This window comes from Vibrio sp. Isolate32 (genome assembly GCF_022397955.1).
Classification (GTDB): domain Bacteria; phylum Pseudomonadota; class Gammaproteobacteria; order Enterobacterales; family Vibrionaceae; genus Vibrio.
The window spans coordinates 57672-245579 of record NZ_JAKEUQ010000002.1 but is presented as its reverse complement, the minus strand read 5'-3'; the positions used below and the strand labels follow the sequence as shown (position 1 = coordinate 245579).

154 protein-coding genes, 14 tRNA genes, 1 other RNA gene, 4 pseudogenes and 1 riboswitch (1 of these 174 cut by a window edge) are annotated in these 187908 nt (G+C 44.7%); of the genes and pseudogenes, 102 read left to right on the top strand and 71 right to left on the bottom strand.

The features are described from left to right. Positions 1-166 precede the first annotated feature (166 nt). Positions 167-243 (top strand) — tRNA-Asp (locus L1D11_RS02575). A 60-nt stretch (positions 244-303) separates the two neighbouring features. Further along, a tRNA-Trp gene (locus L1D11_RS02570) sits at positions 304-380 on the top strand. A gap of 526 nt (positions 381-906) precedes the next feature. Here the strand turns inward: L1D11_RS02570 and L1D11_RS02565 are convergent. Beyond that, the gene (locus tag L1D11_RS02565; protein WP_239834008.1) at positions 907-2187 is read right to left on the bottom strand and encodes a sodium:proton antiporter; all 1281 of its coding nucleotides are present in this window, start codon (positions 2185-2187) and stop codon (positions 907-909) included. A gap of 168 nt (positions 2188-2355) precedes the next feature. Between L1D11_RS02565 and metH the strand changes: the two genes are divergently transcribed. Then, entirely contained in the window at positions 2356-6033 is a 3678-nt protein-coding gene (gene metH / locus L1D11_RS02560) for a methionine synthase (protein ID WP_239834009.1), read from the top strand. Between the two features lie 116 nt (positions 6034-6149). Here metH and lysC read toward each other — a convergent pair whose 3' ends face one another. Beyond that, entirely contained in the window at positions 6150-7517 is a 1368-nt protein-coding gene (gene lysC / locus L1D11_RS02555; protein WP_239834010.1) for a lysine-sensitive aspartokinase 3, read from the bottom strand. A 108-nt stretch (positions 7518-7625) separates the two neighbouring features. After that, positions 7626-7803: riboswitch (Lysine riboswitch) on the bottom strand. 176 nt (positions 7804-7979) lie between these two features. Here lysC and L1D11_RS02550 point away from each other — a divergent pair. Continuing rightward, positions 7980-9119 carry an alanine--glyoxylate aminotransferase family protein gene (locus L1D11_RS02550; RefSeq protein WP_239834011.1) on the top strand — a complete coding sequence of 380 codons (1140 nt, stop codon included), beginning with the start codon at positions 7980-7982 and terminating at the stop codon, positions 9117-9119. A 99-nt stretch (positions 9120-9218) separates the two neighbouring features. Here the strand turns inward: L1D11_RS02550 and L1D11_RS02545 are convergent, their stop codons facing one another. The 4 genes from L1D11_RS02545 to L1D11_RS02530 all read right to left on the bottom strand — a co-directional run bounded on the left by L1D11_RS02545 (position 9219) and on the right by L1D11_RS02530 (position 15736). Further along, a complete protein-coding gene (locus L1D11_RS02545) occupies positions 9219-10982 on the bottom strand; it encodes a PglL family O-oligosaccharyltransferase (RefSeq protein ID WP_239834012.1) in 1764 nt (587 codons plus the stop codon). A 96-nt stretch (positions 10983-11078) separates the two neighbouring features. Continuing rightward, entirely contained in the window at positions 11079-13910 is a 2832-nt protein-coding gene (uvrA, locus tag L1D11_RS02540; protein ID WP_239834013.1) for an excinuclease ABC subunit UvrA, read from the bottom strand. 149 nt (positions 13911-14059) lie between these two features. Then, entirely contained in the window at positions 14060-14932 is an 873-nt protein-coding gene (gene galU / locus L1D11_RS02535; protein WP_239834014.1) for a UTP--glucose-1-phosphate uridylyltransferase GalU, read from the bottom strand. A 156-nt stretch (positions 14933-15088) separates the two neighbouring features. After that, complete coding sequence (locus L1D11_RS02530; RefSeq protein ID WP_239834843.1) at positions 15089-15736, bottom strand: LuxR C-terminal-related transcriptional regulator; 648 nt, start codon at positions 15734-15736, stop codon at positions 15089-15091. A 278-nt stretch (positions 15737-16014) separates the two neighbouring features. Between L1D11_RS02530 and L1D11_RS02525 the strand changes: the two genes are divergently transcribed. The 26 genes and pseudogenes from L1D11_RS02525 to tldD all read left to right on the top strand — a co-directional run bounded on the left by L1D11_RS02525 (position 16015) and on the right by tldD (position 46099). Beyond that, entirely contained in the window at positions 16015-16566 is a 552-nt protein-coding gene (locus L1D11_RS02525) for a single-stranded DNA-binding protein (protein WP_239834844.1), read from the top strand. 161 nt (positions 16567-16727) lie between these two features. Next, entirely contained in the window at positions 16728-18743 is a 2016-nt protein-coding gene (gene csrD / locus L1D11_RS02520) for an RNase E specificity factor CsrD (protein ID WP_239832717.1), read from the top strand. A gap of 2 nt (positions 18744-18745) precedes the next feature. Then, positions 18746-20188, top strand: a complete 1443-nt coding sequence (locus L1D11_RS02515) for an MSHA biogenesis protein MshI (protein WP_239832720.1) — start codon at positions 18746-18748, stop codon at positions 20186-20188. Then, a complete protein-coding gene (gene pilO / locus L1D11_RS02510; RefSeq protein WP_239832722.1) occupies positions 20188-20835 on the top strand; it encodes a type 4a pilus biogenesis protein PilO in 648 nt (215 codons plus the stop codon). Before L1D11_RS02515 ends, pilO begins: the two co-directional genes overlap by 1 nt. Then, positions 20828-21160 carry an MSHA biogenesis protein MshK gene (locus tag L1D11_RS02505; protein ID WP_122054001.1) on the top strand — a complete coding sequence of 111 codons (333 nt, stop codon included), beginning with the start codon at positions 20828-20830 and terminating at the stop codon, positions 21158-21160. The genes pilO and L1D11_RS02505 overlap by 8 nt, the downstream gene beginning before the upstream one ends. Before the next feature lie 15 nt (positions 21161-21175). Then, positions 21176-22834: a pilus (MSHA type) biogenesis protein MshL gene (gene mshL / locus L1D11_RS02500; protein WP_239832723.1), complete on the top strand. Its 1659-nt coding sequence runs from the start codon at positions 21176-21178 to the stop codon at positions 22832-22834. Between the two features lie 47 nt (positions 22835-22881). Then, positions 22882-23721 (top strand): AAA family ATPase, encoded by an 840-nt coding sequence (locus L1D11_RS02495; protein ID WP_122053997.1) that lies wholly within the window; start codon positions 22882-22884, stop codon positions 23719-23721. Positions 23722-23723: 2 nt separating this feature from the next. Continuing rightward, positions 23724-24884: an MSHA biogenesis protein MshN gene (locus tag L1D11_RS02490; RefSeq protein WP_239832724.1), complete on the top strand. Its 1161-nt coding sequence runs from the start codon at positions 23724-23726 to the stop codon at positions 24882-24884. Further along, positions 24874-26595 (top strand): annotated as a pseudogene (locus L1D11_RS02485) (GspE/PulE family protein); the annotation flags it as partial. The gene L1D11_RS02490 and the pseudogene L1D11_RS02485, both read left to right, overlap by 11 nt. A 50-nt stretch (positions 26596-26645) precedes the next feature. Further along, the gene (locus tag L1D11_RS02480; RefSeq protein ID WP_239832726.1) at positions 26646-27869 is read left to right on the top strand and encodes a type II secretion system F family protein; all 1224 of its coding nucleotides are present in this window, start codon (positions 26646-26648) and stop codon (positions 27867-27869) included. 3 nt (positions 27870-27872) lie between these two features. Then, positions 27873-28328, top strand: a complete 456-nt coding sequence (locus L1D11_RS02475; RefSeq protein WP_239832727.1) for an MSHA biogenesis protein MshF — start codon at positions 27873-27875, stop codon at positions 28326-28328. A gap of 77 nt (positions 28329-28405) precedes the next feature. Continuing rightward, on the top strand, positions 28406-28981 hold the full coding sequence (locus L1D11_RS02470; protein ID WP_239832728.1) for a prepilin-type N-terminal cleavage/methylation domain-containing protein: 576 nt from the start codon (positions 28406-28408) through the stop codon (positions 28979-28981). Positions 28982-29014: 33 nt separating this feature from the next. Continuing rightward, positions 29015-29488, top strand: coding sequence for a prepilin-type N-terminal cleavage/methylation domain-containing protein (locus tag L1D11_RS02465; RefSeq protein ID WP_239832730.1), 474 nt, complete (start codon positions 29015-29017; stop codon positions 29486-29488). A 138-nt stretch (positions 29489-29626) separates the two neighbouring features. Next, positions 29627-30112 carry a prepilin-type N-terminal cleavage/methylation domain-containing protein gene (locus L1D11_RS02460; protein WP_239832732.1) on the top strand — a complete coding sequence of 162 codons (486 nt, stop codon included), beginning with the start codon at positions 29627-29629 and terminating at the stop codon, positions 30110-30112. Then, positions 30109-30681, top strand: a complete 573-nt coding sequence (locus tag L1D11_RS02455; protein WP_239832733.1) for a prepilin-type N-terminal cleavage/methylation domain-containing protein — start codon at positions 30109-30111, stop codon at positions 30679-30681. The genes L1D11_RS02460 and L1D11_RS02455 overlap by 4 nt, the downstream gene beginning before the upstream one ends. Continuing rightward, on the top strand, positions 30681-31409 hold the full coding sequence (locus L1D11_RS02450) for a prepilin-type N-terminal cleavage/methylation domain-containing protein (protein ID WP_239832734.1): 729 nt from the start codon (positions 30681-30683) through the stop codon (positions 31407-31409). The genes L1D11_RS02455 and L1D11_RS02450 overlap by 1 nt, the downstream gene beginning before the upstream one ends. After that, positions 31399-31836 (top strand): MSHA biogenesis protein MshP, encoded by a 438-nt coding sequence (locus L1D11_RS02445; protein ID WP_239832736.1) that lies wholly within the window; start codon positions 31399-31401, stop codon positions 31834-31836. Before L1D11_RS02450 ends, L1D11_RS02445 begins: the two co-directional genes overlap by 11 nt. After that, positions 31833-35123 carry a polymer-forming cytoskeletal protein gene (locus tag L1D11_RS02440; RefSeq protein WP_239862003.1) on the top strand — a complete coding sequence of 1097 codons (3291 nt, stop codon included), beginning with the start codon at positions 31833-31835 and terminating at the stop codon, positions 35121-35123. Before L1D11_RS02445 ends, L1D11_RS02440 begins: the two co-directional genes overlap by 4 nt. Before the next feature lie 147 nt (positions 35124-35270). Continuing rightward, positions 35271-36314 (top strand): rod shape-determining protein, encoded by a 1044-nt coding sequence (locus tag L1D11_RS02435; RefSeq protein ID WP_132968578.1) that lies wholly within the window; start codon positions 35271-35273, stop codon positions 36312-36314. 93 nt (positions 36315-36407) lie between these two features. Then, a complete protein-coding gene (gene mreC / locus L1D11_RS02430; RefSeq protein WP_239832738.1) occupies positions 36408-37295 on the top strand; it encodes a rod shape-determining protein MreC in 888 nt (295 codons plus the stop codon). Further along, positions 37285-37773 (top strand): rod shape-determining protein MreD, encoded by a 489-nt coding sequence (gene mreD / locus L1D11_RS02425; protein ID WP_239832739.1) that lies wholly within the window; start codon positions 37285-37287, stop codon positions 37771-37773. Before mreC ends, mreD begins: the two co-directional genes overlap by 11 nt. A 7-nt stretch (positions 37774-37780) precedes the next feature. Continuing rightward, positions 37781-38383: a Maf family protein gene (locus L1D11_RS02420; RefSeq protein ID WP_239832741.1), complete on the top strand. Its 603-nt coding sequence runs from the start codon at positions 37781-37783 to the stop codon at positions 38381-38383. 20 nt (positions 38384-38403) lie between these two features. Beyond that, entirely contained in the window at positions 38404-39873 is a 1470-nt protein-coding gene (gene rng, locus L1D11_RS02415) for a ribonuclease G (RefSeq protein ID WP_239832742.1), read from the top strand. A gap of 10 nt (positions 39874-39883) precedes the next feature. Beyond that, positions 39884-43756 carry a YhdP family protein gene (locus L1D11_RS02410; RefSeq protein ID WP_239832743.1) on the top strand — a complete coding sequence of 1291 codons (3873 nt, stop codon included), beginning with the start codon at positions 39884-39886 and terminating at the stop codon, positions 43754-43756. Between the two features lie 65 nt (positions 43757-43821). Then, complete coding sequence (locus L1D11_RS02405; protein WP_239832750.1) at positions 43822-44634, top strand: carbon-nitrogen hydrolase family protein; 813 nt, start codon at positions 43822-43824, stop codon at positions 44632-44634. 19 nt (positions 44635-44653) lie between these two features. Next, on the top strand, positions 44654-46099 hold the full coding sequence (tldD, locus tag L1D11_RS02400) for a metalloprotease TldD (protein ID WP_239832744.1): 1446 nt from the start codon (positions 44654-44656) through the stop codon (positions 46097-46099). A 104-nt stretch (positions 46100-46203) separates the two neighbouring features. On the opposite strand, the gene L1D11_RS02395 is transcribed toward tldD, so the two are convergent. Next, complete coding sequence (locus L1D11_RS02395; protein ID WP_239832745.1) at positions 46204-47583, bottom strand: PhoH family protein; 1380 nt, start codon at positions 47581-47583, stop codon at positions 46204-46206. Positions 47584-48047: 464 nt separating this feature from the next. Between L1D11_RS02395 and rapA the strand changes: the two genes are divergently transcribed. Then, entirely contained in the window at positions 48048-50957 is a 2910-nt protein-coding gene (gene rapA / locus L1D11_RS02390) for an RNA polymerase-associated protein RapA (protein WP_239832747.1), read from the top strand. Between the two features lie 86 nt (positions 50958-51043). Here the strand turns inward: rapA and L1D11_RS02385 are convergent, their stop codons facing one another. Then, the gene (locus L1D11_RS02385) at positions 51044-52315 is read right to left on the bottom strand and encodes a divalent metal cation transporter (RefSeq protein WP_239832748.1); all 1272 of its coding nucleotides are present in this window, start codon (positions 52313-52315) and stop codon (positions 51044-51046) included. 157 nt (positions 52316-52472) lie between these two features. On the opposite strand from L1D11_RS02385, the gene L1D11_RS02380 reads away from it, so the two are divergent. Both L1D11_RS02380 and L1D11_RS02375 read left to right on the top strand, forming a co-directional pair. Then, positions 52473-53207: a pseudouridine synthase gene (locus tag L1D11_RS02380; RefSeq protein WP_239834324.1), complete on the top strand. Its 735-nt coding sequence runs from the start codon at positions 52473-52475 to the stop codon at positions 53205-53207. Positions 53208-53243: 36 nt separating this feature from the next. Beyond that, a complete protein-coding gene (locus L1D11_RS02375; protein WP_239834323.1) occupies positions 53244-54206 on the top strand; it encodes a D-2-hydroxyacid dehydrogenase in 963 nt (320 codons plus the stop codon). Positions 54207-54290: 84 nt separating this feature from the next. Here L1D11_RS02375 and L1D11_RS02370 read toward each other — a convergent pair whose 3' ends face one another. From L1D11_RS02370 to argR, 4 genes are all read right to left on the bottom strand, one after another. Continuing rightward, positions 54291-54728 (bottom strand): universal stress protein, encoded by a 438-nt coding sequence (locus tag L1D11_RS02370; RefSeq protein ID WP_239834322.1) that lies wholly within the window; start codon positions 54726-54728, stop codon positions 54291-54293. Positions 54729-54832: 104 nt separating this feature from the next. Further along, positions 54833-57412, bottom strand: coding sequence for a TRAP transporter permease (locus L1D11_RS02365; protein WP_239834321.1), 2580 nt, complete (start codon positions 57410-57412; stop codon positions 54833-54835). A 254-nt stretch (positions 57413-57666) separates the two neighbouring features. Continuing rightward, positions 57667-58635, bottom strand: coding sequence for a TAXI family TRAP transporter solute-binding subunit (locus tag L1D11_RS02360; RefSeq protein ID WP_008220541.1), 969 nt, complete (start codon positions 58633-58635; stop codon positions 57667-57669). A gap of 343 nt (positions 58636-58978) precedes the next feature. Next, positions 58979-59449 carry a transcriptional regulator ArgR gene (argR, locus tag L1D11_RS02355; RefSeq protein WP_004740827.1) on the bottom strand — a complete coding sequence of 157 codons (471 nt, stop codon included), beginning with the start codon at positions 59447-59449 and terminating at the stop codon, positions 58979-58981. A gap of 332 nt (positions 59450-59781) precedes the next feature. On the opposite strand from argR, the gene mdh reads away from it, so the two are divergent. Beyond that, positions 59782-60717, top strand: coding sequence for a malate dehydrogenase (gene mdh, locus L1D11_RS02350; RefSeq protein ID WP_239834320.1), 936 nt, complete (start codon positions 59782-59784; stop codon positions 60715-60717). A gap of 127 nt (positions 60718-60844) precedes the next feature. Then, positions 60845-61036, top strand: coding sequence for a hypothetical protein (locus L1D11_RS02345; RefSeq protein WP_191907695.1), 192 nt, complete (start codon positions 60845-60847; stop codon positions 61034-61036). Positions 61037-61132: 96 nt separating this feature from the next. Here the strand turns inward: L1D11_RS02345 and ispB are convergent, their stop codons facing one another. Continuing rightward, positions 61133-62104 (bottom strand): octaprenyl diphosphate synthase, encoded by a 972-nt coding sequence (gene ispB, locus L1D11_RS02340; RefSeq protein WP_239834319.1) that lies wholly within the window; start codon positions 62102-62104, stop codon positions 61133-61135. 267 nt (positions 62105-62371) lie between these two features. Here ispB and rplU point away from each other — a divergent pair, with 267 nt between their 5' ends. The 6 genes from rplU (at position 62372) to folA (ending at position 66282) form a co-directional block, all read left to right on the top strand. Then, the gene (gene rplU / locus L1D11_RS02335) at positions 62372-62683 is read left to right on the top strand and encodes a 50S ribosomal protein L21 (RefSeq protein ID WP_004740823.1); all 312 of its coding nucleotides are present in this window, start codon (positions 62372-62374) and stop codon (positions 62681-62683) included. 19 nt (positions 62684-62702) lie between these two features. Then, complete coding sequence (gene rpmA / locus L1D11_RS02330) at positions 62703-62960, top strand: 50S ribosomal protein L27 (protein ID WP_004735905.1); 258 nt, start codon at positions 62703-62705, stop codon at positions 62958-62960. Between the two features lie 266 nt (positions 62961-63226). Beyond that, the gene (gene cgtA / locus L1D11_RS02325; RefSeq protein WP_239834719.1) at positions 63227-64399 is read left to right on the top strand and encodes an Obg family GTPase CgtA; all 1173 of its coding nucleotides are present in this window, start codon (positions 63227-63229) and stop codon (positions 64397-64399) included. A gap of 123 nt (positions 64400-64522) precedes the next feature. Beyond that, entirely contained in the window at positions 64523-65290 is a 768-nt protein-coding gene (locus L1D11_RS02320; protein ID WP_239834720.1) for a threonine/serine exporter ThrE family protein, read from the top strand. Further along, positions 65290-65763 carry a threonine/serine exporter family protein gene (locus L1D11_RS02315; protein ID WP_239834721.1) on the top strand — a complete coding sequence of 158 codons (474 nt, stop codon included), beginning with the start codon at positions 65290-65292 and terminating at the stop codon, positions 65761-65763. Before L1D11_RS02320 ends, L1D11_RS02315 begins: the two co-directional genes overlap by 1 nt. 39 nt (positions 65764-65802) lie before the next feature. Next, positions 65803-66282: a type 3 dihydrofolate reductase gene (folA, locus tag L1D11_RS02310; RefSeq protein ID WP_128162117.1), complete on the top strand. Its 480-nt coding sequence runs from the start codon at positions 65803-65805 to the stop codon at positions 66280-66282. Positions 66283-66429: 147 nt separating this feature from the next. Here folA and apaH read toward each other — a convergent pair whose 3' ends face one another. From apaH to lptD, 6 genes are all read right to left on the bottom strand, one after another. After that, positions 66430-67233, bottom strand: coding sequence for a bis(5'-nucleosyl)-tetraphosphatase (symmetrical) ApaH (gene apaH, locus L1D11_RS02305; protein ID WP_239834722.1), 804 nt, complete (start codon positions 67231-67233; stop codon positions 66430-66432). Between the two features lie 27 nt (positions 67234-67260). Further along, positions 67261-67641: a Co2+/Mg2+ efflux protein ApaG gene (apaG, locus tag L1D11_RS02300; RefSeq protein WP_004740817.1), complete on the bottom strand. Its 381-nt coding sequence runs from the start codon at positions 67639-67641 to the stop codon at positions 67261-67263. Between the two features lie 88 nt (positions 67642-67729). Further along, positions 67730-68545, bottom strand: coding sequence for a 16S rRNA (adenine(1518)-N(6)/adenine(1519)-N(6))-dimethyltransferase RsmA (gene rsmA / locus L1D11_RS02295; RefSeq protein WP_239833673.1), 816 nt, complete (start codon positions 68543-68545; stop codon positions 67730-67732). Beyond that, a complete protein-coding gene (gene pdxA, locus L1D11_RS02290) occupies positions 68542-69531 on the bottom strand; it encodes a 4-hydroxythreonine-4-phosphate dehydrogenase PdxA (RefSeq protein WP_239833672.1) in 990 nt (329 codons plus the stop codon). The genes rsmA and pdxA overlap by 4 nt, the downstream gene beginning before the upstream one ends. Further along, the gene (gene surA, locus L1D11_RS02285; protein WP_239833671.1) at positions 69521-70816 is read right to left on the bottom strand and encodes a peptidylprolyl isomerase SurA; all 1296 of its coding nucleotides are present in this window, start codon (positions 70814-70816) and stop codon (positions 69521-69523) included. The genes pdxA and surA overlap by 11 nt, the downstream gene beginning before the upstream one ends. Positions 70817-70859: 43 nt before the next feature. Continuing rightward, positions 70860-73193, bottom strand: a complete 2334-nt coding sequence (gene lptD, locus L1D11_RS02280; RefSeq protein WP_239833670.1) for an LPS assembly protein LptD — start codon at positions 73191-73193, stop codon at positions 70860-70862. 149 nt (positions 73194-73342) lie between these two features. Between lptD and djlA the strand changes: the two genes are divergently transcribed. Next, positions 73343-74197 carry a co-chaperone DjlA gene (gene djlA / locus L1D11_RS02275; RefSeq protein ID WP_239833669.1) on the top strand — a complete coding sequence of 285 codons (855 nt, stop codon included), beginning with the start codon at positions 73343-73345 and terminating at the stop codon, positions 74195-74197. Between the two features lie 58 nt (positions 74198-74255). Then, positions 74256-74801 carry a DUF924 family protein gene (locus L1D11_RS02270; protein ID WP_239833668.1) on the top strand — a complete coding sequence of 182 codons (546 nt, stop codon included), beginning with the start codon at positions 74256-74258 and terminating at the stop codon, positions 74799-74801. 97 nt (positions 74802-74898) lie between these two features. On the opposite strand, the gene L1D11_RS02265 is transcribed toward L1D11_RS02270, so the two are convergent. The 5 genes from L1D11_RS02265 to leuA form a co-directional block, all read right to left on the bottom strand. Continuing rightward, positions 74899-75681, bottom strand: a complete 783-nt coding sequence (locus tag L1D11_RS02265) for a DUF547 domain-containing protein (RefSeq protein ID WP_239833667.1) — start codon at positions 75679-75681, stop codon at positions 74899-74901. A gap of 175 nt (positions 75682-75856) precedes the next feature. Next, positions 75857-76459, bottom strand: coding sequence for a 3-isopropylmalate dehydratase small subunit (gene leuD / locus L1D11_RS02260; RefSeq protein ID WP_102424499.1), 603 nt, complete (start codon positions 76457-76459; stop codon positions 75857-75859). Between the two features lie 14 nt (positions 76460-76473). Further along, complete coding sequence (gene leuC, locus L1D11_RS02255; protein WP_239833666.1) at positions 76474-77886, bottom strand: 3-isopropylmalate dehydratase large subunit; 1413 nt, start codon at positions 77884-77886, stop codon at positions 76474-76476. Between the two features lie 111 nt (positions 77887-77997). Next, positions 77998-79089 carry a 3-isopropylmalate dehydrogenase gene (leuB, locus tag L1D11_RS02250; RefSeq protein WP_239833665.1) on the bottom strand — a complete coding sequence of 364 codons (1092 nt, stop codon included), beginning with the start codon at positions 79087-79089 and terminating at the stop codon, positions 77998-78000. Between the two features lie 98 nt (positions 79090-79187). Continuing rightward, positions 79188-80735, bottom strand: a complete 1548-nt coding sequence (gene leuA, locus L1D11_RS02245; protein ID WP_239833664.1) for a 2-isopropylmalate synthase — start codon at positions 80733-80735, stop codon at positions 79188-79190. A gap of 568 nt (positions 80736-81303) precedes the next feature. Between leuA and L1D11_RS02240 the strand changes: the two genes are divergently transcribed. From L1D11_RS02240 to L1D11_RS02195, 10 genes and pseudogenes are all read left to right on the top strand, one after another. Beyond that, complete coding sequence (locus L1D11_RS02240; protein ID WP_239833663.1) at positions 81304-81963, top strand: TetR/AcrR family transcriptional regulator; 660 nt, start codon at positions 81304-81306, stop codon at positions 81961-81963. Further along, on the top strand, positions 81963-83300 hold the full coding sequence (locus L1D11_RS02235) for an HlyD family efflux transporter periplasmic adaptor subunit (protein ID WP_239833662.1): 1338 nt from the start codon (positions 81963-81965) through the stop codon (positions 83298-83300). Before L1D11_RS02240 ends, L1D11_RS02235 begins: the two co-directional genes overlap by 1 nt. Next, entirely contained in the window at positions 83297-86404 is a 3108-nt protein-coding gene (locus L1D11_RS02230) for an efflux RND transporter permease subunit (protein WP_239833661.1), read from the top strand. The genes L1D11_RS02235 and L1D11_RS02230 overlap by 4 nt, the downstream gene beginning before the upstream one ends. A gap of 209 nt (positions 86405-86613) precedes the next feature. Beyond that, the gene (locus tag L1D11_RS02225; RefSeq protein WP_239833660.1) at positions 86614-87138 is read left to right on the top strand and encodes a phosphatase PAP2 family protein; all 525 of its coding nucleotides are present in this window, start codon (positions 86614-86616) and stop codon (positions 87136-87138) included. A gap of 55 nt (positions 87139-87193) precedes the next feature. Next, positions 87194-88249: an MJ1255/VC2487 family glycosyltransferase gene (locus tag L1D11_RS02220; RefSeq protein ID WP_239833659.1), complete on the top strand. Its 1056-nt coding sequence runs from the start codon at positions 87194-87196 to the stop codon at positions 88247-88249. 346 nt (positions 88250-88595) lie between these two features. Continuing rightward, a complete protein-coding gene (gene leuO / locus L1D11_RS02215) occupies positions 88596-89555 on the top strand; it encodes a transcriptional regulator LeuO (protein ID WP_239834284.1) in 960 nt (319 codons plus the stop codon). Positions 89556-89756: 201 nt separating this feature from the next. After that, the gene (locus L1D11_RS02210; RefSeq protein WP_239834285.1) at positions 89757-91565 is read left to right on the top strand and encodes a long-chain fatty acid--CoA ligase; all 1809 of its coding nucleotides are present in this window, start codon (positions 89757-89759) and stop codon (positions 91563-91565) included. 459 nt (positions 91566-92024) lie between these two features. Continuing rightward, a complete protein-coding gene (locus tag L1D11_RS02205; protein ID WP_239834286.1) occupies positions 92025-93764 on the top strand; it encodes an acetolactate synthase 3 large subunit in 1740 nt (579 codons plus the stop codon). Between the two features lies 1 nt (position 93765). Continuing rightward, positions 93766-94260, top strand: coding sequence for an acetolactate synthase small subunit (gene ilvN, locus L1D11_RS02200; protein WP_239834287.1), 495 nt, complete (start codon positions 93766-93768; stop codon positions 94258-94260). Positions 94261-94374: 114 nt separating this feature from the next. Continuing rightward, positions 94375-96260 (top strand): annotated as a pseudogene (locus tag L1D11_RS02195) (diguanylate cyclase). Between the two features lie 576 nt (positions 96261-96836). Here the strand turns inward: L1D11_RS02195 and L1D11_RS02190 are convergent. Beyond that, the gene (locus tag L1D11_RS02190; RefSeq protein ID WP_275665986.1) at positions 96837-97508 is read right to left on the bottom strand and encodes an FCD domain-containing protein; all 672 of its coding nucleotides are present in this window, start codon (positions 97506-97508) and stop codon (positions 96837-96839) included. Positions 97509-97684: 176 nt separating this feature from the next. Further along, positions 97685-99097 carry a pyruvate kinase PykF gene (pykF, locus tag L1D11_RS02185; protein ID WP_161672782.1) on the bottom strand — a complete coding sequence of 471 codons (1413 nt, stop codon included), beginning with the start codon at positions 99095-99097 and terminating at the stop codon, positions 97685-97687. Positions 99098-99526: 429 nt separating this feature from the next. Here pykF and L1D11_RS02180 point away from each other — a divergent pair, with 429 nt between their 5' ends. Then, positions 99527-100297 carry a DeoR family transcriptional regulator gene (locus tag L1D11_RS02180; protein ID WP_239832909.1) on the top strand — a complete coding sequence of 257 codons (771 nt, stop codon included), beginning with the start codon at positions 99527-99529 and terminating at the stop codon, positions 100295-100297. A 107-nt stretch (positions 100298-100404) separates the two neighbouring features. Then, entirely contained in the window at positions 100405-102237 is a 1833-nt protein-coding gene (glmS, locus tag L1D11_RS02175; protein ID WP_239832910.1) for a glutamine--fructose-6-phosphate transaminase (isomerizing), read from the top strand. 329 nt (positions 102238-102566) lie between these two features. On the opposite strand, the gene L1D11_RS02170 is transcribed toward glmS, so the two are convergent. From L1D11_RS02170 to L1D11_RS02150, 5 genes are all read right to left on the bottom strand, one after another. After that, positions 102567-103247: a 4'-phosphopantetheinyl transferase superfamily protein gene (locus L1D11_RS02170; protein WP_239832911.1), complete on the bottom strand. Its 681-nt coding sequence runs from the start codon at positions 103245-103247 to the stop codon at positions 102567-102569. 211 nt (positions 103248-103458) lie between these two features. Further along, on the bottom strand, positions 103459-103923 hold the full coding sequence (locus L1D11_RS02165; RefSeq protein WP_239832912.1) for a MarR family transcriptional regulator: 465 nt from the start codon (positions 103921-103923) through the stop codon (positions 103459-103461). 116 nt (positions 103924-104039) lie between these two features. After that, a complete protein-coding gene (locus tag L1D11_RS02160) occupies positions 104040-104960 on the bottom strand; it encodes a pseudouridine-5'-phosphate glycosidase (protein WP_208806558.1) in 921 nt (306 codons plus the stop codon). Between the two features lie 10 nt (positions 104961-104970). After that, positions 104971-108870, bottom strand: a complete 3900-nt coding sequence (locus tag L1D11_RS02155; protein ID WP_239832913.1) for an amino acid adenylation domain-containing protein — start codon at positions 108868-108870, stop codon at positions 104971-104973. Between the two features lie 149 nt (positions 108871-109019). Further along, complete coding sequence (locus L1D11_RS02150) at positions 109020-109505, bottom strand: MarR family transcriptional regulator (RefSeq protein ID WP_239832914.1); 486 nt, start codon at positions 109503-109505, stop codon at positions 109020-109022. Positions 109506-109661: 156 nt separating this feature from the next. On the opposite strand from L1D11_RS02150, the gene upp reads away from it, so the two are divergent. The 6 genes and pseudogenes from upp to L1D11_RS02120 form a co-directional block, all read left to right on the top strand. Further along, entirely contained in the window at positions 109662-110327 is a 666-nt protein-coding gene (upp, locus tag L1D11_RS02145; protein WP_088720801.1) for a uracil phosphoribosyltransferase, read from the top strand. After that, entirely contained in the window at positions 110320-111228 is a 909-nt protein-coding gene (locus L1D11_RS02140; RefSeq protein ID WP_239832915.1) for an EamA family transporter, read from the top strand. The genes upp and L1D11_RS02140 overlap by 8 nt, the downstream gene beginning before the upstream one ends. 11 nt (positions 111229-111239) lie before the next feature. Then, positions 111240-111836 carry an NAD(P)H-dependent oxidoreductase gene (locus tag L1D11_RS02135; protein WP_239832916.1) on the top strand — a complete coding sequence of 199 codons (597 nt, stop codon included), beginning with the start codon at positions 111240-111242 and terminating at the stop codon, positions 111834-111836. Between the two features lie 13 nt (positions 111837-111849). Continuing rightward, the gene (pptA, locus tag L1D11_RS02130; protein ID WP_088720804.1) at positions 111850-112074 is read left to right on the top strand and encodes a tautomerase PptA; all 225 of its coding nucleotides are present in this window, start codon (positions 111850-111852) and stop codon (positions 112072-112074) included. Between the two features lie 53 nt (positions 112075-112127). After that, entirely contained in the window at positions 112128-112802 is a 675-nt protein-coding gene (locus L1D11_RS02125) for an HAD family hydrolase (protein ID WP_239832917.1), read from the top strand. Positions 112803-113330: 528 nt separating this feature from the next. Next, positions 113331-113528: pseudogene (locus L1D11_RS02120) on the top strand (IS110 family transposase); the annotation flags it as partial. A gap of 10 nt (positions 113529-113538) precedes the next feature. On the opposite strand, the pseudogene L1D11_RS02115 reads toward L1D11_RS02120, so the two are convergent. Continuing rightward, positions 113539-113688: pseudogene (locus tag L1D11_RS02115) on the bottom strand (group II intron reverse transcriptase/maturase); the annotation flags it as partial. A 373-nt stretch (positions 113689-114061) separates the two neighbouring features. Here L1D11_RS02115 and L1D11_RS02110 point away from each other — a divergent pair. Then, positions 114062-114457: a DUF2391 family protein gene (locus L1D11_RS02110; protein WP_239832918.1), complete on the top strand. Its 396-nt coding sequence runs from the start codon at positions 114062-114064 to the stop codon at positions 114455-114457. Between the two features lie 155 nt (positions 114458-114612). Here L1D11_RS02110 and L1D11_RS02105 read toward each other — a convergent pair. From L1D11_RS02105 to mutY, 16 genes are all read right to left on the bottom strand, one after another. Then, a tRNA-Asn gene (locus L1D11_RS02105) sits at positions 114613-114688 on the bottom strand. A 29-nt stretch (positions 114689-114717) separates the two neighbouring features. Then, positions 114718-114793: transfer RNA gene (locus tag L1D11_RS02100), tRNA-Thr, on the bottom strand. 36 nt (positions 114794-114829) lie between these two features. After that, positions 114830-114905: transfer RNA gene (locus L1D11_RS02095), tRNA-Asn, on the bottom strand. A 24-nt stretch (positions 114906-114929) separates the two neighbouring features. Then, a tRNA-Thr gene (locus L1D11_RS02090) sits at positions 114930-115005 on the bottom strand. Between the two features lie 56 nt (positions 115006-115061). Then, positions 115062-115137, bottom strand: a tRNA-Phe gene (locus tag L1D11_RS02085). Between the two features lie 235 nt (positions 115138-115372). Then, positions 115373-116998, bottom strand: coding sequence for a methyl-accepting chemotaxis protein (locus tag L1D11_RS02080; RefSeq protein WP_239832919.1), 1626 nt, complete (start codon positions 116996-116998; stop codon positions 115373-115375). Between the two features lie 392 nt (positions 116999-117390). Next, a tRNA-Asn gene (locus L1D11_RS02075) sits at positions 117391-117466 on the bottom strand. Positions 117467-117522: 56 nt separating this feature from the next. Continuing rightward, a tRNA-Phe gene (locus L1D11_RS02070) sits at positions 117523-117598 on the bottom strand. 7 nt (positions 117599-117605) lie between these two features. Then, positions 117606-117681: transfer RNA gene (locus L1D11_RS02065), tRNA-Thr, on the bottom strand. A 67-nt stretch (positions 117682-117748) separates the two neighbouring features. Continuing rightward, positions 117749-117824 (bottom strand) — tRNA-Asn (locus tag L1D11_RS02060). A gap of 39 nt (positions 117825-117863) precedes the next feature. Beyond that, positions 117864-117939, bottom strand: a tRNA-Phe gene (locus tag L1D11_RS02055). A 7-nt stretch (positions 117940-117946) separates the two neighbouring features. Beyond that, a tRNA-Thr gene (locus L1D11_RS02050) sits at positions 117947-118022 on the bottom strand. 75 nt (positions 118023-118097) lie between these two features. Then, positions 118098-118173: transfer RNA gene (locus L1D11_RS02045), tRNA-Phe, on the bottom strand. 103 nt (positions 118174-118276) lie between these two features. Next, the gene (gene mltC, locus L1D11_RS02040) at positions 118277-119410 is read right to left on the bottom strand and encodes a membrane-bound lytic murein transglycosylase MltC (RefSeq protein WP_239832920.1); all 1134 of its coding nucleotides are present in this window, start codon (positions 119408-119410) and stop codon (positions 118277-118279) included. A 69-nt stretch (positions 119411-119479) separates the two neighbouring features. Then, a complete protein-coding gene (locus L1D11_RS02035) occupies positions 119480-119752 on the bottom strand; it encodes an oxidative damage protection protein (protein ID WP_010435637.1) in 273 nt (90 codons plus the stop codon). Positions 119753-119780: 28 nt separating this feature from the next. Further along, a complete protein-coding gene (mutY, locus tag L1D11_RS02030) occupies positions 119781-120842 on the bottom strand; it encodes an A/G-specific adenine glycosylase (RefSeq protein ID WP_239832921.1) in 1062 nt (353 codons plus the stop codon). 165 nt (positions 120843-121007) lie between these two features. On the opposite strand from mutY, the gene trmB reads away from it, so the two are divergent. Continuing rightward, entirely contained in the window at positions 121008-121727 is a 720-nt protein-coding gene (trmB, locus tag L1D11_RS02025; RefSeq protein WP_010435641.1) for a tRNA (guanosine(46)-N7)-methyltransferase TrmB, read from the top strand. A 347-nt stretch (positions 121728-122074) separates the two neighbouring features. Then, a complete protein-coding gene (gene glsB / locus L1D11_RS02020) occupies positions 122075-122995 on the top strand; it encodes a glutaminase B (protein ID WP_239832922.1) in 921 nt (306 codons plus the stop codon). A 354-nt stretch (positions 122996-123349) separates the two neighbouring features. Here glsB and hemW read toward each other — a convergent pair whose 3' ends face one another. The 7 genes from hemW to L1D11_RS01985 form a co-directional block, all read right to left on the bottom strand. Next, positions 123350-124537: a radical SAM family heme chaperone HemW gene (gene hemW / locus L1D11_RS02015; RefSeq protein ID WP_239832923.1), complete on the bottom strand. Its 1188-nt coding sequence runs from the start codon at positions 124535-124537 to the stop codon at positions 123350-123352. After that, positions 124537-125136: an XTP/dITP diphosphatase gene (locus L1D11_RS02010; protein ID WP_239832924.1), complete on the bottom strand. Its 600-nt coding sequence runs from the start codon at positions 125134-125136 to the stop codon at positions 124537-124539. The genes hemW and L1D11_RS02010 overlap by 1 nt, the downstream gene beginning before the upstream one ends. A 47-nt stretch (positions 125137-125183) precedes the next feature. Beyond that, positions 125184-125615, bottom strand: a complete 432-nt coding sequence (locus L1D11_RS02005; protein ID WP_239832925.1) for a DUF4426 domain-containing protein — start codon at positions 125613-125615, stop codon at positions 125184-125186. Between the two features lie 28 nt (positions 125616-125643). Then, complete coding sequence (gene yggU / locus L1D11_RS02000) at positions 125644-125934, bottom strand: DUF167 family protein YggU (protein WP_239832926.1); 291 nt, start codon at positions 125932-125934, stop codon at positions 125644-125646. 29 nt (positions 125935-125963) lie between these two features. Continuing rightward, positions 125964-126521, bottom strand: coding sequence for a YggT family protein (locus tag L1D11_RS01995; RefSeq protein ID WP_010435653.1), 558 nt, complete (start codon positions 126519-126521; stop codon positions 125964-125966). A gap of 76 nt (positions 126522-126597) precedes the next feature. Beyond that, positions 126598-127416 (bottom strand): pyrroline-5-carboxylate reductase, encoded by an 819-nt coding sequence (gene proC / locus L1D11_RS01990; RefSeq protein WP_239832927.1) that lies wholly within the window; start codon positions 127414-127416, stop codon positions 126598-126600. A 79-nt stretch (positions 127417-127495) separates the two neighbouring features. Continuing rightward, positions 127496-128200, bottom strand: a complete 705-nt coding sequence (locus tag L1D11_RS01985; RefSeq protein ID WP_239832928.1) for a YggS family pyridoxal phosphate-dependent enzyme — start codon at positions 128198-128200, stop codon at positions 127496-127498. Positions 128201-128226: 26 nt separating this feature from the next. On the opposite strand from L1D11_RS01985, the gene L1D11_RS01980 reads away from it, so the two are divergent. Then, positions 128227-129264 (top strand): type IV pilus twitching motility protein PilT, encoded by a 1038-nt coding sequence (locus L1D11_RS01980; RefSeq protein ID WP_239832929.1) that lies wholly within the window; start codon positions 128227-128229, stop codon positions 129262-129264. Positions 129265-129278: 14 nt separating this feature from the next. Further along, positions 129279-130385: a PilT/PilU family type 4a pilus ATPase gene (locus L1D11_RS01975; protein ID WP_239832930.1), complete on the top strand. Its 1107-nt coding sequence runs from the start codon at positions 129279-129281 to the stop codon at positions 130383-130385. Between the two features lie 202 nt (positions 130386-130587). Here the strand turns inward: L1D11_RS01975 and tolC are convergent, their stop codons facing one another. Next, positions 130588-131913, bottom strand: a complete 1326-nt coding sequence (gene tolC / locus L1D11_RS01970; RefSeq protein ID WP_239832931.1) for an outer membrane channel protein TolC — start codon at positions 131911-131913, stop codon at positions 130588-130590. A 226-nt stretch (positions 131914-132139) separates the two neighbouring features. Between tolC and nudF the strand changes: the two genes are divergently transcribed. From nudF to parC, 6 genes are all read left to right on the top strand, one after another. Further along, positions 132140-132769, top strand: a complete 630-nt coding sequence (gene nudF, locus L1D11_RS01965; RefSeq protein ID WP_239831613.1) for an ADP-ribose diphosphatase — start codon at positions 132140-132142, stop codon at positions 132767-132769. 4 nt (positions 132770-132773) lie between these two features. Then, entirely contained in the window at positions 132774-133214 is a 441-nt protein-coding gene (locus L1D11_RS01960) for a DUF1249 family protein (RefSeq protein ID WP_004740768.1), read from the top strand. 59 nt (positions 133215-133273) lie between these two features. Continuing rightward, positions 133274-134098, top strand: a complete 825-nt coding sequence (cpdA, locus tag L1D11_RS01955; RefSeq protein ID WP_239831612.1) for a 3',5'-cyclic-AMP phosphodiesterase — start codon at positions 133274-133276, stop codon at positions 134096-134098. Between the two features lie 15 nt (positions 134099-134113). Then, positions 134114-134719 carry an esterase YqiA gene (gene yqiA / locus L1D11_RS01950; RefSeq protein WP_239831615.1) on the top strand — a complete coding sequence of 202 codons (606 nt, stop codon included), beginning with the start codon at positions 134114-134116 and terminating at the stop codon, positions 134717-134719. 239 nt (positions 134720-134958) lie between these two features. Beyond that, positions 134959-136839, top strand: a complete 1881-nt coding sequence (gene parE / locus L1D11_RS01945) for a DNA topoisomerase IV subunit B (protein WP_239831611.1) — start codon at positions 134959-134961, stop codon at positions 136837-136839. A gap of 3 nt (positions 136840-136842) precedes the next feature. Continuing rightward, the gene (gene parC / locus L1D11_RS01940) at positions 136843-139101 is read left to right on the top strand and encodes a DNA topoisomerase IV subunit A (protein WP_239831610.1); all 2259 of its coding nucleotides are present in this window, start codon (positions 136843-136845) and stop codon (positions 139099-139101) included. Positions 139102-139216: 115 nt separating this feature from the next. On the opposite strand, the gene degS is transcribed toward parC, so the two are convergent. From degS to zapG, 3 genes are all read right to left on the bottom strand, one after another. Further along, on the bottom strand, positions 139217-140281 hold the full coding sequence (degS, locus tag L1D11_RS01935; RefSeq protein WP_239831609.1) for an outer membrane-stress sensor serine endopeptidase DegS: 1065 nt from the start codon (positions 140279-140281) through the stop codon (positions 139217-139219). A gap of 160 nt (positions 140282-140441) precedes the next feature. Continuing rightward, on the bottom strand, positions 140442-141797 hold the full coding sequence (locus tag L1D11_RS01930) for a DegQ family serine endoprotease (RefSeq protein ID WP_239831608.1): 1356 nt from the start codon (positions 141795-141797) through the stop codon (positions 140442-140444). 126 nt (positions 141798-141923) lie between these two features. Next, positions 141924-142379 (bottom strand): Z-ring associated protein ZapG, encoded by a 456-nt coding sequence (zapG, locus tag L1D11_RS01925; protein WP_239831607.1) that lies wholly within the window; start codon positions 142377-142379, stop codon positions 141924-141926. Between the two features lie 219 nt (positions 142380-142598). Here zapG and zapE point away from each other — a divergent pair, with 219 nt between their 5' ends. The 8 genes from zapE to sspB all read left to right on the top strand — a co-directional run bounded on the left by zapE (position 142599) and on the right by sspB (position 148940). Further along, positions 142599-143702: a cell division protein ZapE gene (zapE, locus tag L1D11_RS01920; protein WP_239831606.1), complete on the top strand. Its 1104-nt coding sequence runs from the start codon at positions 142599-142601 to the stop codon at positions 143700-143702. Positions 143703-143949: 247 nt separating this feature from the next. Continuing rightward, a complete protein-coding gene (rplM, locus tag L1D11_RS01915) occupies positions 143950-144378 on the top strand; it encodes a 50S ribosomal protein L13 (RefSeq protein ID WP_004740759.1) in 429 nt (142 codons plus the stop codon). 15 nt (positions 144379-144393) lie between these two features. Then, positions 144394-144786, top strand: a complete 393-nt coding sequence (gene rpsI, locus L1D11_RS01910; protein ID WP_004740758.1) for a 30S ribosomal protein S9 — start codon at positions 144394-144396, stop codon at positions 144784-144786. Between the two features lie 331 nt (positions 144787-145117). Next, the gene (gene petA / locus L1D11_RS01905; protein WP_004740757.1) at positions 145118-145708 is read left to right on the top strand and encodes a ubiquinol-cytochrome c reductase iron-sulfur subunit; all 591 of its coding nucleotides are present in this window, start codon (positions 145118-145120) and stop codon (positions 145706-145708) included. Beyond that, positions 145708-146973, top strand: a complete 1266-nt coding sequence (locus tag L1D11_RS01900) for a cytochrome bc complex cytochrome b subunit (RefSeq protein WP_004740756.1) — start codon at positions 145708-145710, stop codon at positions 146971-146973. The genes petA and L1D11_RS01900 overlap by 1 nt, the downstream gene beginning before the upstream one ends. Then, complete coding sequence (locus tag L1D11_RS01895; protein WP_239831605.1) at positions 146970-147707, top strand: cytochrome c1; 738 nt, start codon at positions 146970-146972, stop codon at positions 147705-147707. The genes L1D11_RS01900 and L1D11_RS01895 overlap by 4 nt, the downstream gene beginning before the upstream one ends. 97 nt (positions 147708-147804) lie before the next feature. Further along, the gene (gene sspA / locus L1D11_RS01890; protein WP_009848943.1) at positions 147805-148440 is read left to right on the top strand and encodes a stringent starvation protein SspA; all 636 of its coding nucleotides are present in this window, start codon (positions 147805-147807) and stop codon (positions 148438-148440) included. A gap of 5 nt (positions 148441-148445) precedes the next feature. Beyond that, complete coding sequence (gene sspB, locus L1D11_RS01885; RefSeq protein WP_275665853.1) at positions 148446-148940, top strand: ClpXP protease specificity-enhancing factor; 495 nt, start codon at positions 148446-148448, stop codon at positions 148938-148940. An 82-nt stretch (positions 148941-149022) separates the two neighbouring features. Here the strand turns inward: sspB and L1D11_RS01880 are convergent, their stop codons facing one another. From L1D11_RS01880 to L1D11_RS01865, 4 genes are read right to left on the bottom strand one after another with little or no spacing between them, the layout of a single operon-like run. Beyond that, complete coding sequence (locus L1D11_RS01880; RefSeq protein WP_239831603.1) at positions 149023-149628, bottom strand: BON domain-containing protein; 606 nt, start codon at positions 149626-149628, stop codon at positions 149023-149025. Positions 149629-149644: 16 nt separating this feature from the next. Then, positions 149645-150235 carry a phosphoheptose isomerase gene (locus L1D11_RS01875; RefSeq protein WP_239831602.1) on the bottom strand — a complete coding sequence of 197 codons (591 nt, stop codon included), beginning with the start codon at positions 150233-150235 and terminating at the stop codon, positions 149645-149647. A 2-nt stretch (positions 150236-150237) separates the two neighbouring features. Then, entirely contained in the window at positions 150238-150636 is a 399-nt protein-coding gene (locus L1D11_RS01870; protein WP_239831601.1) for a YraN family protein, read from the bottom strand. Then, positions 150623-152440 carry a penicillin-binding protein activator gene (locus tag L1D11_RS01865; RefSeq protein ID WP_239831600.1) on the bottom strand — a complete coding sequence of 606 codons (1818 nt, stop codon included), beginning with the start codon at positions 152438-152440 and terminating at the stop codon, positions 150623-150625. Before L1D11_RS01865 ends, L1D11_RS01870 begins: the two co-directional genes overlap by 14 nt. A gap of 61 nt (positions 152441-152501) precedes the next feature. Here L1D11_RS01865 and rsmI point away from each other — a divergent pair, with 61 nt between their 5' ends. The 22 genes from rsmI (at position 152502) to L1D11_RS01755 (ending at position 181550) form a co-directional block, all read left to right on the top strand. Continuing rightward, the gene (gene rsmI, locus L1D11_RS01860; protein ID WP_239831599.1) at positions 152502-153368 is read left to right on the top strand and encodes a 16S rRNA (cytidine(1402)-2'-O)-methyltransferase; all 867 of its coding nucleotides are present in this window, start codon (positions 152502-152504) and stop codon (positions 153366-153368) included. Positions 153369-153609: 241 nt separating this feature from the next. Beyond that, positions 153610-154049, top strand: an RNA gene (rnpB, locus tag L1D11_RS01855) — RNase P RNA component class A. A gap of 228 nt (positions 154050-154277) precedes the next feature. Further along, positions 154278-155228, top strand: a complete 951-nt coding sequence (gene rsmH, locus L1D11_RS01850) for a 16S rRNA (cytosine(1402)-N(4))-methyltransferase RsmH (protein ID WP_239831598.1) — start codon at positions 154278-154280, stop codon at positions 155226-155228. 3 nt (positions 155229-155231) lie between these two features. Next, positions 155232-155549 (top strand): cell division protein FtsL, encoded by a 318-nt coding sequence (ftsL, locus tag L1D11_RS01845; protein ID WP_239831597.1) that lies wholly within the window; start codon positions 155232-155234, stop codon positions 155547-155549. Then, a complete protein-coding gene (locus tag L1D11_RS01840; RefSeq protein ID WP_239831596.1) occupies positions 155546-157303 on the top strand; it encodes a penicillin-binding transpeptidase domain-containing protein in 1758 nt (585 codons plus the stop codon). Before ftsL ends, L1D11_RS01840 begins: the two co-directional genes overlap by 4 nt. An 18-nt stretch (positions 157304-157321) precedes the next feature. Next, positions 157322-158806: a UDP-N-acetylmuramoyl-L-alanyl-D-glutamate--2,6-diaminopimelate ligase gene (murE, locus tag L1D11_RS01835; RefSeq protein WP_239862000.1), complete on the top strand. Its 1485-nt coding sequence runs from the start codon at positions 157322-157324 to the stop codon at positions 158804-158806. Then, entirely contained in the window at positions 158806-160179 is a 1374-nt protein-coding gene (gene murF, locus L1D11_RS01830) for a UDP-N-acetylmuramoyl-tripeptide--D-alanyl-D-alanine ligase (RefSeq protein ID WP_239861998.1), read from the top strand. The genes murE and murF overlap by 1 nt, the downstream gene beginning before the upstream one ends. Further along, positions 160176-161258, top strand: a complete 1083-nt coding sequence (mraY, locus tag L1D11_RS01825) for a phospho-N-acetylmuramoyl-pentapeptide-transferase (protein ID WP_239861996.1) — start codon at positions 160176-160178, stop codon at positions 161256-161258. The genes murF and mraY overlap by 4 nt, the downstream gene beginning before the upstream one ends. Positions 161259-161316: 58 nt before the next feature. Further along, positions 161317-162633, top strand: a complete 1317-nt coding sequence (murD, locus tag L1D11_RS01820; protein WP_239861994.1) for a UDP-N-acetylmuramoyl-L-alanine--D-glutamate ligase — start codon at positions 161317-161319, stop codon at positions 162631-162633. A 22-nt stretch (positions 162634-162655) separates the two neighbouring features. Continuing rightward, entirely contained in the window at positions 162656-163852 is a 1197-nt protein-coding gene (gene ftsW, locus L1D11_RS01815) for a cell division protein FtsW (protein ID WP_239861992.1), read from the top strand. 12 nt (positions 163853-163864) lie between these two features. Next, positions 163865-164926 (top strand): undecaprenyldiphospho-muramoylpentapeptide beta-N-acetylglucosaminyltransferase, encoded by a 1062-nt coding sequence (murG, locus tag L1D11_RS01810; RefSeq protein ID WP_004740739.1) that lies wholly within the window; start codon positions 163865-163867, stop codon positions 164924-164926. A 13-nt stretch (positions 164927-164939) separates the two neighbouring features. After that, positions 164940-166400: a UDP-N-acetylmuramate--L-alanine ligase gene (gene murC, locus L1D11_RS01805; RefSeq protein ID WP_239861990.1), complete on the top strand. Its 1461-nt coding sequence runs from the start codon at positions 164940-164942 to the stop codon at positions 166398-166400. Positions 166401-166591: 191 nt separating this feature from the next. Further along, complete coding sequence (locus L1D11_RS01800) at positions 166592-167371, top strand: cell division protein FtsQ/DivIB (RefSeq protein ID WP_128162018.1); 780 nt, start codon at positions 166592-166594, stop codon at positions 167369-167371. Continuing rightward, positions 167364-168632, top strand: coding sequence for a cell division protein FtsA (ftsA, locus tag L1D11_RS01795; protein ID WP_004740737.1), 1269 nt, complete (start codon positions 167364-167366; stop codon positions 168630-168632). The genes L1D11_RS01800 and ftsA overlap by 8 nt, the downstream gene beginning before the upstream one ends. 31 nt (positions 168633-168663) lie before the next feature. After that, positions 168664-169893 carry a cell division protein FtsZ gene (gene ftsZ / locus L1D11_RS01790; RefSeq protein ID WP_004740736.1) on the top strand — a complete coding sequence of 410 codons (1230 nt, stop codon included), beginning with the start codon at positions 168664-168666 and terminating at the stop codon, positions 169891-169893. Between the two features lie 96 nt (positions 169894-169989). Next, positions 169990-170907, top strand: a complete 918-nt coding sequence (gene lpxC / locus L1D11_RS01785; RefSeq protein ID WP_004740735.1) for a UDP-3-O-acyl-N-acetylglucosamine deacetylase — start codon at positions 169990-169992, stop codon at positions 170905-170907. A 388-nt stretch (positions 170908-171295) separates the two neighbouring features. Then, entirely contained in the window at positions 171296-174022 is a 2727-nt protein-coding gene (gene secA / locus L1D11_RS01780; RefSeq protein ID WP_239861988.1) for a preprotein translocase subunit SecA, read from the top strand. A gap of 348 nt (positions 174023-174370) precedes the next feature. Beyond that, positions 174371-174769 carry an 8-oxo-dGTP diphosphatase MutT gene (mutT, locus tag L1D11_RS01775; protein WP_239861986.1) on the top strand — a complete coding sequence of 133 codons (399 nt, stop codon included), beginning with the start codon at positions 174371-174373 and terminating at the stop codon, positions 174767-174769. Positions 174770-174861: 92 nt separating this feature from the next. Then, the gene (dapB, locus tag L1D11_RS01770; protein WP_081090357.1) at positions 174862-175686 is read left to right on the top strand and encodes a 4-hydroxy-tetrahydrodipicolinate reductase; all 825 of its coding nucleotides are present in this window, start codon (positions 174862-174864) and stop codon (positions 175684-175686) included. 502 nt (positions 175687-176188) lie between these two features. After that, positions 176189-177328 (top strand): glutamine-hydrolyzing carbamoyl-phosphate synthase small subunit, encoded by a 1140-nt coding sequence (carA, locus tag L1D11_RS01765; RefSeq protein ID WP_004740731.1) that lies wholly within the window; start codon positions 176189-176191, stop codon positions 177326-177328. Between the two features lie 16 nt (positions 177329-177344). Next, positions 177345-180575: a carbamoyl-phosphate synthase large subunit gene (carB, locus tag L1D11_RS01760; RefSeq protein WP_239861984.1), complete on the top strand. Its 3231-nt coding sequence runs from the start codon at positions 177345-177347 to the stop codon at positions 180573-180575. A gap of 195 nt (positions 180576-180770) precedes the next feature. Next, positions 180771-181550 (top strand): TSUP family transporter, encoded by a 780-nt coding sequence (locus L1D11_RS01755; protein ID WP_239831581.1) that lies wholly within the window; start codon positions 180771-180773, stop codon positions 181548-181550. On the opposite strand, the gene L1D11_RS01750 is transcribed toward L1D11_RS01755, so the two are convergent. From L1D11_RS01750 to L1D11_RS01715, 8 genes are all read right to left on the bottom strand, one after another. Further along, entirely contained in the window at positions 181501-182346 is an 846-nt protein-coding gene (locus L1D11_RS01750; protein ID WP_239831580.1) for a LysR family transcriptional regulator, read from the bottom strand. The two genes, L1D11_RS01755 and L1D11_RS01750, sit on opposite strands and share 50 nt — an antisense overlap. 62 nt (positions 182347-182408) lie before the next feature. Next, on the bottom strand, positions 182409-182990 hold the full coding sequence (locus L1D11_RS01745) for a flavodoxin family protein (protein ID WP_239831579.1): 582 nt from the start codon (positions 182988-182990) through the stop codon (positions 182409-182411). A gap of 199 nt (positions 182991-183189) precedes the next feature. Beyond that, entirely contained in the window at positions 183190-183807 is a 618-nt protein-coding gene (locus tag L1D11_RS01740) for a TRIC cation channel family protein (protein WP_061033370.1), read from the bottom strand. Between the two features lie 74 nt (positions 183808-183881). Beyond that, positions 183882-184736 (bottom strand): vitamin B12 ABC transporter substrate-binding protein BtuF, encoded by an 855-nt coding sequence (gene btuF, locus L1D11_RS01735; protein ID WP_239831578.1) that lies wholly within the window; start codon positions 184734-184736, stop codon positions 183882-183884. A gap of 1 nt (position 184737) precedes the next feature. Further along, on the bottom strand, positions 184738-185691 hold the full coding sequence (locus L1D11_RS01730) for a cobalamin biosynthesis family protein (RefSeq protein WP_239831577.1): 954 nt from the start codon (positions 185689-185691) through the stop codon (positions 184738-184740). 10 nt (positions 185692-185701) lie between these two features. Beyond that, positions 185702-186397, bottom strand: a complete 696-nt coding sequence (gene mtnN, locus L1D11_RS01725) for a 5'-methylthioadenosine/S-adenosylhomocysteine nucleosidase (RefSeq protein ID WP_239831576.1) — start codon at positions 186395-186397, stop codon at positions 185702-185704. A 126-nt stretch (positions 186398-186523) separates the two neighbouring features. Beyond that, a complete protein-coding gene (locus tag L1D11_RS01720) occupies positions 186524-186952 on the bottom strand; it encodes a DUF1499 domain-containing protein (protein WP_239831575.1) in 429 nt (142 codons plus the stop codon). 165 nt (positions 186953-187117) lie between these two features. After that, positions 187118-187908, bottom strand: partial view of an FAD-dependent oxidoreductase gene (locus L1D11_RS01715; protein WP_239831574.1) — the 3' portion only. Its footprint extends 622 nt past the window's final position; only the last 791 of its 1413 coding nucleotides appear in the window; the start codon falls outside the window, past its right edge — the gene reads right to left on this strand; it ends in the stop codon at positions 187118-187120.

Genomic DNA, 187908 nt, shown 5'->3' with positions numbered 1-187908 from the left:
ATTCCATGCCGAACTCAGAAGTGAAACACAATAGCGCCGATGGTAGTGTGGGGCTTCCCCATGTGAGAGTAGGACATCGCCAGGCTTCAAATTTATTTTCACTTTTCAAAAGTGAAGACAAAAAGTGTAATGAACGACTTGTCAGCGACGACAAGTAGTCCACTGCGGAGTGGTAGTTCAGTTGGTTAGAATACCGGCCTGTCACGCCGGGGGTCGCGGGTTCGAGTCCCGTCCACTCCGCCACTTATTCGAATACCTCGCCTAGTGCGAGGTTTTTTCGAATATGAAGCAATAAAAAGTTTTAGGGGTGTAGCTCCAATTGGCAGAGCAGCGGATTCCAAATCCGCGTGTTGGGAGTTCGAATCTCTCCACCCCTGCCATATATAAGGCTCTAGCAGAAATGCTAGAGCCTTTTTTATTTTTGTCATCTTTAAAAGTAACGCTAGAAGTACCAAGTGTTCCCTTAGCTAGTTCTATCGACTCACCTTTTGACCGCCTGTTTAGTCCAGCCCTGTCGTATTTAAAGACTTAGTTCCAAACTAAAGCTTTCTGTTCAATACTCAGCTAGGTCCGCAGTTTCTGCTAATAACTAAAGAGTGAGCAATTGGGTTGATTAACCAGTGCGTAGAAGAACGAGTTCTTTTCATCGCCTTACTTTATCGCTGTTCATCATGTTGGCTGCAGCATGGTGAAGCATCATTTGCTTTCGCTTTGGTTCAGGCCAAATCTGAATTCCCCATTAAGCTTTGATTACTCTAATTATTGCTTATCAAATGTCGAGATACGATCGATGTGTTACATAGACCTTTCAGCTAGAGCTTCAGTTAGGAAATTGGTGAATCTGACTTTCATCAGGTATAAAAAAGGCTACCTAAATTAGGCAGCCTGGTTTAATTTTTAGAGATGTTAATCGAGCTCTTTCTCAGCTTGCTTGGCTTTTTCTATCATAGGAGTGATTGTTGAGCCTTGAACTAAGATTGAGAACACAACAACCGCGTATGTCATGACAAGGATTATCTCTTTAACATCTATTGCCTTGTCTTCTATTACCCAGATACTTGAAGGGATTGAAAGTGCCATGGCTAGAGCTAAACCTCCACGCAAGCCACCCCAAGTTAAAATCTTAATCGACCACGGGTTGTAAGTTCTAAAGCGCTTAAATCCAATGTACGACAGGAAAACACTTAGGTAGCGTGCACTCAATACGAGAGGAACTGCGAATGCCATTAAGATCCAGTCTTCTTGGTGGAATTTGAATAGCAGCATCGACATACCAATCAATAAGAACAATACGCCATTTAAAAACTCATCTACTAGCTCCCAGAAGTGGTCTAGGTGATCTTCACTCTCTTTTGAGAAGCCGATAAAGCGAGTCCAATTACCAATCATGATACCTGATACCACCATCGCTAATGGTCCTGATACATGAAGGACTTCTGCAAAAGCATAACCTGCAGTTGGCACACCTATTGTTAACAGTAGTTCCATTGAGTGGTCATTAGTGTTGCTGATTAAGTAGTGGAATATAAGCCCCAAAGCAAAGCCATAAACGATGCCGCCAATTGCCTCTTGGACAAATAGTATGGTCACACTGCCCACTGTCGGTGTTTCTGTGCCAAACGCAATGGTAAATAGAGTGACGAAGATTACCAAGCCAAAGCCATCGTTAAAGAGAGACTCGCCTTCAATCTGGGTTGAGATTCGTTTCGGTGCATCGAGTTTCTTCACAATAGCTAAAACGGCGATTGGGTCGGTAGGCGAGATAAGAGAACCGAACAGTAAGCAGTAAATGAGATCGAATTGAATGCCGATGAACTGACAGAAACCATAAAGAACAAAACCAATAAAGAAGGTCGAGAATAGAGTCGCACCGAGTGCAAGGACTGTGATTTCCCACTTTTGGTCTTTTAGGTTTGGTAGTTTTATCCCTAAGCCGCCAGCGAATAGTAAGAAGCCTAATATCCCTTTAAGTAGGAAGTCTTCAAAATTGATACTAGCAACCGTTTCAGACGCAATGTCGGCCAACTGAAACCAGTTGTTTTGGCCTGCAATGATAATTAAAAGAGACAGCATCATTGAGCCTGCTGTGATGGCGATGGTTGTTTGCATTTTACCAATTTTGCTATTAACAAAAGCAATGAGCATGGCTGCAGCAGACAAGAAGCATAAGGTGTAATAGACCGACATTGGGGTACCAACATGTAACAAAGTATGAATGTGAATTTTCGTTGTCTCATGCTCAAATAGCAAACACTTTTTGTCAGGACTCGGTAATCAATTTCCTCTTTTAGACGTCTAGACTCCTTTTTAATGTGTGATAGGATGGAAGCATAATTAAAGGAATGAGGTTGTACCGTGGGAAGTAATGTAAGGCAAAAGATTGACGCTCTGTTAAAGCAACGAATTTTACTGATTGATGGTGGTATGGGTACCATGATTCAGGATTATAAATTGGAAGAGCAAGACTATCGTGGTGAACGCTTTGCGGATTGGCATAGTGACTTAAAGGGTAACAATGACCTTTTGGTGCTTACACAACCTAAGCTTGTCAAAGATATTCATTCGCAATACTTGGAAGCTGGGGCTGACATCCTTGAAACCAATACTTTTAACGCTACAACCATTGCTATGGCCGACTACGATATGGAAAGCCTTAGTGAAGAAATTAACTTTGCCGCAGCCAAGCTAGCACGTGAAGCAGCTGACGAATGGACAGCAAAGACCCCTGACAAACCTCGTTTTGTTGCAGGCGTATTAGGCCCAACAAACCGTACTTGTTCTATCTCTCCAGATGTTAATGATCCGGGTTATCGTAATGTGAGGTTTGATGAATTAGTCGAGGCATACTCTGAATCGACTCGTGCGCTGATAAAAGGTGGCTCAGACCTTATTCTTATCGAAACCATCTTCGATACGTTAAACGCGAAAGCTTGTGCTTTTGCAGTCGAATCTGTTTTCGAAGAAGTGGGTATTACTCTTCCTGTGATGATCTCCGGTACCATCACTGATGCATCAGGTCGTACACTCTCAGGACAGACGACAGAAGCATTCTACAACGCCCTTCGTCATGTAAAACCTATCTCATTTGGATTGAACTGTGCATTAGGCCCTGATGAACTGAGAGAGTACGTCGGTGAGATGTCTCGTATCTCAGAGTGTAATGTTTCTGCTCACCCTAATGCGGGTTTACCTAATGCATTTGGTGAGTATGACCTTTCTCCTGAAGATATGGCTGAACATGTTAAGGAATGGGCTGAAAGTGGCTTCTTGAACTTGATTGGTGGTTGTTGTGGTACTACGCCAGAGCACATTCGCCAAATGGCAGAAGCGGTTGAAGGCGTAACCCCTCGTCAGTTACCTGACCTACCTGTGTCATGTCGTTTATCCGGTTTAGAACCTCTGACCATTGCTAAAGAGTCTTTGTTTGTAAACGTAGGTGAGCGTACTAACGTTACTGGTTCTGCACGCTTCAAACGCTTGATTAAAGAAGAGCTTTACGACGAAGCATTGAGCGTTGCTCGTGAGCAAGTAGAAAACGGTGCACAAATCATTGATATCAACATGGATGAAGGGATGCTAGACGCTGAGGCGTGCATGGTTAAATTCCTTAATCTATGTGCCTCCGAGCCAGAGATCTCGAAAGTGCCAGTCATGGTTGACTCTTCAAAATGGGAAGTTATCGAAGCAGGTCTGAAATGTATTCAAGGCAAAGGTATCGTTAACTCTATCTCATTGAAGGAAGGGAAAGAGAAGTTTGTCGAGCAAGCTAAATTAGTTCGTCGTTATGGTGCAGCTGTGATTGTAATGGCGTTTGATGAAGTCGGCCAAGCCGATACTCGAGAGCGTAAAGTTGAGATCTGTACCAATGCCTACAACATTCTTGTTGATGAAGTCGGTTTCCCACCTGAAGATATTATTTTTGACCCGAACATTTTCGCGGTTGCGACTGGTATTGAAGAGCATAACAACTATGCGGTTGATTTCATCGAAGCGGTAGGAGATATCAAACGCGACCTACCTCACGCGATGATCTCTGGTGGTGTATCGAACGTGTCGTTCTCATTCCGAGGCAATAACTATGTCCGTGAGGCAATCCATGCTGTATTCCTATATCACTGCTTTAAAAATGGTATGGATATGGGCATCGTAAACGCTGGTCAGTTGGAAATTTACGATAACGTACCAGAAGATCTGCGTGATGCAGTTGAAGATGTGGTACTTAACCGTCGTGATGACTCTACGGAACGCTTGCTTGATATGGCAACCGAGTATCTAGAACGAGCTGTTGGTAAAGTTGAAGATAAATCAGCACTCGAGTGGCGTACTTGGCCTGTCGAGAAGCGTTTAGAACACTCTTTAGTGAAAGGAATTACCGACTTTATTATTGAGGATACTGAAGAAGCGCGTGTCAATTCCGCTCGTCCAATTGAGGTGATAGAAGGCCCGTTAATGGACGGCATGAACGTGGTTGGCGATTTGTTTGGTGAAGGTAAGATGTTCCTCCCTCAAGTTGTTAAATCAGCTCGTGTAATGAAGCAAGCTGTAGCCCACTTAGAGCCGTTCATTAATGCATCCAAAGAAGTCGGAGCGAGTAACGGTAAGATTCTTCTCGCGACGGTGAAGGGTGATGTTCACGATATTGGCAAAAACATTGTGGGCGTTGTCTTGCAGTGTAATAACTACGAAATTATCGATTTAGGCGTGATGGTTTCATGTGAAAAAATCCTTAAGGTCGCTAAAGAAGAGAATGTCGACATTATTGGTTTGTCGGGTCTGATTACCCCTTCTCTTGATGAAATGGTACACGTTGCCAAAGAGATGGAGAGACAAGGCTTTAAGCTGCCTCTTCTTATTGGCGGAGCAACGACATCTAAAGCACACACTGCGGTTAAGATTGAGCAGAACTACTCTGAGCCAGTTGTTTATGTCAATAACGCATCTCGCGCTGTAGGCGTTTGTACTTCACTACTCTCTGATGAATTGAAACCTGCTTTCGTTGAGAAGTTGAACATCGATTATGATCGAGTTAGAGACCAACACAATCGTAAAAAACCTCGTACCAAGCCAGTCACACTTGAGAAAGCTCGTGCCAATAAAGTTGCTATCGATTGGGATGCCTACACTCCCCCTGCACCCGCTAAGCCGGGAGTACATATTTTCAGTGATTTTGATGTAGCGACTTTGCGTCAGTACATCGACTGGACTCCGTTCTTTATGACATGGTCATTAGTTGGTAAGTACCCAGCAATCCTTGATCACGAAGAGGTGGGGGATGAAGCTAAACGACTATTCAAAGATGCCAACGATTTGTTGGATCGCGTAGAGAAAGAGAAGTTACTTGAAGCTCGTGGTATGTGTGCCATGTTCCCTGCGAACAGTGTGGGTGATGATATCGAGGTGTATACCGATGAATCCCGTACAGAAGTGCTGAAGGTTCTGCATAATCTTCGCCAGCAAACCGAGAAGCCAAAAGGTTTTAACTACTGCTTGTCAGATTACATTGCTCCAAAAGACAGCGGTAAAGCTGACTGGATTGGTGGCTTTGCGGTTACTGGCGGTATTGGTGAGCGAGAGCTTGCTGATGAATATAAAGCTAATGGTGATGACTACAATGCGATCATGATTCAGGCGGTTGCGGACCGTTTGGCTGAAGCGTTTGCAGAATATTTACACAAAGAAGTGAGAAAGGACATTTGGGGTTACTCGCCTGATGAGGATTTGTCTAACGACGATTTGATTCGAGAGAAGTACCAAGGTATTCGTCCAGCTCCGGGTTACCCTGCTTGCCCAGAACATACAGAGAAAGGCACGTTGTGGGAGTTGATGGACGTTGAAAAAGCCATCGACATGTCACTAACCACGAGTTACGCAATGTGGCCAGGTGCCTCAGTGTCGGGTATGTACTTCTCGCATCCTGATTCGCGATATTTTGCGATTGCACAGATTCAACAGGATCAAGTAGAAAGCTATGCTGATCGTAAGGGCTGGGATATGTTGGAAGCTGAGAAGTGGTTAGGTCCAAACATTAACTAGTTTGAATCTATGACGAGCTTTGGTTCGTAAAATAAAAAAAAAGAAAGGGTTGCTCAAGAGCAACCCTTTTTGTATCTGGGATTTGGTTAATTTAAACCAATTAGCTAACCATCGTCTTATTCAAATAGCTCTTGATGCAGTTTTTGAATAGCTTGTTTAGACACTGATTCATTAAGGAGGAAGCACAGGTTATGAGGGCTTGCTCCGTAACAAATCATACGTAGATTGAAATCTTCCAGAGTGCCAAACACCTGCTTTGCATAGCCTTTATTTTCACTCATGTTGTTGCCAATAAGCGCAACAAGGCATAGGTCGTGTTCAATATCGACAGAACACAACTCTTCAAGCTCCAGTCGAGCAGTTTCTGGTAACTCAGGAGCACCGCCAGAGGTATCGGTTTGATCTAGAGTCAGTGAGACACTGATCTCTGAAGTCGTGATGAGATCGACTGAGATCTTATGTTTAGCAAGGATCTCAAATACCTTCGCCAAAAAGCCGTAAGCATGGAACATGTTTGCACTGCGAAGCGTAACCATCGTTTGGTTGCAACGAAGAGCAAGTGCTCTGAATAATGGTGAGCTTTCAACTTCTTGGCGAATCCAAGTTCCACCTAACTCTGGTGCTTTAGAAGAGCCGACAAATACCGGGATTTGGTGACGCAATGCAGGTACTAGAGTTGAAGGGTGCAGTATCTTCGCACCAAAGTTTGCCATTTCCGATGCTTCGCTAAAACTGATCTCTGGGATTGGAGAAGCTTTAGGTGCGATACGAGGATCTGTGGTGTAGATACCCGGAACATCCGTCCAGATCTCTAAGCCAATCGCTTGTACTGACTCTGCAATAAGCGCTGCTGAGTAATCACTACCACCACGACCTAAGGTTGTTGTATTACCGTCACTATCTGCACCAATAAAGCCTTGTGTGACTACAACTTGTTGTTGGCACAGTGGAATCAGTTTCTCTTTCGCTAATACTGAAATCTCTTCAAGCTGAGGTTCTGCTTTCCCGAAGTCATCATTGGTGCGCATTACTTCTCTGATATCGAAGCGAACCGCCGATGTACCACGTTCACGAAGTATTTGAGCAAGAAGGTGTGTCGACATCAACTCACCGCTCGCGACTAAGTGATCGGTTAACTTAGTGCTTGTTTGAAACGATGCAGCCTCGGCAGCGCTCGCAATGTCGTCAAGAATGGAGTGAACTTCTTTTTCGATGCTGATTGGATCAGCAAGTTGGTCAAGAACTGCATTGTGGATGTCCGTTAATTGGGTCATCACTGCCTGACGGTGAGCTTTGTCTTGAACACCATTTGCCAGTTCAACGAGTAAATTGGTTACACCTGAACACGCAGAACTTACGACTAACTTGGTATTTGAGTTGTTTTCAATAATGGCAGCACAACGGCTCATTGCTTCAAAGTTGGCAACACTTGTACCACCAAACTTAGCGACATTAAAAGAACCAGCTACATTAGATCCACTCACGATATATCTCCCACGACTTCCTAAAATAAAATTACGTTTGGGTAATCCAACGTCCAATGTTTTTCGAAGAGAGTTTTAGAGCAAAAAGAGAGGAATTATATGAATAGTAACCTCAGAAGCTCTTCACCATATAGATATGGTGACAGTTGCCGGGATTCAGCCCGCTCAACCGATAATAAAGGTCCGACATCCTTTTATTATCTCGGCACTGCTCCCCATGAATGTTCTGTATTGGAAATGCGGTTCCACAAAACATCTGCCTGGGCAGTGCTCCTCTTCTGCTAGATAGCCATTTCATTGAACGTTTTTGTGGTAACAATGTCAATCCGTAACTTGAGATAATTGAAAAATAATTTTAACAATTATGTGACAGTGGTTTGACCTCAATACTTATGGCTAATTGCTGAGGTAATCAATTTGCTTTAGGGTGGATTGTTCACAACATTAACGTAAGGGATGTACATGTCTAATTTAACACTCACTACTGCTATCGAGAGCTTTTATCCGCCACACCGAACGTTAATGGGACCTGGTCCTTCTGATATCTCGCCTCAAGTGCTGCAGGCTTTGAGCCGTCCAACCATAGGTCACCTAGATCCGCTGTTTATTGCGATGATGGATGAACTTAAACAGCTTCTTAAATATGCATTTCAGACAGAGAATGAGTTTACGATTGCAGTATCAGCGCCGGGCAGTGCAGGTATGGAAACCTGTTTTGTTAATCTTATTGAGCCCGGTGAAAAGGTCATCGTCTGCCGCAATGGCGTGTTTGGTGAACGTATGCGAGAAAATGTAGTGCGCTGCGGTGGTGAAGCAATTCTTGTTGACGACGAATGGGGTAAGCCTGTTTCAGTTGGAAAGGTACAGCAAGCGCTATCAGAAAACCCAGACGCAGTCGCGATTGCTTTTGTGCATGCTGAGACTTCTACTGGAGCACTATCGGATGCTCAAGCAATCTCTGCGGTTGCTCGCCAGTTCGATGCATTGACGATAGTTGATGCTGTAACCTCATTGGGTGGAGTACCACTGTTAGTGGACGAATGGCAGCTCGATGCGGTTTATTCTGGTAGTCAGAAATGCTTGTCTTGTGTTCCAGGTTTATCACCAGTGACGTTCTCTCAGCGTGCTGTTGATAAAATGAAAGCACGTCAGTCACCGGTACAAAGCTGGTTCTTGGATCAGAGCCTAGTATTAGGTTACTGGAGCGGTGAAGGTAAGCGTAGTTATCACCACACTGCACCAGTCAATAGTCTTTACGCGCTGCATGAGTCTCTCGTGCTATTGAAAAATGAAGGCTTGGATAATGCTTGGTCTCGTCATCATGCCATGCATCAAGAGTTGAAAGCGGGCGTAGAAGCATTAGGGCTGAAGTTTGTTGTTGATGAAGAGAGCCGTTTACCACAGCTTAATGCTCTTTACTTCCCTGAAGGAATTGATGAAGCGAAAGTCAGATCACAGCTTTTAGAAGAGTATAACCTTGAGATTGGTGCAGGTCTTGGCTCTTTGGCTGGTAAGGCATGGCGTATTGGTTTGATGGGCTACGGTGCTCGTAAAGAGAATGTCGCGTTGTGTCTTAAAGCACTGCAAGACGTACTTAAATAATCAAGTTAGACTAGTTCCAAAGAAAAGCGCACGAGGTTCGTGCGCTTTTTTTGTTTTTCTCAAGGTAAGGTGCGAAAGTTATTTCTCGCTAGCCCTTAGCTATTCTGCGGATGAAGCATTGTTTTCTGCTTGAGATATTTTCTTGTATTGAACCTGTGAAAAGTCTCTGTTAGGGAATAAAAATTTCGCTTCGCTGCGGATTTGTTCCGCTTTGCTTTCTTCCCCTAAACCTTGGTAAGCAAGAATCAGATTGCTGTAGAAAGCCGGCCTTGGTTTAGTTTTTATGATCTCCAGTGACCAATCGATATAAGGTTGTATAAGACTCGGATCGGCTTTGTAGAGGCCAATGTTGAGGTAAGTGCTGTAGATGTCCCAATCGTAGCGATCTTTCCACACCACAGGGTTGGTGACTTGTTTGAGAATATCTGGGTTTTTAGGTTTAGAAAGCTCAAACTTAGTCAGTACATAGTTGGTATGCAGGGCGCTCAACATATAGAAACTGACCAAGATAGGGATCACTAAGCTCGACACTCTAAACAGGGTTTTACTGATGATGCTGAACGGTTGTTGATAATGACGTGAAGCGCGTTGATCGACCCAGTAAATCAATATAATGAATGTTATCCAGTGAATCGCCGAGTGGTAAAAAGGATACTCAAGCTGAGAGTGTAAAAGAATTGGTATGAATAACGCGAGCAGAGCTAGACGCGTTCCCTTTGCAGAACTTGCTATGCGTGACATCACCAATATTGCAGCAATCAAGATCCCGATGATTGGTACAATTCCTCCTTCTACTCCCCAAAACAGAAACTCATTGTGCGGGTGATCCATGGAAGGAAGACCTGGGTGATAGTTCGAATTCAGTTGATGCTGACGAGCGGTATACAGGGTGTACTCAGATTCAAACTTCCCGTAACCATAACCAGTAAATGGCTTTTCGATCATCATATCTAGAGCTTGTGGGAAGGTATAAGCTCGCGGGCTTTCTAAGTGAGTCCTTTTACTTGCAAGACTATCTGTCGTGCTGAGGTTGATCACCGTAAACGCCACCACGATACCGACAACTACGGATGCGCACCAGCCGAAAAAGCGTTTCTTAGTCGCGAACTTGTATAGATAGGGCAAAATACAGATAAACCCAACCACAGCGGCCAACCACCCCGTACGTGACGCAATAATAATCAGTAAGGGCACAGTTAAGGTTGGCGTTAAATACAGTAGGAATGATTCGCTGATTTTATGGTTATATTTAGCTGGCTGTCTTGCTAATAAGTAAGCAGAAAGGACAAAACCCGTCGCCAAAAAGCTAGCCATTACATTAGGTTGTTGGAATATCCCATATGGTCGGTTTGCAGCTGTGTTGTAACCAAATAAGTTGCCAGGTTCCAATAAGAAATATTGCACATAGCCAAATAGTGCTTGTATAACAACAGCAAGCACAATGAACCACAACATGCGCTGTTTATGTTTATTACTGAATTTGAATTGTTGAAGAACCACGAATAAGGCAAAGCCAGCCCATAACCCAAGTAATCGACCTGAAGCCCCTTCCGGCGAAGCATTGCGGTATAGAATAGGCAATGTGAGTATCACGCAGCTTATCAGCAAACCTATGGTTAACTTGGAATACTTGAGTACTCGATTGGTCGCTAGTTGGTAAAACCCAATCGCTAGAGTGAAGCTTAGAGCCAGCCAAGTTGTTGGATTAAATGATAACGCAAGGCCTGAGCCACCAGGGTTCGGCATGAAAAAGTGCATGGCCAACAAGAATACGACAGCCAATGAAGCCAGAAATGCTTTGTTGAGTGGTAGTTGAGTGACCTGATTTTCTAGCTGGGTACCGCTAGTGTGTATTGTTGCCATAAATCCCTAACCTTATAAAAACAGAGCTTGTTCCTTCTGAAACAAGCTCTGTTACTTTAACACTTTTCTATCTGCCCACTGGGAGCTATTTTACACCTACTTCAAATTTAACATAGGCTTAAGGAAGTGAGCAGTGTGTGAACCTTCGACCAACGCCACATCTTCAGGTGTGCCTTCTGCAACAATCTCACCACCACCTTGACCACCCTCAGGGCCGAGATCGAGTATCCAGTCTGCCGTTTTAACGACATCCAAGTTATGTTCAATTACTACAACGGTATTACCGTGATCACGTAGGCGATGTAATACGGTCAGTAGCTGTTGGATATCGTGGAAGTGAAGGCCTGTTGTTGGTTCATCCAGAATGTATAAAGTCTTTCCTGTATCTCGCTTCGACAACTCACGCGCCAATTTAACACGTTGAGCCTCACCACCAGATAGGGTAGTTGCGGCTTGCCCCAAACGAATGTAAGAAAGGCCGACATCCATGAGAGTTTGCAGTTTGCGAGCGATCACTGGAACCGGATTAAAGAACTCACGTGCGTCTTCTACGGTCATTTCCAGTACTTCGTCGATGGTTTTACCCTTGTAGCGAACTTCTAGTGTTTCACGGTTGTAGCGCTTGCCCTTACACACATCACATGGCACATAAACGTCTGGCAGGAAGTGCATTTCTACCTTGATAACACCGTCGCCCTGACACGCTTCACAACGTCCGCCACGCACGTTAAAGCTGAAGCGTCCCGGTTTGTAACCGCGTGAGCGTGACTCTTGTGTTCCAGCGAACAACTCACGAATAGGTGTGAAGATTCCTGTGTAGGTTGCAGGGTTTGATCTTGGCGTTCGACCGATAGGGCTTTGGTCAATATCGATTACTTTGTCGAAATGTTCTAAGCCTTTGATCTTTTTATGCTGCGCAGGAACTGCTGTTGTTGCACCATTGAGTTGGGTATGGGCGACTTTAAAGAAGGTGTCATTGATCAGCGTAGATTTCCCCGAACCTGATACGCCCGTAATACAGCTGAACAAGCCCACAGGAATTGTCGCGGTGACATTCTTTAGGTTGTTCCCCGTTGCGCCAACGATCTCTACGACCTTTTTCTTGTCGATCGGCGTTCGTTGTTTTGGTACTTCAATCTCTTTAACGCCACTCAAGTACTGACCTGTCAACGAATTTGGATTGTCGATGATATCTTGCATAGTGCCTTCTGCGACGACGTGACCACCATGAACACCAGCCCCAGGGCCGATATCGATAACATGGTCTGCACAGCGAATGGCATCTTCGTCATGTTCCACAACAAGCACGGTATTGCCTAAGTCTCTGAGGTGAATCAAGGTTTGCAGCAGGCGTTCATTATCACGCTGGTGGAGGCCAATCGATGGCTCATCTAATACGTACATGACACCCACTAAACCTGCACCGATCTGACTCGCTAGACGAATTCGTTGTGCCTCACCACCAGACAGAGTTTCTGCACTGCGTGATAGGTTTAGGTAGTTCAAACCAACGTTAACCAAGAAGTGTAGGCGATCATTGATCTCTTTCATTACTTTATCGGCGATCTGCCCACGTTGACCGTCTAACTTCAACTCTTGGAAAAACTGTAGTGCGTCAGCAATGCTGAGTTCAACGATTTCAGGCAGTGTTGTATCACCGATAAATACATTTCGCGCTTCTAATCTCAGGCGAGTACCACCACAGCTAGAACACGATTTGGTTGAGATGTATTTGGCAAGATCTTCACGTACTGCGCTAGATTCAGTATCGCGGTAACGTCGCTCTAAGGTATTTAAAATCCCTTCGAATGGATGACGCTTAACTCGAATATCACCTCGGTCATTGATGTACTTGAATTCCACTTCAGTACGACCTGATCCCTTGAGAATGATCTCTTGAGTCTTTTTAGGAAGAGAATTAAATGGCGCATACAGATCAAAACCATAATGGTCTGATAACGACGTCAGCATCTGGAAATAGTAGTAGTTCTTTTGATCCCAACCTTTAATCGCACCTTCTGCAATACTTAGGTTTTCATCTAATATCACTCGGCTTGGGTCAAAATATTGTTGAACACCAAGGCCATCACACGTACCACAAGCACCTGCCGGGTTGTTAAATGAGAATAGGCGTGGCTCAAGTTCCTGCATGCTGTAACCACATTTTGGACAAGCGAAATTAGCAGAGAACACGATCTCTTCTTGATCTGTTTCATCCATCCAACCGACAACGGCAATACCACCAGAGAGCTCTAACGTGGTCTCGAATGATTCAGCTAAACGTTGTTGAAGATCTGGACGAACTTTGAATCTGTCTACCACGACCTCAATGGTATGCTTTTTATGAAGTTCTAGTGCTGGTGGATCGGATAGGTCGCATGTCTCACCATCAATACGCGCGCGGATAAAGCCTTGCGCAGCTAAGTTTTCAAGAGTCTTTACGTGCTCACCTTTACGTTCTTTAACGATTGGTGCTAAGAGCATCATCTTTGAACCAACAGGTAACTCAAGTACCTTGTCTACCATTTGGCTGATGGTTTGTGCGGCAAGTGGTGTGTTGTGTTCTGGACAGCGAGGCTCGCCGACTCGTGCGTAAAGAAGTCTAAGATAGTCATAGACTTCTGTAATAGTACCGACCGTTGAACGAGGGTTATGAGACGTCGATTTTTGTTCTATTGAGATAGCCGGAGATAAGCCTTCTATGTGGTCGACATCCGGCTTTTCCATAAGAGATAGAAATTGACGAGCGTAAGCAGACAGGGACTCAACATAACGGCGTTGCCCTTCTGCGTAGAGGGTATCAAACGCAAGTGATGACTTACCTGAACCAGAGAGACCTGTGATAACAATCAGCTTATCACGAGGGATGGTAAGGTTTACGTCTTTGAGGTTATGCGTACGAGCGCCTCTGATTTCTATTTTATCCATCTCAACAGACCATGTAATTTTTAGTGGCTAAAGTATTACATAGAGTGAGATTTGTGCAAAGTTTTACTGGATAAAAAAACAGTAATTAAAAAGGACGACTCAAAGAGCCGTCCTTTACATCGTGTGAAATGTTACTTACCAGTCAGCAGTTATGCTTCTTTCTGTGTTGAATGTTTGCCTAACTCAACTTGCTGCTGATCTTTCTTGTATAGGTTTTCAAAGCAGTAGTTTGTTGCTTCGATATAACCTTCAACACTACCACAGTCAAAACGTTGGCCTTTAAATTTATAAGCCAATACACAGCCCGCTTTTGCTTGTTTTAGCAATGCATCAGTGATCTGGATCTCGCCGCCTTTGCCTGGTTCAGTCTGCTCGATCAGTTCAAAGATATCTGGAGTCAGAATATAACGACCAATGATCGCTAGGTTGCTTGGAGCAGTACCTTGTTCTGGCTTCTCTACCATGTCATCAACACGGAAAAGGTCATCTTTGATCATTTCGCCTGAGATAACACCGTACTTGTGAGTCTCTTCTTCAGGAACTTCTTGAACAGCAACGATAGAACAGCGGAACTGTTTGTATAGGGCAACCATTTGTGCCAACACGCCTTGTTGTTCATTTACACATAGGTCATCGGCAAGTACCACTGCAAATGGCTCGTCGCCCACAAGTTCACGACCTGTCAAGATTGCGTGACCTAGGCCTTTCATTTCGCGTTGACGGATATAAGTAAAGTTTGCAGCTTCAATCGTTTCACGAATATTAACCAGCAGGTCTTCTTTATTTGTGCCACTGATCTGATGTTCAAGCTCGTAGTTCTTATCAAAGTGATCCATCAATGAATGCTTACCACGGCCAGTAACGATGCACATGCCGTCCATACCAGCTTCGATCGCTTCTTCAACACCGTATTCAATCAGAGGCTTGTTTACTACAGGCATCATTTCTTTAGGCATTGACTTAGTTGCAGGTAAAAAACGTGTACCGTAGCCAGCCGCCGGGAAAAGGCACTTTTTGATCATGGTAAAACCCTTTATCTATAATAATTATCAATTCAAATGAGTTGTTGATATTTCTGAGGGCAACTCTAGCATAAGTTATATCGAAAATTCAGCAACAATAGCTATGGCTTTCTAGAGCTTCCCTCAAAATTATCGTCAGACTAAGAGGTAGATTGATTATGCAAGTAGGTTCTGGTTTGCCCAAGCAATGGCTTGAACCCTATTTTTGACCGCCAACTTACGGAATATCTGATAAAGGTGAGACTTCACCGTGAACTCACTAATAAAGAGGTCATCGGCTATTTGTGTGTTTGATGAACCTGATTGGAGACAACGAATGACCTGGATCTCGCGAATAGTGAGATCAACATTGGTAGGCGTTGTGTTGGTATTGACCATATTACGGTAGTAAAACAGCAGTTGGTTGGTGACCTTTCTTGGCAGCCAGTTATCGCCATCGATTACCTCTCGTAAACCATGAGCAATCTTGTCTTTTTTATCGGTGTTATAAAACAGTCCTTTTAATACACCATAAGTCAAAAGCTCTGAGGTCGGCAGTTGCTGTGGGACATTAAACAAAATGATCTCATGGTTTTTCCACATTACGGTCAGATTAGGGCAGATAGCTAATAGCTTTGGCACTTCTTTATAGTCGACAAGAAGAATACGATTACTCTGCTTTCTATCTACCAACATTAAGTCGTCCGTTGTCATCTTATAAAGTATAATAGATAAGTGCTTTTCTATCTCTTTTACATGTAGATAGGTGTCACTCGGATCGATACATAGAAAATGCAAAGTGCGAGCATATCGAGACTTTCTCATTGAAACTCCTTGTTTAAGTTGGATTAGATTTCACGTTGTCATGCACGCTTTAGCTTCTCTAGTGTCTTATTTATTACTTGCGTTGAATATCAATCTGCGAAGTAAATGAGTGGTTTGTAAGTGTATAAAAAAGCAACATCGCTCTGAATATCATGATTTGTTGCGTTTTTATTCTTTGTGGTGGAGTGAGAATAGGAAGCGATTTATCACAGCTGAAAAGCATGCTATTCTTGTTCGCTAAAAATTTTCTGAGACTATGAATTTAGACGGAGCAAATCATGGCTAGCCGTGGAGTTAACAAAGTTATATTAGTGGGTAACCTAGGTAATGACCCTGAAATTCGTTACATGCCAAATGGCGGTGCAGTAGCGAACATTACCATTGCAACGTCAGAGTCATGGCGTGATAAAGCAACTGGCGAACAGCGTGAAAAAACAGAATGGCATCGTGTTGCTTTGTTTGGCAAGCTAGCGGAAGTTGCTGGTGAGTACCTACGTAAAGGTTCTCAAGTTTACATTGAAGGTCAACTTCAAACGCGTAAATGGCAAGATCAAAGCGGTCAAGATCGCTACACAACAGAAGTAGTTGTTCAAGGCTTCAATGGTGTGATGCAAATGCTTGGTGGCCGTGCCCAAGGCGGCACTCCTGCTCAAGGTGGTATGGGTAACAACCAACAGCAAGGTAGCTGGGGTCAACCACAGCAGCCACAACAGCAACAATACAGCGCTCCTGCTCAACCGCAAAAAGCGCCTCAACAACAAGCTCCTCAACAAGCTCAACCTCAATATAATGAGCCACCAATGGATTTTGATGATGACATCCCATTTTAAGGATTGTTTTTAATATATTATAAAGACAGTCTTAAGTCGGAGGAAGCCGCGTCCATCGCGGCTTTTTGCTACCTAGAATTCTTAACGATTTATTTACAACGTCCATTTATTGTATCAGTGGTAATACGACAACTTGTGAGTTGAAAAGGATTTCTTTATTTATGAGATATACCCCAACACTAAAATTGAGCACTCGATTGATCGCATTTGTCACCGTGATAGTTATCAGTGCGATGTTCATTCTTTTTATTGGTGGTACGCTTTCCTTTAAACGTATTGGGCAGGAATATTTGGACCATTATTTGGTTGGTATTGTTGATGTTGTAGATAAGGAAATGGAAGACCCAGATGCCGCGTATTCCATGCAGCGTTGGATGCCTAAGATGTTGCAGGCGAGCAATATTGTTGAGATGAAACTCTCGAACAAGACTGGTATCGTTTATCGTTTCAAAGACACCTCCCCACAAATTGCCCCCAGTCGCCTTTATGAGAAAATCTTCGTTTTAGAGCGCAATGAAGGTTATCGAATCGAGTTTAAAGCGCTTCCCCCCTATATTGGCTTCAGCTATTCAATAGAAGCTATGTTGTCAATTACTTTGGCAGTCGCACTGGTTCTTTTCTGCCTTGCTTGCGGTGTTCGTTGGTTGAAAGAGCAATTAATGGGCTCTGAGATCTTGGAAGAGCGCGGAAGAATGATTTTAGCCGGGCAGGTGGAAGCACATGCAAAAGGGGATGAGCGAGAGTGGCCATATACCGCAAGTGAAGCTTTAGATGTATTGATTGACGAGCTACAAGACGCTCGCCAGGAACGAAGTCGCTTTGATACCTTTATTCGTACCTATACTTTTCTAGATAAACTCACGGGGACGGCAAATCGAGTTCTATTTGATAACAAGCTTGAATCGGCATTGCAAGAAAGCGGAGCTCGAGGTGGTGTGTTACTAGTGCGTATCGACGAGTGGGAACAGGTACGTGATGCCAATGATAAGCAAACCACCGACGGCTTTATTATTGAAGTAGGTAAAGTTTTGTCGAATATTGTTCAGCACTACCCTGATGTTATGTTTTCTCGCTATTATGACGCGGATTTTGCTGTATTTATCCCACATCAAGGTGTCAAAGATATTGCGACGCTGGCTGCCCAGTGTTTAAGACAACTTGATAAGCTAACACCACCAGAGCCTTTAGAGTCGGATAATTGGTGCCATATCGGCGTGACCATGTACACCGAAGGTGAGCGTCATAGTCAAATCATGGATGAAACGGAAACCGCATTAAAGAGTGCCCAGTTAGAGCGTATTAATAACTGGAGCCGTTATCCTAAAGAGAGCAAAAATGAGCTTCATAGGGGCAGTGTGCGTTGGAGAACTCTACTTGATAAAGCTCTGCTTCCTGAGAATTTAGTGATCTTTGCTCAGCGATGTTACCTTTTACGGGAATCTGGTCAAGTTTATGAATTTAATAGAGAAATATTTACTAGAATTCACGATCCAGATAAAGGTTTATTGAAATCGTCTCGATTCATGCCAGCCGTCGAACAGGTGGGGTATCAAGCGCGGATGGATAAATCGGTTTTAAAGATTTTGCTAAAATCGCTGAAAGAGTCTGGTCGGCCGACCCATTATTCGGTGAATCTAAATGTAACCCCATTTGCAAGTAAACATCATTTTAAGTGGTTTAGGAGTGAGTTATTACAGCTCTCTTCTCAGCATCGATCTCAGCTTGCTTTTGAGTTTAAGGAAGGGCACCTGATTGCTCATCTTGATTATATGAGACCTGTGGCAAAAATGTTGCGAGGTTTAGGGTGTAAAGTGGTGGTTTGCCAAGCAGGACGAACGATTGTCAGCACTCACTATATAAAGGATTTGAAGGTTAATTATATTAAACTTCATAGAAGCCTCACAAAGAAAATCGATAAAAGGCATGAGAACCAACTGTTTGTTCGAAGTTTGATCGGTACATGCGGTGATTCCCCAACTCAAGTCATTGCCGTTGGAGTTGAGACAAAACAAGAAAAGAATACCTTGATAGAGTTAGGCATTAACGGTTATCAAGGAAGATATTTCGACGACGAACAACAAATCATCCCTTTGCCTAACCAAAATGAAAAGGCTGTGAGAGCGGAATCTGTTGTAAAAGTTGGTCGAAGAAATCGATGGCGTAAGAGTAGTAGTTAAAAATGAATTTTAAAGCGATTTTAGAAAAAATAAAGCCAACAAATATTAAAGGTAGTTCCCAAGTTGTCCTATTGGGTAATGACGCCGTTTATATTTCATCGGGAGATCTAGAGCCTCAAGTCACGTGTATTCCTGTGATTAATGGGGGCTGGGAAAGTGTACTAAAAAAATCGCTTAGCAGTGAGGCGTTTGCCAGTAATAGCCTTCAGTTGATTATCTGTGCTAATTTCTATCAAACTTATCAAATTGAGAACCCAGGCATTCCAGAGAGTGAATGGTCTGTTGCGCTGCCATTTTTGATTAAGGATCTTGTTTCTGAGAGAGCCACTGAAATTACCGCGAGTGCTGTAGCTTTGCCCATGTCGAATAAGCTACAAGTGTATGTTTTACCAAAAATACTGTTAGATAAGCTGGTGAATATTACTAGCTCGGCGCAAGTTGAGCTGATAGGTGTGGTTCCAGAGGATGAAATCTGGGGGTATAGTACTGGTGAGCTCTCTAACTTTATCCTTTTGCAACGCAGCCCTAACACGCACTTCAAACTTGGTGCGTTTGTTGAAAATACCATTTGTTTTCAAAGAACGATTCGAAGTGTTATTCCACCTTTAACGGGTGCTGCTTCTAGTGGTCTGCAATTAGACGCCCTTGCCTTGGAGCTTCAGCGTTCTATTGATTACCTTTCCTCTCAGTTCAAAGGTACTCAGCTCCATCAGCTAAAAATCTGTTGTGATGAGGAAGATGAGGCTGAACTGCAAAGCGCTTTAAACAACACATTGAGTTCGGCAGTTTCAATATTGGTTGAAGGTGAACGTGATAATTCGGAGAGTTTGTTGGTTAAACTCGCGGCCAAAAAAGATACTTTTAAAGTCAATCTTTACCCTGAACATCTCAAACCTAAAAAAGAATATTTTACTCTGAAAAATGTTGTTGCGAGTTGGGGACTGGTTTGTGTATTGCTACTTGGTGGGTACTTTGTGATGCAGTATCAGTCTTCTAATTTAGATGGTGATATAACGGTTTTGCAACATGAATCAAATCAGCTTAATAATCAAGTTGACCAATTGAACAATAAGTTAACTCAGCATAAACCGTCTCCAGAGAAAGCGGCGGCCGTTAAGCGTCTCAAACGTGAGACTGAGGCTAAAAAAGAGGCGTTGAAGGCGGTCGGACAATACGACGAATCACAACAAGTCGGGTATTCTGGCGTCATGAGTTCCTTAGCTAAATTAGGCCGAAATGACATCTCTCTTTCACACATCTATATGACTCACGATATCTTAGATCTTAGTGGCTTAGCTCGTAACGCAAATGTTATTCCTAACTGGGTTGGTCAGTTTAAAAGTGAGTTGAATTTAGTGGGGCGTGCTTTTGAAAAACTTAAAATTGGTCGTAATGATCAGGATGTGGTGACGTTTGAGTTAAGTACTCGCAGGGAGAGTAAGTAATGCTGAAGTGGAATCAACTTAGCGATAAGTTTCTTGCATTTAGTCATCGAGAAAAATGGCTACTTTTCGTGTGTGGTTTTGTTGGTCTATTTATGTTGTTGTTCACCTTGTTGGTTGAGCCAGCGTACCTCGACCTTCAAGCTAAAAATGCCAAGATGACTAGCCTGAACCAATCAAATCAGAGACAGCAAGGTGAACTGCTTGTTTTGCAAGCCCAATTGAACAAAGACCCTGACAAAGAGGTTAGCCGAGAGTATAAAAAGCTGCTAGTGGAGAACCAAGAGCTTTCACTTCAGCTTTCAAAGATTGTTGAGAGGCTGATCACGCCTTCTCAAATGTCGCAGTTATTGGAGAGCGTTCTTAATGCAGGTAACGGACTGAAGTTAGAGGCGCTAGAGTCACTAAAGCCAGAAGCGATTTCTAACAAACAAGAGACCAGTGAATACTCTGGTTACTTTCTTCACCCTGTTAGAATGGAGTTGACAGGCAGTTACTTTGATATCCTAGCGTACCTTCAAGCGCTTGAGTCTCTTCCTGTGAGCTACTACTGGCGCACATTAGAATACTCAGTAGAAGAATATCCTAAAGCTCGACTAGTGTTCGAGGTTTACACATTAGGCACTAGACAGGAATTTATCGGTGGTTAGAACTCTTTTGTTGTCCTTGCTGTTTAGCAGTTCCGTTGTATGGGCTGAGCAAGATCCAACGGCGCCATTAGATTGGCTTTCACCTCAACAAAAAACAGCGTCAGCTAAAAAGGCGCCAACTCGTTATCGCTTACCTTCTTTAGAAAGTATCGTGTGCAAAGCGGATATGCCATGCTATGCCATTTTAAATGGCAAAATCCTTGGCCAAGGAGAGACGATAAGAGGGTACCGAGTTAAGAATATAGATCCAGAATACGTCACTCTGCAGAGAAGCTCTAAGCAGTGGAAATTAGAGATGTTCTCTTTGGATGTTAAGAATAATTAAGGTTAGAGTGAAGACATGCGTAAACTTGTAGTATCAATCCTAATATCATCTTTAGTAGGCTGTTCGATGGGGCATAGAGATCCTGTTGAGATAAAAGAGTCTTTAAACGAATCAATTAATGAATCCAATAGTAAAGCGCTTCATGATCTACCTTCGTCGGTACAAGATGACCTGATGCCTCGGCTTAATACTGACCCTCTGTCTTCAGGTATGGAAACGGTTAAGCGTTTTCGTATTCAGGCAAAAGGGGTAGAAGCGAGAACCTTTTTTGCTAGCTTAGTGAAAGGTACAGAATACAGCGCGGCGATTCATCCAAGTGTATCTGGAAAGCTTACGCTGAACTTAACGGATGTAACGTTAGATGAAGTGTTGGCTGTGGCTCAGGATATGTATGGCTATGATATTGAAAAGCGTGGCAAAGTGATTCAGGTATACCCTGCAGGTCTTCGTACGGTCACCATCCCTGTCGATTATTTACAAGTGAAGCGCTCAGGTCGCTCATTGACCACGATAACAACGGGTACGATCTCTAATTCAGACAACAGTTCATCGAGCTCCGAATCAAATTCGTCGAATTCATCCAATTCTTCAAATAATTCAAATTCGACCTCGAACGGTGGCACAGAGATTGAAACCACATCTGAAAGTGATTTTTGGCCACAACTTGAAGCGGCGGTTGCGCACCTAATTGGTTCTGGAGATGGTCAAAGTGTTGTGGTTACTCCTCAGGCGAGTGTGATTACAGTGCGCGCTTTCCCTGATGAAATTCGTGAGGTTCGAGAGTTTTTAGGAATATCGCAGAAGCGTTTACAACGCCAAGTTATCTTGGAAGCGAAGATCATGGAAGTGACTTTGAGTGATGGCTATCAGCAGGGTATTAACTGGACCAAGATGTTTTCGTCGAATGGCACTAACTATACAATCGGCATGGGCTCAATTGTTAAAGATGCAGCAGGTGCAATTATTCCTGGAGCCTTACCTGGTGCCGACCCCATCAGTGCTGCGCTCGGTGGACAGTCAAATCTTGTCGTTTCTGGTGGTAGCTTTGAGGCAGTCCTGAGCTTTATGGGTACACAAGGTGACCTTAATGTGCTCTCTAGTCCAAGAGTTACCGCTTCAAACAACCAGAAAGCGGTGATTAAAGTAGGAACGGATGAATACTACGTAACAGATTTATCAAGTGCTGTTGGCAGTGGAGATAACGCGAATGTTGCTCCTGAAGTAGAGTTAACCCCATTTTTCTCTGGTATTTCTTTAGATGTAACGCCCCAGATTGATGACAAAGGCAATGTCTTCTTACATGTTCATCCGGCAGTTATAGAGGTTAATGAAGAAGTTAAAGAGCTGAACTTAGGCTCCACCACCGGCCTAGTGTCACTTCCACTTGCAAGGAGCTCGATTCGTGAATCGGATTCCGTGATTCGTGCGCAAGATGGGGATGTGGTGGTGATTGGTGGACTCATGAAATCACACACTACAGACATGACCTCAAAAGTTCCATTTTTGGGTGATATCCCAGGGTTAGGCTATTTATTCCGCAATACAAGCCAGTTGACGCAAAAAACAGAGCTCGTGATCTTATTAAAACCCACGATAGTAGGGGTTAATACTTGGCAGTCTGAATTAGAACGCTCTCGTGATTTGCTTCAGCAGTGGTTTCCAGATGAAGAATAAATACTTACCTTCTAGATTTGCAGTGTTTCACTAAGCTGGATGAATTAATGTACCAAGCTCATTTTGGTTTTGAACAGCTGCCTTTTACCTTAACACCAAATACCGACTTTTTTTACGGATTAGCCCCGCATTTTGAGGCGATTCAAACGGTTATTTCGGCGTTAGAGATGGGAGAGGGCGTCATCAAGGTGACTGGAGAGGTCGGCACCGGCAAGACTATGGTTTGCCGGATGTTGGTTAATCATCTAAAAGATTGTACCGCTTTAATATATTTGCCAAATCCAGTGCTTTCAGGGGCTGACTTACGTCATGCTGTTGCGAAAGAGCTTGATTTGAATATTGAAAACGAAGTTACGCTAGTGGATAACATTCAACATAAGCTGATTGAGTTACATCGCTCAGGCTTAAGAGTGGTTGCGATTATTGATGAGGCACAAGCTCTCTCCGATGAAGCGTTAGAGACATTGAGGCTGTTCGGTAATCTGGAAACTGAAGACAAGAAGTTACTTCAGATAGTATTATTCGGGCAGCCCGAATTAGACGCTCGATTAGAGGCTTATCACCTAAGACAATTTCGTCAAAGAATCACCTTTAGTTCAACATTGAGAGCACTAACTCTTGATGAGGCTGTGGCTTACATTGATAACCGGATTACGAAGTCTGGCGGTAATACTGAACTGTTTAGTTTGAATCAAAAAAAGGCGATTTGTCGTTCTTCACTCGGTATCCCAAGGTTGATAAATCAGCTATGCCACAAGGCTTTACTGCTTTCGTTTAGTGAAGATAAAAATAATATCGACAACCAGCATCTGTTTTCAGCCATGCATGATACCTACGATGTGTGTAAGCCAAAATTTAAAACGCCAATACTGTGGGGTTGGAATTAATTATGAGCGTTATTAACAATGCCTTGTCTGAATTGGCAAAGAAAAAATCAGCGACTTCTTTTGAAGCGGTAGTCGTACCTAAAGTAAAAACGCGTTCCCCCCTAGTTTGGGTTGTTGCGAGTTTTACTTTGAGTTTAGCGATGGGAGGCTGGGCGATATCGCAAGGTCCAGTGATTGAGCAGTCAATCTCAACACGAGATTTACAGGTTCAAGTTTCTGTCGTTGATGATTCAAATAGCATTCAGGAAGCCGTTCAACCTATCTCATCACCAACTAAGAAATTGGTGACACTAGACTCTTCGACCCTTTCAACAGAAAACACAGTGACGGTAAAAAGCGTTCAAGCTAAGCCAAGTGTTTCCGAATCCGTTGTAATATCTTCCCCAAAAACGACAAAGCAGCAAACACTAGCTAAACCTCTAAGCACGCCTAAAACGGTTAATACTGAAATTACTCAACCGATTTACGTTGCTAGTGTGGCAAAAAAAGATCCCACGCCTATCTCTAATGAGCATGGAGCCTCTGATGTTTCAGAAAATAGCGGCATGCTGATCGAGCAAGTTGAGCTAACACCTGAACAATTATCAACGAATGCACAAGGACGAGCTCAGAAGGCGCTTGATGCAAATGATCTTACTGGTGCTCTGAAAGGCTACACAGAAGCTCTGCGTTATACAGCAAGAGATGAAGATGTCCGTCAAAAGCTCGCGATTCTCTATTTCGGGAAAGGCGACACTCGTAAAGCGTATGAATTGTTTCAGTCGGGTATTAAACTCAACATTAACAGTGAAAAACTACGTTTAGGGCTATCAAAGCTGTTGATTAAAGCGAATCAATCAGAAGCGGCTTTAAGTCCGTTAATATACTTGCCCCCGAACCCTAGCCAAGATTATTTGGCAATGCGTGCCGCGTTGAGTCAAAATTCTCAGCTAGAAGAAGTGGCATTGGAAAGCTACCAAAAGTTAGTAGAGGTCGATTCAGATAACGCTCGTTGGTGGTTAGGCTTAGCTATTCAACAAGAACGCCAGCTCGATTTAACGGCAGCTAAAGCGTCATATCAAGGTGCCTTAACCAGAGTCGGCATATCATCCCAATCACAAAATTTTGTACGTGACCGGTTAAAAATACTCAATGTTTTAGAGGAGAGTGGCGATGCAAATTAGATTAAGAAAAAGGCTTGGTGATTTGCTTGTCGAAGAAGGCATTATCACTGAGGCTGAAGTCGAACAAGCTCTTGTCTCTCAAAAGAGCACTGGGCGTAAGCTTGGTGACGCGCTGATAGAGCTTGGTTTCTTGTCAGAACAGCAAATGCTGAGCTTTTTGTCTCAGCAGCTCGGAATTCCTCTTATTGATCTAAGCCGGGCTAATGTTGATGTAGAATCTGTACAGTTGTTACCTGAGGTACATGCTCGTCGCCTCCGTGCTTTAGTTCTTGGACGTCAAGGTGACATATTGAGAGTTGCGATGAGTGATCCCGCAGATCTGTTCGCACAAGAATCGCTGCTCAGACAATTAGGTCAGTATACTCTGGAGTTCGTTATTGCTCCAGAAAAGCAACTGGTTGATTGTTTTGATCGTTATTATCGAAGAACTCAAGAAATTGCTTCTTTTGCTGAGCAACTGCATGCCGAACACCAAGTCAATGACGCTTTTGATTTTAATATTGCCGATGAGGACAGTCAGGAAGTCACGGTTGTTAAACTCATTAACTCTTTGTTTGAAGATGCGGTTCAAGTCGGGGCCTCCGATATCCATATTGAACCTGATTCAAATGTGTTACGTATTCGCCAGCGTATTGATGGTGTGTTACATGAAACGTTGTTGAATGAAGTTAATATAGCTTCTGCGCTTGTACTTCGCTTGAAATTGATGGCAAGTCTCGACATATCGGAGAAGCGCCTCCCTCAGGATGGCCGCTTTAATATTCGTGTGAAAGAACAATCGGTTGATATTCGTATGTCAACCATGCCAGTACAGCATGGTGAATCTGTGGTGATGCGTCTCCTTAATCAATCGGCAGGTTTACGTGAATTAGAGGCATCAGGTATTCCCATTGACTTGCTTGTTCGTCTTCGTCAGCAATTGCGTCGCCCTCACGGTATGATTTTAGTTACCGGACCGACTGGATCGGGTAAAACGACCACGCTATATGGTGCTTTGAGCGAGTTGAACCAACCAGGAAGAAAGATCATCACAGTAGAAGACCCTGTTGAATATCGCCTGCCACGTATCAACCAAGTTCAAGTTAACCCTAAAATTGATCTCAATTTTTCTACTATTTTGAGAACCTTTTTGCGTCAAGATCCCGATGTTATCCTCATTGGTGAAATGCGCGATCATGAAACCGTTGAAATTGGTCTGAGAGCGGCCTTAACCGGTCACTTAGTGTTGAGTACGCTCCATACAAACGATGCTATAGACAGTGCGCTGCGTATGATGGATATGGGCGCACCAGGTTATTTGGTGGCTAGTGCTGTGAGAGCGGTCGTTGCACAACGACTGGTTCGCAAAGTATGTTCCGATTGTAAAGTTGAGGACGAATTAGACGAAGCGCGTAAACAGTGGCTGAGTGTCCGTTTTCCTTATCAAGTCGACGTACCATTCAGCAAAGGATCGGGTTGCCAGAATTGCAACTTCACGGGATATCATGGACGGATTGGTGTGTTCGAAATGTTAGAGTTAGACCAAGGGATGATGGATGCACTCAGAACCAATAACGCCGTTGGTTTTGCTCAATTGGCCAGACAATCTGAACATTACAAACCGTTACTGGCTTCTGCGATGGAGCTTGCCGTGCAAGGTGTTGTGAGTCTCGATGAGATAATGTACCTCGGCGAAGGCGATGCTTCAGGAACAACGGAACCCATCTATCTTAAGGCATTGGCATCAGATCAGCCTTCTCAGATTCCTAAGGATGGCGCACCATGCCCACATACCGCTACGTAGGCCGCAACGCTGATGGCAGCCAAGTAACGGGCCTATTAAATGCGAATAGTGAAGATCTTGCCGCCGATAGTCTGATGAATAAGGGGATTATTCCTACCTCTATCAAGTTAGGAAAAGGTGGCAGTTCTATAGTCGACGTGGATTTGTCCAGCCTATTTTCTCCGAGTGTCCCTCTTGAGGTGTTAGTGCTGTTTTGCCGACAGTTGTACAGCTTAACTAAAGCGGGAGTGCCTTTATTAAGATCGATGAAAGGCCTAACACAAAACTGTGAAAATAAGCAGTTGAAAGCCGCTTTAGAAGACGTCGTCGCTGAACTAACAAACGGCCGGGGATTATCGGCATCGATGCAAATGCACCCTAACGTGTTCAGCCCTTTGTTTGTGTCGATGATAGGTGTAGGTGAAAATACAGGTCGTTTAGATCAAGCTTTACTGCAGCTAGCGGGTTACTACGAACAAGAAGTCGAGACTCGTAAGAGAATAAAAACGGCGATGCGGTATCCCACTTTCGTGATTACTTTTATTTTGATCGCGATGTTTATTCTCAATGTAAAAGTGATCCCGCAGTTTACCACTATGTTTACTCGCTTTGGTGTTGAGCTCCCTTTACCCACTCGTATATTGATTGGCATGTCCGAGTTCTTCGTCAACTACTGGGGCTTAATGCTTGGGGTGATCTTCGGTTTGATGTTTGGATTTAAAGCCTGGGTCAAAACAGACAAGGGGCTTGAACGTTGGGATCGGATACGTTTAAAAATGCCCATTATAGGTGGTGTGCTTAACCGAGCGCTGTTGTCGCGTTTCTCTCGTACTTTTGCATTGATGTTAAAAGCGGGTGTGCCACTCAACCAGTCATTAGCGTTATCGGCTGAGGCTTTAGACAACCGTTTTTTAGAGCTGCGAGTTCAGGCCATGAAATCAGCCATTGAAGCCGGTAGTACAGTTTCATCAACAGCGGTCAATAGCGAAATTTTCACACCACTGGTGATACAAATGATCTCAGTCGGCGAAGAGACGGGGCGCATTGATGAACTGTTGCTTGAGGTGGCTGATTATTATGATCGAGAAGTCGATTATGATTTGAAAACCTTAACAGCGAGAATCGAACCAATCCTATTGGTTGTTGTTGCTGGCATGGTCTTGATTTTAGCATTAGGTATTTTCTTACCGATGTGGGGAATGTTGGATGCCATCAGAGGCTAGAGGATGCTAAATAACCTACAGCGCTCACGTTTTGTTGTTTGGAGTACGGTTATTCTTGCGCTGGTTGTTGGGTTACTATCGGCATTTAAAACGGTAGAAGAACAAGCGACGAACACAGCATTGATTGTGGCAAGTAAGCGAATCTTAGAGCAAGCCAATCTGTTCAAACAACACTATTTGTTATCGGCCACAGAACCTAGTCACGATTTGGAACCGCTCAAAAGTTATAGCCGAACAGGTTGGATTAGGCCCGTTTATGGCTCGAAGCGGGACTGTCGATATTGGCTAGACCAACTGTACCCTCAAGAGAGTATTTTCGGGTTAAGCTCTCCAACAATAGAAGATAGAAGTGATAATACGCAGTTTCACTGCGTTTATCATTACAGCGATAAATATCAAATAGATGTACTACTTAAACAAGAAAGATTCAGCGTAAAAGCCAATATTTTGGCTTTGTGAAAATATTGACACTATTTTTTTGTGTTATACGTTTGCAAATGTATAATGCGTGATAGTAATTAGACAGTAGGTATAAAATGCTTAAAAATCAAAGGGGTTTCTCCTTAGTTGAGTTGGTTATAGTCATTGTTGTTGTGGGTTTATTAGCGGTTGCTGCCTTGCCTCGCTTCTTAGATGTGACGGACGAAGCCAAAAAAGCAAGCATTGAAGGTGTCGCTGGTGGTTTTGCGACCGCCGTTTTGTCTGCAAGAGCGCAATGGGAAGCAAAAGCACGACCATCAGAGACGATCGGTGGTGAAACATACAATACCATAGACTATGATGGTGTTGACTTTTGGCTAACTCGTTCAAAAAGCAGCAATAATGTGGATACTGGTTTTCGAGATGGTTACCCATGGACCCTGAATGACAATACCGGCAGCGCGCCACAAGATATTTCAGATCAAACCTGTACTGAACTGATGCTGAACTTGCTGCAAAACCCACCGCAAGTGGCGGAGGTTAATGCTATTGATAGCCATTCAAATTTTAAATATTCTGCGCAAGCAAATTCCGGTGATGCCACGTGTACTTACATTCAACTTGAAGGTAATACGGCGCACCAATTTGTTTACGAACTTAAAACGGGTCGTGTGACCGTAACTTTGCAGTAAATCTGCGTAACATTTAATATAAAGAGCTTAATTATGAAAAGACAAGGCGGTTTCACCCTAATTGAACTAGTGGTTGTAATTGTTATTCTGGGTATTCTTGCTGTAACTGCGGCACCCCGTTTCTTAAATCTACAAGATGATGCGCGCAATGCATCATTGCAAGGTTTGAAAGGGGCTATTGATGGTGCGGCTGGTATCGTGTATGGCAAGTCGGCGCTTCTAGGTCAAGAGGCTGTATCACAAGGCAAAAGTGTTGAGGGGATCGCTACGGCGTATGGTTACCCAACAGCAACGTCGGCCGGTATTGGTAAAGCTGTCGTAGGCTTGAACGAAGATTGGAGCTCTGCTATTAACAGCACTGGCGTGATGACACTGACTTTTAAAGGTAAAAGTGCTGCTACCGAAACAACTTGTATTGTTACATATACACAAGCAACAGGAACGACTGCTGCATCTGCAGCCAAAGCAACTGTTGTTACTGGTACTGGTTGTAAAGCAAGCCAGTAATCGTTTGATTGCTAATTCAGGCTAGCGTTTGCTGGCCTTTTTTCTATCTACAATACACCTATTTCAAATTATTCATATACATAACATCATCAGTTTCGTTATCTTGTATTCTTAGTGCTCGATCGTTAGAGGTTCATTATGGATAACCGCCCTATATCCACAGGCTTTACCCTGGTAGAGCTGATCATCGTTATTATTATCGTTGCTATCCTCTCTTCTTATGCGGCAAGCCGCTATATCGGTACGTCGAGCTTTTCTGCAGTGGCTGCTCAGGAGCAGGTGATTTCAATTATTCGTCAGATTCAAGTGAATCGAATGCAATCCAATGTGAGTGGGCATGATGGCCACTTTCGCTTGCAAGTCAGCCCCGATTGCCTTGGTTCTTCTGAGAGTTGTGGGCTGAGCGCTGCCCAGCGTGAACATCGAAGCGATTGGATTGCTGATGCTTCACTGACATTTAGCCAAATAGGATCAACGAGCCTAATTGATTTTGATTTATTGGGGAATCCGCTGAACGTGAGTGGCGCAGATATTACGATTTCCATTCGTGAAAACGCGAATCAAAGTCAATGCCTAGTCAGCATCAACCCCCAAGGCTATGTCTCAAAAGGGAGCTGTTCATGACCTTTCATCGCGGGATGACATTAATCGAAATGATCGTCGCGATCGTGATACTCGGAATTGCAATGCTGTCGTTTTCGTCTTTTTTGGTTCCTCAAATTAGCGATTCTGCATCTGCGCATTATCAAACGCGCGCAGTTGCATTAGGGCAAAGTTTTATGAGCCAAATTCTGGCTCGTGGCTTCGATCAAAACAGTGACCCCAATGGGGGGGAAGTTCGATGTGGAGAAGGCGATGTGGGGAGCCAGCAAGAGCAATGTACATTGCCTTCCCAATTAGGTGCAGATGGAGAAACTCAACTCCGTGATTTTAATGATGTGGATGACTTTATTGGATGCTGGTATACCGAGACGACACAATCTCAGTGCTCAGTAGGCCCGCCGTGGCCTTTACAAAGTGTGCTTGGGGACGACGTTCAAGAGAGCTACCGAAATTTCAGGGTCGAGATTGATGTGGTTTATGATGGCGCCTTGGACAGCGATGGAGTCGGTCATTTAAAACGGATCAACATGACCATTTTTGCAGGACAAAGTGGCCGATTTGTCCTCACTGCTTATAAAGGAAACTTTTGATGAAAGTTCGGGGTTTTACTTTAATAGAGATGGTATTGACGATGGTGGTTGGCGTTATTATGGTGCTCGCTATCGCTGGCTTTGTCGAGTCGGGAACCAAAGGGTATGCCGATTCGATCAATCGACAAAGAGTACAAACTCAAGCGCAGTTTATTTTGGAAAAGTTGTCACGAGAATTTCGTGATGCTGTTCCAAATAGTTTTCAAGCCTCCGGCTCGTGTCTCTCTTTTATCCCTATTCACTTTTCTGGTATTTACTCGGCTATTGGTCAAGATATCGACTTTCTTGTTGGGGATAATAATGACGATGGAAGTGAGATAACAACCATTCCCAATGGATTAAGCATGGTGATTAACCCCACTCGTAGAGAAGACTTACTCCCCATAAATACATTCGATGTCGGAAACCAAAATAAAAACAACGGGCATTTTACGCTTGTAGGTGAAGCCAAAAACTTGGTCAGTCGTTCAATTGCGGATCGCCATTATATTTTTGATCCCAATGACATTGTAGAGTATTGCGTTGTGGGTAATATCATTACTAGGCAGTCGTTACAGGATGCGTCGCCTTTAACGGTCGCAGACAGCATAGTGGGATCAAAGAGCGGCTTTAAATATTTAGATCCGACTCTCCAGCGAGGTGGCCTTGTTCATATTGACTTGGTTGTGGAGCAAAATAGTGAACGCAGCGTTTACCAACAAGATGTCCAGGTGCTCAATGTCCCGTAGTCAACGTTATCAACGTTATCAAAGTGGTAACGTATTAATTGTGGTTGTTTTTGTTATTGTGGTGATGGGTTTTTTAGCGCATTCACTAACGCGAGTCGGGTGGTCAAATAGCGACAGCTTAACGAGAGAGCAACTGGGTACCCAAGCTTGGCTACTATCACACTCCGCTAATGAGTGGGCGCTAACGCAATTATACCCTATTCCTTTACTCTCGACTTCTGCGGCGTTCGATTCGATGTGCACAAATACCATCAGTGGAGCTCGTCCAAACTTAGTGACAGCCGAACCATGCCAAGCGCCTCGTATGAGTTGTACGCGGGTCGGAGACTTGAATAATCAACGCTTTTATAAAGTAGAAGCCAAGGTGATTTGCGGAAGTGGTAGGTTGCAGGTTGAGCGAGTACAAGAAGTATGGGTAAAAGAGTGAATATACAGCCAAATAAAGGGTTCAGACAACGAACCCAATTAAACGTAGAGCAGAGTTGGCTAGAAAGGAGCTTCAAGGCTCTCGCTGGGCTACTTATGGTGTTAGTGTTATTTTCAGCTTCCGCTTCCGCTAAAGTCTATGACTTATATAACCCTAATGTGGGTATCTGTCCTGGTGGGGTGCTGGAATATAAGACTAATTCTTATCAGTATGTTTGCCACACCGATAATCGATGGATTAACTTTAATGTTGGGGATCGCATCGTATGGAGTGGACCGACTGATAAGACCGTGCTTCTAACCGTGAAAAAAGGCATGAACTTTCCCGGCAATAACCAAGTGGGTACGCTGGCTTCTCCTATTTCCCTACATACTGTTCAAGCAACCGTCATGTTTGTCGGTCCAGATATTGTTGTGACAGGAAAAACCTCGGTAGGTCCGGCTGGCTACCATGTTTCTGCAGAAAGTAATGGAGTAAAGTTGCTGGGTGGGGTGTTGAACCAAAGTCCGAATGGCTTTGTCTCTGTGCGTGGCAGTAATAATGAAATCAAAGGGGAGGTTAATGCCGTTGGTCATATATACCTCGAAAATGTACAAGTGACCGGGAATATAGCTAGCAGCACGAATTATGTGTCGGTGCAGGGAACGGGCAATCAAATTGATGGTAATATTTCGGCTTTCGATAAAGTTGAACTTAATGAAACAAAAGTTAACGGTAACATAGAAAGTCAAGGGGCCACCGTTGACATCACGGGTACCGGAAATGAAGTGAATGGTGATATTGTTGCACTGAGTTACGTAAGATTGAATGATACAAAAGTGGTTGGTAATGTGGTCAGTCATGGCACCCAGGTTGAAACGACAGGCTCATCGAACGAGGTTTATGGGGATGTAACCGCATTACAAAAAATTAACTTACACAACACGAAAGTATGCGGAACAGTCACATCTACAGGGCAAGCGGTGAAGATGACTGGCACCAATAATGCCGTTTATGACGAACATAGTGCGATTGACGCGTGGTACGACATTGATCTATCAAATGCACTTATTTGTGGTTCGCTAACATCTCATTTGGCCCCTATATCCACTGTGAATACATCATTACATTGCGGCTTTAATGATCCAAACTGCGGCTACGCACCATCAAACTGCCCCGAAACAAGTGTCAGAGTGTGCAGTGGTGATTCCCCCCCCCCCGCTGAAAAAATTGAAGTTAATCCACGTAATTACCACCTTACGTGTGAAAGCACCCCAGAGAATATGGTTGAAGTGTCTGTGTTAGATGGTGACGGTAACTTACTTGAAGGGTATCGACCGACCCTCAGTCAAGATAGTGGCACAAACTTAGATATTCAGTTTGTGTCCGAAGCCGGGGGGATTTCAAAATTTCGTGTGATAAATAATACTCCTAATACTGTTGGTAACTACTCGCTTTCTGCTTCACTGAAAGTATCAAATACGATTACTTTAAGTGATAGTGATACCATTAAATATGTGCCTTATAAATTTGAAGTAAGCGATCAAAGCGTTATTGCGGGGAAACCCATTGATGTTCCTATTAAAGTCAAAGCGTGCAGCAATAGTGGGCAGTTAATTGATTTGGGGTACGTAGGGTCTCCTTCGGCGTCATATTCTTACCAAAAACCAGTGACAGCCTCCGCGTTTCCTAGCCTTCTGCAATTCAATGCAGATCTGACTGATTCTAATCGCAATGCCAGACTGACCTTCCAAGATGCAGGGCAAATATTGGTGACGATTACCGATAATAATTTTCAATGTGATGAGGCTTATTGTCCCGTTGAAGGGGGGGCGTTGAAAGGTCAATTTATGGTCCAATCGCGCCCATGGAAAATTGCGATTTGTGATGTTGAAAATAGTGACGGGACGATTGAAAATCCGGCTAAAACGGATGAGATAGCCGGCTATTTCATTTCAGCTGGCGAGGAGTTTAGAGCGACCTTTAAGCCGATTGTTCACCCTCAGTTTTATCAGTCACCTCCAAGCGATGAGTGCCAATATCAAACCACGTTTAACTATTATTCAGAGACAGGCCATGCTGCACCGTTAAGTGTGGGGCTTGAGTTAGCATACCCAAATACAGGCGTGCTGGGTAACTTAGCGAATGATCGTTTCCCTGGCGACTACACTTTTATGCCTAACGACAAGGTTGGGTCAACTCGTCAAAAAACTCTGAGATTTTCATGGCAAGAAGTCGGGTCATTAAAAATGAAGACTTCCGCAATGTATTTATCAATGTCACTGAATGTGGATAATCAAACGATAGGCCGTTTCTACCCAGATTATTTTAGGATCACGCAGTCAGATTGGACTGCTCCTGATTCTCAGGGAGGGTCGACTTATATGGGGCAACCTTTCAAACAGGTTGACTTTGCTATCACCGCGTTTAGTGCTGCAGACAAGCCGACCAGCAATTATGGAAATTTTGCCGATTATTTGAAAGGTGCTTTCTTTTTGTGGGGGGCTTACTCTGCTCGGTTAGACATCAGTGATAGTGAGTTAACAGCAAGTAATTGGAGCGGTGCGGTTTGGGCACAATCATGGGATAACAGAGTCGTTTGGAGAAAATTGGAGAGCGCGACCCTCGGCGCGTCGCTACCCGATGGCCCTTATAACTCTGCGCGCACGACAGATAGTAGCGTGACGATAGACAGTCACTTAAGTTTAACGTTAGACAAAAACGATGACAGTGTGAGTGATAGCCTCGATCCTACCCAATTTAAAATAATGAGCGGGAGCCCTTCCACTCTACATCAAGAGTTATTGAACCAGCCGGATGTACGTTATGGGCGTATGATGTTAGATGATGTTGCCGGGAATTCGGGTCAAAGCATTCATGTGCCGTTAAGGGTTGAGTATTGGCAAGGTAAACAGGGTTTCCAGACCAATGTGCAAGATGATAATAGTCAGTTTGATACGAGCTTACAGTGTCGGGATATTGTTTGGACAGAGGCTGATCCGGCAGTCAGTGATTCGTTATTAACCAGTGACCCAGAGATTGGGGTGATATCAGCCGGTCAAGGCGATACTGTATTTGCCAAGCAAACGACAAATCAACGGGAGCAAGTTCGCTTGTTTTTACGCCAAGGCAGTGCTCAACCTAACGGTATTTCTTGTGCTTGGTCACAAGGAAGTCAGCCTTGGTTACAATTTAACTGGCGAGATCAAGGAGATGAAGACCCTTCTTCCATTGTAACCTTCGGCATTCATCGAGGTAATGATCGGGTTATCTATCGTGGAGAGCCTGATCGACTTAATCGCCCATAGCCCTTGGTTTTCTGATTTAAGTTAAGTTACTGTAGTAATACGACGTTTCTAACCACCTTTACACACCAATACCTTGCCGTAATAGCAAGGTATTGGTACATTTAGTGCAATTTTTATCTTCTAATTCTTGCAGGATGAGCGAAGAATATGTTTAAAAAGCTTCGTGGCATGTTTTCAAACGACCTATCGATTGACTTAGGTACTGCCAATACCCTTATTTATGTTAAAGGCCAAGGCATTGTTCTTGATGAGCCTTCTGTTGTTGCGATTCGCCAAGATCGAGTCGGTTCTGGAAAGAGTGTCGCTGCTGTTGGTCATGCTGCTAAGCAAATGCTTGGCCGTACGCCTGGCAACATTTCAGCGATCCGTCCAATGAAAGATGGCGTAATTGCTGATTTTTACGTAACGGAAAAAATGCTTCAGCACTTCATTAAACAAGTGCATGACAACAGTGTCCTTAAACCAAGCCCTCGTGTTTTGGTTTGTGTACCTTGTGGTTCAACGCAAGTAGAGCGTCGTGCTATCCGTGAATCAGCGCTAGGTGCTGGTGCTCGAGAGGTTTATCTAATCGATGAGCCTATGGCTGCTGCGATTGGTGCAGGCTTACGCGTATCCGAGCCAACGGGTTCAATGGTGGTTGATATCGGTGGTGGTACTACTGAAGTTGCGGTTATCTCACTAAACGGTGTGGTTTACTCATCTTCTGTACGTATCGGCGGTGACCGTTTTGATGAGGCGATCATCAACTATGTTCGTCGTAACTACGGCAGCTTGATCGGTGAAGCGACAGCAGAGAAGATCAAACACGAAATCGGTTCAGCTTACCCTGGTGATGAAGTCGAAGAGATCGAAGTTCGTGGTCGTAACCTTGCTGAAGGTGTACCTCGTAGCTTTAGCCTAAACTCAAACGAAATCCTTGAAGCACTTCAAGAACCTCTATCAGGTATTGTATCGGCTGTAATGGTCGCATTAGAGCAGTGCCCACCCGAGTTAGCTTCTGATATTTCAGAAAACGGTATGGTACTCACAGGTGGCGGTGCACTGCTTAAAGATCTTGACCGCCTACTCACAGAAGAAACGGGTATCCCAGTTGTTATTGCAGAAGAGCCACTTACGTGTGTTGCTCTAGGTGGCGGTAAAGCCCTAGAGATGATTGACATGCACGGTGGTGACCTGTTTAGCGAAGAATAATATCTAGTGTTAGGCTCTTTTATATTTCGTTTTATGTAAAGAGCCTAGGACCTTATCTATAGGATAAAATGTAGCCCTAGGATCAAATATAGAATGAAGCCAATTTTTGGTAGAGGCCCCTCTCTACAATTGCGCCTGTTTTTTGCTGTAATTTTATCAGCCAGCCTTATGCTGGCTGATAGTCGTTTAGATGCTTTCTCAAATGTTCGCTATTTATTAAACAGCATGGTTGCACCTATTCAATATGCAGCCAACTTGCCTCGCACTATGTTCGATGGTGTATACGATCGTTTTAGTACCCGACAAGGGCTAATTAAGTCCAACCATAATATTAAAAGAGAAGTCTTGCGCTTGAAGAGCGAGCTGATCCTGCTTGAACAATATCAAGAGGAAAATAAGCGTCTTCGTAAGTTGTTAGGATCTCCGTTTATCCGTGATGAGAAGAAAGTCGTCACAGAGGTTATGGCGGTAGACTCCTCACCATTTCGCCATCAGGTTGTGATTGATAAAGGTCAGATTGATGGGGTGTATGAAGGTCAGCCGGTGATCAATGAAAAAGGCATTGTAGGTCAAGTGACTTTCGTCGCTGCTCATAATAGTCGTGTCTTGCTACTGACTGACGCAAACAATGCGATTCCCGTGCAGGTTATTCGTAATGATATCCGTGTAATTGCTTCTGGCAATGGCATGATTGATGAGCTCCAGCTAGAGCACATTCCAACCAGTACTGATATACAAGAAGAAGATTTGTTGGTGACATCGGGCCTTGGTGGGGTATATCCAGAAGGTTATCCAGTTGCTTATGTTACTGCTGTTGATTACGACCCGAAACGAGAGTTCGCTGTTATTAAAGCAGAGCCTGTGGTTGAGTTCGATAAACTCAGATACTTGCTGCTTGTATGGCCTGATGAAAATAAACAGATGCAAGCGGATCAATCCAGCATAGAACAAGCATTGTTAGAGGGTGAAGATGGCCAATAGCGTTTTAAGAAGCAAGGTCGTAATTGGCTGCTCATTTTTAGTAGCACTGATTCTGCAAACGATCCCTTGGCCTGGTAGTTTAGACCTATTTAGACCATCTTGGTTACTGCTGGTTACGTGTTACTGGGTTTTGGCTCTGCCGCATCGTGTTAACGTAGGTAGTGCTTTGATTCTAGGCTTATTTTGGGACCTTTTGATCGGCTCTACTCTAGGTATTCGAGGTATGATGATGGCGATAGTGATGTACATTATTGCGATGAACTTCCTCGTCATTCGTAACATGGCGTTATGGCAGCAAGCGATGATCATTGCCGCGTTAACGGTGTTGCTTGAACTGTTGGTATTCTTTGGTGAATATTTGATCCAAGATGTTGTTTTTAATCCGTTATCGTTATGGGGTGCATTGATAAACTGTATACTTTGGCCTTGGATGTTTTTATTAATGAGGCGCGTGCGTCGCCATTGGCATGTGAGGTAGCGTGACGATGGAAAAGAAACATTTAGTTTTGGCATCCGGCTCACCACGCCGCAAAGAATTACTATCGCAACTCGGTTATGAGTTCTCTGTCCTCGTAACCGATGTTGAAGAGTATAAACACGCCCAAGAAACCGCCGAAGAGTACGTTAAGCGACTATCTTTAGATAAAGCCTTAGCGGCGTTGTCTTTATTGAAAGATAACCCTTCTGAAAGGCAGCATGTCGTTCCTAGTTCTGATACAGTCGTTCTTGGTTCTGACACAGTGGTCGTTAGCCAAGGGCAAGTGCTTGAGAAGCCGACCGATTTTACTGACTCTAAGCGTATGCTTACTCAGTTAGCGAATGAACGTCACCAAGTGATGACGGCGGTTTCTGTGGTTTCAGAAGAAAAACAAAGAACAGAAATCATTATTACCGACGTATGGTTTAAACCCCTCAGTGAAAAAGAAATAGAACAATACTGGCAAACAGGGGAGCCATGCGATAAAGCCGGTAGCTATGGGATCCAAGGTTTGGGTGGGCGTTTTGTCACCCGAATCGAAGGTAGTTATTACGCCGTTGTCGGCTTACCTTTATTTGAAACGGACCAGCTACTGCAAGAATTCTTATAATTACTAATCTGAGGTGCACCATGAGTGCTGAATTGTTGCTGAACGTGACCCCGAGTGAAACTCGCGTGGCCATGATTGAAGGGGGGGCTCTTCAAGAGATCCACATCGAACGAGACGCTCGACGCGGAATCGTAGGAAATATCTATAAAGGTCGCGTTAGTCGTGTTCTTCCGGGAATGCAGGCTGCGTTTGTGGATATCGGTCTTGAGAAAGCAGCTTTTCTACACGCCTCTGATATTGTTCCACACACTGAATGTGTTGCTGAAAATGAAAAGAAGCAATTTCAAGTTCGCGACATTTCAGAGCTTGTTCGTCAAGGGCAAGACATTGTGGTTCAAGTCGTCAAAGACCCGCTTGGTACCAAGGGTGCCCGCCTAACCACTGATATCACTCTGCCATCTCGTTACCTAGTGTTTATGCCGGGGGCGAGTCACGTTGGTGTTTCTCAACGTATCGATAGCGAATCCGAGCGTAATCGTCTTAAGAAGGTCGTCTCTCATTACTGTGATGAGCATGGTGGCTTTATTATCCGTACTGCTGCAGAAGGCGCTGATTCGAATGAACTCGCACAAGATGCGGCATTCTTGAAGCGTTTATGGCTCAAGGTATTGGAACGCCGTGGCAAGCATAAAGCGCGTACTCGTTTGTACGGCGAATTGTGTTTAAGTCAGCGTATCTTACGTGACTTTGTGGGAACGGAACTGAGCAAGATTCAGGTCGATTCTCGCCTTGAGTATGAAAACCTTAAAGAGTTTACTTCTGAATACGTGCCAGAGCTGACTGATAAGCTTGAGCTGTATGAAGGTGATAAGCCTATCTTTGATATGTACGATACTGAGAATGAAATTCAACGTTCTCTGGATCGTAAAGTTGAGCTCAAGTCTGGTGGCTATTTGATTATTGACCAAACGGAAGCAATGACTACGGTTGATATCAACACCGGTGCGTTTGTTGGTCGTCGTAATCTAGAAGAGACGATTTTCAATACTAATGTAGAGGCGACACAAGCGATTGCTCGTCAACTGCGTTTGCGTAATTTAGGTGGCATCATCATTATCGATTTTATCGATATGCTGTCGGAAGACCATCGTAAGCGAGTACTCACTTCTTTAGAGAGTGCGTTAGACAAAGATCGTGTAAAGACCAACATTAATGGTTTCACACAGCTTGGTTTAGTAGAGATGACGCGTAAGCGCACTCGTGAAAGCATTGAGCATATTCTGTGTTCGAGTTGTCCTGCTTGTGAAGGTCGTGGCAGCGTGAAGACAGTTGAAACCGTTTGTTATGAAATACTTCGAGAGATCACTCGTGTTAACCGTGCCTATGACGCTGACAAGTTTGTGGTTTATGCCGCTGCTGCGGTTGCTGAAGCGTTGGAAGGTGATGAGTCTCATGCGCTTGCGGAACTTGAAGTGTTTATTGGTAAGCAAGTTAAAATTCAGGCTGAGCCTCTGTACATACAAGAGCAGTTTGATGTTGTTATGATGTAATGGAAATTTTGTGAGCTCAAGCGTTACTCTGATTCTACGCGCATGTTTATGGTTAGTGGTTACTCTCTTAGTAACGCTAGCCATTGCCGTAACTACACTGCGTGTAGCCTTACCCAATTTAAATAAGTATCAATCTGAAATTGAGCTTTGGGTAAACCAACATTCCGGTTTTGAGTTTTCTATTCAAGACGTGGGCGGTTTTTGGCGTAACACTCACCCTTCTATTGCTCTGCAAGGCGTTAAAGCTAGCCTCCCCAATGCAGAAGATGTGACCTTCTCTGTTGAGCGTGTTGAAGTCGAGTTTGACTTGATTCAATCGCTCGTGCAGATGCGCCCGGTTGTGGCCGATCTAGTCATGAATCAAATGTATCTTGATATCCGCTCAATTGATCTGTTTGCCGGACAAAATGGCAAAGACGAACCTACAGATCCCGAGTCTTCCAAGCGAGTGATACAAGAGCTCGATAATTTACTGCTAAAAACATTGGTCGATGTCACCGCGAAAGATTCTACCATTTTGTATCGTGCTGTTTCGGGTGAAGAACGTCAGCTCGATATAGAAACCTTAAAATGGCAAAATTCAGACAAACATCACCTTGCTGAAGGTGTGGTGAGTATCAAAGATGCCAATCTAAACTCTCTGTCAGTGAGTGCTAACTTTATTGATGGTGGGTCACTGACTGATGTGACTGGTGAGTTTTATGTCAGTGCCGACAGCATTTCGGTTAAGCCATGGCTTACGCATTATATGCAGGCGGAATCCGGCATTGAAACGGGTACAGTGAGCTTAAATAGCTGGCTTACGCTGCGAAATAGCAAACCAGTGAGCGCTTATGTTGAAGTTCTGCCTTCAGAATTGACGTGGAATGAAGATGGCAAGCATGACCTAATGCTTGAGTCAGGTATCTTTAAGTTATCTCCGATTGATGATGGTTGGCAGGTAAATGGTCACTCACTAAACCTTAGAACGGATGACACACCTTGGCCGGAACTCGACGTAGCGTTCAAGTGGAACCAAGGTCCTTGGGAGCTCAATGTCTCTGAATTAAACATTGAGACAATTACCCCGTTGATTAAGCTGATGCCGGACTCTGAACAATCCACCAAAATGATCAACGTATTATCTCCGGGTGGTTCTGTTTCTGATATTCGTGTATCTATGGGGTCAAACATCGATAGCCTGCGTTACTCTGCTAGCTTTTCTGATCTGGCGATTGAACAGTGGGAGTTAGTGCCCGGTTTTAGCCAAGTGTCAGGTAGTGTGTTTGGTTCGGCATCAGAAGCGAAAGCTAGCCTGCATGTTATTGATGATGTGTTCCCTTATGGTGATGTTTTCCAAGCGCCTTTGAATATCAAACAAGGTCAGGTTGATATTGTTTGGCAACAAGATGAAAACGGCTGGAAACTGTGGTCGGACAAAATCACAGCTGCAACGCCAGATTTACAAGTACTGGGTGCATTTCGCTTAGATTTCCCTAAAGATGCGAGCCCGTTCTTATCTTTCTATGGCGAAGCGGACGCTTACAATGTCGGCGAAACATGGCGCTACTTACCTACACTGGCCCTTGGGCAAGACCTAACAGATTACTTGTCTACTGCAATTCAAGCGGGTAAGGCGGATACTGTAAAACTATTGTGGCATGGTGAGTTGGCTCAATACCCATACGCGAATCACGATGGTATTTTCCAAGTCTGGGTTGGCTTAGAAGACGCGAAATTCAGCTTTGATACGGCGTGGCCATTGATTACTGACCTTCAGCTTGATCTGTTGTTTGAAAATGATGCGATGTATCTCGATTCTCGCTCAGCTCAATTGATGGATGTAACAGCCGGCCGAATCACTGGGCGCATTCCTTACTTAGGGGAAGGCGGTCATATCGAGATTGAAGCGAAGGCTACGGCTTCTGGTAATGCGGTTCGTGATTACATGACGGCCTCGCCATTGGTCGACTCTGTGGGTGCTGCGTTAACGGCGCTGCAAGTGAGTGGTGATGTATCGTCTGAATTCCAGCTCAATATTCCGTTTGATTCCGAGAAGGAGCCAAGAGCTTGGGGTTATGCTGACCTTAGTGGTAACCATGTTGAAATTGAAGCGCCGCCAATGGTGCTTGAGAACACCACGGGACGAATTAAGTTTGATAATGATGCTGTGACGGCAAATGGCCTCGCTGCTGATCTGCTTAAGCAAGGAATATCACTCGATTTTAAAGGTCAGAATGATGGCCCTGGCTATGCTGTTGATATTGATGTGCTGGGTGATTGGGATGTTAAGCCTCTAGAACCTTATATTGGTGAGCAGTGGTTAAGTCGCTTGTCAGGCCATGTGCAATGGCAGAGCCAGATTGATATCCAACTGAATGACATCGGGTTTACCTATCAATTAGATCTGCAGTCAGATCTTAAATATTTGGCGAGCGATTACCCGTATCCACTGGCAAAAAAATCGTTAGAGAGTGGGGCGGCAAGGCTACAAACATCGGGTAATCAAGAAGCGATTACCGCGCGTCTGCAATTGCCGAACACTAAGTACCAAGCTGAGATTGATATTACAGGTGATGTTCCTGAGTTAACGGCGACTAATTTAGTTCTGGGCCGTGGCGGCTATAAAATTAGTCCTGTTGTGGGCCATCATGCGTTGATTCGTACTGATAAGTTTAATGCTGATGATTGGCTTTCGGTGATCATGGAGCCGGTAAAGCCATCAACAGCTGTTCTAAGCCAAATGAACACACCAACTATTCCAGCTCCAAGTCGTGTGACTTTTGAAAGTAAAGAGCTGATTCTTGGTGGTATTGCTTGGAATGATGTTGATTTTAGTGCGCGCAAGAATAAACAAGCTTGGCAAATGGAAGTATCGAGCCAAGAGCTAGAAGGGGATATTAATTATCTGCCTCCTTATGATTTAACCGTGTCGTTGGATCGTTTGCACCTGTTTGTTCCAGAATGGAGCGACAAATCAAAGCAGGAGCCATTGCTGCAACGCAAAGAGCAAGAAGCACCGTTGATCTCTGAGTTGGATAGAAAGATCCATGATGTGATGCCGAATCTCAAGCTAACCCTTAACGACTTCTGGCTGCAAGGCTATAAAGTTGGCAAGGTGGATGTTGAGCTGGCGAGAGAAGAAAACCGCATCGCGTGGAAGAAAATTCAGGTACGCAGCGGCGGCAATAAAGCGGATGTTAGTGGCTGGTGGGAATTGAATGGTAACAAGAGTCATTCATCGCTGAAAGTTGACGTTGAAGGTGAAAACAACAGTGAGCTAATGGAGCGCTTTGGCATCACGTCGGGAATTCAAAAAGCGCCATTTGAGCTGGAGGCTCAACTTGACTGGGATGGTTCACCTTGGGGTATCAAGATGGATACGCTTGATGGTGACGTAAAAACCAAGTTCGGTAAAGGTATTATCTCAGATGTGAGTGGGGCTGCTCGCTTACTTGGTTTGTTTAGCTTAGATTCGATCATCCGTAAGATGCAGCTCGATTTCTCTGATGTGTTTGATAAAGGCATGGCATTTAACAGCATTACAGGTACTGGCAAGATGCAAAATGGTATCTTCCTGACCAATGACCTGAACATGGATGCCGTGGCGGGTGAGATGAAGATCAAAGGCATCGCTAACCTAAATACTCGTCAGGTAGATGCAGAAGTAAACTTTACGCCAGATATCACTTCGGGTATTCCGGTGCTAACAGCGTTTGCGGTAACGCCTCAAACTGCGTTGTATGTGTTGGCGGTAACTACGGTTATTTCACCGGTTGTTGAGGTCTTTACACAGGTTAATTACTCGGTGAAAGGTCCTCTGGATTCACCAACGGTAAGTGAGCTTTCTCGTAGCTCTGGTGAGTTCCAACTTCCAGAAAACTTAAGGAAGTTGGCTGAGTAAAAGTAAGGCCTAATATACAGATAAATAGTGATTTCTGAATCATAATGAATGGAGAAGCAGTGCACATGGATTGTGTTGGTTTGATTCAAATGACTTCGGGCCCAGACCCTGACTGCAACCTTGATTATCTCGCCAAAGAGATAGCCAAGTGTAAGGCGTCAGGAGCAAAATGGGTCGTGTGCCCAGAGAATGCATTGGTATTCGGTAGCAAAGCGGATTATCACAAGTATGCCGAGCCCCTCAATGATGGCCCATTGCAGAAGAAATTGACTGAGTTAGCTAAGCTTCATCGCATTTGGATCATTGTGGGCAGTATGCCGATAACCACCGCGAAAGGTGTCACCACCACGACTTTGGTGATTGATGACTTCGGCAGCTTAGTGACTCACTACGATAAGCTACATATGTTTGATGTGGATGTCGCCGATGCCCATAAGTGCTATCGAGAGTCTGATATTTTCACTCCTGGTGACCGAGTTGTGACAACAGAAACGCCTTTTGGTCACTTAGGTTTAAGTATTTGTTATGATGTGCGCTTTCCTCACTTGTATTCAGAGTTACGCAAGCAAGGCGCGCAGATCATAGTGGTACCAGCTGCGTTTACTGCAGTAACCGGTCAGGCGCACTGGGAAGCACTGTTAAGATGCCGGGCAATCGAAACACAATCGTGGATTGTTGCGGTAGGGCAAGGTGGTAAGCACCCTTGCCAAAGAGAAACATGGGGACACTCTATGGTGGTTGATCCCTGGGGAAGAGTGGTCGCACAGTTAGACCAAGATCCTAAAAGTATGGTGGTCGAGATAGACACGTCCAGTTGTGAATCCATTAGGCAAAATATGCCAGTCACACAACACACTCGATTTACCAATCAATTTTAATTACAAACAAGAGCCATCTATGAGCATTAATCAAATTGAAGAAGCGCTACTGAACCCAACAGGGCTTACGGAGCAAAATATCGCAGATACATTGGCGAGCATTGCTACCCGCCAAATTGATTATGCTGATATCTACTTTCAGTCAAGCTGGCACGAATCTTTGGTGCTAGAAGACAGCATCATCAAAGATGGCTCTTTCAATATCGATTGTGGTGTGGGTGTTCGTGCAGTATCTGGCGAAAAAACCGGCTTTGCTTACTCTGACCAAATCCAACTCGATGGCTTAAAGCAAAGTGCGATTGCAGCCCGTGGTATAGCGAAGCAAGGTCAAAACAGCAAGGTACAAGCCTTCAAGCGCAACGCTAACCAAACTTATTATGATGCGGTAAACCCGTTAGCAAGCTGGGAAAAACAGCAAAAAACAGAACTTCTTAAGTCATTGGACGCTTACATTCGTACTAAAGAACCTATGGTGACGGAAGTATCAGTGAGCCTAAGCGGTGTGCATGAGCAGATGCTGGTTGCTGCGACTGATGGCACCTACGCAGGCGATATTCGCCCGCTGGTCCGTTTATCTATTAGCGTTCTTGCACAGAAAGGCGATCGCCGTGAGCGTGGTAGTGCTGGTGGGGGCGGTCGTTTCGGTTACGACTTCTTCTTAAGCGATGACAAAGGCACTCAAGTTGCTTACCAATTTGCGGATGAAGCGATTCGTCAAGCGCTTGTTAACCTTGAAGCAGTGGCGGCGCCTGCTGGGGCAATGCCTGTGGTTCTCGGTTCTGGCTGGCCGGGTGTTCTATTGCATGAAGCGGTAGGTCATGGTTTAGAAGGTGACTTCAACCGTAAAGAGTCATCAGTATTCTCAGGCAAAGTTGGCGAACAAGTTACTTCAAGCCTGTGTACGATTGTTGATGACGGCACATTGACTGATCTTCGTGGTTCATTGAACGTGGATGATGAAGGTGTTAACGGTCAGTACAATACGCTAATCGAGAACGGCATCCTAAAAGGTTACATGCAAGACAAGCTGAATGCTCGTCTAATGGGTGTTGCCCCAACAGGTAACGGTCGTCGTGAGTCTTATGCGCACCTTCCAATGCCACGTATGACCAACACTTACATGCTACCGGGTGAGCACACGCCAGAAGAGATCATCGCGACGGTTGATAAAGGTATCTACGCACCGAACTTTGGAGGCGGCCAAGTTGATATTACTTCTGGTAAGTTTGTGTTCTCAGCGTCTGAAGCGTACATGATTGAAAATGGTAAGATCACCCACCCAGTGAAAGGTGCAACGCTAATCGGTTCTGGTATTGAAGCGATGCAGCAGGTGTCAATGGTCGGTAATGACCTAAGCATTGACCGTGGTGTGGGTGTCTGTGGTAAGGCTGGTCAGAGCGTGCCAGTAGGTGTTGGTCAGCCAACATTGAAACTAGACTCGCTAACCGTTGGTGGTACTGAGTAAATCAGTCTAGTCTCAGCAAAATGACTGCAAAGTTAAAGTTAAAAGCGCCTCCATTGTGAGGCGCTTTTTGCTTATAGGTTACTGGTTCTGTGAGCGCACAGAGTCTACATGTTCTCTTCCGCGAACTCAGCCAGTCGGCTACGCACCACACCATTGAGATGTATGTTGGCACTGCCTTCGAAGTTTTTGAAACGCTCAACCATATAGGTTAGCCCCGAGGTCACAGGAGTTAAGTAGGAAGAATCTATCTGCGCTAGGTTTCCTGAGCAGACGATCTTAGTACCTTCACCACAACGGGTGATGATGGTTTTGATTTGCGAAGCGGTAAGGTTTTGACACTCATCGAGAAGCACAAACGCATTTTGGATGGAACGGCCACGCATGAAGTTGATCGATTTGAACTGGATATTCGCTTTATCACAGATGTACTTCATTGACCCTTCGGTACAATGGTCGTTTTTGTGCAGCGCTTCCAGTGTATCGGTCACGGCAGCCAACCAAGGCAGCATCTTCTCTTCTTCAGTACCTGGGAGGAAACCAATCGACTCACCAATGTCGGGCGTGTTTCGGGTGACGATGATCTTATCGAACTGTTTACGCTCAATGGTTTGCTCAAGTGCTGCGGCCATCGCGAGCAGTGTTTTACCACTACCTGCCGCGCCAGTTAGGATCACCAAGTCAATATCCGGGTCGAGTAGCGCATCAATCGCCATTCCCTGATAAATATTCTTTGGTGTGATGTCCCAGACTCTGCGATTCATTAAACGTTCACGGCTTAAGTCTCTGAGTGTGACAGTTTCGGTATCAATCTCTTCAACTCTTGCTGCAAAGTCGCTCTCTTCATCAATCACATATTGGTTGAGGAAGGTAGGCTCGAAAGGCGCTCTTGCTAGCGTATGGAAGGTTTTGCCAGCTAAGGTTTTACTTTCCACATTGTCGATACCATCCCAAAATGCCCCCTCAAGTTGTTGGAAGCCTTTGGTGAGGTATTGGATATCATCGATGAGTTGGTCGGTTTGATAATCTTCAACGAAGCGCACGCCCGCGCCTTTTGCACGTAAACGCATATTGATATCTTTGGTGATGAGAACCACTTCACGCGGCGCGCGTTTGTTTTGAAGGTAGAGTACAGCGTTTAGGATTCGGTTATCGCCAGCCTTGTCATCGGCAAAGGCTTTAATGCTTTCTTGAAGTTCGTAATCAGCGAGTATTGAGATACTGCCTGAGGCCTTGATGTCTTTAGTGAAAGGGATGCCTTCTGATATTTGGTCTGGTGTGGCTTCCCTGAATAAATCTTCGAGAGTTCGAATCGCAATTCTCGCATCTCGTGCAACATCCCTCTTACTGTCTTTGATTCTGTCTAGTTCTTCTAGCACTGTCATGGGGATAACGACATCGTGCTCTTGGAAAGAAAATATAGCGAAGGGTTCGTGAAGTAGGATATTAGTGTCTAAAACAAATAGCTTCCGGTTGGTCTCGCCCATAGCATCTCCTTGCCGCGTGCGGCTTGCTTTGCATCGATTGAACGTAGATTAATCTCACTTAAAGGTTAGTATCTCATTCTGGTGATAGTCAACTGCTCACCTAAAGTTCAACGAGAGAAATATTGCCATATTGTGATCGATGAATATGACGTATTCACTAACGGCAGTAATCTACTACCAATAGGTTAACCATGTTTTTTTTACAGTTTGATTGCATTGGCGAAAACAGAAAAAAAGCAGGAAATCATCGCCTTTAGACGTGACCTAAATCACAGCATCGAGTAAGATTAGCGACCTTTTTCTGCACCATTTTCTCGAGATATTTATTATTTAGAGCGCACTTAAAAAGTGGCTGCAAACTAGGCATTTTTGGCTATATTTTGAGTTCAAGAGCGGTAAGGTTCTTGTTTCAAATATCAGTTAAAAAGACTAAATTCCAACTATAAGATTGAGGTAGTCGATTCATGACATTTGCTTTGGGGCAACGCTGGATAAGCGATACGGAGAGCGATTTAGGTTTAGGTACCGTTGTAGCAATGGATGCTCGCACAGTGACACTAATGTTTGCAGCATCAGAAGAAAACCGTGTGTATGCACGTACGGATGCTCCCGTAACCCGAGTAACGTTTAATGTAGGTGATGTCATCGAATGCCAAGAAGGTTGGTCTCTGTCTGTCGAAGAAGTTATCGAAGATAAAGGGCTACTGACTTACCTAGGCACACGCGAAGATACTCAAGAATCAGAAGTGGCTCTACGTGAAATCTTCTTAAGCAATCAGATTCGTTTTAACAAGCCACAAGACAAACTGTATGCGGGTCAAATCGACCGTATGGATAACTTCGTGTTGCGTTACCGCGCGCTAAGCAATCAATATCAACAGCACAAGAGCCCAATGCGTGGCTTGTGTGGTATGCGTGCTGGCCTAATTCCTCACCAGTTGTACATCGCTCATGAAGTGGGTCGTCGTCATGCACCACGTGTTTTATTAGCCGATGAAGTGGGTCTAGGTAAAACCATCGAAGCGGGTATGATCATCCACCAACAAGTGTTGTCTGGCCGCGCTGAACGTATCCTTATCGTGGTACCTGAAACATTACAACACCAATGGTTAGTTGAGATGATGCGCCGTTTCAATCTGCACTTTTCTATCTTTGATGAAGAGCGTTGTATTGAAGCCTTTGCAGAGTCAGACAACCCATTTGATACCCAACAATACGTTCTGTGTTCTTTGGATTTCTTACGTAAGAGCCGCAAACGCTACGAGCAAGCGCTTGAAGGTGAGTGGGATCTATTGGTTGTCGATGAAGCGCATCACCTTGAGTGGAGCCAAGACAAGCCAAGCCGTGAATACCAAGTAGTAGAAGGCTTAGCAGAAAATACTCCTGGTGTACTTTTGCTGACTGCGACTCCGGAGCAACTGGGCCGTGAGAGTCACTTTGCACGTCTGCGCCTATTGGATCCTGACCGCTTCTACGATTACGAAGCGTTCGTTGAAGAAGAAGATCAATACGCACCGGTTGCTGATGCTGTTACCGCACTATTCTCAGGCGTGAAACTTGAAGACAGCGCGAAGAATCAAATTACAGAACTGCTTTCTGAGCAAGATGTTGAGCCTCTATTCCGTGTTATCGAAGGCGATAGCAGCGAAGAAGAGCAAGCATTAGCTCGCCAAGAACTGATTGATAACCTTATGGATCGCCATGGTACTGGTCGTGTTCTATTCAGAAACACACGTGCTGCTATCAAAGGCTTCCCTAAGCGTAACGTGAACTTACTGCCGATGGATATTCCAACGCAGTACACCACGTCGATGCGTGTATCAGGTATGATCGGTGGCAAGATTGCACCAGAAGCTCGTGCGATGAAGATGCTTTATCCAGAAGAGATCTTCCAAGAGTTTGAAGGTGAAGACTCAAGCTGGTGGCAGTTCGATTCACGTGTTAACTGGCTGATTAAAAAGATCCAAGACAAGCGCAGCGAAAAGATCCTAGTGATCGCATCGCGTGCAAGTACAGCCCTGCAATTAGAGCAGGCACTGCGCGAGCGTGAGGGTGTGCGTGCAACCGTATTCCACGAAGGCATGTCGATTCTAGAGCGTGACAAAGCGGCGGCTTACTTTGCTCAAGAAGAGGGCGGCGCTCAGGTTCTTATCTGTAGCGAAATCGGTTCTGAGGGTCGTAACTTCCAGTTCGCTAACCAATTAGTGATGTTTGATCTACCGTTCAACCCAGACTTGCTTGAGCAACGTATTGGTCGTTTGGATCGTATCGGTCAACAGCGTGATATTGATATTCATGTTCCTTATCTGAAAGGCACATCACAGGCGATCCTAGCGCGTTGGTTTGATGAAGGCCTGAATGCATTTGCGGAAACTTGTCCAACTGGTCGTACGGTTTACGATAAGTACTCAGACGTGCTTATCGAAATGCTGGCTTCTGGTAACACAGAACAGCTTGATGAAGTTATCGAAGAGTCAGCTAAGCTAAATCAAAGCCTAAAAGCGGATCTAGAAAAAGGCCGAGATCGCCTACTAGAGATGCACTCAAACGGCGGTGACAAAGCGCACGAGATTGCAGAGAAGATCGCATCAACCGATGGCGACACTAACCTAGTCACTTTTGCGTTGAGCTTGTTCGACACCATTGGTTTGAACCAAGACGACAAAGGTGAAAATGCGCTAGTAGTAACACCATCTGAGCACATGATGGTACCAAGCTACCCAGGCTTACCTTATGAAGGTGCAACGATTACGTTTGACCGTGAAACCGCGCTTTCTCGTGAAGACATGAACTTCATTAGCTGGGAACACCCAATGATTCAGGGTGGTATTGATTTACTACTTAGCGAAGGTGTGGGTACTTCTGCGGTATCGCTACTTAAGAACAAAGCGCTACCCGTTGGCACTATCCTGCTTGAATTGGTTTACCTGGTGGATGCACAAGCACCAAAGCGTAGTGGTATCAGCCAGTTCCTACCTAAGACTCCGATTCGTTTGATGATGGATGGCCGTGGTAACGATCTATCTGCTCAGGTTGAATTTGATAGCTTTAACCGCCAGTTAAGCCCAGTGAACCGTCACCTAGCAAGTAAGTTAGTTAACTCGGTACAAGGCGAAATTCACAAGCTAATCGAAGCGGGTGAGGCACAAGTTCTTCCTAAAGTTGAAGAAGTGCGTCAGCAAGCGCAAAGAGATATGCAGACAAACCTTAACGGTGAACTAGAGCGTCTACAAGCACTGAAAGCGGTGAACCCAAATATCCGTGATGAAGAGTTAGAAGTTATCGAAGCTCAGATTAACGAACTGACAGGCTACATCAGCAAAGCTCAGGTTCAATTAGACTCGCTACGTCTGATTGTGGTTTCTCATAACTAATATCAGCTAGTCAGTGAACAACAAATAAGGCCTTCATCATGAAGGCCTTATTTTTATCGAGTTTGTAAGCGTTGGTGATTGGAGGGTTACATTAACCATTTCCACCAGACAAATACTGCTAAGAAACCGAATAAGTAAACTAGGCCTGCGACAGACAGCCATTTTAGTTTGCTGCTAATGGCTAGCGCTTCTGGAAGCTTAGTTTTGTTCACCAAGATGAAGTTAAGCAGAGCGAAGAATGGCGTCGTAGTGAAAGCAAGCACCATGGCGAAATCGAGCATTGGCATCAATGCTGCGCTAAAGAACATCACAATCGCGAGTGCTGCGATAGAGATAATGATGATCCAACCTTGCAGCATGCGCGGGCTCGATTCCTTGTTGAGTAAAAGACGTTGTGATTCCGCGAGTACACGAGAGTAGCCGTCGATAACGGTAATCGTACTACCAAAGATACAGAAGAAAGCGATAATGGCGATGAGTGGGCGTGACCATTCGCCAATCGTCGACGCGTAAATACCAACTAACTGGTGAGTAAAGCCCACACCAGAGCGAGAGAGCTCCACACCTGAACCGTGAAGTACGAGAGCACCCAAAGCGACAAACACCAAAGCAAGCAGTGCAGTACCAATGTAGCCGACGTTGAAATCGAATAAGGCAGATTGGGCAGTGACTTCTTGTTCCTCTTTTTGGCTTTTTAGCCACATAGAGGTGATGCTTGAAATCTCGATAGGGGCAGGCATCCACCCCATGGTCACCACGATAAAGCCAATAGCTGCCAATGACCAAGGTGATGGTGGAACAAAAGCAGCATCCGGTTCGACAGGTGAGCCGATTGCAATGGCGACAGCGGCTAGAGTGGTGATCGTAAGGATTGCCATGATCGCTTTTGAAAGGGTGTCCAGAGCACGATAGTGTCCTGCAAATAAGATGATCAAGCAGGTCGCGAGTACGATCATACAAAGCGTGCTGGTTGCTAGCTCAAAAGGAATGAAGTAGCTAAGCAAACTCGCACTAAACAGCAGCAGTGCGGCTGTGTTTACGACGGCTGAAATAGCACTTAGTATAGAAAAAATCACTAGGTAAGGGCGACCCAGGTTTGAGTAACCCTCAACTAAGCTTTGTCCTGTACCAAGCGTATATTGGATGCCGGCACGAAAGAATGGGTATTTGAATAGGTTTACTAAGATGATCAATGCAGCGAGCTGCCAACCATAGATGGCTCCGGCTTTGGTTGAGGCAATTAAGTGTGAACCGCCGACTGCAGCAGCGGCCATCATAATACCCGGACCAAGAGATTTAATTAAACTGGATAGGGGAGCTGAGGTTTTTGTTGTGGTTGTTTTAACCGTACTGTCCATCATTGTTCCTTTGATGTTGGCTTGTTGTTTTCCGTTACCCTATCAATACCATGTTTCGTAAGTGCGTCAACTTTTATGTACAAAATATCAAAAATTGTATTTATTAATAAACGAATTAACTGTGAACTATTTGTTCACTAGTAAATAAGAGGCTTCAATGGCGTTAGAGCAGTACACACCACCAAGCGAACCTTGGATTGATATTGTTTATCAAGATGACGACATTCTGGTGGTGAATAAGCCTGCGGGGTTACTTTCAGTACCGGGCAGGTTGCCAGAGCATTACGACAGCATTTGGAGTCGTTTGGTGGAGGAGTTCGCTGATATTCAAGTGGTTCACCGTTTGGATATGTCGACTTCAGGCTTGATGTTGGTGGCTAAGCATAAGCAGGCAGAACGTCACTTGAAGAAGCAGTTCCAATATCGCCTGACGCACAAACTGTATTACGTACGCGTATGGGGATCGGTTGAACAAAAAGCAGGGTTGATCGATCTACCACTCATCTGTGATTGGCTAAATCGCCCCAAGCAGAAAGTCTGTTGTGAAGACGGCAAACCATCACAGACTCGTTATGCGGTAGAACAGCAAGAACCCCAAACGACTTTATTGAAGTTACTGCCAATTACCGGACGTTCTCACCAATTAAGAGTGCACTGCATGGAAATAGGCGCACCTATTGTGGGCGATGAGTTTTACGCAACACCCGAAGCGTTTGAATACAGTGATAGGCTGGCTTTGCATGCGTGTGAGTTGAGTTTTTATCACCCAGCGAATGATCAGCTGTTCAAAGCCTTTGCTCCCTGTGACTTTTATCCTCAAGCGTCTCCGCAAATCGAACAGCACTTTGAAATTGCGCCTGAGCTTCCAGACTACAGTAAGCTAAAAGCTTAAAATGGACTGATTCATAGATTTAACCAAGGAAGAAGAATGCCAACGTTGAAAGTCGTGTTTCTTGATAGAGCGACCATCCCGTCTCAAATTCATTTAAAACCTCTGAGCTTTGAGCATGATTGGGTGGAGTACGATTTCACGGCTCCTGAGCAAGTGTCGGAGCGAGTTGAAGAAGCTGATGTGGTGATCACTAACAAGGTGGTGCTCAATAAGTCGAACCTAGCTGGTACTAAAAAACTCAAGTTGATCGCGGTTTCGGCGACCGGAGTCAACAATGTCGATGTGGAATACTGCAAATCTAAAAACATTGCAGTGACAAACGTACAAGGATACGCGACTCAATCGGTTCCTGAACATGTCATCGCAATGCTATTCACTCTTAAACGAAACCTTATTGGTTATCATAAAGACATTGAGGCGGGTGAGTGGCAAAAGGACAAGCAGTTCTGCTTCTTTACTCATCCTATTCAAGATGTGGCTGGCAGTACATTGGGTTTAATGGGCAGTGGCAGTTTAGGCCAAGCAACCGCAATATTAGCCAAAGCAATTGGTATGAAAGTTATTTTTGCTGAGCGAAAAGGGGCGGGTTCTTGTCGAGAAGGTTATCTGCCTTTTGATACGGTATTACAGCAAGCGGATGCGATCAGCCTACATTGTCCTTTGACTGATGCGACCCAAAATCTGATTTCAGAGCGAGAGCTCGCAATGATGAAATCGAGCGCGGTATTAATTAATGCTGGGCGTGGAGGTCTAGTAGATGAACAGGCCTTGGTAGGAGCTTTGAAGAACAATCAAATCGCTGGAGCGGGTATGGATGTGTTTACTCAAGAGCCTGCTGACAACTCAAATCCACTGTTGACTAACAGTCATTTGCCAAACTTACTACTCACACCTCATGTGGCGTGGGGCAGTGACAGCTCTATTCAAAAACTGTCTGATATCTTAATGGATAATATTGATGGCTTTATCGCTGGTCGTCCGCAAAACATAGTGAGTTGATTCTAAAGCTATGTAGCATGAGTTAAAAACAAAAAAGGTTGGCTTGTAGGTCAACCTTTTTAGATTGTGTGTTGATTAAATGACTTAACCTTGCGGCTTAACCACCAATACATTGATTGGTGAGTTCTGTACTACTTTGCTTGCAACCGAGCCAAGTACCACTTTGTCGATTTTCGAACGCTTATGGCTAGGCATCACGATAAGGTCAGCGCCAAGCTTTTCTGCGTAATCAAGAATCGTCGCGTAGGTTTTACCCTCAGCAACATGAACTTTGTAAACTACTTCATCGTCGATGTGATTGTCGGCGAACTCTTTCAGCTGATTTTTAACATCTAGCTTCATTTGGTTCGCTGCATCTTTCGGGAAGTAAGACGCCACCATCGACATGTGAATGCCAGGTAGTACGTTCAGAATATGGATTTCAGCATTGCTGTGTTTTGCGTGCCATACCGCCAGTTCGACTGCCTTATCAGAAAAGCCTTTGTCATTAAGATCAACAGGAACAAGGATTTGTTTATACATGTATTCGTCTCTTTTTAATCAGTGCTAAGTTCTCACTTAGCACTGCAGTTATCCTTTCCATGTAATAAAGCCAAATAGCGTTAAGCACTACTTAGCTTTATCCATTACGCGCTAATCTCATCCTTACGAGCACGTCTTCTTTGATTCATCGCTAAACCAATCAAAATGATCAGAGCTGGTAAGAATACCCACTCTTTCATTGGTCTATCTGCATCTTGGATAACGGATTTGATTTCCCAATCGAAATCAATACCAGCTGCTTCTGCAGGGCTACCAAACTCAACCATATCAACAATCATCTTGCCTTCAGATTCAGTCAGCATTAGACCCATAGAGGCAATACGATCTTCACTTGAGGTCGCAGAATCTTCAAACGGCAGGCGAACAGTCTTTTCAGAATAGTCACCTTCTAAGTTTTCGCCACCCACTCTTAGTTCAAGTGATTGTCCCACATCCAGCTTTTCTGTGATTTGAGCAATCTCAACTCCAGGTGAAAGAACTTTCTCTGGGTAAATCATGTCCCACCAGAAGCCAGGGCGGAAGAAAGTGAAGGTCAATGCAATCAACAGAACCGTTTCCCACCATTTGTTCTTAGTGAACCACCAACCTTGGGTTGCAGCTGCGAAGATAAGTACCGCTATTACAGATGAGAAGATAGTCAGTGCTAAGTGCCACCAAGAATCAATACCCATCAGCAGTAGCTGAGTATTGAAGATGAACATGAACGGCAAGATTGCGGTACGGATATCGTAGGTGAAACCTTGGATACCAGTGCGAATCGGGTCTGATTTCGCAATTGCCGCTGCAGCAAAGGCCGCAAGACCTACCGGAGGGGTATCATCCGCAAGAATACCGAAGTAGAACACGAATAAGTGCACCGCAATCAATGGGATGATAAGACCGTGTGCTGCACCTAGGGTCACAATTACTGGTGCCATCAATGTCGATACAACGATGTAGTTTGCTGTGGTCGGCAAGCCCATACCTAGGATCAAGCTGATTACCGCAGTGAAGAGCAGCATAAGGATGATGCTACCGCCTGAGATAAACTCAACGAAGTCAGTCATTACAAGACCGATACCCGTCAGCGTCACCACACCGACAACCGTACCTGCAGCTGCTGTCGCGACACCGATACCGATCATGTTACGCGCGCCTGAAACTAAGCTCTCTGCTAGGTCAACGAAACCAGCTTTGGTTTGTTCTGCAAGATCGTCTGATTTGTTCATTAGAGTCATCAGAGGACGCTGGGTGATCAAGATGAAGATCATGAACACTGTTGCCCAGAAGGCAGATAAACCAGGTGAGAAACGTTCAACCGTCAAACACCAAACTAGCACTACGATAGGCAGTAGGAAGTGTAAACCTGATTTAATAGTTGGACCAGGATCTGGAACTTCCTTTAGATCCGCATCGATCTCCAAACCGCCTTCAGCTGCGTATTTTGCTGATACGCGAACCAGAGCAACATAAGCGATTAATAGCGCCACAGTAACGATTGGTGTTGCTGCTTCGCCAAATACATCTTTGGTCCAACCCACACCGTAGTATACCGCGGCACTGATAACACATAGACCCAAAATGGTCGCAGTGAAAGACAGTAGGCTTTGTACAATAGTTGGTGTGTGACGACGAGGTAGGCCAGTCATACCTGCTTTACATGCTTCTAGGTGAACAATGTAAATCAGAGCAATGTAAGATATCAGAGCTGGCAATAGGGCTGCTTTGATTACTTCTACATACGAGATACCCACATATTCCACCATTAGGAATGCGGCAGCACCCATGATAGGTGGCGTAAGCTGACCGTTGGTTGAAGCCGCAACTTCTACCGCACCGGCTTTTGTGCCAGGGAAGCCAACACGCTTCATCAGTGGAATGGTGAAGGTACCAGTGGTTACTACGTTAGCGATTGATGAGCCTGATACCAGGCCAGATAAGCCAGAAGCCACAACGGCAGCTTTTGCAGGGCCGCCTTTCATGTGGCCAAGCAGAGAGAATGCGACCTTGATGAAGTAAGCACCTGCACCCGCGCGCTCAAGCATTGCACCAAACAGTACAAACAAGAATACGAATGACGTTGATACGCCAAGAGCTACACCGAATACACCCTCAGTTGTTAGCCACAGGTGCGACATCGCCTTGTTCAGGCTCGCACCTTTGTGGGCGATAACGTCTGGCATGTGTGGGCCACCAAAGGTGTAAAGTAGGAATACTGCTGCCACAACCATAAGAGGTGGACCTAAAGCGCGTCGTGTTGCCTCAAGCAGTAGAATCATACCGAATACGGCAGCAACAATATCGAATGTTGTTGGAGCACCAGAACGGCCAGCAAGTTCGGTGTAGAAAATGTAGATATAAGAAGCTGAAAAACTACCAACAAGCGCTAATACCCAGTCGACTGCCGGGATATAGTTCCGCGGCGAGTTCTTCATAGCTGGATAAGCGGTAAATGCTAGGAAAATAGCAAAGGTAAGGTGAATTGCTCGAGCTTCGGTATCGTTTAAAATTGCGAAGTTAAAAATGAACGGCAGCGGAGATGCATACCAAAGTTGGAACAGTGACCAACATAGAGGCACAAACCATAAAATACGGCCTTGGATACCGCGAGGGCTACGCGCACCAGTGTCTGATTGTGCCACCATTTCTTGCACATCTGGAGACGGTGATGTTGTCTGCGTCATGTACTTTATCCTTATTATTGATGGTCTGCCTTTCTTACGAACAACGAGACGTTATTTCTTGCCTATCTAGTGTAGTTAATGGATAGAGAAATGCGTTTTTTGTTCGTCTTTGTCTTAGGCTTGATACGAAGGTAAGTTCGCCAAATTGGAGAAACTTAAAGGTTTGCTCTTTTCACTTAAGTTATTTTTATAAAACGTGAAAAGCCAATAAGGAGGACCAGCCTCCTTATTGGTGTAGTAGGCTTAAACTAGAACTACTTTAGAAGGCCCACTTCTTTGTAGTATTTTTCTGCACCTGGGTGAAGAGGGATAGAGATACCCGCTTTAACCATGTCTTCTTTTTTCAGGTTAGCAAATGCTGGGTGTAGGCGTTTGAAAGTGTCAAAGTTTTCAAATACTGCCTTAGCAACGTTGTATGCTACTTCATCAGAAACGTCTGAAGTAGTTACCATAGTTGCAGCAACACCGAAACTGTTTACGTCAGCGTCTGTACCACGGTACATTCCAGCAGGAACTGTGCTGTATGCGTAGTATGGGTTTTCAGCTACGATCTTGTCGATCTGTGGACCTGTTGCTGAAACCAGTTTTGCGTCACAAGACGTTGTTGCTTCTTTGATTGATCCGTTCGGGTGACCAACCATGTAGATGAATGCGTCAATCTTGTTATCACAAAGTGCTTGTGAACGCTCAGAACCTTTAAGTTCAGAAGCAAGCTTGAAGCTGTCGTTAGTCCAACCCATCGCGTCCATTACAACACCCATAGTTGCACGGTCACCTGAGCCTGGGTTACCAATGTTTACACGCTTACCAGCTAGGTCTGCAACATTGTTAATACCAGCATCGGTACGAGCGATGATGTTGAACGGTTCTGTGTGTAGAGAGAACATAGCGCGTAGTTTTTTGTACTCGCCCTGATCTTTGAACTTACTTGTACCGTTGTAGCCATGGTACTGCCAGTCAGACTGAACAACACCGAAATCTAGTTCACCAGCACGGATGGTGTTAACGTTGTAGATTGAACCACCAGTAGACTCTACAGAACAACGAATGTTGTGGTCTTTGCGGCCCTTGTTCACTAGCTTACAAATCGCACCACCAGTTGGGTAGTAAACCCCCGTTACTGAACCAGTACCAATCGTGATGAACTCTTGAGCGTTAACAGCGCCAGCGCCCATTACAGCAGCTGCAATAGCACCAACTTTGATAAGTTTGGTAAATGCCATGAATTTTCCTTCCTTTATTCATTATTAACCCAGAAACAAGTGTAGCTGTTTCTGGAGTTTCCTATTTGGAAACGGCACCTTTTTCAATCCATGTGATGAAAAAGTGTCTGAATAATATCAAAAATTGGCAGAAAATTACTCGAATGTTAAAAGATATAGCTAAAAAATCTAACAAATGATGCCTAGATCTTGTGCTTGGTTTGCTACTGACTTTTTTAAAATCAACGGTTTAGTGTTGTTGGGTAGAGAGAGGGGGAGATATTCTAGGATGTGATTTGGATCACGAAGTCAATAGGTGTTCGCGATCCATTTACATGGCTGATAATTATGAAACTATGAGCAATTATCCAGCGTATTCAAACAGTTCACAGACTGAATCAAATAGCTGTTTAGTCGTAACTGAAAGGGTTGGAGTGATAAAGATAGTGTCGTCACCTGCGACTACGCCCAGTATGCCTTCTGACTTACCTAGTGAGTCTAGCAAGCGAGCGATCAGTTGAGCAGCGCCAGGGCCTGTGTGTATCACAACTAATGCATTGTTGTGGTCAATATCTAAAACAAGTTCTCTCAAAGAGCTTGAAACCGTTGGAACACCCAGTTCAGCAGGAAGGCAGTAAACCATCTCCATTTTAGCGTTACGAGTTCGAACCGCGCCAAACTTGGTTAACATACGCGAGACTTTAGACTGGTTGATGCTTTCAAAGCCTTCATGCTTAAGGGCATCAACAATTTCGCCTTGTGAACCAAAACGTTCTTCTTTTAACAGCGCTTTAAAAGCACGAACCAAGTTGTCTTGTTTTTCTGTATTGCGCATATGTCATTCTTATTCATTAACAAAGATGTTTGCATATTCTCGCATACATATTCAATTTTAGCCAAAACAACCCGGTAATTTGTTAGTCATATCACTGTAAATATTTAATGGAATAATGTGTTATTTGCGACGACTTATTTTGTTATTTCAGTCGATTATCGCCATAATGCGAACTTGCTGTGTAGCACGGTTTTACTGACTTGCGCGAAGTCGCAAAGCTGGCGTTAATTGATTGTAATCACTTTGTGATTAATATAGTTTTTTAACTTTAATTTAGCTCAAGAATTACCCTACCAAGAATTTATAAGAGAAAGCTCTCAAGGAGAATAACAATGAAAGTAGCTGTTATTGGTGCCGCTGGTGGCATCGGTCAAGCCCTAGCCCTACTACTTAAGAATCGCCTACCTGCTGGTTCAGATCTTGCACTTTACGATATCGCACCGGTAACTCCGGGTGTTGCTGCCGATCTTAGCCACATCCCAACACCTGTTTCGATCAAAGGTTACGCGGGTGAAGATCCAACACCTGCACTAGAAGGTGCGGATGTTGTACTTATCTCTGCGGGCGTTGCTCGTAAGCCTGGTATGGATCGTGCGGATCTTTTCAATGTGAACGCTGGCATTGTTAAGTCTCTTGCAGAGAAGATTGCAGTTGTATGTCCAAAAGCTTGTGTTGGTATCATTACTAACCCTGTAAACACGACTGTGCCAATCGCTGCTGAAGTTCTTAAGAAAGCGGGCGTATACGACAAGCGTCGTCTATTTGGTGTGACGACTCTAGATGTGATTCGTTCTGAAACTTTTGTTGCTGAGCTGAAAGAAAAAGATCCAGGCGATATTCGCGTTCCTGTTATCGGTGGTCACTCTGGTGTGACTATTCTTCCTCTTCTTTCTCAAGTTGAGGGCGTAGAGTTCACTGATGAAGAAATCGCTGCACTAACGACTCGTATCCAAAATGCAGGTACTGAAGTTGTAGAAGCTAAAGCGGGCGGCGGTAGTGCAACGCTATCTATGGGTCAAGCAGCTTGTCGTTTCGGTCTTGCTCTAGTGAAAGCACTACAAGGTGAAGAGAACGTAATCGAGTGTGCATACGTTGAAGGTGAAGGCGAGCACGCTCCATTCTTCGCTCAACCAGTTAAACTGGGTAAAGAGGGTGCAGAAGCTATCCTAAGCTACGGTGAATTGAGCGATTTCGAACGTAATGCTCTAGACAGCATGCTTGAAACGCTAAATGGCGATATCGAGATTGGTGTTGAATTCGCTAAGTAAGCGAGACACGACTCATTTAGCCAAATAGATATAATAAAAGCCGACCTTATAGGTCGGCTTTTTTGATCTTTTCATCTCAATGTGCGTATTAGAGTCAGTGTAAATTCACTTTGTGAAGGAAAAGATGATGGAAGCAAATCGAATCCGTAAAGGTCTAGTAGTAGAGTGTCAGCAAGGGGTGGGAACGATCTTGGTAGTTGACCAAGAAGCCGAAACGGTGTTGTTGGCTAAGCAGGGCTCGGAAGAGCAATTGGCGGTAAGCTTTGATGAGATCGAAGATAACCCTCAACTTCACGGAAGTTGTGATCAGTATTATTAGGTTGAACATGCATCCACTCAGCTATCGACCAATAACAGATAACAAAAAGGAAGAGCCCAGCTCTTCCTTTTTACTCTAGGGTCTTTGTATTCAGCCTTAGCTAGTTCGCTTCACGGCAAGATGCGCAAGAGTCGTCAGAGCTTGCTTATATTCCGAGTCTGGCAGTACTGAAAGCTCAGCAATCGCTTTGTCAGCTTCTTCGTATGCTTTTTTGGTGGTGTAATCTAACGAGCCTGTCTCTTCCATAGCGGCTAGAATCTCGTTGAGCTTATCCATACCGTTGGCTTTTTCAATTGCCTCACGAATCATGCTTGCTTGCTCAGGAGAGCCATTGTGCATTGCATATAGAAGCGGCAAGGTCGGTTTGCCTTCTGCTAGGTCGTCACCAACGTTCTTACCCATCTCTTTGCCATCTGCGGTGTAATCCATCACATCATCAATCAGCTGGAATGCAGTACCTAGGTATTTACCGTAGTTTTGCATTGCCGTTTCGATCTCTGGTGACGACTCAGTCAGAATTGCGCCAATTTGAGTTGCGGCTTCAAACAAGCGAGCTGTCTTGGAGTAGATAACCTGCATGTAGCTTTCTTCAGTGGTGTCTGGGTTGTTGCAGTTCATTAATTGTTGAACTTCACCCTCAGCAATCACGTTTACCGCTTCACTCATTAACTCGAGGATCTTTAAAGATCCTAGCGTAGTCATCATTTGGAATGAGCGTGTGTAAATAAAGTCACCAACCAAAACACTGGCAGCATTACCAAAGGCTGCATTGGCGGTTGCTTTACCACGTCTCATGTCTGATTCGTCGACAACATCGTCATGAAGCAGAGTCGCAGTATGAATAAACTCAATAAAGGCTGCAGAGGTAATATGTGCTTCGCCTTGGTAGCCAAGAGCGCGAGCAGATAAAAGAGCAAGCAAAGGGCGCAGGCGTTTACCACCGCCGCTAACGATATAAAAACCAAGCTGGTTGATTAAACTTACGTCAGAATTAAGTTGGGCTTGAATTGTTTCATTCACTTTTGCCATATCATTGGCAGTAAGCGTTTGGATAGCTTTAAAATCCATTGTTCATCCGGCTGAAGTTAGACCCTGTAAGGTTTATACGTTGTATTAATTGTTGAATAATACACTAAAAAACGTTGATTAATACATCGCTTAAGGGCATGATTGCCGCACTTTTCTTTGGCGAACAGGTTTTCGCCAATTTTTTAAAAATATGGCTTGTCATAGCGCCATGATTCCCGTAGAATCTGCGCCCTATTGATTAGTTTAGCGCACACCCGAGTTGTACAAATAACAACCATAGGCTGTGCGGAAAAAGCGGAGTAAAATATGTACGCTGTTTTCCAATCTGGTGGCAAACAACACCGAGTAAGCGAAGGTCAAACTCTTCGTTTAGAGAAATTAGACGTTGAAACTGGTGCAACTGTAGAATTTGATAAAGTTCTTCTTGTTGCTAACGGCGAAGAAATCGCTGTTGGTGCACCTCTTGTTGAAGGTGGTAAGGTTACTGCGGAAGTAGTACAACACGGTCGTGGCGATAAAGTAAAAATCGTTAAGTTCCGTCGTCGTAAGCACTCTCGTAAGCAAGCTGGTCACCGTCAGTGGTTCACAGAAGTGAAAATCACTGGCATTAACGCTTAAGTATTAGGAGAGTTTAACAATGGCACATAAAAAAGCTGGCGGTTCTACTAATAACGGCCGCGATTCAGAAAGCAAACGTCTTGGTGTTAAGCGTTTCGGTGGCGAATCTGTTCTTGCAGGTAACATCATCGTACGTCAACGTGGTACTAAGTTCCACGCTGGCACAAACGTTGGCATCGGTAAAGACCACACTCTTTTCGCTCTTACTGAAGGTAAAGTGAAATTTGCTGTTAAAGGTCCTAAAAACCGTAAATTCGTAAGCATCGAAGCTGAGTAATTTAATCTTTAATTAGATTATATTTATAGCTTTAAAGCTGAATTCAAAAGCCCTGCCGATTCGGCAGGGTTTTTTATTTATAACGAGAATAAAAAAGTAGACGCTCTTGTTTAAGCTTTAACAAGTTCCAAGCAAAGAACCTCTCCTTATTTGTTCCTTGGTTGCAGGTCGGCCTAGATCTTAGGTGATCGATCTAAACTCGGATCTGCTAGAATTTATATCACTCCTTGATGAGTGGTAACGCAACGTAAGTGCGGAGTTAGAAAATGAAATTCGTTGATGAAGCGGTAGTAAAAATAGAAGCCGGTGATGGCGGTAATGGTACAGTGAGCTTTTGGCGCGAAAAATTCGTCGCTAAAGGTGGCCCTGACGGCGGTGACGGCGGTGACGGTGGTGATGTTTACATCCAAGCGGATGAGAACTTGAATACACTGATCGATTATCGTTTCCAACGCTTTTACAACGCAGAGCGTGGTGAGAACGGTCGCGGTGGTAACTGTACGGGTAAACGTGGTAAAGACATTACACTGAAAGTACCTGTAGGTACTCGCGCTGTTGATATCCATACAAATGAAATCGTTGCCGAAGTTGCTGAGCACGGCAAGAAGGTAATGGTTGGTAAAGGCGGCTGGCACGGTCTTGGTAACACGCGTTTTAAATCGTCTGTTAACCGTGCTCCTCGTCAAAAGACAATGGGTACTAAAGGTGAAGTTCGTGAACTGCGTTTAGAGCTTCTTCTACTCGCTGACGTTGGTATGCTTGGCTTACCAAATGCTGGTAAATCTACCTTTATCCGCTCTGTTTCTGCAGCTAAACCAAAAGTAGCTGATTACCCGTTCACAACCTTGATTCCAAGTTTGGGTGTGGTGAGCGTGGTTCCTGAGAAGAGCTTTGTTGTTGCTGATATCCCGGGTCTGATCGAAGGTGCCGCTGACGGTGCTGGCCTTGGCATCCGCTTCTTGAAACACCTTGAGCGTTGTCGTGTGCTTCTGCACATGATCGATATCATGCCGATCGATGGTTCTGATCCTATTCAGAATGCACTAACGATCATTGATGAGCTTGAGCAGTACAGTGAAAAAGTGGCACAAAAACCTCGCTGGTTAGTGTTCAATAAAGTTGACCTAATGCCGGAAGAAGAAGCTGACGAAAAGATTCAAGACATCATCGATGCTTTAGGCTGGGAAGATGAGTACTTCAAGATCTCTGCAGTGAACAAGATGGGCACTAAAGATCTTTGCTTCAAGCTTGGTGAGTTCATGGAGAACCTACCACGTGAAGTAGAAGAAGTTGCAGAAGAAGAAAAAGTCGACTTTATGTGGGATGACTACCATAAAGATGCGATGAGCGGCAAAAATGTCGTTACTGAAGATGATGACGACTGGGATGATTGGGATGACGAAGAAGATGACGGTCATGTTATCTATGTTCGTGACTAATTGAGCCCATTAGATAAAAACCGCAATTAATATTGCGGTTTTTTTGTATCTAAATCATGAACAGAGTTTTATTGTTAAGGCAAAATTCACCTCTTAAGTATTAACGCTAATGGGAAGGAAATCATGGCATCAAAACAAAGAGCGATCTCAAGACTTGTCGCTCAGTCAGGGCAAATGTTATTAGCGCACGGCGCGGAAAGCACACTGGTTGGGGACATTATGCGCCGTATTGGTATTGCTTGTGGAGTTGATGAGGTTGAGGTTGCGTTGTCTGCCAATGCGCTTGTTGTGACAACAGTAATGAATGATCATTGTATTACTACCACTCGAAGCTGCGCTGACCGTGGTATCAACATGCAAGTGATCACCGATATTCAGCGTGTCTGTATCATGATGGAGAAAGGGATCCTTGATTATGGATTAGCGTATAAAAAGATCCAAAATATCAGTCCTGAGCGTTATAACCGCTGGTTAGTGGTTGTGATGATAGGGTTGTCGTGCGCCTCTTTTAGCCGTCTTGCGGGCGGAGATTGGCAGGTATTCATGATGACTTTTATTGCTTCAGCCTGCGGCATGATCGTTAGACAAGAGATTGGCTATCGTCATTTCAATCCTTTATTAAACTTTGCAATCACCGCATTCGTTACCACTACCATCTCTGCTCAAGCTGTTCTCTATAATATTGGTGGTCAGCCAACCATCGTAATGGCTTCATCAGTATTGATGCTCGTACCTGGTTTTCCACTGATTAATTCTGTTGCAGATATGCTCAAAGGGCACATCAATATGGGGTTGGCTCGCTTTACCATGGCAAGCTTACTTACTTTGGCGACTAGCTTAGGCATTGTTGCTGCGATGAGTCTATGTGGTGTTTGGGGGTGGGCGAGCTAATGAGTACCTTCGAACTTTTTTTAGGCTTACTCAACGATATGTTTTTCGCAGCGATTCCGGCTGTCGGATTCGCATTGGTGTTTAACGTTCCGCAACGCGCTTTAATTTATTGTGCACTCGGCGGATCTATCGGTCACGGTAGCCGTTATTTGATGATGCACTTTGGGATTCCAATTGAATGGGCAACCTTCTTCGCCGCAACTGTGGTTGGCATGATTGGTGTGCATTGGTCGCATAAACTGTTGGCGCACCCTAAGGTATTTACTGTGGCGTCTTTGATTCCTATGGTTCCGGGTGTCTTTGCCTTTAAAGCAATGATTGCCATGGTTGAGATTAATGGGGCAGGGTATAGCCCCGAACTGCTAGAGATGTTGATGGAGAACTTTTTGAAATCGATGTTCATTATTGCAGGGCTAGCGGTTGGCTTAGCTGTACCAGGGCTGTTATTCTACCGGCGCAGACCCATCGTCTAGTATCAACTTTCTCTCAGTTAAGAACAGGACTTTCGATTTATGATCATCAGTATGATTGCAGCAATGGCCAATAACCGTGTAATAGGTAAAGATAATCAGATGCCTTGGCACTTGCCTGCGGACTTCGCATGGTTCAAACGCTCAACGATGGGGAAGCCTGTAGTCATGGGGCGTAAAACCTATGATTCGATCGGGCGCCCTTTACCTGGTCGATTAAACATTGTGATCAGCCGAGATGCGAACTTGGAAATTGAAGGTGTGACAACGGTTACCTCAATTGAAAAAGCTCTGGAGTTAGTCAGCGATGTTGAAGAGGTGATGATCATCGGTGGTGGTTCAATCTATGAAAGCTGCCTACCTAAAGCTGACAAGCTATACCTGACTTATATCGATTTTGACGTTGATGGTGATACTCAATTCCCAGATTGGGGAGAAGGTTGGAAGCAGAGCTTTAGCGATACGTATCAAGCGGATGAGAAAAACAAACACAATATGGAGTTTGTGATTCTCGAGCGCTAACTATGCTGAAAATAGTTCGGCTCTGAAGAATGCTTGCGTTACCGTCCCAGCTAGCGCAAGCTTCTCGTATCTCGTATCTCGTATCTCGTATCTCGTATCTCGTATCTCGTATCTCGTATCTCGTATCTCGTATCTCGTATCTCGTTCTTATAGCGCTTTTTGAGTAAAAAACTGTTTGTCTTCCCAGCGAAGTGCTGTCAGCTCTCCTCCCCAAACACATCCAGTATCTAGTCCTATTACATCTTTACCTTGATAGCCTTCAAGTGCAGCCCAGTGGCCAAAAACAACCGTTTTATCGAGCTTAATACGCTGTGGAAGGTCAAACCATGGCACTAATGGTTCATTAGTAATTTCGCTCGGTGGTAGCTTACATGCCATATCAAGCCGAGCATCGGTAAAGCAGAAACGCATTCGGGTAAAGCTGTTGATCGCATAGCGATACCGTTCAATATCGTGTAAATTAACGTCCCATACATCCGGTGTATTGCTATACATATTCTCGATGAGCCACTGCCACTTGTCCGATTGTAATAGGGCGACGACTTCTTGATTCTCTATGCGAGCTCGTTCAAGGTTCCACTGTGGTGAAATTCCAGCATGAGATATCACGAACTCAGGGTGTTCTTGAATTAACGGCTGCTTCCTCAACCATTCGAGTAGCGACTCACGGTCCTCTGCGTCTAGGATAGCTTGCGTCTTATCTTTCGGTTTTGCTGGAAACAACCCTAGAGAGACCGCGAGCAGGTGTAGGTCATGGTTGCCCAATACCACCTTTGCCGAATCGCCTAAACCACGAATAAAGCGCAGTGTTTCTAGAGATTTAGGGCCTCGGGCAACTAAGTCACCAGCGACCCATAAGGTATCTTGTTGTGGATTAAAGTTGATGGTCTCGAGTAATAACTGAAGTTCGTCGAAGCATCCTTGGATGTCTCCGACAATATAATTAGACACAGTATTTTCCTATGGCTGCAAAGGTAGTTAGTTAAGGATGTTAGGAATCGCGAGTCTGAATGGGTCGACTTCGGCAATAAAATCGATGCCCTTATGATCGGTCATGACATAGTGACCCTGCATGACGCCTACGGGCGTTTCGATAACGGTACCACTGGTGTAAGTGTATTCGTCGTTGGACTCGATAATCGGTTGCTGACCAACCACACCGTCGCCTTCAATCGTAAGTTGCTTGCCGTTAGAGTCGGTAATTAACCAGCGACGTGACATGAGTTGAACCGTACTTTTACTCAGGTTTTTAATAGTAATGATGTAGGCGAAGACGTAACGATTCTTTGTAGGCTCAGACTGCTCCTCTATGTACTTAGAGTGAACCTGGCATTTGATACAAGGCGTAGATATATCCATATTCGCACCTTTTGTTGTTGATATACTTAATGTAATTAAAGTATTACATAAAAAAGGCTCCTAACCGAAGTGTAGGAGCCTTTTTTATTTATTTGTCAGCGTTGTGGCTGTCGTACAACCAGTTTGCCATGTCGACAAACTGCTCGAGCGTTAAGTTCTCAGGACGCATGCTTGGGTTGATGCCAAGCTCTTCTAGTACGTCCTTATCAATCAAACTCTTGTAGCAGTTACGAACTGTCTTACGACGTTGGTTAAAGCCTTCACGACATACGCGATCTAGCCATTTTAGGTCTTTAGCCGGGTAAGGCAGCACTTCATATGGTTGCAGGCGAACGACTGCAGAGTCTACTTTCGGTGGCGGAACGAAGGCCGTTGGTGGCACTTCTAGCACGGGTGTTACTTTACAGTAGTATTGAGCCATTACCGTCAGACGACCATATGCTTTGCTACCAGGACCTGCAGCTAGGCGGTTCACCACTTCTTTTTGCAGCATAAAGTGCATGTCTTGCACGTCTTTATGGAATTCAAAAAGGTGGAACATCAATGGTGTAGAGATGTTGTATGGCAAGTTACCAAAGATACGAAGCTTATTGTTTGGCTTAACAAGTTGCTCGAAGTCGAACTTCATCGCATCACCTTCGTGGATCGTCAGCTTATCAGCGAGATCCGGGTGGTTACGAAGACGTTCTGCAAGGTCTCTATCTAATTCGATAACAGTAAACTTATCGACAAGCTTACCCACTGGCTCAGTAATTGCGCCTAGACCAGGACCGATCTCTACCAAGTTTTGACCTGGTAATGGGTTAATGCTCGATACGATGCCATCAATAATGTATGGATCGTTAAGGAAGTTTTGACCAAAACGTTTACGCGCTTTGTGCCCTAAGTGGACATCATTTCTCATTGCTTTTTCTCTACTAATTCAATGGCGTGCGTGAGCGCTGTTCTAAAGCTCCCTGTATCGGCTTGGCCTTTCCCTGCCAAGTCTAAGGCGGTACCGTGGTCGACTGATGTGCGAATAAACGGTAAGCCAAGCGTGATGTTCACTGAGCGACCAAACCCTTTGTATTTCAATACCGGGAGTACTTGGTCGTGATACATACCTAAAACAGCATCTGCATCTTGCAAATATTTTTCATTAAAGATGGTGTCTGCTGGCAATGGGCCAACTAAATTGATGCCATCTTTTTGGCGAATTTTTTCTAGCGTTGGGGTGATGGTTTCAATTTCTTCACGCCCTAAGCAACCATCTTCACCAGCATGTGGATTCAAGCCACACACGTAGATAGTTGGTTTCTCAATAGCAAATTTTTCAACCAAGTCTTTATTCAGAATAGCAATAATTTGCTCTAATCTGTCTTCGGTCACTGCTTGAGATACATAAGCTAGTGGGATGTGCGTTGTTACTAGCGCAACACGTAGCCCTTCAGTTGCCAACATCATCACTACCAGTGGTGTATTGGACTTCTCTGCAAAGAACTCTGTATGGCCGCTAAAAGCAACGCCAGCTCGGTTAATTACACCCTTATGAACAGGGCCGGTGACAATAGCATCAAATTCATCATTCATACAGCCAATTGCTGCGGTTTCTAAAGTATTTAATACGTAATGACCGTTAGCCTCGTTGAGTTGGCCTGCAACTGCCGTTTCAGCGAGTGGAATGTGTTTTACTATCAGTGTGCCAGCGCGTTGCGGCTGCTTTGGTGCAGCTGCGTCGTAATCTAACAACTCTACTTCAATACCCAGCAGTTCAGCACGCTCTGCAAGTAGGTTCTTATCTGCACAAACAACAAGTTGGTGAGGCCAGCTTTCTTGAGAGAGAGCTAGAGTTAGATCTGGTCCTATCCCGGCGGGTTCACCTGCGGTTATGACAATACGTTTAGTTGTCATCTTGGTCGTCCTCAACCATTTCAACAAAGGCACTTGCTCTTACTTCTTGTAGCCAAGCGCCAGCTTCTTCGTTGAATTTACGGTTAAATAGAATTTGGTAAGCCTTGTTTTTCAAAGCGGAATCAGTACGGTCGACTTCACGGCGGTCTAGTACTTCAACAATGTGCCAACCGTGCACGGTTTTAAATGGCGCACTGATCTTACCTTCAGGTAGTGTTTCTACTTGGTGCTTGAACTCAGGTACATACAAATCTGGCGTTTGGTAACCTAACTCACCGTCTTGTACTGCAGAACCTGGGTCTTGGCTGTATTGTTGAGCAAGGTCACCAAAGCTCGCTTCACCAGCGTTAACACGACGTGTGATCTCTTCAAGTTGCTCCTTGGCGCCATCATCACTCAGGATGACCGTCGGCTTAATTAGGATGTGACGTGCGTTAACTTCTGTAACGGCAACTGTCTCTAAGCCTTTCACATCTTCAATTTTCAGAATATGGAAACCAACGCCGCTTCGGAAAGGGCCGATGATGCTGCCTTTATTTTGCATTTTGATTTGGTCAGCGAAAATGGTTGGCATCTCTTCTTTACGCATCCAACCCCAATCGCCACCTTGTAGTGCTTTAGGACCCTTAGAGTAAGTATATGCCATGGTGCTGAAATCTTTGCCTGAGTTCAGCTCTTCGACAAGTTCTTTAGCTTGGGTTTCTAGTTCTTCTTTAGTTTGGTCATCATTGAAGCGAAGTTGAATGTGTCCAATCTTGTATTGAACGGTTGCGTTAGTCTCTTGCGCTAAGATATCCGTTAGGTTGTCTACTTCTGCAGGAAGAATGTTGATACGACGGCGAACGAGAGCATTACGCGCTTCACTTGCCGCGATCTCTTTTCTTACTTGCTCACGAAATGCGTTGTAGCTAAGACCTTCTTCAGCAACCGATGCCGTAAGTTGATCCACCGTTTGGTTGTTGTCTTTCGCGATACCTTCAATTGCTTGATCAAGTCGAGCATCATCAATACGAACGCCAATACGCTCCGCTTCTTGAGTTTGAATAGTATCGATGATCAGTTTTTCAAGCACTTGCTCATTGAGCACATCTTGCGATGGCAGTGTTTGACCGCTTTTCTTAGCATTTGCGCGCAGCGTCTTCATCGAAGCGTCGATGTCGCTTTGTAAGATAACGCCTTCGTTAACGATAACTTTTACACTGTCTAGCTCGACCGGTGCGGCATAGCTTGTTGATAAAGTACAAGCTGCTGCAATGGCAATTAATGTGCGTTTCCACAATGTCATGTGTAATCCTTTAAATTTACTGATCTCTTATCAGCAAAGAAAATTAGTTGTTTAAGAAGAATGGGCGACCGTAGCTTAGCGAGTTGTCGGAGCTGCTATCCCCAATAGCGCCAGAGTCAGAACCAATGTTGGTACCAAAGCCTACAATACCGAAGTTCACACTGAAGTTATTTTCATATTCAGGCGTAGTATTTGGATTACTAATGTTATTTGTCAAACGGTTACTATAGGTAAAGCCGATGTACCAACAATCCGATCTGTAGTTTAAACGAGTTAACCACTCTAGATCTTCTTGTGTTGTTAAGTCATAGAAATATTGAGCACTGGTGCTCCATTTCGGTGAAATTTGGTAGGCACCTAGTAAACCTGCTTGTGAAATACCATCTCTTGTTATGGATGACACGTCAAAATCTACCGTTTCATTAATGTACTCTTCGGTCACATAACGATAGTTAGTTTGTATATAACCACCAGTGAAACGATACTCTAATGTACTGTTTGCTAATTGCATCGAAGATGAGTCAATATCGTATTGCACGCCACCATGGTAGAACAGGTAGTCATCATAGTTGAAGTCCATTTCAATAGCCCAAGACGAATAATTAGTTTTTTTGTCAGAGTCGTCGTTGCCTAAAGTCTGCTTGGTATCTTTGTCGATATAAAAAATTTGGCCAAATGAAATATTCAAACGTTCTTTATATTCATCATCAAAGAAGCGAGACGAGGCGCCATAGCTGATTTGGTTTGCTGAAGCAATGCGGTCTACGCCACTGTATTTACGACTTCTAAATAAGCCGTAATAATCTGTTTGTAACAGCGTAGTGTCGTACAGGCCAATATCACTTTGATCTTGCTCTGGTACATACAAATACTGAACCTGTGGTTCGAGTGTTTGAGTGTAGTTGCTAACGATAGTGGTATCACGCTCAAGAACGATACCGGCATGACTGCGAAATTCAGGGATAACTCGACTTACCGATTCTTCTAAATCTTTGTATTCGTCACTTGTTGTATCAACGCCATCAAGGTCTTGTTGGTAGTATGTACCAAGTAATCTTGCTTCTGTCGTCCATGTACCCCAAGTGTTTCCTATAGGTATAGTGATACCTGGTTCCACGTGGATACGGTTCGCTGATGGTTTGCCTTTGGCGTCGGTATCAAATATCGAAACATGACTGTTCATGTCGAAATCTAGATATTTCATCACCTCTGGCGCATAGTAGTTGTATTCTAACTGAGGCATTAGGCGATAAGGGAGGTTATTACTCGTTGTTAGGACTTGAAAGTCTCGGACAAGTACAGATGCATCCCAGTTGTGAGAACGGTAAGTCGCTTTGCCTTCCTGCAAAAGTTGGCCATCTTCACGGTTACCAATACTGCTTCCGCTAACGTCTGTGAAGTAATCGATATCACTGACTTTGGAGTAATCAATTTCAAATAACCAAGATTGCTGGAAGATGCCCGAGTGCTCCAATTGAGCGCCCCAGCGGTCACCTTTCTCTTTGAATTTCTTATCATCTGGTAGGTATTCAGACTTAATGCTACCTGAACCGAAATCACTCAAGTAACGGAATTTACTGTTAAGTTGCGTTCCACGTTCTTGCATGTACTTAAAAGTGGTTTCCAAGTCGTAGTTTGGTGCCAAGTTCCAATACACAGGAATTTCAGCTTCAAAGCCATCGCTTGAACCGTATGACACGGTTGGATATAGGAAACCTGTCTTACGAGTGTCACCAACTGGTACAGTTAAGTAAGGCAAGTAGAAGACGGGAACACTTTGAATTTCAAAACGTGGATTATAAAAAGTGGCTTGCTCTTCGTCTTGATCGACACTGATGCTTGATGCTCTTAAACGCCAAGCGTTATCACCAATAGGACAAGAGGTGATTGAGCCATCTTCGATCTCATAAACCGCTTTACCTGTTTTTGCGATATAAACGGCATCGCCACGCCCTGGTTCACATAGAAATTCGTAGTCGGTGTTTTCTAGTGTCATTTCATCAGTAGTCAGATTGTTAGTCGCTCTGTCTGATATTGATTTAATTTGACCGTCACTAAAGTTAACGTTGCCTTCAGCTACAACGATGTTTTCTTGTTGGTGAAGGGTTACATTATCAGCAAGGATGGTCTTGTTTCCTTGCGTAACTCTTACGTCACCTGAATATATTGCCTTGTCACCATTGATAGCCTCTAAGCGATCGGACTCAACATGAGCGGGTAGTTGAGTCTCGTTTTCTGCTGCGGGCTCGATCAAGCATTGATCTATAGAGGGCATTTCCTGCACACTACTATCGGTTATTGTTTCAGCTTGAGTTGTCGACACGTATAACGCCGTACTTATAGACGCGGCTAACAAGGTGCGGGAAAAAGATTGCATGAAGTTGAACTATCCTGTGTCACTAGATGAAGGGTTGATCTAGTATCAATCCAATAAATAAAGCATTTTCCTTATGATAAAGGAAATATTAGCATTCAGCATCATCAGACAGCATTACTCAGATAAAATTCATAGATAGAGAACACATAATGCAAATATTTGGCAAAATTTTGGGCGCTTTCTTTGGCTTTCTATTTGGAGGGCCACTTGGTTTAGTTTTTGGCCTATTTCTAGGGCATCAATTCGATAAAGCTCGCCGATTGAACCAATCTGGCTTTAATACCTCTGGTTTTGGGCGTGGGCCAAACCAAGCTGAAAGACAAAATGAGTTTTTCAAATCTGCATTTGCAGTTATGGGGCATGTTGCTAAAGCGAAAGGACAAGTGACCCGTGAAGAGATTCAGCTTGCTTCTACAATGATGGAGCGTATGAATCTTCATGGCGAGCAACGTAAAGCGGCGCAAGATGCTTTCCGTGACGGTAAAGAGACTGACTTCCCACTGAGTGATGTCCTTGAGCGTGTGAAAATCTCATCGGGTGGTCGTTTTGACCTTCTACAGTTCTTCCTCGAGCTACAAGTCTCTGCCGCATTTGCTGATGGAAGCTTGCATCCAAGTGAGCGTCAGGTCTTACATAAGATAGCGCAAGGTCTTGGGTTTTCTGCAGAACAGCTAGAGCGTCGTTTACAGATGCAAGAGGCGGCATTCCGTTTCCAACAACAGGGCGGAAGCTTCGGTGGTGGTCATCACCAAGGACAATCTTCAGGTTGGCAGCAGGCATCACAACAAAATCAATTAGCCGATGCGTTTAAGGTACTGGGAGTAAGTGAAAGTGCTGACGGTAAAGAGGTGAAGAAAGCTTACCGTAAACTGATGAATGAGCACCACCCAGATAAACTGATGGCGAAAGGTTTACCGCCAGAGATGATGAATGTTGCGAAAGAGAAATCGCAAGAAATTCAAAATGCTTATGACTTGATAAAAAAAGTTAAAGGTTTTAAATAACAGAACATAAGCCGAGTAATAACATCAAATTACTCGGCTTTTTATTAAAGGGAATTATATGGCAATAACTTATCAGGATGTTCTAGAGTTTTGGTTCGATGAATTGACGCCTAAAGATTGGTTTACTGGCGGTGCCGAGATTGACGCTGTGATTGAATCTCGTTTTTCTGAACTACATAAAATAGCCACTCAAGGCGAGTTATTTGAGTGGCGACAAACTGCGCAAGGGCGCTTGGCAGAGATTATCGTGCTTGATCAGTTTTCTCGAAATATTGGTAGAAACAGTCCGATAGCTTTTTCGGCTGATCCGATGGCGTTGGCTCTAGCGCAAGAGGCGGTAGCGGGTGGTTTTGATCACCAACTTAACGAGCAACAAAAAAGCTTCCTGTATATGCCTTATATGCACAGTGAGTCTTTGTTAGTCCATGAACAAGCCGTGGAGCTCTTTTCTCAAACGGGGTTAGAACATAATTTGGATTTTGAGTTTAAACACAAGGTTATCATTGAGCGTTTTGGTCGTTACCCTCATCGCAATGAAGTGCTAGGGCGAACTTCGACTCCCGAAGAAGTTGAGTTCTTGCAGCAACCGGGCTCAAGCTTTTAATTGTAGATATACGGTCAATAAATTGAGAAGAGGCTAGTGGTTGATAAACCCCTAGCCTCTTTTTGTTTTGCTTTAGTTATGAACTTTAGCGTTAGAGCTAGTTTGCTTGGTTGAGCGACCAGTCGTAGTCATAACTGATATTTTGAGTATTGGTTACTGCTTCTGTTCGATATTGGTCTAAGTGTTGAATGAGTTGTTCCTCTGTACCAAAATCCACAGCAAACCACTCGTAAATCGATGATAGCTGGAGTTTATTGCCTTTAACCAACACACCTTTGTCACTGTTAACAAACTCAGAGGCTGCTTGTTCTAGTAGAGTCTCGGTGTTGTTAGCGGTAAAGGCTTGGGGCTGAAGGTTTGGACAGCCGAGGCTCGCACAGTTTACCGCGTAGTGTGTTCGGGGATCTTGCCATATCGGTCTTAAGATACGGTGCTCAATATCGTTGAGTGTCAGTGATTTGCCATTAACTGATACGACATCATCTCCCCATGGCCCAAAGCTAAACAGACCGCCGAGCTTAGTGATCGATTTAACTGGATAGGCATCGAGAATCAAATCAACAGTCACGGCATTGTATAGGTTGACCCAGTAAGCGTATTGCCCTGCTTTTGAGTACTCAAGTGGGTTTATCTGCTCTAACTGCTTGATGTATTGCTTCAGCTTTGATTTATCTGTAGCGGTCACTGCTTGATAACGAACTAACGTATTTTGCCCCTGTTTGACCAAATAGCTATCGAGGAATTGCTGCCAGTTTTGATGAGAAACTTGTTCTGAGTTGACCTCATTACTTTGATTCCAGTACGGCCACAGTTCAGATTTCGGCGCTGACCAAGCTAAAGTTGAAAAAAATAGGCTGATAATAACGAGTAGTTGTTTCATGGCATTCTCCTGATAGCTTATTACTAAGACCCTATGCTTTACGATTTTCTTTCATGGCTCTTTAGTTAAATCACGAGCTTGATCAAATAAAGAAGTTAAGTTTAATAAAGATATTCAGCTAAATAAAAAAAGGTTGGCACTAGGCCAACCTTTAGAGTTATTCAGAAACGTCTCATTATTTTAGGAAGCTAGGAATCTTAGCTTCAAACTCAGAGATCTTATCAGCGTGTTGAAGTGTAAGGCCGATATTATCTAAACCATTCAGTAAGCAGTGACGACGGAATTCATCAATTTCAAACGAGTATTGTTTGCCATTTGCGCTCACTTTCATTGCTTCTAGATCAACTGTGACCTCTGCTCCTTCATTCGCTTCTACGAATTGGAAAATCTCATCCACTTCTTGCTCAGTCAATCGAACAGGAACCATTTGGTTGTTGATAGAGTTACCGTAGAAGATGTCTGCAAAGCTTGGTGCAATCATCACTTGGATGCCGTAATCAGCAAGTGCCCAAGGTGCGTGTTCGCGAGATGAACCACAACCAAAGTTTTCACGAGCAAGCAGGATTGAAGCACCTTGGTAGCGCGGAGCGTTCATCACAAATTCTGGGTTTGGTTGTTCGCCAGCATCGTCTAGGAAGCGCCAATCGTGGAATAAGTGCTTACCAAAACCAATGCGGTTCACTTTCTGTAGGAACTGCTTTGGAATGATCGCATCCGTATCGATGTTGGCCGTATCTAGAGGAACGACTAATCCGGTGTGTTGTTGAAAACCTGACATGTTAAATCCTCTAATTAAAGTTCACGAATATCGACAAAGTGACCAGCGATCGCTGCGGCTGCAGCCATTGCAGGGCTAACTAGGTGCGTACGACCATCACGGCCTTGGCGACCTTCAAAGTTACGGTTTGATGTAGAAGCACAGCGTTCTTGTGGGCCAAGGCGGTCGTTGTTCATTGCAAGGCACATAGAACAACCCGGTAGGCGCCACTCGAAACCAGCTTCTTTGAAGATAACATCTAGACCTTCCGCTTCTGCTTGTGCTTTTACTTGCTCAGAACCCGGAACGATGAGCGCTTGCACATGTTTTGCCACTTGGCGACCTTTCGCTACCGCTGCTGCTGCACGCATGTCTTCGATGCGAGAGTTAGTACAAGAACCCACAAACACTTTATCGACGTTGTATTCAGATAGAGATTTTCCTGCTTCAAGACCCATGTAAGCAAGCGCTTTTTCTGCTGATGCTTTTTCAACAGGGTCTGCGAAACTTTCTGGTGCAGGGATTGGTGTGTCTACCGAGATAACCTGGCCTGGGTTTGTTCCCCAAGTGACTTGTGGTTTGATGTCTGCCGCTTCTAGCGTGACAACTGCATCGAATTCTGCGTCAGCATCGGTTTTCAATGTGTTCCAGTATTCAATCGCTGCGTCTAAATCTTCACCCTCTGGAGAGAACTTACGACCTTTGATGTATTCGTATGTTGTTGCATCTGGGGCGATTAGGCCGGCTTTAGCGCCCAGCTCGATAGCCATGTTACATACCGTCATACGGCCTTCCATTGTAAGGTCAGTAATTGCCTCACCACAGAATTCAACGACGTAGCCAGTACCGCCAGCCGCTGTTGTTTTACCGATGATCGCTAGAACGATATCTTTTGCAGTGATGCCTGGAGCAACCTTGCCTTTTACTTCGATTTTCATGGTTTTAGCGCGAGCTTGTTTTAGCGTTTGAGTTGCTAGAACGTGCTCAACTTCTGAAGTACCGATACCGAATGCAAGAGAACCAAATGCACCGTGTGTTGCAGTGTGCGAGTCACCACAAACGATAGTCATACCTGGTAGGGTAATACCTAGTTCAGGACCCATCACGTGCACAATACCTTGGTATTTGTGGTTTAGGTCGTACAGCGTTACACCAAACTCTTCACAGTTTTTTGATAGCGTTTCCATTTGGATACGTGCCATCTCACCAGAAGCGTTGATGTCTTTAGTTTGTGTCGATACGTTGTGATCCATCGTCGCAAAAGTTTTGCCTACTTGGCGAACTTTACGGCCTTTTTCACGCAAACCATCAAAGGCTTGTGGCGACGTTACTTCGTGGACTAAGTGACGATCGATATAAAGAATTGGCGTTTCGCCCTTCGCTGCAACCGCAACGTGAGCGTCATAAACTTTTTCGTATAAGGTTTTGGCTTGCTGGTTTGTCGACATAGCTTTTCTTCCTTGGGAGCATCAGTCCCAGTGTTTGTTTCTCGCCAGGTCAGGCGCTTTGGATGACTTGGCTTGATATTATTCTTATGTACTTGCTTTAGAGCGCTACGCTTATGAAGCTAAGATGTACTCTGCAATCTTGTCACCCATTTCAGAGGTGGTTAGTGCTTGTTTATCGCCTGCAAGGTCGGCCGTTAGCTCACCTGCTGAAAGCGCTTTAGATACCGCAGTTTCAATATCTTGTGCTGCCGCTTCTTCGCCTAGGCTGTAACGAAGCATGAGCGCTGCAGAAAGAATTTGTGCGACTGGGTTTGCGATGTTCTTGCCTGCGATATCTGGTGCACTGCCGCCCGCTGGTTCGTATAGACCGAAGTTGCTTTCGTTCAAGCTTGCAGAAGGAAGCATACCCATAGAACCAGTGATCATTGCGCACTCATCAGAAATGATGTCGCCGAAGATGTTCGAACATAGCATTACGTCAAACTGAGATGGGTCTTTGATTAGCTGCATGGTCGCGTTGTCGATGTACATGTGGTTTAGCGTAACATCTGGGTAATCTTTAGCGATCTCTTCGACAACTTCGCGCCATAGGATAGAGCTTTGGAGAACGTTCGCTTTATCAATTGAGTAAACGTTTTTGTTACGTAGACGTGCAGATTCAAAAGCAATCTTTGCGATACGTTCGATTTCGTAGCGGTGGTAAACCTCAGTATCAAAAGCCTTTTCAGTTGCGCCTTCGCCCTCACGACCTTTAGGTTGGCCGAAGTAGATTCCGCCTGTTAGTTCACGTACTACTACTATGTCAAAACCGCGCTCAGAGATATCAGCACGAAGTGGAGAGAAAGACTCCAAACCCTTGTAAATTTGTGCAGGGCGCAGGTTACAGAACAGTTGGAAGTGTTTACGTAGAGGAAGTAGGGCACCACGCTCTGGTTGGTCGTTCGGTGGAAGGTGTTCCCATTTAGGACCGCCAACAGAACCAAAAAGTACTGCGTCAGATTCTTCACAGCCAGCAACTGTTGCTTCTGGAAGTGGGCAGCCGTGGTTATCAATTGCAATACCACCAACATCATACTCTTCGCGAGAAAAGCTAATCGCGTGCTTCTTTTCGATCGCGTCTAGCACTTTATGTGCTTGTTGCATTACTTCTGGGCCAATGCCATCACCAGGTAGTACGGCAATTTTGTATGATTTATCAGTCATGTTAATCCTTTAATTTTTTGTTACTGAGCTATTTGGCTCGTTTTAAATTTTGTCCCTAAAGTCAATAACATCAGCTATAGGGCTCTGTTATTGGGTACTTAAACTGTCGCGATTTTTTGCTGTTTCATTTCTGCAATGGTGTCTGCGCGTTGAATGCTATTGATAACGTGCAGTAGCGCTTGACCAGATGCTTCAACGATATCGGTTGAAACGCCCGTGCCGTGATATTTGCGACCTTTGTAGTTGGCAATGATATCCGCTTGGCCTAAGCCATCTTCGCCTTCGCCTTTTGCGGTTAGGTCGAATTTGTCTAGTACGATCTCGTAGCCTGTTAAGCGGTAGATACATTGGTATAGCGCATCAACAGGGCCGTTACCGACAGCCGCTTCGCATTTCTCTTCATCGCCACATTGCAGCTTGATGCTGGTGGTAGACATAACACTACCAGATTGTACGCTTAGGTAGTTAAGTTTATAGAAGTCATCTTCGTCGCGTAGGTTTGCGAAATGCATTAGTGCTTCTAAGTCGTAGTCGAATACCTGACCTTTACGGTCAGCAAGCTTCAAGAAGTCTTCGTACAATGAATCTAGGCTGTACTCGTTGTCTTTGTAGCCCATTGCGTCCATGTGGCTCTTAACGGCTGCACGACCACTGCGGCTTGTTAGGTTTAATGCCTTGTTTTTCAAGCCAATAGACTCAGGGGTCATGATCTCGTAAGTGTTCTTGTTCTTTAGCATGCCATCTTGGTGGATACCTGAAGAGTGGCTGAATGCGTTAGCACCAACGATCGCTTTGTTATCTTGGATAGGCATGTGGCAAAGCTGGCTCACCAATTTACTGGTGCGGTGGATCTCTTGGTGATCTAGACCGGTATGAACACCTAGTAACTCTTGGCGAGTCTTGATGATCATTGCGATCTCTTCTAAAGAACAGTTACCCGCGCGTTCACCAATGCCGTTAATGGTACCTTCAACTTGGCGAGCACCTGCTTGTACCGCTGAGATTGAGTTAGCGACCGACATGCCTAAGTCATCGTGACAGTGAACAGAGATGATCGCTTGGTCGATGTTTGGTACGCGGTCAAATAGCGTTTTGATAATGCCGCCAAACTCGTTAGGTAATGTGTAGCCCACTGTGTCTGGAATGTTGATGGTTTTTGCGCCCGCGTTGATGGCAGCTTCAACCATGCGACAAAGATTATCGATAGGTGTGCGACCTGCATCTTCGCAAGAGAACTCAACATCGTCTGTGTAGTTACGTGCGTGTTTAACGGCTTTTACTGCCATCTCAACCACGTCATCGTAGCTGCGGCGTAATTTGTCTTGTACGTGAACCGTCGAAGTCGAAATAAAGGTATGAATACGGAACTGCTCAGCCACTTTTAACGCTTCAGCAGCTGCGTCGATATCCTTCGCTACTGCACGAGAAAGCGCACAGATACGGCTATCTTTAATGTTCTTTGCGATAGTTTGTACTGACTCAAAGTCACCCGGAGAAGACACTGGGAAGCCAGCTTCGATTACGTCCACACCCAGTCTTTCAAGTGCATAAGCAATTTGTAACTTCTCTTTTACTGTCAGGCTTGCAGCTAGAGCCTGCTCGCCGTCACGTAAAGTCGTATCAAAAATTATCACTTGATCGTTCATGGGTGCTTCCTTATATCGATATTGTATCGATTGCTATCCAAATTATTATTGAGAATGATGTTCTTTTAAAAGTGCCAGTTACAAAAAAACCCGCTCAGCGCGGGTTTTAATATTTGTGTAGTTCTTGACCCACAACTTACCCGCGCGATTGGTTCACGATAAGGAGAAGTTTCAGCAGTCGAGAAGAAGAAAAAATCATTACACAAATATCCGTAAATAAACTGTTAACACCATATTTACCGTAATTTATTCTGAGCGTCAAACAAGAAAATCCAATATCAACATACATTAGCGGCGTTTTGGTTTGGTTTGTGCTAATAAGGATGAATTTATTGGTTATATCATCTGCTTGGGGTTTTGGGGTTGGGTGGTTAGTTTATCGTTTGGCTTATGTGTAGGTTAAAACTTTGTAGTAAATCTTTTTGATGGAACGATTCACCTAAAAAATTACAAGCGTGACCAAATTAATTAATCACTTGATTAAATAGTGACTAATTAATCTTCTACTGTTATGCCTGTTTATCTCTATAATTAATCAGATGATTAATTATAGAGATGGATTTTTGCCATGACGGCACGAAAAGCGGGGCGACCTCAAAAGAACTTAGATGTTCGACAATTATTGATTGAGCATGCTCGTGATCTGTTTGTCGTTCAGCCATACGACAAGGTCTCGACGCGCCTGATTGCTGAGCGTGCGGGTGTGAACATTGCGATGATCCGTTATTACTTTGGCAGTAAAGCAGGGCTGTTTGAAGCGATGCTGCGTGAAACGCTACGACCGATGCAATTGCAAATGCAAAGGTTGGTTGAAGAAAGCAGTCATGAGAACTTTCTTGATTTAATACGGACTTACTACAAAGAGATGGTCAAGGTACCTAAGTTTCCTCGCTTAATTGCCCAAGTGATGAATATGCCGCCTTCAGAGGTACAGAGAGAGCTGCTAGAGAAGGTCTTTCTCGATGTCACTAAACCTGCCCAAGATGTCATTTTTGAAAAGCTGATGGCACAAGGCGTTTTGCGGAAGGATATGGATCCTAAGCTCTGCCGCGTGTCGTATATAAGCTTGATGGTGTTTCCGTTTATAGCCCCACCGCCTTTGCTGGCTATTCATGGTATCGAGCTTAATGAAGCTTTTCTGAACCGACTAATCGAACACAACATTCAACTGATGACGGAAGGCTTTATCAATGCACCAACCCCTTCACCTTTGCAGGAACCCAAATAATGAGAATAAATAAAAAACTCTTCTTCTTCCCAGCCTTAGCCGTTGGTGTAATTGGTCTAGTGGTGGCGATTAACTTGAAACCAGATTTACCAACCAAACCTGCTGGAGACAGGGCGCGCTTGGTTGAAACCGTCAGCTTAGAGAAGCAGATGATCGCGCCGTTGGCGGTTGGTTTTGGCAAAGTGGTACCTAAGGTTGAATGGAAAGCGATTGCCGAGGTTACAGGTCAAATTGTTTATCGACATCCAGATCTTGAGAAAGGGCAGGTGATCCCTGCAGGAATTGAGGTACTTAAGATCGATCCTTTGGATTACGAGTTGAAGTTGATACAAGCCGAAGCGGATCTTAAATCGAGCCAGACCTCACTAGAGAAATTGAACCAAGAAGAAGAGAACCTGAAACAGACATTAAAGATCGAAAAAAATCGTTTAGTGATCAGTAATAAAGAGCTACAGCGTAAACAAGATCTGCGTAAGAAAGGGCTTACCTCTCAGTCCGATGTCGATCTACAACAACAGAGCGCACTCTCCCAGCAGAAGTTGGTGTTAGATATACAGAACCAAATTGCTTTGATGCCAGATGAAAAGCGTGTCGCGCAAGCAGTGATTAAAGTGAATGTTTCTAAGGTAAAAGAAGCGCAACGCTCTTTAGATAAAACCACCGTCACTTTACCTAGACCGATGCGAATCGCTCAGGTCGATATTGAACAGAATCAAGTAGTTAATCTGCAGCAAGAGATGTTCATTGCTCATGGGATTGATGTTATGGAGGTTGAGGCACAACTCTCTATTCACGATATGCAAACTTTAGCCTCAAGCTTTACTCAATTTCCTCGCGATGCAGCAGGCATCCCAAACCCATATCAAACGCGAGCTAAAGCGAGCATTCAGTTGAACAGTGGCAGTTTAAATCTGATTTGGCCAGCCAAGGTCGCAAGAATCAGTGAGACGGTGGATGAAAACCAAGCGACAGCCGGAATTATTCTTGAGATCGCTCAAGACTATTCACAACTGCAGCCAAGCAATGCGACCCCTTTGGTTAACGGCATGTTTGTAAAAGCTGAGATTGAAGGTGTCGCGAATCTAAGTTGGGTGGTTCCAGAGCGAGCATTGCACGGTGATAAGGTTTACCTGATGGATGACAATCAGCGCTTGCAACTAGTGAGTGTTGAAGTGCTTTATCGCAGAGATAACCAAGTGGTTGTGAGTGGCGAGCTACAAACGGGAGATAAATTGGTTCTTAATGACGTCCTGCCAGCTATCGAAGGCATGTTACTGAAAGAGTCGAACTCTGAAGAGGTTAAGCTTGAATCTGATACTCAGGAGAGTGCGTCATGATCAAGTTCTTTTCTAGGCACCCAACAGCGGCAAACTTGTTGATGCTTGGGCTATTGATCATGGGTATCAGCTCATTATCAACCATCAAGCGTGAAACCTTCCCCGCTTATGATCCGCCTTACATCATGGCTGCCATCGTTTATCCCGGTGCTTCTCCACAAGAAGTGGAGGAGAGCTTATGTGTGCGAATGGAAGACGCGGTAGACGGCTTAGCGAACATTGAAGAAACTCAGTGTGAGGCCATCGAAGGTAGCGCACGTCTCATCCTGAAGTTGAATGAGAAAGCAGATATCGGGCGAATGCTGGTCGATGTGCAAACTCAGATCAACTCGATCAATGATTTCCCAACCGAGATTGAATCTCCGGTTGTTCAAGAACTGGATTGGAATGAACCCGTCGTTGATATCGCCATTACAGCAGAAACGTCGTGGCCTGAACTCAAGGCTTACGCTGAGGACCTCAAACGTATCATGAAGCTTGATTATGATGTTTCATTGGTCGATGTCAGCGGCTTCTCGGATCATCAATATCGTGTTGAACTGGATACCCAAGCGATTCGCCAACTCGGTTTAAGTGTCGGTGATATTGCCGATCAAATTGGCCGCCAGAATGTGAAGCTGCCGAGTGGTAACGTTGAAACGCCAGACAAAAATTTCCTGATTCGCTTCGATGAAAGGCGTATTACACCCGTGGAATTGGAAAGCATTGTGGTGGGTTCGGCGCCAAATGGCTCTGTGATCCGTTTACGAGATATTGCCAGGATCACCGACCGCTTTGAGCTTGATGAACAGAAGGTGCTATTTGATGGTAAACCTTCTGCGCTGCTTAAAATTAGCAAGAACAAAGAAGATGATGCACTGAGAATTAAAGAGCGTGTCACTCAGTTTGTTGAGGACCAGCGTGCAATTGCACCTGATGGCGTGACTCTGCAAATGACCAACGATCTTTCCTCTGTATTGTGGGATCGCCTGACCATGATGGTGCGCAACGGTTGGCAAGGTATTGTGCTGGTGTTTGCTACTATGTGGCTGTTCTTCAGCTTACGCTATTCATTCTGGGTTGCGGCAGGCTTGCCGGTTGCCTTTCTTGGCGGATTGTTCTTGATGGTCAACTTAGGGTTGTCGATCAACATTATGTCTCTAGTCGGTTTGTTGATGGCGATCGGTATTATGATGGATGACGCCATTGTGATCGCCGAATCGATAGCCTCCCACCTCGATCGGGGTCAGAACGTCGATGATGCGGTGTATAACGGTGTTAAGAAAGTGCTTCCCGGCGTGTTGTCTTCCTTCTTAACGACAGTGTGTATATTCGGTAGCTTGCTATTTCTCGATGGGGAAATGGGCGCGGTACTCAAGGCCGTTCCTCAGGTGCTGATTTTGGTTCTGTCGTTGAGCTTAATCGAAGCTTTCTTAATTTTGCCCAATCACCTGTCTCACTCTTTGCACAAAGAGAAGAACGATAAACCAGCGCTGCGCTTCAAAACCGTGCTACTAGAGAAGTTTGAGAATTTCCGTAACACCACCTTGATGGATATGGTCGAGAAAGTGGTGACCTTCCGCTATGCCTTCATGGGCGGAGTGTTGACCTTACTGCTTCTGTCTATCGCTTTGATTGCTGGTGGTGTTGTCAAATTTCAACCATTCCCAGAGCTTGATGGTGATATTGCTGAGGCGCGTATTATCCTTCCTCCGGGGGCATCACTGTCTCAAACCGAGAGAGTGGTCGATAAGATTGTGGCTTCTGCTGAGCGTTTGAACGAGCAGTGGAGTGAAGAAGTTGAAGAGGGCAACACGCTAGTCGAACATATCACCAGCCAGTTTAACGCTAATGCCGATGCCAACGAATCTGGCCCGCACCTGGCTACCGTGCGCTTAGATCTTCGTGGTGCTGAGAGCCGTAATACGGTGATCGATGATTTCATCGATGCATGGCGAGAGGACATCGGTGAACTTGCAGACCCAATCTCACTGGTTTTCAAGCAACCAACCATGGGGCCGGGTGGACGAGCGATTGAGATCCGTGCTAAACATGATGACCTCAATGCACTGAAAGCTGCTTCTCTGGATATTCAGGCTTACCTAAATGAGTTTGATGGTGTTCATGGCGTACTTGATGATATGCGCATGGGTAAAGAAGAGATCTTGGTCAAGCTTCGTCCAGGTGCTGAAACTTACAATGTGAACGGGCAGATGATTGCATCTCAACTGCGTGCCGCCTTCTTTGGCCAGACAGCAGACGAGATTCAAATCGGTGTTGAGAATATCTCGATAGAGGTGCGTCTTGATAAGGAGCAAGCAGGCGACATTCAACAGCTGGCTAACTTCCCGATCATCACTGCGGATGGTAGTCAAATTCCGTTAGCTACGCTGGCGACGCTCGATTTCCAGCGTAATTATGTACGTATCCAACGTATTGATGGTCTGAGAACCATTAGTATCTTTGGTGACATTGATAATAAGAAAGCGAGCTCTTCAGCGATCTTGGCTCATTTCCAAAAAGATGAAGCGCCTAAACTCATTCAGAAATACCCAGGCTTACGTTTTGACTTCGAAGGGGAAGCGAAGGATGCAGCCAAGACGGGTGCCTCGATGGGTAAAGGCTTCTTGCTCGGTCTATTTGGTGTGTTTGCTATCCTGAGTTATCAATTCAGAAGCTATTTAGAGCCTGTGGTTGTGATGCTCGCGATTCCATTAGCTTTTATTGGGGTGGTGGTGGGTCACTGGGTCCTTGGTCACTCGTTAAGTATGCCAAGTATGATGGGCTTTGTGTCGCTCGCCGGGATTGTAGTTAACGACTCTATCTTGCTAGTGCAATACATTCGTCATCACGTTGATGAAGGAGATAGCGTGTATGACTCTGTGGTGAAAGCGAGTCGCGAGCGTTTCCGAGCAGTGTTCTTGACCTCGATGACGACGGCAGCAGGTTTGTTGCCTCTGCTCACTGAAACCAGCTTGCAAGCTCAGGTTATTCAGCCTTTGGTTATCTCGATCGTATTTGGCATCTTTGCCTCAACCTTGCTAGTGCTGTTTATGATCCCTGCAGCTTACGCTATCTTGGCTGATTTTGGTTTAGTGAAAAAGCACGAGCCACTCTCGCTGTAGAGTTTTAAGTCAGAAAATAAGAAATGAATAATAAAGCGGCCTTAGGTCGCTTTATTTATATGGGAGGTGAGTAAGCCATATAACACGACTCAATCAGCGGCTTCTCAAGCATGGAAAATTTCATTTTAGTTCATTCAAAACGTCACTTAACTGTCATTTGTTGGGAATAACTTGAGCCTTAACTGAATAAGGATTGTTAAGGAGATCGTATGCGTACTATCGAACCTATTGTCCGCTGGGATGTGGCATTTTCTGTTTTCTGTTTGAAGAACCGTTTTAGTGGTCAACACGCTACGGTTAGCAAGGCGATCTCTCATACAGGTGATGGTCACCTATATATATTGATTGCTTTGATTGCACTGCTAGCCGATAGCAAAACTGGCAGTGATTTTCTGATAGTGGGCTTAACCGCATTCGCTATTGAATTGCCGATTTACTGGTTTGCGAAAAATACCCTCAAGCGTCGCAGGCCCGCGGAATTCTCTTCTCTACTTCACTCTCATATTGTCCCATCAGATAAGTACAGCCTGCCATCTGGGCATGCCGCTGCTGCTTTTGTTATGGCGACATTAATCGGGCATTTCTATCCGAACTTATATCTGTTTAGTTTGGTTTGGGCCGCAGTGATTGCCGTCTCTCGAATACTACTCGGTGTGCACTTTTTAACGGATGTACTCATTGGTGCAGCTTTGGGGATGGCATGCACCAGTCTCGCTGTTAGCCTCGTCCTTTAATTATTGATCAGTCATCACTACTAAACGCTTAAGTAGCGAATCGAAAGGGAGTCTCATGAAAATATTATACGGCGTACAAGGCACTGGGAATGGTCACATTGCACGTGCAAGGGCGATGGCCGTCGCTTTTCGTCAGCAGAACATCGATGTTGATTTTCTCTTTTCAGGCCGAGAAGCGAGCAAGTACTTCTCGATGGAAGAGTTTGGCAACTACCAAGTTCGTAATGGGTTAACTTTTTATAGTGAGCAGGGGCAGGTCAAATATGGAAAGACATTCATCAAGAATAATATCTGGCGATTTCTTAATGAGGTTAAAAAAATAGATCTTACACCTTATGATTTGGTGCTTAATGACTTTGAACCTGTGACGGCTTGGGCGGCCAAAAAGCAGGGTGTTCCTTGTATCGGTATTAGTCACCAAAATGCCTTTCGCTATGATGTGCCCAAAGAGGGAGGGAACTGGATTGAGCATTCTGTGATTCAACACTTTGCTCCGACAGAGCACTCGATCGGTTTGCATTGGTATCATTTTGAGCAACCAATCTTGCCACCTATCGTTCACACCTTAGCTCACAACGAGCAGACTCAAGCGCGACAGGATTTCACATTGGTCTATTTGCCGTTTGAGGGTCTTGAAGCGATTTCTGAGCTGTTAATGAAGTTTGTTTCGCACAGTTTTGTTTGCTATCACCCGAATGTGATTGAGCATAGCCAAGTTGAAAATATTACCTTCAAACCACTCAGTCACGCGGGTTTCCAATTCGACCTAAACCAGTGCTCTGGTGTGGTGGCTAATGGTGGGTTTGAACTGCCATCGGAAGCTCTTACTCTGGGCAAGAAATTATTGCTTAAACCACTTGATGGACAGTTTGAACAACAGAGCAATGTGGCAACCCTTGAGGCGCTTGGATTAGCTCAAACCATGAGCTTTCTTGATCCGGCGATCTTGCGTAGTTGGCTCAACGAAAAACAAGCTGAAGTTGTCTCTTATCCAGATGTCGCTAGTGCGCTTGTTGAGTGGGTTTTAGCCGGGAATTGGGCCAATCAAGATGACCTAAGAAAACAGCTTTGGGAGAAGGTGGACTTTCCGAGCTACGCATCACTCACCTAATCCATAAGTGGTGTTTTTGGATTGAATGGTTAATTAATTCATCCCTTCAATAAATTGTAACAAATGTAACCAAACGGTAGAACAGCTAAATAAGTCGAAATGAAACTCATAAATGACACATTTTATGTTTTTTTATAACTATATAAGTAATTGATTTTTAGGTTTTATTAAATTGTTGGGGTAAAATAAAATTATTCTTTATCAATCTTGTTGGTAGCTCAAGATGCATTGGTTAATAGTAATGGTAATCCGAAAAACATCGGTCTGATAAATATAAGAATTAGTGGTTATCTATTCTCATACCATTACCAATGTAATACTGTCGAACCGACAAGAGGCAACTTGAATGTTAGATAAAAAAGACGCAATGAGTGCTATTGCAAGCTACAGAATGGAAAGCACACTTCGTGGAGTCGACTTAAATCTTTTGACTGTATTTGATGCAGTTATGCAAGAACAAAACATTACACGTGCAGCTCATAATCTGGGTATGTCTCAGCCTGCTGTAAGTAACGCAGTTGCTCGTCTAAAAGTGATGTTTAACGACGAACTATTCATGCGTCAAGGTCGTGGTATTCAACCGACCCAACGTGCCCGTCAGTTGTTTGGTCCAATCCGCCAAGCGTTACAATTAGTACGCAACGAACTACCAAGCTCTGTGTTCTCTCCAGAGTCGTCTTCTCGCCTGTTCAAGCTTGCGATTTGCAGCCCTTGTGACATGCGTTTTGCTCCTAAGATTATGTCGACAATCAACGACCAAGCACCTAGCGTTAAACTGCACATGGATGCTGAATTTGATCGTCAACTTTCTGAGCGTATGCGCTACCAAGAAATCGACTTTGTTATTGATTATGCTCGTTTTGATGAGCAAGGTTTCTCAAGCACTGAAATCTTCCAAGACGAATTAGTTGTTGTTGCTTCTGTTTCTCATCCACGTATCAATGGTGAAGTTTCTGCGGCAGAGCTGCTTAACGAAAAGCATGCCAAACTGTCTCGCATCCATGGTCAACGTAGCTTCTCAGAGCAAGCTTACTGTGACTTAGATTGTACGCCTTTCTACGAAGGTACGAGCTTGAGCAACGTTCTTTACGTTGTAGGTCAATCTGAATTAGTAACGATAGCTCCTCGCTGGATGGTAGAACACGCAGCAAACAAAGAGCAGCTTCAGATTCTAGATTTCCCATTCGATAATGCGGCAATCTCTGGCTACCTAAGCTGGCACGAATCAAGTGAAAAAGATAAGGGACACATTTGGTTACGAGATCAACTAATGATGATCTGTGGCGAAGTTGTGGCACTTAACTAAGCACTGAACTCTATGATTTATAAGCCCTAAGCCGGCACTCTGGCTTAGGGCTTTTTTGTGCTTACTATCTTTGTTGGCAGAAAACTTAGCGAGAGACGTACTATTACTGATAACTTTGAGCTCCATCAGTTGCCTTTTCCATTATCAGAGGTACACTTGTGCGCTCAAAAAAGCTTACAGGTGTAAGCCAAAGGTAAAGAGATGGCCAATTTAGATTTTCATATCGTAAAAAGACTTCGTGACCAAATTGCCCAAGGCGGCAACCGTACAGCTTTGAAACACAAAGTAGGTAATGTATGGCAAGGCATTAGCTGGCAGCAGTTTGGAGAACAAATCGATAGGCTTTCATTAGCGCTATTGGCTCAAGGATTGAGAGTTCAAGATAAGATCGGTATCTATTCAAATAATATGCCTCAATGGACTGTGGCAGATTTTGCTGCTCTGCAAGCTCGTCTTGTTACTGTGCCGATTTATCCAACCAACACAGCTGCGCAGTCTTCTTACATCATCCAAAATGCGGATGTGAAGATCCTATTCGTTGGTGAGCAAGCTCAATTCGATGCTGCGGTTAGCTTATTTGAAGAGTGCGAACAGCTAGAAGTGGTTGTCGCGATGTCTGATGACATCGATCTTAAGGGCCACAGCTTTGCGGTATCTTGGAATGATTTCATGGCTCGTGGCGTCGAGTCACAACAGGCTGAATTCGACGCTCGTCTTGCTGATGCAAACATGGATGACTTGCTGACCCTTATCTATACCTCTGGTACTACAGGTCAGCCTAAAGGTGTAATGCTTGATTACACCAATGTTGGCTACCAGCTAGAAGGGCACGATGAGCGCTTGAGCTTAACGAAAGACGATGTCTCGTTGTGTTTCCTACCTTTATCACATGTATTTGAGCGTGCTTGGACTTTCTACGTGCTCTATAAAGGCGCAACTAACTGCTATCTGCAAGACACAATGCAGGTACGTGATGCACTGAGCGACGTGAAGCCTACCGTAATGTGTGCAGTTCCACGCTTCTATGAAAAGATCTTCTCTGCGATTCACGAGAAAGTATCGAAAGCGCCGTTTATTCGTAAAGTGCTATTTACTTGGGCGGTAAATATGGGCGCGAAGCTCTCGGTTTGTCACCAAGAAGGTCGTACACCATCATTGATGCTGAAGAAGAGCCATGCGCTAGCCGATAAGCTTGTGTTATCCAAGCTACGAGCGCTGCTTGGCGGTAACATCAATTTCATGCCATGTGGTGGCGCGAAGCTTGATGAAACCATTGGTCGTTTCTTCCATGCTATCGGCATTAACGTAAAACTTGGCTATGGCATGACAGAAACCACCGCAACGGTTTCGTGCTGGGATGACCGCTGCTTTAACCCAGATTCGATTGGTATGGCTATGCCGGGCGCTGAAGTAAAAATTGGTACTCAGAATGAGATTCTTGTTCGTGGCCCAATGGTGATGCGTGGCTACTACAAAATGCCAGAAGAGACAGCGAAAACATTCGATGAGCACGGCTTCTTGAAGACCGGTGATGCTGGTCATTTTGATGAAAATGGTAACCTGTTTATTACCGACCGCATTAAAGAGCTGATGAAAACTTCAGGCGGCAAATACATTGCACCGCAAGTAGTAGAAGGCGCGATCGGTAAAGACCACTTCATCGAACAGATTGCTGTTATTGCTGATACACGAAAATTCGTTTCTGCATTGATTGTTCCGTGTTACGACTCGTTAGAAGAGTACGCTAAAGAGTTGAATATCAAGTACCACGATCGAGTAGAACTGATTAAGCACCATCAAATCGTCGAGATGCTAGAAAAGCGTGTAAATGACCTACAGCAAGAATTGGCTAAGTTTGAGCAAGTGAAGAAATTCAAACTGCTACCGAAAGCATTTTCTATGAATGATGGTGAACTGACACCAACTCAGAAATTGCGTCGTAAAGTTATCAATGATAAGTATCAAGACGAAATCGAAGAAATGTACAACGAAAAGCCCAAAGATAAGTAGTTTTCTGGTTAGATAAATTTTCAGTTGTTTAAAAATCCCTCTACGAATGTGATTGCATTTTTAGGGGGATTTTTTATGCCTCAAGCTTGGCACAATGTGCGAGGGCGCACACAAAAAAGCGCTTTATTTATCGATAATTAGTCATTTATATAAATATTAAGTGCTTTTTTTGTCTTTATTTATGGTGTTTATAGCTGGTTATTTAACTCTGCTTGGGTTTTATTTAATGCTTTAAGCTGATAGTTGGTTTTTTGGCATAATTGTCGGATATCAGGTGTTAGACCGGATGATAATAAAACGTTAAAGTTGTTTCGTATTACTGTTTGTTGTTATCACGACAGGCAGCCATAGCCGAAAAAGTGGAAGTATTTCGAATTAGGCTACGAATAAGCCCTAGACTATGAAAAACCAGCCCAACATGTTCACCAAATATGCTTGGAAACTGGTGAGGAGAGCAATATGACAACAAAACCTGAAACAGCAATGTTATCCGGCGCTGAGATGGTGGTACAGTCTCTTATTGAAGAGGGAGTAGAACAAATCTTTGGTTACCCAGGTGGTTCTGTACTCGATATCTATGATGCGCTGCACGCGAAAACTGATGAAATTAAACACGTATTAGTACGACATGAACAAGCCGCTACCCATATGGCAGATGGCTACACGCGTTCTACTGGTAAACCGGGTGTAGTACTGGTATGTTCTGGTCCTGGCGCAACCAATACCGTAACGGGTATCGCAACGGCGTACATGGACTCGATCCCAATGATTGTTATCTCTGGTAACGTACCAAACAATCTCATTGGTAATGATGCCTTCCAAGAATGTGACATCGTGGGTGTATCTCGCCCAATCGTTAAACACAGCTTCCTAGTTAAGAAAGCGGAAGATATCCCAGAAGTTCTAAAAAAAGCATTCTATATTTCAACGACAGGACGCCCTGGTCCTGTGGTTATCGATCTGCCAAAAGATGTATTAAATCCGCAAATTAAGCTTCCTTATGAATACCCAGAAACGATCAAAATGCGTTCGTACAACCCAACAGTTACGGGTCATAAAGGTCAGATCAAGAAGGCACTAAAGGCACTGCTTGAAGCGAAAAAGCCAGTACTTTATGTCGGTGGCGGTGCGGTTATCTCTGAGGCAGACCAACCACTTATTAAATTGGCAGAAGCACTGAACTTACCTGTAGTAAGCACGTTAATGGGGCTTGGTGCCTTCCCGGGTATGCACAAGAACTCTTTAGGCATGCTGGGTATGCATGGTTTGTACGAAGCCAATATGGCGATGCACAATGCTGACCTTATTTTTGGTGTCGGTGTACGTTTTGATGATCGTACAACCAACAACCTAGATAAGTACTGCCCGAACGCGAAGATCATGCACATTGATATCGACCCATCGTCGATCTCGAAGAACGTAAAAGTGGATCTACCGATTGTAGGTTCAGCTGAAAAAGTGCTAGAGAGTATGGTTAACTTGTTAGTTGAACAAGGTGGCACTAACGACGCTGAAGCTCTAGGAAGCTGGTGGAGTGAAATCAAGCAGTGGCAAGATCGTAATTGTCTTGCGTATGAAAAGTCTCCTGAGTGCATTAAGCCACAGCAAGTTATTGAAACTCTCCATAAAGTAACCAATGGTGATGCTTACGTCGCGTCTGATGTAGGCCAACACCAAATGTTCGCAGCGTTATACTACCCATTTAATAAACCACGTCGTTGGATTAACTCAGGTGGCCTAGGCACCATGGGCTTTGGCCTACCTGCTGGTATGGGCGTTAAGTTCGCTAAACCGGACGAAGAAGTGGTGATCGTAACGGGTGATGGTAGTATTCAAATGAATATTCAAGAGCTGTCGACGGCACTGCAATACAATATTCCAGTTAAGATAATTAACCTCAACAACCGTTTCTTAGGAATGGTAAAACAGTGGCAAGACATTGTTTATCAAGGCCGTCACTCTAACTCATATATGGACTCTGTTCCTGATTTTGCTGCTATCGCTGAAGCATATGGCCACGTTGGTATGCGTATTTCATCTCCGAATGAACTAGAGTCAGGTTTGAAAAAAGCACTCGCGATGAAAGACCGTTTGGTATTTGTCGATATCAGTGTGGATGACACCGAGCACGTATACCCAATGCAGATCAAAGGCGAGGGTATGGATAACATGTGGCTAAGCAAAACGGAGAGAACATAATATGAGACACATTATTTCACTATTAATGGAAAACCAACCTGGTGCACTTTCTCGTGTGGTTGGCTTGTTTTCTCAACGTGGCTACAACATCGAGTCTTTGAACGTATCTCCAACCGATGATTCGACGCTGTCTCGTCTTAATGTAACCACTAATTCAAGCGAAATGCAGCTTGAGCAAATCCAGAAACAGCTGCATAAGCTAATCGATGTACTTAAGGTACAAGAAGTGTCTGAATTTGAGCATATCGAGCGTGAGCTGTTGATGGTAAAAGTACGCGCGAGCGGTTTTGCTCGTGCAGAAGTGAAGCGTACGGCTGATATCTTCCGTGGCCAAATCGTTGATGTAACGGCTTCTCAATATACAGTTCAAATGGCCGGCACTAGCGAGAAACTGGATGCTTTCATTCAAGCTCTGTCTGAAGTAACGGAAGTACTTGAAGTGGCACGCAGTGGCGTGGTCGGCATCGCTCGAGGTGAGCGAGCGCTGAAAGCTTAAATGTTAAGTGTTTAAAAAATAACTATAAAAGCCGCTTTTTTAGGCGGCTTTTATATTGTTAATTTTCTAGAGTGCTATAATCCTGCGCTGCACTTCCATTCATCTGAGTTAGCAATGCGAAATAAAAAATCAATAGTTACATTGCTGATTATCTCTATCATATTGTCTTCTGCAGTATGCCTGTATTATTTACAACGCTACAAAGAAGTAAAACAGCAGAGCTTTGACTACTCGGCTAAGCAAGCTGTCCATCAGTTAGTGTATGCTAAGCGAGATTATGATCTTCTTAAGACTCAGGTAGTCTCGGTAATGGATCTACTCAGTCATAGCCAGAGTTTGGTTAACTTTGCTTCTTCTCCCTCGGACGAAACCAAAGATCTACTTGAAGAGGTCTGGCAATCTGTTCTTGTGAATCAGAAGTGGTTTACACAAATCCATCTATTAGATATCACTGGTAAAGAACTGGTGCGGGTTAATTATTCCTCTGATACCGGTAGGGTGACGCTACCTCAACTTCTGCAAGATAGGTCGAATTCTAGCTACTTCCAATACGCTCAAAAACTAGAATCCGAACAGATTGGTGGCTGGGGCATTGAGCTTGAAACGGAGCATGGTGAAGTCACCTTTCCTTATACGCCGGTAATCCGTGTCTTTACCCCCGTAGAACCCCCTGACAAAAGAGTGGGCTACCTTGTCATCAATCTCGATGTATGGGGCTTATCGTCGCGTCTGAGCTTTTCACCTGATAACGACCTTCGAGCAGAAGTTCTCAATGACGCGGGTTACTTCATCGCGAGTAACAACAGCGGTAAGTTGTTCGGAGACTCTATTCCTGAAAGAAAAGGCTACAACCTGAAAAATATCGCGCCGAAGACATGGGACGCGATCTCCAATGGTCAGGTAGGGTACGTTTTTGAAGATGGTAATTTGTTTGCCTTTAACACGGTTTTGCTCGCGAATAGTCAAAAGGTTCATTTACTGATTCAACTTAATCACAAGCAATTGATGGCTCGGGCTGAGCGTGCTATAGATGATTTGGCCCATGAAGAGATCATTGTTTTGATTACGGTGCTGATTTTCGCTTTCCCGTTTGCTTACATTGTGACGCACTATCGACGCCGAAGTCTAGAGAGTAAATTGGCACGAGCGGCATTGAATGGCATGTCGGCAGTGATGATCTCTGACAAGCAACACCGCACAATGATGATCAACAACGAATTTGAGAACATAACTGGGTACTGCAAAAAAAACAAGTGACCAGTCAGAATGCATTGCAACTGTTGCTTGAGAATACCGACCAAGTGCTCTCAAGCTCGGCTATTTGGAGTCATTTAGAGCAAGAAGAAGTATGGGAAGGGGAGGTTCAGTGTAAGAACAAGCTGCGTATTCCTTTTACTGCGATCATGCGAGTGCATGCGGTCAAAAACAATTCGGGCAAAGTCAGCTACTACATCACCTCGTTGGTTGATATTTCCGTAAGGAAGGAGCTTGAGGTGCGTTTGAGGATCTTAAGTGAACGTGACGCTTTGAGTAACCTCTGGAACCGACGAAAGTTCGAAGAGCAGTTGGCCTACTATTCTCACTTAGTTGAGCGTTACCCGAACGAAGGGACCACTTGCTTAGCCTTAGTCGACATCGATAACTTCAAACGAATCAATGACGAACTTGGCCACGACGAAGGCGACCGTGTGATTGCTGGTGTTGCTAAACTTCTACAAGAGAGCCTTCGTGGGACTGACTTTGTTGCACGTGTTGGAGGAGAAGAGTTTGCACTCTTGATGCCACATACCTCACTGCCAGAAGCAAAACGCTTATTGGATCGCTTGCGAATCGAGATTGAGTTAGCTGCTGGTACTAAGGTAACGGTGAGTGTAGGCTTTACGGATTTAACAAGTAACAGTACTCGCTCATATAAGTGTGCTGATGTTGCACTTTACGAATCTAAATCGTCTGGCCGTAATACGGTCTCTATGTGTCCTAGCTATGATGATGTCGCTTAGGTTCGCTTCTATTTAGCCCTCTCTTCTATTTCTTCATCTTTTCAAGCTACTCCCCAACTCGTTTTGCCTTTCCCCCTTTTTATGAGAAATCTCACTTTTGAGCGAGCTACATCACAAAATGAATGCAGTTAGACTAAAGTCTAATACTGGTGAAAATTTGAGCTAGAATGAACAGTAAGTAAACACTCTATTTATTACATAGTGTTAAACGATGTAATAAATAGAGTGTTTACCAGATGTAAAAGGATGACACCGTTAACTTAATTCAGCTGGTTAGCTAGCCTTATCAATAACTTGAAATGCAGCAGTAGAATTAGGTTAGCTGGAGCAAGAGTTTGGGGATCATACAGTCTGGTTAAAAGAGGCGTGGTATGTTTGTCGATTTTTTAGTGAGGTTAACCATAGGCACATTAGCCATTCTTGGCTTTCAGCTTAGTGCATTGTATTTTTTACCTATGGTTGTGCTGCTCAATACTCATCACAAAGAGTTTTTTGGGTGGTAGTTCAGTCGTGGTACTGGAAACAAAAAACGGAGCCGTTGGGCTCCGTTTTTATTTGGTGAGAATCTATCTGGCATCATGCCGCTTCGATAACTTCTTCAATTCGTTTCATTGAACCTAGTAAGTGTTGATCAAGCAGTTCTGTCGCTTGTTCTACATTCTTAGAGAGTACTAGTTTCATGATCATCTCGTGCTCATCGACATTGAACAGATCATCAGACGCACTTTCTGCAGACATCGCTAAGAAGCGGTAACGTTTGACTTGATTGATCAGGTCATCAAAGAACTTAAACATGTTCTCTGAATCTGCACCTTCAAGTAACGCGACATGGAACTGCTGGTGGCGCTCTTCCCACTCAACATAATCAAACTCTTCAGATACGTACTGCACTCGCGACAGTTTATGGTAAGACGTTAATACATCTAGTTCCCAGCTCTCATCACCCGCTGAAATCGCTTTTTTAAGCAGAACAGAAGAGATAACACGAAGGCTTTCGTAGAGATCATTCAATTCTTTCTTTGATACAGGAGATACCCAGCAGCCTTTTTGTGGCTCAAGCTTTACGTATTTGCTCCAAGATAATTGTACCAAGGCTTCGCGAATTGGAGATGCACCGACGTTGTATCGTGCTTTTAGATCAGCAACAACGAGCTTTTGGCCAGGGGTTAACTCACCATTAAGAATATCTTGGCGAATCATCTTTGATACTTTGTCAGTGAGCGTAGGACTAGACATTACAAACCTCATGTATATATGATTTCTAGCCTGCTATTCCGTCTCTTAGAAAGAGCCCATTGGAAGTTAACAGTACGTAGTTCTATTGTGGTTGATAATACAGCGTACTGAAAAGTTAGGCAAGATTTTGTTTCATAAAAAAAGAGGGCCGAAGCCCTCTTTTATATTTTATGCGAATCGGTTCATTCTTATAGAACGTGAACAGATGCCGTGTTTGTAGTACCAGAAGCTACTAGAGCACCAGAAACCATAACTACGATGTCGCCTTTGTTACCTAGGCCAGATTGTAGAGCGATTTCTTTACCGTTGATGTAGAAAGCGTCTGTGTTCTCGATAGAGTCAACAAGAACTGGCTTAACACCTTTAGTAAGAACTAGCTGTGCAGCTGTCTTTTCGTTAGTTGTTAGTGCAAGGATGTTAGCCGTTGGGAAGTACTTACGTACTGAACGTGCAGACTTACCGCCTTCAGTTGCAACAACAATTAGAGGAGCAGCTAGCTTTTCTGCAGTATCTACAGCGCCTTTACATACTGCTTCAGTGATGCGTAGACGTGGGCTGTCTAAACGAGAACCTAGCTCAGCTTTAAGAGCTGAATCAGTGCGGTTCGCGATTTGAGCCATGATAGTAACAGCTTCAACTGGGTACTTACCCTTAGCAGTTTCGCCAGAAAGCATTACTGCATCAGTACCATCCATGATTGCGTTCGCAACGTCACCCGCTTCTGCACGAGTTGGGCGTGGGTTGCTGATCATAGAGTCAAGCATTTGAGTTGCAGTGATAACCATCTTACGTGCACGGTTACACTTCTCGATCATCATCTTCTGAGCGAAGATTACTTCTTCAGCTGGGATTTCAACACCTAGGTCACCACGAGCAACCATGATGCCGTCAGAAGCTTCAAGGATTGAATCGAAGTTATCTACACCTTCTTGGTTTTCAATCTTAGAAATGATGTGGATGTTCTCGCCGCCGTTAGCGTTTAGAAGCTCACGGATTTCTTTAACGTCTTCTTCTTTACGGATGAAAGAAGCAGCAACGAAATCTACGCCTTGCTCACAACCAAACTTAAGGTCAGCTTTGTCTTTCTCAGAAAGTGCAGGAAGTTGAACAGAAACGCCAGGAAGGTTAACACCTTTGTTCTCGCCTAGAGCACCGTTGTTAAGAACTTTACACTTAACTTCAGTTTCTGTTGTTGCGATAACTTCCATTTCGATTAGGCCGTCATCAACAAGGATTGTGTTACCTGCAGTTAGGTCTTTAGCGAAACCTAGGTAAGTTACTGCTACTACGTTTTTGTTACCAACAACTGTTGCGTCAGTTGTGAAAGTGAACTCTTGACCAGCTACTAGATCTACGTCGTTACCATCTTCAAGTTTGATAGTACGGATTTCTGGACCTTTAGTATCTAGAAGGATAGCAAGTTGCTCACCTTTGTTTTCCATTACTTTACGGAAGTTCGCGATACGAGTGCCGTGCTCTGCGAAATCACCGTGAGAGAAGTTAAGACGCATAACGTTCATTCCAGCATCTACTAGTTCAGTTAGCTTCTCTACAGATTCAGTTTTAGGGCCAATCGTACATACGATTTTGGTCTTTTTCATGGAAGGTACTCTCCGGTAAGTATTGTTACAATTTGAAATTTATTTAAGTTCTGAAGATTGGTCCGCTACATCAACATTTTGTGCCTGCTGAGTAAAATCGCGGGACTTCCAATATGCCCTTCAGAGTTGTAAGTCTTTCATCAAATTTAGTCATTTTATGACCAAAATATTTTGATTCAACATCGGGTTTCTGTGACTTACACCAATATATCAGGTGAAAGTTGCAAAAAAATAACGGTCAGTTTTGTAATTTTTTTTCTTTTCGGGTGCGGATTCTACCACCTAATCAATTCAATATCACTGCTTAACAATTGTCTTAGGACAAGGTTTTATCGCTATTTATTAATTTTTCGGATCAAAATAAATGGACTAGATAGTTTCGTTGTAACTATAATATATTTCATATCGAAACTTATTGGTCTTTTTTAAATGTCGAAACGAAATACTCAGCTCAGAAGACATGCAATTTCTAACCTAGTGAATGAAAAAGGGGAGGTTAGTGTTGATGAATTATCCGCTAAGTTCGAAACCTCAGAGGTCACTATTAGAAAGGACTTGGCGTCTTTAGAGAAAAACGGTCAGCTTTTACGCCGTTATGGTGGTGCGATTTCGTTACCGAAAGAGGTTGTCAACGAAGAACTGGGTCAACAAGTTTCGACTCGAAAGGTTTCATTGGCAAAAGCCGCTGCAGATTTAATTCGCGACCATAACCGCATCGTGATTGATAGTGGCAGTACTACCGGTGCCCTAATTCAGCAGCTTAATGCTAAGCGTGGCTTGGTTGTGATGACCAACTCATTGCACGTGGCTAACGCCCTTAATGAGCTTGAAAGTGAACCGACGTTACTCATGACCGGCGGCACATGGGATACCCATTCGGATTCTTTCCAAGGCAAAGTCGCAGAGTCAGTATTGCGAGCTTACGATTTTGACCAACTGTTTATCGGGGCTGATGGTATCGACCTCGACAGAGGTACAACCACATTCAATGAGTTGGTTGGCCTGAGTAAAGTTATGGCTGAAGTGTCACGAGAAGTGATCGTGATGGTTGAGTCTGAAAAAGTGGGACGAAAGATCCCCAATTTAGAGCTGGCTTGGAACCACATCGATATTTTGATTACGAATACAGACTTGAGCAAAGAATCTCAAGCAAGTATCGAATCACATGACGTTCGAGTGATCCTGACTGATCCAGAGTAAAAACAAATTTAAATATTATGCATTTATCTTCCTATAATTGATCTTGATAAAGATATGGCCTTTGCTTGCTGCCAATAGGAATAAAACAAAATTGATGGAGTGAAACTATGTGTGGAATTGTTGGTGCAGTAGCACAGCGTGATGTGGCTGAAATTTTAGTAGAAGGCCTTCGCCGCCTAGAATACCGTGGCTATGACTCTGCAGGTGTCGCTGTAGTCGATACTGAATCTAACCTAACTCGTGTGCGCCGCCTAGGTAAAGTGCAAGAGCTGGCTGACGCGGTAGAAGAGCAACAAGTGATTGGCGGTACAGGTATTGCTCACACACGTTGGGCAACACACGGTGAGCCGTCGGAAGCGAACGCACACCCACACATGTCTGGTGATATCGCAGTTGTACACAACGGTATTATCGAAAACCACGAAGCACTGCGCGCTATGCTGCAAGAGCGTGGCTACGTATTTACTTCACAAACGGATACAGAAGTTATCGCTCACCTAGTTGAGTGTGAACTTCGTACTTCAGATTCATTGGTTGAAGCGCTACAGAAAACAGCTAAACAGCTAGACGGTGCGTACGGTACGGTTGTGGTTGATCGCAAAGATCCTAGCCGCATTGTTGTTGCTCGTTCCGGTAGCCCTATCGTTATCGGTTTTGGTGTAGGTGAGAATTTCCTAGCATCAGATCAACTTGCACTGTTAAGCGTAACTCGTCGCTTCATGTACCTAGAAGAAGGTGATGTTGCTGAGGTGACTCGTCGTGAAGTTAACGTATTCGATGAAAACGGTGAGCGTATTGAGCGTGAAATCGTAGAATCAAACGCAGAACACGATGCTGGTGACAAAGGTAAATACCGTCACTTCATGCAGAAAGAGATCTTTGAGCAGCCAACGGCACTTATCAACACAATGGAAGGTCGTATTTCAGATACGTCTGTGATCACCAATGCTATCGGCGTTAAAGCTGAAGAGATCTTAAGCAAGGTTGAACACGTGCAGATCATCGCATGTGGTACGTCTTACAACTCAGGTATGGCTGCTCGTTACTGGTTTGAGTCTCTAGCTGGTGTAAGCTGTGATGTAGAGATCGCTTCTGAATTCCGTTACCGTGATTTCGTAGTTCGTCCGAACAGCCTACTAGTTACTCTGTCTCAGTCTGGTGAAACGGCTGATACGCTTGCTGCACTTCGTCTTGCAAAAGAGAAGGGCTACATGTCAGCAATGACTATCTGTAACGTTGCGGGTTCTTCGCTAGTTCGTGAATCTGACTTTGCTTTCATGACTCGCGCAGGCACAGAGATCGGTGTTGCTTCAACAAAAGCGTTTACAACTCAACTTGCAGCAATGCTGATGATGGTAACGTCGATTGGTCGCCTACAAGGTCGTATCAATGAAGAGAAAGAAGCTGAAATCGTTAAAGCGCTGCATGAGCTACCAACGGCTATCGAGCAAGCTCTAGCATTCGATAAAGAGATCGAAGCGTTAGCGCCTGATTTTGCTGATAAGCATCACACATTATTCTTGGGGCGTGGTGAGTTCTACCCAATCGCGATGGAAGCTTCTCTTAAACTAAAAGAGATCTCTTACATCCACGCAGAAGCATACGCTGCTGGTGAGCTTAAGCATGGTCCTCTAGCACTTATTGATGCCGACATGCCAGTAGTGGTAATTGCACCAAGCAATGACCTACTAGAGAAGCTGAAATCAAACGTTGAAGAAGTACGTGCTCGTGGCGGTCTACTTTACGTATTCGCTGACCAAGACGCTGGTTTTGAAAGCGATGAGAACATGAAGATCATCAAGATGCCTCACGTAAGTGAAGTAACTGCACCTATTTACTACACAGTACCGATGCAGCTGCTGTCTTACCACGTAGCGCTAATCAAAGGTACCGATGTTGACCAACCTCGTAATCTTGCAAAAGCTGTTACTGTTGAGTAATCGTTAGCTTGTTTAGCAGAAACATTGTGAGAGAGTAATAAAGATTCATACTGAGTATTAAAGTATCATACTAAAATGGCAGCGATCACAGTTGATACGCTGCCATTCCTAAATCGAAAATGCCCCATAGCGCGTTAGTGCGATTATTCAGCAATGGTTCACGCTGTTGAGTTTGCAATACTTTTAGTTATAGCTGGGCATAGTACAGTTTAGTGCTGCTCACAACCTCCAAGTTTCTTTCGCTTTTAACAATTTCTTCTGTGATTAGTTTTTGCATATCTATTCCAATACAACTTTATCCACTACACCTTCTTTTTTAAATTAGGTAGTCAAGACTTTATCGGAGTATAAAATCCTATGTTGTCGATTTGTGTGAAACTAATATCCCCGATTGGTATGTCACTTTGCCAGCAGACACTGAGAGCTCCCCAACCAAGACAAATGGTTTTTGTCTTGTAGCTCTTTTCTTGCCAGCGTAGTTTATACGGTTGGTCCTCTAAACTCGCTGCACAGTTTATGGTGTTTAGCCTATCACCTAGCCCACAGCCAACGGCTTTAAGTAGGGACTCTTTAGCTGTCCATATTTTAAGAAAGCCCTGATTTATATTAGGAGTGGTAATTAAGTGACTCCTTTCTTCCGGGTGCAATATGGCCTCTGCGAGCTCCGATATATCCTCCCTATTTTTATAGACCTCAATATCTATGCCTACCTCAAGTTGGCTTTTCCCCTTTAGAACAGCTAAGGCGACTGCTCCCGAACTATGACTTAAGTTAAATGATAATGGTTCTTTTACAAATGGTTTACCGTTCTTATTTGTAAAGAACTGCCAGGCCATTTTTCCGTTCTTTGGGTAATTTTGACTTAGTATGTGGCGTTTCAAGCTATGTGAAAAAGCGTATTCGATCCGTTCTTTTTCAAACTGAAATCGATTGAAGCGCTGGTATTCAGTGGCATCTAAACACTTCTCCAGATCGAAAGGACTTCTGGTGAAAACAATTTGTAGTTGCATTGAGGTTACCCCCTTCTCATGATCAGTTGTTGGTTCGCTTTGGAGTTGACTTCTAACGTAACCAGAGAATCAACTAAGGTTAGTGAGATGCTAGGTGTTGATTATGTCATTGTACCGAGAGCCTCTTTCAGATCGTCGATAACGGTTTTCCAGAAGCGAACCAAGTTTTTGATATTGGAAAAAAAGTTGTTTAATTTCGCGTTAATCTTGGTCAAGAAGAGGCCTTGTCACTAGAGCTAAGTGATATTTTAGATAGAGTACTCTTGAGTTCTGCTTGGCTGAGGGAGCGGAAAGTACGTTTACAAATCTGATTCAAGCCCTCGCGATATTGAAGTGTTCGCTCCTGACCTTTCTCGGTTAACTGAACTCTGATGCTTCGACGGTCAACCGGATCAGAGTAACGTAAAGTGAGTTCTTTGCGCTCTAGCGAGTCCAATCGTCCCGTAATCGTCCCGGTAGTGACTCCTGTGTAGTAAGCAAGCTCAGAGGGTGTGAGATCCCCCTTGGTGCTATGCTGTTGTAAAACGTCAAGAATCGTAAACTCGTTAAGGGAGATTTGATGATGTTTGAGCTCTGTCCGTTGTAGATCGTTGATGTAGTTAGTAAGTTTCCTAAACTGATGATAAAGGCGCACCGCGTAATTGTCTCCAGTACGGGCAGGTTCTTTCGTTATCACAGCACATTTTCCTTGTCGATGTGTTTTGATGTTTCTGTGGCCTGAAGGTCATATAGCAATCTTTCATTGATAAGTGACTTCAGGCCGAATGGCGTCAGAAGGGAATCTGAGCAGGGTTATTTCTGTGAATAATGACGGTGGTGTGCTACTGCGAGTTCTCCTGCTACCCGGGCCGTATTAATCAGCACTGCTTGATTTGCTTCAGCAGAACGCCCCTCAGTGGCTTTTTCGATCGCTTTCATAATGAACTTGGTCACCGAATTTCCTGTTACTCCCTCTCGTTTTGCTCTCGCTACAGCGTCTTGAACCAACAGCTGGATATCCTGACTATCGATAGCATCTTCATCTCGGGTTGGCGTTGTAATCACTAAGCCACCTGATCCAGGTAGAGATCGGTTGATTTCAATGGCTCTGGCTATCTCATCTGCATGATCCATTCTCACTGGGCTTTTGTGTCCACTGCTCTGACAGTAAAACGCTGGAAAATCGTCAGATCGGTATGACACTACTGGTACGCATTGGGTTTCTAAATATTCCAGAGTCAGACCGATATCGAGAATATTTTTTGCCCCGGCACAGACGATAGCCACTTTGGAGCGCGTAAACTGAATCAAATCCGAAGATATATCCATCGAGGTTTCAGCTCCGCGGTGAACACCTCCTATTCCTGCAGAACTGAAAAACAAGATGCCGGCGAGTTCTGCTATAACAAGGGAGGACGCGACGGTTGTTGCCCCCATTTTTCCTGAAGCCAAAATAAAAGGTAGGTCTCTGCTCGAGACTTTCGGAATATTTGGGGTTGATGCAAAGCGCTCGATATGTTCGCGATTCATACCTACTAACACCACGCCATTGTCGATGCCGATTGTTGCGGGTATGGCACCAGATTCACGCACGGCTTCTTCTACTTTGAGGGCCGTGTTAACGTTGTCAGGATAGTCTAACCCATGAGTAATCACATTAGATTCCAGTGCTACGACGGGTTGACCTGTTTTAAGTGCAGCTTTTACTTCTGGGTGAAATTCAAGTGTAATCATTTCCTTCATCCTACTTTTGTTGTTCTTGGTTGTTGGCCCACAGTTTTTGTTTGAGCTCCTGCACTCCGAGGGGTTTTAGGACCTGATAGTGGTCGGCATCTAGCTCAACATAGGTTGGACGTTCTCTGCTAAAGGTTGTTGCTTTTTCAAGGAATGAATAATGATCATCTTGTGCCTTAACAATGGTAACTGGTGCATTTAAGCAGCGATTTTTTAACTCCTCGAACTGATAGCTAAAGCCATACGTCATGGTGACGATACGAATAATGCGTTTGACTAAATCGGGATCCAACATAGGGAATCGTTCACAGATGAATGCGACAAAGTCTTGCTCTGAGTGACACAGTTCCAGACAGCGCTCCATCAGGCGACCGTCCACTTTGTGAGCAAACACAGAGAACAAAATGGCCAGAAATACTGGATTTTTGAAGCTGGCGTTATGCTCAAATTTTTGCTCTCTTTCCATCTGTATGATCGGAGCACCGGGGGCTAGCAGGTAGAGTGCTTCAACAGTTTCGCCCATGCTTTCCAATTGTGCAGCGGCTTCGAACGCTACTCGCGCACCAAAGGAGTATCCCCAAAGTGTATAGGGACCTTCAGGTTGGACCTTTTTCATTTGTTGGATGTCTGCTTTAGCCATGTCACTGATCGACGCGAGTGGTGTTTCATCGGCATTAATTCCTTTAGCCTGAACGCCATAGAAGGCTCGCTTGGTGAACAACTCATTGGCAAGGTGCTTAAGATTAAGCGGATAGCCACCAAGACCGGGCCAGCAGAATACTGGACTGTGAAGGCTTTGGTTTAGATGGACTAATCTTGAATATGGGGCTTGTGCTGTTGAGTTATTATCAATCCAATGAGCCAAACCGCTGACGCTTGGTGTATGGAACAAAACCTGCAGCGGCATTTTGATCCCAAAATGACTATTTATACGGTTGACGAGAGCCACTGCTGTTAGAGAGTTTCCGCCAGACTCAAAGAAGTTGTCTGTGGCAGAAACAGACTCCCATTTCATTATACGGCACCAAATCTCACCAATTTTCTGTTCCGTCTCTGTAGTGAGTGGCTCGAGTGGTCGATTAGCATTAATCTGCTTGAGTTCGTCTAACTGGGATAGAGCAATATAGTCGATCTTTCCATTGGCTGTTTGCGGCAATTTATTCAGCAGCAGAACTTTGTTCGGAATCATGTACTGTGGCAATAATAAGGCCAGTTCGTCTTTGAGTATTTCAGTTGGCCCCTGCATATGGACTCGATCTTCATTCATGCCTTCACTCGTATACTGAGCTTCGCTAATCGGTCCGCCGACACCAAAGTAAAGACACTTCATCGGTTGGCCATGCTCGGCTAGGATGGTCCGCATTTTGATAGCGGCTGAAAGATCATTATTGGTTTTAGAGCTGTATCCCGAAGACATGACCCCAATTCGTGATGTGTTGCTTTGCAGGCGGTGAAGTGCACGACCTAGGTTGATATAGTGGTCATCTATGTTTTCGTCATTACACACAAGACCGATACCAAAACTTGAGCGTTCGAAGACTTTCTGGTTGATAGCAATGACATCATTTTTTTGTAACATCTGGTCAGTTAACCAATGTAGGTCACCATCTTGATATTGATAAAGGCCAGGTAGCAGTCCCGCTACTTTATCGTCATGTATTTGTACAAGGCATTGCGGACTGGTTGGTTGATGAGTGACTCGGTAGGGTTCAAATCGGTAGTTACCGAGGTAAACGTCTTCACTTTCCCCATCATACCAAGTCGGTAACTTGTCGCGTTCAATTGAGCGGTCTTGAAGTAGCGAGAGGCCATGTTCGGGCAGTAATTCATCAAATAGACCCAGCATATGACCAGTTTCCATCTCCAGTACTTCTAACAGGTTGTTTTTATATACAGGCTCGATAGCATTCCATTTTCCGATGAAGTGGACATTCAGCGTAGGAACATGTGATGTTGGCAGGGTGTGGATTTTTATCAAGCAGTGTTCTGCAGGATGATAATAGTAAATCCCTGGTGTAATCCCGAGCAGCCCACGGATCTCAAAATACATTTGTGTCGCGTATAAGGCACCTGGCGATGCATAGGCGTATTTTGGAAGCAGACGCTCCTCACTGATGAACTGGCCAAAGTTTCTTATGAGGAGACCAAATGTAGATAAGGAAAGAGTCTCAACATCACGTGAAGGTTGTGCAGACATAGGCTGGCGTTTTAATACACTTAGCAGTATTGCTTTTGACATGGGAGTTTCGCCTTCGAAAAAACGGTACGTTTTTCGGCCAAAGGCGTTCGCTCGTTGAGTGCCTGTTGCGGTTTTTCCCGGTAATGGAAGAACATCAATGGCGTCACAGTGGTTCAGATCGCGGCATCCGGAGTTCGATAGTTGTGCTTTTACCTGAAGCTTATTGGATTTTGATTGATGATGGCTGTCATGAGTGCCTTGATCCATCAGGGCTGCTTGTCTTTCATCGAGCTCTACGCAAGCGATTAAGTTCTGGTGACCAGTACGTGGATCATTGTTCACCACCATAGCGGCCGTTTTAACCCATTGATGATTCTCTATCGCCAAGCGTATTTCATCGAGTTCAACGCGGTAACCACGGAGTTTGATTTGGTTATCGGCTCTGCCGACAAAGTGTGTATAGCCATGAACATCTTGTTTCACAAGATCTCCGGTTTTATACATCACTTCATGACCTGATAAATAGGGCCTTGGATTAGCAATGAACTTTTCATCAGTAATATCAGGGCGTTGATAGTAGCCTTTCGCAACTTGTACGCCGGAAATATGCAATTCACCGATTTCACCGACTCGTGCTGGCTCACCATCTTCTCGCAATACATGGTACAAGGTGTTCGCGACAGGCTTACCAATCGAAATGGCGTCTGGGTAATTGGCCAACGCATCGCGAGATAGAGTAAATGTAGAAGAGTTAATCGTACATTCAGTTGGCCCGTATAAGTTGGTCAATTCAGCATGAGGTAAACATTGCAAGAATTCACTTGCTAGCTTGCGAGTTAATGTTTCACCACCACTAAATACCTTGTTCAAGCGAAGGCAATCAGTAAATAGCGGGTGATCCACCAATGCCTGAAGGAGCGTCGGTACACACTGTAGTATAGAAATATTATGATTTAGCAAAGTCTCAATCATGGCATCCGGATCGCGGTAGCAATCTTTCGGGCCGATCACGACTTGGCTACCAAATGCTGGCGCGAGAATTTCCCACTGAGCGGCATCAAAACTGGCTGGCGTCTTCTGAAGGATCCGATCATGCTGATTGAAATTAAATTGTTCTTTCATAAAGGCGATTTGATGAGAGACATTGGCGTAGGTCACCATCACACCCTTAGGTTTACCTGAACTGCCTGAGGTATAGATTATGTATGCCAGCTGATGGTCATCGGAAACACTGCGCTCAAGCGTGTGTATAGTGTCACTCTTGTCTAAGCCCTGCAGCTCAGCTTGTGTCAAAACAGTGACATTTCTCGGAACAATACACTCTAACTGGGATTTTAGATGTGGTTGAGTGAGGATCACTCGAACACCAGAGTCGACAACCATATACCTTATTCGCTCTTCTGGGTATTCAGGTGCCAGAGGCAGGTACGCGTGCTCGGATGCGAGAATACTCCATGCGCCCGTAATCATATCTAGTGAGGGGTCACAGTAAAGACCAATACATGGCTCATCGGCTTTGATATGTTGACTGATAAGCTGTGCATTGTGTGCCACCAATGCCTTAAATGTCGCGTAATCAATAGATGAATCACCATCTTGAACCGCAATATGCTCAGGATACATCTCTACTTGAACGTCAAGCATAGTGAATAAGCATGGCTGATGGGTGGTGGTGAGGAGCTCTGAATCTAGCGCCGACAGAGTCTCAAGTTGATCTAATGAAGTACTCATAGCAAGTTAATTTCCCTATATGCAATTAGTATGTCGAAAAGTAAGATATCAGCACTTTGCATTCTGTCAAGTATCTTTTTAAAGAGATACTTATTTTCAAGCTATTGAGTAGGAGTAAAAAAAACCTGCAAGATTGCAGGCTTGAGAAATTAAGATTCGTTGGTCAACATCCAGGTTCTAAGTAGGCTGGCCAATTGCTCACGTTGTTCATCAGTAAGTGGGTCAAGGATGGCTTTTTCATTGACAACATGCTCAGAAATAACTTTGTTTATCAATGTATTACCTTCTTTAGTTAGTGCGACACTACAGCTTCTTCTGTCTTCTGGGCTTGCGATGCGTTCAATCAACTCCCGTTTCACTAACTGTTCAATACGCGTACTCATTGCGCCGGAGGACAGCATTAGTGTCTGGTACAGTTCTGTTGGGGTCATCGGTTCGTTAAAGCGTCTCAAAGTGGCTAGTATATCGAACTCCACTGAACTTAAGTTGTTATTTTTAAATGTCTTATTTAGTTTCTTATCAACGATTCTACTCATTCGACTTAAGCGGCCAATGACCCCCATCGGTGAGCAGTCTAGATCTGGTCGTTGATGTTGCCACTGTACCAACAACCGGTCTACATGATCGTAATGCATTTTCACTCCTTAAAATATTTTTTTGAAAAGATACTTGAAAAAAAGATTTTTGGTCGGTATCGTCTGTACATATCTTTTTGCAAAGATACTTACTTAAAAGTTATAGGTATTCTACCACCAATCTTGTCAGTAACAAGCATTAAAAGGAAAAGTATTATGCGTCTTCAAGGAAATGTTCATGTTTTGCCCCACACCTCCTATTTGGCCTATCTTCATACTAAAATCCGCGACAAGCACGCTGACTTAAGTACATTCATGCATTTCAGTGATCAGGTGATTCGTCAGTTGCTGATTAAAGCATCAGAATTGCTGGAATATTCAGAGCAGCATGTCACTACACCGATTGGTGATGTGTATCAGGGAAAAGTGCTATCAAAAGGTCTCTGTGGCGTATCCGTTATTCGTGCTGGCGAAAGTATGGAGCGTGAGTTTAAGCAGATGTTTCCAGAACAACCTATCGGCAAGATCCTGATTCAAAGGGATAAAGTCACCAAACTACCAGAATATTTCTATTCTCACTTTCCTTCAGAGATCGCACAAAAAACCGTGTTCTTGTTTGAACCTATGCTTGCAACGGGGGGATCGTTGCTTAAAGCGATCGATGTACTGCTGGATCAGGGCGTTTCTATCAAAAATATTATTGTGGTGAATTTTCTGGCGTCTCCCGCAGGGCTGGATCGGTTAATGACCACACATCCTTCCGTTCAACTGATCACCGCATCTATCGAAGAGACCATGAATGATGAAGCCTTCATGCGACCTGGCATTGGAGATTTCGGAGACCGCTATTTCGGTACATACCCGGTACAAAGCTATGAATAAATATCAAACCTTGATGAACGTGGCTTTGACAGCACTGGCTCCCATTGTATGGGGCAGTACGTATATCGTCACAACAGAGCTGCTGCCTGCAGACCTGCCTTTATTAGCCTCTGTTATTCGGGCACTTGGTGCGGGATTGGTTCTATTGTTGTTTTGCAAGATCCGGCCAAGTGGCATTTGGTGGGGGAAAATAGCAGTGCTTGGGCTGCTTAATATTGGGTTGTTCTTTTATTGCTTGTTTGCCGCGGCGTACTACTTGCCTGGTGGACTCGCAGCTCTGGTTATGTCGATTCAACCGCTCATTGTTATGGGATTGGGGGCGGTTTTCTTTCAAAACAAACTCAGCGTAACTCATGTCGCCTCTGCCGTGGTGGGTGTCGCTGGTATTAGCCTCTTAGTTCTGAACAGCGCGGTCGAATTGAATTGGTGGGGAGTTTTAATCGGTTTAATCGGTACATGCAGTATGGCGCTGGGCATTTTACTGACTAAACATTGGGGACGCCCAAAAGGCATGTCTTTACTTGGTTTTACTGGCTGGCAATTGACGCTGGGTGGTTTGATGCTGTTGCCGATTGCCCTTTGGTATGAGGATTTCCCTCAAACACTGACGGCTCTAAATATTACTGGTTATGCCTATTTAAGTCTGATCGGTGGGGTCTTTGGTTACTTTGTTTGGTTCCGTGGTATTGAAAAGTTAAATCCGGTCACGACGTCGTTTCTTGGTTTTCTCAGTTCAGTCTCCGCCTGTTTGCTGGGGTATATCTTCCTTGGTCAGTCGTTTACTCAGCTACAAATTGTTGGTTCGGTTGCCATTATTGTCTCTGTCTATATGGCTCGTCCGAAACCAGAAAAACAACCGAGCGCGTTAACTCAAGCGCCAGTGACATCTTTACACCGATAAGAGATTGAACCATGAAACTTAGTATTATTTCAGGAAGCCACCGAAGCAACTCATACAGCTTAAAGGCAGCTACCTATTTACAGCGTCTGGCCCGGTTGGAACAGTTTCAAGAGACACAAATCATGGATTTGAGTGTCCTAGATTTTCCTTTTTGGAATGAAGGCGTTTGGAATGGCAGCGAACAGTGGAACGATTGGAGAGCTATCGCTCAAGAGTTGCAGCAATCAGATGCCATCGTACTGGTTACGCCAGAATGGCATGGCATGGTGACACCGGCTTTGAAGAACTTTCTTCTACTTTGCACTAATCAAGAGTTGGGCCATAAGCCTGTACTACTTGTTAGTGTGTCTGCAAGCGTTAATGGTGTTTATCCAATCAGTGAGTTACGGATGACTGGTAGTAAAAACAATCATGCCTGTTTTATCCCGGATCATTTGATTTTCCGTCATTGCGAGAGCCTTTTTTTATCTGATAACGCTGTCAGTGATGAGCAATTCGATCGCCGAGCCAAATACACCATGAAGTCACTAAAGGCTTACGCGAAAGCAATCGGTACGGTTCGCGCAACACTGCAAGAAGACGTGCAGCAATTCCCATTTGGTATGTAACAAGGAGAGCCCCATGCCACACATATCTATTAAGCATTTTCCTGTCGAATTGACTCTGCAGGAGAGAAAGGACTTATCCGACGTTATCTCTTCTTCTATTCAAAGCGCGCTTCAATGCAGTGAAGACGTGATTTCAGTTTCGATGGAGGAAGTTGCGCCAGAGGACTGGACGGCTGATGTTTATCAACCAGAGATCGCAGCTAAACGCCAGTACTTAATCAAGCAACCGAACTACTAGTCATCTAGAGCCCCGATGGACTCGGGGCTCCTGAGTTAAGGAAGGAATAATAAATGAAACACAGCTCCCCGATCATTATGTTCGATCTAGATGGCACATTGTTCGACACTGCCCAAGCAATTGCTACCGCATTTAACGCTACGTTTGCATCTAAGCAATTGCCAGCAAAGGAGACTAAGGATATCTGCGATACGATAGGGTTACCGCTAGAAAAAGCGTTTTCCCACCTTCTCAATCAACCGGAGCACACTCCGATTGTGGCGGAGTGCGTAACTGAATATCAGCGTCAGTTTCAGGAGTTAATACTTCCTGCCGCAAAACAGCTGTTATTTCCTGGTGTGCTCGATGGGTTAAGTCATTTAAAAAATCATCAGTTTAAGCTTGCTGTTACCACTAATAAGTTTTCACGCAGTGCAAACGCGTTACTTGCAGCAGCGGGGATCGTAGATTTTTTTGATGTCGTTGTTTGCGCGGATGAAGTTAAAGAGAAAAAGCCAGCACCTGAATCTGGTCAGAAGATTCTAGCTCACTTCCAAGCCTCAAAAGAACAAGCGTTGATGGTCGGGGATACCACACATGACATTTTTATGGCGAATAATCTCGGATGCAAAGCCATTGCTGTGAATTATGGTATTCATTCTGAAACGGAACTTAATAAAGCTAGCCCAACTTGGATGGCAGCGAACTTTCGCAGTGTAGTCGATATATGCGAACGATATTTTAGCTGAGTCAACATTTTGTTATCAGCCGGCTAAGCCCAAATAGCCAAGCCTGATAAGAACTACAGTGAATAAGTCATTTTTAAAGGAGATTTAATATGGAACATATCTATACTTTTGTAAAACTAACCTATTTGACTTTAGGTTACCTAGCGACAATCTACACTATCGTATTTTTTGTTTTTACAGGGTCGACGATTTTCGACCAAGGACGTAAGCAGACAATGCCCTTGCGATACAAATTTAGTTTTGTACTTGTATCTGCGGTTCTGATGCCCTACCTATACATTTTGTTTTTCAACGAAATTCTGACTCTTCACCGGAGAAAAAATGCGACTATAGCTGAGTTTTCTAGCGCAAAAAGTAGTTACGAGTCGTAACGGTATTATTCGTGAAGCATCAAGCCGTTTTATATTGCGGCTTGTATTAACGTTAAGCTTCCTAGTATGAATAGGCTTTGATGTGATGGACGCACCTCCCTTCTAGCGTCGTTGTACCAAACTAATAGTACAACCATTAAGAGCAGGAGTAACAAGTATGTCTATTAAAGTTGTCGGTATTGATATAGCGAAAAATCTCTTCCAAGTGTGTGTTCTGGGTACAAATGGACAAATTTTATCAAACAGAAAGGTAAAGCGAGATAAGCTTCTCGATACTGTCCGCCAACTACCAGAGCAAACTGCTCTAGCAATGGAGTCATGTGCAACTTCTCATCATTGGGGCAGAATATTTCAAGAGCCACTGTATCGTTCACTGGTATGGTTATGTGTTTCTTGATGAGTTCACGCAGATTACGCAGGAACAATAATACATTGGGCTTACTCGGTTTTATGAGCAATTTCCCTTTGTACTGTCTGTGGTTGAAACCGAGAAAGTTAAAGCCATGGTCAATGTGTTACCTTTGTTTTGTGATACACGTTTTACCGTTGACAGCTTTGCCGTGTCTATCTTCTCTAACTGCACCTCTCATATTCGTGCCGTGATACTTATCACCCCGCGGATTGAGATTATCTGGTTCTAGGCGCTAGTATATTAGGATGTGTACTGGTCTCTCTTCGATTCTGATGTGTTGGTTGACTCGATATGAATGAGTTGTTTGGTTTCTTGATGGTTAGTTTAAGCTATGTTTTGGTTATTGCGACTCATATGAAATTAGAAGGGTCGTTACTGTTTGCTTGGCAAGAATAGAAAATCCCCTAAGTCATCAGCGGACAATTTTGTGATTATTGTAAGAAATAGATAAAGCCTTAAACCTAATGGGTCGAACTATGAAATTGAGTTTTAACTTTGAAGATGCGAGCCAGATCTTCGTGGGATCTTTTGCTTTGGCTGTGCCGATTTCTTTTTCTGAAGAGGCTTGGAAGTTAGGAGAGACCTTACCTAGCGCTAATATATTGCTGTTATTTTTGCTGTCTGCGGTATTCTTAGGCTTCTATACGTATGAGAGTGTCTTTCAAAAAGATGTTGCTGCTCGGTTGCCGGTGTTTATTTTCAGAATAGTGATTGCTTATGTTATGACGGCATTGGTCGTTGCTTTGGTGCTGACTTGCCTGGATAAATTACCTTTATTGAGTGACCCCGTTGTATCGATCAAAAGGGTGATTGTTATTTCAATGCCAGCCTCTATGGGCGCTATTGTCGTGGATAGTTTCGATAAAGAGTGATTCCTACGTGAATGGGTCATTTGTAGATTTTGAAGGCTATGAAAGCTGTTGGTTTTTTGAATTGAATATAGTAGTAGAAAGGTGAGGGTGCTTGTATTAAGAAGCTAGGATCTTTAGATGCAAAAAAGCCGCATCAATGATGCGGCTTTTTTAATTGGCTCCCCTTGCAAGACTTGAACTTGCGACATACGGATTAACAGTCCGCCGTTCTACCAACTGAACTAAAGGGGAATTGATGGTTTAGTCTCTAATCAAGAGAATGGTGCCGACTACCGGAATCGAACTGGTGACCTACTGATTACAAGTCAGTTGCTCTACCTACTGAGCTAAGTCGGCATCATGAATCAAAAAGCTTATGCTTGATGATTAACTTGGCTCCCCTTGCAAGACTTGAACTTGCGACATACGGATTAACAGTCCGCCGTTCTACCAACTGAACTAAAGGGGAATTATTCTTAAAGCTTTAAAGAAATGGTGCCGACTACCGGAGTCGAACTGGTGACCTACTGATTACAAGTCAGTTGCTCTACCTACTGAGCTAAGTCGGCGCATAATATTTCTTTGTGCTTTACTGTTGTTGTCTTGGACACCAACAAATAAATTGTGGTGCCCGGAGGCGGAATCGAACCACCGACACGAGGATTTTCAATCCTCTGCTCTACCGACTGAGCTATCCGGGCGACGAGGTGTATTAAACGTGTTTTCACGTTCTGGGTCAACATTAAATTGCAAAAAAAGTATCGTTTGATGTTTTTCTATACTTAGTGGGGTGTTTTTGCTCATTTGGGGTGAAAAACCTAGGTTTAGCTTGCCCTAAAAGATAGTAAAACTACGGTTAACTACACTGAATGGGCACCGAAATAAAAAAAGCACGTATGAAAACGTGCTTTTTTATTGAATTATTTTCTAGAGAGTTTAGTGTTTTACTTCAAACCTATTAACCCAAGCTTCTAATTCATTAGAAAGGGAGGTGAGAGTTTGGGTGCTGTTATGACTTTCTGTCACGACATTACTCAGTTGGTTACCGCTCTCTTCGATCATGTTGATACGCTTCGATATATCATCGCTCACCTGAGTCTGCTCAGCGGCCGCTGTTGCGATTTGATGACTCATTGATGAAATAGACTCTAATGCGACAACAATCTGTTGTAGTGCTTCAGAGGCGTTTTGAGACTCTGTTACGGTACTTTCACTGGTGGCGGCACAAACTTCCATAGTTTGAATTGCGTTATGAGACCCTTCTTGAAGGTTATTAATCATTAACTGAATTTCTTTGGTGCTTGATTGTGTTCGGCCTGCAAGGTTACGAACCTCATCTGCTACAACCGCAAATCCACGACCTTGTTCGCCAGCTCGAGCTGCTTCAATGGCTGCGTTAAGTGCTAATAGGTTTGTCTGTTCTGCAATATCACCAATCACATCCAATACTTTCGCAATGTTGTTTACATCGTTATCTAGGTTAGCGACAGCTTCACTTGCTGTGCCTAGTTGGCTTGCAAGGCCTTGAATGTTGTCTACTGTGTTGTGAATGAGTTGTTGGGTATGCTGGCTCTGTTTATCGGCCTCATCGGTGTTGCGCGCGGTATCGCTAGCTGAATCAGCAACGTTATTGGCTGAAGAGGCCATCTCGGTCATTGCTGTCGCGATCATCTCTGTTGATTGTTGTTGGGTCTCTGTCAGTTGAGCAATTGACCCAGCACGATCTTCTACGCGCTGCAGTTCGCCCCTTAATGCCAACATTGAAGCGTCAAGGTTTGAAACCAGTTCAGCCAATGACTTACTCATTTGTTGTACGGCGTGGTAAATACTGCCATCTGTTGCTTGAGTTTCGAAATAGGTTTGAATGCGTCCTTCTGCTACCGCTTTTACGGCTTCTCTAACGTCTTTAGGTTCGCCGCCAAGCAGTGCTAGCATGCGTTTAATAGATACAATTAGGCTCGATAGAATAAGACCAGCAATAACAACACAAAGGAATAGCTGCCATTGAGCGGTAGACCAGAAACGTGCGTTGACTTCATTGAAGCCGATACCAGTACCGACAACCCAACCCCAATGTGGTGTTTTCTCTGCAATAGAAAGTTTTTCTTCAATAGTTCCATCAGGCAGTTTTTGGGTCCAGGTGTATTCAACAATCTGACCTGTTCGGTTGCCAAGTACTCTTTGGATTAACTGACCAACGCTATTACCGTTACCATCTTTAAAGTCATTAAAGCTGGTTCCGTGTAATTGAGGATCTAATGGGGTAGCGACAAACGTCATATTCTCATCGGCTACGTATACATATTCATTGTCTTTATAAATATTGTTACGCAGCAGGCGAGTCGCTAACTGTTTTGCTTGTTGTTCCTCTAACGTACCGTCAATGGCCATCTTTTCAACTTCTGTAAGAATGCTGTATGCACTCTTAAATAGCTCAGTTACGCGAGCTTTGTTGTCCATGTTGCTAGCGACTCTTAAGGTCCATAAGCCTGTAGCGGTCAACGCTAGTAGGGCGATTAAAATGATGCCCGATAGTAAGTAAGCTTGCGTTTTTAGTTTCATATTTCCCCGCGCAGCAATTCAATAATAATTATTAGGTATGTTTCATCGAATCTTAATCTAAGTCGTGTAGGGCGGATATCAGAAAGACATCAAAACATGATAGAGATTAAATTTTCGAAGAAAAAAAAGTACTGTCGGCGGAGTTATCTTTAATCTTGATGTGACGGTTCATGGGGGAAGAGGAATGACTTTTGTGAGGATCTGGTTCTGTTTGAATCGAGATATTTTGTAAAACTTAGAGTTAGTTGCTGTGATTGGAGTATTGGCAAGGTATAACTTAATTGATAAAAACTGATTACGAGTTAGTGTTGAGCTGAAGTGAATATCAAAGAGGGTTTGTTTTTTTTCAAACGAAAAAAAAGCCAAGTCTTTCGACTTGGCTTTCTTGGATGTGGCTCCCCTTGCAAGACTTGAACTTGCGACATACGGATTAACAGTCCGCCGTTCTACCAACTGAACTAAAGGGGAATTACTTGTCTTAACATCAGGTCTATTAAGACCACTATTTGTTAAGTACCAAATAATGGTGCCTCGAGGCGGAATCGAACCACCGACACGCGGATTTTCAATCCGCTGCTCTACCGACTGAGCTATCGAGGCAAAAGAATGGTGCCGACTACCGGAGTCGAACTGGTGACCTACTGATTACAAGTCAGTTGCTCTACCTACTGAGCTAAGTCGGCACACTAAATTCTTTGCTTGAAGAGTAAATTCTTCATTAGAACCTCATTTAAATGAAGCCCTTTAAAATGGCTCCCCCTGCGGGACTCGAACCTGCGACATACGGATTAACAGTCCGCCGTTCTACCAACTGAACTAAGGGGGAATTATTTGTATTAACTTATTCAAGTTAAATACCAAATAATGGTGCCTCGAGGCGGAATCGAACCACCGACACGCGGATTTTCAATCCGCTGCTCTACCGACTGAGCTATCGAGGCAAAAGAATGGTGCCGACTACCGGAGTCGAACTGGTGACCTACTGATTACAAGTCAGTTGCTCTACCTACTGAGCTAAGTCGGCACACTAAATTCTTTTGTGCTTTTGCCTGTGTTACTACTCCCAGTTAAGAAGTAATGACACCAGCAAATCAAATTGTGGTGCCCGGAGGCGGAATCGAACCACCGACACGAGGATTTTCAATCCTCTGCTCTACCGACTGAGCTATCCGGGCAACGGAGCGCTATTAAACGGATTTTCTGCATAACCGTCAACTCCTTTTTTGAAAATAATTAAAAAAAACGTTCGTTAGTTGTTTTTTTATTCAAAAGTGAGGCTTACGTTTTACCTTGGTTAAACTCTTTCTTGAATTTTGTTACTTTTTCTAAGTATCGGCGCGACTCTTTGTTTGGGTGTTTCTTAGTAAGAGCCCAGTACGCTTGGCTAGGTTGCAGCGAGTTTAAATCTCGCACTGCTCGTTTTCTGTCCTTACTGAAGGTATTGAGGACACCACCAGTGCCGCCGTTGTATGCTGAAATCATACTGTACTCGAGCGTTGTCGGGTGTTTTACATCTTTCAAATAACGATTTTTGAGTATGTAAAAGTATGCGGTACCAGCATCAATGTTGTTTTCTGGATTGAATAAATACTCAGGACTGGGCTCTCCAGGCTTGTTCTTTACTAGCTTAAACACATCTCGACCAGCGGTTTTAGGCACCACCTGCATAAGACCGTATGCATTCGCCCAGCTCACCGCGTAGGGGTTGAAACTACTCTCTGTTTTGATAATCGCGTAGATCAAGTCTTCAGGAATGTCGTAACGCTGAGATGCTCGTCGAACGATGTCGGCGTATTGATAACTACGCTGACTGGCGTGATCGGCCACCATTGGGATCTCAACGTAATAGGCTTTTTTAAAGTCGACTTCTTTGGTTTTTAGGTTATTGGCGATCAGGTAATCAGCGAACTGGTTAGCGCGCCAAGTCCATTGAATAGGCTTTTTCTCTTGGTCTACAACTTGATTGTAGAGGAAAGGCTTGCCTTCTAACTTGATGCTTTTGGAGGAGAATAGGTCGACATGCGCTGGATCATCAGGCGTCAAAAGCGTTGTCATGATCGCGTTTTTGAGGTGTTTTTTAGGCTCAGTAGAGGAGACGGTTTCTACCGTTATGAGGCCTTCGCTAAAGTTTACTTCTGAACGGCTTAGGTAATTATCTATGTATTTCACATAGTTACTTTTACCTGCCATTTTTATTTCACTACTGCCCCAGCGTTTTTGGATATTGCCAGAAAAGCTATTAATCAAAGCATCTAGTGCTCCGGTGTCTTTTTCAAACTGACCAGGTAGCTCTGCCAAATTGCTTACAAATCGGTTGGTCGGCTCGTAATTCACATCATAAATGCTTTCGACAAATTCACGGCTGCAGCCCGTTAATAACATGGCTGTTAGGAAGTAACTTAGCTTTTTCATAGTTCCTCATAAAAAAATGACATCACAGCGTTAACCATGATGTCATTAAAAATTGCTTAAATAAATGTCTTATTCGCTTGGTGGAGTATAGCCATCAATTACGACATCTTTACCTTCGAAAAGGAAGTTAACCATCTCAGTTTCAAGAAGTTTACGATGCTCAGGATCCATCATGTTTAGCTTCTTTTCATTGATAAGCATGGTTTGCTTACTTTGCCATTGTCCCCAAGCTTCTTTAGACACGTTGTCAAAGATACGCTTACCTAAGTCACCTGGGTAAAGTTGAAAATCTAGGCCTTCAGCATCTTTTTGAAGGCGAGCACAAAATACAGTGCGGCTCATAGTGGTTCCTCTTATCGCGTTCGTTGATTCAAACGTCGTCGTTCAGTTCAAAGGGTAGGCTCTCAATAAGCAGCTTTACTGGAGCAGCTAGGCCAATTTCTTCTGGTTTTGATAAGTTATACCAGAGACCTTTAGTCCCTTCCATTATCAAATCTGGTTGTTTATCTAATTTCACCAATACTGGCGTGATATCTAAGTGGTAGTGGCTGAAAGTGTGCCTAAACGCAATCATGGTCTTGATTGAATCGGTTTCAGTGTCTTTGACCGAACGAAGATCTAACTGATGTTCGATCTCTGCGTTTTCATTCTGAGGGAAACAAAACAATCCACCCCAGATACCAGACTGAGGGCGCTGTTCGAGCCACACTTGGTTGTCGTGGTACAGAATCACAAACCAGGTCTCTTTTACTGGCTTTTCTTTTTTAGGTTTTTTGCCTGGGAAGTCGAGCTGTCTATCTAGCTTCTTGGCCTCACACATGCTTTCAATCGGGCAAAGGGTACATTTAGGCCTGCTACGAGTACAAACCATCGCACCCATGTCCATCATTGCTTGGTTGTACTTATCGACATCTTTCTTCGGAGTATGTGCTTCGGCATGTTCCCAGAGCTGCTTCTCGACTTTCTTTTGCCCAGGCCAACCTTCAACGGCAAAGCTTCTCGCAAGCGTTCGTTTTACATTGCCATCAAGAATCGCATGAGGAAGCTTATGAACCGAAGACAGCACAGCCGCAGCAGTCGAGCGACCGATGCCCGGTAGCGCGTTCATCTCCTCGATAGAAAGCGGAAATTCACCACCATATTGCTCAGCAACGATCTTGGCTGCTTTATGTAGATTGCGAGCTCTTGCGTAATAACCAAGCCCTGTCCATAAGTGGAGCACCTCATCTTGTTCGGCGTTCGCTAGGTCGATAACCGTAGGAAACCGTTCTAAGAAGCGTTGGTAGTATGGGATCACCGTGGCGACTTGAGTTTGCTGAAGCATAATTTCAGATAGCCAAACGGTATAGGCGGTTTTGTTTTGTTGCCAAGGTAATTCTTTACGCCCGTAGGCGTCATACCACTTTAATATGGCGGTTGCGAAAGGAGTCACGACATGCTCTATGCTTTGCTATTATTAGAAGCGAAATTGCACCACACTTAACGTTGGATGTAAAACAGACAAATTGTGTGGGAATTTATCCACGGAAAGACTTGCACCGAAGGCAATTCTTTGGATAATCCCCGCTTTGATTAATCAATGTGCAGGCAAAAATCAATGAGTGAAGTGACCACTAACGAGTATACTGAAGACGGCAAACTGGTTCGTAAGATCCGTAGTTTTGTTCGCCGCGAAGGCCGCTTAACAAAAGGCCAAGAAAACGCGATGAATGAATGTTGGCCAACAATGGGTATCGACTACAACCCAGAGCTTCTTAACTGGAAAGAAGTATTTGGCAACGATAACCCAGTTGTACTAGAAATTGGCTTCGGTATGGGTGCATCACTGGTTGAAATGGCAAAGAACGCACCTGAGAAAAACTTCTTAGGTATTGAAGTTCACAGCCCAGGTGTTGGTGCTTGTTTAGGTACAGCGCGTGATGCTGGCGTAACTAACCTGCGTGTAATGTGTCACGATGCAGTAGAAGTATTTGAACACATGATTCCAGATAGCAGCCTGCATACACTGCAACTGTTCTTCCCTGACCCATGGCACAAAGCTCGTCACCACAAACGTCGTATCGTTAAGGCTGAGTTTGCAGAAATGGTTCGCGGTAAGCTTCAACTTGATACTGGTATTTTCCACATGGCAACAGACTGGGAAAACTACGCAGAGCACATGATTGAAGTGATGAACGTTGCTCCAGGCTTCGAGAATATCGCTGAAGATGGTGATTACATTCCTCGTCCGGATGAGCGTCCACTGACTAAATTTGAAGCTCGTGGCCACCGTCTTGGTCATGGTGTTTGGGATATTAAGTACAAGCGTACTAAGTAATTCTCGAGCACAACAAGTGAAGGTAAACCTGCTTTAGGTTAAACCTTACACTTTGTGGGATTGATTAAAGCCAACATTATTGTAATGTTGGCTTTTTTGTCCTTAGGCTTTTATTTCAGTAAAGGTTTAACGACAGAAAGTAATACCAATCACAGTAAGTAAGTGATCAGAAATAGCGTAGGAAAAAGGCTTGAGAACAAGGCAGCATTTTTCGATAAGTAGTTACTCTACAATCAAAAATTCTAACGCAGTTATCGAGCATTTTAACAAGCTAGAATGAGCAGTTATTTACTACGATTGGTATATGTTACACCCCTACAAAAATAACAATATAGAAGTAAGTGCACATGAAACCAACTCAAGCTATTTTGGCCGAGATCTTAGACGAAGTTCGTTCTTTAATTGGACAGGGAAAGGTCGCTGATTATATCCCTGCACTGGCTCGCGTATCGAACCAGAAACTGGCGATCGCGGTATACACCAATGAGGGTGAGGTGATTAAAGCAGGCGATGCTGAAGAAGCATTTTCTGTGCAATCTATCTCTAAGGCCTTGAGTCTTACGTTAGCTATGGTGCTATACAAGCCTGAAGAGATTTGGCAACGCGTTGGCAAAGAGCCTTCTGGTCAAGCCTTTAACTCGATGATTCAGCTTGAGATGGAGCAGGGGATCCCCCGTAACCCGTTCATCAATGCGGGTGCTATTGTCGTAGCTGATCTACTACAAAGCCGCCTATCAGCGCCGAGACATCGTTTATTGGAATTTGTGCGCCAGTTGTCGGGCGACACTCATATTGTGTATGACAAGATAGTCGCGGCTTCAGAAATGATGCACAGCGATCGTAATGCTGCCATTGCTTATTTGATGCGTTCATTTGGTAACTTTGAGAATGATGTTATTCCAGTACTGAATAACTACTTCCATGCTTGTGCGCTTAAAATGACGTGTGTGGATTTGGCGAAAACCTTTAGCTATTTGGCGAACAAAGGTGTGTCAGTTCAAACCAAGAAAGAGATCATCACGCCAGTTCAAACCAAGCAGTTGAATGCTTTGCTTGCGACATGTGGTTTGTACGATGGGGCTGGCGAGTTTGCCTACCGTGTTGGTATGCCAGGAAAATCGGGCGTCGGCGGCGGTATTATTGCTATCGTTCCGGGTGAGATGACAATCGCTGTGTGGTCCCCAGAGCTTGATCCTTCGGGTAACTCTTTGGCGGGTACTAAGGCTCTGGAACTGCTTTCAGAGCGTATTGGTCGTTCTATTTTCTAAAAGCGGCTTTACGTTGGGGTTCTACTCTTGCAAGAGATCCCCAACTCACTCGTCCCTCATTTTTGAGGATGACGAAGTCAAATTAGAAAGGGTTGACTCTATGGCCAACCCTTTTAATCATTTTCTCGAATCTCGAATCTCGAATCTCGAATCTCGAATCTCGAATCTCGAATCTCGAATCTCGAATCTCGAATCTCGAATCTCGAATCTCGAATCTCGAATCTCGAATCTCGAATCTCGAATCTCGAATCTCGAATCTCGAATCTCGAATCTCGAATCTCGAATCTCGAATCTCGAATCTCGAATCTCGAATCTCGAATCTCGAATCTCGAATCTCGAATCTCGAATCTCGAACTACTCGTCTTCTTCTGCCATAAAGGCTTCAAGCAAATCGTTTAAGAAGAGTTTTCCTTTTTCAGTGATCTGCCAATGGCTGTCGGTTTCATTAAGATAACCGAGTTCTTTGGCCCACTCTATCGTTGGCTGAATCGAATCAAACTCTAACCCAGTCGTATCAATGAAGTCTTGTTTTGGACATGCTTCCATTAACCTAAAGCGGTTCATAAAGAACTCAAAAGGGCGGTCTTCATTTGGCACTTCAAACTCATCAGATAGGTACGGTTTCACCATGTTCTTATACGCTGCTAGGTAGCCTCTAGGGTGTTTAACCTTAGTGGTGCGAACAATACGTCCACCTGCAAAGCTCAGCTTGCCATGAGAGCCACAGCCAATACCTAGGTAGTCGCCAAAACGCCAGTAGTTGAGATTATGCTGACACTGATATCCCGGCTTGCTGTAGCCTGAGATTTCGTACTGTAAATAACCCGCATCTGCAAGCTTCTTATGGCCTAAGTCGAAGATATCCCACAAGTCATCATCATCAGGCAGTTTTGGCGTTTTGTAATAGAACATGGTGTTAGGTTCTATTGTTAGCTGATACCAAGATAAATGTGGAGGATCGAGCTCGATCGCTTTGTCTAAATCAGACAGTGCCTGATCAATACTCTGATCGGGTAAGCCATGCATAAGATCGAGGTTAAAGCTGTTTAGACCGATTTTATGCGCAAGGTGAGCTGCGTTGACCGCTTCATCTTGACCATGGATACGGCCAAGCCTTTCTAGCTTCTCTTGCTCGAAACTTTGTACACCCACCGAGATACGAGTAATCCCCGCTTTTTGGTAACCAGCAAAACGCTCCGCTTCAATGGTGCCTGGGTTGGCTTCCATGGTAATTTCAATTTCAGGTTTGAATGGGATGCGTTGCTCAATGCCTTGAAGCAGTCGACCGATCTCTTCTGGAGAGAACAGGCTTGGAGTGCCACCACCAATAAAGATCGAATGCAGCGGACGAGGTGTACCATTGAGTTGGTACTTTTCGATATCAGTATCGAGATCCTCAAGTAGTGCATCGATGTACTCTTTCTCTGGGATCTCGGCTTTCAGAGCGTGTGAGTTGAAATCACAATACGGGCACTTTTGTACACACCATGGGATGTGTACATAGAGGCTAAGTGCGGGTGGTATTAGCGCTGTATTGTGCATTACAGCGCTCGCTCCTTGAGTGCTTCGAACAATGAGGCAAGGGCTTTACCACGGTGTGATAGTTGCTTTTTGCGTGAAGGGGCAAGTTCAGCCGATGCACAGTTATCTTCTGGAACAAAGAATACAGGGTCGTAGCCAAAGCCGTTCTCACCGTGTTCTTCAGTCAGAATTTGTCCTTCCCATTTACCGTGACATACCAATGGTGTTGGATCATTTTCGTGACGCATTAAGACTAATACACAGTGGAAACGAGCAGTACGTTTCTCTGCCTCAACACCTTGCATAGCATCAAGCAGCTTTTCGATGTTCTCTTTATCGGTAGCGCCTTCTCCTGAGTAACGCGCTGAGTAGATTCCTGGCGCGCCATTTAAGTAATCAACCTCTAAACCAGAGTCATCCGCAATCGTTGGTAGACCGGTTTCTTTCGCTGCATGACGGGCTTTAATGATGGCATTTTCAATGAATGTTGTTCCCGTTTCAGCGACTTCTGAAACGTTAAATTCACTTTGTGCGACAACGTCAAAACCGAACTCAGACAGAATATCTGCCATCTCGCGAACTTTACCTTGGTTGCCTGTGGCTAAAACAATCTTACTCATGGGGGGGGGCTCTAATAAGTTAGTGAACAGAAAAGTGACGGTTGAAGTTACTCTTCTATATAAAATTTTTGTGTGAAGCGCAGTGGACCTGTGCCTTTCAAACCTGCGTTAACATCGATATTAAAAGTGATGTTTTCTTCGTGGGTTACGGGGAACTCAGCAAGGTAATAAATCGCATCGCCTTCTTTGATTTCTCGAAACTTCAAAGTACGGGTGTTCCCAACGAGGTTCTTCGCTGTTCCCGAAATTTTAGCCGTTGTAGCAGGCTTGCCTAGGGAAGCCTTGTCTAACACACTGATGTTGAGGATTGCTGAGTATCCATTTCGCTTAAGTTTGTATTGCTTAGCGACTTGTGCAGTTAAAAACGTCGAGTTAAAAGCCGAGTAGTGAACCTCGACATCCTTAATGTTCTTAAATTGTCCTGCTGAACTCGGTAAGGCAACAAGAGCGGTGAGTAGTGCTGTTATCCATAAACGCATAATGACTCCAATAAATAGCAAAAAGCCATCATAGGATGGCTTTGACTTCAGTTGGGATTTGGCTTGGTGAGCATATGCGAACTTGCTTGTGCCTACCTAGCTCTCCCTTTTCTATCTTAATTTGCCCTTTAGCGACCTTAAACTGTTTTGAAAGGTATTTCGCTAAATGAGCATTGGCTTTACCATCAACCGGTGGGGCGGTAATGGCAATTTTCAGTTCCTCACCGTGCAAGCCGACAATTTTGTCTCGGCTTGCTTTGGGTTGGATATAGAGCCTAAGAAGAATATCGTCCTCCTCGGCCCAAACCGCTTTTGGCATCGTCAAAGTATCTGATGTTCGTACTTGAATTATAGCTGATACCAAATAGGACCAATCATGTCGCCCATTAGGAAGTTCGCAAATTGCAGAACAATGAACAGAACCAGCACGCTTAAGTCGAAGCCACCCATATCCGGTAGGATACGGCGGATAGGCATTAGCATTGGCTCAGTCAGTTGGTGGAACACGTACTCGATTGGGCTACGGCCTTGGCTTACCCAGCTTAGGATTGCACGGATAAGTAGAACCCAGAAAATTAAACCACCAGCCGCTTTGAGCAGAGACAGTGCGCCAAAGATAAGGAAGCTGATGTCGAAAACGGCAGCACCGCCAGAGATAATCAGGTTTAGAGCAACGAACTTAAGTACACAAAGGACATAAGCAAAAACAACCGTCGCCAGATCAAGGCTGCCAATTGATGGAATAACTCGGCGTAGTGGGGCAACAACCGGTTGTGTCGCTTTTACGATGAATTGTGAGAATGGGTTGTAGAAATCTGCACGTGATGCTTGTAGCCAGATACGCAAGATCACAACCATGATGTAAAGATCAAAAACGGTCGAGATCAGAAAGCTCATCGAGTTCATATTGTTTCCTTTTTCGGATTAACTTGCCGCTCAGTTACCACCCGAGCGACACAATGCTTTTGTACCTTGATTGGTACTAAAACAGTTTTTCCATCTCTTCAGCTCGAGCAACTGCCGCTTGCATGGCTTTGGCTACGATGTCTGATAATTGATGTTCGTTAAACGTGCGCAGCGCTTCAGCGGTGGTACCACCTTTTGAAGTCACTTGCTCACGCAGTGTAGATAATTTTGTCGCTGGGTTCGCGACCACCATTTCTGCCGCGCCTAATGCCGATTGCTGCACTAGCTTACGAGCCGTCTCTTGGTCGAAACCTTGGTTGATTGCTTCTGCTTGCATCGCTTCCATAAACAGGAAAAAGTAAGCTGGAGCACTCCCCGCCGCCGCAATGATGTTGTTGATGCCAGACTCTTGTTCAACCCAGCTTACCTCACCTACAGCTTGCATTAGCTGAGAAGCGAAGTCTTTATCATCTTGGCTAACGGTTGAATTAGCATAAAGACCGCTCATCCCCTTACCAAGCAGTGATGGCGTGTTTGGCATCACACGCACTAAGTTCAATTGGCAGTCTAACATCTCATTGAGTCGATTCGCATTAATACCTGCGGCAATTGAGATAACCAGTTTGTTGCTAAAGTCGATGCTTTGTAAGGATTTACATACATCGGCCATCATTTGTGGCTTCACCGATAATACAACAACGTCTGCTTGCTCTGCTGCGACAATATTATCGCTGGTGGTATTGATGCCGTACTCTTGCTCTAACGGTACTCGTCTGGTATCAGAAGGTGCTGTTGCTGTAATCTTTTGCGCTGGGTAACCACTCGCGAATAAGCCCGCTACAATTGAGCGAACCATGTTTCCCGCCCCGATAAAGGCGATGTTCTTATGTTCCATATATCAAATCCTGAGCGTGTCGCTGCGCGGTGAAAGCGGAGCGGTATCAATACTTATATTTTTTGGTTGTTAGGTGTCACTATTTCGCGTAATCACGAGCACCGAAAATCGCGGTTCCAATACGAACCATAGTGCTGCCAGCCTCGACTGCTGCTTCCATATCTCCACTCATGCCCATCGAAAGGGTATCAATACCAGGAAATTTTGCAGCTAGCTTATCTTTAAGCTCTGCCAGTTGAGAGAAAGCGTTAAGCTGTGATTGATAGTCAGAAACGTTTGCAGGAATCGACATCAATCCTCTTAGAGTGAGGTTGGGCAGTGAGGAAATCAACTCCGCTAGTGCAAAAATTGACTCTTCAGATGTGCCAGACTTGGACGCTTCACCACTGGTGTTTACTTGAATTAAAACTTGCAAAGGTGGAAGCTCGCTTGGACGTTGGTCACTCAGTCTTTGTGCGATTTTATCGCGATCGATGGAATGCACCCATTGGAAGCTTTCCGCGATTAGGCGGGTTTTATTGGATTGAATTGGACCAATAAAATGCCACTCTAAATTTAGGTTGGAATGCTGTTCTGAAAAGTGTTTTACTTTATCAACACCTTCTTGAACATAGTTTTCACCAAAGGCAACTTGACCTCCAAGTGCGGCTTCTAGAATTGCATCAATAGGTTTAGTTTTGCTGACGGCTAAAAGTTGCACGGAGTCTGGAACTCGTCCGCACTTTTGCTCAGCACTACGAATCTGTGAGGTGATTTGTTCTATATTTTGTTGAATACTACTCATAGCTGACTTTACTTAAGGGAAAATAAATGGATATCACTGAGTTACTAGATTTTAGTGTAAAGCATAACGCGTCAGATCTACATCTTTCTGCGGGTGTATCTCCAATGGTACGTATAGATGGTGAAGTAAGGAAGCTTGGAATACCAGCTTTGAGTCATGCTGATGTGCACCGTTTGGTATTTGAGATCATGAGCGATTCACAACGCGGTGAGTTTGAAGAAAAACTGGAAGTCGATTTCTCTTTTGAATTACCCAATGTTGGTCGTTTCCGTGTAAACGCATTTAACCAAGCTCGTGGTTGTTCGGCTGTCTTTCGAACTATTCCTGTAGAGATCCCAACTTTAGATCAATTAGGTGCTCCAGAAATCTTTGAAAAGATTGCCAACTACGAGAAAGGTTTAGTGCTCGTCACTGGCCCAACAGGTTCTGGTAAATCGACGACTCTCGCGGCGATGGTTGATTACGTAAACCGCAACTACAATAAGCACATCCTGACGATCGAAGACCCAATTGAATTCGTTCACACCAACAATAAATGCTTAGTGAACCAGCGTGAAGTTCACCGTGATACTCACAGCTTTAAAGCGGCGTTGCGCAGTGCGTTACGTGAAGACCCTGACGTGATTCTTGTTGGTGAGCTTCGTGACCAAGAAACAATTAGTTTAGCGCTTACTGCTGCAGAAACTGGTCACTTGGTTTTTGGTACGTTACATACCAGTTCGGCGGCAAAAACGATCGACCGTATTATTGATGTGTTCCCAGGTAGCGATAAAGATATGGTTCGTTCTATGTTGTCTGAATCACTGCGCTCGGTGATTGCGCAAAAGCTGCTAAAGCGTGTTGGTGGAGGTCGTGTCGCGTGTCATGAAATCATGATGGCGACACCTGCGATTAGAAACTTGATTCGTGAGGATAAGGTCGCCCAGATGTACTCTATCATTCAAACGGGGGCGGCACATGGTATGCAGACTATGGAGCAAAATGCGAAACAGCTGATGGCTCAAGGCTTGGTTGATTCGGAAGAGGTAGAGAGAAAGATCGAAATTGAAACCTCAATGTTTTAATCAAGGTGAATAACATGGAATTGAATCAAACCCTTGAAGGAATGCTGTCTCAAAAAGCATCGGATCTTTATATCACCGTTGATGCGCCTATCTTGTTTCGTGTCGATGGTGAATTGCGACCTCAAGGCGAGAAGTTGAATGCGGCTAAGGTTGCTCAACTACTTGATGCAATGATGGATCAAGACCGACGTGATGAATATCAGCAAACACGTGAGGCAAACTTTGCCATTGTGCGTGAGTTTGGTCGCTTTCGTGTCAGTGCATTCTTTCAACGAGAGCTGCCTGGAGCGGTAATTAGACGTATTGAGACTAACATCCCAACCTTTGAGCAATTAAAGCTTCCTGATGTACTACAAGACCTTTCAATTGCTAAGCGCGGACTTGTGCTAGTGGTTGGTGCGACAGGTTCTGGTAAATCGACCTCAATGGCCGCAATGACAGGCTATCGCAACACCAATCGTTCAGGGCATATCTTAACGGTTGAAGACCCGATTGAATTCGTCCATGAGCATAAAAAATGTATCGTGACGCAACGTGAGGTCGGGCTCGACACCGAGAGCTACGAAGTTGCCCTTAAGAACTCATTACGTCAAGCGCCAGATATGATCTTGATTGGCGAAATCCGTAGCCGTGAAACCATGGAGTATGCGATGACCTTCGCTGAAACGGGTCACTTGTGTATGGCTACCCTGCACGCCAATAATGCCAACCAAGCGCTAGAGCGTATTCTTCACTTGGTGCCTAAAGAGCAGAAAGAACAGTTCTTGTTTGATTTGTCGATGAACTTGCGTGGCGTGGTTGCTCAACAGTTAATCCGAGATAAGAATGGCAGCGGTCGTCATGGTGTGTTTGAAATTCTGCTGAATAGCCCACGAGTATCAGACTTGATTCGTCGTGGTGAGTTACATGAACTGAAAGCGACTATGGCAAAATCAAAAGAAATTGGTATGCAGACCTTTGACCAAGCTTTGTATGATTTAGCTGTAGCAGGCAAGATCAGCGAAGAGGATGCGTTCCACAGTGCCGATTCTGCTAATGACTTACGTTTAATGCTAAAAACAAGACGTGGTGATGACTACGGAACAGGGGCGTTGGCAGGCGTTAAGATTGATATGAACTAGATTAGACTTGGTGCTTAGTATTAGACGCTAATAAAATATCAATTAGCCAGTGTGAAAGCATAAAACAACACCCTTAAACAAAAAATGCTTAAGGGTATTGTTAACTATCTACAGGAGCGATCAACTCATCAGTAAAATGCTTAAATGATCAGTGTTAGCTCATTGAGTGGCATTTTTGTGACGGTAACTGAGTAATTAAGAGTTACTTACTTGCTACTTTTAGACCTGCGTTTACATCAACAATGTCTTGTTCGCTTAGCGTACCAACCGCTTGACGAAGCTGAAGGACACTTAGGATGTAGTTGTAACGAGCGTCTGAAAGGTTTTTGTTTGCATCGTAAAGACGACGAGTTGAATCTAGTACATCAACAATAGTACGAGTACCCACATCAAAACCAGCTTCTGTTGCCTCTAAAGCAGACTGAGCAGAAACAACAGATTGCTCGTAAGCGCGTAGAGCACCAATTGAAGCGCTGATGTTGTTGTTGAATGCACGTACGTCTTTTACAACGCTTCGGTAAGTCGCCTCTAGATCTTCACTTGCTGCAACGTAGTTGTATTCAGCCTGTTTAGTCAAAGAAGTTGTGTTACCACCCGTGTATAGAGGAACAACTAAGTTCAAACCAATGTTTAGGTTGTCTTGGTCATAATCTTGAGAGCTATTTGATTGATCTGCTAGAGCATAGCTACCGTCTAACGTTAGGCTTGGTAGGTGACCAGAACTAGCTAAAGAGATGTTGTCTTTTGCTACGTCTTGAGAGATTCGTGCTGCTAGTAGGCTAAGGTTCTTTTGCTCGGCTTGTTCAACAAGAGCGGTTGCGGACTCAGAAGATTTGCTCGCTGAGAAGCGGTCAGTATCTAGGATGCTTAGGTTAGAGTGTTCTTGACCTGTAATCTCACGTAGACCTTCGTAGCTGTTAGTCAGATCGTTCTCTGCTAATACTTCATCAGCTAAAACGCCATCGTACTGAGCTTGCGCATCATGTACATCGGTAATAGCAGAAAGGCCTACTTCAAAACGTTGCTTAGTTTGCTCAAGCTGACGAGCAACGGCTGCCTTTTCAGCACGAACAAATTCTAGGTTATCTTGAGCACGAAGTACGTCGAAGTAAGCTGTCGCGGTACGTAGAATCAACGCTTGTTGCTCTGCCGCGTATGCTGAATCAGCCTGGCGAGCCGTTTTCTCAGCGGTATCTAGAGTGATCCACGAAGAGCGTTGGTAAAGTTCTTGAGAAAAACCAATCGCAGCTCCCCAAGTATTGTTATCGATACTTGAACTACCAACACCTGACGTGTCTCGATCACCACGATTGATATCGTAGTTTGCTGTTAGGTTTATTTGAGGTAGCAAATCACTCCGGCTTGACGTTACTGCTTCAAAAGCGGCATCGCGCTGCGCTGCTGAACGAAGAAGTTGTGGATCGTTCTGTTTTGCTTGGTCGTAAACGTCAGCTAGCGTATCAGCAAAAGCTGACAAACTTAGGCTGCCAATTGCTGCACTGATAAATAGTGGAAGCAGTTTTTTCATTTTCCTATTCCTGCCTTTTGTGGAATTTTCTTTAAAAGAGTTTAACCCAGTTTGGTGGTAATTTACTCGAAACTTTGCACTTTTTACATTTAACTGTCCACTTGTGCAATATTTATTTTTTAAAACTTAACTTTAATTATAAGTTTTATATAAAAAGTTGAACCTTATCCTTGGTAGTTAACTCGGACAATGAGTAAACTATAAAGATCACTTAGTGAGGTACCAAATGCAACAGTATGACAATCAACGACATGAGTTTACTCCACAAGATGTGGAAATAGTCTCAAAAGAGACGCTGTTTCGTGGTTTTTTTAAAATGGTTAAGTACACATTTAAGCATAAGCTGTTTGAGGGAGGCTGGAGCCAACCAATCGAGCGTGAAATGTTTGAACGTGGTCATGCTGCCGCTTTGTTACCTTATGATCCCGTGCGTGACGAAGTCGTGATCGTCGAACAGATCCGTGTTGGTGCTTTAGAGCATGAGCACCCGTGGCAATACGAAATTGTTGCTGGGATTATCGATACCGATGAGTCACCACAAGATGTGGCTCGTCGTGAAGCGATGGAAGAAGCTGGAGTCGAAGTCGGATCTGTGCTGCCTATCACTTCGTATTACCCTTCATCAGGCGGCTGTTCAGAGCGGCTTGATGTTTTTGTTGGTTGTGTCGATGCCACGACAGCCAAAGGGGTACACGGGCTGGATTACGAAGGTGAAGACATTCGAGTACAGGTGATGAGTCGTGAGGCGGCTTATCAACTGGTTAAAGACGGTGTGTTTGAAAATGGGGCCACGATCATTGCATTGCAGTGGCTACAATTGAACTACCAAGAATTACAGTCAGAGTGGGTAGCTTAACGTTATGCCAAATATAGCGGTCAAGAAACCGTATCATGTTGATCTTGCTGAATTGATGCGAGTCTATGAGACGAATTATGCCAAACTAAACGCTCTGTTACCGGTTGGGCATGAGGTTGGTGATGTCCGCTGTTACCAAGCCGTTAATATGGTATATCAATTGACAGTGAATGAGGTCACAAAATACACCACATTAATAGATATATGTCAGAGTGACGCGATGCCAGTGTTTCCTTTGCCAAAAATGTCTGTCAGGCTATATCACGACGCTCGAGTTGCAGAAGTGTGCGCCAGTGGGGATTTTTCGCGAGTTAAGGCGAAATATGACTATCCCAACACTAAGCTTCTGCAAAAGGATGAGAAATTTCAATTGAATAAATTTCTTGGGGAGTGGTTAACGTTTTGTTTAAAAACTGGTATCAGCCGTAGCCCTATTGCCTTTTAATTGAGCTTATTTAAGAACACTTTTAACGTCTAAACAGTAACGTATCTGGATTTGTTATTTTGGAATTATCACACACTTCAAAATTTGATGAGAGCAGTATTAAGCTTGTGCAGCTGACGGATACGCATTTATTTGCGCCTAGCAATGGCAGCTTACTAAGCATCAACACTCAAGATAGCTTTCGTGCTGTAATCGATGGCATTGTTAGTCAAGGCTTTGACTATCAGGCGATCTTAGCGACTGGTGACATTTCCCAAGATCACAGCGCAGAGTCATACCGGAAGTTTGAGTCAGGGATTCAGCCTTTAGAAAAGCCATGTTACTGGCTACCTGGAAACCATGATTTTAAGCCTAATATGGGCAGTGTTTTACCATCACCACAAATTCAGTGTGTTGAACATGTATTGCTAAGTGAGAGCTGGCAAGTGATCATGTTGGATTCTCAAGTCGTCGGTGTTCCACATGGGCGCCTTAGCGATCAACAACTTGATTTGCTAGAACAAAAACTGGCGGAATTCCCTGAGCGCAATACTTTGGTTTTGTTGCACCACCACCCGTTGCTAGTGGGCAGTGCATGGCTTGATCAACATAATTTGAAAGATGCTGACCAGTTCTGGGATGTGGTTCAACAGCATTCTAATGTGAGAGCGGTATTGTGTGGTCACGTTCACCAAGACATGAACCGAGAGCACCATGGTGTACAAGTTATGGCAACTCCGTCGACTTGTGTTCAGTTCAAACCTAATTCAGATGACTTCGCTGTAGATACCTTATCTCCTGGTTGGAGAGAGATTGAACTGCACCAAGATGGGACGGTGAGTACTCAAGTTCGTCGCTTGCCTAACGGTCAGTTCTTACCTGATTTTGAAGCCGCTGGTTATTAATGAAGGTTGCTAATGATGTCTGAATCTATCGAGCAAACTGCAAAACCATCACTGCTTCTCTATATTCATGGTTTTAACAGCTCATCTCGCTCTTACAAAGCGACGGTGATGACTGAGTATTGCGCGGAGCATCGTGCGGATATTAAGGTGCTAACCCCTCAACTGCCGAGCTTCCCGCAGCAAGCCGCACTTTACCTGCAGCAGCTGGTGGAGCAATACAAAAATCAGTACGAGATCGCACTGGTTGGCAGCTCATTAGGAGGCTACCTTTCAACTTGGCTCAACAGCCATTATGGCTTCAAAGCGGTTGTAGTAAACCCTGCGGTGAAACCATATGAGTTACTTGTCGACTACTTAGGTGAGCAAGTAAACCCATACACAAATGAACGATATGTCTTAGAGACTAAGCATATCGATGAGTTGAAGGCATTAGATGTTCCGGCTATCACAAGGCCAAGTGACTTCTGGTTACTTCAACAAACGGAAGATGAAGTTCTGGATTACCGACAAGCGGTAGAGAAGTATCAAGGTGCAACCCAAACAGTAGAAGAGGGTGGGAATCATAGCTTTGTTGATTTTGAAGGCTACCCACAGCAAATCATCACCTTTCTAAACCTATAACCTGTTTTCTTCACTGAGTCGTTGTCTCTCTTTTTGCCTGTTATTTCATCTATCAATGGTGAAATATCATAGTTTGATGTCTTAGTTTTTGAACTAGCTTGACATCATTAGTCAGCTTCCAGACTATATTCCCCATACTTCGCTCGTTCGCTCTACTATGACGGTTCATAGTAATGATTCTGCTTTAGTGAAACTGGAGCCAGCGAACTGACGCAAACTTTTTGAGTAAACTCCGTATTATGACTGAACAATATAATGCAAAAGACCTCGAGGTACTTGAAGGTCTCGACCCTGTGCGACACCGCCCAGGTATGTATACCGAGACAGAAAGGCCGAACCACCTTGCCCAAGAAGTCATTGATAACTCGGTTGATGAAGCTCTAGCGGGACACGCTAAGAAAATCAAAGTTGTGCTTCATGTTGACCAATCATTAGAAGTTACCGATGATGGCCGTGGTATGCCTGTCGATATCCACCCAGAGAAAGGTATCTCAGGTGTTGAGCTGATCCTAACCAAGCTCCACTCTGGTGGTAAGTTCTCGAACAACAACTACAAGTTTTCTGGTGGTTTGCACGGTGTAGGTATCTCGGTAGTAAACGCCCTGTCTAAGCGTGTTGAGGTTACGGTTCGCCGTGAAGGTCAAGTTCATGAAATCGCTCTAGAGCATGGTAAAGCGGTTACTGAACTGACGGTTACAGGCACTTGTGGTCATCGCAACAGTGGTACATCAGTACACTTCTGGCCTGACCCTAAATACTTCGATAGCTCTAAGTTTTCAACGCTTCGCCTAATCAACAATTTACGTGCGAAAGCGGTACTTTGCCCGGGGTTAGAAATCACCTTTAGCGACAAAGTGAACAATGAAGAACACAAATGGTTCTATGAAGATGGTCTAAAAGACTATCTTGCTGAAGGCGTGAAAGGTTACACCCTGTTGCCTGAAGAGCCTTATGTCGGTGAATTCGTTGCTGAAACGGAAATGGCGAACTGGGCGATCATCTGGCAGCCAGAAGGCGGTGATATGATCACCGAGAGCTACGTGAACTTAGTACCAACTAAGCAAGGTGGTACACACGTAAACGGTCTTCGCCAAGGTCTGCTTGATGCAATGCGTGAGTTCTGTGAGTTCCGTAATCTTCTCCCTCGTGGCGTTAAGTTGACGGGTGATGACATCTTTGACCGTTGTTCTTACGTTCTATCTGTGAAGATGCAAGATCCGCAGTTTGCTGGTCAAACAAAAGAACGCTTGTCTTCGCGTCAGACCGCTGCGTTTGTGTCTGGTGTGGTAAAAGATGCCTTTAGCCTGTGGTTGAACGAAAAACCACAACTGGCAGAACAGTTGGCAGAAGCTTGTATTGCGAATGCTCACCGCCGTATGCGCGCAAGCAAAAAGGTTGTGCGTAAGAAAATCGCCTCAGGCCCAGCATTGCCGGGTAAGCTAACGGACTGTTCGGTTCAAGATTTAAGCCGTACCGAAATCTTCTTCGTGGAAGGGGACTCGGCGGGTGGTTCTGCTAAACAAGCTCGTGATCGTGAGTTCCAAGCAGTTATGCCACTTCGCGGTAAGATCCTAAATACATGGGAAGTGTCAGCAGACCAAGTATTGGCTTCGCAAGAAGTGCATGACATCTCGGTAGCTCTGGGTATCGACCCAGACAACGATGATTTATCAGGCCTGCGTTACGGTAAGATCTGTATCCTTGCCGATGCGGACTCGGATGGTCTTCATATCGCGACACTGTTATGTGCATTGTTTACTCGCCATTTCCATGCATTGGTTGAAGCGGGTCATATCTATGTGGCAATGCCTCCTTTGTATCGTATCGATTGCGGTAAAGAAGTGTTCTACGCACTTGATGACGCAGAGAAAGACGGTGTGCTTGAGCGACTATCGCAGAAGAAAGCCAAAATCAACGTGCAACGATTCAAAGGTCTGGGTGAAATGAACCCACTTCAGTTGCGTGAAACCACCATGGATCCAAACACTCGTCGCCTTGTTCAGTTAACGATTGATGACAGCGAAGCGACCAACGAGATGATGGACATGCTGCTTGGTAAGAAACGTGCAGATGATCGCCGTACATGGCTACAGACTAACGGTGATATGGCCGAGGTATAATGGATGTCTAACGAAATTACATATGATGGCGTTGAACAGTTGCCAATGCGCAAGTTCACCGAAGATGCCTACTTAAATTACTCAATGTACGTGATCATGGATCGTGCATTGCCGTATATCGGTGATGGCTTGAAGCCAGTACAGCGTCGTATTATCTATGCGATGTCTGAGCTGGGCTTATCGGCTGCATCAAAATACAAAAAATCAGCACGTACTGTTGGTGACGTATTAGGTAAGTATCACCCACACGGTGATTCTGCTTGTTACGAAGCGATGGTATTAATGGCGCAGCCTTTCTCTTACCGTTACCCACTGGTAGATGGTCAAGGTAACTGGGGTGCTCCGGATGACCCGAAATCGTTCGCTGCAATGCGTTATACCGAAGCGAAACTGTCTAAATTCGCGGAAGTTCTTCTAGGTGAATTAGGTCAAGGTACAGTTGATTGGCAACCAAACTTTGATGGCACGATGAAAGAGCCACAAATGTTGCCTGCTCGTCTTCCTCATATTTTGTTGAACGGTATTACTGGTATCGCGGTAGGTATGGCGACCGATATTCCGCCACACAATGTGCGTGAAGTAGCGAATGCAGCGATTCATTTGATTGATACGCCAAAAGCTGAACTTCCAGATGTGATGGGTTTCATTCAAGGGCCTGATTACCCGACAGAAGCTGAAATTATTTCGCCGAAGTCGGACATCGAAAAAATCTACCGTACAGGCCGCGGCAGCATCAAGATGCGCGCGGTATGGCATAAGGAAGGCTCTGATATTGTTATCACGGCTTTACCTCATCAAGTGTCAGGTGCGAAGTTACTTGAGCAAATTGCGAACCAGATGCGAGCTAAGAAGCTGCCAATGGTTGACGACTTGCGTGATGAATCAGATCACGAAAATCCAACGCGTATCGTCGTGGTTCCTCGTTCAAACCGTATCGACTGTGACCAACTGATGAGTCATTTATTCGCGTCGACGGATCTTGAGAAAAACTTCCGCGTTAACTTGAACATGATTGGTTTAGATAACCGTCCTCAAGTTAAAGGCTTAGTTCAAACCCTGAAAGAGTGGATTGAGTTCCGCCGCACGACCGTTCGCCGTCGTTTGCAGTACCGTTTAGATAAAGTACTGGCACGTTTGCACATCTTAGAAGGCTTACTTGCCGCTTATCTAAATATTGATGAAGTGATTGAAATCATTAGAACAGAAGACGAACCATGTCCTGTTTTGATGAATCGTTTCAACATTTCTGAAATTCAAGCCAATGCGATTCTCGATATTAAACTTCGTAACTTAGCTAAGTTAGAAGAGTTTAAGATTCGAGCTGAGCAAGAAGAGCTTGAAGCTGAACGTGAGAAGCTTGAAAAGCTACTAGGTTCAGAGCGTCGCTTGAATACGCTGATCAAAAAAGAAATCCAAGCCGATGCAGATAAATACGGCGATGATCGTCGTTCACCGTTGATTGAACGTGCTGAAGCAAAAGCGTTGACTGAGCGTGATTTGGTTCCAAGTGAGCCAATCACTGTCGTGCTTTCTGAGAAAGGTTGGATTCGTCATGCGAAAGGGCATGAGGTTGACGCTGAAGGCTTGAACTACAAATCGGGTGATAAATTCCTAGCGAGTGCTAAAGGTAAGAGTAATCAACAAGCGGTGTTCCTTGGCAGTGATGGCCGAAGCTACTCTCTTGAGTCTCATTCGCTACCATCTGCACGAAGTCAAGGTGAACCAATTACTGGTCGCTTGAACATCAGCGCGGGCACTTCTATTCGCCAAGTGGTGATGGGAGAAGATGAACAGCTATGGCTAGTTGGCTCTGATGCGGGTTACGGCTTTGTTTGTAAGGGTAGCGATCTGCTGTCTAAGAACAAGAGCGGTAAAGCTCTGGTTAACCTACCGCAATCTTCAGAAGTGATGGCGCCTAGTCCGATTGCTGATTTGGAAAGTAACCAGATTCTAGCGATTACCAACCAAGGCCGCATGTTGTTATTCCCAATTAAAGACCTACCTCAATTGAGCAAAGGTAAGGGTAACAAGATCATCAACATCCCTTCTGCTAAAGCCAAAGAGCGTGAAGAGTTTGTATCGCACTTGATGGCTATACCTGAGAATGCAACGCTGACTATCTACGCGGGCAAACGTAAGCTTGGCTTGAAACCGGCTGACCTTGAAAACTTCCGTGGTGAACGTGGTCGTCGTGGTGGCTTACTGCCGAGAGGCCTACAACGTGTGACTCGCATTGATATCGAAGAGCCAAGTGAATCGTAAAGACTCTTGATATCCTCTTCGGATAAAAGAAAACCCAGCCTGATATCTGGGTTTTTTATTTGTTTATTAGTAATTTACATCGAGTAGTTTGAATGTCTTAGTTACGGATTTTGCTCTACAGGCGAGTATCTTCAGCAATCGTCACTTTAAGGGTCTTGTTTTCACCTTGGCGCAAGATGCCGACATCGATCACTGTACCCGGGCGTAGATCGGTAACGATATCCATCACGCTCTGGCGACCATTTACTCGATTATCGTTGATGCTGACAATAATATCTTGAGCTTCAAAACCTGCATCCGCAGCTGGACCATTTGGATCGATACCCAACACAACAATTCCACCGATATTCTTTGTACCCAACATGCGAGAAGTGACAGAGTTAATATCTTGCCCGTCGATACCGATATAACCACGAATTACACGACCATCAGCGATAATCTTTTCCATGATTTTATTGGCAAGTGGGTAGGGGATAGCAAATGAAATACCGTAGGTTTCCATGTCGGTCGCTTGTTGGAAAGAGGCAGTGTTGATCCCGACTAGCTCACCCTGAGAGTTCACCAGAGCACCACCGGAGTTACCTTCATTGATCGCGGCATCGGTTTGGATAAAGGCTTGGTGGCCGTCTAGGCTAATCGAAGAGCGCCCTGTCGCGGAAATGATGCCAAAGGTAGTGGTTTGACCTAGGTTGTATGGGTTACCGATAGCCAGTACCACATCGCCAACATTGGCTTTGTAGTTCGGGTTGAGTGGAATCACCGGTAGGTTATCGCCGCTGACTCTGAGTATCGCGATATCGGTGCGCTTATCTGAGCCCACTAATTGTGCTGCAGCCACTCGGCCGTCTTGAAGTGCTACAACAATTTGGTCTGCCTGAGCTACAACGTGGAAGTTGGTAATAATATAGCCCTTCTCGCTAATAATAACCCCAGAACCTAAGCCTTGAGTCAGTAGCTTGTTACGATCATCTTCTGCGTATTTACGGCTATAAATATTCACCACAGCAGGCGCAGCACGGCGTACCGCTTTATTAAATGAAATCTGAAGAGAGCCAATATTATCGACTTTAGGGCTAGTCACATCTGCAACAATGGCTGGCCTTAAGCTAGGAAAGGCAAGAAGAATCAGCGCCGCTGAAACGAGTCCAAGGGAAATAGAACGAAATAGAAAAGCCAGCATGTTTCCCTCTTCGACAGGTAAGGTATTGAGCCTCCACGCATGGGTGACTAGTTTGAGTTACTTGTGAAGCATAGCATTTTGATTCAGCTAAATAAAAGAGAGACTGAGTAAGTTTAAAGCAAACTTACAAAGTCTCCCTGTGTTTGTATTGACGAACTCGCTATCGAATTACGAGGTAGATGGTTCTATCGCCTCGCTGGATATTGAGCGCTAAGACGCCTGGTTGTTTTTCAACAATCGCTCTGAACTCAGCGAGGTTCTTAACGGGCTGACGGTTCACTTCGATGATAATGTCGTCTTTTAGAAGTTGATAAGCTTCTGCCGGAGAACCTTGAGCAACGCTTGATACTTTCACGCCTGTTGTAGTGTCATTGCTAGTGGTGTTGGTAAGCTCGGCACCAGTTAGCCCTTCATGCAGCTTCTCGGCTTTGGTTTTACTACTGGTTGACTCACCAAGCGTGACATCGAAGGTTTTATTCTTACCATCGCGAACCACACCTAACTCGATCTCTTTACCCGCCCCGAGCGTTGCGACTTTCGCTCTTAATTCGCTGAAGGTATCGATACGCTTACCATTAATAGAGACGATAATGTCACCCGCTTTTAATCCAGCATCATCGGCGGCACTGTCTGGCACGACTTGGCTAACGAAGGCGCCTTTACTGGACTCATAACCTAATGCCTCTGCAAGCTCTGAGGTGATCTCGCCACCTTGAACGCCAAGCATGCCACGTTTTACTTCACCGAAATCGAGAATCTGTTCTGTCAGGTTTTTCATCATGTTGGATGGGATTGCAAAGCCGATACCGACATTACCTCCGTTGGGGCCAAGAATGGCTGTGTTGATACCAATCAGTTCACCGTTTAGGTTCACTAGCGCGCCACCTGAGTTACCGCTGTTGATAGCGGCATCGGTTTGAATGAAGTTCTCAAAGTTCTCGAGGTTGAGGCCGCTTCGGCCAAGTGCAGAAACGATGCCAGATGTTACGGTCTGGCCAAGTCCAAATGGGTTACCAATCGCGACGCTGAAGTCACCAACTCTCAACTTGTCGGAATCTGCGAGTTTTATTTGAGTCAGGTTCTTGGCCTTTTCTAATTTTAATAGGGCAATATCGGACATCTGGTCACCGCCGATAAGCTCAGCATCGTATTCACGACCGTCATGAAGTCTTACTTTGATATCATCGGCACCATCAATTACATGGTAGTTGGTGACGATATGCCCTTTCTTGGCGTCAATGACCACGCCTGAGCCTAAACCGCGAAATGGACGCTCACGTGTTTGCTCTGGGCCAAAAAAGAATTGGAATTGTTCAGGGATTTGCTGACGTTGTACCTGTTTGCCTTCAACGGCGATACTAACCACAGCGGGGGTCACTTGTTCAAGCATAGGCGCAAGGCTTGGTAATTGCTCATTACCCACACTTAATGGCAGCGCGGCGGATGCTTGAATGGGGGTGATGATTGAACTTAAGCTTAAAGTCAGTACAGATAAAGCAAGCAAAGGTTTTTTCATCATAAACTCCTATCTAGTTAAGGTCTTACCCCTCTCATTACGTCTAATACGCATAAGAAGTTTTAAATGACCTAAGTGAAAGTTATGACTCAGGTCATTTGTAAAGTTCACAGAAGTGCTAAATATTTATGATGCTTTTGCAGTGACTACATCAGGAGCATCAATGATTTCTTTCTTCTGCGCGGTAAATAAACCAGTCGCACCATTCGCGTAATCTTTAGGCTGCTCTTCCAGGGCCGTTTCTTTGTTTGCCGACTTTTCTTGTGGCTTCTCTGAATGAGCAGCTGCTGTCTTCACAAACGGATTGTCTTGCTCTGGCAGGTTAGGGATTAGCTCCGAGCTGGTTTTTTCCATGTGTTGGTACAGTTCTGTGTAGTCTTTACCTAAGGTGTCCAACATCTCTGCTGATTTCGCAAAGTGATCAGCCAGCTCTTGTCGCTGCTGTTCAAGGGCAAACTTTGCGCTATCCAATTCTTTCTGTACGTTTTTTTGCTTCTTGTATTCAGGTGTCATGAGACGAGAAATAGCGACCCCTAGAATAACTCCGACTAGTAAACCGGTAATGGCATACATCCAAGGCATAACAGCTCCTTATTATTGTTTTTTAACATGTTTGTTACTGCTTAGTTACACGTGTTACAGCTCCATGGTACTATGAGAAAGCCGCAGTATAAAGAGAAATGCGTGTGCGCTACATAGCAGTTTAATGCTGTATTATTCGCCGTATAATGTCGTGTTTCTTACTGTTTGAGCTTAATTTTATTCGCTGTCTGATATCACTTTCATTGTGGAAATGTCGTCATGAATCCCGTCAAAAAATACGAACAAGATATAAAAGAACAAGGATTTCAAAGAGATCCATCACAAGAGCAAGCCGTAAAATCTTTAGATGAACTTTTTCATCAATTCCAAGATTACGTAAATACTCCCATTCCTCAATTGACTCGATTCCAGAAACTATTGGGCAAAAAGCCAGAACTGCCACAACCACCGAAAGGTCTTTATTTCTGGGGGGGCGTAGGGCGTGGTAAAACATATTTAATGGATACGTTCTACGATGCCTTACCGACCACTAAAAAAATGCGTGTTCACTTTCACCGCTTTATGTATCGAGTTCATGATGAACTAAAAGCGTTAGGTAATGTTAGCGATCCATTGCCTTTAGTGGCAGACAAGTTGAAGGGAGAAGCGGACATTATCTGTTTCGACGAATTCTTTGTTTCAGACATCACCGATGCGATGATCCTAGGAACTTTGTTCCAAGAGTTGTTCGCACGAAACGTTATCTTGGTTGCGACCTCAAATATTCCTCCTGCAGACCTATATCGTAATGGTCTGCAACGTGCGCGTTTTTTACCTGCGATCAAGCTGATTCAATACAACTGCCATATTCTTAATGTGGACAGCGGCATTGATTATCGTCTGCGCACCTTAGAGCAGGCCGAGATATACCACTATCCACTCGATAGCCAAGCGAACATCAATCTTGAAAAGTACTACAACCAACTGGTTGGGGAAGATAAAGAGAGACTTAAGCAGCTTGAGGTTAATCACCGTCAATTAGATGTAGTCGAAGCGAGTGATGGTGTGCTGCATGGTACTTTTTCTCAGCTTTGTCAGTCGGCCCGAAGCCAGAATGATTACATTGAACTGTCTCGCGTTTACCACACGGTTCTCTTGGCTGATGTTCTGCAAATGGGCGCGACTTCTGATGACGCCGCAAGACGTTTTATTGCATTAGTGGACGAGTTCTATGAGCGCAATGTAAAGCTGATTATTTCTGCGGAAGTAGAGCTAGAAAACTTATATACCCACGGCCAGCTAGATTTTGAATTTAAACGTTGTCAGTCGCGTTTAATTGAAATGCAGAGCCATGAATATTTAGCAAAAGAGCACTTGAGTTAGATAGGATTATCTCGATTGAGAAGTAGAAATAAAAAAATCGTGATTTTGTTCAAAAAGAGGTGATTTTTTCTTCGCTCTTCTCTATAATCCTGCGACCTACCGTTACTGCGGGCCTCTAACGATGAGTTAAATCACGTTATGCCAAGAGTTTTCCAACACTCGAAGGGGTGATGAATGGTGACTCTTAGACAGTGGGAATACGCGAGTATTCCTTAAGTGTAAATTTTTTAAATAGGTAATTATTAGCATGAAAACTTTCGTTGCTAAACCAGAAACTGTAAAACGCGACTGGTATGTTGTAGACGCTGAAGGTAAAACTCTTGGTCGTCTAGCAAGTGAAATCGCTTCTCGCCTTCGTGGTAAGCACAAAGCAGAATACACTCCTCACGTAGACACTGGTGATTACATCATCGTTGTTAACGCTGAGAAAGTTGCTGTAACTGGTAACAAAGCTAAGGGTAAGGTTTACTACCGTCACTCTGAGTTCCCAGGTGGTCTTAAGTCTATCACTTTCGAAAAGCTGATCGACAAGAAGCCAGAAATGGTTCTAGAACTAGCTGTTAAAGGTATGCTTCCACGTGGTCCTCTAGGCCGCGCTATGTACCGTAAGCTAAAAGTATACGCTGGTGCTGAGCACAACCATGTTGCTCAACAACCACAAGTACTAGACATCTAATTGGGGATTATGAAAATGGCAGAGAATCAATACTACGGCACTGGTCGTCGCAAAAGCTCAGCAGCTCGTGTTTTCATCAAACCAGGTTCTGGTGAGATCGTAATCAACAAGCGTAGCCTTGATGTTTACTTCGGTCGTCCAACTTCTCGCATGGTTGTTAAGCAACCTCTTGAGCTAGTTGAACTAACTGAGAAACTTGACCTTTACATCACTGTTTCTGGTGGTGGTATTTCTGGTCAAGCTGGCGCAATCCGCCACGGTATCACTCGCGCTCTTATGGAGTACGATGAAACTCTACGTCCTGCTCTACGTGCAGCTGGCTACGTTACTCGTGACGCTCGTTGCGTTGAACGTAAGAAAGTTGGTCTACGTAAAGCACGTCGTAAACCTCAATTCTCTAAGCGTTAATTTTTCTTTACGAAAAAGCACACGCTCCCAGTTTTATTACTGGAATTGTGGTTCAAAGCTCGGCTATATGCCGGGCTTTTTGTTTTTATCCCCTCCGCTAAACGCTTTTCCCCTCTCGTTTTATTTCCAAATTCTTGTATTTTGAAAGCTTTTGTAACTCAATGTGCGCCTTGCCTCATGATTGTTACAAAAAGGTAGCTTTATCTTGTCAAAAAGTAGGGTTTTATTTATCATTTGCCGTCAATAAATAGAACTAAATACATATTTTGTTAGCCATGCTCCTTAATCGGAATAATTTCAATCCACAAGGAGCAAATGGGAGAATGTTTGGATGAGCAACGCGCCTTTAAATAACGGTCGCAGGCGTTTCTTAACCGCAACAACAGCCGTTGTTGGTGGTTTGGGAGCTGCTGCTGTAGCCGTGCCTTTTATTAAATCATGGAATCCGAGTGCCAAGGCGAAAGCTGCGGGTGCACCGGTGGAAGTGGAAGTCAGCAAGTTAGAACCGGGACAAATGGTTCGTGTCGAGTGGCAAGGTAAACCTGTATGGGTTGTACGCCGTGCTGAGTCGGTACTAGAAAACCTAAAATCTATCGGTGGTCAACTTCGTGATCCTCAATCTGAAGCTGAGCAACAACCAGAATACGCACAGAACGAATTCCGTTCAATTAAGCCGGAATTCTTCGTTGCTGTTGGTTTCTGTACGCACTTAGGTTGTTCTCCGACTTACCTACCTGATTCTTTCGCAGAACAAGTACAAGGTGTTAAGTCTGGTTTCTTCTGTCCATGTCATGGTTCGAAATTTGATATGGCTGGTCGAGTATTCCAAGGTGTACCTGCACCATTGAACCTTGTTGTGCCAAAGCATATGTATTTAAGCGACACTAAGATCCTGATCGGTATTGACGAGGGAGATGCATAATGCAAGGACTACTAGACTGGGTAGAAAAACGTATACCCGCGATGAATGCTTATAAAAAGCACTTATCTGAATACCCAATGCCTAAGAACTTTAACTTTTGGTACCTTTTCGGTTCTTTGGCAATGTTGGTATTGGTTAACCAAATCCTTACAGGTATTTGGCTAACAATGAACTATGTGCCGTCTGGTGAGGGTGCGTTTGCTTCTGTTGAATACATCATGCGTGATGTGGAATACGGTTGGTTACTGCGTTACATGCACTCGACAGGTGCTTCGGCATTCTTCGTTGTTATCTACCTGCACATGTTCCGTGGTCTAATCTACGGTTCTTACCAAAAACCTCGAGAGCTACTTTGGATCTTCGGTATGTTGATCTTCTTGGTGCTTATGGCTGAGGCTTTCATGGGTTACCTACTACCATGGGGACAAATGTCTTACTGGGGTGCTCAGGTAATCATTTCTCTGTTTGGTGCGATCCCTGTTATTGGTGATGACCTAACGCTTTGGATCCGTGGTGACTACATTATCTCTGGTGCAACGCTGAACCGTTTCTTCGCACTGCACGTTATCGCTCTACCAATTGTACTTCTACTGCTTATCGTACTTCACGTACTAGCACTGCACGAAGTGGGTTCGAATAACCCTGACGGTATCGAAACTAAGCTTCCTAAAGGCACAATGGGTGACGATTACAAAACTCAGTTCCCATTCCACAAGGATTACACTAAGAAATACGACATTATCGACTCTATTCCTTTCCACCCGTACGGGACTGTGAAAGATATGGTAGGTGTTGCTGGTTTCCTATTCTTGTTTTGTTATGTGCTGTTCTTTAACCCAGAAATGGGTGGATACTTCCTTGAGCCACCTAACTTTGAAGCTGCAAACCCGCTGAAAACACCTGAGCATATCGCTCCAGTTTGGTACTTCACGCCGTTTTACGCAATCCTACGTGCTGTTCCTGATAAGCTGTTAGGTGTAGTCGCAATGGGCGCATCAATTGTTGTGTTATTCCTACTGCCATGGTTTGACCGTTGTAAGGTTCGTTCTTACCGATACCGTAGCAAACTGCATTTGATTAACATCATCCAATTCACAATAAGCTTTATTGCGCTTGGTGTACTTGGTGCGCTCCCTGCGACGCCAACATACACGCTACTAGCTCAAATTTTTAGCTTAGGTTACTTCATGTTCTTCGTTCTACTCTGGTTCTATAGTAAAAATGAAGCGACGAAACCATTACCAGAAAGGGTGACATTCAAATGAAAAAGTGGATTGTAATTTTATTTGCTATGTTGCCAGCATTGGCGATGGCAGCGGGTGCAAACGTACCATTAGATAAAGCGAACAATGATTTAACAGACAAAGCTTCATTGCAAAATGGCGCTAAGATGTTCATGAACTACTGTTTCGCTTGTCACTCAACGCAGTACCAGCGCTATGAACGTGTTGCGAATGATTTAGAGATCCCTGTTGATCTAATGAAGGAAAATCTGATTTTTGACCCAGAGGCGAAAATTGGTAGCTTGATGGTTAACGCTATGCCTTCTGAGCAAGCGGCAAGTTGGTTTGGTGCTCCGCCACCTGACCTAACTTTGGTTGCTCGTGTTCGTGGCGCAGATTGGCTATACACGTACCTTCGTACCTTCTATGAAGATCCATCTCGTCCGTTTGGCGTGAACAACATTGTTTTCCCTAGTGTTGGTATGCCGCACGTTCTTGAAGAGCTGCAAGGTATCCCAACACCAATCTATGATACGCATATGGTAGATGGCGAGGAAGTGACGGTTGTTGTTAGTACTGAAACTGACGGCTCTGGCGAATTAAGTGCTGGTGAATACGACGAAGCGGTTCGTGATCTTGTTAACTTTTTGGTTTACTCGGGCGACCCAGTTCAACTTGAGCGTCATGCTATGGGGTGGTGGGTAATGGCTTTCTTAGTTATCTTCACTATCATCGTGATTTTGCTGAAGAAAGAGTATTGGCGTGATGTGCACTAATTGTGCTATAATACCGTGCTAATTCCCAAATTATGTTAATGTTCAATGGAGGCTTTAGGCCTCCATTGTTTTTATTTAAAGTGTACTGGAGGGCTCCATGGCTGTAGCTGCCAATAAACGTTCTGTAATGACTCTTTTCTCAAGTGCTTCTGATATGTATAGCCATCAGGTGCGCATCGTTCTTGCTGAAAAAGGCGTAAGTGTTGAAGTTGAGTTGGTTGATGAAAAAAATCTACCAGCAGAGCTTGTTGAACTGAACCCATACAAATCAGTACCAACTCTTGTTGATCGTGAGCTTGCTTTATATGACTCAAAGATCATCATGGAATACCTAGATGAGCGTTTTCCTCACCCACCGTTGATGCCTGTATACCCGGTTGCTCGTGGTAACAGCCGTCTAATGATGTATCGCATTGAGCGGAACTGGTATTCAGTTGCAGAGAAGATCGTTAAAGGCAACGCTGAAGAATCTGAAGCAGCTCGCGTTAAACTGCGCAACGACCTACTAACTCTTGCTCCTATCTTCGCTGAGTATGAATACTTTATGAGCGAAGAGTTTAGCCTAATTGATTGTTACTTAGCCCCGCTACTATGGCGTTTACCTGAGCTTGGTATTGAACTAATTGGTCCTGGTTCTAAAGAGCTTAAGATTTACATGAACCGTGTATTCGAACGTGATTCATTCCTAGCTTCTTTAACTGAAGCTGAGCGTGAGATGCGACTCGTTCGCTAAGCGTTATGGATATTTCAAATATGGCTCCACGCCGACCATACATGCTTCGTGCATTTTATGAATGGCTGGTTGATAACGAACTAACTCCTCACCTTGTTGTTGAAGCAACATTACCGGGAGTGCGAGTTCCAGAAGAGTTTGTTCAAGATGGTCAGATCATTCTGAACATCGCGCCTCGTGCAGTTGGGCAACTTGAACTGGGTAACGAAGCGGTGACGTTTAGTGCTCGCTTTAGTGGTCGTCCACACTCTGTGATCGTTCCACTTTACGCAGTACAAGCGATTTATGCTCGTGAAAATGGTGCTGGTACCATGTTTGAACCTGAAGAGGCTTACATGGAAGCGTTTGAAGAAGGGATTGAAGAAAGTCCTTTTGAAGAACCAGAAAAAGGTCCATCTTTGAGCGTAGCAACAGCTGACCCAGAAGCTGAAGAGCCAGACTTAGATCCGGAGCCTCCTCGCCCCGCTAAAGGTCGCCCAAGCCTTCGTGTTATAAAATAACGACTCAATAAAAAAAGCAGCGACTTATCGCTGCTTTTTTCTTTTATGTAATAAGTTGTCTTTACAGGGCTCAGGTAAACCGCTAGTTAAGCGCCGTATCTTCATCGTCATATTCAAACGCTCGGATTACCTGCTTAACACCTGAAATGTTCCGTGCTACTTCCGTCGCGATATCTGCGTGTTCATGAGACACTAAACCCAGCAAGAATACTTCTGAGTCTTCGGTGATTACTTTCACTTTGATGCCGTTAAGATCTGAGTTAGCCAGTAGAGCCGACTTCACCTTAGTAGTAATCCAGCTGTCTTTACTGATAGCGCTCACAGAGAGTGGCTCTTTCACGCGAATTTGGTTATGGATGCTCTTGACACCAGGAACATCTTTGGCTTGGCTTTCAAAAGCGCGACGTTCTGCATCTGTTGTTGCTTGGCCCATTAACACGACAGTGCCGCGGTAAGAGCTAGCGGTGACACGCACGCTACCACGGTATGGCTGTTTATTGGTGATGGCTGCGACTTCAAATTCGATATTGTTGTCGTTCCAAATTTCTTTGGTGGTACGAGTGTCAGTGACGATGTTTGCCGTGGTTGCTGCACCAGCAATGAAAATGCCAGCACAACCAGATAGGGACAGTGTAAGTAGCGAAACACTAATCAACTTAAACAGCTTCATAGAGGTTAATGATTTCATTGTGATGCTCCGTATATCACTCTTCGTGAGCAGGGAAGAGTACTTGGTCGATTAGGTCACATAGGCAGTGTAGTGTCACCATGTGTACTTCATGAATGCGCGCTGTGCGGTGTGAAGGGATACGAATTTCAACATCGTGCTCTCCAAGTAAGCCTGCCATTTCACCACCATCTTTACCAGTAAAGGCAATGATTGTCATGTCTCGTGTTACCGCAGCTTCCATCGCTTTGATGATGTTCTTGCTGTCACCGCTAGTCGAGATAGCCAGTAAGATATCACCCGTTTGACCAAACGCACGAACCTGCTTAGAGAAGATCTCTTCGTAGTGGTAGTCGTTTGCGACCGCAGTGAGTGTGGTGTTGTCAGCCATAAGAGCCATCGCTGGGAGGCTAGGGCGCTCAGTTTCAAAACGGTTAAGTAGGCATGATACAAATTGCTGAGCGTTTGATGCGGAGCCACCATTACCACAACATAGGATTTTGTTTCCGTTGAGCAAGGTCGCAACCATAGCTTGAGCGGCGTGCGTGATTGCGTCTGGCAGTGCTTCTGCAGCCGCAATTTGGATTTGAATACTTTCTGTAAAACTTTCTTTAATGCTGTCTAGCATGTTTATCCTTGGGTAATCGCGTTTTGAATCCAGTCGATATGATCATCTGGCCCTTCAATGGCAATGATATCAAACCTGAAATCTGTGGAGTGTACCGACAAGCCTTGCTGCATCAGCCACACTTGGGCTGTTTTGAGTAGCCTTTGTGACTTCTTCGCTGTCACCATCTCAGCGGCATGTCCGTAGCGAGTTTGCTTACGGTATTTTACCTCGGCAAACACAATCGTATTGTTATGGCGCATTATAAGATCAATCTCGCCACATTTTGCTATGAAGTTTTGTTGAATTAACGATAAACCGTGGCGGGTCAGATAGGCCTTTGCCACAGCTTCGTATTGATCACCCACTTGTTTATGGGTGATCTTTGCTTTAGATAAGAACGTTCGGCTAAAAAGCCCCATGCTCTGCCCAGCTGATTTCACGTTGTACGACACAGTTGTTGTCGATGGTTAACACGCCCGTTTCACCCGGAATGCTATAACCTTGCACGGCTTTCATTTGTGGTAGCGCGTCCATTAGGTAGTATGCATCCATACCTAACGCTTGCAGACGTTTCTGGCCGTTTGAATGTGCAGGCCATAGTTCGTTAAGCTCTTTGTTCAGCTCACCTTTGTTTTCAACCAGCAGTGGGATATCACTGTAGAATACACCTGTTAGGTCTTCATACTGCTTATCACCACTGTTACTGCGTGAGTTAGAGAAAAGAGCAGGCTGGCTAGCGTCTGGGTTGATCGCAACTTCAATGAAAGGCTTGATTAGCGTTAGTTCTGAGTTCTTCGCCACGATGTAGACAGAATCGATATCACGACGACTGCGTGGTTCGGTTTCTAGGTCTAGATCAAGCAGGTTATCCATTTGCGCGATACGCTGTTGGCTCTCTTGTAGGCCGAATACCTGATTCACGTTGCGTTGAAGTTGGCGTTTGTCAGAGAAGAAGCTGATTGCCACATCGTTGTTGCTGTATTTCTTCCACTCTTCTTTAAACGCTTGCTCAACACGATCACCAAGGCGTCCCTTCGGAGCCAGAATCAGTGGGTATTTGTAGCCTTGAGCAAACAGGTGTTTCGCTGCTTGAGCAACCTCTTGCTCTGGTGATAGAGCGAGGTAACAAATATTGGTGTCAGGTTCTAGCTGAGTTGGAATATTCAGAGCTAAAGCTGGGATTGAATTCTCGTGGTTTTTCTGTGCTTGCTGAAGCTTAGTGATGTTGCTCTTAATCAGTGGACCAACGATGAAGTCAACATTGTTCTCTTCTAGCGTCGCTTTAATCTCAGCGGCACTTTGAACATTGGTATCCATAACCGTCAGCGTTGCATCTTCTTCGCGCTCTTTGTCGTTCATCATCGCAAAGATGAAACCATCACGAACCAGTTGTGCTTGCTTACCATATTTACCCGTTAGCGGTAGCAGTAGTGCAGTACTGGTTGGTTTGCTTATCTCTAACGCCAAAATGTCAGTGATTGCCTGTGGTGTGTAAGTAGCAGCAGGGTGCTGAGGGTTCTCGGCTAACCAATCAGACAAGGTCTCTTGTAGATTTGGAAGGTTCGAGTTAAGGGTCTTCATATAGATAGCGAGCTGTAACCAACCGGCTAAAACGTCTTCCGTCGGCGACGTTTTTAGCTCTAGAATCTCATATTGAGAGTAGCTATTTAGACTTTGCCAAATTCGATCAGCGGTTTGCTGTTGGATCTCGTCGCTATCTTCTGCGTACTCGGAATAAAGAACAAGTTCACGACTCGCTTCGAAATACTCGCTTCGCATTTCTGAAATATTCGCGCGTAGCTCGTGGTAATCTTTCCATTGCTCGTTTGGTAGTTTCCACCAAGGCTGGAAGTTCAGTTGGCTGTACGCTTGATCCGGCTGTGAGTTATTTACCAACAGTTGAGCTCGAGCGAGTTGCCACTCTGCTTGCTGAACTTCAGTGAGTTCTTGTTTTGCTATGCGTTTAATAAGCAGAGTTGCTTGGTCAGTTTTGCCAGCTTGCACAGAAGCTTTAAGCGCCATGATTAACCAGTCGTTTTGTAGGCTTCCTTTGCTACTGTCTGCTTGCATCATGTAGCTTTCAGTGGATTGCACTGGATCTAGTGTAATATCTACGCTTGTTGGTGTTTGCGGACCTGAAGAACAAGCCGCCAATGTAATTGCCAATGCAATTGGAGTGAGTAAGCGTGGTACACTGAGTCTCTTATGGTTCATCGTTGCCATGAGTTCTTTAAATTCCGTATAAATTTGTATCTATATTAATCGTTGAAGTGATGGTAAACAAATGACAGATAACAAAACCTTGCTCACAGAGAGCCCAACTCTCTACATTGTGCCTACCCCAATCGGAAATTTGGGAGATATCACTCAAAGAGCAATTAAAATTTTATCAAGTGTCGATGTTATTGCAGCCGAAGACACACGCCACACGGGTAAGCTGCTTGCTCACTTCAATATATCAACCAGAACGTTCGCTTTACATGATCATAATGAACAAACTAAAGCTCAAGTTCTAGTCGAAAAGTTATTAGAAGGCCAGTCTATCGCATTAGTCTCTGATGCGGGTACACCTTTAATCAGTGATCCAGGTTACCATCTTGTATCACAATGTCGTCAAGCGGGTGTGAGAGTTGTGCCACTTCCTGGTGCTTGTGCGGTGATTACCGCGTTAAGTGCGTCAGGTTTGCCATCAGATCGTTTTAGCTTTGAAGGCTTTTTGCCACCAAAGAGTAAAGGTCGTAAAGATAAGTTTCTTGAGATAGCAAAAGCTGAACGCACGTGCATCTTCTACGAATCACCGCACCGCATTTCTGACTCTCTTCAAGATATGCTTGAGATTTTAGGCCCTGAGCGTGAAGTTGTATTGGCGCGTGAGTTAACGAAGACTTTCGAAACCATTCAAGGCCTGCCTCTTGGTGAGCTGATTGAGTGGATTGAAGAGGACGCGAACCGCAAGCGCGGCGAGATGGTATTACTGATTCATGGCCACCGCGAAGAAGCGAGCACTGAACTACCAGATGAAGTGACTCGCACGTTGGCTATTCTGACCAAAGAACTGCCTCTTAAAAAAGCGGCGGCAATGACAGCAGAAATCTATAACCTGAAAAAGAACGCGCTGTACAAATGGGGCCTAGAGCACCTGGATGGCTAATGCTTCTTTAAGCAGTTAACACAGATACAGGTAAAAGAGCTCGCAATGAGCATCTTTTATCTGTATCTCTTATCACAACGCTCTAATCCGCTCTGAGCTCTTTTCTCACAACGAATATCGCTACCCGCATCTGCTCTTAAGTTGCTCTTTACGGTCAATTCCCCATCAGTTAATCATTGGTTTGCACCATATTTGTGATCTCACTAGACACTGCACACTAATCTCTATACAATCCGCCCTCGGAGTTGAACGGGTAATCGCTGCTTTGCTGATGTCCTTCGGGAGACTGACGTTGAGGTCCTTCGGGAAACTGACGTTGAAGTCCTTCGGGAGACTGGCAGAGGGGAGGAACGTCCGGGCTCCATAGAGCAGGGTGCCAGATAACGTCTGGGGGGCGCGAGCCCACGACAAGTGCAGCAGAGAGAAGACCGCCGATGGCCTCATTTCTTCGGAAGAGGCACAGGTAAGGCTGAAAGGGTGCGGTAAGAGCGCACCGTGCGACTGGTAACAGTTCGTAGCAAGGTAAACTCCACCCGGAGCAAGATCAAATAGGCCCTCACATTGCGTTGCTCGCGTATGGGGGCGGGTAGATTGCTTGAGCCTGTGAGCGATTGCAGGCCTAGACGAATGGTTACCGCCGCGCAAGCGGAACAGAACCCGGCGTATGTGTCAACTCCACCCATTTTAAGAACCCATCATTACTTAACGGTAGTGATGGGTTTTTTGCTTTATATTGACGTAAATTATTTAGATTTCCTTAAAATCCGTCATCTTGGTATGAGCTTGGGTCAAAAATTCCCAAAGCCTGTACACAATATGGTGGAGATACAGCGTGAAATCAGTACACTAAAACGTTAACAGAACAAATTATTGCCGAACTAATGGCTCAATCCACTCACTGAGAAGACTATGACAGAAGCATTCAAACATATTTCAGTATTGCTTAACGAATCTATTGACGGACTTGCGATCAAACCTGACGGTACCTACATCGATGGTACTTTTGGCCGTGGTGGTCACAGCCGTACAATCCTGTCTAAACTGGGCGAGAATGGACGACTATTTAGTATCGACCGCGATCCACAAGCGATTGCAGAAGCACAAAAAATTGATGACCCTCGCTTTATTATCATCCACGGTCCATTCTCAGGTATGGCTGAATACGCAGAGCGCTATGATTTAGTGGGTAAAGTTGACGGTGTTCTGCTGGATTTAGGTGTTTCTTCACCACAACTTGATGACGCTGAACGTGGCTTCAGTTTCATGAAAGATGGCCCACTAGATATGCGTATGGACCCAACTTCGGGCATTCCTGTATCTCAGTGGCTACTAGAAGCGGATCTTGATGACATCACTTGGGTGATTCGCGAGTTTGGTGAAGACAAGCACGCTCGTCGTATCGCGAAAGGCATCATCGCTTATCAAGAAAACGAAGAAAATGAGCCGTTAACTCGCACTGGTCAGTTGGCTAAGCTTATCTCTGATGTAGCACCAAAAAGCTTCAAAGAGAAAAAGCATCCAGCAACACGTGCTTTCCAAGCATTCCGTATCTACATTAACAGTGAACTGGAAGAGATCGATACGGCACTAAAAGGCGCAGCAAGTATTCTTGCCCCAGAAGGCCGCCTGTCTGTTATTAGCTTCCACTCACTTGAAGACCGTATGGTGAAGCGCTTTATTCGTAAAGAGAGTCAAGGCCCACAAGTGCCTCACGGTCTCCCTTTAACGGAAGAGCAGATCAAAGCACTAGGCAGTGCTGTTCTTAAGCCGGTAGGCAAAGCGATAAAACCATCGAAAGGCGAAGTGGATGAGAACACTCGTTCACGTAGCTCAGTATTACGAATCGCAGAAAAGCTATAGTCAATGAAGACCTCCAAGCCGAACTTAGCCAAGATAATATTTTTTGATTTGATCTCCGTAGGTAGAGTCCCATTGGTGTTGCTTATCTGTATCTTCGCGAGCGCGATGGGGGTCGTTCTCACGACACACATGTCACGTCAGGCTATCACGCACAAAGACATGGCGTTGAGTGAGCGTGAACAGCTTGATAATGAATGGCGAAATTTAATGCTTGAAGAGACGTCTCTGGCTGAACACAGTCGCGTTCAAGCATCGGCAAAACGAGAGCTAGACATGAAACGTCCAGACTCCGACAAAGAAGTTGTGATCAAACTGAAATGACCGGAAAAAAGGAAAAAGCACCCGCGAAAGCCGTTAAGAAACCGACGAAAGAGCGAGTGAAGAGCGAAAAGGACTCGGATCCGACTCTGATTAAATGGCGTTTCAACGTCGTGATTGCTTTCCTGTTTCTTGCCTTTGCTGCACTTGTTGCCCGTGTGGCTTACATCCAAGTTATTGAACCAGATAACTTAATTCGTCAGGGCGACCTTCGTTCTGTACGTGTTAAGGCGATTCCTTCTGCCCGCGGGATTATCTCAGACCGCAATGGCGAACCACTTGCTGTCAGTGTGCCTGTTGAAGCGGTATGGGCCGACCCGAAAACCATCTTCGATAAAAATGGCATGGCCCAAATTGATCGTTGGTATGCGCTAGCTGATGTACTCGGCTTAGATCGACAATCAATGATCAACAAGATCTCCAGCGAAAAATCTCGTCGTTTTATCTATCTACAAAGACAAGTTAGCCCCGCGATGGCTAAATACATCCGTGACTTAAAGCTGGTGGGTATTGGTCTTAAAGCAGAATCACGTCGTTATTACCCTGCCGGTGAAGTCAGCGCACATCTTATTGGTGTAACCGGAATTGACGGACACGGTCTAGAAGGCGTTGAGCGCAGCTATGACAAATGGCTCACAGGCGAGGCGGGTAAGCGAACGATTCGTAAAGACCGTTATGGACGTGTTGTTGAAAATATTGCTTTAGAGGAGCGTGAAGAAGGTAAGCCACTCGAGCTCACGATCGATCAACGATTACAAGCGATAGCTTATCGAGCAATCAAGCAAGCAGTGGCCGATCATAAGGCGACTTCTGGATCTGCAGTATTACTCGATGTGAAAACGGGCGCAGTGTTAGCCATGGTCAATGCGCCGTCTTACAATCCTAATAATCGTGCTGACTTACAAAGCTTTAAGATGCGTAACCGCGTAATCACTGATGCTTTTGAACCAGGTTCGACGGTTAAGCCTTTTGTCGTGCTAGCCGCTCTCGAAAATGGTACCGCGGATGCTGATACTGTAATTGATACGGGGAACGGCATCATGCAAATCGGTGGTAGCCGTGTACGTGATACTTCCAAAGTTGGTAAAGCAGACTTAGCGTTAATCCTTAAGAAGTCGAGTAACATCGGTGTGGCGAAATTAGCACTGGATATGCCGCTTGAAGCGCTACTGGGTATGTACAGTTCAGTAGGCCTTGGTGAGATGTCTGGGCTGAACCTAGTTGGTGAAACTGCCGGTATTTTCCCGAATCGTCGACGCTGGTCTAAGTTTGAAATTGCGACCTTATCGTTTGGTTATGGTCTAGCGATTACTCCGCTTCAATTGGCTCATGCCTATGCGACGTTAGCGAATCACGGTGTTTACGAACCTATCCATATTGTTAAAAGTAACGACCAAGATTTCTCAAAACAGATCATCAAGCGCGAAAATGCTGAGTTGGTTTTGAACATGCTAGAAGGCGTAACCCAAAAGGGCGGTACAGCGACAAGAGCTGCCGTGCCGGGTTACCGAGTAGCAGCAAAAACAGGTACATCTAGAAAAGCGATTTCCGGTGGTTATGGAGACGAGTACTTCGCCTATACCGCTGGCGTTGCTCCGGTGAGTGATCCAAGAGTCTCTTTGGTTGTGATGATCAATGAACCTCAAGGTGACCTCTACTATGGTGGCTCGGTAGCCGCCCCTGTTTTTTCTGACATCATGAAGGGGGCACTGCAAATTCTGAATGTCCCTGCTGATGAAAACAAGTTTCAAGAATAGAGCCAATCAGGATTCAATATGAGTAATAGCCTCACGCTGTCATCTTTACTTTCTCCTTGGGGAGATTTTAGTGCTCCCGAGTTAGCGTCGATTGCGGTTGAGCAATTGGATCTCGACAGTCGTGCCATCAAGGACGGTGATATTTTTGTTGCCATTGTAGGGCACGCAGTCGATGGTCGTCGTTTTATCGACAAAGCCGTCGCTCAGGGAGCAAAGGCAGTTATTGCACAAGCAAGCGATGACAAAGCGCACGGTTTGGTTGAATGGTTAAATGAAGCGCCGGTGGTTTATGTATCAGAGCTAAATTCAATTCTCTCTGAACTGGCAGGTCGAGTTTACTCTTCTCAAGCTACCAAGCTTATTGGCGTTACGGGCACCAATGGCAAAACCACCATCACTCAATTGATTGCTCAGTGGCTAGATCTAGTTGGCCAACGTTCTGCGGTAATGGGCACCACGGGTAACGGTTTTCTAAATAACCTTAAAACGGCGGCTAACACGACCGGTAGTGCGATTGAAATACAGCGCACACTGAGTGAGTTGTCTGAAGAAAACGCCGTTTATACCGCGATGGAAATCTCGTCTCATGGTTTGTTTCAAGGCCGAGTCAAAGCGTTGAACTTTGAGGTCGGCGTCTTTACTAATCTGAGCCGTGACCACTTGGATTACCACGGTACGATGGAAGAGTACGCATTAGCTAAGAAGAGCTTGTTTACTCAGCATAAGTGTAAGCACGCTGTGATTAATGTGGACGATGAAGTAGGTAAAGCTTGGATGGCAGATCTGTCCAATGCAGTAGCCGTATCATTGCTTCCGTTATCGGGCTACCAGCAGTCAGTATGGGCATCGGATGTTGCTTATGCAGAGACAGGTATCAAACTCGCTTTTGATGGCAGTTGGGGGCAGGGACAACTGTCTGTTCCTTTAATTGGCCAGTTCAACGCCTCAAATGTATTGGTTGCTTTCGCGACATTACTCTCACTAGGCATCGACAAGCAAACCTTGATCGACACAGCACCTCAACTACAACCTGTTATTGGTCGCATGGAATTGTTCCAAGTACCAAATAAAGCAAAAGTAGTGGTCGATTATGCGCATACACCAGACGCACTAGAGAAAGCACTAGCAGCACTGCGAGTTCACTGCTCTGGAAAACTATGGGCAATCTTTGGCTGCGGTGGTGATCGAGATACTGGCAAGCGTCCAATGATGGCGGTGACCGCAGAGCAGTTCGCCGACAACATTATTATTTCAGATGACAACCCTCGCAGCGAAGATCCTGCATTGATTGTTAAAGACATGCTGGCCGGCTTAAGTGAGCCTGAAGCCGCCTTTGTTGAACACGATCGCTATCAGGCGGTTAAGTTTGCTTTAGAGCAGGCGGGTAACAACGACATTATTCTTCTGGCAGGTAAAGGCCATGAGGATTACCAAGTACTGAAAGACAAAACGATCCACTATTCGGATCGAGAGTCTGCGCTACAACTTTTAGGTATTTCATAATGATTGATGTATCACTCGAGCAGATCTGCTCAGCGGTGAACGGTCAGCTGATAGAGGCTGGCAAATCGAGCAATAGTTTGATCAATGCGGTGTCTACCGACACTCGCACCGTTGAAGAAGGTGCGTTGTTTGTTGCTCTCGTTGGTGAACGTTTTGATGCGCATGATTTTTGCGGCCAGGCTGTTGAGGCCAATGCGAGTGCGTTATTAGTCCAACGAAAACTTGACCTAAATATTACTCAAGTTGTTGTTGAAGACACTAAACTTGCTTTAGGTCAGCTAAGTGCTTGGATTCACGAACAATGTAATGTTCCAACTATGGCGATTACAGGCAGCTGTGGCAAGACAACTGTAAAAGAGATGGTTGCGAGCATTTTGCAGCAACGTGGCAAGGTGCTGTTTACAGCAGGCAACTTCAATAATGATATTGGGGTACCCTTAACTCTACTGCGCAGTGAGCCAAGTGATGATTACGCGGTGATCGAATTAGGCGCCAATCACATCGGTGAAATTGCTTACACCACCCAACTTGTGAAACCACAGGTTGCGTTGGTGAACAATGTCGCGGCGGCGCATCTAGAAGGTTTCGGTTCTATCGATGGCGTGAAGCAAGCGAAAGGCGAAATCTTTCAGGGGCTTGCTGCTGGTGATACTGCTATTGTTAACCTAGAGAGCAATGGTGGTGACTTCTGGAAAGATGTGCTTGCAGATAAAAGTGTACTGACTTTTTCTGAGAGTGATGACACGGCAGATTACTTTGCGACGAATATTCGCATCAATGAGCAGGGTGAAGCTTGCTTTGATATGCAGACTCCGCAAGGTGCCATTGATGTCGAACTTGGCATTATTGGTCAGCACAATGTGGCAAACGCATTAGCCGCAGCTGCACTGAGCATTCAATTCGGTGCCACGCTTGAAGAAATTAAAAGCGGTTTGGCGAATCTTATGTCTGTGAAAGGCCGAGTTGAGGTTCAACAATTAAGTCAGAATATCAAGCTGATAGATGACAGTTACAACGCCAGTGTACCGGCAATGAAGGCTGCAGCTAAATTGCTGTCGAGCTTCAAAGGGCAGCGCTGGTTGATTTTAGGCAATATGGCTGAATTAGGCGATGAAAGCCTTGCACTTCACCGTCAAGTCGGTGAATATGCTGCCCCATTCGCTTTTGAGCATGTACTCACTTACGGTGATGATACCAAGGTGATTAGTGAAGTGTGTAACGGCACTCACTTTGCAACGCATGAAGCGATGATCGCGCACATAGAGCAGCACTTGAGCTTGCCAGAAAACGTGCCACATACCTTGTTGGTAAAAGGCGCGAATAGTGCAGGAATGAGTAAAATAGCCGCTGCTTTAAAGGAGAACTTTTCATGATAATTTGGCTTGCAGAGCTACTACAGCCACACTTTTCTTTTTTCCGTTTGTTCGAATACTTATCGTTTCGTGCAATCGCGAGCATTTTGACGGCTTTATGCCTGTCGCTGTGGATGGGACCTCGTTTAATTGAGCGTCTGCAAATGCTGCAAATTGGCCAAGTTGTTCGTAACGACGGCCCTGAATCTCACTTCAGCAAACGTGGAACACCAACCATGGGTGGTGTGATGATCCTTGCTGCGATCATTATTACAGTATTGCTTTGGGCTGATTTATCAAACCCTTACGTTTGGGCCGTGCTTCTCGTGCTAGGCGGTTACGGTGCAGTTGGTTTTGTTGATGATTATCGTAAAGTTGTTCGTAAGAACACGGATGGTCTGATTGCTCGTTGGAAGTACTTCTGGCAGTCGGCGATTGCTTTAGTAGTGGCGTTTGCTCTGTATGTTCATGGGCAAGACACTGCAGCGACACAATTAGTGGTGCCTTTCTTTAAAGATGTGATGCCACAACTTGGTTTACTGTACATTGTTCTAACTTACTTTGTTATTGTGGGTACCAGTAACGCGGTAAACCTAACCGACGGCCTAGATGGCTTGGCGATTATGCCAACGGTTATGGTTGCAGCGGGTTTTGCTTTTATCGCTTGGGCGACAGGTAACGTTAACTTCGCAGCCTACCTACATATTCCATACATCCCATATACCTCGGAACTGGTTGTGGTATGTACTGCTATCGTTGGTGCTGGTCTTGGCTTCCTATGGTTCAACACTTACCCAGCTCAAGTATTCATGGGCGATGTTGGCTCTCTAGCACTGGGTGGTGCGTTAGGTGTGATTGCGGTACTTGTTCGTCAAGAGTTGGTATTAGTGATCATGGGTGGTGTGTTTGTTATGGAGACCTTGTCAGTAATCCTGCAAGTCGGCTCTTACAAATTACGTGGCCAACGTATTTTCCGTATGGCACCGATTCACCACCACTATGAGCTTAAAGGCTGGCCAGAACCACGAGTTATCGTGCGCTTTTGGATCATCTCAATGGTATTGGTACTGATTGGTTTAGCGACACTGAAAGTTCGTTAATCCTATGCGAGCCTCTGTTATAGAGGCTCTTTAAAACTATTAAGAGCATCTTGTTTAAATGGAACGTTGGCAAAATATTCAAAATGTAGTGGTTGTGGGGCTCGGTATTACCGGGCTCTCTGTCGTTAAACATCTCGTAAAATATCAGCCTCATACGCATGTGAAGGTCATTGATACGCGAGAGCTGCCACCAGGAAAGGAATCTTTGCCTGAATCGGTAGAGCTGCATTCTGGAAGCTGGAATAGCCAATGGCTAGCTGAGGCTGATTTGGTGGTTGCTAACCCAGGCATTGCTTTAGCGACGCCGGAAATTCAAGATGTGCTTCAAGCAGCAACGCCTGTCGTTGGTGACATTGAGCTGTTTGGTTGGGCAGTCGATAAGCCTGTTGTGGCGATCACTGGTTCAAACGGTAAGAGTACCGTGACGGATTTGACTGGTGTGCTTGCTAAAGCTGCTGGGCTTAATGTTGGTATTGGCGGCAATATTGGTATTCCTGCCCTAGACCTTCTAGAACTTGATGCCGATTTATATGTTCTTGAACTTTCAAGTTTTCAGCTAGAAACCACATCGAATTTAAACCTTGCCGCTGCGGCATTTTTAAACCTGTCTGAAGATCATATGGATCGCTATCAGGGCATGGCTGATTACCGTGAGGCCAAGTTAAGAATCTTTAATAACGCGCAGTGTGCGATTGTAAATCGTGAAGACAAAGAGACTTACCCTGACCAAACAATGCCATTGGTCACTTTTGGCCTAGATAACCAAGAGTTTGGTGTATCAACGATTGATGGTTATGAGTGGCTGGTCGATAACGGTAAACCTGTCCTTACTACTCAAGATTTAACATTGGTTGGACGTCACAATGTGGCAAATGCGTTAGTCTCACTTGCACTATTGAAGCAAGTTGGTATCGACTACAACAAAAGTCTTGAGGCTTTGAAAGCCTATAACGGTTTGACGCATCGTTGCCAAGTGGTGGCTGACAAGCGCGAAATCAAATGGGTTAATGACTCCAAAGCAACCAACGTAGCCAGCACATTGGCGGCTCTGTCTGGTTTGGAGTATCAAGGTACGCTATATCTTCTGGTTGGCGGCGTGGGTAAAGGTGCTGATTTTAGCGAGCTGGAACCAGTATTAGCGCAACTTGAACGTGTTCAATTGTGTTGTTTCGGTGAAGATGCAGATCAATTCATGCCACTACACCCATCGGCACAAAAGTTCGATACCATGCAGCAGATAATCGAATCCATCTCACCACAACTGGTGGCTGGAGATATGGTGATGCTGTCTCCGGCGTGCGCAAGCTTCGATCAATTTAATAATTTCATGGCAAGGGGTGACGCGTTCACTGAACTTGCTCATGAGTATGCTTAACGTGTTGAAGGACTAACATTCAGTGCAAAGAGTCAAAGAGATTAATCAATCCATCTGGCAGTGGCTAAACCGTGCTACTCCCGAGGCGCTTTACGATCGTCAATTGGTATGGATTGCTCTTGGGCTAATGCTGACAGGTTTGGTGATGGTAACGTCAGCTTCGTTCCCCATCAGTGCTCGTTTAACCGATCAGCCGTTTCACTTTATGTTCCGCCACGCGATCTTCCTGTTACTCGCATTGGGTGTATCCAGTGTGATATTGCAAATCCCGATGAAGCGCTGGTTTCAATACAGCATGTACCTGTTGGGATTATCCTTCTTCTTGCTTGTTGTGGTACTAGCTGTCGGTAAATCAGTTAACGGTGCGTCACGTTGGATTCCTCTGGGGCTATTTAACTTACAGCCAGCCGAGGTCGCTAAGCTTTCCTTGTTTATCTTCATGGCGGGCTACTTGGTTCGTAAACAAGACGAAGTGAGAAAAACCTTCTTCGGTGGTTTTGCAAAACCCATCATGGTGTTTGGTGCTTTTGCCGTCTTGCTACTTGGTCAACCCGACTTGGGTACCGTAGTTGTAATGTTGGTGACCCTGTTTGGCATGCTGTTCATTGCTGGTGCCAAGCTGTCACAGTTTATTGCCTTGATGGTCGCTGGTATTGCCGCCGTCGTTGGTTTGATTGTTATAGAACCTTACCGTGTTCGACGTGTGACTTCATTCTGGGAACCTTGGAATGACCCATTTGGTAGTGGTTACCAATTAACTCAATCATTGATGGCGTTCGGTCGTGGTGATTGGATGGGGCAAGGTCTTGGTAACTCGATTCAAAAACTCGAATACCTACCAGAAGCGCATACCGACTTTGTATTTGCGGTCTTGGCTGAAGAGCTTGGCTTTGTTGGTGTTACCTTAGTATTAATGTTGATCTTTAGCTTGGTGTTAAAAGCCATTCTGATTGGCAAAAAAGCCTTTGAACATGATCAGGTGTTCAGCGGCTATCTGGCTTTTGGTATTGGTATTTGGTTTGCGTTTCAGACGCTTGTTAACGTAGGTGCTGCATCTGGCATCGTTCCAACTAAAGGTCTAACCCTACCGCTAATCAGTTATGGTGGTTCGAGTTTAATTATTATGTCGGTAGCGGTATCAATGCTGCTCCGCATTGACCATGAATGTCGAATGCAGCAAAAAGAACAAGCTGATAATCAAAACGAATTAGTAGAATAAGAATCTAACGCGATGAAACAAAACAAAAAACTTTTAGTGATGGCTGGTGGTACCGGCGGTCACGTTTTCCCAGGGCTAGCGGTGGCTAAAAAGCTTCAGCAGCAAGGTTGGGAAATTCGCTGGTTAGGCACAGCAGACAGAATGGAAGCGGATTTAGTGCCAAAACATGGCATTGAGATCGACTTCATTAAAGTGAAAGGTCTGCGCGGTCAAGGCATTAGCAAGCTAATTAAAGCCCCATTCCAAATTATTAATGCCATACTTCAAGCAAAGCAGCATATCAAAGCGTGGCAGCCTGACGTGGTACTTGGTATGGGGGGCTATGTGAGTGGCCCGGGTGGTATTGCGGCATGGTTATCAGGCATCCCAGTGGTTTTGCATGAACAAAATGCAGTGGCGGGTCTAACCAACCAGTGGCTATCTAAGATTGCGAAAAAGGTTTTTCAAGCCTTCCCTGGTGCATTTCCTACTGCAGAGGTAGTGGGGAACCCAGTTCGTGAGGATGTGGTTGCTTTACCGGAGCCTGAGCAGCGCATGGCTGAGCGTGATGGCGATATCCGCATTTTAGTGATGGGTGGCAGCCAAGGGGCCAAAATCCTCAACGATACTTTACCTGTTGCGATGGCACAGCTTGGAGAAGGCTTCACTGTGATGCACCAAGCGGGTAAGAACAATCAACAGCAAGTGATTGAACAATACAAATCACATTCTGTAGATAATGTTCAAGTAACTGAATTTATTGATGATGTGGCGCAAGCTTATGAGTGGGCAGATCTACTAGTGTGTCGCTCCGGTGCGTTAACGGTATCAGAAGTGTCTGCAGCCGGTGTCGGTTCTATTTTTGTTCCGTTCATGCATAAAGACAGACAGCAAGCACTGAATGCCGACCATTTAGTTGAATGTGGTGCGGCGTTAATGATTGAACAGCCACAACTGACGGCTGAAAAGTTAGCGAACACCATCGCTGAGCTTGATAGAAATGAATTAAAAATGATGGCAACAAAAGCGCGTCAAGCAGCCAAGCTTGATGCTGACGTTACCGTCGCTGAAGCGATTAAAGCTTTAGCAAAATAATGAGACTGAATTGATGACGATTGAACATACCCAAGACTTAGCGCAAATCCGTGCAATGGTGCCAGAGATGCGCCGTGTTAAATCTATCCACTTCATTGGTATTGGTGGTGCTGGAATGAGCGGGATTGCTGAAGTCTTGCTAAATGAAGGCTACCAGATCACTGGTTCTGATATTGCTCAAAACCCAGTGACAGAGCGTTTAGTTAGCAAGGGTGCGACTGTTTTCATTGGTCACCAAGCAAGTAACGTTGCTGATGCAAGTGTGGTAGTGGTATCAACCGCTATCAACGAAGAGAACCCTGAGATTATTGCCGCTCGTGAAGCGCGCACACCTATCGTTCGTCGTGCAGAAATGCTGGCTGAGCTGATGCGTTTTCGTCACGGTATTGCTGTGGCAGGTACGCACGGTAAGACAACAACGACTGCTTTGGTTACACAGATTTACTCTGAAGCTGGCCTAGATCCAACGTTTGTAAACGGTGGTTTAGTGAAAAGTGCAGGCACCAATGCACGCTTAGGTTCGAGCCGTATCTTGATCGCTGAAGCTGATGAGAGTGATGCATCATTCTTACACCTGCAACCTATGGTGAGTATCGTAACCAATATCGAAGCCGATCACATGGATACCTATGGCGGTGACTTCGAAACACTAAAGCAGACGTTTATCGACTTCTTACACAACCTGCCATTTTACGGTCAGGCTGTGATGTGCGTGGATGATCCTGTTGTTCGTGAGCTAATCCCTCAAGTTAGCCGCCAAGTGATTACTTACGGTTTCTCAGAAGATGCGGATATCCGTATCGAGAACTACGTACAAGAAGGCCAGCAAGGTAAGTTCACGGTAGTTCGTGAAGGTAAAGCGAATCTTGATATCACGTTGAACATTCCAGGTCGTCACAACGCACTGAATGCATCGGCAGCCATTGCAGTGGCGACAGAAGATGACATCAGCGATGAAGCGATCCTAAAAGCGATGGCAGGTACCGAAGGTACTGGGCGTCGTTTTGATCACCTAGGTGAGTACGAGACGGGTAATGGTGTCGCTATGTTGGTGGACGATTATGGTCATCACCCAACGGAAGTTGATGTAACAATTCAGGCTGCTCGCAGCGGCTGGGCTGATAAGCGTCTTGTGATGATTTTCCAACCACACCGTTATAGCCGAACACGTGATTTATATGATGATTTTGCGAACGTTCTTGAGCAGGTTGATGTCTTAATCTTACTGGATGTTTATTCTGCTGGTGAGAAACCTATTGCTGGGGCAGACGGACGCTCATTAAGTCGAACTATTCGTGGGCGTGGTAAGATTGACCCAATCTTTGTCGCTGATATTAATACTCTGCCATCGGTTTTAGCTAACGTAATTCAAGGCGGCGACCTTGTACTGACGCAGGGTGCAGGCGATGTTGGTCGTGTTGCTAAGCAGCTAGAATCATTACAGTTAGACATTAATAAAATGAAGAACGTGTAGCAGAATACTGTCTACATACTGTGGTCAATCGCTCACTTCTTGCGATTGACCTAAAATTGACCAAAAATCTTATTATCAACGTTTGATAGTTTGATTTTGCTCAGTATAATTCATAGGTTAAAGTAAGTGCTTTTACCTCTATTACGAAGATAGGGAATAGAATTGCGAACCAACGACAGGGAAAGCGGGCTTTGGTAGAAAGTACTTTTAGCGAAAACCGCCACCTATTCAGTTTACCATCGCTCAAGAAACACGCCTTAGGCGGGTCATTTTTTGTCATGGTATTGCTATTCATTGGGTTTCTTTTCTATACCACTCTGACTTGGATGTGGGACGATCAGCGATTGCCTCTCTCCAAAATAGTTATTCAAGGTGACTTAACTTATGTAACCGCTGGTGATGTTCAGCATGCTTTTGGCAAACTTGAGCATATTGGTACATTCATGTCGCAAGACATCGGTGTGTTGCAAGACAGTTTAGAAGCGTTGCCTTGGGTGTCAGTCGTATCTATCCGTAAACAGTGGCCAGACACTATAAAAGTATTTTTGACTGAGTACCACGCAGCAGCAATCTGGAATGGCAACATGCTGTTGAATGATGATGGTCAGGTGTTTAATGGCGATATCGGCCTTCTGAAAGGCGATAGAGTTAAGCTTTACGGCCCAGATGGCACCAGCCAAGAAGTGATTGAAAAATGGCGACAGATAACCCCTTTGATTAACAGTCTTGGGTTAACCGTTACCTCGCTTGTTCTCAACGAGCGTCGCGCTTGGCAAATAATCCTAGATAACGGTATCCGTTTAGAACTAGGTAAAGATTCTTTAGATGAGCGTGTTGAACGCTTCATTTCGCTTTACAACGAACTTGGTAGTAAGGCGAATCAAGTGAGCTACATCGACCTCAGGTATGATACGGGAGCCGCTGTAGGCTGGTTTCCAGAGCAAGAGTTAGAAGAGAGCACAGATGACTAAGACCGCAGATGACAACATAATCGTTGGTCTTGATATAGGCACTGCGACCATATCAGCTCTGGTTGGTGAAATACTGCCTGATGGTCAAATCAATATCATTGGTTCAGGGCAAAGCCCATCCAGAGGTATGGATAAAGGTGGTGTGAACGACCTAGAGTCGGTAGTTAAGTCAGTTCAGCGAGCAATTGATCAAGCAGAGTTGATGGCGGAATGCCAAATCAGCAATGTGTTTATCTCGCTATCAGGCAAACATATCGCAAGCCGAATTGAAAAAGGCATGGGCACTATCTCTGATGAAGAGGTGTCTCAAGACGATATGGATCGAGCGATCCATACCGCGAAATCAATTAAAATAGGTGAAGAGCAGAGAATTCTGCACGTGATCCCACAAGAATTTACCATTGATTATCAAGAAGGGATTAAGAACCCACTTGGTCTGTCTGGTGTTCGAATGGAAGTGAGCGTTCATCTCATTTCTTGCCATAGCGACATGGCGAGAAACATTATTAAAGCTGTTGAACGATGTGGTCTCACAGTAGAACAAATCGTGTTTTCAGGACTTGCCTCAAGTAATGCGGTAATTACTGAAGATGAGCGAGAGCTCGGAGTGTGTGTGGTTGATATCGGCGCGGGTACAATGGATATTTCCATTTGGACTGGCGGCGCACTACGACACACAGAAGTCTTTTCCTACGCAGGAAATGCAGTAACCAGTGATATTGCCTTCGCTTTCGGTACGCCAGTGAGTGATGCCGAAGAGATAAAAGTAAACCATGGTTGCGCTCTGAGTGAGCTCGTTAGCAAGGATGACTCTGTTAACGTCCCAAGTGTTGGTGGTCGCCCATCGAGAAGTTTGCAACGACAAACTTTGTCGGAAGTGATTGAACCACGTTACACTGAACTTATGGGCCTCGTTAACCAAACTATCGATACGGTTCAATTACAGCTACGAGACGAAGGTATTAAACACCACCTCGCAGCTGGCGTCGTCCTCACTGGTGGAGCGGCACAAATTGACGGGTTGGTAGAGTGTGCGGAACGTGTTTTCCGCAATCAAGTTCGAGTTGGTAAGCCATTAGAAGTTAGTGGCTTAACTGATTATGTTAAAGAGCCGTATCATTCTACGGCGGTTGGTTTACTTCATTACGCAAGAGATTGTCAGATCAGTGATGAAGGTGATTACAGCGAACCTAAGCGTTCAGCACCTTCGATGTCTGGTTTATTTGGTAAATTGCGTAATTGGATACAAAAAGAGTTTTAACCTGAGTTGCAGGAAAAAACGGAGATAACACATGTTTGAACCGATGATGGAAATGTCTGACGATGCAGTAATTAAAGTCGTTGGAGTTGGTGGCGGTGGCGGTAACGCTGTTGAGCACATGGTACGTGAATCAATCGAAGGCGTAGAATTCATCAGTGTTAATACTGATGCGCAAGCACTTCGTAAAACAAGCGTGAGCAGCGTGATCCAAATTGGTGGTGATATCACTAAAGGTCTTGGCGCTGGTGCAAACCCACAAGTAGGCCGTGATGCAGCTCTCGAAGATCGAGAAAGAATTAAAGAAGTTCTAACTGGCGCCGATATGGTATTTATCGCAGCTGGTATGGGCGGTGGTACTGGTACAGGTGCTGCTCCAGTTATTGCTGAAGTTGCGAAAGAGCTAGGTGTGTTAACCGTTGCTGTTGTAACTAAGCCATTTAGCTTTGAAGGCAAGAAGCGTCTAGCGTTTGCTGAGCAAGGTATCGAAGAGCTTTCTAAACATGTGGATTCATTAATTACGATTCCAAATGAAAAGCTACTTAAAGTACTAGGCCGTGGCGTTACACTGCTAGAAGCTTTCGCAAGTGCAAATGATGTACTTAAAAACGCTGTACAAGGTATCGCTGAGCTAATTACTCGCCCTGGTATGATCAACGTCGACTTCGCGGATGTTCGCACCGTAATGTCGGAAATGGGTCATGCAATGATGGGTAGCGGTATCGCAAAAGGTGAAGACCGTGCTGAAGAAGCTGCTGAAACGGCAATTTCTAGCCCACTACTAGAAGACATCGACCTAGCTGGTGCGCGTGGCGTTCTTGTGAACATCACAGCAGGCCTAGATATGCGTCTAGATGAGTTCGAGACAGTAGGTAACACAGTTAAGGCATTCGCTTCTGATAACGCAACAGTTGTGATTGGTACTTCTCTAGACCCTGATATGACGGACGAAATCCGTGTAACTGTTGTTGCAACAGGTATCGGTACAGAGAGAAAGCCAGACATTACATTAGTTGCTGGTGGTAAAGCTAAGGTTGCACCAACTCCTCAACCACAAGTAGCGGCACAAGCTGCACCAAAAGTGGAAGAGAAAGTGGCACAGCCATTGCAAGAGAAAACTGAGGTAAAACCTCAAGTTAAGCCGCAGCCAACAACGTCGCCTGTTTCATCAGGTACAGGCGCTAGCCAAAGTGCAGCACCTAAAGCTGAGAAAGAGAGCGGATACTTAGATATTCCAGCATTCTTACGACGTCAGGCTGATTAACAATTACCCAAAATTTGACTATCGTCGAATTAATGGTAAAATTCGCGGTCGGTAAATACTGGCCGTGATTTGTAGCACTGATAACGAGGCAAGCAGATGATCAGACAACGTACTCTGAAAGAAATTGTGAAAACAACTGGTGTGGGTCTCCACTCTGGTCGTAAAGTCACACTTACTCTTCGCCCTGCAGCTGCAAATACAGGTATTGTTTACCGTCGTACTGATGTAAATCCACCTGTAGATTTTCCAGCTGATCCAGCATCAGTTCGTGACACTATGTTATGTACTGCTCTTGTGAATGACGAAGGCGTACGTATTTCTACAGTGGAACACCTTAACGCTGCTCTAGCGGGTATGGGTATCGACAACATTATTGTTGAAGTAGATGCACCAGAGATCCCAATTATGGATGGTAGCGCAAGCCCATTCGTATACTTGCTTCAACAAGCGGGTGTTGAAACACTGAATGCACCAAAACGTTTCATTCGCATCAAAAAGCCAGTTCGTTTTGAAGACGGTGATAAGTGGGCAGAGTTTGTTCCATTTAACGGCTTCCGTATGGACTTTGAAATCGAGTTCAACCATCCTGCAATTGAGTCTGACGAACAGCATCTATTGTTTGATTTCTCTTCTCAAGGCTTTGTGAAAGAGATCTCTCGAGCTCGTACTTTCGGCTTCATGCGTGATATCGAATACCTTCAATCACAAAACTTGTGTTTGGGTGGTAGCTTTGATTGTGCAATCGTACTAGACGAATACCGAATTCTTAATGAAGAAGGTTTACGTTTCGACAATGAGTTCGTAACTCATAAAGTGCTAGATGCGATTGGTGACCTATACATGTGTGGACACGCTATTATCGGTGAGTTCCGTGCATACAAATCAGGTCACGGCCTAAACAACCAACTACTACGTGCAGTACTTGCTGACGCAGAAGCTTGGGAATGGGCTACATTTGAAGAAGAAGCTGGCTCGCCAGTGGCTTTTGCTGAACCAGGAATGGTTCTAGCGTAATTGTTGTTTTCAACAATGTAAGATTTCGAAAACCAGGCTATCGGCCTGGTTTTTTTGTATCTATTTTCCAGATACAGTGTCATCAACATCCGAAAGTCATCGACTAATGGGCGCCAGTCTGGCTAATCCATCAGCAATTAGAAAGAAAAGTTCCAAGCACATCAAACAAATGGGGTTATAAATGGTCGTTGGTGTGAAAATTACTTACACTAAGGGGCAATAATTTTAACTCAAGCCTTGAAAACTCTACTCTCAAGTACAATATCAGAAATACTAGATTTATCTCAGTATCCTTGGTTAGTAACTGAAGACTGGTTCATCGCTAGTAGAGACTGACGGCATTTAAAATAGATCGCGGACGATCTGAGAACGAAGAGATTCCAAGCACATGATTACTAAGCTGCTGACAAAGGTAATTGGCAGTCGCAATGACAGAACACTGCGCCGCCTTAGAAAAATTGTAAAAGAAATTAATAACTACGAGCCAACGTTTGAAGCGCTTTCTGACGAAGAGCTAAAAGCCAAAACTGTTGAGTTCCGTGAGCGCTTAGATAAAGGTGAATCACTAGACCAACTTCTACCTGAAGCATTTGCTACTGTACGTGAAGCGTCTAAGCGTGTTTACGGCATGCGTCACTTTGACGTGCAATTGATTGGTGGCATGGTTCTAAATGCTGGCCAAATTGCAGAGATGCGTACTGGTGAGGGTAAGACTCTTACAGCAACTCTACCAGCTTATCTCAACGCTCTACCAAGCAAAGGTGTTCACGTAGTAACGGTGAACGACTACCTAGCTAAGCGTGATGCGGAAACGAACCGCCCATTATTTGAGTTCCTTGGTATGACTGTTGGCGTGAACGTGCCAAACATGGCTCCGCCAGAGAAAAAAGAAGCATACCAAGCGGATATCCTATACGGAACAAACAACGAGTTTGGTTTCGATTACCTACGTGACAACATGGCTTTCCGTGCTGAAGATCGTGTTCAACGTGAACGTTTCTTTGCTGTTGTCGATGAGGTTGACTCAATCTTAATCGATGAAGCGCGAACACCTCTTATTATCTCTGGCCCGGCTGAAGATAGCTCAGAACTTTACACGCGTATTAACACATTGATTCCTCATCTTGAGCGTCAAGATAAAGAAGATTCTGAAGAGTACCGTGGTGAAGGTCACTACACCATGGACGAAAAATCTAAGCAGGTTCACCTGACTGAAAACGGTCAAGAATTTGTTGAAGAGCTAATGGTTAAAAATGGCCTGATGGAAGAGGGCGATACGCTTTACTCCCCAACCAACATCAGCCTACTGCACCACGTTAATGCTGCACTTCGTGCACACGTATTGTTTGAGAAGAACGTAGACTACATCGTGACTGAAGAAGGCGAAGTGGTTATCGTTGACGAACATACTGGCCGTACAATGCCAGGTCGTCGTTGGTCTGAAGGTCTACACCAAGCTGTTGAAGCAAAAGAAGGTGTGAAGATTCAGAATGAAAACCAAACGCTAGCTTCAATTACCTTCCAAAACTTCTTCCGTCTGTACGAGAAACTGTCAGGTATGACAGGTACAGCTGATACTGAAGCTTTTGAATTCCAGTCTATCTATGGCCTAGAAACGGTTGTTATCCCAACTAACAAACCTATGGTTCGTAACGATATGCCAGATGTGGTTTATCGTACAGAACAAGACAAGTTCAATGCGATCATTGAAGACATTAAAGACCGTGTTGCTGCTGGTCAGCCATCATTGGTTGGTACGGTTTCTATCGAGAAATCAGAGCTACTGTCTAACGCACTGAAAAAAGCAAAAATTAAGCACAACGTACTAAACGCGAAGTTCCACGAGAAAGAAGCGGAAATCGTAGCGCAAGCAGGTACACCTGGTGCAGTAACCATCGCAACTAACATGGCCGGTCGTGGTACCGATATCGTGTTAGGTGGTAGCTGGCAGTCTGAAGTTGAGAAACTACAAAATCCAACTCAAGAGCAGATCGACAAGATCAAAGCGGATTGGAAAGTGGTTCACGACAAAGTACTAGAGTCAGGTGGTCTACATATCATTGGTACAGAGCGTCACGAATCTCGTCGTATCGATAACCAGCTACGTGGTCGTTCTGGTCGTCAAGGTGATGCCGGTTCTTCACGTTTCTACCTATCGATGGAAGACTCTCTGCTACGTATCTTCACTTCTGATCGTATGGCTGGTCTTATCCAGAGTGGTATGGATGAAGGTGAAGCGATCGAATCTAAGATGCTATCTCGCTCTATCGAAAAAGCACAACGTAAAGTTGAAGGCCGTAACTTCGATATCCGTAAGCAACTTCTAGAGTACGATGATGTAGCGAATGACCAACGTAAAGTGGTTTACGAGCTGCGTGATGAACTAATGGGCTCTGACGACATCAGCGAAATGATCGAACACAACCGTGAAGACGTGTTTACGTCGGTTATCGATGAGTACATTGCTCCTCAATCGCTTGAAGATATGTGGGACATCGCTGGTCTACAAGATCGCCTGAAGAACGACTTCGACCTAGACTTTGATATCCAAGGTTGGTTGGACGAAGACGACAAGCTTTACGAAGAAGCACTACGTGAACGTATCCTAGGCATGGCTGTTGATGCTTACAAACAGAAAGAAGAAGTGGTTGGCGCGCAAGTGCTACGCAACTTCGAGAAGTCTGTAATGCTGCAAACGCTAGATGGTCTATGGAAAGAGCACTTGGCAGCGATGGATCACCTTCGTCAAGGTATCCACCTACGTGGTTACGCTCAGAAGAACCCGAAACAAGAGTACAAGCGCGAGTCGTTTGAACTGTTTGAAGGTCTACTGGATGTACTGAAGTCAGACGTTATTACTATCCTTTCGAAAGTTCGCGTTCAGCAACAAGAAGAAGTAGAAAAGATGGAAGCGCAGCGTCAGGCTCAAGCTGAAGAAGCAGCGCGTCGTGCACAAGCGCAACACGCAACAGCAGAAAACCAGCTAGGTGATGATGAAGCAGAAGCAGCGTCGCCACAAACTGTAGTACGTGACGAGCGTAAAGTTGGCCGTAACGAGCCTTGCCCATGTGGTAGTGGTAAGAAGTACAAACAGTGCCACGGTAAAATTGCGTAAGTTTAATGAATCGTTGCTGTAGCGCATGATAGCTGCGTTGGTGGTACTCACTTACTATCGTAAGCTCCGTGCCACCGCCTTGCTCTCAAGCACTACAGCTTAGCTTCATAAAACTGACAAATAGAATATAAAGAGTCGCTTAGGCGGCTCTTTTTGTATGTAAATTTCATGGCTTACTTTGTTACTCAAGGAAGTCGTCATCCCCTATAGCGAGGAGCGAGCGTAGTAGGGAATCTTGTTAGTTAGGCTCGCGTAGTTTTAGATCCCCAACTCAGTCGTTCTTCCTGCTTGAGGGTGACGTAATTCATGATTGAGTTGGCTATAGCGGTTACAAAAGGAACACCATCAATGAAAAGAATTCATATCGTAGCGGGTATCATCTTCAATCAAGATAAGTCACAGGTCTTTATTACAAAGCGTCCAGATGACAAGCACAAGGGCGGTTTCTGGGAATTTCCAGGTGGCAAGGTTGAAGAGGGTGAAACTATTGAGCAAGCGATGACTCGCGAGCTTGATGAAGAGATCGGTATCAAGGTGACTGAGCAGTCTCTGTTTGAGCACCTTGAATTTGATTACACGGATAAGTCACTTAAGTTCGATTTCATTCTCGTGACTGACTTTGAAGAGCAGCCTTATGGCAAAGAAGGTCAGCAGGGTGAATGGGTAAGTCTTCAATCATTGAGTCAGTACGCCTTCCCTGAAGCAAATGTGCCAATTTTAGAGCGAGTGGTAAAAGAGTTTTCTTAATTGCTAGCCTGAGTTTGAGATTGTTGTTAGTTTAAAGAGATTAATCGAATGAACGTTGCTGCAAGAGAACTGCGGCAACAGTAACCAAAACAATGGAGATATTCGCAGTGGTAAGAATTGCAATAGCAGGAGCAGCGGGTCGTATGGGCCGCAACTTGGTGAAAGCCGCTCATCATAACTCAGAAGCTAGCGTTGGCGCTGGCTCTGAACGTCCTGAGTCATCATTAGTTGGCGTTGATGTTGGCGAGTTATGTGGGGAAGGTCGTTTTGATGTTGCTCTTGTGGATGATTTGTCTAAAGCCATCGAAGAGTTTGATGTGATCGTCGACTTTACCGCACCTGTTAGCACGTTAGCGAATATTGAGCTTTGTAAACGCCACGGTAAGAAACTTATCATCGGTACGACAGGCTTCTCAGAAGAAGAGAAGCAGGTGATTGATGCTGCCGCAAAAGAGATGCCTATCGTAATGGCACCAAACTACAGCGTAGGCGTTAATCTGGTATTTAAGCTGCTAGAAAAGGCCGCTAAAGTGATGGGAGATTACTGTGATGTTGAAATCGTTGAAGCTCATCACCGTCATAAAGTAGATGCACCGTCAGGTACGGCTATTGGCATGGGCGAAGCGATCGCCGGTGCTATGGGTAATGAGCTGAACGATGTGGCGGTATGGTCACGTGAAGGCATCACGGGTGAACGTACGAAAGATGAGATTGGCTTCGCAACGATTCGTGCTGGTGACATCATCGGAGAGCATACTGCGATGTTTGCAGATATCGGTGAACGAGTAGAGATTACTCATAAAGCGACGGACCGAATGACCTTTGCGAATGGTGCGATCAAAGCAGCAGTTTGGCTCAATGACAAACCAGCGGGCTTTTATACCATGACAGATGTCCTTGGTTTGAATGACCTATAAATAGATAATTATGCGCTGGCAATTGCCGGCGCTTTCTTTATTTACTACCTTTAACGCTGTATTCTTGTTTCTCTTCTCTCTCTTAAATCTCCCTTTTAACATCATTTTTACCTAACTTTTCTTATTGTTTTGTTGTCTTGGTCTTATTTTTGGATTAGATCTTTAAATTTTCATGTTTTCTGTTTGTATTTATCGATTGCTTTTTGTTGGTGATGTTTTTAGTACTTAAAGGCAGACAAAAGTAATGGGATAAAATTGGAAAATCTCAATATCGTTCATAATTGACCATGAAAGTTAAACTTTTGGAGCTTTGGAAGGGTAAATTGAATTAGTTCGTACAAATCTTTAATTTCTTTTGCGTTAAATGTTGACACGTATCACGCACATCACTAAAATACCGCCAATTTGTCTAATTTCCATAAACACTCACTTTTAAGTGTTGCAGGAAGGTAGATTTGCAAATTAAATCAATTTTAATGCATATTTATTTCTGGAGGTTGTCTTGAAAAAGTCAGCACTACTTGTCCTAGAAGATGGGACAGTATTTCACGGTGAAGCCATTGGCGCTGTAGGTTCTGCAGTTGGTGAAGTCGTTTTTAATACCTCGATGACGGGGTACCAAGAAATCCTCACTGATCCTTCCTATTCTCAACAAATCGTTACCCTTACTTACCCTCACATTGGCAATACCGGAACCAATTCCGAAGACGAAGAATCCTCTTCAATCCACGCTCAAGGCCTTGTGATTCGCGATCTCCCTCTTATCGCTTCTAACTTCCGTAATGAACAATCCCTCTCTGATTACCTTAAGTCGCAAAACGTTGTTGGTATCGCTGATATCGATACTCGTAAGCTGACGCGTATTCTTCGTGAAAAAGGCGCTCAGAACGGTTGTATTGTAGCGGGTAACAACTTAGACGAAGCTTTGGCTCTAGCTAAGGCAAAAGAATTCCCTGGCCTGAAAGGTATGGACCTTGCGAAAGAAGTTACAACAAAAGAAGCGTATCAATGGAAACAGGGTTCGTGGACGCTTACGGGTGGACTTCCTGAAGCGAAAGCAGACTCAGAATTGCCATACCACGTTGTTGCTTATGACTTCGGTGCAAAACGAAATATCCTACGAATGCTCGTTGACCGCGGCTGCCGCCTAACGGTTGTTCCTGCTGAAACTTCAGCTGAAGAAGTGCTTGCACTAAACCCAGACGGTGTATTCCTTTCAAATGGCCCTGGTGACCCAGAACCATGTACTTACGCAATTGAAGCGACAAAAGTGTTCCTAGAAAAAGGCTTACCAATCTTCGGTATCTGTCTAGGCCACCAAATTCTTGCTCTTGCGTCAGGCGCTAAGACAGTGAAGATGAAGTTTGGTCACCACGGTGCAAACCACCCAGTTAAAGATTTAGATCGTGATGTTGTGATGATTACTTCGCAAAACCACGGCTTTGCTGCTGACGAAGACACACTTCCTGAAAACCTACGTGCGACGCACAAGTCTCTATTTGATGGTTCTCTACAAGGTATCCACCGTACAGATAAACCAGCATTTAGCTTCCAAGGTCACCCAGAAGCAAGCCCAGGTCCAGAAGACGCAGCGCCGTTATTCGACCACTTCATTGAACTAATTAAAAAGCACACAGCGTAATTCGGAGTAGTAGACAATGCCAAAACGTACTGACATTAAAAGTATTCTAATTCTAGGTGCTGGCCCGATCGTTATCGGCCAAGCATGTGAGTTCGATTACTCTGGTGCTCAAGCTTGTAAAGCGCTTCGCGAAGAAGGTTACCGAGTTATTCTTGTAAACTCGAACCCAGCGACCATCATGACTGACCCTGATATGGCTGATGCAACTTACATCGAGCCAATCCAATGGGAAGTTGTTCGCAACATCATTGCGAAAGAGAAGCCAGACGCAGTTCTACCTACAATGGGTGGTCAAACGGCTCTTAACTGTGCACTAGATCTTGAGAAGCACGGCGTTCTTGAAGAGTTCGGTGTAGAGATGATTGGTGCAACGGCTGACGCTATCGATAAAGCAGAAGACCGTTCTCGTTTCGATAAGGCGATGAAGTCTATCGGCCTTGAGTGTCCACGTGCTGACACTGCGAAAACCATGGAAGAAGCTTACGCTGTTCTAGATATGGTTGGCTTCCCTTGTATCATCCGTCCATCATTCACCATGGGTGGTACTGGTGGTGGTATCGCATACAACAAAGAAGAGTTCGAAGAGATCTGTCGTCGCGGCTTAGACCTTTCTCCAACCAACGAGCTTCTAATCGATGAATCTCTAATCGGTTGGAAAGAGTACGAGATGGAAGTGGTTCGTGACAAAGCGGACAACTGTATCATCGTATGTGCGATTGAAAACTTCGACCCAATGGGTATCCACACGGGTGACTCAATCACAGTTGCACCAGCACAGACTCTAACAGACAAAGAATACCAACTGATGCGTAACGCATCTCTAGCGGTACTACGTGAGATTGGTGTTGAAACAGGTGGTTCAAACGTACAGTTTGGTATCAACCCGAAAGATGGTCGTATGGTTATCATCGAGATGAACCCACGTGTATCTCGCTCTTCTGCTCTAGCTTCGAAAGCAACAGGTTTCCCAATCGCTAAGATTGCAGCGAAACTGGCAGTTGGCTTCACTCTAGATGAGCTAATGAATGACATCACAGGTGGCGCAACACCAGCATCATTCGAACCAACAATCGACTACGTTGTAACTAAGATTCCTCGTTTCAACTTCGAGAAATTTGCAGGTGCAAACGACCGTCTAACGACGCAAATGAAGTCTGTTGGTGAAGTTATGGCTATCGGCCGTAACCAGCAAGAATCTCTACAAAAAGCACTTCGTGGCCTAGAAGTTGGCGCGACTGGCTTTGACGAAATGGTTGACCTAGATGCGCCAGACGCACTAACAACAATTCGCCACGAACTAAAAGAAGCTGGCGCAGAGCGTATTTGGTACATCGCGGATGCATTCCGTGCGGGTATGTCTGTAGATGGTGTATTCAACCTAACGCAAATCGACCGTTGGTTCCTAGTTCAAATCGAAGACATCGTGAAGCTTGAGCAAGAGCTAAAAGCAAAAGGCTTCGCTGGTCTAAACAAAGAAGAACTAAACAAGCTGAAGCGTAAAGGTTTTGCTGATGCGCGCCTATCTAAGATTCTAGGTGTAGCAGAAAGCGAAATCCGTCGTCTACGTGACCAATACGATATCCACCCAGTGTACAAGCGCGTTGATACGTGTGCGGCTGAGTTCTCTTCAGATACGGCTTACATGTACTCATCTTACGATGACGAATGTGAAGCAAACCCAACAGACAAAGACAAGATCATGATTCTTGGTGGCGGTCCAAACCGTATCGGCCAAGGTATTGAATTTGACTACTGTTGTGTACACGCATCACTAGCACTACGTGAAGATGGCTACGAAACTATCATGGTTAACTGTAACCCTGAGACAGTTTCTACAGACTACGATACATCTGACCGTCTGTACTTCGAACCAGTAACTCTGGAAGACGTACTAGCAATCGCACGTGTTGAGAAGCCAAAAGGCGTTATCGTTCAGTATGGTGGTCAAACGCCACTTAAACTGGCTCGTGCTCTTGAAGCTGCTGGCGTACCAATTATCGGTACTAGCCCAGACGCAATCGACCGTGCAGAAGACCGTGAGCGTTTCCAAGTTGCTGTAGACCGCCTAGGCCTACTTCAGCCAGAAAACGCGACAGTAACAACAATGGAGCAAGCGGTTGAGAAATCTCGCGAAATCGGCTTCCCACTTGTTGTACGTCCTTCTTACGTACTTGGTGGTCGTGCGATGGAAATCGTATACGACGAGCAAGATTTACGTCGCTACTTCAATGAAGCAGTAAGCGTATCAAACGAATCTCCAGTACTACTTGATAGCTTCCTAGACGACGCTGTTGAAGTTGACGTAGATGCGATTTGTGACGGTGAACGCGTTGTTATCGGCGGTATCATGGAGCACATTGAGCAAGCGGGTGTTCACTCAGGTGACTCAGCATGTTCTCTTCCTGCATACACGCTAAGCCAAGAAATCCAAGACGTAATGCGCGAGCAAGTTGAAAAGCTAGCGTTCGAGTTGGGTGTTCGTGGTCTGATGAACACGCAGTTTGCTGTTAAGAACAATGAAGTGTACCTAATCGAGGTTAACCCTCGTGCAGCACGTACGGTTCCATTCGTATCTAAAGCAACTGGCGCGCCAATCGCTAAGATTGCCGCTCGTGTAATGGCTGGTCAATCTCTAGAGTCTCAAGGCTTTACCAAAGAAATCATCCCACCTTACTACTCAGTGAAAGAAGTTGTACTTCCATTCAACAAGTTCCCGGGTGTTGACCCATTGTTAGGCCCAGAAATGCGCTCTACTGGTGAAGTCATGGGTGTTGGTGCGACATTCGCAGAAGCATACTCTAAAGCTGAATTGGGTTGTGGCAACATCTACCCTGAAGGCGGTCGTGCATTGCTTTCTGTTCGCGAAGGCGACAAAGAGCGTGTTGTAGACCTAGCATCTAAGCTATCTAAGCTTGGCTACCAGCTAGACGCAACACACGGCACAGCAGTGATTCTTGGCGAAGCGGGCATCAACCCACGCCTAGTAAACAAGGTACACGAAGGCCGTCCTCACATTCTTGACCGTATCAAGAACAACGAGTACACCTACATCGTGAACACTGCAGCTGGCCGTCAAGCGATTGAAGATTCTAAAGTTCTTCGTCGTGGTGCACTTGCTGAGAAGGTGAACTACACGACTACGCTAAACGCAGCATTTGCGACATGTATGGCGCACACTGCAGATGCGAAGACGACAGTAACTTCTGTTCAAGAGCTACACGCGCAGGTGAAAGCTTCTCAAGCTTAATCAGCTAAAGTGTATCGCTGTTAAGCGGATATAAATGCTTAAAGCCCACTCTTCGGAGTGGGCTTTTTTATGTCTGTTAGTTTGTGGCAACTAAATGATGAATATTTGGAATAGGTTAAAATCTTGTGTTTCGTTATTGCTCGCCTGCCGTGAGTGGTAACTTGTCGCTACACTGGACTTTAAGGCGTTGGGTATATGGAAATCACTCTAGAAATATTGGCTATCTTGTTTGTTGTTGCAACGGCAGCAGGCTTTATTGATGCAATGGCTGGCGGCGGTGGATTACTGACTCTACCTGCACTGCTAGCGGCTGGAGTCCCACCAACACAAGCGCTGGCAACGAATAAGCTGCAAAGCTCATTTGGCAGCTTCTCTGCGAGTTGGTACTTCGTGCGTAACGGTATCGTCAGTATCAAGGAGATGCGCCTCGCTATCTTTTGTACCTTTATCGGCTCTGCGATTGGCGCCGAGTTAGTTCAGCACATTGATGCGAGTCTACTGACTAGTGTTATCCCGTTGCTGCTTATCGCTATCTCTCTTTATTTCTTGTTGGCACCCCAAACTAGATCATCTGAAGGAAAACAGAAGATCTCTGAGGCGATGTTTGCTCTGTGTGTGGGTGGCGGCGTGGGTTTCTATGATGGCTTCTTTGGCCCAGGAACAGGTTCTATCTTCACTGTCTGTTTTGTTGCGATGGGTCATTTCTCGCTAGTCGATGCCACGGCGCGCACCAAGGTCTTGAACTTCACCTCGAATATTGCCGCCTTGATCTTCTTTATTTTGGCTGGCTTGCCAATCTGGGAATTGGGGCTAGTGATGGCCGTCGGCGGCTTTATGGGCGCTCAGCTTGGCGCTAAAGTAGTGGTAACAAAAGGGCAGAAATGGATTCGCCCTCTTGTGATCGTTATGTCGATGCTAATGGCGTCTAAACTGCTTTGGGAACAGCATCATCAATGGATTCTATCAGTGTTTTAACTCGTTGAGACTGATAGCTATTCGGTCTCACACAGATATGAATCGGTCGAATTAATCCTGCTATTTCAGGGAAAATATACAAATATTGAGGCTCAATATTGAGTGTCTTTACGATAGATAGTGGGATTAACGCAGGCCCAGTCCCACCCAACGCAAGTTGCGCTGCTGCTGTGTAAGCATCCATCTCCATCAAAGGCTTGATACCAAACTTTTCCAACACAGATAATTGATAAGAGTTAGCAGGGTTAGTCATATCATTGGTAATCACCAATGGAGGTAGCTCCGTTAGTGGTAATTTACTTACAATGTAAAACGGCTCATCAAATAAGTGAAAGGTCATTAACCCATGATGCGGTGGCAACAAGCCTGCGCATAACCCTAGGGTTGCCTTACCGGACTGCACTCGCTCGATGATTCTGGGCGTGTGGTTGGTGGTTATGGTGATGTATTTATCTTGTTGGATAAACTGCCCCATCATGTCACCCAAATAGCCAGCTATCAAAGATTTAGAGCTGTCTAAGGTGATGAGAGTGGTATCTTCCAGTTCTTGCTGTTCATAAATAAGACCACGAAGTTCATTGAACGTAGGACCAATACTCTCGATCAGTGCTATCGCATCTGGCGTGAGTTTTATCTGCCGACCACTTGGCTCGATGAGCTTTTTACCCAACTTCTTTTCTAAGTTAGCAATCCGTTTGCTTACCGCTGATTGGCTGATATACAGCAAACTGCCAGTGCGGCTCATGGTTTTGGCTTTACTCAAAACCAAGAGAGTTTCGATTCCTTCGAGTAGCATTTGATGATATTCATGAAAGTTGGGAATGATACGTCCAACTTATCTCAATCAAGGCCGTTGCTCTAGCTTTTGTTTATGAGTTCTTGAACCAAGGTGGCTATTCTTGAACCGTAGTATTGAGCTGTAAGCAAGTCATTGCGGTTAACGCTATCGTCACCATCATCGATGCTAGACACTAAACCAATGTTTGAACCAGTGCGGTTTAAACCTAAATTATCTGTGTGTCTTGAGGCGTCTAAGCCAACCCAAAGCATGCCGTGCTGACAAGCTAGAGTGAAAAAGCTAAGCAGGGTTTGTTGTTGCTCTCCGTTAAGACTTCCGCCCGTGGTGAAGCCAGCAGCGAGCTTGTTTCGCCATAGTTTCTTGCAGTAGTTATCACTGCTCGCATCCATAAAACTCTTAAACTGAGCGGCAGGTGAACCCATGTAGGTTGGGGCGCCAAAAACGATTGCATCGCAACTGTCTAAGAGTTTGAGCTTTTCGTCATTGTCATATCGGCCTTCAATGATCTCCGAAGGCAGTACTTCGATGAGTAGGGCTGAGTCAGGTAGCTGTGTGTTTACGCCCTCTGCGAGCAGTTCGGCGACCTGCTTAGTTGCGCCGCATTTAGAGAAGAAAACAATTCCAATTTTATTACTGCTCATCCTAGAGCCCTCATCGTTAGTAAATGAATATGTTTATAAAGTCATTCATTCACTAATATAGCTCGTCAATCAATTAAGTAAACAAAAAACATTACTAAGCCGTGCGGAAGTAACTTGAGGCGGATAAGCAGAGCAGGAGTCTGAGGTGGCAAGATTAAAAAAGGCCCCTAAGTGGAGCCCTTTTCTTTTTAGCGATAGCTTATTTAATTGCGAAAGTTGGTAAAGATAAGTGCCAACGAATGGCGCCAAGTCTGATCAACAGTGTAGAGAATACTCCGGCTAGGAATGCGGTCTCTGAATCATGGCCCATCCGAATAGCCATGGTGTGGAATGCACCGCCAATGATGCAAGCGGTCGCGTAGACTTCGCTTCGTAGGATCATCGGCACTTCACGGGCAAGTACGTCACGAATAATACCGCCGCCACAGCCTGTAATTACGCCCATGATGATGGCAACCAATGCTGAGTCTTGATAAGCCAATGCTTTTTCAACACCAATACCAACGAACACAGCTAAACCTATGGCGTCACAGACGGGTAGGATCCACCATGCCAAACGTTTAGGGCGTCTTACGATGATCATAGTTAGTAAACAGGTAACGATAATGACCCAAAGATAGGTGGTATCGGTTATCCAAAAAACAGGAGTAGCACCCAGAGCCATATCTCGAATTGTACCACCGCCAATAGCGGTTACACTGCCGAGAACGGCGACACCAAAAGGGTCCATTTTTAGGCGTCCAGCAACAAATACGCCTGAAATAGCAAAGATGGCAGTGCCAAATAAATCGATAATATAAAGCAGCATGGAGTCCATGATACTGGTGCTCTTATTGTTAAAATTGTAGGGACAGGTCGGTGGTGAATTGTACGAAAAAACAGACTAAAAAGTTAGTGATTTTCTCTGACTCTATCGAAGTAATCGCACACTTGTTGGATAGCTTGCAAAGTTCGGGTTGTTGGGCGATTAATCCAATCGGAGTTGAGTGACCATATCTGATTTTTAGCGACGGCTGGGATCTCTTCTTCCCACGATTGCCACATGGTCCCATTCTCAATAGCGTGCTGAGAAGTGAAAATCACCTGCGGTTTGTTCAGCACGACTTGCTCAATACCGACTTGTGGGTAGGGTGAAGCGCTGTCTTCAAAAATATTTCGGCCGCCACAAAACTCAAACACTTCACTTGGCCAGCGTCCTTGTGCAACGGTAATAATCGGTTTTTCACCCAGCTGGTAGAAGTAGCTGACAGGCTCCGCATCTTTATATTTAAGTCTTAGTGCGTTGAGCTGTTCTTTGTACTGCTTAGCATTATTATCACCGATACTCGGATTGCTGGCGTATTGGCTAAGTTGTTCAATATTGGTCGCTATGCTGTCTAGGCTTTTGGTTTTCGAGTAATAAATGTTAAAACCAAACTGCTCCAGTTTCGCCAGTTCTCTCGGTGGGTTGCCCGCTGGCCAAGCAAGGATAAGATCAGGCTGTAGCGCGATGATTTTCTCAACCTTGATGCCTTGATAGTTTGCTACTTTCTCTAGCTTATCGGCTTGTGGTGGATAATCACTTCGTTCACTTACGGCAACTAAGTTATCGCCTAAACCCGCACTGTATGCGAGTTCTGTGGCGTGAGGGGCAAGGCTGACCACACGTTTTGCTGTGGCGACTTCGGTCGCAAGCGTGCTTGGTATCCATAAGCTAAAGCTGACTGCGAAAGCTGCACATGATGTAACAAGTTGAGAGGGTTTCACTTTAAATCCCTTGGTGAATAATGAGTAGGGATAGGCTTTGTAAGAATATCCAGATAGCGATGCGTCCAAATAGCAGCTTTTGTACCTGCGATAAGTGCAGTGCGGATGGTGCGATTCTGCCGCCTAATTTTGCGCGAATGGCTTTGGTGTCGTTGTAAATAGCCGGGCCACCGAGTGATAGCTCAAGCTTGTTACCCACAGCTGTAATCAACCACGCAGGGCCTGGCAGAGGCCAAGAGCGACTTTGAGCAAGCATCATATTAAATGTGTGAGAGGCTTTATCACCGCATACGATCATTAAGGAAAATAAACGCATGGGTATAAATTCGAGGATAGCGACAATCTTGATTGCTGTTGAACCGAAAGGAGAGAACTGCTTGCGGCTTGGTGACCAAGCTCGAGCTAATTCGACAATCAGGCGATACATCAACGCCGCAATTCCGCCTCCGATGGCATACCAAAACAGGACACAAACCACATTGCGACCGTAGCCCATAATGATGGTTTCAGCTCCAGCTTTGCCGAGGCCAAGTGATGAAAGTGATTCAGTCTGACGATTGACAATTGGAGCCAGCAACTGGCGAGCGGTGGCTTTATCTTCTCGGCTAAGTGCTTTGATGAGTTGGTTCGCTAGCTTTTCATTGTTACGCCAATCAATAGCGAGCAGTAACAAAGCCAGTTGGAACAGTTGAGTCTGCCAAACCAGAGGTTGCAGAGCCAAGAGAATAATCAGAGTTGGAAGTACCATTACCCCCAAGGCTAAGGTGCCAGAGATTAGGCTTTGGGAGTCACTTTGATTGTTGTTGACCTTAGTTGCTAATAGTTCAGCAAACTTATGCCATAAGGTCGTGGGGTGCGCGGCATGAGGGATAGGTAGAATCAAATGAAAAAGCAGTGCTCCCCACATTACAAGGAGCACGCCATTTGCAAATACCTGATCAAACAGTGTTTGCATGCTTAGTCGCTTACTTTAGTAGGGCAACCATTTTGATAACCATTTCAGAAGAGCTTTGTGCTGCTAGTGGCAGGAACTCTTCAAAGCTCATTGGTGATTCTTTGTCTGCGACATCAGAGATTGCACGAACAACCACAAATGGTACCTGGAACTGGTGACAAGCTTGAGCAATTGCAGAAGCTTCCATTTCTACAGCTACTACTGATGGGAAGTGCTTACGGATGAACTCTTGGCGTTCTGCAGTGCAAACAAACGCGTCGCCAGTACAGATCAGGCCACGAACCGCGTGCTTGTCTTCCATTTGAGTTAGCGCTTGCTCCGCTACTTTCATTAGGTTCTCGTCTGCTTTGAATGCAGCTGGTTGACCTGCCATTTGACCGATTTCATAACCGAAAGCTGTTACGTCTGCATCGTGGTGACGTACTTCTGTAGAGATAACCACATCGCCTAGGTTCAGTGTTGAATCAAAACCGCCAGCAGAGCCAGTGTTTAGAACGACGTCAGGTTGGTATTCGCTTAATAGGATAGAAGTACCAACAGCTGCTGCTACTTTACCAATGCCTGATTGAAGCAAAACAACGTCCACACCATTTAGCTGACCAGAGAAAAAGGTACAACCGCCTTTATTAACTTCAGTAATGTCTGAAATAGCTGATTTTAGGATCGCAACTTCTTGCTCCATTGCGCCAATGATGCCGATTTTCATGTGTAGTCTCTTAATTAAAAATATTTAAACAGTAGAGCGAAATTGTAGCATGGATAAGAAGCGTCGAGCGACTGCCCAGAAGCACTTCTCATCCGAATAGTGTGGATTTACTCCAGTATTCTTTGTCTATTTGATTAGACCTTCATTTTGCAAGCTAGCACGAAGTTGTTCTGCTCGTTTACGGTTCACACCAAAGTCAGAGTAGCCAGTGCGGGATTCTGAACGAACGATGAGCTTGTTTCCATCGACTTTTAACTCAAGGTCATCGACAAAGCGCATGATGCGTGATGTGCACTCAAGACGTAGGTAATTATCTGTTTTGTTGGCCGTTTTCGCGCCCGGCAAAGTCAGAGCTACTTGCTCAATGGCATCAAGGCTTGCTGTATCGGATAGCTCGTATGCAGCCAAAGCATGTTGTTCACGGTCATCTTGTGTTGATACGCAGTTTGGTTTGTCTCCACAAGGTGATGAAGTTCTGTCTTTCATGTCCGTAATTCCTTGGCTGCAAGCGGTTAATGTTAAAAGTGATAGCGAGAGGAGAGCGGCTTTTTTCATAGTATTTCCTATGGCGTTATTATGGTTCTCGATATTGGTTCTTTTGCGATTGTTCTACGTATTTTTGTTTTGCTTGTGATAAACGTATCTAATTCAAAAAAGGATCCATAATTGGATCCCTTTTTTATGGTAACGAACTGAGTAATAAAGGAAACCTTATACCCATCACACTTCTAGGTAATCTAATATCCCTTCCGCAGCTTTGCGGCCTTCATCGATAGCAGTCACCACCAAGTCAGATCCTCGAACCGCATCGCCACCTGCAAAGATCTTGCTGTTCGTGGTTTGGTATTGAAACTCTTGCTGTCCAGGTGCCTTGATTCGTCCCCATTGATCAAGCTCTACACCGAAAGGTTCTAGCCACTCCATCGCGTGAGGTTGGAAACCAAATGCCATGATCACGGCATCGGCTTCAAGGACATGCTCACTGCCTGCAACGGGTTCTGGACGACGACGGCCTGCTTCATCTGGTTCACCCAAAGCGGTTTTCACGACTTTGACGCCAGCCACATGACCAGCGCTGTTTAGTTCTAAGCCAATAGGTTGTAGGTTGAACTTGAACTTCACACCCTCTTCACGCGCATTTTTCACCTCACGGCGAGAGCCCGGCATGTTGGCTTCATCTCGGCGGTAAGCACACACAACATTAGCTGCATGTTGACGAATCGAGGTTCTCACACAGTCCATTGCGGTATCACCACCACCAAGAACGACCACCTTCTTACCTTGCATGTCGATGAATGGTGTTGGGTTTTCCAGCTCCATGACCTTGTAGGTATTAGAAATCAAGAATGGCAGCGCATCATAAACACCCGGAGCATCTTCATTATCGAGACCAGCACGCATGTTTTTATAAGTGCCTACACCAAGGAAAACAGCGTCGTAATCATCGACCAGCTCTTGAAGTTGAATGTCTTTGCCGACTTCGGTATTCATTCGGAATTCAACGCCCATGT

Excerpts from the sequence above, each read along its gene's own strand:
- L1D11_RS02565 (WP_239834008.1), bottom strand. The coding sequence starts at position 2,187 with ATGTCGGTCTATTACACCTTATGCTTCTTGTCTGCTGCAGCCATGCTC.
- L1D11_RS02550 (WP_239834011.1), top strand. The coding sequence starts at position 7,980 with ATGTCTAATTTAACACTCACTACTGCTATCGAGAGCTTTTATCCGCCA.
- L1D11_RS02545 (WP_239834012.1), bottom strand. The coding sequence starts at position 10,982 with ATGGCAACAATACACACTAGCGGTACCCAGCTAGAAAATCAGGTCACT.
- uvrA (WP_239834013.1), bottom strand. The coding sequence starts at position 13,910 with ATGGATAAAATAGAAATCAGAGGCGCTCGTACGCATAACCTCAAAGAC.
- galU (WP_239834014.1), bottom strand. The coding sequence starts at position 14,932 with ATGATCAAAAAGTGCCTTTTCCCGGCGGCTGGCTACGGTACACGTTTT.
- L1D11_RS02530 (WP_239834843.1), bottom strand. The coding sequence starts at position 15,736 with ATGAGAAAGTCTCGATATGCTCGCACTTTGCATTTTCTATGTATCGAT.
- L1D11_RS02525 (WP_239834844.1), top strand. The coding sequence starts at position 16,015 with ATGGCTAGCCGTGGAGTTAACAAAGTTATATTAGTGGGTAACCTAGGT.
- csrD (WP_239832717.1), top strand. The coding sequence starts at position 16,728 with ATGAGATATACCCCAACACTAAAATTGAGCACTCGATTGATCGCATTT.
- L1D11_RS02515 (WP_239832720.1), top strand. The coding sequence starts at position 18,746 with ATGAATTTTAAAGCGATTTTAGAAAAAATAAAGCCAACAAATATTAAA.
- pilO (WP_239832722.1), top strand. The coding sequence starts at position 20,188 with ATGCTGAAGTGGAATCAACTTAGCGATAAGTTTCTTGCATTTAGTCAT.
- mshL (WP_239832723.1), top strand. The coding sequence starts at position 21,176 with ATGCGTAAACTTGTAGTATCAATCCTAATATCATCTTTAGTAGGCTGT.
- L1D11_RS02495 (WP_122053997.1), top strand. The coding sequence starts at position 22,882 with ATGTACCAAGCTCATTTTGGTTTTGAACAGCTGCCTTTTACCTTAACA.
- L1D11_RS02490 (WP_239832724.1), top strand. The coding sequence starts at position 23,724 with ATGAGCGTTATTAACAATGCCTTGTCTGAATTGGCAAAGAAAAAATCA.
- L1D11_RS02480 (WP_239832726.1), top strand. The coding sequence starts at position 26,646 with ATGCCCACATACCGCTACGTAGGCCGCAACGCTGATGGCAGCCAAGTA.
- L1D11_RS02475 (WP_239832727.1), top strand. The coding sequence starts at position 27,873 with ATGCTAAATAACCTACAGCGCTCACGTTTTGTTGTTTGGAGTACGGTT.
- L1D11_RS02470 (WP_239832728.1), top strand. The coding sequence starts at position 28,406 with ATGCTTAAAAATCAAAGGGGTTTCTCCTTAGTTGAGTTGGTTATAGTC.
- L1D11_RS02465 (WP_239832730.1), top strand. The coding sequence starts at position 29,015 with ATGAAAAGACAAGGCGGTTTCACCCTAATTGAACTAGTGGTTGTAATT.
- L1D11_RS02460 (WP_239832732.1), top strand. The coding sequence starts at position 29,627 with ATGGATAACCGCCCTATATCCACAGGCTTTACCCTGGTAGAGCTGATC.
- L1D11_RS02455 (WP_239832733.1), top strand. The coding sequence starts at position 30,109 with ATGACCTTTCATCGCGGGATGACATTAATCGAAATGATCGTCGCGATC.
- L1D11_RS02450 (WP_239832734.1), top strand. The coding sequence starts at position 30,681 with ATGAAAGTTCGGGGTTTTACTTTAATAGAGATGGTATTGACGATGGTG.
- L1D11_RS02445 (WP_239832736.1), top strand. The coding sequence starts at position 31,399 with ATGTCCCGTAGTCAACGTTATCAACGTTATCAAAGTGGTAACGTATTA.
- L1D11_RS02435 (WP_132968578.1), top strand. The coding sequence starts at position 35,271 with ATGTTTAAAAAGCTTCGTGGCATGTTTTCAAACGACCTATCGATTGAC.
- mreC (WP_239832738.1), top strand. The coding sequence starts at position 36,408 with ATGAAGCCAATTTTTGGTAGAGGCCCCTCTCTACAATTGCGCCTGTTT.
- mreD (WP_239832739.1), top strand. The coding sequence starts at position 37,285 with ATGGCCAATAGCGTTTTAAGAAGCAAGGTCGTAATTGGCTGCTCATTT.
- L1D11_RS02420 (WP_239832741.1), top strand. The coding sequence starts at position 37,781 with ATGGAAAAGAAACATTTAGTTTTGGCATCCGGCTCACCACGCCGCAAA.
- rng (WP_239832742.1), top strand. The coding sequence starts at position 38,404 with ATGAGTGCTGAATTGTTGCTGAACGTGACCCCGAGTGAAACTCGCGTG.
- L1D11_RS02405 (WP_239832750.1), top strand. The coding sequence starts at position 43,822 with ATGGATTGTGTTGGTTTGATTCAAATGACTTCGGGCCCAGACCCTGAC.
- tldD (WP_239832744.1), top strand. The coding sequence starts at position 44,654 with ATGAGCATTAATCAAATTGAAGAAGCGCTACTGAACCCAACAGGGCTT.
- L1D11_RS02395 (WP_239832745.1), bottom strand. The coding sequence starts at position 47,583 with ATGGGCGAGACCAACCGGAAGCTATTTGTTTTAGACACTAATATCCTA.
- rapA (WP_239832747.1), top strand. The coding sequence starts at position 48,048 with ATGACATTTGCTTTGGGGCAACGCTGGATAAGCGATACGGAGAGCGAT.
- L1D11_RS02385 (WP_239832748.1), bottom strand. The coding sequence starts at position 52,315 with ATGGACAGTACGGTTAAAACAACCACAACAAAAACCTCAGCTCCCCTA.
- L1D11_RS02380 (WP_239834324.1), top strand. The coding sequence starts at position 52,473 with ATGGCGTTAGAGCAGTACACACCACCAAGCGAACCTTGGATTGATATT.
- L1D11_RS02375 (WP_239834323.1), top strand. The coding sequence starts at position 53,244 with ATGCCAACGTTGAAAGTCGTGTTTCTTGATAGAGCGACCATCCCGTCT.
- L1D11_RS02370 (WP_239834322.1), bottom strand. The coding sequence starts at position 54,728 with ATGTATAAACAAATCCTTGTTCCTGTTGATCTTAATGACAAAGGCTTT.
- L1D11_RS02365 (WP_239834321.1), bottom strand. The coding sequence starts at position 57,412 with ATGACGCAGACAACATCACCGTCTCCAGATGTGCAAGAAATGGTGGCA.
- L1D11_RS02360 (WP_008220541.1), bottom strand. The coding sequence starts at position 58,635 with ATGGCATTTACCAAACTTATCAAAGTTGGTGCTATTGCAGCTGCTGTA.
- argR (WP_004740827.1), bottom strand. The coding sequence starts at position 59,449 with ATGCGCAATACAGAAAAACAAGACAACTTGGTTCGTGCTTTTAAAGCG.
- mdh (WP_239834320.1), top strand. The coding sequence starts at position 59,782 with ATGAAAGTAGCTGTTATTGGTGCCGCTGGTGGCATCGGTCAAGCCCTA.
- L1D11_RS02345 (WP_191907695.1), top strand. The coding sequence starts at position 60,845 with ATGGAAGCAAATCGAATCCGTAAAGGTCTAGTAGTAGAGTGTCAGCAA.
- ispB (WP_239834319.1), bottom strand. The coding sequence starts at position 62,104 with ATGGATTTTAAAGCTATCCAAACGCTTACTGCCAATGATATGGCAAAA.
- rplU (WP_004740823.1), top strand. The coding sequence starts at position 62,372 with ATGTACGCTGTTTTCCAATCTGGTGGCAAACAACACCGAGTAAGCGAA.
- rpmA (WP_004735905.1), top strand. The coding sequence starts at position 62,703 with ATGGCACATAAAAAAGCTGGCGGTTCTACTAATAACGGCCGCGATTCA.
- cgtA (WP_239834719.1), top strand. The coding sequence starts at position 63,227 with ATGAAATTCGTTGATGAAGCGGTAGTAAAAATAGAAGCCGGTGATGGC.
- L1D11_RS02320 (WP_239834720.1), top strand. The coding sequence starts at position 64,523 with ATGGCATCAAAACAAAGAGCGATCTCAAGACTTGTCGCTCAGTCAGGG.
- L1D11_RS02315 (WP_239834721.1), top strand. The coding sequence starts at position 65,290 with ATGAGTACCTTCGAACTTTTTTTAGGCTTACTCAACGATATGTTTTTC.
- folA (WP_128162117.1), top strand. The coding sequence starts at position 65,803 with ATGATCATCAGTATGATTGCAGCAATGGCCAATAACCGTGTAATAGGT.
- apaG (WP_004740817.1), bottom strand. The coding sequence starts at position 67,641 with ATGGATATATCTACGCCTTGTATCAAATGCCAGGTTCACTCTAAGTAC.
- rsmA (WP_239833673.1), bottom strand. The coding sequence starts at position 68,545 with ATGAGAAATGATGTCCACTTAGGGCACAAAGCGCGTAAACGTTTTGGT.
- pdxA (WP_239833672.1), bottom strand. The coding sequence starts at position 69,531 with ATGACAACTAAACGTATTGTCATAACCGCAGGTGAACCCGCCGGGATA.
- surA (WP_239833671.1), bottom strand. The coding sequence starts at position 70,816 with ATGACATTGTGGAAACGCACATTAATTGCCATTGCAGCAGCTTGTACT.
- lptD (WP_239833670.1), bottom strand. The coding sequence starts at position 73,193 with ATGCAATCTTTTTCCCGCACCTTGTTAGCCGCGTCTATAAGTACGGCG.
- djlA (WP_239833669.1), top strand. The coding sequence starts at position 73,343 with ATGCAAATATTTGGCAAAATTTTGGGCGCTTTCTTTGGCTTTCTATTT.
- L1D11_RS02270 (WP_239833668.1), top strand. The coding sequence starts at position 74,256 with ATGGCAATAACTTATCAGGATGTTCTAGAGTTTTGGTTCGATGAATTG.
- L1D11_RS02265 (WP_239833667.1), bottom strand. The coding sequence starts at position 75,681 with ATGAAACAACTACTCGTTATTATCAGCCTATTTTTTTCAACTTTAGCT.
- leuD (WP_102424499.1), bottom strand. The coding sequence starts at position 76,459 with ATGTCAGGTTTTCAACAACACACCGGATTAGTCGTTCCTCTAGATACG.
- leuC (WP_239833666.1), bottom strand. The coding sequence starts at position 77,886 with ATGTCGACAAACCAGCAAGCCAAAACCTTATACGAAAAAGTTTATGAC.
- leuB (WP_239833665.1), bottom strand. The coding sequence starts at position 79,089 with ATGACTGATAAATCATACAAAATTGCCGTACTACCTGGTGATGGCATT.
- leuA (WP_239833664.1), bottom strand. The coding sequence starts at position 80,735 with ATGAACGATCAAGTGATAATTTTTGATACGACTTTACGTGACGGCGAG.
- L1D11_RS02240 (WP_239833663.1), top strand. The coding sequence starts at position 81,304 with ATGACGGCACGAAAAGCGGGGCGACCTCAAAAGAACTTAGATGTTCGA.
- L1D11_RS02235 (WP_239833662.1), top strand. The coding sequence starts at position 81,963 with ATGAGAATAAATAAAAAACTCTTCTTCTTCCCAGCCTTAGCCGTTGGT.
- L1D11_RS02230 (WP_239833661.1), top strand. The coding sequence starts at position 83,297 with ATGATCAAGTTCTTTTCTAGGCACCCAACAGCGGCAAACTTGTTGATG.
- L1D11_RS02225 (WP_239833660.1), top strand. The coding sequence starts at position 86,614 with ATGCGTACTATCGAACCTATTGTCCGCTGGGATGTGGCATTTTCTGTT.
- L1D11_RS02220 (WP_239833659.1), top strand. The coding sequence starts at position 87,194 with ATGAAAATATTATACGGCGTACAAGGCACTGGGAATGGTCACATTGCA.
- leuO (WP_239834284.1), top strand. The coding sequence starts at position 88,596 with ATGTTAGATAAAAAAGACGCAATGAGTGCTATTGCAAGCTACAGAATG.
- L1D11_RS02210 (WP_239834285.1), top strand. The coding sequence starts at position 89,757 with ATGGCCAATTTAGATTTTCATATCGTAAAAAGACTTCGTGACCAAATT.
- L1D11_RS02205 (WP_239834286.1), top strand. The coding sequence starts at position 92,025 with ATGACAACAAAACCTGAAACAGCAATGTTATCCGGCGCTGAGATGGTG.
- ilvN (WP_239834287.1), top strand. The coding sequence starts at position 93,766 with ATGAGACACATTATTTCACTATTAATGGAAAACCAACCTGGTGCACTT.
- L1D11_RS02190 (WP_275665986.1), bottom strand. The coding sequence starts at position 97,508 with ATGAGGTTTGTAATGTCTAGTCCTACGCTCACTGACAAAGTATCAAAG.
- pykF (WP_161672782.1), bottom strand. The coding sequence starts at position 99,097 with ATGAAAAAGACCAAAATCGTATGTACGATTGGCCCTAAAACTGAATCT.
- L1D11_RS02180 (WP_239832909.1), top strand. The coding sequence starts at position 99,527 with ATGTCGAAACGAAATACTCAGCTCAGAAGACATGCAATTTCTAACCTA.
- glmS (WP_239832910.1), top strand. The coding sequence starts at position 100,405 with ATGTGTGGAATTGTTGGTGCAGTAGCACAGCGTGATGTGGCTGAAATT.
- L1D11_RS02170 (WP_239832911.1), bottom strand. The coding sequence starts at position 103,247 with ATGCAACTACAAATTGTTTTCACCAGAAGTCCTTTCGATCTGGAGAAG.
- L1D11_RS02160 (WP_208806558.1), bottom strand. The coding sequence starts at position 104,960 with ATGATTACACTTGAATTTCACCCAGAAGTAAAAGCTGCACTTAAAACA.
- L1D11_RS02155 (WP_239832913.1), bottom strand. The coding sequence starts at position 108,870 with ATGAGTACTTCATTAGATCAACTTGAGACTCTGTCGGCGCTAGATTCA.
- L1D11_RS02150 (WP_239832914.1), bottom strand. The coding sequence starts at position 109,505 with ATGCATTACGATCATGTAGACCGGTTGTTGGTACAGTGGCAACATCAA.
- upp (WP_088720801.1), top strand. The coding sequence starts at position 109,662 with ATGCGTCTTCAAGGAAATGTTCATGTTTTGCCCCACACCTCCTATTTG.
- L1D11_RS02140 (WP_239832915.1), top strand. The coding sequence starts at position 110,320 with ATGAATAAATATCAAACCTTGATGAACGTGGCTTTGACAGCACTGGCT.
- L1D11_RS02135 (WP_239832916.1), top strand. The coding sequence starts at position 111,240 with ATGAAACTTAGTATTATTTCAGGAAGCCACCGAAGCAACTCATACAGC.
- pptA (WP_088720804.1), top strand. The coding sequence starts at position 111,850 with ATGCCACACATATCTATTAAGCATTTTCCTGTCGAATTGACTCTGCAG.
- L1D11_RS02125 (WP_239832917.1), top strand. The coding sequence starts at position 112,128 with ATGAAACACAGCTCCCCGATCATTATGTTCGATCTAGATGGCACATTG.
- L1D11_RS02110 (WP_239832918.1), top strand. The coding sequence starts at position 114,062 with ATGAAATTGAGTTTTAACTTTGAAGATGCGAGCCAGATCTTCGTGGGA.
- L1D11_RS02080 (WP_239832919.1), bottom strand. The coding sequence starts at position 116,998 with ATGAAACTAAAAACGCAAGCTTACTTACTATCGGGCATCATTTTAATC.
- mltC (WP_239832920.1), bottom strand. The coding sequence starts at position 119,410 with ATGAAAAAGCTAAGTTACTTCCTAACAGCCATGTTATTAACGGGCTGC.
- L1D11_RS02035 (WP_010435637.1), bottom strand. The coding sequence starts at position 119,752 with ATGAGCCGCACTGTATTTTGTGCTCGCCTTCAAAAAGATGCTGAAGGC.
- trmB (WP_010435641.1), top strand. The coding sequence starts at position 121,008 with ATGAGTGAAGTGACCACTAACGAGTATACTGAAGACGGCAAACTGGTT.
- glsB (WP_239832922.1), top strand. The coding sequence starts at position 122,075 with ATGAAACCAACTCAAGCTATTTTGGCCGAGATCTTAGACGAAGTTCGT.
- hemW (WP_239832923.1), bottom strand. The coding sequence starts at position 124,537 with ATGCACAATACAGCGCTAATACCACCCGCACTTAGCCTCTATGTACAC.
- L1D11_RS02010 (WP_239832924.1), bottom strand. The coding sequence starts at position 125,136 with ATGAGTAAGATTGTTTTAGCCACAGGCAACCAAGGTAAAGTTCGCGAG.
- L1D11_RS02005 (WP_239832925.1), bottom strand. The coding sequence starts at position 125,615 with ATGCGTTTATGGATAACAGCACTACTCACCGCTCTTGTTGCCTTACCG.
- yggU (WP_239832926.1), bottom strand. The coding sequence starts at position 125,934 with ATGCCAAAAGCGGTTTGGGCCGAGGAGGACGATATTCTTCTTAGGCTC.
- L1D11_RS01995 (WP_010435653.1), bottom strand. The coding sequence starts at position 126,521 with ATGAACTCGATGAGCTTTCTGATCTCGACCGTTTTTGATCTTTACATC.
- proC (WP_239832927.1), bottom strand. The coding sequence starts at position 127,416 with ATGGAACATAAGAACATCGCCTTTATCGGGGCGGGAAACATGGTTCGC.
- L1D11_RS01985 (WP_239832928.1), bottom strand. The coding sequence starts at position 128,200 with ATGAGTAGTATTCAACAAAATATAGAACAAATCACCTCACAGATTCGT.
- L1D11_RS01980 (WP_239832929.1), top strand. The coding sequence starts at position 128,227 with ATGGATATCACTGAGTTACTAGATTTTAGTGTAAAGCATAACGCGTCA.
- L1D11_RS01975 (WP_239832930.1), top strand. The coding sequence starts at position 129,279 with ATGGAATTGAATCAAACCCTTGAAGGAATGCTGTCTCAAAAAGCATCG.
- tolC (WP_239832931.1), bottom strand. The coding sequence starts at position 131,913 with ATGAAAAAACTGCTTCCACTATTTATCAGTGCAGCAATTGGCAGCCTA.
- nudF (WP_239831613.1), top strand. The coding sequence starts at position 132,140 with ATGCAACAGTATGACAATCAACGACATGAGTTTACTCCACAAGATGTG.
- L1D11_RS01960 (WP_004740768.1), top strand. The coding sequence starts at position 132,774 with ATGCCAAATATAGCGGTCAAGAAACCGTATCATGTTGATCTTGCTGAA.
- yqiA (WP_239831615.1), top strand. The coding sequence starts at position 134,114 with ATGTCTGAATCTATCGAGCAAACTGCAAAACCATCACTGCTTCTCTAT.
- parE (WP_239831611.1), top strand. The coding sequence starts at position 134,959 with ATGACTGAACAATATAATGCAAAAGACCTCGAGGTACTTGAAGGTCTC.
- parC (WP_239831610.1), top strand. The coding sequence starts at position 136,843 with ATGTCTAACGAAATTACATATGATGGCGTTGAACAGTTGCCAATGCGC.
- degS (WP_239831609.1), bottom strand. The coding sequence starts at position 140,281 with ATGCTGGCTTTTCTATTTCGTTCTATTTCCCTTGGACTCGTTTCAGCG.
- L1D11_RS01930 (WP_239831608.1), bottom strand. The coding sequence starts at position 141,797 with ATGAAAAAACCTTTGCTTGCTTTATCTGTACTGACTTTAAGCTTAAGT.
- zapG (WP_239831607.1), bottom strand. The coding sequence starts at position 142,379 with ATGCCTTGGATGTATGCCATTACCGGTTTACTAGTCGGAGTTATTCTA.
- zapE (WP_239831606.1), top strand. The coding sequence starts at position 142,599 with ATGAATCCCGTCAAAAAATACGAACAAGATATAAAAGAACAAGGATTT.
- rplM (WP_004740759.1), top strand. The coding sequence starts at position 143,950 with ATGAAAACTTTCGTTGCTAAACCAGAAACTGTAAAACGCGACTGGTAT.
- rpsI (WP_004740758.1), top strand. The coding sequence starts at position 144,394 with ATGGCAGAGAATCAATACTACGGCACTGGTCGTCGCAAAAGCTCAGCA.
- petA (WP_004740757.1), top strand. The coding sequence starts at position 145,118 with ATGAGCAACGCGCCTTTAAATAACGGTCGCAGGCGTTTCTTAACCGCA.
- L1D11_RS01900 (WP_004740756.1), top strand. The coding sequence starts at position 145,708 with ATGCAAGGACTACTAGACTGGGTAGAAAAACGTATACCCGCGATGAAT.
- L1D11_RS01895 (WP_239831605.1), top strand. The coding sequence starts at position 146,970 with ATGAAAAAGTGGATTGTAATTTTATTTGCTATGTTGCCAGCATTGGCG.
- sspA (WP_009848943.1), top strand. The coding sequence starts at position 147,805 with ATGGCTGTAGCTGCCAATAAACGTTCTGTAATGACTCTTTTCTCAAGT.
- sspB (WP_275665853.1), top strand. The coding sequence starts at position 148,446 with ATGGATATTTCAAATATGGCTCCACGCCGACCATACATGCTTCGTGCA.
- L1D11_RS01880 (WP_239831603.1), bottom strand. The coding sequence starts at position 149,628 with ATGAAATCATTAACCTCTATGAAGCTGTTTAAGTTGATTAGTGTTTCG.
- L1D11_RS01875 (WP_239831602.1), bottom strand. The coding sequence starts at position 150,235 with ATGCTAGACAGCATTAAAGAAAGTTTTACAGAAAGTATTCAAATCCAA.
- L1D11_RS01870 (WP_239831601.1), bottom strand. The coding sequence starts at position 150,636 with ATGGGGCTTTTTAGCCGAACGTTCTTATCTAAAGCAAAGATCACCCAT.
- L1D11_RS01865 (WP_239831600.1), bottom strand. The coding sequence starts at position 152,440 with ATGGCAACGATGAACCATAAGAGACTCAGTGTACCACGCTTACTCACT.
- rsmI (WP_239831599.1), top strand. The coding sequence starts at position 152,502 with ATGACAGATAACAAAACCTTGCTCACAGAGAGCCCAACTCTCTACATT.
- rsmH (WP_239831598.1), top strand. The coding sequence starts at position 154,278 with ATGACAGAAGCATTCAAACATATTTCAGTATTGCTTAACGAATCTATT.
- ftsL (WP_239831597.1), top strand. The coding sequence starts at position 155,232 with ATGAAGACCTCCAAGCCGAACTTAGCCAAGATAATATTTTTTGATTTG.
- L1D11_RS01840 (WP_239831596.1), top strand. The coding sequence starts at position 155,546 with ATGACCGGAAAAAAGGAAAAAGCACCCGCGAAAGCCGTTAAGAAACCG.
- murE (WP_239862000.1), top strand. The coding sequence starts at position 157,322 with ATGAGTAATAGCCTCACGCTGTCATCTTTACTTTCTCCTTGGGGAGAT.
- murF (WP_239861998.1), top strand. The coding sequence starts at position 158,806 with ATGATTGATGTATCACTCGAGCAGATCTGCTCAGCGGTGAACGGTCAG.
- mraY (WP_239861996.1), top strand. The coding sequence starts at position 160,176 with ATGATAATTTGGCTTGCAGAGCTACTACAGCCACACTTTTCTTTTTTC.
- murD (WP_239861994.1), top strand. The coding sequence starts at position 161,317 with ATGGAACGTTGGCAAAATATTCAAAATGTAGTGGTTGTGGGGCTCGGT.
- murG (WP_004740739.1), top strand. The coding sequence starts at position 163,865 with ATGAAACAAAACAAAAAACTTTTAGTGATGGCTGGTGGTACCGGCGGT.
- murC (WP_239861990.1), top strand. The coding sequence starts at position 164,940 with ATGACGATTGAACATACCCAAGACTTAGCGCAAATCCGTGCAATGGTG.
- ftsA (WP_004740737.1), top strand. The coding sequence starts at position 167,364 with ATGACTAAGACCGCAGATGACAACATAATCGTTGGTCTTGATATAGGC.
- ftsZ (WP_004740736.1), top strand. The coding sequence starts at position 168,664 with ATGTTTGAACCGATGATGGAAATGTCTGACGATGCAGTAATTAAAGTC.
- lpxC (WP_004740735.1), top strand. The coding sequence starts at position 169,990 with ATGATCAGACAACGTACTCTGAAAGAAATTGTGAAAACAACTGGTGTG.
- secA (WP_239861988.1), top strand. The coding sequence starts at position 171,296 with ATGATTACTAAGCTGCTGACAAAGGTAATTGGCAGTCGCAATGACAGA.
- mutT (WP_239861986.1), top strand. The coding sequence starts at position 174,371 with ATGAAAAGAATTCATATCGTAGCGGGTATCATCTTCAATCAAGATAAG.
- dapB (WP_081090357.1), top strand. The coding sequence starts at position 174,862 with ATGGAGATATTCGCAGTGGTAAGAATTGCAATAGCAGGAGCAGCGGGT.
- carB (WP_239861984.1), top strand. The coding sequence starts at position 177,345 with ATGCCAAAACGTACTGACATTAAAAGTATTCTAATTCTAGGTGCTGGC.
- L1D11_RS01755 (WP_239831581.1), top strand. The coding sequence starts at position 180,771 with ATGGAAATCACTCTAGAAATATTGGCTATCTTGTTTGTTGTTGCAACG.
- L1D11_RS01750 (WP_239831580.1), bottom strand. The coding sequence starts at position 182,346 with ATGCTACTCGAAGGAATCGAAACTCTCTTGGTTTTGAGTAAAGCCAAA.
- L1D11_RS01745 (WP_239831579.1), bottom strand. The coding sequence starts at position 182,990 with ATGAGCAGTAATAAAATTGGAATTGTTTTCTTCTCTAAATGCGGCGCA.
- L1D11_RS01740 (WP_061033370.1), bottom strand. The coding sequence starts at position 183,807 with ATGGACTCCATGCTGCTTTATATTATCGATTTATTTGGCACTGCCATC.
- L1D11_RS01730 (WP_239831577.1), bottom strand. The coding sequence starts at position 185,691 with ATGCAAACACTGTTTGATCAGGTATTTGCAAATGGCGTGCTCCTTGTA.
- mtnN (WP_239831576.1), bottom strand. The coding sequence starts at position 186,397 with ATGAAAATCGGCATCATTGGCGCAATGGAGCAAGAAGTTGCGATCCTA.
- L1D11_RS01720 (WP_239831575.1), bottom strand. The coding sequence starts at position 186,952 with ATGAAAAAAGCCGCTCTCCTCTCGCTATCACTTTTAACATTAACCGCT.